Origin of the sequence: Pseudomonas sp. zfem001, from assembly GCF_032621725.1 — a bacterium.
Lineage (GTDB): Bacteria > Pseudomonadota > Gammaproteobacteria > Pseudomonadales > Pseudomonadaceae > Aquipseudomonas > Aquipseudomonas sediminis.
Genome location: NZ_JAVYJI010000002.1, coordinates 1 through 227,183, shown reverse-complemented (window position 1 = coordinate 227,183; position 227,183 = coordinate 1). Strand labels below are relative to the sequence as shown.

Annotated in this window: 212 protein-coding genes, 7 tRNA genes, 1 other RNA gene and 1 pseudogene; 113 read left to right on the top strand and 108 right to left on the bottom strand. The window is 62.5% G+C overall.

What is annotated here, in order from left to right; genetic code table 11:
• Positions 1-42: 42 nt before the first annotated feature.
• From RTH74_RS09035 to RTH74_RS09020, 4 genes are all read left to right on the top strand, one after another.
• Positions 43-855 carry an XAC2610-related protein gene (locus RTH74_RS09035; RefSeq protein ID WP_316914448.1) on the top strand — a complete coding sequence of 271 codons (813 nt, stop codon included), beginning with the start codon at positions 43-45 and terminating at the stop codon, positions 853-855.
• A 119-nt stretch (positions 856-974) separates the two neighbouring features.
• Positions 975-1,523 carry a sigma-70 family RNA polymerase sigma factor gene (locus tag RTH74_RS09030; RefSeq protein WP_099523769.1) on the top strand — a complete coding sequence of 183 codons (549 nt, stop codon included), beginning with the start codon at positions 975-977 and terminating at the stop codon, positions 1,521-1,523.
• Entirely contained in the window at positions 1,520-2,233 is a 714-nt protein-coding gene (locus RTH74_RS09025) for an anti-sigma factor domain-containing protein (RefSeq protein WP_316914447.1), read from the top strand. Before RTH74_RS09030 ends, RTH74_RS09025 begins: the two co-directional genes overlap by 4 nt.
• Before the next feature lie 182 nt (positions 2,234-2,415).
• A complete protein-coding gene (locus RTH74_RS09020) occupies positions 2,416-3,195 on the top strand; it encodes a DUF4394 domain-containing protein (protein ID WP_316914446.1) in 780 nt (259 codons plus the stop codon).
• A 62-nt stretch (positions 3,196-3,257) separates the two neighbouring features.
• Here the strand turns inward: RTH74_RS09020 and RTH74_RS09015 are convergent, their stop codons facing one another.
• The 7 genes from RTH74_RS09015 to RTH74_RS08985 all read right to left on the bottom strand — a co-directional run bounded on the left by RTH74_RS09015 (position 3,258) and on the right by RTH74_RS08985 (position 13,211).
• Positions 3,258-4,046, bottom strand: coding sequence for a dienelactone hydrolase family protein (locus tag RTH74_RS09015; protein ID WP_316914445.1), 789 nt, complete (start codon positions 4,044-4,046; stop codon positions 3,258-3,260).
• Positions 4,047-4,141: 95 nt separating this feature from the next.
• Positions 4,142-5,146: a two-component system response regulator gene (locus RTH74_RS09010; protein WP_316914815.1), complete on the bottom strand. Its 1,005-nt coding sequence runs from the start codon at positions 5,144-5,146 to the stop codon at positions 4,142-4,144.
• The gene (locus RTH74_RS09005) at positions 5,146-8,835 is read right to left on the bottom strand and encodes a PAS domain S-box protein (RefSeq protein WP_316914444.1); all 3,690 of its coding nucleotides are present in this window, start codon (positions 8,833-8,835) and stop codon (positions 5,146-5,148) included. The genes RTH74_RS09010 and RTH74_RS09005 overlap by 1 nt, the downstream gene beginning before the upstream one ends.
• 136 nt (positions 8,836-8,971) lie before the next feature.
• A complete protein-coding gene (gene htpG, locus RTH74_RS09000) occupies positions 8,972-10,870 on the bottom strand; it encodes a molecular chaperone HtpG (protein ID WP_316914443.1) in 1,899 nt (632 codons plus the stop codon).
• A gap of 101 nt (positions 10,871-10,971) precedes the next feature.
• A complete protein-coding gene (locus tag RTH74_RS08995) occupies positions 10,972-12,219 on the bottom strand; it encodes an MFS transporter (protein WP_316914442.1) in 1,248 nt (415 codons plus the stop codon).
• 69 nt (positions 12,220-12,288) lie between these two features.
• Positions 12,289-12,735 (bottom strand): PaaI family thioesterase, encoded by a 447-nt coding sequence (locus RTH74_RS08990; protein ID WP_316914441.1) that lies wholly within the window; start codon positions 12,733-12,735, stop codon positions 12,289-12,291.
• Positions 12,732-13,211, bottom strand: coding sequence for a PaaI family thioesterase (locus RTH74_RS08985; RefSeq protein WP_316914440.1), 480 nt, complete (start codon positions 13,209-13,211; stop codon positions 12,732-12,734). Before RTH74_RS08985 ends, RTH74_RS08990 begins: the two co-directional genes overlap by 4 nt.
• 174 nt (positions 13,212-13,385) lie before the next feature.
• On the opposite strand from RTH74_RS08985, the gene RTH74_RS08980 reads away from it, so the two are divergent.
• Positions 13,386-13,682 (top strand): hypothetical protein, encoded by a 297-nt coding sequence (locus RTH74_RS08980; RefSeq protein WP_003460576.1) that lies wholly within the window; start codon positions 13,386-13,388, stop codon positions 13,680-13,682.
• 42 nt (positions 13,683-13,724) lie between these two features.
• On the opposite strand, the gene RTH74_RS08975 is transcribed toward RTH74_RS08980, so the two are convergent.
• The 4 genes from RTH74_RS08975 to RTH74_RS08960 form a co-directional block, all read right to left on the bottom strand.
• Positions 13,725-14,120 carry an MAPEG family protein gene (locus RTH74_RS08975; protein ID WP_125836437.1) on the bottom strand — a complete coding sequence of 132 codons (396 nt, stop codon included), beginning with the start codon at positions 14,118-14,120 and terminating at the stop codon, positions 13,725-13,727.
• The gene (locus RTH74_RS08970; RefSeq protein ID WP_099523748.1) at positions 14,117-14,851 is read right to left on the bottom strand and encodes a DUF599 domain-containing protein; all 735 of its coding nucleotides are present in this window, start codon (positions 14,849-14,851) and stop codon (positions 14,117-14,119) included. The genes RTH74_RS08975 and RTH74_RS08970 overlap by 4 nt, the downstream gene beginning before the upstream one ends.
• Before the next feature lie 105 nt (positions 14,852-14,956).
• Positions 14,957-16,273, bottom strand: a complete 1,317-nt coding sequence (gene brnQ / locus RTH74_RS08965; RefSeq protein WP_316914439.1) for a branched-chain amino acid transport system II carrier protein — start codon at positions 16,271-16,273, stop codon at positions 14,957-14,959.
• A 416-nt stretch (positions 16,274-16,689) separates the two neighbouring features.
• Positions 16,690-17,439 carry a 3-oxoacyl-ACP reductase family protein gene (locus RTH74_RS08960; protein ID WP_316914438.1) on the bottom strand — a complete coding sequence of 250 codons (750 nt, stop codon included), beginning with the start codon at positions 17,437-17,439 and terminating at the stop codon, positions 16,690-16,692.
• A 120-nt stretch (positions 17,440-17,559) separates the two neighbouring features.
• Here RTH74_RS08960 and RTH74_RS08955 point away from each other — a divergent pair, with 120 nt between their 5' ends.
• Positions 17,560-18,492: a LysR family transcriptional regulator gene (locus RTH74_RS08955; protein ID WP_316914437.1), complete on the top strand. Its 933-nt coding sequence runs from the start codon at positions 17,560-17,562 to the stop codon at positions 18,490-18,492.
• A gap of 60 nt (positions 18,493-18,552) precedes the next feature.
• Here RTH74_RS08955 and cysS read toward each other — a convergent pair whose 3' ends face one another.
• Both cysS and RTH74_RS08945 read right to left on the bottom strand, forming a co-directional pair.
• Positions 18,553-19,938: a cysteine--tRNA ligase gene (cysS, locus tag RTH74_RS08950; RefSeq protein ID WP_316914436.1), complete on the bottom strand. Its 1,386-nt coding sequence runs from the start codon at positions 19,936-19,938 to the stop codon at positions 18,553-18,555.
• Positions 19,939-21,603, bottom strand: coding sequence for a glutamine--tRNA ligase/YqeY domain fusion protein (locus tag RTH74_RS08945; RefSeq protein WP_316914435.1), 1,665 nt, complete (start codon positions 21,601-21,603; stop codon positions 19,939-19,941).
• Positions 21,604-21,763: 160 nt separating this feature from the next.
• On the opposite strand from RTH74_RS08945, the gene RTH74_RS08940 reads away from it, so the two are divergent.
• Both RTH74_RS08940 and lpxH read left to right on the top strand, forming a co-directional pair.
• Positions 21,764-22,261, top strand: a complete 498-nt coding sequence (locus RTH74_RS08940) for a peptidylprolyl isomerase (RefSeq protein WP_316914434.1) — start codon at positions 21,764-21,766, stop codon at positions 22,259-22,261.
• Positions 22,262-22,265: 4 nt separating this feature from the next.
• The gene (lpxH, locus tag RTH74_RS08935; RefSeq protein ID WP_316914433.1) at positions 22,266-22,985 is read left to right on the top strand and encodes a UDP-2,3-diacylglucosamine diphosphatase; all 720 of its coding nucleotides are present in this window, start codon (positions 22,266-22,268) and stop codon (positions 22,983-22,985) included.
• A 105-nt stretch (positions 22,986-23,090) separates the two neighbouring features.
• On the opposite strand, the gene RTH74_RS08930 is transcribed toward lpxH, so the two are convergent.
• On the bottom strand, positions 23,091-23,768 hold the full coding sequence (locus tag RTH74_RS08930; RefSeq protein ID WP_316914432.1) for a tRNA-(ms[2]io[6]A)-hydroxylase: 678 nt from the start codon (positions 23,766-23,768) through the stop codon (positions 23,091-23,093).
• Positions 23,769-23,925: 157 nt separating this feature from the next.
• Here RTH74_RS08930 and RTH74_RS08925 point away from each other — a divergent pair, with 157 nt between their 5' ends.
• The gene (locus tag RTH74_RS08925; RefSeq protein WP_316914431.1) at positions 23,926-24,789 is read left to right on the top strand and encodes a universal stress protein; all 864 of its coding nucleotides are present in this window, start codon (positions 23,926-23,928) and stop codon (positions 24,787-24,789) included.
• A gap of 79 nt (positions 24,790-24,868) precedes the next feature.
• On the opposite strand, the gene RTH74_RS08920 is transcribed toward RTH74_RS08925, so the two are convergent.
• Entirely contained in the window at positions 24,869-25,345 is a 477-nt protein-coding gene (locus tag RTH74_RS08920) for a DUF1289 domain-containing protein (RefSeq protein WP_099523725.1), read from the bottom strand.
• A gap of 404 nt (positions 25,346-25,749) precedes the next feature.
• Between RTH74_RS08920 and acnB the strand changes: the two genes are divergently transcribed.
• The 9 genes from acnB (at position 25,750) to RTH74_RS08875 (ending at position 35,052) form a co-directional block, all read left to right on the top strand.
• A complete protein-coding gene (gene acnB, locus RTH74_RS08915; RefSeq protein WP_125879350.1) occupies positions 25,750-28,359 on the top strand; it encodes a bifunctional aconitate hydratase 2/2-methylisocitrate dehydratase in 2,610 nt (869 codons plus the stop codon).
• Between the two features lie 148 nt (positions 28,360-28,507).
• Positions 28,508-28,717, top strand: coding sequence for a YgdI/YgdR family lipoprotein (locus RTH74_RS08910; RefSeq protein ID WP_316914430.1), 210 nt, complete (start codon positions 28,508-28,510; stop codon positions 28,715-28,717).
• Between the two features lie 189 nt (positions 28,718-28,906).
• A complete protein-coding gene (locus RTH74_RS08905) occupies positions 28,907-30,118 on the top strand; it encodes a CmpA/NrtA family ABC transporter substrate-binding protein (protein WP_316914429.1) in 1,212 nt (403 codons plus the stop codon).
• An 18-nt stretch (positions 30,119-30,136) separates the two neighbouring features.
• Positions 30,137-30,715 carry an ANTAR domain-containing response regulator gene (locus RTH74_RS08900; RefSeq protein WP_036999951.1) on the top strand — a complete coding sequence of 193 codons (579 nt, stop codon included), beginning with the start codon at positions 30,137-30,139 and terminating at the stop codon, positions 30,713-30,715.
• 145 nt (positions 30,716-30,860) lie between these two features.
• A complete protein-coding gene (locus tag RTH74_RS08895) occupies positions 30,861-32,210 on the top strand; it encodes a pyridoxal-dependent decarboxylase (protein ID WP_316914428.1) in 1,350 nt (449 codons plus the stop codon).
• A 133-nt stretch (positions 32,211-32,343) separates the two neighbouring features.
• Positions 32,344-33,573 carry an alanine transaminase gene (gene alaC, locus RTH74_RS08890; protein ID WP_316914427.1) on the top strand — a complete coding sequence of 410 codons (1,230 nt, stop codon included), beginning with the start codon at positions 32,344-32,346 and terminating at the stop codon, positions 33,571-33,573.
• Between the two features lie 162 nt (positions 33,574-33,735).
• Entirely contained in the window at positions 33,736-34,458 is a 723-nt protein-coding gene (locus tag RTH74_RS08885) for a 1-acylglycerol-3-phosphate O-acyltransferase (protein WP_125835360.1), read from the top strand.
• A gap of 146 nt (positions 34,459-34,604) precedes the next feature.
• Entirely contained in the window at positions 34,605-34,799 is a 195-nt protein-coding gene (locus RTH74_RS08880; RefSeq protein WP_099523711.1) for a hypothetical protein, read from the top strand.
• Positions 34,800-34,809: 10 nt separating this feature from the next.
• The gene (locus RTH74_RS08875; RefSeq protein ID WP_316914426.1) at positions 34,810-35,052 is read left to right on the top strand and encodes a hypothetical protein; all 243 of its coding nucleotides are present in this window, start codon (positions 34,810-34,812) and stop codon (positions 35,050-35,052) included.
• A 43-nt stretch (positions 35,053-35,095) separates the two neighbouring features.
• On the opposite strand, the gene RTH74_RS08870 is transcribed toward RTH74_RS08875, so the two are convergent.
• Positions 35,096-35,821 carry an amidotransferase gene (locus tag RTH74_RS08870; RefSeq protein ID WP_099523709.1) on the bottom strand — a complete coding sequence of 242 codons (726 nt, stop codon included), beginning with the start codon at positions 35,819-35,821 and terminating at the stop codon, positions 35,096-35,098.
• A 297-nt stretch (positions 35,822-36,118) separates the two neighbouring features.
• On the opposite strand from RTH74_RS08870, the gene RTH74_RS08865 reads away from it, so the two are divergent.
• Genes RTH74_RS08865 through RTH74_RS08855 form a run of 3 tightly spaced genes read left to right on the top strand, consistent with a single transcriptional unit; the run spans position 36,119 to position 36,772 of the window.
• The gene (locus RTH74_RS08865; protein WP_279922230.1) at positions 36,119-36,232 is read left to right on the top strand and encodes a PA2485 family small membrane protein; all 114 of its coding nucleotides are present in this window, start codon (positions 36,119-36,121) and stop codon (positions 36,230-36,232) included.
• Between the two features lie 20 nt (positions 36,233-36,252).
• A complete protein-coding gene (gene ptrC / locus RTH74_RS08860; protein ID WP_003461392.1) occupies positions 36,253-36,453 on the top strand; it encodes a type III secretion system co-regulatory protein PtrC in 201 nt (66 codons plus the stop codon).
• A gap of 52 nt (positions 36,454-36,505) precedes the next feature.
• Positions 36,506-36,772: a PepSY domain-containing protein gene (locus RTH74_RS08855; protein ID WP_316914425.1), complete on the top strand. Its 267-nt coding sequence runs from the start codon at positions 36,506-36,508 to the stop codon at positions 36,770-36,772.
• Between the two features lie 132 nt (positions 36,773-36,904).
• On the opposite strand, the gene RTH74_RS08850 is transcribed toward RTH74_RS08855, so the two are convergent.
• The 3 genes from RTH74_RS08850 to RTH74_RS08840 all read right to left on the bottom strand — a co-directional run bounded on the left by RTH74_RS08850 (position 36,905) and on the right by RTH74_RS08840 (position 41,750).
• Positions 36,905-39,049: a 3-hydroxyacyl-CoA dehydrogenase NAD-binding domain-containing protein gene (locus RTH74_RS08850; protein WP_316914424.1), complete on the bottom strand. Its 2,145-nt coding sequence runs from the start codon at positions 39,047-39,049 to the stop codon at positions 36,905-36,907.
• A 16-nt stretch (positions 39,050-39,065) separates the two neighbouring features.
• Positions 39,066-40,271: an acetyl-CoA C-acetyltransferase gene (locus RTH74_RS08845; protein WP_316914423.1), complete on the bottom strand. Its 1,206-nt coding sequence runs from the start codon at positions 40,269-40,271 to the stop codon at positions 39,066-39,068.
• Between the two features lie 591 nt (positions 40,272-40,862).
• Positions 40,863-41,750, bottom strand: a complete 888-nt coding sequence (locus tag RTH74_RS08840) for an AEC family transporter (RefSeq protein WP_147809770.1) — start codon at positions 41,748-41,750, stop codon at positions 40,863-40,865.
• A 94-nt stretch (positions 41,751-41,844) separates the two neighbouring features.
• On the opposite strand from RTH74_RS08840, the gene RTH74_RS08835 reads away from it, so the two are divergent.
• Both RTH74_RS08835 and RTH74_RS08830 read left to right on the top strand, forming a co-directional pair.
• A complete protein-coding gene (locus RTH74_RS08835; protein ID WP_084340762.1) occupies positions 41,845-42,204 on the top strand; it encodes a rhodanese-like domain-containing protein in 360 nt (119 codons plus the stop codon).
• The gene (locus RTH74_RS08830; RefSeq protein ID WP_316914422.1) at positions 42,201-43,007 is read left to right on the top strand and encodes a cytochrome c; all 807 of its coding nucleotides are present in this window, start codon (positions 42,201-42,203) and stop codon (positions 43,005-43,007) included. The genes RTH74_RS08835 and RTH74_RS08830 overlap by 4 nt, the downstream gene beginning before the upstream one ends.
• 133 nt (positions 43,008-43,140) lie before the next feature.
• Here the strand turns inward: RTH74_RS08830 and RTH74_RS08825 are convergent, their stop codons facing one another.
• The 4 genes from RTH74_RS08825 to RTH74_RS08810 form a co-directional block, all read right to left on the bottom strand.
• A complete protein-coding gene (locus RTH74_RS08825; RefSeq protein WP_099523693.1) occupies positions 43,141-43,938 on the bottom strand; it encodes a transglutaminase family protein in 798 nt (265 codons plus the stop codon).
• The gene (locus RTH74_RS08820) at positions 43,935-44,885 is read right to left on the bottom strand and encodes an alpha-E domain-containing protein (protein ID WP_061239121.1); all 951 of its coding nucleotides are present in this window, start codon (positions 44,883-44,885) and stop codon (positions 43,935-43,937) included. Before RTH74_RS08820 ends, RTH74_RS08825 begins: the two co-directional genes overlap by 4 nt.
• Before the next feature lie 2 nt (positions 44,886-44,887).
• Positions 44,888-46,297, bottom strand: a complete 1,410-nt coding sequence (locus RTH74_RS08815; RefSeq protein ID WP_316914421.1) for a circularly permuted type 2 ATP-grasp protein — start codon at positions 46,295-46,297, stop codon at positions 44,888-44,890.
• A gap of 345 nt (positions 46,298-46,642) precedes the next feature.
• The gene (locus tag RTH74_RS08810; RefSeq protein WP_316914420.1) at positions 46,643-47,323 is read right to left on the bottom strand and encodes an alpha/beta family hydrolase; all 681 of its coding nucleotides are present in this window, start codon (positions 47,321-47,323) and stop codon (positions 46,643-46,645) included.
• 101 nt (positions 47,324-47,424) lie between these two features.
• On the opposite strand from RTH74_RS08810, the gene ccoN (RTH74_RS08805) reads away from it, so the two are divergent.
• The 14 genes from ccoN (RTH74_RS08805) to hemN all read left to right on the top strand — a co-directional run bounded on the left by ccoN (RTH74_RS08805) (position 47,425) and on the right by hemN (position 61,183).
• Complete coding sequence (gene ccoN / locus RTH74_RS08805; protein ID WP_099523689.1) at positions 47,425-48,864, top strand: cytochrome-c oxidase, cbb3-type subunit I; 1,440 nt, start codon at positions 47,425-47,427, stop codon at positions 48,862-48,864.
• Positions 48,864-49,472, top strand: coding sequence for a cytochrome-c oxidase, cbb3-type subunit II (gene ccoO / locus RTH74_RS08800; RefSeq protein WP_099523687.1), 609 nt, complete (start codon positions 48,864-48,866; stop codon positions 49,470-49,472). Before ccoN (RTH74_RS08805) ends, ccoO (RTH74_RS08800) begins: the two co-directional genes overlap by 1 nt.
• 5 nt (positions 49,473-49,477) lie before the next feature.
• On the top strand, positions 49,478-49,657 hold the full coding sequence (locus tag RTH74_RS08795) for a CcoQ/FixQ family Cbb3-type cytochrome c oxidase assembly chaperone (protein ID WP_017677201.1): 180 nt from the start codon (positions 49,478-49,480) through the stop codon (positions 49,655-49,657).
• Positions 49,654-50,580 carry a cytochrome-c oxidase, cbb3-type subunit III gene (gene ccoP / locus RTH74_RS08790; protein WP_316914419.1) on the top strand — a complete coding sequence of 309 codons (927 nt, stop codon included), beginning with the start codon at positions 49,654-49,656 and terminating at the stop codon, positions 50,578-50,580. Before RTH74_RS08795 ends, ccoP (RTH74_RS08790) begins: the two co-directional genes overlap by 4 nt.
• Positions 50,581-50,928: 348 nt before the next feature.
• Entirely contained in the window at positions 50,929-52,371 is a 1,443-nt protein-coding gene (ccoN, locus tag RTH74_RS08785) for a cytochrome-c oxidase, cbb3-type subunit I (RefSeq protein ID WP_099523684.1), read from the top strand.
• Entirely contained in the window at positions 52,371-52,979 is a 609-nt protein-coding gene (gene ccoO / locus RTH74_RS08780) for a cytochrome-c oxidase, cbb3-type subunit II (RefSeq protein ID WP_013715226.1), read from the top strand. Before ccoN (RTH74_RS08785) ends, ccoO (RTH74_RS08780) begins: the two co-directional genes overlap by 1 nt.
• Before the next feature lie 6 nt (positions 52,980-52,985).
• The gene (locus RTH74_RS08775; protein WP_099523682.1) at positions 52,986-53,174 is read left to right on the top strand and encodes a cbb3-type cytochrome oxidase subunit 3; all 189 of its coding nucleotides are present in this window, start codon (positions 52,986-52,988) and stop codon (positions 53,172-53,174) included.
• A complete protein-coding gene (gene ccoP / locus RTH74_RS08770) occupies positions 53,171-54,166 on the top strand; it encodes a cytochrome-c oxidase, cbb3-type subunit III (protein WP_106732105.1) in 996 nt (331 codons plus the stop codon). The genes RTH74_RS08775 and ccoP (RTH74_RS08770) overlap by 4 nt, the downstream gene beginning before the upstream one ends.
• A 160-nt stretch (positions 54,167-54,326) precedes the next feature.
• On the top strand, positions 54,327-55,739 hold the full coding sequence (ccoG, locus tag RTH74_RS08765) for a cytochrome c oxidase accessory protein CcoG (RefSeq protein ID WP_099523677.1): 1,413 nt from the start codon (positions 54,327-54,329) through the stop codon (positions 55,737-55,739).
• 13 nt (positions 55,740-55,752) lie between these two features.
• Positions 55,753-56,271 (top strand): FixH family protein, encoded by a 519-nt coding sequence (locus tag RTH74_RS08760; RefSeq protein WP_099523675.1) that lies wholly within the window; start codon positions 55,753-55,755, stop codon positions 56,269-56,271.
• A gap of 8 nt (positions 56,272-56,279) precedes the next feature.
• Positions 56,280-58,688 (top strand): heavy metal translocating P-type ATPase, encoded by a 2,409-nt coding sequence (locus RTH74_RS08755; RefSeq protein ID WP_316914418.1) that lies wholly within the window; start codon positions 56,280-56,282, stop codon positions 58,686-58,688.
• A 68-nt stretch (positions 58,689-58,756) separates the two neighbouring features.
• Positions 58,757-58,963, top strand: a complete 207-nt coding sequence (gene ccoS, locus RTH74_RS08750) for a cbb3-type cytochrome oxidase assembly protein CcoS (RefSeq protein ID WP_099523671.1) — start codon at positions 58,757-58,759, stop codon at positions 58,961-58,963.
• Positions 58,956-59,639: a sulfite exporter TauE/SafE family protein gene (locus RTH74_RS08745; protein WP_316914417.1), complete on the top strand. Its 684-nt coding sequence runs from the start codon at positions 58,956-58,958 to the stop codon at positions 59,637-59,639. The genes ccoS and RTH74_RS08745 overlap by 8 nt, the downstream gene beginning before the upstream one ends.
• A 161-nt stretch (positions 59,640-59,800) precedes the next feature.
• Complete coding sequence (gene hemN / locus RTH74_RS08740) at positions 59,801-61,183, top strand: oxygen-independent coproporphyrinogen III oxidase (protein ID WP_316914416.1); 1,383 nt, start codon at positions 59,801-59,803, stop codon at positions 61,181-61,183.
• Between the two features lie 51 nt (positions 61,184-61,234).
• On the opposite strand, the gene RTH74_RS08735 is transcribed toward hemN, so the two are convergent.
• On the bottom strand, positions 61,235-61,678 hold the full coding sequence (locus tag RTH74_RS08735) for a hypothetical protein (RefSeq protein WP_316914415.1): 444 nt from the start codon (positions 61,676-61,678) through the stop codon (positions 61,235-61,237).
• 153 nt (positions 61,679-61,831) lie between these two features.
• Here RTH74_RS08735 and fnr point away from each other — a divergent pair, with 153 nt between their 5' ends.
• The 8 genes from fnr (at position 61,832) to RTH74_RS08695 (ending at position 69,543) form a co-directional block, all read left to right on the top strand.
• A complete protein-coding gene (fnr, locus tag RTH74_RS08730; protein WP_316914414.1) occupies positions 61,832-62,566 on the top strand; it encodes a fumarate/nitrate reduction transcriptional regulator Fnr in 735 nt (244 codons plus the stop codon).
• Between the two features lie 42 nt (positions 62,567-62,608).
• Entirely contained in the window at positions 62,609-63,157 is a 549-nt protein-coding gene (locus RTH74_RS08725; protein WP_316914413.1) for an adenine phosphoribosyltransferase, read from the top strand.
• A 148-nt stretch (positions 63,158-63,305) separates the two neighbouring features.
• Positions 63,306-64,580: an ATP-binding protein gene (locus RTH74_RS08720; protein WP_316914412.1), complete on the top strand. Its 1,275-nt coding sequence runs from the start codon at positions 63,306-63,308 to the stop codon at positions 64,578-64,580.
• A gap of 142 nt (positions 64,581-64,722) precedes the next feature.
• Positions 64,723-65,538, top strand: coding sequence for an ion transporter (locus RTH74_RS08715; protein WP_316914411.1), 816 nt, complete (start codon positions 64,723-64,725; stop codon positions 65,536-65,538).
• A gap of 233 nt (positions 65,539-65,771) precedes the next feature.
• A complete protein-coding gene (locus RTH74_RS08710; protein WP_099523663.1) occupies positions 65,772-66,608 on the top strand; it encodes a metal-dependent hydrolase in 837 nt (278 codons plus the stop codon).
• Positions 66,609-66,658: 50 nt separating this feature from the next.
• Positions 66,659-68,212: an NAD(P)/FAD-dependent oxidoreductase gene (locus tag RTH74_RS08705; RefSeq protein ID WP_316914410.1), complete on the top strand. Its 1,554-nt coding sequence runs from the start codon at positions 66,659-66,661 to the stop codon at positions 68,210-68,212.
• Positions 68,209-69,096, top strand: a complete 888-nt coding sequence (locus tag RTH74_RS08700; protein WP_316914409.1) for an SDR family NAD(P)-dependent oxidoreductase — start codon at positions 68,209-68,211, stop codon at positions 69,094-69,096. The genes RTH74_RS08705 and RTH74_RS08700 overlap by 4 nt, the downstream gene beginning before the upstream one ends.
• Positions 69,097-69,294: 198 nt before the next feature.
• On the top strand, positions 69,295-69,543 hold the full coding sequence (locus RTH74_RS08695; protein WP_316914408.1) for a hypothetical protein: 249 nt from the start codon (positions 69,295-69,297) through the stop codon (positions 69,541-69,543).
• Positions 69,544-69,625: 82 nt separating this feature from the next.
• Here the strand turns inward: RTH74_RS08695 and RTH74_RS08690 are convergent, their stop codons facing one another.
• The 3 genes from RTH74_RS08690 to RTH74_RS08680 form a co-directional block, all read right to left on the bottom strand.
• A complete protein-coding gene (locus RTH74_RS08690) occupies positions 69,626-69,841 on the bottom strand; it encodes a DUF3820 family protein (RefSeq protein ID WP_316914407.1) in 216 nt (71 codons plus the stop codon).
• Between the two features lie 68 nt (positions 69,842-69,909).
• The gene (locus RTH74_RS08685; RefSeq protein ID WP_316914406.1) at positions 69,910-70,503 is read right to left on the bottom strand and encodes a 2-hydroxychromene-2-carboxylate isomerase; all 594 of its coding nucleotides are present in this window, start codon (positions 70,501-70,503) and stop codon (positions 69,910-69,912) included.
• A 43-nt stretch (positions 70,504-70,546) separates the two neighbouring features.
• Positions 70,547-71,278: an SDR family oxidoreductase gene (locus tag RTH74_RS08680; protein WP_125879340.1), complete on the bottom strand. Its 732-nt coding sequence runs from the start codon at positions 71,276-71,278 to the stop codon at positions 70,547-70,549.
• Between the two features lie 89 nt (positions 71,279-71,367).
• Here RTH74_RS08680 and RTH74_RS08675 point away from each other — a divergent pair, with 89 nt between their 5' ends.
• The 7 genes from RTH74_RS08675 to RTH74_RS08645 all read left to right on the top strand — a co-directional run bounded on the left by RTH74_RS08675 (position 71,368) and on the right by RTH74_RS08645 (position 75,670).
• Positions 71,368-71,934 carry a TetR/AcrR family transcriptional regulator gene (locus tag RTH74_RS08675; protein WP_316914405.1) on the top strand — a complete coding sequence of 189 codons (567 nt, stop codon included), beginning with the start codon at positions 71,368-71,370 and terminating at the stop codon, positions 71,932-71,934.
• A gap of 48 nt (positions 71,935-71,982) precedes the next feature.
• Complete coding sequence (locus RTH74_RS08670) at positions 71,983-72,633, top strand: DUF480 domain-containing protein (protein ID WP_316914404.1); 651 nt, start codon at positions 71,983-71,985, stop codon at positions 72,631-72,633.
• 11 nt (positions 72,634-72,644) lie between these two features.
• Positions 72,645-72,983, top strand: a complete 339-nt coding sequence (locus tag RTH74_RS08665) for an I78 family peptidase inhibitor (protein WP_166432397.1) — start codon at positions 72,645-72,647, stop codon at positions 72,981-72,983.
• Between the two features lie 70 nt (positions 72,984-73,053).
• Positions 73,054-73,506 (top strand): MarR family winged helix-turn-helix transcriptional regulator, encoded by a 453-nt coding sequence (locus tag RTH74_RS08660; RefSeq protein WP_099523645.1) that lies wholly within the window; start codon positions 73,054-73,056, stop codon positions 73,504-73,506.
• A gap of 365 nt (positions 73,507-73,871) precedes the next feature.
• The gene (locus tag RTH74_RS08655; RefSeq protein WP_036994554.1) at positions 73,872-74,297 is read left to right on the top strand and encodes an organic hydroperoxide resistance protein; all 426 of its coding nucleotides are present in this window, start codon (positions 73,872-73,874) and stop codon (positions 74,295-74,297) included.
• Positions 74,298-74,356: 59 nt separating this feature from the next.
• Complete coding sequence (locus RTH74_RS08650; RefSeq protein ID WP_316914403.1) at positions 74,357-74,617, top strand: DUF2790 domain-containing protein; 261 nt, start codon at positions 74,357-74,359, stop codon at positions 74,615-74,617.
• Positions 74,618-74,653: 36 nt separating this feature from the next.
• The gene (locus tag RTH74_RS08645; RefSeq protein WP_125881802.1) at positions 74,654-75,670 is read left to right on the top strand and encodes an alpha/beta hydrolase; all 1,017 of its coding nucleotides are present in this window, start codon (positions 74,654-74,656) and stop codon (positions 75,668-75,670) included.
• Positions 75,671-75,791: 121 nt separating this feature from the next.
• On the opposite strand, the gene RTH74_RS08640 is transcribed toward RTH74_RS08645, so the two are convergent.
• The 6 genes from RTH74_RS08640 to RTH74_RS08615 all read right to left on the bottom strand — a co-directional run bounded on the left by RTH74_RS08640 (position 75,792) and on the right by RTH74_RS08615 (position 80,964).
• Positions 75,792-77,159, bottom strand: coding sequence for an aspartate aminotransferase family protein (locus RTH74_RS08640; RefSeq protein WP_316914402.1), 1,368 nt, complete (start codon positions 77,157-77,159; stop codon positions 75,792-75,794).
• 23 nt (positions 77,160-77,182) lie between these two features.
• Positions 77,183-78,529 carry a glutamine synthetase family protein gene (locus tag RTH74_RS08635; RefSeq protein ID WP_316914401.1) on the bottom strand — a complete coding sequence of 449 codons (1,347 nt, stop codon included), beginning with the start codon at positions 78,527-78,529 and terminating at the stop codon, positions 77,183-77,185.
• Positions 78,530-78,555: 26 nt separating this feature from the next.
• Positions 78,556-79,113 carry an XRE family transcriptional regulator gene (locus tag RTH74_RS08630; protein WP_316914400.1) on the bottom strand — a complete coding sequence of 186 codons (558 nt, stop codon included), beginning with the start codon at positions 79,111-79,113 and terminating at the stop codon, positions 78,556-78,558.
• A 16-nt stretch (positions 79,114-79,129) separates the two neighbouring features.
• The gene (locus RTH74_RS08625) at positions 79,130-80,419 is read right to left on the bottom strand and encodes an FAD-binding oxidoreductase (RefSeq protein WP_316914399.1); all 1,290 of its coding nucleotides are present in this window, start codon (positions 80,417-80,419) and stop codon (positions 79,130-79,132) included.
• Between the two features lie 78 nt (positions 80,420-80,497).
• Entirely contained in the window at positions 80,498-80,797 is a 300-nt protein-coding gene (locus tag RTH74_RS08620; RefSeq protein WP_099525510.1) for a putative quinol monooxygenase, read from the bottom strand.
• Between the two features lie 20 nt (positions 80,798-80,817).
• On the bottom strand, positions 80,818-80,964 hold the full coding sequence (locus RTH74_RS08615; protein ID WP_316914398.1) for a hypothetical protein: 147 nt from the start codon (positions 80,962-80,964) through the stop codon (positions 80,818-80,820).
• A gap of 329 nt (positions 80,965-81,293) precedes the next feature.
• On the opposite strand from RTH74_RS08615, the gene RTH74_RS08610 reads away from it, so the two are divergent.
• Positions 81,294-82,241: an AraC family transcriptional regulator gene (locus RTH74_RS08610; protein ID WP_316914397.1), complete on the top strand. Its 948-nt coding sequence runs from the start codon at positions 81,294-81,296 to the stop codon at positions 82,239-82,241.
• A gap of 88 nt (positions 82,242-82,329) precedes the next feature.
• On the opposite strand, the gene RTH74_RS24190 is transcribed toward RTH74_RS08610, so the two are convergent.
• The 6 genes from RTH74_RS24190 to dnaX all read right to left on the bottom strand — a co-directional run bounded on the left by RTH74_RS24190 (position 82,330) and on the right by dnaX (position 87,540).
• Positions 82,330-82,428, bottom strand: coding sequence for an acyl-CoA dehydrogenase family protein (locus tag RTH74_RS24190; RefSeq protein ID WP_420713146.1), 99 nt, complete (start codon positions 82,426-82,428; stop codon positions 82,330-82,332).
• A gap of 32 nt (positions 82,429-82,460) precedes the next feature.
• Positions 82,461-83,609, bottom strand: a complete 1,149-nt coding sequence (locus RTH74_RS08605) for an acyl-CoA dehydrogenase family protein (RefSeq protein WP_316914396.1) — start codon at positions 83,607-83,609, stop codon at positions 82,461-82,463.
• A gap of 66 nt (positions 83,610-83,675) precedes the next feature.
• The gene (locus tag RTH74_RS08600; protein ID WP_316914395.1) at positions 83,676-84,254 is read right to left on the bottom strand and encodes a DUF4157 domain-containing protein; all 579 of its coding nucleotides are present in this window, start codon (positions 84,252-84,254) and stop codon (positions 83,676-83,678) included.
• 30 nt (positions 84,255-84,284) lie between these two features.
• Positions 84,285-84,884 carry a recombination mediator RecR gene (gene recR / locus RTH74_RS08595; RefSeq protein ID WP_099525506.1) on the bottom strand — a complete coding sequence of 200 codons (600 nt, stop codon included), beginning with the start codon at positions 84,882-84,884 and terminating at the stop codon, positions 84,285-84,287.
• Between the two features lie 212 nt (positions 84,885-85,096).
• A complete protein-coding gene (locus tag RTH74_RS08590; RefSeq protein WP_074940389.1) occupies positions 85,097-85,423 on the bottom strand; it encodes a YbaB/EbfC family nucleoid-associated protein in 327 nt (108 codons plus the stop codon).
• 23 nt (positions 85,424-85,446) lie between these two features.
• Positions 85,447-87,540: a DNA polymerase III subunit gamma/tau gene (gene dnaX, locus RTH74_RS08585; RefSeq protein WP_316914394.1), complete on the bottom strand. Its 2,094-nt coding sequence runs from the start codon at positions 87,538-87,540 to the stop codon at positions 85,447-85,449.
• A gap of 464 nt (positions 87,541-88,004) precedes the next feature.
• On the opposite strand from dnaX, the gene RTH74_RS08580 reads away from it, so the two are divergent.
• Positions 88,005-88,226, top strand: a complete 222-nt coding sequence (locus RTH74_RS08580) for a hypothetical protein (RefSeq protein ID WP_099525504.1) — start codon at positions 88,005-88,007, stop codon at positions 88,224-88,226.
• A gap of 53 nt (positions 88,227-88,279) precedes the next feature.
• Positions 88,280-88,567, top strand: a complete 288-nt coding sequence (locus RTH74_RS08575; protein ID WP_099525503.1) for a DUF3509 domain-containing protein — start codon at positions 88,280-88,282, stop codon at positions 88,565-88,567.
• 180 nt (positions 88,568-88,747) lie between these two features.
• On the opposite strand, the gene RTH74_RS08570 is transcribed toward RTH74_RS08575, so the two are convergent.
• The gene (locus RTH74_RS08570) at positions 88,748-89,722 is read right to left on the bottom strand and encodes a phytanoyl-CoA dioxygenase family protein (RefSeq protein ID WP_316914393.1); all 975 of its coding nucleotides are present in this window, start codon (positions 89,720-89,722) and stop codon (positions 88,748-88,750) included.
• A gap of 133 nt (positions 89,723-89,855) precedes the next feature.
• Here RTH74_RS08570 and RTH74_RS08565 point away from each other — a divergent pair, with 133 nt between their 5' ends.
• Together RTH74_RS08565 and RTH74_RS08560 are read left to right on the top strand one after the other, a co-directional pair.
• Positions 89,856-91,445 (top strand): bifunctional 3-(3-hydroxy-phenyl)propionate/3-hydroxycinnamic acid hydroxylase, encoded by a 1,590-nt coding sequence (locus RTH74_RS08565; RefSeq protein WP_316914392.1) that lies wholly within the window; start codon positions 89,856-89,858, stop codon positions 91,443-91,445.
• Positions 91,446-91,502: 57 nt separating this feature from the next.
• The gene (locus RTH74_RS08560; RefSeq protein WP_316914391.1) at positions 91,503-92,144 is read left to right on the top strand and encodes a TetR/AcrR family transcriptional regulator; all 642 of its coding nucleotides are present in this window, start codon (positions 91,503-91,505) and stop codon (positions 92,142-92,144) included.
• Between the two features lie 8 nt (positions 92,145-92,152).
• On the opposite strand, the gene RTH74_RS08555 is transcribed toward RTH74_RS08560, so the two are convergent.
• Positions 92,153-93,388 carry an NADH:flavin oxidoreductase/NADH oxidase family protein gene (locus RTH74_RS08555; protein ID WP_316914390.1) on the bottom strand — a complete coding sequence of 412 codons (1,236 nt, stop codon included), beginning with the start codon at positions 93,386-93,388 and terminating at the stop codon, positions 92,153-92,155.
• Positions 93,389-93,572: 184 nt separating this feature from the next.
• Here RTH74_RS08555 and RTH74_RS08550 point away from each other — a divergent pair, with 184 nt between their 5' ends.
• The 6 genes from RTH74_RS08550 to RTH74_RS08525 all read left to right on the top strand — a co-directional run bounded on the left by RTH74_RS08550 (position 93,573) and on the right by RTH74_RS08525 (position 101,765).
• Complete coding sequence (locus RTH74_RS08550) at positions 93,573-94,187, top strand: TetR/AcrR family transcriptional regulator (protein ID WP_099525498.1); 615 nt, start codon at positions 93,573-93,575, stop codon at positions 94,185-94,187.
• A gap of 79 nt (positions 94,188-94,266) precedes the next feature.
• Positions 94,267-95,358: a VOC family protein gene (locus RTH74_RS08545; protein WP_316914389.1), complete on the top strand. Its 1,092-nt coding sequence runs from the start codon at positions 94,267-94,269 to the stop codon at positions 95,356-95,358.
• Between the two features lie 157 nt (positions 95,359-95,515).
• Positions 95,516-96,472, top strand: a complete 957-nt coding sequence (locus tag RTH74_RS08540) for a fumarylacetoacetate hydrolase family protein (RefSeq protein WP_316914388.1) — start codon at positions 95,516-95,518, stop codon at positions 96,470-96,472.
• The gene (locus RTH74_RS08535; protein WP_316914387.1) at positions 96,472-98,391 is read left to right on the top strand and encodes an acyl-CoA synthetase; all 1,920 of its coding nucleotides are present in this window, start codon (positions 96,472-96,474) and stop codon (positions 98,389-98,391) included. Before RTH74_RS08540 ends, RTH74_RS08535 begins: the two co-directional genes overlap by 1 nt.
• A 116-nt stretch (positions 98,392-98,507) precedes the next feature.
• The gene (locus tag RTH74_RS08530; protein WP_316914386.1) at positions 98,508-100,391 is read left to right on the top strand and encodes a DUF1302 domain-containing protein; all 1,884 of its coding nucleotides are present in this window, start codon (positions 98,508-98,510) and stop codon (positions 100,389-100,391) included.
• Positions 100,392-100,406: 15 nt separating this feature from the next.
• Positions 100,407-101,765, top strand: coding sequence for a DUF1329 domain-containing protein (locus tag RTH74_RS08525; RefSeq protein WP_316914385.1), 1,359 nt, complete (start codon positions 100,407-100,409; stop codon positions 101,763-101,765).
• A 204-nt stretch (positions 101,766-101,969) separates the two neighbouring features.
• On the opposite strand, the gene ffs is transcribed toward RTH74_RS08525, so the two are convergent.
• The 3 genes and pseudogenes from ffs to RTH74_RS24180 all read right to left on the bottom strand — a co-directional run.
• Positions 101,970-102,066, bottom strand: an RNA gene (gene ffs / locus RTH74_RS08520) — signal recognition particle sRNA small type.
• A 104-nt stretch (positions 102,067-102,170) separates the two neighbouring features.
• On the bottom strand, positions 102,171-102,905 hold the full coding sequence (locus RTH74_RS24185) for a methyl-accepting chemotaxis protein (RefSeq protein ID WP_371919682.1): 735 nt from the start codon (positions 102,903-102,905) through the stop codon (positions 102,171-102,173).
• A gap of 123 nt (positions 102,906-103,028) precedes the next feature.
• Positions 103,029-103,805, bottom strand: a pseudogene (locus tag RTH74_RS24180) (MCP four helix bundle domain-containing protein); the annotation flags it as partial.
• A 196-nt stretch (positions 103,806-104,001) separates the two neighbouring features.
• Between RTH74_RS24180 and RTH74_RS08510 the strand changes: the two are divergent.
• Together RTH74_RS08510 and RTH74_RS08505 are read left to right on the top strand one after the other, a co-directional pair.
• On the top strand, positions 104,002-105,594 hold the full coding sequence (locus RTH74_RS08510) for a hypothetical protein (protein ID WP_316914383.1): 1,593 nt from the start codon (positions 104,002-104,004) through the stop codon (positions 105,592-105,594).
• A gap of 136 nt (positions 105,595-105,730) precedes the next feature.
• Entirely contained in the window at positions 105,731-106,009 is a 279-nt protein-coding gene (locus tag RTH74_RS08505) for an HU family DNA-binding protein (protein ID WP_316914382.1), read from the top strand.
• 44 nt (positions 106,010-106,053) lie between these two features.
• On the opposite strand, the gene RTH74_RS08500 is transcribed toward RTH74_RS08505, so the two are convergent.
• The 7 genes from RTH74_RS08500 to arcD all read right to left on the bottom strand — a co-directional run bounded on the left by RTH74_RS08500 (position 106,054) and on the right by arcD (position 112,003).
• Positions 106,054-106,347, bottom strand: coding sequence for a copper-binding protein (locus tag RTH74_RS08500; protein ID WP_024307918.1), 294 nt, complete (start codon positions 106,345-106,347; stop codon positions 106,054-106,056).
• A 19-nt stretch (positions 106,348-106,366) separates the two neighbouring features.
• A complete protein-coding gene (locus tag RTH74_RS08495; RefSeq protein WP_316914381.1) occupies positions 106,367-106,861 on the bottom strand; it encodes a cupredoxin family protein in 495 nt (164 codons plus the stop codon).
• A 51-nt stretch (positions 106,862-106,912) separates the two neighbouring features.
• Positions 106,913-108,325 carry a copper oxidase gene (locus tag RTH74_RS08490; RefSeq protein ID WP_316914380.1) on the bottom strand — a complete coding sequence of 471 codons (1,413 nt, stop codon included), beginning with the start codon at positions 108,323-108,325 and terminating at the stop codon, positions 106,913-106,915.
• A gap of 16 nt (positions 108,326-108,341) precedes the next feature.
• Positions 108,342-109,742 (bottom strand): TolC family protein, encoded by a 1,401-nt coding sequence (locus tag RTH74_RS08485; RefSeq protein WP_316914379.1) that lies wholly within the window; start codon positions 109,740-109,742, stop codon positions 108,342-108,344.
• The gene (locus RTH74_RS08480; RefSeq protein WP_003243744.1) at positions 109,729-110,028 is read right to left on the bottom strand and encodes a hypothetical protein; all 300 of its coding nucleotides are present in this window, start codon (positions 110,026-110,028) and stop codon (positions 109,729-109,731) included. The genes RTH74_RS08485 and RTH74_RS08480 overlap by 14 nt, the downstream gene beginning before the upstream one ends.
• Positions 110,029-110,102: 74 nt before the next feature.
• Complete coding sequence (locus RTH74_RS08475) at positions 110,103-110,507, bottom strand: hypothetical protein (RefSeq protein WP_316914378.1); 405 nt, start codon at positions 110,505-110,507, stop codon at positions 110,103-110,105.
• A gap of 68 nt (positions 110,508-110,575) precedes the next feature.
• A complete protein-coding gene (gene arcD, locus RTH74_RS08470; RefSeq protein ID WP_316914377.1) occupies positions 110,576-112,003 on the bottom strand; it encodes an arginine-ornithine antiporter in 1,428 nt (475 codons plus the stop codon).
• 163 nt (positions 112,004-112,166) lie between these two features.
• On the opposite strand from arcD, the gene RTH74_RS08465 reads away from it, so the two are divergent.
• From RTH74_RS08465 to RTH74_RS08425, 9 genes are all read left to right on the top strand, one after another.
• Complete coding sequence (locus RTH74_RS08465) at positions 112,167-113,144, top strand: alpha/beta hydrolase (RefSeq protein ID WP_316914376.1); 978 nt, start codon at positions 112,167-112,169, stop codon at positions 113,142-113,144.
• Between the two features lie 138 nt (positions 113,145-113,282).
• Positions 113,283-113,969 carry a hydrolase gene (locus RTH74_RS08460; RefSeq protein ID WP_099525486.1) on the top strand — a complete coding sequence of 229 codons (687 nt, stop codon included), beginning with the start codon at positions 113,283-113,285 and terminating at the stop codon, positions 113,967-113,969.
• A gap of 97 nt (positions 113,970-114,066) precedes the next feature.
• On the top strand, positions 114,067-114,645 hold the full coding sequence (locus RTH74_RS08455) for an antibiotic biosynthesis monooxygenase (protein ID WP_316914375.1): 579 nt from the start codon (positions 114,067-114,069) through the stop codon (positions 114,643-114,645).
• Positions 114,646-114,782: 137 nt separating this feature from the next.
• The gene (locus RTH74_RS08450) at positions 114,783-116,624 is read left to right on the top strand and encodes an amidohydrolase (protein WP_316914814.1); all 1,842 of its coding nucleotides are present in this window, start codon (positions 114,783-114,785) and stop codon (positions 116,622-116,624) included.
• A gap of 1 nt (position 116,625) precedes the next feature.
• Positions 116,626-118,230: an MFS transporter gene (locus RTH74_RS08445; protein WP_316914374.1), complete on the top strand. Its 1,605-nt coding sequence runs from the start codon at positions 116,626-116,628 to the stop codon at positions 118,228-118,230.
• Positions 118,231-118,274: 44 nt separating this feature from the next.
• Positions 118,275-119,012 carry an alpha/beta fold hydrolase gene (locus tag RTH74_RS08440; RefSeq protein ID WP_316914373.1) on the top strand — a complete coding sequence of 246 codons (738 nt, stop codon included), beginning with the start codon at positions 118,275-118,277 and terminating at the stop codon, positions 119,010-119,012.
• Positions 119,013-119,082: 70 nt separating this feature from the next.
• A complete protein-coding gene (locus RTH74_RS08435) occupies positions 119,083-122,040 on the top strand; it encodes a triple tyrosine motif-containing protein (protein ID WP_316914372.1) in 2,958 nt (985 codons plus the stop codon).
• Positions 122,037-122,678 carry a response regulator transcription factor gene (locus tag RTH74_RS08430; RefSeq protein ID WP_316914371.1) on the top strand — a complete coding sequence of 214 codons (642 nt, stop codon included), beginning with the start codon at positions 122,037-122,039 and terminating at the stop codon, positions 122,676-122,678. Before RTH74_RS08435 ends, RTH74_RS08430 begins: the two co-directional genes overlap by 4 nt.
• Before the next feature lie 87 nt (positions 122,679-122,765).
• On the top strand, positions 122,766-123,335 hold the full coding sequence (locus RTH74_RS08425; protein ID WP_316914370.1) for an AraC family transcriptional regulator: 570 nt from the start codon (positions 122,766-122,768) through the stop codon (positions 123,333-123,335).
• Here the strand turns inward: RTH74_RS08425 and RTH74_RS08420 are convergent, their stop codons facing one another.
• Together RTH74_RS08420 and RTH74_RS08415 are read right to left on the bottom strand one after the other, a co-directional pair.
• Entirely contained in the window at positions 123,336-123,938 is a 603-nt protein-coding gene (locus RTH74_RS08420) for a glutathione S-transferase family protein (RefSeq protein WP_316914369.1), read from the bottom strand.
• 48 nt (positions 123,939-123,986) lie between these two features.
• Positions 123,987-125,153, bottom strand: a complete 1,167-nt coding sequence (locus RTH74_RS08415; RefSeq protein ID WP_099525478.1) for a PLP-dependent aminotransferase family protein — start codon at positions 125,151-125,153, stop codon at positions 123,987-123,989.
• 83 nt (positions 125,154-125,236) lie between these two features.
• Here RTH74_RS08415 and RTH74_RS08410 point away from each other — a divergent pair, with 83 nt between their 5' ends.
• From RTH74_RS08410 to RTH74_RS08395, 4 genes are all read left to right on the top strand, one after another.
• Positions 125,237-125,758 carry a MarR family winged helix-turn-helix transcriptional regulator gene (locus RTH74_RS08410; RefSeq protein WP_099525477.1) on the top strand — a complete coding sequence of 174 codons (522 nt, stop codon included), beginning with the start codon at positions 125,237-125,239 and terminating at the stop codon, positions 125,756-125,758.
• Positions 125,759-125,960: 202 nt separating this feature from the next.
• The gene (locus RTH74_RS08405; RefSeq protein ID WP_420713145.1) at positions 125,961-126,485 is read left to right on the top strand and encodes an RNA polymerase sigma factor; all 525 of its coding nucleotides are present in this window, start codon (positions 125,961-125,963) and stop codon (positions 126,483-126,485) included.
• On the top strand, positions 126,482-127,429 hold the full coding sequence (locus RTH74_RS08400; RefSeq protein ID WP_316914367.1) for a FecR family protein: 948 nt from the start codon (positions 126,482-126,484) through the stop codon (positions 127,427-127,429). The genes RTH74_RS08405 and RTH74_RS08400 overlap by 4 nt, the downstream gene beginning before the upstream one ends.
• Before the next feature lie 80 nt (positions 127,430-127,509).
• Entirely contained in the window at positions 127,510-129,918 is a 2,409-nt protein-coding gene (locus tag RTH74_RS08395; RefSeq protein WP_316914366.1) for a TonB-dependent siderophore receptor, read from the top strand.
• Positions 129,919-129,972: 54 nt separating this feature from the next.
• Here the strand turns inward: RTH74_RS08395 and RTH74_RS08390 are convergent, their stop codons facing one another.
• Positions 129,973-130,620: a hypothetical protein gene (locus RTH74_RS08390; RefSeq protein WP_316914365.1), complete on the bottom strand. Its 648-nt coding sequence runs from the start codon at positions 130,618-130,620 to the stop codon at positions 129,973-129,975.
• A gap of 140 nt (positions 130,621-130,760) precedes the next feature.
• On the opposite strand from RTH74_RS08390, the gene RTH74_RS08385 reads away from it, so the two are divergent.
• Positions 130,761-131,372: a LysE family translocator gene (locus tag RTH74_RS08385; RefSeq protein ID WP_099525473.1), complete on the top strand. Its 612-nt coding sequence runs from the start codon at positions 130,761-130,763 to the stop codon at positions 131,370-131,372.
• A complete protein-coding gene (locus RTH74_RS08380; protein ID WP_099525472.1) occupies positions 131,372-132,562 on the top strand; it encodes a benzoate/H(+) symporter BenE family transporter in 1,191 nt (396 codons plus the stop codon). Before RTH74_RS08385 ends, RTH74_RS08380 begins: the two co-directional genes overlap by 1 nt.
• Before the next feature lie 87 nt (positions 132,563-132,649).
• Here the strand turns inward: RTH74_RS08380 and RTH74_RS08375 are convergent, their stop codons facing one another.
• The 3 genes from RTH74_RS08375 to pyrF form a co-directional block, all read right to left on the bottom strand.
• Positions 132,650-133,546 (bottom strand): bile acid:sodium symporter family protein, encoded by an 897-nt coding sequence (locus RTH74_RS08375; protein WP_316914364.1) that lies wholly within the window; start codon positions 133,544-133,546, stop codon positions 132,650-132,652.
• Between the two features lie 112 nt (positions 133,547-133,658).
• Positions 133,659-134,420: an SDR family oxidoreductase gene (locus RTH74_RS08370; protein WP_316914363.1), complete on the bottom strand. Its 762-nt coding sequence runs from the start codon at positions 134,418-134,420 to the stop codon at positions 133,659-133,661.
• Between the two features lie 218 nt (positions 134,421-134,638).
• A complete protein-coding gene (gene pyrF, locus RTH74_RS08365; protein WP_316914362.1) occupies positions 134,639-135,340 on the bottom strand; it encodes an orotidine-5'-phosphate decarboxylase in 702 nt (233 codons plus the stop codon).
• A gap of 357 nt (positions 135,341-135,697) precedes the next feature.
• Between pyrF and RTH74_RS08360 the strand changes: the two genes are divergently transcribed.
• The 4 genes from RTH74_RS08360 to RTH74_RS08345 all read left to right on the top strand — a co-directional run bounded on the left by RTH74_RS08360 (position 135,698) and on the right by RTH74_RS08345 (position 138,945).
• Positions 135,698-137,092 carry an ethanolamine ammonia-lyase subunit EutB gene (locus RTH74_RS08360; protein ID WP_316914361.1) on the top strand — a complete coding sequence of 465 codons (1,395 nt, stop codon included), beginning with the start codon at positions 135,698-135,700 and terminating at the stop codon, positions 137,090-137,092.
• Entirely contained in the window at positions 137,092-137,859 is a 768-nt protein-coding gene (gene eutC, locus RTH74_RS08355) for an ethanolamine ammonia-lyase subunit EutC (RefSeq protein WP_316914360.1), read from the top strand. Before RTH74_RS08360 ends, eutC begins: the two co-directional genes overlap by 1 nt.
• Before the next feature lie 55 nt (positions 137,860-137,914).
• Positions 137,915-138,088 carry a DUF2897 family protein gene (locus RTH74_RS08350; RefSeq protein ID WP_099525466.1) on the top strand — a complete coding sequence of 58 codons (174 nt, stop codon included), beginning with the start codon at positions 137,915-137,917 and terminating at the stop codon, positions 138,086-138,088.
• Positions 138,089-138,186: 98 nt separating this feature from the next.
• The gene (locus RTH74_RS08345) at positions 138,187-138,945 is read left to right on the top strand and encodes a CPBP family intramembrane glutamic endopeptidase (RefSeq protein WP_099525465.1); all 759 of its coding nucleotides are present in this window, start codon (positions 138,187-138,189) and stop codon (positions 138,943-138,945) included.
• Here RTH74_RS08345 and RTH74_RS08340 read toward each other — a convergent pair.
• The 3 genes from RTH74_RS08340 to RTH74_RS08330 form a co-directional block, all read right to left on the bottom strand.
• On the bottom strand, positions 138,896-139,714 hold the full coding sequence (locus tag RTH74_RS08340; protein ID WP_125836563.1) for a substrate-binding periplasmic protein: 819 nt from the start codon (positions 139,712-139,714) through the stop codon (positions 138,896-138,898). The genes RTH74_RS08345 and RTH74_RS08340 overlap by 50 nt on opposite strands.
• 75 nt (positions 139,715-139,789) lie before the next feature.
• Positions 139,790-140,572 (bottom strand): ABC transporter substrate-binding protein, encoded by a 783-nt coding sequence (locus RTH74_RS08335; RefSeq protein WP_316914359.1) that lies wholly within the window; start codon positions 140,570-140,572, stop codon positions 139,790-139,792.
• 95 nt (positions 140,573-140,667) lie between these two features.
• On the bottom strand, positions 140,668-141,291 hold the full coding sequence (locus RTH74_RS08330) for a TetR/AcrR family transcriptional regulator (protein WP_316914358.1): 624 nt from the start codon (positions 141,289-141,291) through the stop codon (positions 140,668-140,670).
• Positions 141,292-141,513: 222 nt separating this feature from the next.
• Between RTH74_RS08330 and RTH74_RS08325 the strand changes: the two genes are divergently transcribed.
• From RTH74_RS08325 to RTH74_RS08295, 7 genes are all read left to right on the top strand, one after another.
• Positions 141,514-143,319 carry an acyclic terpene utilization AtuA family protein gene (locus RTH74_RS08325; RefSeq protein ID WP_316914357.1) on the top strand — a complete coding sequence of 602 codons (1,806 nt, stop codon included), beginning with the start codon at positions 141,514-141,516 and terminating at the stop codon, positions 143,317-143,319.
• Between the two features lie 40 nt (positions 143,320-143,359).
• Positions 143,360-144,229 carry an SDR family oxidoreductase gene (locus tag RTH74_RS08320; protein WP_099525460.1) on the top strand — a complete coding sequence of 290 codons (870 nt, stop codon included), beginning with the start codon at positions 143,360-143,362 and terminating at the stop codon, positions 144,227-144,229.
• Between the two features lie 4 nt (positions 144,230-144,233).
• On the top strand, positions 144,234-145,850 hold the full coding sequence (gene atuC / locus RTH74_RS08315) for a geranyl-CoA carboxylase subunit beta (protein WP_316914356.1): 1,617 nt from the start codon (positions 144,234-144,236) through the stop codon (positions 145,848-145,850).
• 81 nt (positions 145,851-145,931) lie between these two features.
• Positions 145,932-147,092 carry a citronellyl-CoA dehydrogenase gene (atuD, locus tag RTH74_RS08310; RefSeq protein ID WP_084341157.1) on the top strand — a complete coding sequence of 387 codons (1,161 nt, stop codon included), beginning with the start codon at positions 145,932-145,934 and terminating at the stop codon, positions 147,090-147,092.
• Between the two features lie 73 nt (positions 147,093-147,165).
• Entirely contained in the window at positions 147,166-147,966 is an 801-nt protein-coding gene (gene atuE / locus RTH74_RS08305) for an isohexenylglutaconyl-CoA hydratase (protein ID WP_316914355.1), read from the top strand.
• 133 nt (positions 147,967-148,099) lie between these two features.
• Positions 148,100-150,088: an acetyl/propionyl/methylcrotonyl-CoA carboxylase subunit alpha gene (locus RTH74_RS08300; RefSeq protein WP_316914354.1), complete on the top strand. Its 1,989-nt coding sequence runs from the start codon at positions 148,100-148,102 to the stop codon at positions 150,086-150,088.
• A gap of 94 nt (positions 150,089-150,182) precedes the next feature.
• On the top strand, positions 150,183-151,007 hold the full coding sequence (locus RTH74_RS08295) for an NAD(P)-dependent oxidoreductase (RefSeq protein WP_316914353.1): 825 nt from the start codon (positions 150,183-150,185) through the stop codon (positions 151,005-151,007).
• A 116-nt stretch (positions 151,008-151,123) separates the two neighbouring features.
• Here the strand turns inward: RTH74_RS08295 and prmB are convergent, their stop codons facing one another.
• A complete protein-coding gene (prmB, locus tag RTH74_RS08290) occupies positions 151,124-152,044 on the bottom strand; it encodes a 50S ribosomal protein L3 N(5)-glutamine methyltransferase (protein ID WP_316914352.1) in 921 nt (306 codons plus the stop codon).
• 78 nt (positions 152,045-152,122) lie between these two features.
• Positions 152,123-152,251 carry a hypothetical protein gene (locus RTH74_RS08285; protein WP_256579520.1) on the bottom strand — a complete coding sequence of 43 codons (129 nt, stop codon included), beginning with the start codon at positions 152,249-152,251 and terminating at the stop codon, positions 152,123-152,125.
• Between the two features lie 155 nt (positions 152,252-152,406).
• On the opposite strand from RTH74_RS08285, the gene RTH74_RS08280 reads away from it, so the two are divergent.
• The 5 genes from RTH74_RS08280 (at position 152,407) to RTH74_RS08260 (ending at position 155,121) form a co-directional block, all read left to right on the top strand.
• Complete coding sequence (locus tag RTH74_RS08280) at positions 152,407-153,003, top strand: cysteine hydrolase family protein (RefSeq protein WP_099525453.1); 597 nt, start codon at positions 152,407-152,409, stop codon at positions 153,001-153,003.
• Positions 153,004-153,084: 81 nt separating this feature from the next.
• Entirely contained in the window at positions 153,085-153,405 is a 321-nt protein-coding gene (locus tag RTH74_RS08275) for a hypothetical protein (protein WP_099525452.1), read from the top strand.
• Positions 153,406-153,506: 101 nt separating this feature from the next.
• A complete protein-coding gene (locus RTH74_RS08270; RefSeq protein WP_106735240.1) occupies positions 153,507-154,064 on the top strand; it encodes a Smr/MutS family protein in 558 nt (185 codons plus the stop codon).
• Positions 154,065-154,141: 77 nt separating this feature from the next.
• Complete coding sequence (gene folE, locus RTH74_RS08265) at positions 154,142-154,687, top strand: GTP cyclohydrolase I FolE (RefSeq protein ID WP_074680367.1); 546 nt, start codon at positions 154,142-154,144, stop codon at positions 154,685-154,687.
• Between the two features lie 65 nt (positions 154,688-154,752).
• A complete protein-coding gene (locus RTH74_RS08260; RefSeq protein WP_099525450.1) occupies positions 154,753-155,121 on the top strand; it encodes a glutaredoxin family protein in 369 nt (122 codons plus the stop codon).
• Between the two features lie 219 nt (positions 155,122-155,340).
• Here RTH74_RS08260 and ligA read toward each other — a convergent pair whose 3' ends face one another.
• From ligA to RTH74_RS08240, 4 genes are all read right to left on the bottom strand, one after another.
• Entirely contained in the window at positions 155,341-157,701 is a 2,361-nt protein-coding gene (ligA, locus tag RTH74_RS08255; protein ID WP_316914351.1) for an NAD-dependent DNA ligase LigA, read from the bottom strand.
• Positions 157,702-157,760: 59 nt separating this feature from the next.
• Positions 157,761-158,582, bottom strand: a complete 822-nt coding sequence (gene zipA / locus RTH74_RS08250) for a cell division protein ZipA (RefSeq protein ID WP_099525448.1) — start codon at positions 158,580-158,582, stop codon at positions 157,761-157,763.
• A gap of 213 nt (positions 158,583-158,795) precedes the next feature.
• Positions 158,796-162,284, bottom strand: a complete 3,489-nt coding sequence (gene smc, locus RTH74_RS08245) for a chromosome segregation protein SMC (RefSeq protein WP_316914350.1) — start codon at positions 162,282-162,284, stop codon at positions 158,796-158,798.
• A gap of 6 nt (positions 162,285-162,290) precedes the next feature.
• Positions 162,291-162,950: a GntR family transcriptional regulator gene (locus RTH74_RS08240; RefSeq protein WP_106735237.1), complete on the bottom strand. Its 660-nt coding sequence runs from the start codon at positions 162,948-162,950 to the stop codon at positions 162,291-162,293.
• A 610-nt stretch (positions 162,951-163,560) separates the two neighbouring features.
• On the opposite strand from RTH74_RS08240, the gene xdhA reads away from it, so the two are divergent.
• The 4 genes from xdhA (at position 163,561) to guaD (ending at position 169,947) form a co-directional block, all read left to right on the top strand.
• Positions 163,561-165,000, top strand: a complete 1,440-nt coding sequence (xdhA, locus tag RTH74_RS08235; protein ID WP_316914349.1) for a xanthine dehydrogenase small subunit — start codon at positions 163,561-163,563, stop codon at positions 164,998-165,000.
• A 62-nt stretch (positions 165,001-165,062) separates the two neighbouring features.
• Positions 165,063-167,459: a xanthine dehydrogenase molybdopterin binding subunit gene (xdhB, locus tag RTH74_RS08230; RefSeq protein ID WP_316914348.1), complete on the top strand. Its 2,397-nt coding sequence runs from the start codon at positions 165,063-165,065 to the stop codon at positions 167,457-167,459.
• A 286-nt stretch (positions 167,460-167,745) separates the two neighbouring features.
• Positions 167,746-168,576, top strand: a complete 831-nt coding sequence (gene xdhC / locus RTH74_RS08225) for a xanthine dehydrogenase accessory protein XdhC (RefSeq protein ID WP_316914347.1) — start codon at positions 167,746-167,748, stop codon at positions 168,574-168,576.
• A 66-nt stretch (positions 168,577-168,642) separates the two neighbouring features.
• On the top strand, positions 168,643-169,947 hold the full coding sequence (guaD, locus tag RTH74_RS08220; protein ID WP_316914346.1) for a guanine deaminase: 1,305 nt from the start codon (positions 168,643-168,645) through the stop codon (positions 169,945-169,947).
• 181 nt (positions 169,948-170,128) lie between these two features.
• Here guaD and RTH74_RS08215 read toward each other — a convergent pair whose 3' ends face one another.
• Positions 170,129-170,896 carry a GntR family transcriptional regulator gene (locus tag RTH74_RS08215; protein WP_024307768.1) on the bottom strand — a complete coding sequence of 256 codons (768 nt, stop codon included), beginning with the start codon at positions 170,894-170,896 and terminating at the stop codon, positions 170,129-170,131.
• Positions 170,897-171,489: 593 nt separating this feature from the next.
• Here RTH74_RS08215 and RTH74_RS08210 point away from each other — a divergent pair.
• On the top strand, positions 171,490-172,830 hold the full coding sequence (locus RTH74_RS08210) for an NCS2 family permease (protein ID WP_179576345.1): 1,341 nt from the start codon (positions 171,490-171,492) through the stop codon (positions 172,828-172,830).
• A 339-nt stretch (positions 172,831-173,169) separates the two neighbouring features.
• Complete coding sequence (locus RTH74_RS08205) at positions 173,170-174,996, top strand: long-chain-acyl-CoA synthetase (protein ID WP_316914345.1); 1,827 nt, start codon at positions 173,170-173,172, stop codon at positions 174,994-174,996.
• 1 nt (position 174,997) lies between these two features.
• Here RTH74_RS08205 and RTH74_RS08200 read toward each other — a convergent pair whose 3' ends face one another.
• The 8 genes from RTH74_RS08200 to RTH74_RS08165 all read right to left on the bottom strand — a co-directional run bounded on the left by RTH74_RS08200 (position 174,998) and on the right by RTH74_RS08165 (position 182,233).
• On the bottom strand, positions 174,998-175,492 hold the full coding sequence (locus RTH74_RS08200; RefSeq protein WP_316914344.1) for a hypothetical protein: 495 nt from the start codon (positions 175,490-175,492) through the stop codon (positions 174,998-175,000).
• Positions 175,493-175,582: 90 nt separating this feature from the next.
• The gene (locus RTH74_RS08195; protein ID WP_316914343.1) at positions 175,583-176,245 is read right to left on the bottom strand and encodes a hypothetical protein; all 663 of its coding nucleotides are present in this window, start codon (positions 176,243-176,245) and stop codon (positions 175,583-175,585) included.
• Positions 176,242-176,814 (bottom strand): RNA polymerase sigma factor, encoded by a 573-nt coding sequence (locus RTH74_RS08190; protein WP_316914342.1) that lies wholly within the window; start codon positions 176,812-176,814, stop codon positions 176,242-176,244. Before RTH74_RS08190 ends, RTH74_RS08195 begins: the two co-directional genes overlap by 4 nt.
• Positions 176,811-178,511, bottom strand: coding sequence for a VWA domain-containing protein (locus RTH74_RS08185; RefSeq protein ID WP_316914341.1), 1,701 nt, complete (start codon positions 178,509-178,511; stop codon positions 176,811-176,813). Before RTH74_RS08185 ends, RTH74_RS08190 begins: the two co-directional genes overlap by 4 nt.
• Before the next feature lie 85 nt (positions 178,512-178,596).
• A complete protein-coding gene (locus RTH74_RS08180) occupies positions 178,597-180,042 on the bottom strand; it encodes a PLP-dependent aminotransferase family protein (protein ID WP_013715143.1) in 1,446 nt (481 codons plus the stop codon).
• 185 nt (positions 180,043-180,227) lie between these two features.
• Positions 180,228-181,040: an OmpA family protein gene (locus tag RTH74_RS08175; protein ID WP_316914340.1), complete on the bottom strand. Its 813-nt coding sequence runs from the start codon at positions 181,038-181,040 to the stop codon at positions 180,228-180,230.
• Positions 181,040-181,390 (bottom strand): DUF4398 domain-containing protein, encoded by a 351-nt coding sequence (locus tag RTH74_RS08170; protein WP_099525434.1) that lies wholly within the window; start codon positions 181,388-181,390, stop codon positions 181,040-181,042. Before RTH74_RS08170 ends, RTH74_RS08175 begins: the two co-directional genes overlap by 1 nt.
• A 9-nt stretch (positions 181,391-181,399) precedes the next feature.
• Positions 181,400-182,233 carry a transporter substrate-binding domain-containing protein gene (locus RTH74_RS08165; RefSeq protein WP_316914339.1) on the bottom strand — a complete coding sequence of 278 codons (834 nt, stop codon included), beginning with the start codon at positions 182,231-182,233 and terminating at the stop codon, positions 181,400-181,402.
• A gap of 113 nt (positions 182,234-182,346) precedes the next feature.
• Between RTH74_RS08165 and RTH74_RS08160 the strand changes: the two genes are divergently transcribed.
• The gene (locus RTH74_RS08160) at positions 182,347-183,273 is read left to right on the top strand and encodes an alpha/beta fold hydrolase (RefSeq protein ID WP_316914338.1); all 927 of its coding nucleotides are present in this window, start codon (positions 182,347-182,349) and stop codon (positions 183,271-183,273) included.
• Between the two features lie 83 nt (positions 183,274-183,356).
• On the opposite strand, the gene RTH74_RS08155 is transcribed toward RTH74_RS08160, so the two are convergent.
• Complete coding sequence (locus RTH74_RS08155) at positions 183,357-184,286, bottom strand: electron transfer flavoprotein subunit alpha/FixB family protein (RefSeq protein ID WP_099525431.1); 930 nt, start codon at positions 184,284-184,286, stop codon at positions 183,357-183,359.
• Positions 184,287-185,036 (bottom strand): electron transfer flavoprotein subunit beta/FixA family protein, encoded by a 750-nt coding sequence (locus RTH74_RS08150; protein ID WP_012018936.1) that lies wholly within the window; start codon positions 185,034-185,036, stop codon positions 184,287-184,289.
• A 323-nt stretch (positions 185,037-185,359) separates the two neighbouring features.
• Here RTH74_RS08150 and RTH74_RS08145 point away from each other — a divergent pair, with 323 nt between their 5' ends.
• Positions 185,360-187,024 (top strand): electron transfer flavoprotein-ubiquinone oxidoreductase, encoded by a 1,665-nt coding sequence (locus tag RTH74_RS08145; RefSeq protein ID WP_316914337.1) that lies wholly within the window; start codon positions 185,360-185,362, stop codon positions 187,022-187,024.
• Positions 187,025-187,148: 124 nt separating this feature from the next.
• Here RTH74_RS08145 and RTH74_RS08140 read toward each other — a convergent pair whose 3' ends face one another.
• From RTH74_RS08140 to leuC, 15 genes are all read right to left on the bottom strand, one after another.
• The gene (locus RTH74_RS08140) at positions 187,149-187,925 is read right to left on the bottom strand and encodes an SDR family oxidoreductase (protein ID WP_316914336.1); all 777 of its coding nucleotides are present in this window, start codon (positions 187,923-187,925) and stop codon (positions 187,149-187,151) included.
• A 2-nt stretch (positions 187,926-187,927) separates the two neighbouring features.
• The gene (locus tag RTH74_RS08135) at positions 187,928-189,139 is read right to left on the bottom strand and encodes an O-succinylhomoserine sulfhydrylase (RefSeq protein WP_125836815.1); all 1,212 of its coding nucleotides are present in this window, start codon (positions 189,137-189,139) and stop codon (positions 187,928-187,930) included.
• Positions 189,140-189,216: 77 nt separating this feature from the next.
• Entirely contained in the window at positions 189,217-190,725 is a 1,509-nt protein-coding gene (purF, locus tag RTH74_RS08130; protein WP_099525427.1) for an amidophosphoribosyltransferase, read from the bottom strand.
• A 75-nt stretch (positions 190,726-190,800) separates the two neighbouring features.
• A complete protein-coding gene (locus RTH74_RS08125; protein ID WP_108233074.1) occupies positions 190,801-191,322 on the bottom strand; it encodes a CvpA family protein in 522 nt (173 codons plus the stop codon).
• An 86-nt stretch (positions 191,323-191,408) separates the two neighbouring features.
• A complete protein-coding gene (locus RTH74_RS08120; protein ID WP_316914335.1) occupies positions 191,409-192,026 on the bottom strand; it encodes an SPOR domain-containing protein in 618 nt (205 codons plus the stop codon).
• A 14-nt stretch (positions 192,027-192,040) separates the two neighbouring features.
• A complete protein-coding gene (folC, locus tag RTH74_RS08115; protein ID WP_316914334.1) occupies positions 192,041-193,318 on the bottom strand; it encodes a bifunctional tetrahydrofolate synthase/dihydrofolate synthase in 1,278 nt (425 codons plus the stop codon).
• Positions 193,315-194,199 carry an acetyl-CoA carboxylase, carboxyltransferase subunit beta gene (gene accD / locus RTH74_RS08110; protein ID WP_099525423.1) on the bottom strand — a complete coding sequence of 295 codons (885 nt, stop codon included), beginning with the start codon at positions 194,197-194,199 and terminating at the stop codon, positions 193,315-193,317. The genes folC and accD overlap by 4 nt, the downstream gene beginning before the upstream one ends.
• A 139-nt stretch (positions 194,200-194,338) precedes the next feature.
• Positions 194,339-194,992, bottom strand: coding sequence for a phosphoribosylanthranilate isomerase (locus RTH74_RS08105; protein ID WP_099525422.1), 654 nt, complete (start codon positions 194,990-194,992; stop codon positions 194,339-194,341).
• Between the two features lie 24 nt (positions 194,993-195,016).
• Positions 195,017-195,880: a tRNA pseudouridine(38-40) synthase TruA gene (truA, locus tag RTH74_RS08100; RefSeq protein WP_316914333.1), complete on the bottom strand. Its 864-nt coding sequence runs from the start codon at positions 195,878-195,880 to the stop codon at positions 195,017-195,019.
• Between the two features lie 7 nt (positions 195,881-195,887).
• Positions 195,888-198,719, bottom strand: coding sequence for a FimV/HubP family polar landmark protein (locus tag RTH74_RS08095; RefSeq protein ID WP_316914332.1), 2,832 nt, complete (start codon positions 198,717-198,719; stop codon positions 195,888-195,890).
• Between the two features lie 155 nt (positions 198,720-198,874).
• The gene (locus RTH74_RS08090) at positions 198,875-199,885 is read right to left on the bottom strand and encodes an aspartate-semialdehyde dehydrogenase (protein WP_316914331.1); all 1,011 of its coding nucleotides are present in this window, start codon (positions 199,883-199,885) and stop codon (positions 198,875-198,877) included.
• A gap of 141 nt (positions 199,886-200,026) precedes the next feature.
• Positions 200,027-201,139 (bottom strand): aspartate-semialdehyde dehydrogenase, encoded by a 1,113-nt coding sequence (gene asd, locus RTH74_RS08085; protein ID WP_106735212.1) that lies wholly within the window; start codon positions 201,137-201,139, stop codon positions 200,027-200,029.
• A gap of 56 nt (positions 201,140-201,195) precedes the next feature.
• On the bottom strand, positions 201,196-202,278 hold the full coding sequence (gene leuB / locus RTH74_RS08080; RefSeq protein ID WP_316914330.1) for a 3-isopropylmalate dehydrogenase: 1,083 nt from the start codon (positions 202,276-202,278) through the stop codon (positions 201,196-201,198).
• A gap of 87 nt (positions 202,279-202,365) precedes the next feature.
• On the bottom strand, positions 202,366-203,013 hold the full coding sequence (leuD, locus tag RTH74_RS08075; protein ID WP_099525416.1) for a 3-isopropylmalate dehydratase small subunit: 648 nt from the start codon (positions 203,011-203,013) through the stop codon (positions 202,366-202,368).
• 11 nt (positions 203,014-203,024) lie between these two features.
• On the bottom strand, positions 203,025-204,452 hold the full coding sequence (gene leuC / locus RTH74_RS08070) for a 3-isopropylmalate dehydratase large subunit (protein WP_099525415.1): 1,428 nt from the start codon (positions 204,450-204,452) through the stop codon (positions 203,025-203,027).
• Between the two features lie 224 nt (positions 204,453-204,676).
• Between leuC and RTH74_RS08065 the strand changes: the two genes are divergently transcribed.
• Together RTH74_RS08065 and RTH74_RS08060 are read left to right on the top strand one after the other, a co-directional pair.
• Positions 204,677-205,558, top strand: coding sequence for a LysR family transcriptional regulator (locus tag RTH74_RS08065; protein ID WP_099525523.1), 882 nt, complete (start codon positions 204,677-204,679; stop codon positions 205,556-205,558).
• Positions 205,559-205,660: 102 nt separating this feature from the next.
• Positions 205,661-208,939 (top strand): EAL domain-containing protein, encoded by a 3,279-nt coding sequence (locus tag RTH74_RS08060; protein WP_316914329.1) that lies wholly within the window; start codon positions 205,661-205,663, stop codon positions 208,937-208,939.
• A 102-nt stretch (positions 208,940-209,041) separates the two neighbouring features.
• Here the strand turns inward: RTH74_RS08060 and RTH74_RS08055 are convergent, their stop codons facing one another.
• Both RTH74_RS08055 and RTH74_RS08050 read right to left on the bottom strand, forming a co-directional pair.
• The gene (locus RTH74_RS08055) at positions 209,042-209,491 is read right to left on the bottom strand and encodes an Hsp20 family protein (RefSeq protein WP_092374829.1); all 450 of its coding nucleotides are present in this window, start codon (positions 209,489-209,491) and stop codon (positions 209,042-209,044) included.
• Between the two features lie 287 nt (positions 209,492-209,778).
• Positions 209,779-210,729: a tRNA-dihydrouridine synthase gene (locus RTH74_RS08050; protein WP_316914328.1), complete on the bottom strand. Its 951-nt coding sequence runs from the start codon at positions 210,727-210,729 to the stop codon at positions 209,779-209,781.
• A gap of 173 nt (positions 210,730-210,902) precedes the next feature.
• Here RTH74_RS08050 and RTH74_RS08045 point away from each other — a divergent pair, with 173 nt between their 5' ends.
• Entirely contained in the window at positions 210,903-211,298 is a 396-nt protein-coding gene (locus RTH74_RS08045; RefSeq protein ID WP_099525412.1) for a hypothetical protein, read from the top strand.
• 5 nt (positions 211,299-211,303) lie between these two features.
• On the opposite strand, the gene RTH74_RS08040 is transcribed toward RTH74_RS08045, so the two are convergent.
• A complete protein-coding gene (locus tag RTH74_RS08040) occupies positions 211,304-211,753 on the bottom strand; it encodes an acyl-CoA thioesterase (protein WP_099525411.1) in 450 nt (149 codons plus the stop codon).
• A gap of 198 nt (positions 211,754-211,951) precedes the next feature.
• On the opposite strand from RTH74_RS08040, the gene RTH74_RS08035 reads away from it, so the two are divergent.
• A complete protein-coding gene (locus RTH74_RS08035) occupies positions 211,952-213,814 on the top strand; it encodes a sensor domain-containing diguanylate cyclase (RefSeq protein ID WP_243699089.1) in 1,863 nt (620 codons plus the stop codon).
• On the opposite strand, the gene RTH74_RS08030 is transcribed toward RTH74_RS08035, so the two are convergent.
• From RTH74_RS08030 to RTH74_RS07985, 10 genes are all read right to left on the bottom strand, one after another.
• Entirely contained in the window at positions 213,784-214,623 is an 840-nt protein-coding gene (locus tag RTH74_RS08030) for an alpha/beta fold hydrolase (protein WP_099525409.1), read from the bottom strand. The genes RTH74_RS08035 and RTH74_RS08030 overlap by 31 nt on opposite strands.
• Positions 214,624-214,646: 23 nt before the next feature.
• Positions 214,647-215,186: a TetR family transcriptional regulator gene (locus tag RTH74_RS08025; protein WP_316914327.1), complete on the bottom strand. Its 540-nt coding sequence runs from the start codon at positions 215,184-215,186 to the stop codon at positions 214,647-214,649.
• A gap of 182 nt (positions 215,187-215,368) precedes the next feature.
• Positions 215,369-215,444 (bottom strand) — tRNA-Glu (locus RTH74_RS08020).
• Between the two features lie 48 nt (positions 215,445-215,492).
• A tRNA-Ala gene (locus tag RTH74_RS08015) sits at positions 215,493-215,568 on the bottom strand.
• A gap of 47 nt (positions 215,569-215,615) precedes the next feature.
• Positions 215,616-215,691, bottom strand: a tRNA-Glu gene (locus tag RTH74_RS08010).
• A gap of 48 nt (positions 215,692-215,739) precedes the next feature.
• Positions 215,740-215,815 (bottom strand) — tRNA-Ala (locus RTH74_RS08005).
• A gap of 49 nt (positions 215,816-215,864) precedes the next feature.
• Positions 215,865-215,940: transfer RNA gene (locus RTH74_RS08000), tRNA-Glu, on the bottom strand.
• 60 nt (positions 215,941-216,000) lie between these two features.
• Positions 216,001-216,076 (bottom strand) — tRNA-Ala (locus RTH74_RS07995).
• A 201-nt stretch (positions 216,077-216,277) separates the two neighbouring features.
• A complete protein-coding gene (gene gltX / locus RTH74_RS07990) occupies positions 216,278-217,759 on the bottom strand; it encodes a glutamate--tRNA ligase (protein ID WP_316914326.1) in 1,482 nt (493 codons plus the stop codon).
• A 33-nt stretch (positions 217,760-217,792) separates the two neighbouring features.
• Positions 217,793-218,713, bottom strand: coding sequence for a LysR family transcriptional regulator (locus tag RTH74_RS07985; RefSeq protein ID WP_316914325.1), 921 nt, complete (start codon positions 218,711-218,713; stop codon positions 217,793-217,795).
• 107 nt (positions 218,714-218,820) lie between these two features.
• On the opposite strand from RTH74_RS07985, the gene RTH74_RS07980 reads away from it, so the two are divergent.
• Positions 218,821-219,870 (top strand): HlyD family secretion protein, encoded by a 1,050-nt coding sequence (locus RTH74_RS07980; protein ID WP_316914324.1) that lies wholly within the window; start codon positions 218,821-218,823, stop codon positions 219,868-219,870.
• Between the two features lie 49 nt (positions 219,871-219,919).
• Positions 219,920-221,413 (top strand): MDR family MFS transporter, encoded by a 1,494-nt coding sequence (locus RTH74_RS07975; protein ID WP_316914813.1) that lies wholly within the window; start codon positions 219,920-219,922, stop codon positions 221,411-221,413.
• Positions 221,414-221,571: 158 nt separating this feature from the next.
• Here the strand turns inward: RTH74_RS07975 and uvrB are convergent, their stop codons facing one another.
• Entirely contained in the window at positions 221,572-223,587 is a 2,016-nt protein-coding gene (uvrB, locus tag RTH74_RS07970) for an excinuclease ABC subunit UvrB (RefSeq protein ID WP_106735670.1), read from the bottom strand.
• 245 nt (positions 223,588-223,832) lie between these two features.
• On the opposite strand from uvrB, the gene RTH74_RS07965 reads away from it, so the two are divergent.
• On the top strand, positions 223,833-225,029 hold the full coding sequence (locus tag RTH74_RS07965) for an amino acid aminotransferase (protein ID WP_316914323.1): 1,197 nt from the start codon (positions 223,833-223,835) through the stop codon (positions 225,027-225,029).
• An 89-nt stretch (positions 225,030-225,118) separates the two neighbouring features.
• Here RTH74_RS07965 and RTH74_RS07960 read toward each other — a convergent pair whose 3' ends face one another.
• Positions 225,119-225,919, bottom strand: a complete 801-nt coding sequence (locus RTH74_RS07960) for a metallophosphoesterase (protein WP_316914322.1) — start codon at positions 225,917-225,919, stop codon at positions 225,119-225,121.
• Positions 225,920-226,025: 106 nt separating this feature from the next.
• On the opposite strand from RTH74_RS07960, the gene RTH74_RS07955 reads away from it, so the two are divergent.
• A tRNA-Asn gene (locus RTH74_RS07955) sits at positions 226,026-226,101 on the top strand.
• A gap of 402 nt (positions 226,102-226,503) precedes the next feature.
• On the opposite strand, the gene RTH74_RS07950 is transcribed toward RTH74_RS07955, so the two are convergent.
• A complete protein-coding gene (locus RTH74_RS07950) occupies positions 226,504-226,827 on the bottom strand; it encodes a ComEA family DNA-binding protein (protein ID WP_079783968.1) in 324 nt (107 codons plus the stop codon).
• A 139-nt stretch (positions 226,828-226,966) separates the two neighbouring features.
• On the opposite strand from RTH74_RS07950, the gene RTH74_RS07945 reads away from it, so the two are divergent.
• Positions 226,967-227,183, top strand: a 217-nt coding sequence (locus tag RTH74_RS07945) for a transposase (protein ID WP_316914321.1), incomplete at its 3' end; no start/stop codon positions are given.

Genomic DNA, 227,183 nt, shown 5'->3' with positions numbered 1-227,183 from the left:
GCAGGCGCGCAACGGCGCCTGTCACCGCAAAGGACTGCCCTCTTGCCTCTGTATCGCACCCTCGCGGGCCTGCTGCTTTTACCTACGCAGGCCCTGGCCGATCTACCCCATTTCGAACCTGAGCCCGGACTGCATGCCCAGGTACAGCAGCAAGGCGAACGCTATTTTCTGCAACAACCCGACGGCAGCCGCTTCGAGCTAAGCATTCCCGAAGGCAACGAAGTCGACGCGCCCAGCTTCGATGTCGATGACTACGATCTCGATGGCTACCCCGATCTGGCCATCCGCGTATCGGTCGGGATGGTCAACTCCGCCTACCACGTTTATCTCTACCGCCCAGCACTGCGCCGCTTCGAGCGCTTGCAGATGCCGTCTGCGCTGATGGAGCGTGCCAATTGCTCGGAACTGTCGGAGTTGCAGCCCAATGCAGAGGAACGGGCGCTTTACAGCCACTGCCGCAGCGGGCCGCGTTGGTACTACGACGCCTACCGTTTCGACGCCTCCGGCACGCCCTGGTTGTACAAAACGCTGCAGGTTCGCAACGACTACGATCCCGACGCCCCGGTGTTCTTCCCGGTATTCGAGAAGACGCTCGACCCTCAGGGCAAGGTCATCGCCAGCCGCGCGCTCGACGACAATGACCAAGCGCAGACCTGGACGGTACCCGCCTCACGCCTGTACCTCCACACACGCCCGGACGACGCCAGCCGCGGCAAGGCCTACCTGATCGTGGGCGATGTCTGCGAAGTCCTCGATCAGCAGGGAAACTGGCTGCTGATTCGTTACGCCTCGCGCAAGGGACCATTGGAGCGCTGGGTGTCACTCGACGAGGCCTACGGCCAAACTCGGCCATGACGCCTCTCCCTTTGAATATGCTGTAACGCCTTCGCATTTTTTTGTTACCTGTGCGTGATCCAGAAGCGCAGTTGCCGGGTATAAGCTGCATGCGGATTTCTCAGGCCAACGGATGACCCATGGCAGATCGCAACTTCGATTACGAAAGCACCCTGGAAGCCTGCGCACGCGGCGACGAACGTGCCTTCCAGGCGCTTTACCGGCAGGAGGCTGGGCAGTTGCTCGGCCTGGCCATCAGCATGCTGGGCCGACGCGACATTGCCGAGGACTGTCTGCACGACGCTTTCGTGCGCATCTGGCAACACGCTGCGCGTTTCAGACGCGAGCTCGGTAGCGGCCGCGCCTGGGTACACAGCATCCTGCGCTACCGCGTACTCAACGCCCTGCGCAGTGGTGGCAGGTATGCCGAAGTCGACGATGAATTCATCGAACGCGTGCTGGACGACAGCCCGCAAGCCGAAGCGCAGGCGCTGGAGCAATCCGAACAGCGCCTGCTGCGTCGCTGCCTGCAGCGCCTGGAAAAACCGCGACGTCACCCGATCCTGCTGGCGTTCTACCGTGGTCTGACCCACGAGCAGATCGCCAGTCGCCTGAGCACACCGCTGGGCACCATCAAAGGCCGTATCCGCGCCGGCCTGCGCGCGCTGCAGGAGTGTCTGCAAGCATGATTCCGCACGATCCCGAAGAACGCCGTGCCTTGATTGGCGAGTACCTGCTCGGTCTGCTCGACGAGCAGGACGCCGCCGAGGTTCAGCAGTTGCTCGAATCGGATGAAAGTGCTACCCGTATGGCCCTGGAATGGGAACGGCACTTTCTCGACCTGAGCGACCAGCTACCGGCACAAGCCCCCTCGCCGGCACTCTGGGCCCGTATTCGACAGAGCCTGGGCCTGCACGATGCGCCACGCGCCAGCCCGCTGAGCAACTGGTGGAACAGCCTGCTGACCTGGCGCCTGACTGCAGCTGCGCTGGCCATGGCGCTGCTCGTAGCCGTTCTGATGCCGCTGTTGCGTACCCCGGATATCGCCGGCGAACGCTACACCGTGGTGCTGCAAGAGCCGGGCGAGGCTGCCAAGCCTGGCTGGGTGATCCAGGTCAGCAGTGACGGCACGCTCTCGCTTGATCCGCTGGTCGCCGATCAGGTTCCTGACGGTCGCGCACTGCAGTTCTGGACGCTGATCGACCCGGCCGACGGCCCGCGTTCGCTGGGCCTGGTCGAAGCCGGCCAGCCGCTGCGTCTGCCTGCCGAGCAAATCGGCGCCGTACAGGCCGGCCAGTTGTTCGAGCTGACTCTCGAACCGGCAGGCGGCTCGCCCTACAACCGCCCCAGCGGCCCGGTGCTGTATATCGGTCGCGCCGTGCTGGCCAGCGCCAACTGAGCAGGTTGCCGGCCGCCTGGCCGGCAGCTTTTCTCCCCCGATTACCCTGCGAAAAAATATTTTCATCCGCCGACATCCAACCCCGTTCCTCGCGGGTATAGCTCACAGGTGTTTCGTCGAGGCACCTGCGAAGCCGGCCAGCTGGCTTCGTCTCGATGCTGAAACCTTTATGAGGAACAACCATGAAACGCATCACTACCCTTTGCACCGCCGGCCTGCTGACCCTGAGCGCAGGTGCCGCCAGCGCCACCGAACTGCTCGCACTGGGCGCCGACGGCAAGCTGTTCAAGGTCGATGTCGACAGCCTCAAGGTCACCGGCAGCATGGCTGTCAGCGGTGCCAGCGACCTGCGCGGCCTGGACGTACGTCCGGCCAGCGGCCAGGTCTACGCCCTCAGCGGCACCGATCAGCTCTACACCCTGGACGCCGCCAGCGGTAAGGCGACCGCAGGCAGCAAGCTGCAAACCGCATTGGCTGGCAGCGGCCAGGCCGTGGTCGACTTCAACCCGGTGGCCGACCGCCTGCGCCTGCTCGGCCCGGACGGCACCAGCCTGCGGGTAAACGTCGATACGGGTGAAGTCGCCGTAGACGGCAAGGTCGCCTACGCCGCCGATGGCCCTTACGCCGGCAAGCAACCCAAGGTGGTCGCCGGTGCCTACACCAATGCCTATGCCGGCACCCAGAGCACCGCGCTGTACAACATCGACCTGGCCAGCGGCAGCCTGATGCTGCAGAACCCGCCGAACGATGGCGTACAGCAGGAAGTCGGCAAGGTCGCCGATGGCCTCAAAGCGGCCGCAATGGATATCGCTAGCGACGGCAAGGGTGGCAACACGGCCTACGTGCTGACCGGCAAGACCCTGCACAAGCTGGATCTGGACAGCGGCAAGCCCACCACCCTGGGCGACGTCACGGATCTGCCGGACGGCATCATCGACATCGCCGTGCTGCCAGCGAAGTAAGATGAAAAAAGGCTGCGCCCATTGGGCGCAGCCTTTCGTTCAACGCGCGGCAAAGCCGCGTGTCACTGCTCGGCGAACACCTCATCGAACAGATCGTTCATCGCCTTGAATGCCCGCGCAGCAACAACCGGGTGGTATTCGTTGCGACCCGGCACGTTGGCCTTGGGATTAGTGAACGAGTGCACGGCGCCGCCGTAGCTCACCAACTGCCAATCCACCTTGGCAGCCTTCATTTCCGAGACGAAACCGTCGACCTGCTCCTGCGGCACGGCCGGATCGTCCGCACCATGCAGTACCAGTACCGGCGCCTTGATGTTCTTGGCATCGGCCGGGTTGGGTGTATCCAGGTTGCCGTGGAAGGAGACGAAGCCCTTCAGCGGCGCGCCCGAACGGGCCAGCTCCAGTACCGTGCCACCCCCGAAGCAGAAGCCGATGGCGCCGAGTCTGTCGAGATCCAGCGCCACCTCGCCGCTCTGCGCCTTGAGCACATCGACCGCTGCCTGGGCGCGCTTGCGCATCAGCGGACGGTCGGCGCGTACCTTGCCGGCCGCGGCGCCTGCCTCATCAGCGTTGCTGGGACGAATGGACTTGCCGTACATGTCAGCAACGAACACCACGTATTTGTCGCCCGCTGCGCGCGCCGCCTTGGCCACGGTGTCCTGGTTGACGCCCATCCAGTTGGGAACGGCTAACAAACCGGGGCGCGGGGTTGTCACCGAGTCGTCATAAACCAGCACACCCTCGAAAGCCTCGCCTTCGATCTCATAGGAAATCGGCTTGGTCACGACGGCCGCATCGGCAAGACCGGCGAATGCCGCGCACAACAGGGGAACCAGTGTCTTCTTCTGCATGGTGAGGCCTGCCCTTGGCAATGGTAGGCCCCTAACAATAGCCTTACCGTGGACAATGACCAAGTCGATATGAGGCGGTTTTTAGACAGGAGGTTTCAAGCGGCGGGCTGCTCGGCCCAGCGCTCCTTGATCTGCAGAATTTCGGGCAGGCAGGCGATGAACAGCTCGACCAGGCGCGGATCGAAATGACGACCGCTCTGCTCACGCAGGAAGTCGACCGCAGCCTCCACAGTCCATGCCTGCTTGTAAGGGCGCACGCTGGTCAGCGCATCGAACACATCGGCGATGGCGACGATGCGGCCCTCAAGAGGGATGTCTTCGCCACTCAGGCCATTGGGGTAACCGCTGCCATCCCACTTCTCATGGTGCGACAGCGCGATCAGTTGCGCCGTGCGCAGCAGTCCCGAACTGTGTTCGCCGATGATTCGCGCACCAATCTCCACATGCTGGCGCATCACCTGCCACTCCTGCTCGTCCAGCTTGCCCGGTTTGCGCAGCACGGCATCGGGTATACCGATCTTGCCGACATCATGCATCGGTGCCGCATTGAGCAATTCCTCGGCAGCGCTCTCGCTGAAGCCGGCGGCCAGGGCCAACACCTTGGAGAAATGGCTCATGCGAATAACGTGCAAGCCAGTCTCGTTGTCCTTGTATTCAGCCGCCATGCCCAGGCGCTGGACGATCTGCAAGCGAGTCTGTTTCAGCTCGTCGACCCGCACCAGTGACAGGTGCGTACGCACACGCGCACGCACGATCGGCGGGCTCACCGGCTTGGTGATGTAATCCACCGCGCCGACCTCGAAGCCACGCGCTTCATCGTCGACATCGCCGAGGGCGGTAACGAAGATCACCGGAATCGTATGTAGTAACGGATTGGCCTTGAGCTGTTCGCACACCTCATAGCCAGTCATGCCCGGCATCATCACGTCGAGCAGAATCAGGTCGGGCCGCTCACGCTCGGCCATTTCCAGGGCGCGCGGCCCTTCCTTGGCGAACAGCAGGCGATAGTCGTCCTGCAGGATATGGCGCAGCACCTGCAGGTTAGTGGGTTCGTCGTCGACCAACAGCAATAGCGGGCGAGTATCGGAAGCCAGGGTCATCATGCAGTCGCGTCCTCATCTTGCAGTCGCAGCAACAGTTGATCGAGCACCCGCAAGGCCTGATCGAAATCAAAATCATCCAGCGCCTGGCGTATGTCGTTCAAGGCCGCGCTGTAGGACGTGCCCTCGGCGGTCTGCGCCATGGCAGCAAGGGCCTCATCGTCCAGACCGCCCCGCTGCAGCGCCTGTCGCAGCTGACTTGCCTGTTCACGCAGCGAGCGTGCGTCAACAGCCGAACTTTCGCTCGTAGACGCCGTATCCGGCACCTGCGGCACTACGTTCTTGACCGTCAGAAGGGCCTGCTCAAGCTCCGCAATCAATGCGGGCAACCCCTGCTCGTCCTGCGCCTGAAACGCCCGCTCGACCGACTGCCCCAGACTGGCAAGGCTGCTCATGGCCAGGTTTGCGGCAGCGCCATGCAGGCGATGCGCAAGCGCCTCGCCCTCTTGCCAGTCGCGTGCCGCCAGCAGTCGACTGAGGCGCACCGCCAGATCATGTTGTTCGCCAATAAACGTATTGATCGCCTGAGCCATACGCAGCGGCCCGCCCCACAGGCTGCTGCCGCGCACCCAGTCGAACAGGCCGTCGTCGGCGACACGAGTGGCACTGACTACTGCGCTGGGTACATCGGTCAGCCCGAGCAGGCGTGCAATTTCCCAGAGCAGTGCGTTGAGATCCAAAGGCTTCGAGGCGAAACCATTCATCCCCGAGTCCAACGCAGCCTGACGGTCCTGATCAAGTACGCTGGCGGTTAGAGCGATGATCGGAATCGGCTCTCGCGCCTCGGCGGCTTCCAGCTGGCGGATCCGTCGTGACGCTTCCAGGCCATCAACACCCGGCATCTGCACATCCATCAGGATCAGATCGAAACGCTGCTGGGTGAACGCCTGTATTGCGCCTTCACCATCGGCGACGCAGTGTATGCGATGGCCGAAATGCTCCAGGGTCAGTTGCAACAATTCGAGGTTCTGCGGCACGTCATCGGCAGCAAGAATATTCAGCTGCCCCAGTTCAGGCAGCACGGCGCGTTGCTGCGACGCCAAGCGCTTGCCGGCGCGCAGCGGCAATTCGATGCTGAAGCAACTGCCTTGCCCTTCGGTACTTTCGACCCGCAAGCGCCCCCCCATCAACTCGACCAATTGCCGAGAGATGGTGGTACCGAGGCCGGTACCACCGAAACGTCGACTCATCGACGCATCGGCCTGAGCGAAAGGCTCGAAGATTTTCTCCAGGCGGTCGGCTGCGATACCGATGCCGGTGTCTTTCACCGCCAGACGCATCGCGCCTGGCTCCCCCGTCACCTTCAGACGAACCTCGCCGTGCAGGGTGAACTTGACCGCATTGCCCAGCAGGTTGGTCAGGATCTGTTGCAAACGCAGTGGGTCGCCGCAGAAAAAATCGGTAGTCGTAGCCGGATAATCCAGATGCAGTTGCAAGCCTTTGCTTTCGGCCGCCAGACGCTGCGTCGCGAGTACCTGCTCGCACAGTTCGCGCAGGGAGAAATCCAGCTGTTCCAGCTCGATGGCACCACGGTCGAGCTTGGCCGTGTCGAGGATGTCATTGAGCAAGCCCAGCAGCGAACGCGAGGAATGCTGCACGGTGCTCAGGTGACGACGCTGCTCGTTGGAAAGGGGCGTTTCCAGCAGCAGGTCGGTAAAACCGATGATGGCATTCATCGGCGTACGAATTTCATGACTCATGTTGGCCAGGAAGCTGCTGCGCGCGGCAGCGGCGGCCTCGGCGCGATCACGGGCAGCCCGCAACTCCTGCTCCATCAGGCGTCGCGGGGTCAGATCAGTGGCCAGCTTGACCACTTTGAACGGCTTGCCGTCGGTATTGAAGATCGGGTTGTAGCTGGCCTGAATCCAGACCTCACGCCCATCCTTGCCTTTGCGACGATACTCACCAGTTCGGAAGTGGCCGGCTCGCAGGTCAGCCCAGCCCTGATGGTAGCTCTCACTCGCAATCTGCTCCGGGTAGCAGAACATGCGGTGATGGCGACCGACTACTTCCTCGCGCTCATAACCGAACAGTGCCAGGGCATTATCGTTGACCTCCAGGAGGTTACCCTCAAGATCGAATTCGATCAGCGCCATGGCCCTGCTGATCGCCGTCACCTTGCCTTCATACTCGGCGTTGCGTCGTTTGTTTTCGGTCTGATCGAGCAGCACGCCATCGATCCAGCGCGGCACACCTTGCTCATCGCAAACCGCACTGCCACTTTCCCAGATCCAGTGCTCCTTGCCGTCACGGTCGAACAGACGATACTCGACCGTGTAATTACGCCCCTGCTCGATGGCTGCAATCACCTGATCAGCAGTGGGCTGGTAGTCATCCGGGTGGTAAAGATCGGCGATCGAGCATCGCTGGCTGATGAAATCGTCAGCACTCCAGCCGGTCAGGGTCTGCACGGCATCGCTGATGAACAGCATGGTCCAGTCACGATCGAGCAGGCAGCGAAACGATACGCCAGGAATGTTGCTGATCAGCGAACGATACTGCTGCTCACTGCTGCGCAAGGCTTTTTCCATACGCTGTCGCTCGCTGATGTCGGCAACGAACACCACGAACAGCGGACGGCTATCCGCGTGAGTGATGCCAATGCTGATGCGTATGGGTTTTTCTTCGCCACCGCGGGTCAGGCACACCAGCTCCTGTTCGCCTGTCGGCAGCGTCAGGCGGCCGGTTCTGAGGTAGTCGGCCAGTAGCGTCTCCATCTCACCGACATAGCGAGCAGGCACCAGAGAGCGCATATGCATCCCCACCAACGCCTGTGGATCCCAACCGAACAGCTGCGAGACCGCACGGTTGGCCGAACGCACGATGCCGCTATGGTCGACGGTGATGATGGCATCCAGGGCAGTATCGAAGATCGAGCGCAGGTGCTGCTCGCTGACCTTGAGCTGACGACTCATACGTCGGTAGTGCAGCAGTGTGTTGACCGCTACCACGAAGACGGTCAGAGCAACGGTCAGTAACGTGATGGCAATGGCGATATAGCCGCTGTCGACTATCCCCATAGGTGCATCCGACTCGGGCGTGCCGACGAAGCGCGCCGCCGCCATTCCCGTGTAATGCATGCCACTGATGGCCAGCCCCATGACCAGAGCGCTGAGCAACAGCGCCCAGAGCGCCGGCAAACGCCCCTGCAGACCGAAGCGTACCCACAACGCCAGAATGGCAAGGGCAACGGCGACGACGATGGACAGGGCAAACATCCAGGGGTCATAACGTAGCAGCGGCGCCATCTGCATCGCCGCCATACCGCTGTAGTGCATGGCGCCAATACCGGCACCAACCAGCACACCACCGACACAGAGTTGCAGCAGGCTCAGGTCACGCCGCGCCAACAGACTCAGAGCGACCCAGGAGGCAGCCAGGCTCGGCAGCATCGATAACAGCGTGATCCCCAGATCGAAACGCACCGCCGCACACAGCTCGAAGGCGAGCATGCCGAGAAAATGCATGGCCCAGATGCCACCGCCGAGCGCGAGCGAGCCGGTAAAGATGGTGATTTGTCGGGCGACGGGGTGCGTGCTATTGCGGGCTTCGCCAGCCAGTTGCAAGGCCATGCCAGCGGCGAATACGGCAATGGCCAGCGACAACAGCACCAGCTCGGGGTCGTAGCGACTGAGCACGAGGACACTTGGGTCCGCACCCATGATGAAGAACAACTCGAGAATCGACATACAACCCCAGGGCGCCGGCAGAAAGCCAGCTAATTGCCACCATCTGAAACGACGGGACTGCGCTTGTCAAATCCAGCTGAGCTATAGCGCCCATAGAAAAGCCCGCCGAAGCGGGCTTAGTCTAGTACCTGACCTGTCAGGCAGAAAGCTCTACCAGCAACTTGTTCAGACGCTGCACGTAAGCGGCTGGGTCTTTCAGGCTGTCGCCAGCGGCCAATGCGGCCTGGTCGAAGAGGATGTGCGACAGATCAGTGAAGCGATCCTCGTCCGGCTCAGCATCCAGGCGCTCGATCAGCGGGTGCGCAGGGTTGAACTCGAAGATCGGCTTGGCATCCGGCACTTTCTGCCCGCTGGCCTCGAGGATCTGGCGCATCTGCAGGCCGAGATCCTGCTCGCCGATGGCAAGAATAGCTGGCGAGTCGGTCAGGCGGTGAGATACGCGTACCTCGGCGACCTGCTCACCCAGCGCCCCCTTGAGGCGCTCGATCAGCCCCTCCTTGGCCTTGGCGACTTCTTCCTGGGCTTTCTTGTCCTCTTCCGAGTCCAGTTCGCCCAGATCCAGGTCGCCACGGGCCACGTCGACGAACTGCTTGCCATCGAACTCGGTCAGGTAGCTCATCAGCCACTCATCGATACGGTCGGTGAGCAACAGCACTTCGATGCCTTTCTTGCGGAAGACCTCCAGGTGCGGGCTGTTCTTGATCTGTGCGTAGCTTTCGCCAGTTAGGAAGTAGATCTTGTCCTGACCTTCCTTGACGCGGCCCAGGTAGTCAGCCAGCGAAACCGACTGCTCGTCACCTTCACCAGCGGTGGAGGCGAAACGCAGCAGGCCGGCGATCTTCTCCTTGTTGGCGAAGTCTTCCGCCGGGCCTTCCTTAAGTACCTGACCGAAGGCCTTCCAGAAGGTCTTGTAGTCGTCCGGTTTATCCTTGGCCAGCTTCTCCAGCATGTCCAGAACGCGCTTGGTCAGCGCCGATTTCATCGAATCGATGACCGGGCCGGACTGCAGGATTTCACGGGAAACATTCAGCGACAGATCGTTGGAGTCGACCACACCTTTGATGAAGCGCAGGTACAACGGTAGGAACTGATCGGCCTGGTCCATGATGAATACGCGCTGCACGTAAAGCTTGAGACCCTTGGGCGCCTCGCGCTGGTACAGGTCGAACGGCGCACGGCTAGGCACGTAGAGCAGCGAGGTGTACTCCAGCTTGCCTTCGACCTTGTTGTGGCTCCAGCTCAGCGGGTTCTCGAAGTCATGGCCGACGTGCTTGTAGAACTCCTGGTATTCCTCGTCCTTGACCTCGGTACGCGGACGGGTCCACAGGGCACTGGCGCGGTTGACGGTTTCCCACTCGATTTCGGCTGGCTTGTCTTCACCGTGATGCTCCTTCGGCAACTCGATGGGCAGCGCGATATGGTCGGAGTACTTCTTGACGATATTGCGCAGGCGCCAGCCGTCGGCGAACTCTTCTTCGCCGCTCTTCAGATGCAGAACGATGCGGGTACCACGCTCGGCTTTCTCGACGTTGGCGACTTCGAACTCGCCCTCGCCTTTGGATGACCAATGCACGCCTTCGCTGGCTGGGCTACCGGCACGGCGACTGAATACCTCGACCTCGTCGGCGACGATGAAGGCCGAGTAGAAGCCGACGCCGAACTGACCGATCAGGTGCGAATCCTTCTTCTGGTCGCCGGAGAGATTCTTCAGGAAGTCGGAAGTGCCGGATTTGGCGATGGTGCCCAGGTGCGCGATGACCTCCTCGCGATTCATGCCGATGCCGTTGTCCTCGAGGGTGACGGTCTTGGCATCCTTGTCGAAAGACAGGCGGATCTTCAGATCAGCGCCGCCTTCGAGCAGCTCGGGCTTGGCCAGCGCCTCGAAACGCAGCTTGTCAGCGGCGTCTGAGGCGTTGGAGATCAACTCGCGCAGGAAGATTTCCTTGTTCGAGTACAGGGAATGGATCATCAGGTGAAGCAGTTGCTTCACCTCGGTCTGGAAGCCCAGGGTTTCTTTTTGAGTTTCCACACTCATGGTCTTCTAACTCCATCTGTAGGACAGGAACCGCTACGGCGGCGATGACCTACAAATGGGGCCAGCCAGATAAATTTCAAGGGCTTAGCAGAAAACCGTTGCTACGGCTCCAGCAGTTCCAGGCGACCGATTTCTTCCGCTTTGAAACTGAAGCTGGCCTGGCCGCCGCCAGTGCCCATCTGTTGGCTCAGAAGAATGCTGCCATCGTTATCGATACCGACGAAACGCCCCTCCACCGTGCCGCCATTGGCGCGACTCAAGCGCATGCTGAGGTTGCGGTACTGCTCTGGGTTGCGTTGCAAGCGCGCCAGACTGAAACGCTGACGACGATCGACCGGACGACTTAGGCGCTCCTCGACGGGCGTTGCTTCAACTTGTTGCGCCGGTTGTTTGGCCGCGACGGTGGGCAATGCCGGGAAGCGATCGCCATCCACCATCCAGCCCTGCTCGGAACGTTTGTGCAAACGTATGGGCAAGCGCTCGTTACGCCCGTCGACCTGAGCATCGACCTGCAACTCCAGGGTATCGCCCTCGAAGGTGAATACCGGCAGTTTCAGCTCACGCACGTCGCGCGTGGCGAAACGCCGCTGCAGGTAATCCTGGAGGAGATAGGCGACAGTGTCGCGCGAGTCGAAGCGCGCATCGATGTGGCCATCGACATAGCGCAGGCGATCACGATACAGCTCGACCCGGCCACTCAGGCTGGTTTTGAAGCGCGGCGGCAAGACCAGATGGAAATCGCCGACCAGTCGGTTCGGCTCCTGCGGCTGCAGGTCCAGATGCAGGGTGTAGCCACGGCTCAGACGACGAGCCTCGGGCAGATCCTGCTCCGGTAACAGCCAGCTCAGCTCCACCTCGGGCAGGTTACCGCTGTCCTGGGGCAATACGTCGATACGTATCGGACCGTCGACCGGCTGCGGCAGACGAATGCTCAATTCGCGCAAGGCGAAGAAATCCAGGCCTTCGCGCAACACCAGCACACCATCGATCAGCTCACCCTGCTGCGGGTGAAATGGTTGCCCGTTGAGCTCACCGCCCAGATTGATGGCCAGCTCGGCCGGCGCCTGCACTTCGGGCTTTAGCCAGTCCAGGCGGACTATCGCCGCCAGACGTTCGGCATCCTTGCTGGCCAGCAACGTGAGACCTACCACCAGGGGAATCACACCAAGCCCGATCAGAGTGACCGCACTGCGCGCTCGCTGCCAGTGGCGCACGATGTAAATCAAGGTAATCGGCGGGATCAGGCTGCCCCAGCCCCACAACAGGCTGGTGGCGAACGCCCGCATGACCAGCCATACCAGACCAGCCAGCATCAGCAGCAGGCCACCAATTATCAGCAACGCATCCATCTACAGGGTCCTTGTCATGATTTCGCTGCGCTGCCGATCCGTTCCAACTGCCGGGCAAGTCTCAAGCGCTCAGGGCTCATCGACCTTGAAGTGGGCACGGGCGGTGGCAATCGGTTCGGCCTGCTTGGTCTGCCAGGCGGTAATCGCCACGTTGGCCACCCGACGCCCCTGCCGCCAGACCTGGCACTGCGCATAGGTGTCACGATAATGGCCGGCGCGCAGGTAATCTATCGAGAAGTCGATGATTTTGGGCAAATGTGGAATGCCCATGAACATCAATAGATGAAGCATGGCCGCATGCTCCATGAAACCGGCGATTACGCCACCATGCAGCGCCGGTAGTACCGGGTTGCCGATGCAATCGCGATTGGCTGGCAGACGAAAGACCATGTCGTCGCCCAGGCGCAGACACTCGATGCCCAGCAGTTTGGCGTAAGGGATCAGGCTGATCAGCGGGTCGTAGTCGTTCTGCTGGTGCGCACGCGCCACCAGTTGTTCAAGGCTCAACTCGCTCACGTGCCACCGCCTTGCTGAATATTCTGCTTCAGCTCAGCGCCACCCTGCGCGGCCTTGCCCATGCGCATGAAGGTGCCGACCACGTGGGCAATCGGTTGCTGCGGGTCGTCCTGATAAGCGTAGCCGCGGGTGAAGATGATGTTGGGGGTAACGCGATAACACTCGGCGAAACCGAACACATCCTTGCCGGGCTCGGCCGGGTGCATGTAGTCGATACGCAGATCGAGAGTCGGGCAGATCTCGAACTCCGGCAGTACGCAGACCGTGGAGATACCACAGGTGGTGTCCATCAGCGTAGTGATGGCACCACCATGAATCACACCGGTGTCCGGATTGCCAACGATATGTGGTGTGTATGGCAAGCGCAGCGTCAGTCCTTTGCCGTCGGCCGACTCGACACGCATGCCCAGCACCTGACAATGACGCAACGCGGACAAAAACCGCTGTGCCCGCTCCTGAATCGACTGCTCGCTCATCACCCTGCCGCTCTGCTATGGCAAAAACAGCGAATGATAGCGCCTTGTGCCTGGACTCACACCGGTCCCTGTGCCGCGCTCATCGCCTTGGGAACTTATTGGCACTACCGACATTCGAAGTGACTGTGTGTTCTGGGGTCAGCCCAGCCACTTATAACTCTCACACATGGAGTGATGACCGTGAACAAACCTCTGACTTATGCCCTGCTGCTTGCCACTGCCCTGGGTCTCGCCGCCTGCGAGAAAACCCCGGAAGACAAGATGGAGTCGGCCAAGGAGTCAGTCTCCGAAGCGATGGAGAACCTGGGCGATGCAGCCAAAGACACCGGCGATGCCATCGAGCAGAAGACCAACGAAGCCTTGGGTAATGAACCTACCACTGGCGAAAAAATTGAGGATGCGGCCAGCGATGCGGCAGACGCCATCGAGGACGCCGGCGACGAAGCCAAAGACGCTGTCGACGGTCAGTAACCTAAGCTGAAAACCAAGAAGGCCCGCAATGCGGGCCTTCTTTTATTTCAGCGCCGGGCTGATCATCAGCAGCAGGCTACAGGCCAGGCCCACCACCCATACCAGGCTGCGCTGCCAGTGCAGATCCCACCAGTAGAACAGCATATACAGCACGCGACTGATAACGAAAGTGACGGCCAGAATGTCGATCAAAAAGCCGTAAGTCTGCGTGGTATGCGCCATCAGCACACCAACCGCGAACAGCGGGAACGCCTCGATGCTATTCAAATGCGCGGCCAGAGCACGCGCGCCGAAACCCGTTAGCCGCGCCTGCTGGGCGCGCGGGTGATGGTTGTCATAGCGACCACCGCCCTCCTCGGCCATGGCCTTGGCCACCGGGGCCTTGGCGATGAAGATCAACAAGGCGCTGATGAAGACGCACCAGAACGGAAGACTCATTCACTCTTCTCCTTGGCCACCTCGGCGGCCGGCGTTGGCGTATAGACCATCACTTCCAGAACATCGGAATGGAATTCTCGGCGATACAGCACCACGACAACGCCGGCAGTCACCAGCATGAAGAACCATGGATTGATGAACCAGGACAGGGTTGCCATACCGAAATAATAGGCGCGCAAACCGAAGTTGAACTGGTTGGCCGCCATCGAAATTACTCGCGCCGTGCGCTCAGCGAAAGCCTTGCGCTCCTGCTCGGTGACATGCCGCTCGCCCAACATTGGCGCCGAACCCACCAGCACCGCTGCGAAGTTGTACTGACGCATGCACCAACTGAAGGTGAAGAAGGCATAGACGAAGATGATGCCCAGGCACAGCAACTTGATCTCGGATAGACCACGACTGGCTTGCTGCACGAAGGGAATGTCAGCCAGCAGCGACAAGGCACGGTCGGAAGCGCCCAGCACGGTGAGGATACCGGCCAGGATAATCAGCGTGCTGGAGGCGAAGAACGAGGCATTACGCTCGAGGTTACCGATCACGTTGGCGTCGGCAATGCGATTGTCGCGCAGCAGCATACGGCGCATCCAGTCTTCACGGTACAGATGCAGGACACTGGCGAGGCAGGGAGTGGTTTGCGCCTTTGCCGAGGCATAACGGGTGTAGCCGCCCCAGCACAGAACGAACCACAGCGCGGCCAGAAAATGAGGCAAATACGGGTAGCTGTTGAGCATGCCAACTCCTTGTAAGACTGCGAAGGATTATAGCCAGGCTGCCTCTTTCCTTGTTCGACAAAAAAGGCCGCCTCGTGGGCGGCCTTATTTTGTTTCGAGCGTGCCTTACGCAGCAGTAGCGCTCTGACGCAGGCTCAGGATGCGATCCAGTGCCACCACCAGAACCAGCGTCACCGCCACCGGCAGCAGCCAGCCCAGGCTCTGGCCGGCCAAAGGCAACTGCCCGAACCACGCGGGGACCTTGTCCGCCCAGGGAGTCGCGGCAACACCGTCGGCAACGCCGAAGACCAGCGTAACGGCCATCACCGGCACGAAAACCCGCGACTGGGAGATCCACAGACGGTTGGCCAGGCTCAGCGCAACCAAAACGATAGCCAGCGGATAAAGTCCTACCAGAACCGGAATCGAGAAACTGATCAGTTGAGTCAGGCCCTGATTGGCCACCACCAGACTGAATAGGCCGAAGACGATCACCACGCTACGGTAGGAAACCGGCAACAGCTTGCTGAAGAACTCACCACACGCAGTCAGCAGGCCAACCGCAGTGGTCAGGCAGGCCAGGGTGATAACCACCGCCAGCAGCAGGCTCCCGGTAGTACCGAAGGTGTGCTGCACGTAAGTGGTCAGCACCTGCACACCGTTCTGCGCATCACCCGCGATGCCCTGACTGGTAGCCCCGAGGTAAAACAGCGCCAGATAAACCAGCGACAAACCGGTGGCGGCGATGACGCCAGCGATCACCGAGTAACGTGTGACGAGGCCGGCATCGCTAACACCACGGTCACGAATGGCGCTGGCGATCACGATGCCAAACACCAGTGCGCCCAGGGTATCCATGGTCAGATACCCCTGCAGGAAGCCCTGCACCAACGGCGCGTCACGGTAGCTTTCAGCTACAGCGCCAATCTCGCCAGCAGGCGCGAACAGCGCAGCACCGCCCAACACCAGCAGCGCAGCCAACAGGACCGGCGTGATGAATTTACCGATACGGTCGACCAGTTGACCGGGATTGAGCGACAGGAACAGCACAGCCGCGAAATACACCAGGGTATAGATCAGCAGTGGCGCACCGTCGTTGCCGGTGAACGGCGCGATACCCATCTCGAAGGACACCACGGCGGTGCGCGGCGTAGCGAACAGCGGGCCGATGGCCAGGTACACCGCTACCGCAAGGATTGCACCCGCCACTTTACCCAGTGGCGCGGTGAGCAGATCCATGCCGCCGCCCACTCGGGCCAGGGCCACCACAGTCAACAGCGGCAGGCCGACACCGGTCAGTAGAAAACCGATGGCGGCAGGAAGCAGGTTCTCCCCTGCAGCCAGGCCGGCACTTGGCGGGAAGATGATATTGCCTGCGCCGAGAAACAACGCAAATGTCATGAAGCCGAGGGCCAGGAGGTCCGAGCCTTTCAAACGAGTCATAAAGGGAAATACCACAGACAGGAAATCGAAGAGTTGCGGGGGTTTCCTTGAGGGATCGGGGAAACGTCGCCCGAGCGTTTTGGCTCGAACCACTGCAGGCATCGCCAGGCGCTTGTGGCGCCACGGACACGATAAGGCGCGCATACTAACGAAAAGCGTCCATCAGCAGCACAGTTGGCGGACGAGCTGTCGAACTGGCGTAACTGACTGTCGCATCGGCAAAAAAAATCGAAAATCTGACCACCACACTTGCGAAATTCTGCCTCCGTCATCTGAAACGCCCATTACAGACTCGCCAACTCACTCGCAACGCAGAAGAAACCGAAACGACAAAGGCCACTCGGAAGCGCGGCCTTTGTCGTTAAGTGTGAGGCTTACTCGATCAGACAGCAGGTGGCACCACCCTACCTGCCTGCTCAGGCCGAGAAGCCGCCGTCGATGGTCAGGTTCGCCCCAGTGATGTAGGCCGCCTCGGGGCCGGCCAGATAGGCGACGAAGCTGGCGATTTCTTCGGCCTTGCCATAACGCGGCAGGGCCATGGTCTGCTTCAGCGACTCGGCAAAATCACCCTGATCCGGGTTCATGTCGGTATCCACCGGGCCGGGCTGCACATTGTTGACGGTGATGCCGCGCGGCCCCAGGTCACGCGCCAGGCCCTTGGTGAAACCAGCCACTGCGGCCTTACTCAGCGCATAGACCGAACCACCGGCGAATGGCATGCGCTCGGCGTTGGTGCTGCCGATGGTGATGATGCGACCACCCTCGCCCATCAGCCTCGCAGCCTCCTGGCTAGCGATCACCACGCTGCGCACGTTTACGTCCAGGGTACGATCCAGATCCTCGATGCTGAATTCATCGATCGGCGCCACCGCCAGCACACCGGCATTGTTCACCAGGATATCGAGACGACCGAAGGCATCCACGGCATGGCGGATGGCGCCGCGAATGGCCTGCTCGTCACGGCTATCGGCCTGAATCGCGATGGCGCGGCCGCCAGCGGCTTCGATCTCACGCACCACATCGAGGGCACCTGCCGCCGATGAAACATAGGTCAGCGCAACGGCAGCACCTGCTTTTGCCAGGCGCTGGGCAATGGCGGCACCGATGCCGCGGGAGCCGCCCTGGATGAAGGCGACCTTGTTTTCGAGGGTTTTCTGAATGCTCATGGGAAATCTCCTGAAACTGAGGGGTTGAATGGAACACGCCCCCAGTATTCACCCGAGATTCAAAACCGATAAGCTAGCAATCAAGACATTCAGTCGATACCAAAGGTTTATGAAGCGACCATGGAAACCCTCAGCAGCATCGAGTGCTTCGTCCGCACCGCAGAGGCAGGCAGCTTCGCCGAAGCCGCGCGGCGCCTGGGTTTGACTCCGGCCGCCGTTGGCAAGAACGTTGCCCGCCTGGAGTCCAATCTCGGCGTGCGCCTGTTCCTGCGCAGCACACGCCGGCTGACGCTGACCGAATCCGGCGAGCGTTTTCTTGCAGAGGTGTCAGGCGGTCTTGCGAGCATTCAGGGCGCTGTGGCGAACCTGGCGAGCAGCCAGGGGCAACCTGCGGGTACGTTGAAGGTGAGCATGGGCGTGGCCTTCGGCCGCGACTACATCCTGCCGCACCTGGCCGATTTCCTCACGCGCTATCCGGCGATCAGCCCGGACTGGCACTTCGACAACCGTGCCGTCGATCTCATCGGTGAGGGTTTCGACGCGGCCATCGGCGGCGGCTTCGAATTGCCTCCCGGCGCGATTGCCCGGCAACTGGCGCCTGCCCACCGGGTACTGCTGGCAGCTCCGGCTTATCTCGCCAAACACGCGCCCATCACGCGATCAGAGGATCTGACGCAGCATGACGGCATTCTCATCCGCTCGCCGCAGACGGGTCGCGTGCGCACTTGGCCACTGCGTACGCGTGACGACCAGCAAGTCCCCCTCGAACTGAAGCAGCGCATGACCATGAACGATCCCGAGGCGGCTTGCCATGCCGCCCTACAAGGCCTTGGCATCACCCTGGTCAGCACCGTCCACGCGCTGCCCTATCTGCAACGCGGCAGCCTGCAGCGGGTATTACCGGACTGGTACGTCGACACCGGCAGCCTGAGCCTGTACTTCAGCGCGCAGAAGCTGCTGCCGGCCAAGACGCGAGTATTCATCGACTTCATCGTCGAGCGATTTCGCGAGCACCGCTGGGCGGAGCGTTTCGACGCTCGCCAACCACGCTAACGCTTGTCCCAGAAACGACAAAGGCCGCTATCCAGCGGCCTTTGTCGTTCAGCGCAGTACTCACTCGGCCAGACGCCAGGTGGTACCACCCTTACCGTCTTCCAGCACCACGCCCATGGCGGTGAGCTGGTCACGGATACGGTCGCTTTCCGCCCAGTTCTTGTCCGCGCGAGCCTTCAGGCGCGCGGCGATCAGCGCCTCGACTTCGGCGGCATCGACCTTGCCAGCAGCTCCGGCCTGGAGGAATGCATCGGGTTCGAGCTGCAGCACGCCAAGCACGCTGGCCAGTTGCTTGAGCTGGGCGGCCAGGCCAGCAGCAGCCTGCACGTCGGATTCACGCAGGCGGTTGACCTCGCGGATCATCTCGAACAACACCGCACAGGCTTCTGGTGAATTGAAATCATCGTCCATCGCTGCGCCGAAACGCTCGACGAAGGCTTCGCCACCGGCAGGCGCAGCTACCGGCAGGCCTTTGAGGCCGTTGTAGAAACGCTCCAGGGCGCCCTTGGCTTCCTTGAGGCTCTCTTCCGAGTAGTTGATCGGGCTGCGGTAGTGGCTGGATACCAGCAGGTAGCGCACCACCTCAGGATGATACTTCTCCAGCACCTCGCGAATGGTGAAGAAGTTGCCCAGGCTCTTGGACATCTTCTCGCCATCCACACGTACCGCGCCGGCGTGCATCCAGGCGTTGGCGTACTGCTTGCCGGTGGCCGCCTCGCTCTGGGCGATCTCGTTCTCGTGGTGCGGGAACACCAGATCCGGGCCACCGCCGTGGATGTCGAAGGTCTCGCCCAGGCAGCAGGTGGACATTACCGAGCACTCGATGTGCCAGCCCGGGCGACCTGCGCCCCAAGGCGACTCCCAGCTCGGCTCACCCGGCTTGACGCCCTTCCACAGGACGAAGTCCAGTGGATCTTCCTTGGCCTCGTCGATCTCGATGCGCGCACCGATCTTCAGGTCTTCGATCTTCTTGCGCGACAGCTTGCCGTAGCCAACAAACTTGCCGACGCGGTAGTACACGTCGCCATTACCCGGCGCGTAGGCAAAGCCCTTGTCGATCAGGGTCTGGATCATCTGGTGCATGCCGGCGATATGGCCGGTGGCGCGCGGCTCGATATCCGGACGCAGCACAGACAGGCGCGCTTCGTCTTCATGCATCGCCGCGATCATGCGCTCGACCAGCGCCTCGAACGGCTCGCCGTTCTCGTTGGCGCGCTTGATGATCTTGTCGTCGATGTCGGTGATGTTGCGCACGTAGGTCACATCGTAACCACGCTGACGCAGCCAGCGGGTGACTACGTCGAAGGCGACCATCACGCGAGCGTGACCAATGTGGCAGAAGTCATAGACCGTCATGCCGCACACGTACATGCGCACGCTGTTGCCTTCCAAAGGCTTGAACGGCTCTTTGACCTTGCTCAGGGTGTTGTAGATGGAAAGTGCCATTTACTGACCCCAGGAATCGCGCAGGGTGACGGTACGGTTGAACACCAGCGCATCGGCAGTCGAGTCCTTGTCCAGGCAGAAGTAGCCTTCGCGCTCGAACTGGAAGCGATCCTCGGCCGCTGCCTTGGCCAGCGACGGCTCGGCGCGGCAACCGGTGAGCACCACCAGCGAATCCGGGTTGATGTTGTCGAGGAAGCTACCGCCCTCTTCCGCTTTCTCGGGGTTGGCCGAGCGGAACAGACGATCGTACAGGCGCACTTCGCACTCGACGCTCTCGGCGGCCGGCACCCAGTGGATCACACCCTTGACCTTGCGGCCTTCCGGGTTCTTACCCAGGGTGTTCTCGTCATAGCTGCAACGCAGCTCGACGATATTGCCGGCAGCGTCCTTGATCGCCTCGTCAGCACGAATCACGTAGCTGCCACGCAAGCGCACTTCACCACCTGGGATCAGGCGCTTGAAGCCGTCCGGCGGGGTTTCTTCGAAATCGCTGGCGTCGATGTAGATCTCGCGTGAGAACGGCAGCACGCGGGTGCCAATGTCCTGCTTGGGATGGCGCGCCAGCTCCAGGTTCTCGACCTGGCCTTGCGGGTAGTTGGTGATCACCACCTTCAGCGGTTTGAGCACGCACATGGCACGCGCGGCGTTGGCGTCCAGGTCGTCACGAATGGCGAACTCGAGCATGCCGATATCCACCAGGCCGCCGGCGCGGTTGACGCCGATCATGTCGCAGAAAGCGCGGATCGAAGCCGGGGTATAGCCACGGCGACGGTAACCGGACAGCGTCGACATGCGCGGGTCGTCCCAACCGTTGACGTGCTTTTCGTCCACCAGTTGCTTGAGTTTGCGCTTGCTGGTGATGGTGTAGTTCAGGTTCAGCCGGGCGAATTCGTACTGACGCGGCTGCGCCGGCACCGACAGGTTGGTCAGGAACCACTCGTACAGCGGACGATGGTCCTCGAACTCCAGGGTGCAGATGGAGTGAGTGATGCCCTCGATGGCGTCCGACTGGCCGTGGGTGAAGTCGTAGCTCGGGTAGATGCACCACTTGTCACCAGTCTGGTGGTGGTGGGCATGGCGGATGCGGTAGAGGATCGGGTCACGCAGGTTGATGTTCGGCGAGGCCATGTCGATCTTGGCACGCAGCGAACGGGCGCCGTCGGGGAACTCACCGGCCTTCATGCGGGCGAACAGATCGAGGTTTTCCTCGACGCTGCGCTCGCGGAACGGGCTGTTCTTGCCCGGCTCGGTCAGGTTGCCGCGGTACTCGCGCATCTCCTCGGCGTTCAGGTCGCAGACGAAGGCCTTGCCCGCCTTGATCAGCTCGACGGCCCAGGCATGCAGTTGATCGAAATAGTTGGAGGCGTAGCGCTCCTCACCGGCCCACTTGAAGCCCAGCCACTCGACATCGGCCTTGATCGCGTCGATGTATTCCTGGTCTTCCTTGGCCGGGTTGGTGTCGTCGAAACGCAGGTTGCACTGACCGCCGAACTCGTCGGCCAGGCCGAAGTTCAGGCAGATGCTCTTGGCATGGCCGATGTGCAGGTAGCCGTTGGGCTCCGGCGGGAAGCGGGTCACGATCTTGGCGTGCTTGCCGCTGTCCAGATCAGCCTGGACGATGGGGCGCAGGAAGTTGGCAGCTTTTTCGACGGTAGGCTTGCTCATGGTGTCCTTAACAATACTGGCGCGGCACAGGGTAGGCCGCTTCGGGCAAAGTCCGTATCATAACCAACCTGTCAAGCCCCTGACAGGGTGCATACCACCCTGACAAGCGCTGTTCACCCCCGAGCCATCGGCTCGAACCTGCCTCTTCACGGATACGATCATGATCAAACTGCACACCAACCACGGCGTCATCACCCTGAACCTGTTCGCCGACAAGGCCCCGGAAACCGTGGCCAACTTCGAGCAATACGTGAAGGAAGGTCATTACGACGGCACCGTTTTCCACCGCGTGATCGGCAATTTCATGATCCAGGGCGGCGGTTTCGAGCCAGGCATGAAGCAGAAACCGACCCGCGCACCGATCCAGAACGAAGCCAACAACGGCGTGGCCAACAAGGTCGGCACCATCGCCATGGCCCGCACCATGGAGCCGCACTCGGCCAGCGCGCAGTTCTTCATCAACGTTGCCGACAACGCCTTCCTCAACCACAGCGCGCCGACCGTTCAGGGCTGGGGCTACGCTGTATTCGGTGAAGTGGTAGAAGGCATGGACGTGGTAGAGAAGATCAAAGGCGTGGCCACCACCATGAAAGCCGGCCACCAGGATGTACCGGTGGACGACGTAATCATCGAGAAGGCCGAAGTCGTAGCCGAGTAAGTCGATGATCCTGCTGATCTCCGATCTGCATCTCGAAGAGAAACGCCCGGACATGACCCGGGCGTTTCTGCTTTTTCTCGCCACCCGTGCACGTCAGGCCGAGGCGTTGTACATCCTCGGCGACTTCTTCGAAGTCTGGATCGGCGACGACGGCATGACGCCCTTCCAGCACAAGATCGCCCGCGCCCTGCGCGAGCTGAGTGATGCCGGTACGCGCATCTACCTGATGCATGGCAATCGCGACTTCCTTATCGGCAAGGCGTTCTGCCGCGAGGCGGGCTGCATCCTGCTGAGCGACCCGCACAGAGTGCAGATAGGCGGCGAGCCCGTGCTGCTTATGCATGGCGACAGCCTGTGCACCCTCGATGTCGGCTACATGAAACTGCGCCGCTGGCTGCGCAACCCGCTGTCACTGCTGATTCTGCGCAACCTGCCGCTCAGCACCCGACAGAAGCTGGCGCGCAAGCTGCGCAACGAAAGCCGCGCGCAGACACGGATGAAGGCCAGCGATATCGTCGATGTCACGCCCGAGGAGGTGGTCAAGGTGATGGACGAATACGGCGTACGTACGCTGATCCATGGTCACACTCATAGGCCGGCGGTGCATGAGCTGGAGGTGAACGGCCAACCGGCACGGCGCATCGTGCTGGGGGACTGGGATAGCCAGGGCTGGGCATTGCAGGTCGATGAACAGGGCTTCAATCAGGCGCCGTTCGAGCTATAGGGCTCTGCCCCCTCTCCCACCCTTCGGGCACCCTCGGCTTTGGCGTCCTGCGTCGCCCTACCTCCTGCATCCATGCAGTCGTCTCCCATAAATGGGAGAGGGTCATCAGACGGCCGCTTCGCGGCTGCTGTCTGCAGGCACACCGCTATGGAAACGGAACTGCTCATCCGGCGTGGTGATCAGGTCCCGCTCCACCGCCCGCACCACCTCGATACGCGCGTCCACATCGGCCGCATCGCCATACAGGTAGGCGAGCTTGAGATACCCACGGTAGTGGCGCCCTTCGCTCTCCAGCAATCCGGCGTAGAACTTGGCAAGTTCAGCATCCAGACGCGGTACAAGCGCGGCAAAGCGCTCGCAGGAGCGCGCTTCGATGAATGCGCCGACCACCAGCACATCCACCAACCGCTCCACTTCGCCACCACGCAGCAATGCCCGCAACCCGGCGGCATAGCGAGAGGCGGACACATGGCGAACCTCGATACCGCGCCCACGAATGATCTTGCTCACCTGCTCGAAGTGCACCAGCTCCTCACGAGCCAAACGCGACATTCTCGCGGTCAATTCGGTCTTGGTCAGGTAGCGCCCCATCAGGCTCAGCGCCGTCTGTGCTGCCTTGTATTCCAGGTTGCGGTGGTCGAGCAGAAGGATCTCCTGCTGGCGCAAGGCCTCGTCCAGCCAGGCGTCGGGGGTGGCGACACCACCGAGAAACTCGAGAATTTCCTGCAGGATCGTGACAGGTTCCTCACCATTACTCGGAACATGCTGGGTATTTGACATCATATTTGAAGCGCTCTCGGTGCTGGCGAGGTTGGAAATGGCGGGCCATTATACGAGTGGCAGACCGGACGACCAGCACGCCGTTGATACAGGTCAAGAAGCGGCTGGTAATGACGCACCTATAGTTGGATAAGCGCTGTTCACTCTAAGGGAGACGACCATGCAAGCGATCCGTAGCATTCTGGTGGTGATGGAACCCCAGCACCCCGAAGGCCTCGCGCTGAAGCGGGCAAAACTGATAGCGGGAGTCACCCAGTCGCACCTGCACCTGCTGGTGTGCGACAAGAAAGGCGACCACAACGCCTGGCTTGGCGATCTCAGCAGCAGTCTCGGCGAAGAAGGTTTCAGCGTTTCCACCCAGCAGTCCTGGCATGACAACCCGCACCAGACCATCATCGCCGTGCAGCAGGCTGAAGGCTGCGGATTGGTGATCAAGCAACATCTGCCGGACAACCCGCTGAAAAAGGCCCTGCTCACCCCGGAAGACTGGAAATTGCTGCGCTATTGCCCAGGCCCGGTGCTGATGGTCAAGACCGAACGCCCCTGGACCGGCGGCAACATCCTCGCTGCCGTGGACGTCGGTAACGCCGATGGCGAGCACCGCACCCTGCATGCCGGCATCATCAGCCATGGTTACGATATCGCTGGCCTGGCCAAGGGCACGCTGCACGTGACCACCGCGCATCCGACCCCGATGCTGTCGGCTTCCGATCCGACCTTTCAGCTCAAGGAAACCATCGAGGCCCGCTACCGCGAGCAATGCCGCAGTTTCCAGGCCGAATATGACATCAGCGACGAGCGCCTGCATGTGCTTGAAGGCCCAGCCGACGTGGTAATTCCGCAAGTGGCCCACCAGCTCGATGCGGCTGTCACGGTGATCGGCACCGTGGCGCGCACCGGCCTTTCCGGCGCACTGATCGGCAACACCGCCGAAGTCATACTCGACACACTGGAAAGTGACGTGCTGGTGCTCAAGCCGGACGAAATCATCGCTCACCTCGAAGAACTGGTGGCGCAACGCTAGGACGCAGGGTGCGCCGTGCGCACCAGCGGCTTGCCAGGGCACTGAAGCCATCCCGGAAGCGGTGCGCACACTGCACCGCTTACACGCGGACTTCCAGTCCTTCGCGGAGGAATTTCGGCGCGATGTAACGCTCGTAGTGCGCTTCAGAGAGCAGGAAGAATTCGCGATCGATGGCGTCACGCAATTCAGGCAACGCCCAATTGCGGAATTCAGGCAGTACGACCATGCCGTATGCCTCCAGCTGATTGATCATCCGCGCACCACGTGCGATCAGCTGATAGGCCCAGCAGTAAGGCGACTGTTGCGGCACAAAACGAATCTGCCGCTGTTCCAGCTGACTACGTAGACGCTGCTCATCGAATACCTCGACCTTGCCCGCCATCACCTGCACCAGCAGCACTTCCAGACGCGTCCAGACGGCGCGCTTCTCGTCGTCGTTGTAGCTGTTCCAGTTGATCACCTCATGATGGAAGCGCTTGCAACCGCGGCACACGACATCGCCGTAAACGGTTGAGCACAGCCCCACGCAGGGCGTCTTGATGCGCTGATTGGACATGGCGAAACAACATAAACAGCAAAACGGCCTGGCATCTTAGCCCTTTGTCTAATCCAGATCACCCCTGCCGATACGGGGACATCGACTTAACTTTATTCGCGCTTTCCATTAGAATCGGCCCGCCTTTTATGGCGCCAATGTCCGTTGGAAGCTGTTTTCAAAGCGTCACGAGCACAGTCGATCCTGCAGGTACGATGGCGGCGCAGCCACTTGGAGTCCCCCCGAGCGTCTGCGTCAGCCCTCATCAGAAACCGTCCTGCCGGCGTAAAACTTTGAAAGCAGCTTCTACAAGAGACTCATGAAACCTCGGCTGCTCGGCTCATAAAGTCGAAAAGCGCCTGGTTCATGAGTATCTGGATCGCGTCCCGGACAACCCTTTGGGACCACTGATGAGGGTAATAACTGTGCTTGAAGCCTATCGCAAACACGTAGCAGAGCGTGCCGCTCAGGGTATCGTGCCCCAGCCGCTGAACGCCGAACAAACCGCAGGCCTGGTCGAGCTGCTGAAAAACCCGCCGGCTGGCGAAGAAGAATTCCTCGTAGACCTGATCACCAACCGCGTACCGCCAGGCGTCGATGAAGCCGCCTACGTCAAGGCTGGTTTCCTCTCTGCCATCGCCAAGGGCGAAGCCACTTCCCCGCTGATCAGCAAGCAACGCGCTGTCGAGCTGCTGGGCACCATGCAGGGCGGCTACAACATCGCCACTATGGTCGAGTTGCTGGACGACGCCGAACTGGCCGCCGTTGCCGCAGAACAGCTCAAGCACACCCTGCTGATGTTCGACGCCTTCCACGACGTGGCTGAAAAAGCCAAAGCCGGCAACGCTCACGCGAAAGCCGTGCTGCAGTCCTGGGCTGATGGCGAGTGGTTCAAGAAGCGCCCGACCCTGGCCGACAAGATCAGCCTGCGCGTGTTCAAGGTCACTGGCGAAACCAACACCGACGACCTGTCCCCTGCCCCGGACGCCTGGTCGCGCCCTGACATCCCGCTGCACGCCCTGGCCATGCTGAAAATGGCCCGTGACGGCATCGTGCCGGACGTGCAAGGCTCCATTGGCCCGATGAAGCAGATCGAGCAAATGCGCGGCGAAGGCTTCCCGATCGCCTACGTCGGTGACGTGGTCGGTACCGGTTCCTCGCGTAAATCCGCCACCAACTCGGTGCTGTGGTTCTTCGGCGACGACATCCCGTACGTGCCGAACAAGCGCGGCGGCGGCTTCTGCTTCGGTTCCAAGATCGCTCCGATCTTCTACAACACCATGGAAGACGCCGGCGCCCTGCCGATCGAATTCGATGTGTCGAACATCAACATGGGCGACGTGATCGACCTGTACCCGCACGCTGGCAAAGTCTGCAAGCACGGTACCGACGAAGTCATCACCACCTTTGAACTGAAGACCCCGGTACTGCTCGACGAAGTTCGCGCTGGCGGCCGCATCCCGCTGATCGTCGGCCGCGGCCTGACCGAGAAAGCGCGCGCCGAGCTGGGCCTGGGCCCAACCGACCTGTTCAAACTGCCGGAAGCACCGGTCGACACTGGCAAGGGCTACACCCTGGCTCAGAAAATGGTCGGCAAGGCCTGCGGCCTGCCGGAAGGCAAAGGCGTCCGTCCGGGCACCTACTGCGAACCGAAAATGACCACCGTCGGCTCCCAGGACACCACTGGCCCGATGACCCGCGACGAGCTGAAAGACCTGGCGTGCCTGGGCTTCTCCGCTGATCTGGTGATGCAGTCCTTCTGCCACACTGCGGCCTATCCGAAGCCGATCGACGTCACCACCCACCACACCCTGCCGGATTTCATCCGCACCCGTGGCGGCGTGTCCCTGCGTCCGGGCGACGGCATCATCCACAGCTGGCTGAACCGCATGCTGCTGCCGGACACTGTCGGTACCGGTGGTGACTCGCACACCCGCTTCCCGATCGGCATCTCCTTCCCGGCCGGTTCCGGCCTGGTCGCCTTCGCCGCTGCCACTGGCGTCATGCCGCTGGATATGCCGGAGTCGGTGCTGGTGCGCTTCAAGGGCAAGCTGCAACCGGGCATCACCCTGCGTGACCTGGTACACGCCATCCCTTACTACGCCATCCAGAAGGGCCTGCTGACCGTCGAGAAGAAAGGCAAGATCAACGCCTTCTCCGGCCGCATCCTGGAAATCGAAGGCCTGGACGAACTGACCGTTGAGCAAGCGTTCGAACTGTCCGACGCCTCTGCCGAGCGTTCCGCTGCAGGTTGCACCATCAAGCTGCCGGAAAAAGCCATTGCCGAGTACCTGAAGTCGAACATCACCCTGCTGCGCTGGATGATCAGCGAAGGCTACGGCGATGCACGCACCATGGAGCGTCGCGCCCAAGCGATGGAAGCATGGCTGGCCAACCCGGTCCTGCTCAGCGCCGACAAGGACGCCGAATACGCCGAAATCATCGAAATCGACCTGGCCGACGTCAAGGAGCCTGTGCTCTGCGCGCCGAACGACCCGGACGACGCGCGTCTGCTGTCGACCGTTCAGGGCGAGAAGATCGACGAAGTGTTCATCGGTTCGTGCATGACCAACATCGGCCACTTCCGCGCTGCCGGCAAGCTGCTGGACAAGGTCAAGGGTTCCATCCCGACCCGTCTGTGGCTGTCGCCGCCGACCAAGATGGACGCTCACCAGCTGACCGAAGAAGGCTACTACGGCATCTACGGCAAGGCCGGTGCCCGCATGGAAATGCCGGGTTGCTCGCTGTGCATGGGTAACCAGGCACGTGTGGCGGCGAACTCCACCGTGGTATCGACCTCGACGCGTAACTTCCCGAACCGTCTGGGTGATGGTGCCAACGTGTACCTGGCTTCCGCCGAGCTGGCCGCTGTCGCGTCCATCCTGGGCAAGCTGCCGACCGTCGAGGAGTACATGGAGTACGCGAAGAACATCGACAGCATGGCTGCCGACGTTTACCGCTACCTCAGCTTCGACCAGATCGCCGAGTTCCGCGAAGCAGCGGCGAGCGCCAAGATCCCGGTCGTTCAGGCCTGATCAAAGCGCAGTAAAAAAGCCCCGCCTAGTGCGGGGCTTTTTTATATCTAAGCCAAAGGACCTTTTTCCGCCCCCGACTTGCAGCCGATGCGCCACCGTCTACCTTCTGAAATGGGGAGTTCACCCAAGAACCATTCAGGAGCCCATCATGAAGCCATGGATCATCATCGCCCTATGCCTGTTTGGACTGGCCGGCTGCGCCAGCGAATACATCATCACCACCGCCGATGGCCAGATGCTCACCAGCGATGGCAAGCCGGAACTGGACAAGGACACCGGCATGCTCGAATTCACTGACAGCGAGGGTCGCAAGCAGCAGATTCCACAAAGCAGCGTCAAGCAGATGCTCGAGCGCTGAGGTCTGAACGCGCACTGGCATATGCCTTGCTTCATCTCACTGCAAAAGGCCCTTCCAATGGCGGAAACGGCTTGATCGACAACGGCGTCGTATCGAATCCCGGAGCTTTCGCGCCTGGATCTGGTACGACGCTTTTTTATGGGCAGCCACCCATGAATCAATGTTTTTGCGTGAAGGTAAGGAAGCAGCATGAGCGAACACGACACTCCGCGCGACGATGCCCTGGCCTGGGCCTGGGGTAGCGATGCCCCGGAGAAGAGCATGCTGAACATCGGCTTCATGGCGCTGAGCGATTCGGCCTCGGTGATAGTCGCCGCCACTCAGGGCTTCGCCGAGAAGTACGGGCTGAGCCTGAGGCTACAACGCCAGGCGTCCTGGGCCAGCTTGCGCGACAAGCTGCTCAGCGGCGAGCTGGATGCTGCTCATAGCCTCTACGGACTGATCTACGGCGTACAGCTGGGCCTTGGTGGCGCAGCGGCTACCGACATGGCCGTGCTTATGGGATTGAACCAGAACGGCCAAAGCATCAACCTCTCGCACACGTTGCAAAGCGCAGGCGTGACCAGCGGCGAAGCACTACGGCAATACGTGCACCAACATGAAGCACGACTGACATTCGCCCAGACCTTTCCCACCGGCACCCACGCCATGTGGCTTTACTACTGGCTGGCCAGCCAGGGCATCCACCCGCTGCGCGACGTCGACAGCGTGGTGGTGCCGCCGCCGCAGATGGTCGAACATCTGGAAGCCAAGCGCATCGACGGTTTCTGCGTTGGCGAACCTTGGACCGCCAAGGCCGTCGATGAACAGCTCGGCTGCACCGTCACCACCATTCAGGCGATCTGGCCGGATCACCCGGAAAAGGTGCTGGGCTGTACCCGCGCCTTCGCCGAGCAGAACCCCAATACCGCCCGAGCCCTGATCATGGCGGTGCTCGACGCTGCACGCTTCATCGATGAGAGCGAAGAAAACAAACGCAGCACCGCCCTGCTGCTCAGCGGTAGCGAATACGTCAACGCACCGGTTTCGGCGATCACCCCGCGTTTTCTCGGCCACTATCAGGACGGCCTCGGCCATGCCTGGCAGGACGAGCATCCGCTGCGCTTTCATGCCGGCGGGCTGGTCAACCATCCCTATCTGTCCGACGCCATGTGGTTCATGACCCAGTTCCGCCGCTGGGGCCTGCTGCGTAGCGATCCCGACTACCTGGGCGTGGCCCGCCAGGTCCAACAACTGGCCCTGTACCGCGAGGCCGCGTCGACGCTGGGCATACCGGTGCCGGGCGAAATGCGCAGCTCCATCCTGCAGGACGGCACGTGCTGGGACGGCAGCGACCCGGCCGCCTACGCGCTCAGCTTCCGCCTCCATGCCCTGGCCGACAGCCCGGCTGTCGCCCTGTAATTACCGGGAGAGCGTCCGATGCTGCGTATCCTTCTGATCAACGACACCCCGAAAAAGGTCGGCCGCCTGAAATGCGCCCTGATCGAAGCGGGTTTCGAGGTGATCGACGAATCCGGCCTGACCATCGACCTGCCTGAGCGGGTCGAGGCGGTGCGCCCTGACGTCATCCTGATCGACACCGAATCACCCGGCCGCGACGTGATGGAACAGGTGGTACTGGTCAGCCGCGACCAGCCCCGCCCGATCGTGATGTTCACCGACGAGCACGACCCCGGCGTGATGCGCCAGGCGATCCAGAGCGGCGTCAGTGCCTATATCGTCGAAGGCATTCACGCCCAGCGCCTGCAGCCGATCCTCGACGTCGCCATGGCCCGCTTCGAGAGCGATCAGGCGCTGCGTGCACAGTTGCAGGCGCGCGACGCACAGCTGGCCGAACGCAAGCGCGTAGAGCTGGCCAAGGGGCTGCTGATGAAGATGAAGAGCTGCAACGAGGAAGAGGCCTACACCCTGATGCGGCGCCAGGCCATGAGCCGCCAGCAGAAGCTGATCCAGGTGGCCGAGCAGATCATTGCGATGCACGACATGCTCGGCGGCTGAGCAACTGTACCGCTGAAACAGTTCACTGTATCGGTACGGACTGTATCACTCGGGCAACTGTTGCAGCCGCCTTCGTCGGCGCCTGTGTATGCCGCGTTCTGCAGGGCTCGGCTAGGGTAGACAGTCCCTAGCCGAGGATTCCCTCATGACCGAACACGACCTGCTGGCCGAAGCCGACCGCCGCGCCCTGGCCTACCTGGACGGCATTCCCACGCGCCGGGTCTTCCCCGACGCCTCAGCCATCGCCGCCCTGGCCACCTTCGACCAGTCCCTGCCAGAGCAAGGCCATGCTGCCGATCAGGTACTCTGCCAGCTCGACGAAATTGGCTCACCGGCCACCGTGGCGAGTAATGCCGCGCGTTACTTCGGTTTCGTCATCGGCGCGACACTGCCGGTGGCAGCAGCTGCGGAACGCCTGGTACTGGCCTGGGATCAATGCGCCTCGTCCTTCGACAATTCGCCAGTCGCTGATCGGCTGGAGAAGATTGCCGGACGCTGGGTCTGCCAAGCACTGGGGCTACCGGATCAGAGCGCCGTGGGGTTTGGCACCAGTGCGACCGCCTGCACCCTGGCCTGTATTTCTGCCGCACGGCGTGTACTGCTGGCACGCCAGGGCTGGGATTTCGATGGTGACGGATTATTCGGCGCACCGCAGATCCGCGTCGTACTCGCAGAAACGGCACACATCACGGTGAAGAAAGCGCTGCGCGTGCTCGGCTTCGGCATGAACCACCTGCACTATGCGCCAGTGGACCAGTACGGGCGTATAGACCCGGCCCGACTGCCTGAGCTGGATGAACGCACGCTATTGATATTGCAGGCTGGCGAGGTCAACACCGGCGAGTTCGACCGTTTTGCCGAACTGATTGCCATCGCCCGCGAGGCTAACGCCTGGGTGCATGTCGATGGCGCATTCGGCCTATGGGCGCGAGCCTCATCCTCAGCGCATTTGCTTGAGGGCGTCGAGCTGGCAGATAGCTGGACGACCGATGGACACAAGTGGCTGAACACCCCTTACGACAGTGCCATGGCGATCTGCCGTGACGCCGATGCACTGGCCGCCGCGATGAACAGCGATGCTGCCTACGCCTCGGCGAGCAAGGATGCGCAGAAGAACCTGACACTGGAGTTCTCTCGTCGCGCCCGTGGCATCGCCATCTGGGCGGCTCTGGCCAACCTGGGCCGCACCGGCCTGCAAGCGATGATCAACCGCCATATCCGCCAGGCTGAAGAACTGGCCAGCACATTACGCAACGCCGGCTATCAGGTACTGAACCGGGTTGTGCTGAACCAGGTATTGGTGCGTGGCGATACGGACGAACAGACCATCGCCATTCGCCAAGCAGCCCAGGCATCTGGCGAAGTCTGGTTCGGCCCGACCGTCTGGCAGGGCCGCCCCGCCTTTCGCCTGAGCCTCTGCTCCTGGCGCACCGAAGACGCCGATGTGGAGGCACTGGGTGCCTTGCTGCTGCGCTTGAAAGATGAGTTGAGCTGAAGCGACTGATTCGCTGTTTTAGCCCGCAACTGCGCTGGACAGCGCAGTTCGGCAGCCCTTATCTTTAGCGCCGGCCACCGCAGTGGCCAACGTCGCTCGGACGGTTCCGGGCGCTTACGTATCCGAGGAAATCATGGCTGACAACGCCAAGCGCCGCTTTGCGCGCATCGATCGTCTACCCCCCTACGTCTTCAACATCACCGCCGAACTGAAGATGGCCGCACGCCGTCGCGGTGAAGACATCATCGACTTCTCCATGGGCAACCCCGACGGTGCGACTCCGCCGCACATCGTCGAAAAGCTCGTGCAGGTCGCCCAGCGTGAAGACACCCACGGATACTCCACCTCCCGCGGTATTCCTCGCCTGCGCCGTGCCATCTCGCGCTGGTACAAGGACCGCTACGACGTGGAGATCGACCCGGAAAGCGAAGCCATCGTCACCATCGGCTCCAAGGAAGGCCTGGCTCACCTGATGCTGGCCACCCTGGACCATGGCGATACCGTGCTGGTGCCCAACCCCAGCTACCCGATCCACATCTACGGCGCGGTAATCGCCGGTGCTCAGGTGCGCTCCGTACCGCTGGTGCCGGGCGTGGACTTCTTCGCCGAGCTGGAACGGGCGATTCGCGAGTCGATTCCCAAGCCGAAGATGATGATCCTCGGCTTCCCCTCCAACCCCACCGCCCAGTGCGTGGAGCTGGACTTCTTCGAGCGCGTAGTCACCCTGGCCAAACAGTACGACGTACTGGTGGTGCACGACCTGGCCTACGCCGACATCGTCTACGACGGCTGGAAAGCGCCGTCGATCATGCAGGTACCGGGCGCCAAGGACATCGCGGTGGAGTTCTTCACCCTGTCCAAGAGCTACAACATGGCCGGCTGGCGGATCGGTTTCATGGTCGGCAACCCGGAGCTGGTCAGCGCCCTGGCGCGGATCAAGAGCTACCACGACTATGGCACCTTCACCCCGCTGCAGGTCGCGGCCATCGCCGCGCTGGAAGGTGACCAGCAGTGCGTGCGCGATATCGCCGAACAGTACCGGCAACGCCGCAACCTGCTGGTCAAGGGCCTGCACGAGATCGGCTGGATGGTGGAGAAGCCCAAGGCCTCGATGTACATCTGGGCCAAGATCCCCGAGGCCTATGCCCATCTTGGCTCGCTGGAGTTCGCCAAGAAGCTGCTGGCAGAAGCCAAGGTCTGCGTCTCGCCCGGCCTGGGTTTTGGCGACTATGGCGACGACCATGTGCGCTTCGCCCTGATCGAGAACCAGGACCGCAGCCGCCAGGCACTGCGCGGCATCAAGGCAATGTTTCGCGCCGACGGTTTGCTGCCAAGCAAGCCGGCCAAGGCAGAGACCGAGTAAGCATTGAAGGGCGCCGTGAGGCGCCCTTTCCACATGGGCATGGAAACCGACAAGTTCTGCGACAATTCAGGACGTTACGCACGCCAAGCGGGGGTTTCGAGCAATTGCCCGGCAGAGTGAACGCCCGTACACTGCGCGCCCCTTCCCTGACGGTTCTCCCCAATGCTCTTCGTTTTGCGCATGCTGTTGATGGGCGTGCATTTCATCCTGGCCGGCCTGCTCGGCCTGCTGCTCGGCCTGTGCCGCCCGTTCAATCCGGACAACAGCCGCCTCTGCGCCCGTCTTTATTCGTTGCCCGCCCTGTGCCTGCTGCGCCTGAAGCTGAAGACCGACGTACGCCCGCTGCTGGAGCACCAGCGTTCCTGCGTGATCATCGCCAACCACCAGTCCAACTTCGATCTTTACGTGCTTGGCCGCGTGGTACCGAAACGTACCGTGAGCATCGGCAAGAAGAGTCTCAAGTGGGTGCCATTCTTCGGTCAGCTCTACTGGCTGGCCGGCAACGTGCTGATCGATCGCAGCAATGCCGTCGCCGCCAAGCGCGCGATGCTCACCACCACCGAAACCCTGCGTCACCGCGACACCTCGATCTGGGTGTTCCCCGAAGGTACGCGCAACCTCGGCCGCGGTCTGCTCCCATTCAAGAAAGGAGCATTTCAGATGGCAATCGCGGCCGGCGTACCGATCATCCCGGTGTGCGTGAGCAACTACAGCCAATCCATGCGTCTGAATCGCTGGAACAGCGGCCGCATCATGATTCGCTCGCTGCCGGCCATCCCCACTGCCGGCCTGAGCCTGGATGACATGCCCGCGCTGATCGAACGCTGCCAGCAAGCCATGAGCGAATGCATCAGCAGCATGGACAAGGAACTGGCCTCGGCATGAGGCCTGACGCGAGGCGCGATCGCGAGCAGGTAGCTCGCGCCAGTCATCAAACCTATCGATAGTTACTCTGCCGCGCATCCATTATTCAATCGAAATGACTTAGGCGATTCTGTGCCCACGCCAACTCCTGACCTGGAGCACAGAACATGTCCCGCCTCTCTCAAGCCGCCCGCAACGGCGCTCTCGCTGCCATCGGCCTGTACCTGATCAGCACCTCGACGGTGCTGGTCGTGAGCTACGCCGCCGTCCAGCCAAGCACTCCGACCTTTGCACAAGCAGGCCCACTACAGAGCCTGATCGCTCATCTGCCCGCCCTGCTCGGTGCGCGCTCGCAAGGTTGAGTGAACGGCCATGATCAAAAATCACCGCACCCGCCTGCTGGTGCTCGTCAGCCTGTCGCTGCTGACCACCTTGCAGGCCCTCAGTGGCATCGGCAAAGGCTCGGCTGGCGCCGTGGCGCGCAACATCGAATGCAGCCACAAACTGGCTCATCACCTGGACCTGGCCGAGAGCCTCAAGCGGCAACGCAGCAGCCCGCCACCGAACAGAAGCGAACGGCTCTCGCCTTACTTCGTGCTCACTCAGCAGACATGAAAAAGCCCGGCTAACCGGGCTTTTTCATGTCTCGATATCAGTCTCAGGCCTTGGCTTGTTTGCCCTGAGCGACAAAACGCATCATCCACTCCGCCACAGCACTGCCCTGCTGCGAGTGTTTGAGGCTATCTACGCCCTGCTGATAGATCTGCTCGCCAAGATGCTGCTGACGCAACTCAAGCAGCGCCCGCGAGTAATCGTGAACGAACTCCGGGTGCCCCTGGAAGCACAACACCTGATCCTCGATGTGGTAGGCACCAATCGGGCAGAAGTCGCTGGAAGCCAGCAGCGTGGCCTTTTCCGGCAGGCGAGTGACTTGGTCCTGATGGCTGATCAGCAACTGCAGCTCATCTAGCTCTGGGCTCATCCACTCGGGCTTGCCCGCCAGACGATAACTATGCACGCCCACGCCCCAGCCCTGCTCTGCACGCTCAGCCTTGCCGCCGAGCAGCAACGCCAGTAGCTGGTGACCAAAGCAAATGCCCAGCAGCTTGTCGCCGCGCTTGTAGCGCTCGAGCAGATACTCCTTGAGCGTCTGAATCCAGGGGTCGCTGCCGAAAGAGTCAGCCTTGCTGCCCGTCACCAGATAGGCATCGAATTTCTCGCTATCGGGCGGGTAATGCCCATCCACCACGTTGTAGACACTGAACTCCGCCGCAACCGGCTGCTGAGCGAACAACTGCTCGAACATGCGGCCATAGCCCTGATACTGGTCGACCAGTTCAGGGCGGAGGATGTCAGTTTCCAGAATACAGATACGCAGTGGCATGAGGTTTCCTGTGGTGAACACGCGGGCGGGTAATTTGTGCGTTTTTCTTAACATATGAATTCGCACAAATAAATAGCCAACCCTGATTTTCAAGCAGATCCGCGATTATCGGCGCTGTGCGATGCCGCGAACAGTCGTCAATTAAAATTGACGAAACTTTACTCTGTCAGTGTGTGGCGACGCTTCATCAGCCGCTTCGATAGTTACCATGCACGCCATTCACTTCTGTGATTGCACGCCCGCAGCGAATATCGCCACATCGGGCAGTCGCCCTCATCGCACAGAAGGAAATTGATCATGAGCATCTACGCCGCACTCGCCAGCTTCGCCGCCGCTTCCGCCTTCCAGACCGTCGCACCGGTTCGTCCCGAGCAGGCTGCCGCCGCAGCCCGTGACGTTCGTCCGAGCTGACACAACCCAGGAGAGCCGCCATGCACAGCCAACTCAGCCTGGACGCCTACGGCGTCACCTACGCCCACCTGCAAGATGGCAGCCTGCAGTTCGAAACCGAAGCCGCCCTGCAACTCGATGATGGCAGCATGTTGACCCTGCGCATGCCGACTCGCCACAGCGAGATGCTGGCGATCCACGAAGCCGTGTGCATCCGCCAGGGCTGGTGCCAGGCGGCGTGAGAAAGCGATGGTCTAGACTCCTCGTGACATTCACGGAACGAGGAACTGGCCCATGCAAACACGCACTCTGATCGCCCTGTTCACCGGCAGCCTGTTGCTTGCTGGCAACGCTCTAGCAGATCGCCCCGGCAGTGACTGGATCAGCATCGATGAGGCCCTGAGCAAGGCACGCGCAGCTGGCTACACGGAGCTACACAAGATCGAAGCCGACAATGACGGTTACTGGGAAGGCGAAGGCCTGAAACAGGATGGCCGTATTCACGAATTTCGTATCGACGGCAAGAGCGGTGCAGTGATTCGCGACCAGTTGGATGATTGACTCAGCCAGCCAATGAGAAACGGCCCTTTCGGGCCGTTTCTGCATCCGTAGGGTGCGCCGTGCGCACCGCTGACACTCCACTTAAGCAGTGCGCATGGCCTGGGCGGCCCCGCGCCACCCTACATGGGAGGTTTAGAACGTCTCACCCTTGGCGGCCTTCTCCAGCAACAGCGCAGGCGGCAGGAAACGCTCGCCATACTGCTCAGCCAGGTACTGCGCACGCGCGACGAAGTCCTTCACACCGTACTGGTTGATGAACTGCAGCGCACCACCAGTCCAGGCGGCGAAGCCGATACCGAAGATCGAGCCGATATTGGCATCAGCCACTGACTTCAAGACGCCCTCTTCCACGCAGCGCACCGTCTCGATGGCCTGGATGAACAGGATGCGGTCGCGCACGTCCTCCTGCGAGATCTGCGCATCGGCCTTCTCGAAACGTGCCTTGAGCTCGGGCCACAGGTGCTTCTTGCCTCCTACTGGGTAGTCGTAGAAGCCCATGCCCGCCGCTTTGCCCGGACGCTTGTACTCGTTGAGCATGAGGTCGATGACCGCAAAGGCCGGGTGTTCTGGGATGGATTTGCCCTCGGCCGCCAGATCCTTGATGGTCTGCTGGCGGATGTGGTTCATCAGGCTCATCGACACTTCGTCGCTGATCGCCAGCGGGCCGACCGGCATGCCGGCCTTGCGCGCCTCGTTCTCGATCATCGCGGCGCTGACGCCCTCACCGAGCATGGCCAGGCCTTCGTTGGTGAAGGTGCCGAACACCCGTGAGGTAAAGAAGCCGCGACTGTCGTTGACCACGATAGGCGTCTTCTTGATCTGCATGACGTAGTCGAAGCCGCGCGCCAGCGTTTCATCGCTGGTCTGCTCACCGCGGATGATTTCCACCAGCGGCATCTTGTCCACCGGGCTGAAGAAGTGCAGGCCGATGAATTTCTCCGGGTTGGCCACGGCAGCCGCCAGGCCGGTGATAGGCAGCGTCGAGGTGTTGGAGGCGATCACCGCATCGCTCAGCGCAGCAGCTTCGGCGGCAGCGGTGACCTTGCCCTTGAGCGCACGATCCTCGAATACGGCTTCGATGATCAGGTCGCAACCGGCGAAATCCGCCTCGCTATCGGTAGCCTTGATCAGCGCCAGGAAAGCCTCGCGTTGCTCGGCCGTCATGTGGCCCTTGGCGACTTTCTTGTCGAGCAGCTTGGTCGAATAGCTCTTGCCCTTCTCCGCCGCTTCGACGGACACATCCTTGAGCACCACCTCGATACCAGCTGCCGCCGACACATAGGCGATGCCGGCGCCCATCATGCCCGCGCCGAGCACGCCGACTTTCTTCGTCTTGGTTTTCGGATAGCCCTGTGGGCGCGAGCCGCCAGCATTGATTTCGTTGAGCTGGAACCAGAAGGTGCCGATCATGTTCTTCGCCACCTGGCCGGTGGTCAGCTCGGTGAAGTAGCGCGCTTCGATGATCTGCGCGGTGTCGAAATCGACCTGCGCACCCTCAACGGCCGCGCACATGATCTTCTCCGGCGCCGGGAAGCAGCCCTTGGTCTTGTCGCGCAACACGCTCGGGGCGATGGCCAGCATCTGCGCCACGTTGGGCGAGCTGGGTGTACCGCCGGGAATCTTGTAGCCCTGCACGTCCCACGGCTGCTTGGCGGACGGGTTGGCGGCGATCCAGGCGCGGGCCTTGCTCAGCATCTCGTCGCGATCACTGGCCAGGTCATGAATCAGGCCGGCCTTGAGCGCCGCGTCCGGGCGCACCTTCTTGCCTTCAGCCAGGTACGGCAGGGCCTTTTCCAGGCCCAGGATGCGCACCATCCGCACCACCCCGCCGCCGCCCGGCAACAGACCGAGAGTCACTTCAGGCAAACCGAGCTGCACGTGGCTTTCGTTCAGGGCGATACGGTGATGACAGGCCAGGGCAATTTCCCAGCCGCCACCCAGCGCCGCACCGTTGATGGCGGCAACCACCGGCTTGCCGAGGGTTTCCAGGCGGCGTAGCTGGCCCTTGATCTTCAGGATCATCTCGTAGAAGCCCTGGGCATCGGCCTTGGTGACCTTGATCAGCTCATTGAGGTCACCGCCGGCGAAGAAGGTCTTCTTCGCCGAGGAGACGATCACCCCGGCAAGCGAATCCTTTTCCGCTTCCAGGCGGTCGACGATCTGGCCCATGGCTTCGCGGTATACCGCGTTCATGGTGTTGGCGCTCTGGCCGGGCATGTCTATGGTCAGGACGACGATATTGTCCTGACCTTTTTCGTAACGGATGGCGTCAGTCATTTTTATTATCTCCGCCTCAAACTCTTTCAATAATCGTTGCGATACCCATGCCGCCGCCGACGCAGAGCGTGGCCAGGCCGTAGCGCAGCTGACGTTTTTCCAGCTCGTCGAGCAGCGTGCCGAGAATGGCGCAGCCAGTGGCGCCGAGCGGATGGCCCATGGCGATGGAGCCACCGTTGACGTTGACCTTGTCCTCGCTCACGCCCATGTCCTTCATGAACTTCATCACCACCGAGGCGAAGGCCTCGTTGACCTCGAACAGGTCGATGTCGTCGATGGACAGCCCCGCCTTGGCCAGCGCCTTGCGCGTGGCCGGTGCTGGGCCGGTGAGCATGATGGTCGGGTCAGTGCTGGTCACTGCCGCCGCGACGATGCGCGCGCGTGGCTTCAGCCCCAGCTCCTTGCCCTTGGCCTCGGAGCCGATCAGCATCAGCGCCGCGCCATCGACGATGCCCGAACTGTTGCCGGGCGTGTGCACGTGCTCGATACGCTCGACATGGCTGTAGACGCGCAGCGCGGTGGAGTCGAAGCCCATCTGCCCCATCATCTCGAAGCTCGGCTTGAGCTTGCCGAGGCCTTCCAGAGTCGAATCGCCACGAATGAACTCGTCATGATCGAGCAGCACGATGCCATTCTGATCGGCGACCGGCACCAGCGACTTGGCGAACGAACCATTGCCGCAGGCACGCGCTGCCTTCTGCTGCGAACGCAGGGCGAAGGCGTCGACATCGGCGCGGCTGAAGCCTTCGAGGGTGGCGATCAGGTCGGCGCCGATACCCTGCGGCACGAAATTGCTGTGGATGTTGGTTTCCGGGTCCATCACCCAGGCACCGCCGTCGGAGCCCATGGGGATGCGCGACATGGATTCCACACCTCCGACCACCACCAGATCTTCGAAGCCGGAGCGCACCTTCATCGCCCCCAGGTTCACCGCCTCCAACCCAGACGCACAGAAACGGTTGAGCTGCACACCTGCCACGCTGACGTCCCAGTCCGCGACCATGGCAGCGGTCTTGGCGATATCGGCACCCTGATCGCCCACCGGCGTCACGCAACCGAGAACGATGTCATCCACCTGACTGGTGTCCAGATCATTGCGCACTTGCAGGGCGTTCAGCAGGCCGGCAACCAGTTGAACAGGCTTGACGCTGTAAAGCGCGCCGTCCTTCTTGCCCTTGCCACGGGGCGTGCGCACCGCGTCGAAAATATATGCTTCGGTCATGGCGTCCTCGGAGACTATTACGGCGCTGGCGGAACATCATGCTCCGGCCACACCTGTTCTTATTGAGCCTGCTTACCATAGCGCCGAGACGCCGTGGCTCAATGACCGAAGCGCTCAGCGCCATTGACCACTGAGCTCAGACGAACGGTCGGTTGCCGGGTTGGCAGTGGCCCCAGCAAGCAAGCGCTCTGTCTCAAGGCCTGCGGCATGTCCTGCGAAGGCGCACATAGCTCGAACGTTTTAACAGGCTTCGGCTAGAAACCAAGTCATCTAAGGAAGTTGTGACACCAACCCTAGAGTTACACATGCGCCCGTGCACAAAGCGGCGCAGGGAGCCGCCGCCGGGTCATGCCGGGGCGGTGAGTCAGAACAACGCCCAGGCGTGACGCAGCGACCCACCAGGCAGTACGGCAGGCGCTCGACGCCACACCCATAACAACAAAAGGCATACGGCCATGTTCAAACAGCCGAAATACCGCCAGGCTGGCGTCATCCTTTTCGCCACAGCGGTCATCCTGATCCTTCCCAATCTGAACCGTCTGGTCAGTTGATCCCCACCGTCCCCGCAACTGCGCAGACGCCGTAGCGCGCTCAGCGCAGTGCGGGTATCCACCACGCCAGCAGCAGTGGAATCAGCACGAAGGCCAGCAGTGTCGAGCACAGCACCAGACTGGCGACTTGCTCAGGTGAACGGCCTGCGCGCACCGCGAACAGGTAATTGAACACCGCCACTGGCATCGACGACTGCAGCACCAATACGGCGTGCGCCAACGGCTGCAAACCGATTGCCCAGCCGATGATCCAGCCCAGCGCCGCACCACAGAGAATGCGCAGCAATCCCAGCACCAGGCCGTTACCCAGGTGCTGCACGCGGATACTGGCCAGTGACACACCCAGCGTGATCAGCATCAGCGGGATGGTCATACCGCCCAACAGGTCGACGGTATTGGCCAGCCAGCGCGGCAATTCAACATCGAGAAACAGCACTGGCAACACCAGCGCCAGGCTGATCATGATCGGATTGAGCAACAGTCCCTTGACTGAAGCCGCGGCTCCGGAGAGCAGCATGCCGATGCTGAAATGCCCCACCGACAGCACCAGAAAAAACGCTACCGCCAATGCCAGGCCAGGCTCACCGAAGGCGAACAGGGCCATGGGCAGGCCCATGTTGCCCGAGTTCGGGAACAGGTAGGCCGGTACCAGCACTTTCCAGTCCAGGCCGAACAGGCGACTCAGCAGCCAGCCGACCAGCCCCATGCATGAGGTCACCAGCACGCAGGCCAGGGCCATCTGCGAGAAGGCCCCCACATCCAGTTCGGCTCGGCTCAGGGTAGACAGCACCAGGCAAGGCGTACCGACATTTAGCACCAGGCGCGCGATGAAATCAGTGGGGTACTGGTGACCGCTGCGCACCCAGCCGTAGCCGATGCCTGCCGCAATCAGTACCGGAGCCAGAACGGCGAACAACTCGGCTAACATCTACTACCCCCGTCACGTCGAGCGAGGCATCCTAGACTGCACAAAAGGCTCGGGCAATGATGCCGGGTCCTATCAATCCGCTCTGGGGTCTGCCATGCGCCTGATTCTCCTGCTCACCAGCCTGTTCGCTCTGCTCACTGCCCATGCCGGTGAAATCGATCAGGCCGCCGCCATCTCCGCCTTGCAGCGCAGCGACAGCCTGCTGATCGACGTGCGTAGCGCCGAAGAGTTCGCAGAAGGTGCACTGCCCGGCGCCATCCGTATCGGCCATGAAGATATCGCCGCCCAGATCGCCAGTGTCGCCCCGGACAAAGATCGCCCCCTGGTGCTCTACTGCCGCAGCGGTCGCCGCTCCGCCATCGCCCAGCAAAGCCTCGAGGAAATGGGCTATAGCCAGGTGATCAACGCCGGTGCTTATGACGAACTACGACCACTGCTGGAGCATCGCGAATGAGAGCTGCCCTGCTGCTGACTTTGGTCATCCTGAGCGGCGTGGCCCAGGCGGCCGAGTTCGAGGTGCAACTCAACGATGGCCGACGCGCCTGGAGCAGCAGCGAACTGCTCGAGCACCCGCAAGCGCGCGATATCGAGATCATCGATGACGTCAGCTACAAGCGCACCATGCACTACCGCGCCGTGCCGATCAGTACGCTGCTGGAGGGTATCGAGCCCGGCGACCATCTCCAGGCCGTGGCCCTCGACGGTTTTGCCGCGGAACTGCCAGCCTCGATTCTCTTGGCCAGGGAAGGAGCAAAAGCCTGGCTGGCCATCGAAGATCCCGAGCACCCCTGGCCGCCGCTGGCACAGGGCAAACCCAGCGCAGGACCTTTCTACCTGGTCTGGACCGATCCTTCTGCCAGCCAGATCGGCCCCGAGCAGTGGCCCTTTCAGGTCGCCCGGATTCGTCAGCTGGCCGCTGTCGAACAGCGCTTCCCTGCCCTGCTCCCGGCGACGGATGCCAATGCTGAGGTGCAGGCGGGTTTCGCCGTCTACCAGAAGAACTGCATGGCCTGTCATCGCCTCAATGGCGCGGGTGATTCCGAGTTCGGCCCGGACCTGAACATTCCGCACAACCCGACCGAATATTTCACAGGCGATTTTCTACAGCAGTACATCCGCGACCCACAGAGCTTGCGGCGCTGGCCGCAGGGACGCATGCCCGGCTTCAGCGAGCAGGTACTGCCACCTGCCGAACTGCAGCGCTTGATCGCCTACCTGCGGCACATGGCACAGCGCAAGAGCGACACGAGCCCGTAGAACGATTTGGGAAGGGTGCGCCGTGCGCACCGGGATTTTGGCGGGGTAAACCGAGGTGCGCATGGCGCACCCTACGAAAGGCCGTCAGTCTGGGGCGCGCGGCGCCCCTATGTCACCAGCGCCTATTGGCGCATCACTGCTGACGCACCTGCAGCAGTGGCGCCACCTGCACCTGCGCATGCATCTGCTCGCAACCGCCACCGCGGCGCATGCCACGCACCGGGCAGGCATCGAGGTAATCCAGGCCGACTGCCAGCTTCAGATGTCGCTCCGGGCGCGCCAGGCAGTTGGTTACGTCGAAGCTGTACCAGGCATCACCGACCCAGGCCTCGGCCCAGGCGTGGCTGGCCAGGTGCTCGGCATCGTCGGTATAGAGGTAGCCCGACACATAGCGCGCCGGCACGCCCAGGCTGCGCGCGCAGGCGAGGAAGGCATGAGTGTGATCCTGGCAGACGCCACGGCGGCTGGCGAAGGCCTCAGCGGCACTGGTGTCCACTTCGGTGGTACCGGGCTGATAGGCAATGTGGGCATTAAGCGCATGCATCAGGTCGATCAGGCCAGTGCGATCCACGCGCGCCTTGCTTTGCTGCGCGGCGAACTCACGAATGGCCTCATCGGCCTGAGTCAGGCGGGTGAAGCGCAAGAACGGCAGCGCTGACTGGCGCTCGTGCTCGGCTTCGCAGGTTTCGTCGATCTCCACCTGGCCGCGGGCGCCGATGACGATGGACTCGTGCGGCTCGTCCAGGGTCAGCACGTGCAGAATGTTGCCGTAGGGGTCGAGCTGGGCGTGCACCGGGCGCGGCAGATCAAGCTGCCAGCTGAGTACCTGCTGGCGCTCGCTGTCATGCGGGGTCAGGCGCAGGTACTGGATGCTGGCGCGTACCTGGTCATCGTAGCGGTAGGTGGTGTCATGGCTGATCGAGAGTCTCATGCGACCTCCAGGTAGGACGTATGGATGGTATTGCCCAGCTGGCGCACCAGCAGGATGAAATCGGTAAGCCAGGCATGTAGGCCTTCGTCGAGCACTTCGTCGATGCTGGTATAGCGCAGTCGCGCATCCAGTTCGGCGGCCAGGCGCTGCGCCGGTCGACCGTTCTCCCCCGGTAGACCCGCAAGCATCAGGTTGAGTTCTTCCATACAGGCTCGCAGCGAGCGCGGCACGTCCGGACGCAGCAGCAGCAGTTCGGCGACCTTGCGCGTACGGGGCGAGCCTCGATAGCTCTCGGCAAAGGCCTCGAACGAGGACAACGCCCGCAGCAGCGCACTCCATTGGTAGTAGCTGCGCGCGGTGCGCTCCTCCAGTTCGTCGATCTCCTCGCCGAGCATTTCGTAGCGCGCATCGAGCAGGCGCAGGGTGTTGTCGGCGCGCTCGATGAAGGTGCCCAGGCGGATGAAGCGGTAGGCTTCACCGCGCATGATGGTGCCGAAGGTGGCACCACGGAACAGGTGCGAACGCTCCTTGACCCACTCGCAGAAGCGGCTGATGCCGTAGCGGCCAAGGCCCTGTTCGGCGATGCCGCGCATCTCCAGCCAGCTGGCGTTGATGTTCTCCCACATATCGGCGGTAATTCGGCCGCGCACCGCATGGGCGTTGCTGCGCGCAGCCTGCAGGCAGCAGTAGATACTGCCCGGGTTGCTCGCATCGAGGGCGAAGAAGTGCAGCATGCGCTCGGCGTGCAACGGGCCGTGGCGCTCCAGGTAATCGTCCAGGGTGCCGGTGATCAGCAGTGGCATCGCCAGTTCGTCGAGGCCATCGCCACGGCCGTCCTGCGGCATCAGCGACAGCGAATAGCTGACATCGAGCATGCGCGCGAGATTCTCGGCACGTTCCAGGTAGCGCGACATCCAGTACAGATCGGAGGCAGTTCTCGAAAGCATGGTCAGTCCTCCACCACCCAGGTGTCCTTGGTCCCGCCGCCTTGCGACGAATTGACCACCAGCGAGCCTTCGCGCAGTGCCACACGCGTCAGACCGCCAGGCACCAGGCGGGTTTCGCGGCCGGTCAGAACGAACGGACGCAGGTCGATATGGCGCGGTGCGATGCCACGCTCAACGAAGGTCGGGCAGGTCGACAAGCACAGCGTCGGCTGAGCGATGTAAGCCTCCGGCTTGGCGATCAGGCGCGCGCGGAAGTTCTCGATCTCGGCCTTGCTAGCCGCCGGGCCGACCAGCATGCCGTAGCCGCCGGAGCCCTGGGTTTCCTTGACCACCAGCTCGGACAGATTGGCCAACACGTGGGACAGTTCTTCCGATTTGCGGCACTGCCAGGTTGGCACATTTTTGAGGATCGGCTCCTCGTCCAGATAGAAGCGGATCATGTCACCGACGTAGGGGTAGACTGACTTGTCGTCGGCCACGCCGGTGCCGATGGCGTTGGCCAGCACCACGTTGCGCGAGCGATAGGCCGACAGCAGCCCTGCGACACCGAGCATCGAGTCGGGGTTGAAAGCCAGTGGATCGAGGAAGGCGTCGTCAAGGCGGCGATAGATCACGTCCACCTGGCGCGCACCGGCGGTGGTGCGCATGTAGACCTTGTCGTCACGGACGAACAGGTCAGCGCCTTCCACCAGCTCCACGCCCATCTCGCGGGCGAGGAAAGCGTGTTCGAAGTAGGCGCTGTTGAAGCGCCCTGGGGTCAATACCACGACCGTGGGGTTGTCCAGCGGGCTGGAGCTCTTCAGCGCATCGAGCAGCAGGTTCGGGTAGTGATCCACCGGTGCCACACGTTGCGCGGCGAACAGCTCGGGGAACAGGCGCATCATCATCTTGCGGTCTTCGAGCATGTAGCTCACACCGCTGGGCGTGCGCAGGTTGTCTTCCAGCACGTAATAGCTGCCGTCGCCGTCACGCACTAGGTCGACCCCGGCGATGTGTGCGTAGATGTCGCGATGCAGGTCGAGGCCCTGCATGGCCATCTGGTAACCCTCGTTGGCCAGCACCTGCTCGGCCGGAATGATCCCCGCCTTGATGATGCGTTGGTCGTGGTAAAGGTCGGCGAGGAACAGGTTGAGCGCCTGCACGCGCTGGATGCAGCCGCGCTCGACGATACGCCATTCGCTGGCGGGGATGGAGCGGGGAATGATGTCGAAGGGGATCAGCCGCTCGGTGCCCTGGTCATCCCCGTAGAGGGTGAAGGTGATACCCGCGCGGTGGAACAACAGGTCGGCTTCTCGTCGGCGCTGAGCCAGCAGATCGTCCGGCGTCTCTGCCAACCAGCGGGCAAATTCGCGGTAATGCGGGCGGACAGCGCCGCTCGCGTCGTACATCTCGTCATAAAAGGTGCGGGCCATGCCGTACTCCTTGTCACCCGGACTTGCAGCATCCTCTGCAAGGCCCGAGCCAGCACAATTAATCCTTTAAAATCAACAACCTATCTATCAATCAAAAACATTACGCACCATTACAGTGCAATACAATGTTTCCGTCATGACGCACCGCCCCATTGCGTGGCACAGCTTGCCGTGCAGGGCAGCCATCCGCTCACCCATGCAGGTAAAAAGCCTTCAATGCCCGCACTGAAACGGGCCCGGACACTCAGCTGTCACATTGCGTGACCAAGCGGTCAAGCGCAACCGCTTTTACAGCGGCCGCACCAGGAAAAAGTGTCTGAATACGAGCACGCTGCCGGGCTCGGATCAGTGTTTCATTCGCCCAAGAAACGCCGCGATCTGTCCCGCTGCAGTGGCGAGGTGCTGCTCATGGCTGAAGCCGGACGCCTTCAACGGCTTCAGGTCATGGTCGGCAGCCTGCAGCCAGTGCAGCTCGATGGCCGCTGACAGCTCATAGCCAGCAACGGCTTCGCGATTGCCCAGTGCGTCGCGTTCACCCTGGATGATCAGCGTTGGCGTGCGCAGCTCGGCGAGATGAGCGACGCGCGGTTTCTCGGGCTTGCCGACGGCATAGAAGGGATAGCCGAGGCAAACCAGAGCGGAAGCCTCCAATTCGTCCGCCAGCAAGCTGGCCATGCGCCCGCCCATGGACTTGCCGCCGATGGCCACGGGGCCTGTGACCCGATGGCGCACCTGTGCATGCACATCACGCCATTGCTGGAGCAGTTGCGCCTGCGGATTGGGCGGCCGTTTACGTCCGTCGACCCGTCTCTGCGCCATGTAGGCGAACTCGAAACGCACTACTCGCACGCCCCGCTCTGCCAGACCCAGCGCCATGGCCTGCATGAACGGGCTGTCCATCGGCGCACCGGCCCCGTGCGCGAGGATCAGCGTGCTCGATGCCGCCTGCGGCGGTTCGTCCCACTGCCAGGGCAGTCCCTGCTCGCATTGATCAGCGTCAATAAATCCAGACGGCCCTTTGCTCATGCTTGCCTCGCGTCGATATCCGTGGTGTCCGTGGCTTGCTCATGCCTGCGACCACCACGGTTATCGGCCGCTCTGCCATAACCGTGGATGGAAGCCCAGACATGAACACAACAACCCGTTCCGCCTACAACTACAGGGTGGTTCGCCAGTTCGCCATTATGACGGTGGTTTGGGGCATCGTCGGCATGGGACTCGGCGTATTCATCGCTGCCCAGCTGGCCTGGCCCGAACTCAACTTCAACCTACCGTGGACCAGCTTCGGCCGCCTGCGCCCGCTGCATACCAATGCGGTGATCTTCGCCTTTGGTGGCTGCGCCTTGTTCGCCACCAGTTACTACGCGGTGCAACGCACCAGCCAGACCACGCTGTTCGCACCGAAACTGGCGGCCTTCACCTTCTGGGGTTGGCAACTGGTGATCCTGCTTGCAGCCATCACCCTGCCCCTGGGCTGGACCAGTTCCAAGGAATACGCCGAGCTGGAATGGCCGATCGACATCCTGATCACCATCGTGTGGGTGTCCTACGCCATCGTCTTCTTCGGCACAGTGATGCAGCGCAAGGTCAGCCACATATACGTGGGCAACTGGTTCTTCGGCGGGTTCATCCTCACCGTGGCCATCCTGCACGTGGTCAACAACCTGGAGATTCCGGTCACCCTGACCAAGTCCTACTCGCTGTATGCCGGCGCCACCGATGCGATGATCCAGTGGTGGTACGGCCATAACGCCGTGGGCTTCTTCCTCACCGCCGGTTTCCTGGGGATGATGTATTACTTCGTGCCCAAGCAGGCTGGTCGCCCGGTCTACTCCTACCGCCTGTCGATCGTCCACTTCTGGGCGCTGATCGCGGTATACATCTGGGCCGGCCCGCACCACCTGCATTACACCGCGCTGCCGGACTGGGCACAGAGCCTCGGCATGGTGATGTCGCTGATCCTTCTGGCCCCGAGCTGGGGCGGCATGATCAACGGCATGATGACCCTCTCCGGTGCCTGGCACAAACTGCGTACCGACCCGATTCTGCGCTTTCTGGTGGTGTCCCTGGCCTTCTATGGCATGTCGACCTTCGAAGGCCCGATGATGGCCATCAAGACCGTCAACGCCCTGTCCCACTATACCGACTGGACCATCGGCCACGTGCATGCCGGCGCCCTCGGCTGGGTCGCCATGGTGTCCATCGGCTCGCTGTATCACCTGATTCCGAAGGTGTTCGGTCGTGAGCAGATGCACAGCATCGGCCTGATCAACGGCCACTTCTGGCTGGCCACCATCGGCACCGTGCTCTACATCGCCTCGATGTGGGTCAACGGCATCACCCAGGGCCTGATGTGGCGTGCAGTCAACGAAGACGGCACCCTCACCTACTCCTTCGTCGAAGCGCTGGAAGCCAGCCATGTCGGCTTCGTGGTTCGGGTGATCGGCGGCGCCATCTTCTTTGCCGGCATGCTGCTGATGGCCTGGAACGTCTGGCTGACCGTACGCAGCGCGAAATCCACCGAGATGGAAGCCGCTGCGCAGTTCTCGGTAGAAGGAGCCCACTGATGAAACACGAGATTCTCGAGAAGAACATCGGCCTGATGGCGCTGGTGATGATCCTGGCGGTCAGCATCGGCGGTCTGACGCAGATCGTCCCGCTGTTCTTCCAGGACGTCACCAACGAGCCGGTGGACGGCCTCAAACCTTACAACGCGCTGCAACTGGAAGGCCGCGACATTTACATCCGCGAAGGCTGCGTCGGCTGCCACTCGCAGATGATCCGTCCGTTCCGCGCCGAAACCGAGCGCTACGGCCACTACTCCGTCGCTGGCGAAAGCGTCTGGGATCATCCCTTCCTGTGGGGTTCCAAGCGCACCGGCCCGGACCTGGCACGTGTCGGCGGTCGCTACTCGGACGAGTGGCATCGCGCTCACCTGTACAACCCGCGCAACGTCGTGCCGGAGTCGATCATGCCCGCCTACCCCTGGTTGGTGGAGCACGCCCTCGACGGCAAGGACACCGCCAAGAAGATGAGCGCACTGCGCACATTGGGCGTGCCCTACAGCGACGACGATATCGCCGGGGCCAGCGACGCGGTCAAGGGCAAGAGCGAGATGGATGCTCTGGTCGCCTACCTGCAGGTGCTTGGCACCGCCGTGAAGAACAAGAGGTGAGTGCCATGTTCGAGCTTATCGATATCGGCACCCTGCGCGGCCTAGGCACCGCGCTGGTCCTGATCGCCTTCACCGCCGTCACCCTCTGGGCCTACAGCGGCAAACGCCGCGACGCTTTCGCCGAAGCCGCCAACCTGCCCTTCGCCGATGAGCCCAAGCCCGCCGTTTCGAGGACCCAAGCATGACCACCTTCTGGAGTTGGTATATCACCCTGCTGACCCTCGGCACCATGGTCGCCCTGTTCTGGCTGATCTTCGCCACTCGCAAGAGCGAGGTGCACAAGAGCCCGACCGAACAGACCATGGGCCATGCCTTCGATGGCATCGAGGAATATGACAACCCACTGCCGAAATGGTGGTTCATGCTGTTCCTCGGCACCCTGGTGTTCTCCGTGGGCTACCTGCTGCTGTATCCCGGCCTGGGCAACTTTAAAGGCCTGCTGCCGGGCTATGAAGACGGCTGGACCCAGGTCAACCAGTGGCAGCGCGAGATGAATCGTGCCGATGAGCAATACGGGCCGATCTTCGCCAAATATGCCGCCATGCCCATCGAAGAAGTGGCCAAGGACGAGCGCGCGCTGAAAATGGGCGGTCGCCTGTTCGCCTCCAACTGCGCGGTTTGCCACGGCTCCGATGCCAAGGGCAGTTACGGCTTCCCCAACCTGGCCGACAGCAGTTGGCGCTGGGGCGGCGAGCCGGAAACCATCAAGACCACCATCATGCATGGCCGTATGGGCATGATGCCGGCACAAGGCCCGGTGATCGGCGAAGATGGTGTACGCAACGTCGCTGCCTACGTCCTCACCGAACTCGGTGGCCGTGAACTGCCGGACGATGCCCAGGCCGACGTCGCCGCCGGCAAGCAGATCTTCGCCACCGTCTGCTCCGCCTGCCACACCCCGGCCGGCACCGGCATGCCGGCGATGGGCGCACCGAACCTGACTCAACCCAGCGCGTTCATCTACGGCAGCAGCTTCGCCCAACTGCAGCAGACGATTCGCTACGGGCGCAGCGGCAACATGCCAGCTCAGGGCGACTTCCTCGGCAATGACAAGGCCCACCTGCTGGCCGCCTATGTGTTCAAGCTGAGCCAGGGCGAAAACAAGTAACCTCCCCATGCATTACCGGCGACCGAATCACGGTCGCCGGCCCCTCCTCATACCTGTGCGACTCAGTGTCGCACCCGCCGACCAATAGCCCTGCAATTTCCTTGATCTGGGCTAAGCTGCCTTTCAGTCGCCATCTGTCACAACTCTAAGGCGATCCTTTCTTAGCGCTGCGCAAACTGGTTGCGCCAAAAGCTGACAGAGCTGTTTCCGAGGCCGTTGCAAACGGCTCGCGAAAAGCCCTGAAACCCTATTCGTGTCGGCACGTTGCGTTGCAATGGCTACCTGCTTTCTACATACTTGCCGCCGATTTTTGCCCCATAAAACTCCATTAACCGTGGAACCCCTAGCATGAGCACAGCAATCAGTCAGACTGCTTATAACTATAAGGTGGTCCGCCAGTTCGCCATTATGACGGTGATCTGGGGGGTCATTGGCATGGGTCTAGGCGTGTTCATCGCCGCACAACTCGTGTGGCCGGAACTCAACCTGGGCCTGCCGTGGACGAGCTTCGGCCGTCTGCGCCCGCTGCACACCAACGCGGTGATCTTCGCCTTCGGCGGATGCGCACTGTTTGCGACCTCGTACTACGTGGTCCAGCGCACCTGTCAGACGCGCCTGATCTCCGACGGTCTGGCTGCCTTCACCTTCTGGGGCTGGCAAGCGGTCATCGTCCTGGCGGTGATCACCCTGCCGATGGGCTACACCAGCTCCAAGGAATACGCCGAGCTCGAGTGGCCGGTCGACATCCTCCTGGGCATCGTCTGGATCACCTATCTGCTGGTGTTCTTCGGCACCATCGTCAAGCGCAAGACCAAGCACATCTATGTGGGCAACTGGTTCTTCGGTGCATTCATCCTCGTGACCGCCATGCTGCACATCGTCAACAGCGCCGCCATGCCGGTGAGCCTGTTCAAGTCGTACTCGGCCTATGCCGGCGCTACCGACGCGATGATCCAGTGGTGGTACGGCCACAACGCCGTAGGCTTCTTCCTGACCACCGGCTTCCTGGGGATGATGTACTACTTCGTACCCAAGCAGGCCGAGCGTCCGATCTACTCGTATCGCCTGTCCATCGTGCACTTCTGGGCGCTGATCACCCTGTACATCTGGGCCGGTCCGCACCACCTGCACTACACCGCACTGCCGGATTGGGCTCAGTCCCTGGGCATGGCCATGTCGGTCATCCTGCTGGCTCCGAGCTGGGGCGGCATGATCAACGGCATGATGAGCCTGTCTGGCGCCTGGCATAAGCTGCGCACCGACCCAATCCTGCGCTTCTTGGTGGTCTCCCTGGCCTTCTACGGCATGTCGACCTTCGAAGGCCCGATGATGGCCATCAAGACCGTCAACGCCCTGTCCCACTACACCGACTGGACTATCGGCCACGTGCACGCCGGCGCCCTCGGCTGGGTTGCGATGATCTCCATCGGCTCGCTGTATCACCTGCTGCCGAAAGTATTCGGTCGCGAGCAGATGCACAGCATCGCCCTGATCAACACCCACTTCTGGCTGGCTACCATCGGTACCGTGCTGTACATCGCCTCGATGTGGGTCAACGGCATCACCCAGGGTCTGATGTGGCGCGCAGTCAACGAAGACGGCACCCTCACTTACTCCTTCGTCGAAGCCCTTGAAGCCAGCCATGCAGGCTATGTCGTACGCATGATCGGCGGCGCCTTCTTCGTGACCGGCATGCTGCTGATGGCCTACAACACCTTCCGCACCGTGCGTGCCGCCAAGCCGGCTGAATACGAAGCGGCTGCGCAGATTCCCGCCGGAGTAGCTCACTGATGAAACACGAAATCATCGAGAAGAATATCGGCCTGATGGCGCTGCTGATGGTGATTGCCGTCAGCATCGGCGGCCTGACCCAGATCGTCCCGCTGTTCTTCCAGGACGTCACCAATGAGCCGGTGGAAGGCCTCAAGCCCTACACCGCGATGCAACTGGAAGGTCGCGACATCTACATCCGCGAAGGCTGCGTCGGCTGCCACTCGCAGATGATCCGCCCGTTCCGCGCCGAAACCGAGCGCTACGGCCACTACTCCGTCGCCGGCGAAAGCGTCTGGGATCACCCGTTCCTGTGGGGCTCCAAGCGTACCGGTCCGGACCTGGCCCGCGTTGGCGGCCGTTACTCGGACGAGTGGCATCGTGCCCACCTGTACAACCCGCGCAACGTCGTGCCTGAGTCGAAGATGCCTGCCTACCCGTGGCTGGTGGAGAACAAGCTCGACGGTCGCGACACCGCCAAGAAGATGGAAGTCATGCGTGGCTTCGGCATCCCCTACACCGACGAAGATATCGCCGGTGCTCGCGATGCAGTGAAAGGCAATACCGAAATGGACGCGCTGGTTGCGTATCTCCAGGTTCTCGGTACTTCCATCAAGAACAAACGGTAAGACGCTATGGACATCGGGATAATTCGCGGCATCGGCACGGCGGTCGTTTTCATCGCCTTCATTGGCGTGGTGCTCTGGGCCTACAGCAGCAAGCGCAAATCGAGCTTCGACGAAGCAGCCAACCTGCCCTTCGCCGACGATCCCAAGCCCGAGTCCAAGCGCGATCAAGACTCTTCCAGGAGCAATAACCAATGACCACGTTCTGGAGTTGGTACGTAACCATTCTGTCTCTGGGCACCATCTTCGCCCTGACCTGGCTGATCTTCGGCACCCGCAAGGGCCAGCGCCAGGAAACCACCGAAGAGACCGTCGGCCACAGCTTCGACGGCATCGAGGAGTATGACAACCCGCTGCCGAAGTGGTGGTTCATGCTGTTCGTCGCGACCATCATCTTCGCCCTCGGCTACCTCGCCCTGTACCCGGGTCTGGGTAACTGGAAAGGGCTGCTGCCGGGCTACGACTACGTCGACAGCGAAAAGGAAACGCCTTTCGCTGCTGGTGTACAGATCGCTGACGGCTCCATGCGTCACACCGGCTGGACCGGTGTGCACCAGTGGGAAAAGGAAATGGCGCGTGCCGATGAGCAGTACGGCCCGCTGTTCGCCAAATACGCCGCCATGCCGATCGAGGAAGTGGCCAAGGACGAGCAAGCCCTGAAAATGGGTGGTCGTCTGTTCGCCTCCAACTGCTCGGTCTGCCACGGCTCCGATGCCAAAGGCAGCTACGGCTTCCCCAACCTGACCGACAACGAATGGCGCTGGGGCGGCGAGCCGGAAACCATCAAGACCACCATCCTCAAAGGCCGCGAAGGCGCCATGCCGGCTCAAGGCCCGGCCATCGGCGAAGACGGCGTGCGCAACGTCGCTGCCTACGTGCTGACCCAACTGGGCGGTCGTGAACTGCCGGAAGGCGTGGAAGCCGATATCGAAGCAGGCCAGAAGGTCTTCGCCGGTACCTGTTTCGCCTGCCACGGTGCTGACGGCAAGGGTACCGCGGCCATGGGTGCACCGAACCTGACCAACCCGGCAGCGTTCATCTACGGCAGCAGCTACGCACAACTGCAGCAGAGCATCCGTTACGGTCGTCACGGCAAGATGCCGGCCCAGGAAGAATTCCTCGGTAACGACAAGGTGCACCTGCTGGCTGCCTACGTGTACAGCCTGTCGCACAAGGCCGAAGAGCAGTAAGCACAGACGACTCTTTTGACAAGGGTCAATGAACGCCCGGGTCGCGACTGCTGGTCGCACCCGGGCGTTGTCTTTCAGGCGTACCATATAGTGATCGTGAACTGACCCTGACCGGCACGCATCGGCCCGGGCTGCCAACCAACCGCCGTGGTATGCACTGATGAGCGAACAGATTCCCGTCCAGGACGTCACCCCTCCTCCTGCCAAGAATGCCAGCGTCGATCTCTACGCCAGCCGCGAGAAGATCTACACCCGCGCGTTCACCGGCCTGTTTCGCAACTTGCGAGTCGCTGGCGGCGCCCTCCTCTTCATTCTCTTCTTCGGCACGGTGTGGCTGAGCTGGAACGGCCGCCAGGCGGTCTGGTGGAACCTCCCCGAACGCAAGTTCCACATTTTCAGCGCCACTTACTGGCCGCAGGACTTCATGCTGCTGTCCTGGTTGCTGATCATCTGCGCCTTCGGCCTGTTCTTCATCACCGTGTTCGCTGGCCGCGTCTGGTGCGGCTACACCTGCCCGCAAAGCGTGTTCACCTGGGTATTCATGTGGGCGGAAAAAGTCACCGAAGGTGACCGCAACCAGCGCATGAAGCTGGACAAGCAGCCCATGAGCGGCAAGAAATTCGGGCGCAAGCTGGCCAAGCATGGCATCTGGGTTGGCGTGTCACTGCTGACCGCGATCACCTTTGTTGGCTACTTCACGCCGATTCGCGACCTGGTGATCGAGATTTTTACCGGTGAAGCCAGCGGCTGGGCCTATTTCTGGATCGGTTTCTTCACCCTCGCCACCTACGGCAACGCCGGCTACCTGCGTGAGCAGGTGTGCATCTACATGTGCCCCTATGCACGCTTCCAGAGCGTGATGTTCGACCAGGACACCCTGATCGTCTCCTACGATCCGCGCCGCGGCGAATCGCGCGGGCCGCGCAAGAAGGACGCCGACTACAAGGCGCAGGGCCTCGGCGACTGCATCGACTGCAAGATGTGCGTGCAGGTCTGCCCCACTGGCATCGACATCCGTGATGGCCTGCAGATCGAGTGCATCGGCTGCGCCGCGTGTATCGACGCCTGCGACGACATCATGGACAAGATGAACTACCCCAAAGGGCTGATCAGCTACACCACTGAACACAACCTGTCTGGCCGCCAGACCCACCTGCTGCGCCCGCGCCTGATCGGGTACGCTGTCGCGCTGGTCGCCATGATCGGCCTGTTCGCCTGGGCCGTGGCCAATCGCCCACTGGTGGAGCTGGACGTGCTCAAGGACCGCGTGCTGTTCCGCGAGAACGAGCGCGGCCACATCGAGAACGTCTACACCCTGAAGATCATGAACAAGTCGCAGCGCGACATGACCTACGTGATCAGCGCCGATGGCCTCGATGGTCTGGTCTACGAAGGCAAGCGCGAAGTGCGGGCCCTGGCGGGCGAGGTGTATTCCTTCCCGGTAGAGCTGTCCATCGCACCGGAGAAGCTGCCGTCGAGCGCCAACAACATCGTCTTCCACGTACAATCCGCGGATGACCCCAGTATCAAGAACGACGCCGACAGCCGCTTCATTGGCCCAAGCGTCCGCTGACAACGGAAATCGCATGACCGAGCAAACCCAATCGCCCGTCAAACCCTGGTACAAGCAGTTCTGGCCCTGGTTCATCCTGTTCCTGCTGGGCTACTCCGTGGTGCAGGGTCTGACCCTGCTGACCATCGCCACCAAGAACCCGCCAGGGCTGATCTCCGACGACTACTACGACGTCGGCAAAGGCATCAACCAGTCGCTTGAGCGCGAAAAGCTGGCCGAGCGTCTGCAACTGCATGGCGAGCTGGTACTGGACAACACCACCGGCGTCGCTACCCTGTCGCTGGAGGGCAACAGCAGACCGCAGCAGATCGTCCTCAACCTGATCTCGCCAACCCAGCCGGAGCGAGATCGCCGCGTGATCCTGCAGCCCAACGCCGACGGCCAGTACCATGGACAGATGGTCGATCAAGTCAGTGGTCGTCGCTTCGTCGAACTACTCGGTCAGGAAGGCAGCCAGAACTGGCGCCTGTTCGAGGAAGAGAACATCACCGATGGCCAGACCATCATGATCGGTGACAACCCCTCCTACTGATCCCGCCAATGCCCGCCCCGACTCCCTGCTACCACTGTGGCCTGCCGGTTCCTGCCGGCAGCCAGTTCCGTGCCGACGTGCTCGGCCAGACTCGAGAGATGTGCTGCCCCGGCTGCCAGGCCGTGGCCGAAGCCATCGTCGCCGGCGGCCTGGAGCACTACTACAGCCATCGCAGCGAAAACGCCGCCAACCCTCAGGCGCTGCCCGCCGCGCTGCCTGACGAACTGGCGCTGTACGATCGCAGCGACGTACAGCAGCCCTTCGTCCAGCACGAAGGCGAGCTGAGCGAAACCCAGTTGCTGATCGAGGGCATCAGTTGTGCGGCCTGCGGCTGGCTGATCGAGAAGCACCTGCGCGCCGTGCCGGGCGTGGCCGAAGCGCACCTGAACCTGTCCAACCACCGCCTGCAGGTGCGCTGGCAGGACAGCCAGATACCCCTGAGCCAGCTACTCGCCGAGTTGCGCCGCATAGGCTATGCCGCACACCCCTGGCGGGCAGACGAGGCCGCTGAACGCCTGGCTGCGGAAAACCGCCGGCGCATGCGCGAGCTGGGCGTGGCCGGGCTGCTGTGGATGCAGGTGATGATGGCGACCATGGCCACCTGGCCGGAATTCAACATCGACCTGTCGCCGGAGCTGGACAAGATCCTGCGCTGGACCAGCCTGTTCCTCACCACGCCCATCGTTTTCTACTGCTGCGGTCAGTTCTTCCGCGGCGCCCTGCGCGACCTGCGCACCCGCCACCTGACCATGGACGTCTCGGTCTCGCTGGCCATCGGCGGCGCCTACGTGGCCGGCATCTGGTCGACCATCACCGGCCAGGGCGAACTGTATTTCGACGCCGTGGGCATGTTCGCCCTGTTCCTCCTCGCCGGACGCTACCTGGAGCGCCGTGCGCGAGAACGCACGGCCGCTGCGACGGCACAACTGGTGAGGCTGCTGCCGGCCTCCTGCCTGCGCCTGGACGACAGCGGCCAGAGCCAGCGCATCCTGCTCAGCGAATTGCGTGAAGGCGAGCAGGTGCTGGTGCAACCCGGCTCGCTGATTCCCGCCGATGGCCGCATCCGCGCGGGTCAGTCCAGCGTCGACGAATCGCTCCTGACCGGCGAATACCTGCCGCTGCCACGCGGTATTGGCGACAGCGTCACCGCCGGCACACTGAACGTCGAAGGCCCACTGACCGTCGAGGTGCAGGCACTCGGAGATGCCACGCGCCTGTCGGCCATCGTGCGCCTGCTGGAACGTGCGCAAAGCGAGAAACCACGTCTGGCGGAAATCGCCGACCGCGTCTCGCAATGGTTCCTGCTGTTCATCCTGGTGGCGGCCGCCGTGGTCGGCTTCGCCTGGTGGGAAATCGACTCCAGCCGTGCCTTCTGGGTCGTGCTCGCCCTGCTCGTGGCCACCTGCCCCTGCGCCCTGGCCTTGGCCACACCGACGGCCCTGACCACAGCCACCGGCACCCTGCACAAACTGGGCATGCTGCTGACCCGCGGCCACGTGCTCGAAGGCCTCAACCAGATCGACACCCTGGTGCTGGACAAGACCGGCACGCTTACCGAAGGCCGCCTGACACTCAAAGCCATCCACCCGCTGCGCGACCTCGACGAAGGCGATTGCCTGGCGCTGGCAGCGGCACTGGAAAACCGTTCGGAACACCCTATCGCCCGCGCCTTCAGCCAGGCGCCACGCGCGGCGGAATCTGTCGACAGCCACCCAGGCCAAGGCCTGCAGGGCAGCGTCGACGGTCGTCTGCTACGCATTGGTGAGGCCAGCTTCGTCTGCGCCCTCAGTGGCCAGGCCGTACCCGCGATTGCCAGCGAGCACGGGCAATGGCTGCTGCTGGGCGACGAACAGGGGCCGCTAGCCTGGTTCGTCCTCGACGACCGCCTGCGCGAAGACGCCCCCGCGCTGATCGCCGCCGCCCGCGCCCGCGGCTGGCATATTCACCTGCTCTCCGGCGACAGCTCGCCGATGGTGGGCGAAGTCGCCCGCCAACTGGGCATCGAAGACGCTCGGGGCGGCCTGACCCCGGATGCCAAGCTGGCGGTGCTCAAGCAGTTACACAGCGAAGGGCGGCGCGTGCTGATGCTCGGCGATGGCGTCAACGACGTACCGGTGCTGGCCGCTGCCGATATCAGCGTGGCCATGGGCTCGGCCTCCGATCTGGCGAAAACCAGCGCCGATGCCGTGCTGCTGTCGAACCGCCTGAGCAGCCTGGTCGACGGCCTGAAGCTGGCCAAACGCACACGCCGCATCATCATCGAAAACCTGGCCTGGGCGACGCTGTACAATGGCCTAGTACTGCCCTTCGCCGCCCTGGGCTGGATCACACCAATCTGGGCGGCCGTGGGCATGTCCCTGAGCTCGCTGCTGGTGGTGCTCAACGCCTTGCGTCTGAGCCGAACCCCGAATACGTAGGAGCGAGCTTTGCTCGCAAGGAAGCGGTTCTTCGCGAGCTCCTACTCAGACGCCTTCATGGAGATCGCATGTCCGCCCTCTACATCCTGATCCCTGTCGCCATCGGCCTGGTCGGTTTCGCCATCTGGCTGTTCTTCTGGGCGGTCGACAGCGGTCAGTACGACGATCTCGACGGCCCAGCGCACAGCATTCTGTTCGACGACGAAGATCCGCTGCACAAGGCTGGCGTCGAGCAGGCCGCGGACCACAACAAGCCGGGCAAACCTGATGCTTGAGCTGGCACCTCTGCTGGTGTCGGCGCTGATCCTTGGACTGCTCGGCGGCGGCCACTGCCTCGGTATGTGCGGCGGCCTGATGGGCGCACTGACGCTGGCAATTCCCCCCGAGCAACGCAGCAGGCGTCTACAGCTGCTGCTGGCTTACAACCTCGGGCGCATTCTCAGCTACAGCCTTGCAGGCTTGCTCCTGGGCCTGGCCGGCTGGGCCATTGCCGGCAGCAAAGCCGAAGTAGCGATGCGCACGCTGGCTGCCTTGCTGCTGATTGCCATGGGCCTTTATCTGGCCGGCTGGTGGAGCGGGCTGACGCGTATCGAAGCACTGGGCCGTGGCCTGTGGCGGCGTATCCAGCCGCTGACGCGACGCTTCATGCCCGTCAGCAGCCTGCCACGCGCCCTGATTCTCGGCGGTTTATGGGGCTGGCTGCCGTGCGGGCTGGTCTACAGCACCCTGCTGTGGGCGTCGAGCCAGGGCAATGCACTTAACAGCGCGCTGCTGATGCTGGCCTTCGGCCTGGGCACCTGGCCGGTACTGCTGGCTACCGGCCTGGCTGCCGAACGCATCACCGCTCTGCTACGCAAGCGTGGCGTGCGCATGGCTGGCGGCCTGCTGGTCATCCTGTTCGGTATCTGGACCCTGCCCGGCCCTCACCAACACTGGCTGATGGGGCACTGACTCATAGCCCGGATGCAATCCGGGGACACCTTGCTCCCGGATTGCGTCCGGGCTACGCAGCGACAACGTATCTGGCGCTCGACGCGCCCTTGATTCAGGTCAAGGCCACCCTCTACGCGCATCCCTAGACTGGCCACACAGCCTGTCCAGGATTATTTCCCATGCTCGAAACCATCCAGTGGGATGCCGACCTGATCCGCCGCTACGATCTCGCCGGCCCGCGCTACACCTCCTATCCGACCGCCGTGCAGTTTCACGACGACATCGGTCCTTTCGACCTGCTGCATGCCCTGCGTGACAGTCGCAAAGCCAAACGTCCGCTGTCGCTGTACGTGCATGTGCCGTTCTGCGCGCACATCTGTTACTACTGCGCCTGCAACAAGGTCATCACCAAGGACCGCGGCCGCGCCCTGCCCTATCTGGAAAAGCTCGAGCGGGAAATCGAGATCATCAGCCGCTACATCGATCGCAACCAGCCCATCGAACAACTGCATTTCGGTGGCGGTACACCGACCTTCCTCAGCCACGACGAACTACGCCGACTGATGCAGCACCTGCGCCAACACTTCAGCCTGCTCGACGACGATTCCGGCGATTACAGCATCGAGATCGACCCGCGCGAGGCCGACTGGTCGACCATGGGCCTGCTGCGTGAGCTGGGCTTCAACCGTGTCAGCCTCGGCGTGCAGGATCTCGACCCTGAGGTGCAGCGCGCGGTCAACCGCCTTCAGACCCTGGAAGAGACCCGCGCCATTGTCGAGGCAGCACGCACCCTGCAGTTCCGCTCGGTGAACATTGACCTGATCTACGGCCTGCCCAAACAGACCCCGGAACGCTTCGCGCGCACCGTGGCCGAGGTCATCGCCCTGCAACCGGATCGCCTGTCACTGTTCAACTATGCGCACCTACCGGAACGCTTCATGCCGCAACGGCGCATCAACAACGATGATCTGCCCAGCCCGGGCGACAAACTGGCCATGCTGCAGGCCAGCATCGAGCAGCTGACCCGCGCCGGGTATCGCTACATCGGCATGGACCACTTCGCCCTGCCCGACGATGAACTGGCCATCGCCCAGGAAGAAGGCACTCTGCAACGCAACTTCCAGGGCTATACCACCCATGGCCACTGCGACCTGATCGGCCTGGGCGTCTCCGCCATCAGCCAGATCGGCGATCTGTACAGCCAGAACGACAGCGATATCACCAGTTATCAGCAGACTCTGGGCAACGGTCAATTGGCGACACGACGCGGCTTGCACTGCAACGCAGACGACCGCCTGCGCCGGGCGGTAATCCAGCAGTTGATTTGTCATTTCGAATTGCGCTTCGCCGACATCGAACGCGCGCATGGCGTGGTGTTCCGCGATTACTTCGCCGCTCTATGGCCCGAGCTGGAGCAGCTCGCGGGTGACGGCCTGATCGTGCTCGACGAACAAGGCATTCAGGTACGCCCGGCCGGGCGCCTGCTGGTGCGTTCGCTGTGCATGCTGTTCGACCGTTACCTTAACGATCAGGTACGTCAGCGCTTTTCTCGGGTGATCTGAGCATGAATGAGTAGCCTGCGCCAGTGACGGACTCCGTCACTGGCCGTCGGATCACCCCATTGCCAGGGTGGCGGCGGTCTGCATCTGCTGACTCGACAGGCCGTTCTCGCGCATCAGCTTGATCAGGTTGGCATTGGCCGCCGTCAGTGCGCTGTTGAGCGACGCCAGCTCGCTCTGCAAGCCTTCAAGCTGCTGACGCTTGGTTTCTGCATCGAGGCTCTGATCGCTCATGACCGCCTCGATCTGCGCCTGCTTCTCGACGATCTGCGCACGCAACTCGCGGATCATCTTGAGCAGGTCCTTGATCGCCTGAGGCAAGTCACTGTTATCGATGTCATCGTTCTTGTCGGCCTTGGCCGACATGCTCTTGCCCAGCTCGGACAGGGTCACGCGCAGCCCCTCGCGCACCTCCTCCGGAGTCTGCTCGCCTGCGGTAAATTGTCGCTGAACGCCCTGGACCAGATTATTCAAGGGTCCCGTGGATGGTACGCGCATCGCGCTGCTCCCTGCGTTGGACTATGGTTCTACGATCTGGATCGGCACCCCGCGGCCAAACTTGAGCACTCGGTCAGCCCTGATATGGCTGGCCGCCACCCGAGCGCTGCTGTACCCTTACGAAAACTGCGTGTATATCCGGGAAGCCCGACGATGTCCGAGAGCATCAAGCTGCACAAGCAGCATCAAGCCCATTGCAAGGATTGCAGCCTGGCTGCCCTGTGCCTGCCCATTTCCCTGAACATGGAGGACATGGACGCGCTAGACGGCATCGTCAAACGCGGCCGCCCACTGAAAAAGGGCGAATTCCTGTTCCGCCAGGGCGATACCTTTGGCTCCGTGTTCGCCGTTCGTTCCGGTGCACTGAAGACCTTCAGTCTGAGCGATGGCGGTGAGGAGCAGATCACCGGCTTTCACCTGCCCAGCGAGCTGGTCGGCCTGTCTGGCGTCGACGGCGAGCGCTACCCGGTTTCCGCGCAGGCGCTGGAAACCACCTCGGTCTGCGAGATTCCCTTCGAGCGCCTCGACGACCTGGCCCTGCAGTTGCCGCAGTTGCGTCGTCAGTTGATGCGTATCATGAGCCGTGAGATCCGTGACGATCAGCAGATGATGCTGTTGCTCTCGAAGAAGACCGCCGACGAACGCATCGCCACCTTCCTGGTCAACCTCTCTGCCCGCTTCCGCGCCCGCGGCTTCTCCGCCAACCAGTTCCGTCTGTCCATGTCGCGCAACGAAATTGGTAACTATTTGGGCCTTGCAGTGGAGACGGTGTCTCGCGTATTTACCCGCTTCCAACAGAACAAGCTGCTCGAAGCCGAAGGCAAGGAAGTGCACATCCTCGACCCGATCGAGCTGTGTGCTCTGGCAGGCGGCAATCTCGACGTTTGAGTTCGCACAGTTTTCGCGGGCTCAACGCATTAGGACCCCACGATGATCTTTGACGAATTCAGCATCAAGACCCTGATCCGCCCGGTACCGGACTTCCCCAAGCCGGGCGTCATCTTTCGCGACATCACCCCGCTGTTCCAGTCGCCGCGCGCCCTGCGCATGGTCGCCGACAGTTTCATCCAACGTTACGTGGAGGCCGAGTTCAGCCATATCGGCGCCATGGACGCGCGCGGTTTCCTGATCGGCTCGATCATCGCCTACGAACTGAACAAGCCACTGGTACTGTTCCGCAAGCAGGGCAAACTGCCGGCGGACGTCCTCAGCGAGGGTTACCAGACCGAGTACGGCGAAGCCTTTCTCGAAGTGCACAGCGACAGTCTCTGTGAAGGCGATTCGGTACTGATCTTCGATGACCTGATCGCTACCGGCGGAACCCTGATCGCCGCGGCCAACCTGGTGCGACGCATGCGCGCAACGATCTTCGAGGCCGCCGCGATCATCGACCTGCCTGAGCTGGGTGGCTCACAGAAGCTGCAGGACGCCGGCATCCCCACCTTCACGCTGACTGCCTTCGCCCTCGACGATCAGTAAACCTGCCAGGCAGTGATCAAGTCGATGCTGTCCAAGCCAAGCTAAATCTACATTTGGACGAAAAAAAATTTACACATAGCCGAATGAATATTTTCATTTGGACGAGAACCTACCTATCCTTACCATCTTTTAATCAGGGCCTCGTCAAATGCAGTACAGCAGATACTCCGAAACGGCTGTGCGCGAGGCTTTGCTGGATACACCGGTCATATTGATTCATGGCTCACGACAGTGCGGCAAAACCACTCTGGCCCAAGCCATTGGCAAAGCTGAGGGCTATTACTACATCAGCTTTGACGATGACAACCAGTTACAGGCAGCCAAAGCCGACCCGATAGGCTTCATTAGAAATCTTCCCGAATACGTCATTCTCGATGAGATTCAGCGCGTTCCTGAGCTCTTTACCAGCATCAAGGCCAGCGTTGACCAGAACAGAAAGCCAGGTCGCTTCATCCTCACAGGATCAGCCAATGTGCTGCTGCTTCCCAAGCTGGCCGACTCACTGGCAGGCAGAATGGACATCATCCATCTGAGGCCATTGGCCCAGTGTGAAATAGCCGGGCAAAAGCCAACCTTCCTAGAGGAACTGTTTCAAGCTGATTTCAGTGCAGGCGCAAAGACCAGAAAGCTTTCAAGCCTGGGTGAATCGCTAGCAAATATCATAAGCCGTGGAGGCTATCCGTCGGCTCTCGCACGAGGCAGCGAAAAAAGACGCATAGCCTGGTATCAGGACTACATCACCACACTGATCCAGCGTGACGTTCAGGACATCGCCAACATCCATAACCTGGATGTCCTGCCGCGGCTTCTAAGCCTGGCAGCCAGCCAGACAGCACGGCTGTTTAACTCAGCAGACCTGGCCTCCCCCTTCGCGATCAGTCGCCCGACCATCGCCAACTACCTGGCATTGTTAGAGCAGGTCTTCCTGATCGAACAGCTACAGCCCTGGCACAGCAATCGCCTCAGTCGCTTGATCAAAACACCCAAAATGCACCTGGCCGATACAGGGCTGGCGTGTGCCTTGCTCGGCGTAACCAGTAAAAGTCTATGGCAAGACAAGTCACTACTGGGGCAACTGCTGGAAACCTTCGTCTATCAGGAACTACGCAAACAAGCGGACTGGCACGATGAAAACCTGACTTTCTACCATTTCCGTAACAAGGATCAGGTGGAAGTAGACATCATCATCGAACAAGGCCGACAACTGGCCGGCATCGAAATCAAGGCAGCAGCCAGTGTCACCGCCTCCGACTTCAAAGGCTTACATAAGCTGAAAGATGCCTGTGGCGAGCAATTTTCTGCTGGCGTGGTTTTCTATGATGGCGACAGCATCCTCTCATTTGGCGAGCGGTTATTCGCCGTACCTATCAGCACCCTGACGCCACAAGCGCCTGCTACCGCACAAAACCAGCCGCATCGATAATGACGTCTACGGCAGGGCCATTGAAACAATGGGTAACCCTAAATACCCACTGGAACTGTTCCTACGCGTAATCACCGTCAGCCTGGAAACCCTTAGAATCGTCCGCTCCCTTCCCATACTGGATATCGATTGACGGTTTCCCATGCACGAACTCGAACTGAATCCATCCAGCGACTGGCGTCAGCGCCTGGGCGCTGTCATGGACGGCGCCATCATGCAGCGCCTGATCACCCTGCTGATCGTCATCAATGCCATCATTCTCGGCCTGCAGACGTCACCGTCGATCATGACCGACTGGGGCACGCCGCTGCTGATCCTCGATACCGTCATCCTCACCTGCTTCGTCATCGAGCTGGCGCTGCGCTTCACCGCCCGTGGCATCGGTCTGCTGCGTGACCCCTGGGCCGTATTCGATTGCCTGGTGGTGGGCATCGCCCTGATACCAGCCAGCGGCCCCTTCGCCATGCTACGCGCCTTGCGCGTGCTGCGGGTATTGCGACTGGTGTCGATCAACCCAAGCATGCGCAAGGTGGTGCAGGCGCTGCTCGCCTCGCTACCAGGCATGGGCAGCATCGTCATGCTGATGGGGTTGGTGTTCTATGTCGCCGCGGTGATGGCCACCCAGCTGTTCGGTGAGAGCTTTCCAGAGTGGTTCGGTAACATCGGCGCCAGCCTGTACACCCTGTTCCAGGTGATGACCCTGGAAAGCTGGTCGATGGGCATCGTGCGACCGGTAATGGAAGAACATCCGCTGGCCTGGCTGTTCTTCGTGCCCTATATCCTCGTCGCCACATTCATGATGCTCAACCTGTTCATCGCCGTTATCGTCAACGCGATGCAGAACACCCACGAGCCAAATGCCGAGGAGCAAGCCGCAGTAGCTCGCGAACAGGCAATTCTCGACGAGCTGCGCGCACTGCGCAGCGAGGTGGCCGAGCTGCGCCGTAACACGCCGTAAACCCCGCCACCAGCGCAATCCGCCGTCTCTGGCACGGTGGATTGCGCGCCCTCTCCCCTGTGTCAGCCCATCAGACCCGCCTTAAGTTGGCGGCGCTCAGCGCCCGCACGCACGATAGTTACATCGTTCAATGACACAGTTGGTCTGTCGAGATTGACCATCTGCGACCCCGAGTGCTGCCAACCAGAGCCGCACGACACTTGGGAGTTCCAACTCGGAAGAGGACTCGAACGATGAGCGCCAGTACCGCCCTACCGCAGCCAAAATCCAGCTTCCCCGTGCGTCGCATGGACTTCAGTTTCAGCGAAACACCGAAATACTGGTTCTATGACGACCCCTTCATGAGCCATTTCATGAACAACCTGTCGTCGCTGTTCCCTTACGGCGAGAAGTTCTTCGTCGACAGCGTGCGCGCCGTACGCGACCAGGTCAGCGAGCCGCAGCTGAAAAAGGACATCAGCGCCTTCATCGGTCAGGAGGCCATGCACTCCAAGGAGCATGCGGCCTACAACGACTACGCCAACGAGCACGATATCGACCTGGAACGCCTCGAGCTGCGCATCAAGGTGCTGCTGGAATGGGTCACCCGTTTCAGCACCAAGAAGCAGCGCCTGGCCGCCACCTGTGCCCTGGAACACTTCACCGCGACCATGGCCGAGCAACTGCTCAAGCGTGAAGACCTCACCACGCAGATGAACGACCCGAAGCTGTATCAACTGTGGATGTGGCACGCCATCGAGGAAAACGAGCACAAGGCCGTGTGCTACGACGTCTACCAGGAGGTCTACGGCGGCTACTTCACCCGCACGTTGGTGATGCTGCTGACCACTGCGCTGTTCTTCGGCGTGATCGGCTGGTTTCAGATCCATCTGCTGCGCAAGGACGGCCAGCTGTTCAACTGGCGCAGCTGGGGATTCGGCCTGAAGAAGCTGTTTGGCCCGCGCAACGGTTTCTTCACCAAGCTGCTTGGTCCGTACCTGGACTATTACCGCCCGGGCTTCCACCCCAAGGATCACGACACCGACAAACTGGAAAATCGTTGGCGCGAGCGCCTCGGTTTCAGTAACTGACGGCCCTTGGCGTGCAGACACCAACAAGAACGACAAGCAGGAGCTCGGCCATGAATGCGCCCGTGTCACCCCCTACCGCTGCCCGTCATTGCAAGATCGCCATTCTTGGCAGCGGTTTCTCCGGCCTCGGCATGGCCATTCGCCTCAAGCAGCAGGGTGAGCAGGATTTCCTGCTGTTCGAGAAGGAAGCCGGCGTTGGCGGAACCTGGCGGGTGAACAACTACCCGGGCTGCGGCTGCGACGTGCAATCACACCTGTATTCGTTCTCCTTCGAGCCGAACCCGAACTGGACGCGGATGTTCGCCAGGCAGCCGGAAATCAAGGCGTATCTGCAAGGTTGCTGGGAGAAGTATCGGCTGCAGGACAAGACCCTGCTGGGTACCGAAGTGGTGCAGATGCGCTGGGATGAGCACGCCGAGCTGTGGCACCTGCTGGATCGCGCCGGCAACCAGTACAGCGCACAGTTCGTGGTATCCGGCATGGGCGCCCTGTCCACGCCATCGATTCCCAAGCTCAAGGGCCTGGAGCACTTCACCGGCGAGGTGTTCCACTCACAGCAGTGGAATCACGACTATGACCTGACCGGCAAGCGCGTGGCGGTGATCGGTACCGGCGCCTCGGCCATCCAGTTCGTGCCGCAGATACAAAAGCAGGTTGCGCAGCTCGATCTCTACCAGCGCACCGCGCCGTGGATCATGCCCAAGTCGGACCGCGCCATTCGCGATGATGAACGCGAGCGCTTCAAGCGCTTTCCCCTGGCGCAGAAACTCTGGCGCGGCGCCCTGTACGGCATCCTCGAAAGCAGGGTCATCGCCTTCGCCTTCGCCCCGCGCCTGCTGCGCATGGCCCAGGGCATCGCCAAGCTGTACATCAACAAGCAGATCAAGGACCCGGTACTGCGCGCCAAGGTGACTCCGGACTACACCATGGGCTGCAAGCGCGTGCTGATCTCCAACGATTACTACCCGGCGCTACCCCAGGCCAATGTCGAGGTTATCACCGACGGTATCGCCGAAATCCTACCCAGCGGCGTGCGCACCAGCGACGGCCAGGAGCGCAAGGTCGACGCGATCATCTTTGGCACCGGCTTCACTCCCAGCGACCCGCTGCCACGCGGCACGGTGTTCGGCCGTGGCGGCATCGACCTGCTCGACACCTGGCCCGAGGGCCCGGAAGCCTACAAGGGCACCATGACCGCTGGCTTCCCCAATCTGTTCTTCCTCATGGGGCCGAACACCGGCCTGGGCCACAACTCCATGGTCTATATGATCGAGTCGCAGATCACCTATGTGCTTGGCGCCCTCAAGCAGCTTGAAGAGGGCCAGCTGCAGAGCCTGGAGCCCAAACGCGAGGCGCAGGACGCCTTCAACAGGAAGATTCAAGGCACTCTCGGTAGCACCGTATGGAACACCGGCGGATGCATGAGCTGGTACCTGCACCCGGTCAGTGGCCGCAACTGCACGGTGTGGCCGGGCTTCACCTGGCGCTACCGCATGCTGACGCGTCACTTCGATCCCCCTGCCTACCACTTCAGCCGCAAGCAGGCCGCTCACCCGGCACAGAGCAACGCCATCGCCCTCGATGTGCAGGAGACCAGCGCATGAAATCCTTCGAGAACAAGGTAGCCGCCATCACCGGCGCCGGCTCCGGTATCGGCCGCGCCCTCGCCTATCAGCTGGCACGCCAGGGCTGTCACCTGGCGCTGTCCGACGTCAACGTCGAGGGTCTCAAGGAAACCGCCGAGCAGGCGCGCAAACTTGGCGTCACCGTCAGCCAGCAGCGCGTCGACGTCGCCGATCGCGCAGCCGTCGAGGCCTGGGCCGAGCAGATCGTCAGCGAATTTGGCCGGGTCAATGCCATCTTCAACAATGCCGGCGTGGCTCAGGGTGGCACCGTGGAAGGCAACGATTACGCCGACTACGAGTGGATCATGAACATCAACTTCTGGGGCGTGATCAACGGCACCAAGACCTTCCTGCCTTATCTCAAGGCGGCTGGCCAGGGCCATGTGGTCAACGTCTCCAGCGTCTTCGGACTGTTCTCCCAGCCCGGCATGAGCGCCTACAACGCCAGCAAATTCGCCGTGCGCGGTTTTACCGAGTCATTGCGCCAGGAGCTGGACATGGCCGCTTGCGGGGTGTCCGCCAGTTGTGTGCACCCCGGCGGCATCCGCACCAACATCGCCAAGACCGCACGCATGAACGACAGCTTGGTCAAGGTCACCGGCCAGGCCGCCGAACAGGCACGTCAGCAATTCAATGACCAGCTGCTGCGCACCACGCCGGACCAGGCGGCAAAGGTCATCGTAAATGGCGTGCTGGCCAACAAGCGGCGCATCCTCATCGGCGCCGATGCCCATGCCCTGGACTGGATGCAGCGCAGCATGCCGGCGCTGTATCAGCGCCTGGTCACTATCTCGATGCGCTTGGCCGCCCGCTTCGCGCCCAAGCCACGAAACGCGGACAAGGCGCGCGAAGCGACTGAGTAGCCTCACAGCAAGCACCGCACAGGGCCGGCCAATGCCGGCCCTGTGCGTTTGTCGGACAAAGCTCGCTGCTGCGCCAACTGGGCTAAGGTAGGAGAACAGACGCATCACTTATCCAAGCGGCGCCGCTACCGGCTCCCGGCTGGAACTTCGGTGTGGCGTCGACGCCGAGGGCGGCGCCTCGATCTACGAGGTGGCCTCATGAGCGCGCTTACCTGCACCCACCGCGATCACACCATCCGTGCCAGCGTCATGGAACATCCCGGCCTGCCGACACCCTGGGCCGGTGGTTGCCAGATCACCGATCCCGACGGCAACACCAGCAAGCGCCAGACCTTGCCGGTGGATTACGCTTTCATGGACGACCTGAACAAGGCCCAGCACGCGTCCATCGCACACGGCAAATGGCTGGTGGACCAGAAGCTGGATCACGGGCGCAACTGGCATTGAGATGACGGCATTACCGTAGGGTGTGCTGTGCGCACCTCAATTCCTGCACGCGCACGCTGATGCGCATGGCACACCCGACGGCTTACGCATTCTTTCGCAGCGGGTCTAGCAGCGGCTTGAGGCCGTTGTGGTCGATCTCCTGCATCAGCGCCAACAACTGGCCCAACTCGCCCCTGGGGAAGCCCGTGCGAGCGAACCAGTTGAGGTAGTGCCCCGGCAGATCGGCGATCAGCCGATCCTTGTACTTGCCATAAGGCATTCGGCGGGTCACCAGGAGTTTCAATGCTTCGGGGTTCATCGGGTACTCGAACGGCCGGACAATAATCCGGCCATTGTGCCAGGCATCGAGCCCTGTACGAAAAGCACCTAGGCGCAAAGGGCTTCGCGAACGAAATCCAGGCGATCCTGGCCAAAGAACATCTCCTCGCCGACGAAGCAAGTCGGAGCACCAAATACGCCGCGCTTGACCGCCTCCTCGGTAGTCGCCTTGAGTGCATCCTTCACTGCCGGTTCAGCGATCTGCGCCTGCAACTGTGCCGCATCGAAGCCAGCGGCCACCAGCACGCCTGCCACCTTGGCCGGATCACCCATGTTCACCCCATCGACCCAGATAGCCCGGAATAGCGCCTGCAGGGCATGGTCGAAGCGCTCCGGCTGATGCAGTTGGACGGCTACCAGCAGGCGCATCAGCGTCAGAGTATTGATCGGGAAATGCGGGTTGAAACGCATCGGTACGCCGTAACGCTCGGCAAAACGTGCCAGGTCGCGAATCATGTAGCGGCCCTTGACCGGAATCATCGCTGGCGACGCGTTGCCAGTGGCCTGGAACACGCCACCAAGCAGCATCGGCCGATACACCAGCGCGGCGCCGGCCTCGCGGCACAGGCTAGGCAACTGGGTATAGGCCAGGTAGGAGGCCGGGCTGCCCAGGTCGAAGAAGAATTCCACCGTCTTGCTCATCAGGTTCACTCGCTCTTTATCGTTATCGTGGGTTCAGCGCAGGTTACCAGCGCTCCATCCATGGCCGCAGGTCCAGCTCGAAGGTCCAGGCATCACGCGGCTGGCTGTGCAGAAACCAGTAGCTGTCGGCGATATGCTCGGGATCGAGAATGCCATCCTGATCCTTCTTGGCGTAGAGCTCCGGGAAGCTGTCACGGATGAACGCGGTATCGATGGCACCATCCACCACCACATGGGCGACATGCACGTTCAGCGGCCCCAGCTCACGCGCCATGCTCTGCGCCAGCGCCCGGATGCCGTGCTTGGCCCCGGCGAATGCAGCAAACCCGGCAGCGCCACGCAAACCCGCAGTGGCGCCAGTGAACAAAATGGTGCCACGGCCGCGGCCGACCATGCGCCTGGCCACCGCCTGACTGGTCAGGAAGCCAGAGAAACAGGCCATTTCCCAGATCTTGAAGTACTTGCGCGCGGTTTCCTCGAGAATGCTGCAGGGCACGTTGGCGCCGATATTGAACACCATTACCTCGATCGGCCCGATGTCGCGCTCGATGTTCTCGACCAGTTCAGCCACCTGCTCCTCACGCCGTGCATCGGACGCGAAACCGTGCGCCTCACCGCCCTCGCTGCGGATTTCCTCCAGCAGCGGTTGCAGTTTGTCCAGGCTACGACGGGTGACGCAGGCGACATACCCCTCACGGGCGAACCGCCGGGCGATGGCTCCGCCCGTGGCGTCACCAGCGCCAATGATCAACGCGACTTTCTTGTTTTCGTTCATGGCTTCCTCCATTGGCTAACGATCGTTAGCTGAACGAACGTTATGCTATGCTTTCGGGCAGGTCAACCCAGCATAGAACGGAGTCATCCATGCGTTATTCCACCGAACACAAGGCCGAAACCCGCGAGCGCCTGCTCGCCAGCAGCGGCGCGATTGCCAAGCAGCAAGGTTTTGCCGTGACCGGCGTGGATACGCTGATGAAGACCATCGGTCTGACCGGCGCAGCCTTCTACAGCCACTTTCCGAGCAAGGACAACCTGTTCGCCGAACTGATCGAGCGCGAGTTGCGCAACAGCCTGAGCCGCCTCGGCGGCGAAGCGGGTGACGCCGGGCGTGACAAGCTGCAACGCTGCCTGGCGGCCTATCTCAGCCTGGCGCATGTCGAACAGGCGGACAAAGGCTGCGTGCTGCCGGCACTGGGCGCGGAGATCGCCCGTGCCGATGAGCGCGTCAGGCTGCGTACCGAACAGCAGATCCTGCAGCTGCAAAGCACCTGGGCCGAGATCATCGGCGACCCGCAACTGGCCTGGACGATTCTCGCGCAATGCCTCGGCAGCCTGCTGCTGGCACGCATGATGGCCAGCGAGGAATCGCGCCAGCAGGTACTCGGCGCCAGCCTGGACATGCTCGAACACACATTGAAGCCTGTCAGCTGAGCGCGGATGCCGTTAACCTAGGCAGGTTCTTCCTGCCAGGATCGATCCATGTCGCACACCCCATCCCCGCTGGTTGGTGAAACTCCGCTGCACGCTGTCGAGGTACGCATCCTCGGCTGCTTGATCGAAAAGCAACTGACCACACCGGAAACCTACCCGCTGACGCTCAATGCCGTGCAACTGGCCTGCAACCAGAAAACCAGCCGCGAACCGCTGATGAACCTGGAAACCGGAGAAGTCGGGCGCTACCTGCGCAGCCTCGAAGGTCGCCAGCTGGTGCACCTGGTGATGGGCAGCCGTGCCGATCGCTGGGAACAGCGTTGCGACAAGCATCTGGAGTTGGTCAAGCCACAGACGGTATTGCTCGGTCTGCTAATGCTGCGTGGCCCGCAAACGCTCAACGAGCTGCTCACGCGTAGCAACCGCATGCACGACTTCGACGATGTCGCAGAAGTCCAGCATCAACTGGAGCGCCTGATCGGTCGCGGGCTGGCCCTGCTGCTGCCTCGCCAAAGCGGTCAGCGCGAGGATCGCTACATGCATCTGCTCGGCGAGCCTGCCGATCTGGAGAGCCTCCTGGCGAGCCGCCCAGCTGCTCGCCAGGAGGCTGCGGCACCTAACGAAGATCGACTGGTCGAACTGGAAGCGCGCATCGCAGCGCTGGAAGAACGCCTGGCACGCCTAGAAGGCGCGCAATGACCGCTACACCTATGGAAAAGGAGCCCAACGCGTTGAACTTCAATACTCGTTTCAGCCTGATTCTCACCGCTGCACTACTCGCCGCCGGCTGCAGCAGCAACGCCGAGAAGCCGACATCCGCAGCCGCACCGAGCGGCGCGACGCCGGATAGCTGCACCTCGTCCGCTGCCGAACACTTCAAAGGCCAGGCCGCGACGCCCGAACTGCTCGAGCAGGCACGCCAGCAGGCCGGAGCCAGCACCGCCCGCATTCTCACGCCCGACAGCGTGGTGACCTTGGAATACAATGGGCAACGCCTTAACCTCAACGTCGATGATCAGCGAATGATCACCCGCGTATCCTGCGGCTGAGTCACCAGAGGTGCGGGGTTGCCCGCACCACTTGCCGACAACGCCAACCACCCTTGCACAGGCCAATGCCATGACCTCCCAAGTGGAACCCTGCGCCGAGCTGATGCTGGATAACCAGCTGTGCTTCGCCCTCTATTCCACCTCGCTGATGATGACCAAGACCTATAAGCCCCTGCTGCAGGCGCTCGGTCTCACCTATCCGCAATACCTGGCCATGCTGGTGCTGTGGGAAAACGAGGGCATCACCGTAAGCGAGATCAGCGCACGCATGCTGACCGATCCGGGCTCATTGACACCTCTGCTCAAGCGCCTGGAAAGCGAAGGCCTGTTGCAACGCCAGCGCAGCAGTCAGGATGAACGTGTGGTGCAGCTGTACCTGACCGACAAAGGTCGCGCCCTGCACGAACAAGCCAAAGCATTGCCTGCCTGCATCCTCAAGGCTTCAGCGTTGAGTGTGGAACAGTTGAGCAAGCTGCGTGATGACCTGATCGAATTACGCGGCCACCTGCAAGACGCCCTCTGACGCCTGGCGATGCCAGTCATCGCCTGCTCCCGCAGAACCCTGGCCCTTTTCCTCTTTGGGCGAAACGCCGCGTGCGTCGTACCCAGCGACCTCACTGTGTATACGCGCCCACTCAAGCCCAACCAATGCTGAGCTGTAGCAGCCTCTGAATCGGGCAAATTCCCCCTAGTGTCGTCCGTAAGGCATGGATACATCCCTTGCCGGCCGTGCTTATTCCTGAAAATCAAATCCCTATAACAAAATCTTCCATACATTTATCTTGTGCGCTAATGTTTTGCGCAATATATTTCGCCCCATGGAAACGGTTAGCGCACAAAAGATTAGCAAACCAATCCATCCCTAACTTACCGACAAGGATCAATGCCATGACTATCGAAAACGTTCTCTACCGTGCAACCGCTGAAGCCTTTGGTGGCCGTGAAGGCCGCGCTGTCTCCTCCGACGGCATCCTCGACATCGCCCTGACCACCCCGAAAGAACTCGGCGGCGCCGGCGGTAACGGCACCAACCCGGAGCAGCTGTTCGCTGCCGGCTATTCCGCCTGCTTCCTCGGCGCCCTGAAATTCGTCGCCGCCCGCGACAAGCTGAGCATCCCGGCTGACACCTTCATCGAAGGCACCGTCGGCATCGGCGCCATCCCCACCGGCTTCGGTATCGAAGTGGAACTGCGCATCAGCCTGCCTGGCCTGGCCCCGGAAGCCGCACAAACCCTGGTGGATCGCGCGCACATCGTTTGCCCGTACTCCAACGCCACCCGCGGCAACATCGACGTCACTTTGACCATCGTCTGACAGACAGCAGCAAGCGCTCGCGGCCAGAGCCCGAGCGCGGCCTCAAGAGGAGAACCACCATGAAAACCCGCACCCTGTTCGCCACCGCACTGACCGCCATCGCCCTCAGCGCGTCGCTCACCACCCTCGCCCACAGCGCCGAGGCCACGCCCTACCGCTACGGCCAGAACCTGGATATCGCCAAGGTGATTTCCATCGACGTGCCTAACAGCTCGCTGTGCGAAGTGGTCACGGCAACGATGACCTACCGCAACAGCGCGGGTGACGTGGAGGTTCTCGGCTACGAACAACTCTCCAGCGCTTGCACCAACCAGAACTGACAACCAGCAGCCCAACTGATCGACAGGAGCTTGACCATGAACATTTCTCGCACTCTGACCGCCGGGCTGCTCGCCCTGGCCATCAACAGCAGCTTCGCCGCCGGCAGCCCCGGTGTGGAGCGCAACACCCAGGGCTTCCTCGATGCCCTGGCAGCCGGTGGCGGTCAGCCGCTGGAAACCCTTTCGCCGAAAGACGCCCGCGCTGTGCTGGTGGGGGCTCAGGCCAGTGTCCAGGTGGATCTGTCCGGCATTATCGTGGACACCAAGGTGATCCAGGTTAATGGCCAGTCGCTCACCCTCAAGGTGGTACGTCCTGAAGGCGCTCGCGGCATTCTGCCCGGCTTCATGTTCTTCCACGGCGGTGGCTGGGTACTGGGTGATTATCCGACCCACGAACGCCTGATCCGCGATCTGGTAGTAGGCTCTGGGGCGGCTGCAATCTACGTCGACTACACGCCGTCGCCGGAAGCCAAGTACCCGACCGCGATCAACCAGGCCTATGCCGCGACCAAATGGGTCGCCGACAACGGCAGCCAGATCGGTGTCGACGGTTCGCGTCTGGCAGTAGCCGGCAACAGTGTCGGCGGTAACATGGCTGCTGTGGTGGCCATCAAGGCCAAGGAAGCCGGTACGCCGAAACTGCGCGCCCAGGTCCTGCTGTGGCCGGTGACCGACGCCAACTTCAACAATGCGTCGTATAACCAGTTCGCCGAAGGCCACTTCCTGACCCGCGGCATGATGGAATGGTTCTGGGACAACTACACCACCGACCCGAAGCAGCGTAACGAGATTTATGCCTCGCCACTGCGTGCCAGCCTGGAGCAGCTCAAAGGCCTGCCGCCAGCCCTGGTACAGACTGCCGAGATGGACGTGCTGCGCGACGAAGGCGAAGCCTACGCTCGCCGCCTGAACGCTGCCGGCGTGCCGGTGACCGCCGTGCGCTACAACGGCATGATCCACGACTACGGCCTGCTCAATGTGGTGTCCGAAGTCCCGGCGGTACGCTCCGCGATGGATCAGGCAGCACAGACGCTGAAGAACAGCCTCAAGTAAGCGGCTGAAAAAACGAAACCCCGCCACCGGTAACGGTCGCGGGGTTTCGTTTTTTGTGGGACGGCTTTTAGCTGCGGGCTGTTCCTGTCGCGGCTGAAGCCCCTCTCACCGTACCGCGAGATTACGCCAAGCTAAGCACCTGCTCCCAGGTCAGATCCAGGCACTTGCGCGCTTTCTCTACCAGTTCATCCACTTCCACCTGGCTGATCACCAGTGGTGGCGCAATGATCATGGTGTCGCCCACCGCGCGCATGATCAGACCGTTGTTGAAGCAGTGGCCACGGCACACCATGCCCACGCCCACATCCCCGGAGAAGCGCTTGCGCGTGGCCTTGTCCTGCACCAGTTCGATAGCGCCGAGCATACCGACGCCACGTACTTCGCCCACCAGCGGGTGGTCGGCCAGCTCACGCAGGCGCTTCTGCAGGTAGGGCGCGGTTTCTGCCTTCACCCGTTCGACGATGCCTTCTTCCTTGAGAATGCGCAGGTTCTCCAGGCCCACCGCTGCCGCCACCGGATGGCCGGAATAGGTGAAGCCGTGGTTGAAGTCGCCGTGCGCCTCGATCACCTCGAATACCTTGTCGCTGACGATCAGTCCGCCCATCGGCACATAGCCGCTGGTGAGACCTTTGGCGATGGTCATCAGGTCGGGTTTCAAATCGTAGTACTGGCTGCCGAACCATTCGCCGGTACGGCCGAAGCCGCAGATCACTTCGTCGGCGACGAAGAGAATGTCGTACTTGGCGAGGATTTCCTTGATGCGCGGCCAGTAGGTTTCTGGCGGGATGATCACGCCACCGGCGCCCTGAATCGGCTCGGCGATAAAGGCGGCGACATTGTCTTCGCCAAACTCGAGAATCTTCCTCTCCAGTTGGTCGGCAGCCCAGATGCCGAATTCTTCCGGCGATTGATCGCCACCCTCGCCGAACCAGTAAGGCTGCGGGATATGAGCGATGCCGGGGATCGGCAGGTCGCCCTGCTCGTGCATGAATTTCATGCCGCCGAGGCTGGCGCCGGCCACGGTGGAGCCGTGGTAGCCGTTGTCGCGACCGATGATGATTTTCTTGTTCGGCTGGCCTTTGCATGCCCAGTAGTGGCGCACCAGGCGCAGCATGGTGTCATTGCCTTCCGAACCCGAACCGGTGAAGAACACGTGGTTCATGCCGGCCGGCGCCAGCTGGGAAATGGCGTGGGCCAACTCAAGCACCGGCGGGTGCGCGGTCTGGAAGAAGGTGTTGTAGAACGGCAGCTGCAGCATCTGCTTGGCGGCGGCGGCGACCAACTCCTCGCGACCATAGCCGACGGCCACGCACCACAAGCCGGCCATGCCATCGAGGATCTTGTTGCCCTCGCTGTCCCAAAGATGCACGCCCTTGGCCTCGGTGATGATGCGCGGGCCATTTTCGGCCAGCTGCTTGTAATCACTGAACGGCGCCAGGTGGTGGGCCTGGCTCAGGGCCTGCCAGTGAGCGGTTTTCGAGTTGTTCATGTCGCCTCCTTCGATCCGGGACATCACAGATACCAGCGGTATTCGCGCGGGCTGATGTCGTGCATGAAGGCCAGGTGATCCTGGCGTTTGTTCTCGCAATAAACCATGACGAACTCGCTGCCGAGGCCGGCGGCGACGCGCTCGCTGGCCTGCATGCGGCGCACGGCATCGAGCATGTCCTTGGGAAAGTCGACGCCGCTGGCGCGGTCGTCATTCAGGGGTGCAATGGGCTCGACCTTTGCGTCTAGGCCCTGCTCGATACTGGTCAGCAATGCCGCCAGCACCAGATAGGGGTTGGCATCGGCGCCCGGCAGGCGGAATTCCAGGCGCAGGTTGCGCGCGTCGGACTCGGGGATGCGCACGCAGGCGTCGCGATCCTCGAAGCCCCAGCTGGCCTTGCTCGCCGAGTTCACCTGGGCGCCAAAGCGGCGGTAGCTGTTGTGGTTTGGCGCATAGATCGGCATCAGCTGCGGCAGCAGCTCCAGGCAACCGGCCACGGCATGCCGCAACGGACGCTGCTCGTCACGCGCCAGCAGATTGTCGCCCGCCTCGCCGTAGAGGCTGACGTGGATGTGCATGCCGCTGCCCGGATACTGCAGGTAGGGCTTGGCCATGAAGCTGGCGCGATGGCCATGCTTGAGCGCCACGCCACGGGTCACCCGGCAGAACAGCGCCGACCAATCGGCAGCCTGCATCGGGTCGGCGTTATGACTGAAGTTGATCTCGAACTGCCCCGGGCCAATCTCGGCGGTGATCACCGTGGTGTCGATGCCTTGCAGGCGCGCAGTCTCGCTGATGTCGTCGAGCACCTCGGCAAAGCGCGACAGCCGCTCGATATGCATGTTCGGCTGGTCGTCGGCATCGCCGCTCAGGTCATCGCGCGGGTACTGCGGCAAACCCTCCTTCAGCGCCTTGTCGAACAGGTAGAACTCCAGCTCGAAGGCCACCACCGGGCGAATGCCGCGCGCCGCCAGGCGCTGCACCACGCGCGCCAGCACCTCGCGCGGTTCGAACTCGATGGGCGCCTCGGTACCGTCGGAACTGATCAGCATCTGCCCCAGCGGCTGGCGCTCCCAGTTCACCAACTTGAGCGTTCCGGGGATCAGCCGCCGTGGCGCATCCGGGTCGCCGTCATGGAAGCAGTAGTCGCCAATCTCGTAGAGGCCGCCCTGGGCGCCAAGCAGCACGCAGTTCTGCGGCAACTTCAGGGCGCTGCCGGCGGCGACCTTCTCCAGCATCTCGATGGGGTAGCGCTTGCCGTAGAAATGCCCGGGGATGTCCAGACAGATCAGGTCGACGAAGCGCACCTCGGGGTGGGCCTGGCGGAATTGGCGGACTTCGTCGAGCAGCTCGACTCGGGTGGCGTTCATTGTGGTGATTTCCGATTCACGGGAGGTCAGGTGTAGATCCACAACACCCGCGCGTGGGCGTCGCCTTGGTTGGCATAACGCAGGCGCGCATAGCTCGGCACCTGGAAAACGTCGCCGGGGTAAAGCGTGGCGCTCTGTTCGTCCTCGCCCAGCCATAGCGTCAGCTGGCCTTCGAGCACGTAGCCGGCCTGCTCGGAGCGGTCACTCATCTGTCGCTCGCCACTGCTGGCACCCGGCTCGAGCAGACTGTCGACGACCATGAAGGCACCCTGCAGCGTCGGCGAGGCCATGATGTCGGTGATGCCGCCAGCCAGGTACAGGGTGCGGCGTTCGTCCGGCCGGGTGACCCAATCCAGCGCCTTGGGCTTGGGCAGGCTGTAGAAATAGGTGGTGGGTACGTCGAGCGCCTCGGCGATGGCGGTCAGATCCTCCACCGTCGGGCGCGACAGGCCACGCTCGACCTGCGAGAGAAAGCCCACCGAGCGGCCGATGCGCTCAGCCAGTTCGTTGAGGGTGACCTTCTTGTGCTTGCGCAGGTCGTGGATAAGCACGGCCAGGGCCGCCATCTCCAGGTTCTTGTCCATCTCTGGGCAGTCCATTTCAGAAGCTGTCTCTTAATCGGTACCAGGCCTTGCCAATGGCCTCGAGCGGCGCCGCCAGGCGCTCGCCAAATGGAAATGCGGGGTTGCGCAGTCGCTGGTACAGGGCCAGCTCATCGTCATGGCCGAGGATCGCGTCGCTGACAGCCCGCGCCGCCGCGAGCGTGGGCAGCACGCCATGGCCGGAAAAGCCCTGTAGCCAGTAGCGGCCGTTCTCGCCACCGATATCCGGCGTGCGCGCACGGGTAATGTCGATATGTCCGCCCCAGGCGAAGTCGATGGCTACGCCTGACAACTGTGGGAATACGCGTTCGAGGAAAGGTCGCGTGGCAGCAGCCATGTCCTTCGGCAGACCGCCCAGGTAGGTGCAACCGCCGCCGAACAGCAGGCGGTGATCCGGCGTACGGCGGAAGTAATCGAGGACGAACTGATTGTCGGTGACGCAGGCATTGCGCGGCAGCAAGGCCTCGGCGCGCTCCGCACCCAGCGGCGCGGTGGCGATCTGGTAGGTGCCGACCGGCAGGATACGCCGGGCCAGGCGTGGTTCCAGAGCGTCGATATAGGTGTTGCAGGCCAGCACCAGTTGATCGGCCTGCACGCTGCCCTGCTCGGTACGCACGCGGTAGCCGTCGCCATGCATCTCCTGGCTCAGCGCACGGCTCTGCTCGAATATCTGCCCGCTGGCGCGAACGAAGGCCTCGGCCAGACCCAATGCCAGCTTGAGCGGGTTGAGGTGGCCGGCTTCTGGGTCATACAGACCTGCCTGATAACGATCACTGGCGACCCATTGCGGCATCTGCTCACGAGAGACGAACTGCAGCGCGCGGTGCCCCCACTTATAGGCGGCCTCTTCCTGCCATTCATGCAGCAGCGCCACGCGGCGCGGCAGCACTGCCGTCCACAGATGACCCCGGCGGTAATCGCAGTCGAAACCATGACGCTGCGGCAGTTCGCGCAACTCGCGGGCCGCCCAGGTCATGCCATCCCAAAGACGTCGCGCACGCTCGGTACCAAGCGCCTTTTCCAGCGGCGGCATATCGCACGACCAGCCGAGAATCGCCTGCCCGCCGTTACGCCCGGAGGCGGCCCAGGCCACGCGACTGGCCTCGAGCAGAATGACCTTGCGTCCTGCTTCGGTCAGGCGCAAGGCGGTGTGCAAGCCACTAAAGCCGGCGCCGACCACCAGCACATCACACTGCAAGTCACCCTGCAGGGTCGGATAGCGCCTCAGCCGATCCTGACAGCTCTGCGCGTAGTAGCTGTCGACGTGCTCACTGGCGTGGCGAAACATAGATGACTCATGAAATTTTTAATAATTAATTTCATGAAAATCTATAGAGATAAATTCACAAAGGCAAGTCTGAGCGACTCAGGCGACCTGCTGCTGTAACTCCATGCCGCATTCGAGCTGAGTGAACAGCCCTTCGTTTATAGCCTGAGCCACTACCCGGCGCAGACCTTCGCTGCCGAGGAAAGCGTCACGTGCCGCAGCTGAGCGCCACTGCCCTTCTATCAACCAGGTCAGTGGATCATTGTGCAGAGGAAATACACGCAGGCGTTCGCAGCCCGGCATATCTCGCCCAACCTCGTGCAACCGCGCCAGGCACTGACCCAACCGAGTCGAACGGCCATGACGGGCACAAAGGGTCATACGATGAATGATGCTCATGGCAACCTCCTGGAACTGAATCAATACAGACCGGCAGCGTTTCGCTGCAAAACATGGGGCGCTGCGTCCGGCTCGGCAAAAGCCGCGTCGCCAACGGCTCTTGAGTCGAGCCAGGCCGTGGCGAGCAACAATAGGGTCAGCGGTGCGATCAACCATTTACTGGACATGGCTCGCTCCTTTCGTGACGTAGGTGGGCACCACTTAGCGGGTGATATGGCTACTGCATGCGTTTGGGCCAGCACAGAGGCACGACGCGATGACGACAAAGATCAGGCATATGGTCATCCCAGCGTTAGTCGATTACTGGCAGATTCTTGCCTAAACCTGCATTGACTGGATCACTACCAGGCAGCCGAATCGTCATGCGATAAACCTTGAAATACTCTGTATAACTGGTCATTTGCCCATTACTGGCAAATATTTGCCTAATCCTGCCGCCCCTCATGACTTGCCTGAAAAACCTGGCTAGGCTTCGCTGACTTTCCGGAGGCGCGCCATGCAGTCACCCATTCACACCGCCACAACGCTCGACACTCCCCTTGCCGAACTCAGCCATGAAATGGCGCGCCTGGTCGATCGCTTCGTTCCCGAGGACGGCCTGCACCTCACTGCTATTCCAGGGTTGAAACTGGCGCGCGCCACGACGCCGAGCCTGCCGATGCAGACGGTCTACGACCCGTGCCTATGCATCATCGCCCAGGGCCGCAAGGAGATACGCCTGGGTGACGAACTCTATGTCTACGATCCACTGAACTATCTGGTGGCATCGGTGGTGCTGCCGGTGACGGGCCGAGTGATCGAAGCCAGCCCGGAGGCGCCGTACCTGAGTATTGCACTGGAGATCGATCCAGCCCTGATCAGCAGCCTGCTCACCGAGATGCCGCCCATTCCGGCACCGGATGCTGCCTCACAGCGCGCGCTGTTTCTCGATCGTCTCGACCCACGCCTGCTGGATGCAGTGATTCGCCTGCTGCGCCTGCTGGAAACCCCGCGCGACATCGCCATGCTGGCGCCACTGGCCCTGCGCGAGATTTTCTATCGCATGCTACTCAGCCCACAGGGCCATCGCCTGCATGAAGTGGTCATCGCCGACAGCCAGAGCCAACGCATCTCCCGCGCCATCGAGTGGCTGCGCAAGAACTTCGACCAGCCGTTGCGTATCGAGGAGCTGGCCCGCGAGGTGAACCTGAGCCCGTCGACCCTGCACCATCGCTTCAAGGCCGTGACGGCATTCAGCCCGCTGCAGTACCAGAAGCAACTGCGCTTGCAGGAGGCCCGCCGGCTGATGCTGTGTGACAACCTCGAGGCCGCGGCGGCCAGCTATCGCGTTGGCTACGAAAGTCCATCGCAGTTCAGCCGCGAATACAGCCGCCTGTTCGGTGATCCACCGCAACGCGACATCGCCCGCCTGCGCCAGGCAGCGCAGAGTCAGGCAGCGTCCTGATCACCGATTTCCGTGGGAGGCGCTTTAGCGGCGAGCTTTTTCGTCTCATTTAGGCTGATCGCGGCTGAAACCCCTCCCACACCAGCAGCTACAAACCCATCTGCTTCGAAATGATCTCGTTCATGATCTCGCGCGTACCGCCACCAATGGAAAGGATGCGGTTGTCGCGGTACAGGCGCTCGACCACAGACTCGCGCCATAAAGGCCCAGATGCCGTTTCTACAGCCCCATCTGCTTCGAAATGATCTCGTTCATGATCTCCCGCGTGCCGCCGCCGATGGAGAGAATGCGGTTGTCGCGGTACAGCCGCTCGACGAGAGACTCACGCATGTAACCCATGCCGCCCATGATCTGCACCGCATCGTAGGTCAGACGGTCAGCGATATCGGTGGCGAAGTTCTTGGCCATGGAAATCTCCTTGATCACGCTTCTGCCAGCCGCCATCTGTGCGGCCTGGCGGTAGGTGAACTCACGCGATACCTCCAGCTGGGTCGCCATCTCGGCCAGACGGTGCTTGAGCACCTGGAACTTGCCCACTGGTTTGCCGAACGCCTGACGCTCGCGCGCCCATTTCATCGACTCTTCCAGCGCCAGTTGCGCGGTCATGTTGGCCATGATTGCCAGGCTCAGGCGCTCGCTCTGGAAGTTGGCCATGATGCAGGCGAAGCCGGCGTTCTCCACACCAATCAGATTCTCCACCGGCACCTTGCAATCATCGAAGAACAGCTCGGCAGTGTCGGACGCCCACCAGCCCATCTTCTTCAGCTTGCGCCCGACGGTGAAACCCGGCGTACCCTTCTCCAGCAGCAACAGGCTGACGCCGCCAAAGCCCTCGCCACCGGTACGCACCGCGACCGTGTAGTAATCGGCACGCACACCACTGGTGATGAAGGTCTTGCTGCCATTGATGCGGTAGTGGTCGCCGTCACGCACGGCGCGGGTCTTGAGACTGGCCACATCGGAGCCACCAGAAGGCTCGGTCACCGCCAGCGCCATGATCTTCTCGCCAGCCAGCACCTGCGGCACCACACGCTCGAGCACGGCGGGCTTGGCCCATTTGACGATGGGCGGCAAACCGATATCCAGTGAACCCAGCCCGGCCACCAGTCCGCCCGAGCCACTGCGCATCAACTCCTCGCTGGCCGCGACCTTGGCGAACACATCGCCCTCGTGACTGCCGCCGAACTGCTCCGGGTAGCCGATACCGAGAATGCCTGCGGCGCCGGCTTTGAGGTACAGCTCACGAGGAAACTCCTCGGCCTCCTCCCACTCGTCGATATTCGGCAGGATCTCGCGCTCGACGAAACGCCGAACGGAATCACGAACCAGTTGGTGGGATTCATCGAAATACGACAAAGGGGCGGCCATGCGGGTACTCCCGTTATTGTTTTGGCCACCCTAACCTAGCGCTTGCTTGGTTTTCAAGCGAGCGTTTCATTTCTGCTCGCGCAGCGCCTTCCTCACCCGCTCGCCCATTTCGTAGGCCGGCCCTTCCACTGACTGGAAATTACGGGTGTAGCGCTGGGCGAAGCCATCAGTGCCCCACTCGCGGTACTGCTGCACATGCCATAACTCATGCGCCCACAGCACAGCATCCTCTGCGGCGGCATCGCTGCTGCGAAACACCACCACGTCGACCAGCGTCACAGCCTGTACATCGGGGTTCTGCAGCATGACGGTGGCAGCATCCATCTCGTCGGTGATACCGACGCGATAACGCACTTCATCGAGCAACGCATCGTCGTAGAACGGCGCGAGCTGCGCGCGAATCATCAAAGGGATCGGCTCGGTGCCAGCGCGCAACGATGCCTGACGCGACTGCAACAACCAGGCTTCGAGCCGCGCCGCCGCCAGGTTCAGCCCATCTTCACGCATCCGTACCGGATCCGGCACGCATAGGCAGGAGCTGCCCAGGCACACCTGTACCTGCCCGGCCGGGCATTGAGCTTGCGCGGCCAGGGGCGCTGCAAGCAGGAGTAACAGGGCAATACGGCGCAGAGTGTCAGCGATCACAGGCACTCCGAATCGAGAGGGTTTGACGGTTTACAGACTGATCGGGCGCCGACCAGCCAGGGCATGGGCCAGGGTGCCGCCATCGACCAATTCGAGCTCACCGCCCAGTGGCATACCATGGGCGATACGCGAGGCAATCAGGCCTTTGCCGGCAAGGATCTGGGCGATGTAGTGCGCCGTGGCCTCGCCTTCCACCGTCGGGTTGGTAGCCAGGATCACTTCGCTGAAAGCACCGGCATCGATGCGCTCCAGCAGCGCTGGAATGCCGATGGCTTCCGGGCCCAGGCCATCGAGCGGCGACAGGTGCCCCTTGAGCACGAAGTAGCGACCGCGAAAGCCGGTCTGCTCCACCGCATGCACGTCCATCGGACCTTCCACCACACACAGCAGGCTGTCGTCACGCCGCTCGTCCAGGCACAGCTGGCAGACCTCGTCCTCGCTCAGGCTGCGGCAGCGCTTGCAATGCCCCACGCCTTCCATCGCCGCATTCAACGCCTGCGCCAGACGCTGACCGCCACTGCGATCACGCTCGAGCAGCTGCAGCGCCATGCGCTGCGCGGTCTTCTGGCCGACGCCGGGCAGGATGCGCAGAGAATCGATCAACTGGCGAATCAGAGGGCTGAAGCTCATGGAAGTCCTGCAAAAGTTGGCGGGCAATGATCTGGTGGGCTGAAGCCCACCCTACGAACTGCACACGCGAGCAACACAAGTAAGAGTGGCGATCAGGCGGCGTACAGGGCCAGGCGCCGGCGGACGAGGAACCGCAGTGTGCTGGAGCACATGAGGATTCCGAGTTCGCCGGCAACGCCGCCATGTGCGTCGACTGGACGGCACGTGGCCTGTCAGAAGGGCATTTTGAAGCCGGGGGGCAGCTGCATCCCTGCAGTCATGCCGGACATCTTGTCCTGGCTGTTCTGCTCGACCTTGCGCACCGCATCGTTGACCGCAGCGGCGATCAGGTCTTCGAGCACTTCCTTGTCTTCCTGCATCAGGCTGTCATCCAGGGTGATGCGCTTGACGTCGTGACGACCGGTCATCACCACGCTGACCAGACCGGCGCCGGACTGGCCGGTGACTTCGGCGTTGGCCAGCTCTTCCTGCATCTTCTGCATTTTTTCCTGCATTTGCTGAGCCTGTTTCATCAGGCCTGCCATGCCACCTTTCATCATGTCGGTATCCTCGGTGTTCAGAATTAACTGGGGGTATCGATTGGTTCGATGCTGTCGTCGCGCACTTTGGCGGCGAACTGCTGAATCATTTGCTGCACCAGCGGGTCGGCATGGATCGAGGACTCGGCGCTGCGCTGGCGATCAGCACGGCGGCGAGCAGCGGCCTGCGCCGGCGTTTCCTGCTCGGGCTTGCACAGCTCGATGCGCAGTTTGATGCTGCGCCCCTGCTGCTGGTTCAGCGCATCATTGAGACGGCGCTGCTGAGTCGGGTTGAACAGCGCGCTGTGCGCCGGGTCCAGGTGCAGCAGCCAGTCATCACCATTGGCTTCGATCAGGGTGCAGTTGGCGGCGATGCTGCCAGTCATGCCGCCCAGGCCGAGCTGCGGGAACAGTGACAGCCACTCCGCCGCCAGCCCGGTAGCCGGCTTGGCGGCCGGCAAAGGTTCTTCGACCGCAGGCGCAACGGTTTCAGCCTGGCCGAAATCGTAATCGAGGGTTTCGGCGTCCATTTCGACATAGTCGTAGTCGCCAAGCGGCGGCTCGTCGTCGGCGCCATCGGCTTCCACCACGGGCTGCGCAGCCTCGCTCTGCTCCGGCGTGGCAGTCGCGGTCACTTGCGGGACTTCAGGCTCGACAACAGCCATCTCAGGCACGGCTGACGCGACGACCTGAACGGCGTCGGCTACGGGCGCAACGGGTGCGGCCGTTTCCCAGGGCACATCGACGGCGGCAGGCGCAGCGGGCTCAGGCTCAGGCTCAGGCTCAGGCTCCACGATAGCGGTCGCTGCAACCGGAGGCACAACCTCGGGTTCCGGCTCACTCACGGCAGGCTCAACGACAGGCGCTAGCGCAGCTGCGACGGCCTCAACCGGGGCAGGCGCAACAGGCGCCGGTGCCACAGCTGGAGCAGGCGAAGAAAGCACAGGAGCAGGAGCCGGCATAGCGGTGCCGGCCACTGGATTTTGTTGGGAATCAGCAGTGGCCTGGCTGATCCCCAAGGGCTTTAGCGTGACCTTGGGCACATCGTCAGCGCCCCCCGGACGGAAGGCCAGCATGCGCAGCAGCACCATTTCGAAGCCACCGCGCGGTTCCGGGGCCAGGGGTAGATCGCGACGACCGATCAACCCCATCTGGTAGTAGAACTGCACATCTTCTGCCGGCAAAGCCTGGGCCAGTTGCAGCACGCGCTCGCGGTCGCCCTGGCCATTGTCCACTGCATCGGGCAGCGCCTGCGCGATGGCGACGCGGTGCAGGACGTTGAGCATTTCCGACAGCACGCCATTCCAGTCCGGCCCCTGCTCGGCGAGATGGCGCACCGCCTCGATCAGCCCGCGCGCATCCCCCTCGATCAGAGCGTGTAGCACGCCGTAGACCTGGCCGTGATCAAGCGTGCCGAGCATGGCGCGCACGTCAGCCGCCAGTACCTTGCCTTCACCAAAGGCGATGGCCTGGTCGGTCAGACTCATGGCGTCGCGCATCGAACCGTCGGCAGCCCGGCCGAGCAGCCACAGGGCGTCGTCCTCGAACGGCACGTTCTCGGCAGTCAGTACATGGGTCAGATGCTCGACCACGCGCTCCGGCGGCATGTTCTTCAGCGAGAACTGCAGACAGCGTGACAACACGGTGACCGGCAACTTCTGCGGATCGGTGGTGGCGAGCAGGAATTTGACGTGGGGTGGCGGCTCTTCCAGGGTCTTCAACAGCGCGTTGAAGGAGCTGGTGGAGAGCATGTGCACTTCGTCGATCAGGTAGACCTTGAAGCGCCCGCGGCTCGGCGAGTACTGCACGTTGTCGAGCAGCTCACGGGTGTCTTCGACCTTGGTGCGGCTGGCGGCGTCCACTTCGATCAGGTCGACGAAGCGGCCTTCATCGATCTCCCGGCATACCGAGCAGGTGCCACAGGGGGTGGAGCTGATACCGGTCTCGCAGTTCAGGCACTTGGCGATAATGCGCGCAATGGTGGTCTTGCCCACACCACGGGTACCGGTGAACAGGTAGGCATGGTGCAGGCGCTGGCTGTCCAGGGCATTGATCAGGGCTTTGAGCACATGCGTCTGGCCGACCATTTCGCGGAACGAGCGCGGACGCCATTTACGTGCAAGAACCTGATAACTCATGGAAAACCGTCATATGAGGAAAGCAAAAGTGGACTAATCCTAGCGGAGCAACCGGCAAATTGCATCCGCCACCCGCATGTGTGGAGCTGCATCACTCTGACTTGAGAAATAGTGCTGGTTATTTCTTGCACAACGCTTTATCATCCGCGCCGTTCGTACCACGCTGTAAGTCATTAAGGCCTTTGCGCCCCCTCGCTGGTTTCCCGGTTCAACGCCTAGCGCATCTCTGCGCTGCCGCCCTCCCCGATCCCACCTGCTGACTGATCAGGCCGACTCGCCGTTTATCGGTGCAGTTCCTCTGCCTGCCTCCGACGTACCGACCACGCCGAAGAACCGTAACAATGGAACTTTATCGTGCTAATCAAGCTCCGATCGGTTGACATGCTATGGCCGCTTTTTGGCCAACAACATGGAGCTACACCACGCGCAACGAAGCGCACATGCTTTAAGGAATACCCAGAAAAATGAATGCTCAACATCAAATTCAGAAAGCCATCAGCACCCTTACTCACGCCTTCGCGCCGTTCGATTGCCGCATCCAGGCAACGCGTAAGGGCAGCTTCAGCTTTACCCTGGTCGACAAGACCGGTATCGCCCAGTACAGCCAGCGTCTCTACCCCGGCCAGTACAACGACGAGTCGCTGCAACAAGTGATCGAACGTACCCGTCAGTCGCTGACTGCCTGAACCAAGTCATCATCCTGAGGTCGAAGGTGACCAACCTCAGGATGGAGTAGGACATGGAACTCACCAACCAACAGCTCGTCGATCACTTGTTCAATCCGCTGCGCGCCAGCTTCAGCTCGCCGCGCCCGGACGGCAGCATCATCCTCGCCCTGCTCGACGAGAGCGACAGCACCGTCTACAGCCGCGTCCTGGCCAAGCCACAGGTCACCGATCAGGATGCCTTCGCCCAGAGCCTGGAAGAAATTCGTCTGGAACTGGCCGTGCGCGCCGGCAATATCCCAGCCGATCTGCGCAAGACACTCAAGGAACAGGACAGCGTGCTGAATTACCGCATCGCCTGAGCCTGCAAACAGCCAAAAGCCCGCGCCCAAAGCGCGGGCTTTTTATTGCGCAGCAATTCCACTTCATTGCAAATCCTGGCGAACGCGCCACGCCCAGCGACCGCCGAGCGGTCTGTCAGCTCGACCAAGCCATAGCCAAGTCCCCCGCGGGACAGGAAACCTCATTCATCGCGTCAACGATCAGGTATCGGACTTCGACCACGTCTGTTTGAGCGACTCCGCTCTGCCCGGCTTGAATGCCAGCCTCGCTGCCGCGACGGCGTTGCCCAGCGAAGAACGCAGCAATTTGCTCATGCTGGGCCGCTCCGGCCTGGCTCGTGCAGCCCGCTCATGAGGATCCATCTCGGGCAGGATGCGCGGGAAAGCGGCTCCCTGTAGCGGGCCGCCAGGTACAGAGCAATGCTCGAAGTGAATCGGCATGCGCTTGGCCGAAGGCGCGTAAAGCACATCGTCACCTACCCAGCGCAAAGCCAGGGCGCGGCGACGGCGTGTGCGTGACTGGTTGCCGTATGAACCGTGCAGGGTAAGCGGGTGGAACATCAGGATATCGCCCGGCTCCATGTCCCAATCGAGCAACTCATAGCGTTCCGGGTGCGCGTTGATATCGGGAATGTCGTCCATCCGCTCGTCGATGATCGCCGCCACATAGTCCGGCGAGATGGCCTTGAAACGCTGAGGCCACTTGTGTGACCCCTTCACGTACAGCAACCCGCTGTTCTCACGATTGACCGGGTCGCAGGGAATCCAGAACGAGCAGATCTGCTCACCACGGATAGGCCAGAAGCTCAGATCCTGATGCCAGGGCGTTGGCGCATCGGTGCCTGGCTCCTTGACGAACATCTGGTCATAGAAGAAGCGCACCTGCCGCGCCCCCATCAGTTGCTGGGCCCAGCGTGCGAAAGGCCCGTAGTAGACCAGATCACGCAGAGCATCGATGCGCTTCCAGAGAAAGATATCCATCTGGTAGCCCTCGACCTTGCGCGACATGAAGCGTCCGACCAGCGAGGCATCACCTCTCGCCGTGTCGATACCGCTCTCGACCAAGGCCATCCAGTTGGGGTCGATGGCGCCTTTGATCATGACAACCCCGTCATCTCGGTAGCGTTGGATTTCCTCGGCGGTCAGAACACGGGCTGGATAAGCAGGGAAAGACATGGAGGGACTCCTTCGGCACGGCGTGCGCGTTTTTTGTTGTGGTTCTTTTTTAACTCACATATCAATATTGAGCAATTATTCATTTTTGAATAATCTTTCAAAAAAATGACCCCCCCCATGACAAAGGCCTGACATGCAAAACAACAAGAAAGCGCTGCCTGAGAACACTGATGTACTGATCATCGGCAACGGTCCGGTCGGCGCCACGCTAGCTGCCTTGCTCGGCCGCTATGGCGTCCAGACCCTGATCATCGACAAGGCTCACGAGATCCTGCTGATGCCGCGCGCGATCGCCCTCGACAACGAGGCGCTGCGAATCCTCCAACTGGCGGGCCTGGGCGAAGACGCCTTCGACAAGATCGTGATTCCGGAAGTACGCATGCACTGCCCGATGATCGGCCAGTTCGGTCGTGCCAATACCACCGGCAGCCTGGATGGACACCCCAAGCTGGTGACCTTCTACCAGCCGGATCTGGAACGCTCGATGCGTGCGCACTATCAACGCTTCGACAACGTCACCAGCCTTGGCGGGCTGGAGCTGGAAGACCTACGTCAGGACAGCGACGGTGTCACCGCCAGCCTTCGCGCCGAGGACGGCAGCCAGCATCAGGTTCACGCGCGCTATCTGGTGGGTGCAGATGGCGCCAGCTCCAGAGTACGTAGTCTCATTGGCCAGGATTTCGAGGGGCAGAGCTACTCCGAGGACTGGCTGATCGTCGATGCCTGTCAACGCGAGGGAAAGGCCATCGAGCACATCGAGTTCCTCTGCGATCATCGTCGCCCAACCCCACACATGCCGGCCCCTGGCGGCCGCGAGCGCTGGGAATTCATGCTGCGCGCAGGAGAAACTCGTGACCAGGTGGAGGACACCGGCTACATCAGCACCCTGCTGCAACGCTGGATCGAGCCCAGCCAACTGAAGATCGAGCGCAAGGCGGTCTATCGCTTCCACGCGCGCTGCTGCAAGCATTTCCAGGAAGGTCGTGTGTTCCTGGCTGGTGACGCGGCCCACATCACCCCGCCATTCGTTGGCCAGGGCCTGGTCGCAGGGCTGCGTGACGCCGCCAACCTGGCGTGGAAACTGAGTTGGGTACTCAAGGGCCAGGCAAACCCAGCGATTCTCGACAGCTACGAACAGGAACGTCGCCCCCATGCCCAGGAAATGATCGACATGGCCAAGTTCATGGGGCGCCTGATCATGCCACGCAACGCTCTGCTGGCCTTTCTGGGGCACGGCATGATGCGCACCCTGGGCCTGATCCCGGCGGCGCGGCGACACTTCGAGGAACTGGAGATCAAACCCAAGAACATCTTCAAGCGCGGCCTGTTCATGAACAAGACTCGCTGCGCTCGACTACCTCGGGGCGGCCTGCTGCCTCAGGGCCTGGTACGTACGCCCGATGGTCGCATCCTGCCGAGCGACGACGTACTCGGAGATGGCCTGACACTGATCGGCCTGGGCACGGATCCCCGCGCGACCCTGAGCCCTGAGCAGATAAAACGTTGGGAGGCGGTAGGCGGGCGTTTCCTGCAGATAGGTCCTCAGGGCCAGCGCAGCCATTCCACCACTCCGTTCATCGAAGACCTCGGCCTGCAATTGACTAGCGCCATGCCGCTGGGCTCGCTAATGGTGGTTCGCCCGGACCGTATCCTGATGCACGATGGCGCTGCCGATCAGACCGCCAGAATCATTTCCGACTGCCTGCAGCTGTTACGAAAGTGAATGGCCTGGCCGCCAACCACTCCATTATCATCGGGGCCTATTTACCAGGGGCTGAGCATGAGCAGAGCCGATACACCCAACCTCGAACCTGCGCCGCTGAGCCGTGGCCACAAGAAGCGCGAACGCACCCGTCGCGGTCTCATCGATGCTGCCGTGCGCCTGTTCGCCCAAAAGGAAGTGGGTGAAATCGCGCTACTCGACGTCGCCAACGAAGCAGAAGTAGCCAGCGGCACCGTCTACAACTACTTCCGCTCCCGCGATGAGGTCGTCGAGGCCGTGGGACTGGCCATGGCCGATGAATTCTCCGAAGCCATCGCCCAGCACAGCGTGGGCGTCGACAGTGGCGCACGTCGCATCGCCATTGGCGTGCGCATGTTCATCCTGCGCGCTATCAACGACCCAGACTGGGCGAGCGCCGTGGTACGCGTGGTGCACTTTGACCAGGCCATGCGCTCGAAGATTGCCAATTACGTCTTGACCGACCTGCGCGCGGGAAAAGACGAAGGCGTCCTGACCTATGAACATGAGGCGATCGCCCTCGACCTGCTGGTCTCCTGCACACTCGGCGCCATGCGCAGCGTCGTCGAGGGGCGCAGCGTCGACGAACACGACGTGCTGGTGGCCGAAATGGTTCTCAAGGCCCTGGGCGCTACAGCAGCCAGAGCACGTAAGCTGGCCCGACATGAATTGCCGGGCTAACCGGAACTCTAGCAGCCTTTGCTCGCCACCCAGCGTCGATAGCGACGCGCTTGAAGCTTCTGCCTCAACTGGCTGCCAACCAAGGCCAGAAGAGGCGATGTCTGCGCATTGCTCGGCTTGCCACTGCCCAGCAACTCCAGTTGCTTCTTGACCACAGCCTGGGTCGCGGCAGCAGCCAGCGCCCTGTTCTTCCAGCCTACGATCACGGGCGGTACCGCGATATCGTCGCCCGCACGCCAACGCGCAGGCAGTCCTGGTTCGATAGCCAGGGCGGTAGCCATGCCGACCATCGCAACGCCACGCTCGATAATGCGCTCGGCTACAGCCCTGCGGCGTACCCCACCGGTCACCATGATGGGCATCGCTGCCACTTGGCCGATGCGCTCGGCGAACTCGAGAAAATAGGCCTCACGCGCAAGCGTGCTGCCATCACGGGTCTGCCCCTGCATGGCCGGGCTTTCATAGCTGCCGCCGGAGAGCTCGACCAGATCCACCGCACGCTCTGCCAGCATCTTCACGACCGCCTCAGCGTCGCCCACCTCGAAGCCGCCACGCTGAAAATCCGCTGAGTTGAGCTTGACCGCCACACAGAACTGCGGAGCAACCTGAGCCCGCACCGCCTCGACGGTGCGCAGCAGAATACGCGCACGATTCTCCAGACTGCCGCCCCAACCATCGCGGCGACAGTTACTGAGCGGAGACAGGAACTGGCTGAACAAGTAGCCATGCGCTGCATGAATCTGCACCCCGGTGAAACCGGCGCGCTCAGCCAGAACCGCGGCAGTCACGTAGCGCTGGATGATCTGCTCTATCTGCCTCTCATCCAGTTCCTGCGGCTGCACGAAGAGCTTGGATAGCCCGGGGATATCGACCGGGATCGCCGACGGCCCCAGCGCCGGTTGCCCCAGATTGGCCATCAACTGCCGTCCAGGGTGGTTGATCTGCAACCAGGCCTGAGCCCCATAGCTGCGAGACGCAGCAGCCCAGGCCCGGAAATTTGGCAGATGCTCATCATCTTCCAGTACAACGCCCGCCGGCCCGGTCAGGGCATGCCGATCCACCATCACGTTGCCGGTGATGATCAGACCGGCCCCGCCCTTGGCCCAGGCCCGATAGAGCCGAATCAGGGTAGGCCCGGGCGCGTGCTCGGCGTCCGCCAGGTTTTCCTCCATGGCGGCTTTGGCCAGGCGATTGGGGATGACGCTGCCGTTAGGCAGGCGCAGGGGCTGAAACAGATCGTTCATCGGTGAAGCATCCTCGGCAAGGAAATGGGGTCATGCACTGGCAGGTGTGCGACCACGAACACCCCGAACAGAAGAACATATAAATTCAAAATTGAACACCAGAGTCCAATTTTTAACACAACCGCTTGACCAAAATTAAACACCCGTGTTCAATTACCCCACAACCACCCTGGAGCTAACACCGTTGACACAGCTCAGCACCGCTCAACGCCGTATATACAAAGCAGCAGTCCGTCTGTTTGCGGAAAAAGGCGCCACCCAATTGAACGTCAGCGATCTTGCTCAGGAAGCCGGTGTTGCACGCGGCACTATCTACAACAACGTTGAGAACATGGATCAGTTGTTTCAGCAGGTCGCCAGCCAGTTGAGCAAGGAGATGCACTTGCGCGTCCACAGCAGCTTCGCCGCAGTGGAGGACCCGGCAGAACGCCTATCCATAGGCATGCGCCTGTTCATCCGACGCACGCATGAAGAACCCCACTGGGGCGCCTTCCTCAATCGCTTCGCCCTGGGCGATGCCTCGCTGCGCGAAATGTTCTACAGCCAGGCCACCACCGATGTGCTCACGGGCCTTGAAAAGGGCCGCTATCGCTTCCCGCAAAGCCACCTGGCCAGCGTTATCTCATTGATCGCCTGCTCGACACTCGGCTCCATGTTGCTCGTGCTCGAAGGCATCAAGACCTGGCGTGACGCTGGCAGCGAAGCGGCCGAATTGGTTCTGCGCGCGCTAGGCGTGCCTGAAGACGAGGCGCAACGACTGGCGAGTATCGAGCTGCCGCTCCTGCCAGCCCTGGACTGATTGCCACCTGACACCCCAGCGACCCTGCTGCACAGGGTCGACGGCCCGGCTTTGCCCGAAAAAGCCACGGAGAACGACAATGGCAAAACAAACCACAACAGCCATGCTCGCCACACCCCAGCCGGCACGTCACCCTCGACCGACTGTCCGCGCCCAGGCATTGGCTCATCTGATCTTCGAGCGCCCGGATCTGAAGCAGGCTGAACGCTTTCTCGGCGACTTCGGCTTGCAGACAGCTCTGCGCGATGCCACCACCCTGTACATGCGCGGCACCGGTTATGCGCCCTACTGCTATCGCGTACACCATGCCGAGCGCCCGCGCTTTATCGGCTTCGGCCTGACGCTCGCCAGTCGCACCGACCTTGAACGCATCGCTGCTCTGCCCGGGGCTTCCGGGATCGAGCCACTCGAAGGCCCCGGAGGCGGTGAGCGCGTGCGACTGACTGATCCATCGGGCTTTCTGGTAGAGGCCATTCATGCTCAACAACCTGCCGCAGTCATGGCCCATCGCGCTCCGTTGCCACTCAATCTGGTGGACGAAACGCCACGCATCAACGCCACCCAACGACCGCCCATCGCGCCACCCGAGATCATCAAGCTCGGTCATGTGGTGCTGGAAGTAGCCGACTACCAAGCCACCTGCGCCTGGTACACACAGCATTTCGGTTTTATTCCCAGCGACGTGCAAGTGCTACCGGACGGCTCGCCTGCCGTCACCTTCATGCGCCTAGATCTGGGTGATACGCCCACCGATCATCACACCCTGGCGATTGCACAGGGTTTCATGGCCGCTTACAGCCACAGCGCCTACGAGGTGGTGGACGCCGACGCCGTCGGAATGGGCCAACGCGTGCTGCGTGAAAAAGGTTGGAAACATGCCTGGGGCATCGGTCGGCACATCCTCGGCAGCCAGATATTCGACTACTGGCAAGACCCTTGGCGCGACAAGCACGAGCACTACTGCGATGGCGACATGTTCACGGCCGACCACCCCACCGGCGTGCATTCGGTCAGCCCCGAAGCAATGTCGCAATGGGGTCAGCGCATGCCCAAGAGCTTCACCAAACCCGTACTCAACCTGGCGGCCATAGCCGCCCTGCTGCGCAACCTGCGCCGCAGCCCGGACCTAACCCTGCGCAAGCTGATCACGCTGGCGCGGATGTTCGGCTAGAGGCGTTGCCAGCATGCCCGGCTGGAAACGTCGCACAGTGCTCAAGAGCTGCCTGTTCGTGGCCGCCGGAGCAATGTTGCCCGCCAACTGCCGAGCCCATTCAGCACAACAAGACATTGCCATCGAGCAAACCACTGCTTCATCGGGAGCCCTTGCCATGCCAGTCCATATCGTCCGTTTCGAGCACCAGAACCTCGTCCAGTGGGGGGTGATCCGCCAAGGTCTTATTTCCCGTATCCCCGGCGACTACGCCAGCACCGGGGAGCTGATCCGCCATACCCAACTGGCGCACCTGGCAGCCTTGCCCGATGGCGACCTACCGCTGGAGGCGGTGAAACTGCTTTCACCGGTAACCCGCGACCAGCAATTCATCTGCCAAGGCGCCAACTACCGGCAGCACATGATCGAGTCCGGCATGGACCCGGACGTGAAGAAATTCAACATGATCTTCACCAAGGCGACCAGTTGCATCGTCCCGGCGGACAGTGAGCTGATCAAACCGCGCGGGGTGCGCTTTCTCGACTACGAAATCGAATTGGGCCTGGTGCTCAAGCGCGATATCGACGCCAGGCAGCTGGTGACCGACGCCAACCTGCACGAGTTCGTGGCTGGTGTGGTGATCGTCAACGACTATTCGGCGCGGGATATCCAGATACCGCAGATGCAGTTCTACAAGGGCAAGAGCTACCGCACCTTCGGCCCAGTCGGTCCTTATCTGTGCCTGCTCGATGTCAAGGACATGCCCTACCTGAAGAAACTGCAGCTACGCCTGAGCGTGAATGGCCAGACGCGTCAGGACGACAGCACCGCCAACCTCGTATTCGGCCCGGCGGAAACATTGACAGAACTGTCGGGAGTACAAAATCTGGCCGCCGGTGACCTGATCGCCACAGGCACCCCGGCAGGCTGTGCACTGAGCATTCCCTCCCCGGCCAAACAACGTATCGCCGCCATGCTGCCCGAAGCGGTCAAGTGGAAAGCCTTCATGAAAGCGCAGGAAGGACGCAGCGATTACTACCTGAAGACAGGCGATGTCGTCGAAGCCAGCATCCGCAGCGCCGATGGCCTGATCGATCTGGGCACGCAGCGCAACGTCGTGGTGGAGCAAGCCTGATGGCCGTCGCGTCCTATCTCGATATCGAGGCCATCGAACAGGTCCCGTTGAGCCAGCGAGGCCTGGCCGAGAGCACCTATGCGGCCCTGCAACGCAGCGCCAGGGCGCATGCTCAGGCGCCAGCGCTGAGCTTTCTGCTCGATGCGCAGAATTTTCGACGAACGCACGACTGGAACTACGCCGAGCTGTTCGCCGACATCACCCGAGCCGCCAATGCCTTTCACGGTCTCGGCATCGGCCCTGACGACGTGGTGGCCTTCATCCTGCCCAACCTGCCGGAGACGCACTTCACCATATGGGGAGGCGAAGCCGCCGGCGTGGTGATGGCGATCAACCCGCTACTCGAGGCGCCGCAGATCGCTGAACTGCTGCGAGCAGCCAAGGCCAAGGTGGTGGTCACCCTGGCCCCGACACCCGGCAGCGACCTGTGGAGCAAGGTATCCAGCCAACTCGACCAGCTGCCCAGCGTGCAAGAGCTGGTGTGGGTGAGCATGGCCCCCTACGTCGGCCCTCTCGCGAGCCTGGCCCTGCGCTGGATGGCGCTGCGTGAAAAGCGCAACCAGCGCTGGCGCCGTATCCACGATCTGCGCACGCTGATGCGCCAGCAACCTGGCGACCGACTCATCAGCGGCCGGCAGATCCGTCCGGGCGAGCCCTCATCCTACTTCTGCACGGGCGGCACCACGGGTTTACCGAAGATCGCTGTGCGTACTCACGGCTCGGAGGTCTTCAACGCCTGGGCGATGGCCGCCAACATGCAGCCGCGCCACGCCGGCCAGGTGATCTTCTGCGGCTTGCCGCTGTTTCATGTCAATGGCCAGTTGGTCACTGGCCTGATGCCCTGGAGCCAGGGCGACAAAGTGATCATCGGCACGCCACAGGGTTATCGAGGCGCGGGCGTGATCGCGAACTTCTGGGCGATGACCGCGCATTTCGGCATCAACTTCTTTTCCGGCGTGCCCACGGTCTATTCCGCCCTGTTGCAGCAGCCGACGGCCGGGCACGATATTTCCAGCCTGCAGTACGCACTGTGCGGCGCGGCGCCCATGCCAATCGAACTGTTCCGCGAGTTCGAGCAGCGTATCGGCGTACCGATTCTGGAGGGTTATGGCCTGACCGAGGCGGCCTGCGTGTCGTCCATCAACCCACCGGCAGGCGAACGAAGGGTCGGCTCCATCGGCCTGCGCCTGGCCTATCAGAACATGCGCGCGGTAATCCTTGCCGACGACGGCAGCTACCAGCGTGATGCGCAGCTCGACGAGGTGGGAATCATCGCCATTCGCGGCCCCAACCTGTTCGCCGGCTACCTCGAGCCGCTGCACAACAAGACTGTCTGGATCGATATTGATGGCCAACGCTGGCTCAACACCGGCGACCTGGGGCGACAGGATCAACAGGGTTATTTCTGGCTGACCGGCCGCAAGAAGGAGCTGATCATCCGCGGCGGGCACAACATCGATCCGAAGCAGATCGAAGAGGCGCTGCAAGCACACCCTTGCGTGGCTTTGGTCGCCGCGGTCGGCAGCCCGGATGCGCATGCCGGCGAAGTTCCAGTGGCCTACGTGCAGTTGAACCCCGGCGCCAGTTGCGACGAGCAGACGCTGCTGGCTTTCGCGGCCGCGCGCATCAGCGAACAGGCAGCCGTGCCCAAGCGCATCGAGGTGCTCGAAGCACTGCCCGTGACGCCGGTGGGCAAGATCTTCAAACCCGCCCTTCAGCAGCGTGAGATCGCCCAGGTGGTGCGCCTGGAGGCCGCACGCATCGGGATCGTCGACCTGCAGGTAGATGTCGTGCAGGACGCTCGACGCGGCCTGGTGGTGCAGCTTGCCGACGGCCCGCAGCGCGAGCGTCTGGGCAGTGCACTCGGCCGCTACAGCTTCCCGGTCGACTGGTTGCCAGCTGCCACGCCGCCTGGCTGACGGTACGCGCTAAGCCAGCGCAATTCACCGCGAAAACATCACTCCCTGCCAACACAGGGGTAGGCCCCACTCGTCCTCAAAAACGTGCCTTACAACAAAAACAAGAGGTAGAACATATGAGTAAAGCCATTTCATGGCGGCGCAGCCGCCTGCCGCTGGCCATCGGCCTGGCCAACAGTCTGGTGCTGCCAGCTCAGGCCATCGACTTCAGCATCGGCGAGATCGAAGGCCAGTTCGACTCATCGCTCAGCATCGGAGCCAGTTGGTCCGTACGCAACGCCGACCCGCACCTGATCGGTGAGAACAACGGGGGCAAGGGTTTTGCCAGTGGCACGGACGACGGTCGCCTGAACTTCCGCAAAGGCGAGACCTTCTCCAAGATCTTCAAAGGCATCCACGACCTGGAACTGAAGTACGCAGACAGTGGACTGTTCGTGCGCGGCAAGTACTGGTACGACTTCGAACTCAAGGACGAAAGTCGCCCGTTCGTGGACGTCGAAGACAGCAATCGCAAGCAGGCCGCCCGCGCCTCCGGCGCCGAACTGTTGGATGCGTTCATCTATCACAACTACGTGATCGGCGAACTGCCAGGCACAGTGCGCCTGGGCAAGCAGGTGGTGAGCTGGGGTGAAAGCACCTTCATCCAGGGCGGTATCAACAGCATCAACCCGGTTGACGTTTCGGCCTTTCGCCGCCCCGGTGCCGAGATCAAGGAAGGCCTGATCCCGGTGAACATGTTCTACCTGTCGCAGAACCTCACCGACAACCTCTCCGCCGAGGCCTTCTACCAGCTCGACTGGCAGCAGACCGTGGTCGACAACTGCGGCACCTTCTTTTCGCAGAATGACTTCGTCGCCGATGGCTGCGATGTTCTGACGGTAGGGCCGAACCTGAGCGACAACCCGTTCGCCCAGGCCGCGCTGACACCTTTCGGTATCACCCTGGACCCACAAGGCATCCGCGTACCTCGGCAGGGTGATGCCGATGCCCGTGACAGCGGCCAATGGGGCCTGGCCCTGCGTTGGTTCGTGCCCTCCCTCGACGCCGAGTTTGGCGCCTATGCGCTCAACTACCACAGCAGGCAACCCTACGTGAACTCGGTGAGCAGCCCGAACATCGCCGACAGCAATTTCATCCCGCAACTGTGCGCCAACCTGGGCATTCCAGACCCTGCGCTCTGCGCGGGGCTGCTGGGGCCAGCGCTGAACGATCTGGGCGCAGCCTATCGCCTGGGAACGTCCCGCTATCAGGTGGCCTACCCCGAGGACATTCGCCTCTACGGCCTGAGCTTCGCCACCACTTTGCCTACCGGCACGGCCCTGTCCGGGGAGATCAGCTACAGACCCAACATGCCCATGCAACTCAATGCAGTCGACCAGGTGCTGGCCGGCACAGGCGACCCTGCGGTCTCCCCGTTGCTCTCGTCCGGCGCTTATACGGCGACTAACTCGACCTTGATGGAAGGCTACCGACGCAAACCCATGACCCAGGTGCAGTTCACCGCAGTGCACTTCTTCGATCAGGTAATGGGCGCAGACCGCCTGACCCTGGTCGGTGAAGTCGGCCTGGTGCACGTCGGCGATCTGGAGGGCAAGGGTGGGCTGCGTTATGGCCGCGACCCGGTGTTCGGTCAGGGCGCCCTGTATCCCGATAACCAGCTGTGCCGCACCGTCACCAGTGCCAACACCGCGCAGAACTGCAATGACCACGGATTCCTCACCAGCACCTCCTGGGGTTACCGCGCACGCGCGATCTGGGAGTACAGCAACCTGATCCCGGCCATGACCTTCAGACCCAATCTGGCCTGGTCGCACGACCTCGACGGCTACGCCCCGGAGCCTGGCTTCAACGAAGGCAGCAAGGCCATCAGCGTCGGTCTGGATGTCGAGTACCGCAATACCTACTACGCCAGCCTGTCGTACACCGACTTTTTCGGCGGCCAGTACAACACCAGCATCGACCGCGACTTCGTCGCGCTCAGCTTCGGCATGTCTTTCTAAGCGGGAGTACGGATCATGAAACACCTTATGCAGAACGCTATCTTCAGTTTGTTGCTACTGACCGGCGCAGTGCAGGCTGCAGTCTCCCCGGATCAGGCCGCCCAACTCGGCAGCAGCCTCACCCCGCTGGGTGCGGAGAAGGCAGGCAACGCCGATGGCAGCATTCCGGCCTGGACCGGTGGGCTCGCCAAGAGCAGTGGCAAGAAAAGCCCGCAAGGCTTTCTCGACGATCCCTTCGCCAGCGAACAACCGCTGTTCACCATCACGGCACAGAACGCCGAGCAGTATCAGGACAAGCTGAGCCCAGGCCAGTTAGCCATGCTCAAACGCTACCCGGACACCTACCGACTACCGATATACCCCAGCCATCGAACGGTTGCCTTGCCGGAGTTCGTCTACGAGGCCGTGCGTGCCAATGCCGAGCGCGCCCAGATGATCGAAGGCGGTAACGGCCTGCACGACTTTCAGGTGGCCTACCCGTTCCCCATTCCGCAGAACGCTCAGGAAGTCGTCTGGAACCACCTCACCCGCTATCGCGGCGGCAGCATGAAACGAAACAGCGTGCAGGTAACGCCAGAGAAGAACGGCTCGTTCGTACCGGTAAAGTTCAAGATGGAGTTCGCCTACCGCGACCAGCTAAAGGACTACGACCCGGCCAAGCCAGGCAACGTGCTGTTCTACTACAAGGAGCAGATCACCTCACCCGCACGTCTGGCGGGCAACGTGCTGCTGGTGCATGAGACCCTCAACCAGGTACGCGAACCGCGCATGGCCTGGCTCTACAATGCCGGCCAACGGCGCGTGCGACGCGCCCCGCAGGTCGCCTATGACGGTCCCTACCCGGCCTCTGAAGGGCAACGTGTCGGTGACAACTTCGATATGTACAACGGCGCCCAGGATCGCTACGAGTGGAAGCTGGTCGGCAAGCGCGAACTGTACATCCCCTACAACAGCTTCAAGCTCGACTCACCCACGCTGAAATACGCCGATATCGTTCAGGCCGGCCACCTCAACCCCGACCACACCCGCTACGAGTTGCATCGTGTCTGGGAGGTAGAGGCTACCCTAAAGCCCGGTGAACGACATATCTATGCCAAGCGCGTACTGTTCATCGACGAGGATTCCTGGCAGATCGTCCTGGCCGACCATTACGACGCCCGCGGCACCCTCTGGCGCGTCGGTGAAGGCCATATGCAGCCCTACTACGACGTGCAGGTACCCTGGCTGGCGGTGGATACGCTGTACGACCTGTTGAATGGCCGCTACATCGCCTCCGGCTTACGCAACGAGGAAAGTCAGGGCGTCGAGTTCGGCACCAAGCCACTCGCGGCCGACTACACTCCTGCCGCCCTGCGCAACTCGGGCGTGCGCTGAGCATCATCCGCCCGTCGCACAACACAAGCCGCCACCACGACTGGCGGCTTTTTCATATCAAAGAGCCCGTTGCAGGCGATCACTCGTTCAAAGCTCATACAGAGCGGCCAGAAGGCTTGCGTGCAGGAAAAATAGGAGAGCTCGCCAGGCGCGATCAACGCGAAACGCTTACTGAATTCAGGAGATATCGAGACTGGAGGTGGACCCTACCAGCCACACCCCGGCACACGATGTTCCCGCTGTGGCTGCTCCCTTCCGGGCCTGACCAGGTTAACGGGTAATCGTTGCGAGGGGACCGGCAGGGCCACCATAACGCTGCCCGCCATTGCGACGAGCCGCGCCATTGTAACGGCTAAACGTAAACTTACAACTGCTTCAAACACTTAGATACGCGAGACACTGACGTCACACGCGGAAACGTCCCACCAACTGCGCCAGCCCATGAGACAGATCGGACAAGTGCTGGCTGGCTCGCGAGCTCTGTTCGGAGGTTTGCGCCGCCTCGTTGGACAGGTCGCGAATATCGCTGATGTTGCGGGCGATCTCTTCGGTGACGCTGCTTTGCTCCTCGCAGGCAGTGGCGATCTGCGCCGCCATGTCGTTGATGCGCTGCACCGAGTCACCGGTGACGCTCAGCGCCTGATCCACACCAGCGGCCTGCTCCACGCTCTGCCGCGCGCGGGTACTGCCCGAGTGTGTGGCCTTGACTGCGTTCTGCACACCAGCCTGCAGGCGCTCGATCATTTGCTGGATGTCCTTGGTCGACTCCTGGGTACGCGCGGCCAGCGCCCGCACCTCATCGGCGACCACGGCGAAACCACGGCCCTGCTCGCCTGCCCGCGCCGCCTCGATGGCCGCGTTGAGCGCCAGCAGGTTGGTCTGTTCGGCGATGCCCTTGATCACCGCCAGTACCGCGCCGATGTTGGCGGTTTCCTGCTCCAGGGTCTGGATGGTGTCGGAGGCGCTTTCCACTTCCTGAGCCAGCTGACGGATCGAATGGATGGTCGCCCCCACCACCTGGGCACCCTCGCGTGACTGTTGCTCGGCATTGCGTGCTGCATCGGCAGCGTTTTGCGCGTTGCGCGCCACTTCATGCACGGCCACGCTCATTTCGGTGGCCGCAGTGCTGACCTGATCCACCGCCGCGTGCTCGCTGCTGATCAGCCGGTCATTGGCAGCCGCCAGGCCTGCCAGGCTCTTGGCTGAATCGGCGACTTCGTCAGTGACGCGGCCGACTTCCTTGATCAAGGGTTGCAGCTTGTCGAGGAAGCGGTTGAAAGCATGGCTCAGCTGGCCCAGTTCGTCCTTGGACAGCACGTCCAGGCGCACACGCAGGTCGCCGTCACCATCGGCGATCTGTTCGATACGATGCAGCAGGTTGTGCAGCGGACGGGTCACCAACAACGGGAAGCCCACCACCAGCACCAGGCACACCAGCAGGCCGATGGCGATGATCAGCCCTTGCTGCCAGGCCAGAGACTCGCCACGGGCGATGGCTTCGGTGCCCACCGCATTGGCCGCGTTGTCCTCAAGCTCGCCGAGCTTGTCGATGGCACTGCGCGCCTCTTCGAATTGCGCCTCGCTGTCGGCGAAACTCAACCGGCTGGCTGCATTGGGGTCGCTGTTGGCCAGCTCCAGCACGCGCAACGAGGTCGCCTTCCAGCGTTCGAAACCACGGTCGAAATCGGCCACCAGAGCCAGCGCTTCGCTGCCTGGCTGCATCGCGGCGAACTTGTGCACGCGGTCATAAGCCTGCTGCAGGTTCTCAGCATGCGAGGCGCGCAACTGCGCGGCATGCGAACCGGAGTCTTCGTCGAGCAGGCTGCGCTCGGCGACGAAGGCCTGGTACAGATCCCGGTCGGCATTGAGCAGCAGGCTGATGGCAGGCAGGTGGCGATTGGTCAGCGTGGTACTGGATTCAGCGACCTGAGTGATGCCACGTACACCCAAGGCTCCCATCGTTACCAGCAAGGCGGCCAGCAACAGAATCGGCAGGGCAATTTTCCAACGGAACCCCAGATCGGTGAATGCGCGCAGCATGATGGCACTCCAGCATTAGGCAGGTCTCAGTAGCTTAGTCGAGCCTTGCCAAGTCGCCGTCTGGCCGCGCAAAAATCCGGATAATCTCTAACGCTGAGCTAACCTTCTTCACGACCACCCGCGCCACTCGTCGCATCCCGCAGTTCGGCCATGATGAGCATTCCCGAGGCACGCGCACGCCACCTCAGGAGCAACCATGGCCAATTCACATAGCCCCTTCCATCCGATCATCTACGTGCGTGGCTACGCCATGACCCCGGGAGAGATCGACCAGACCAGTGCCGACCCGTTCTGCGGCTTCAACCTCGGTTCGACCGTCTACCGCGCGGTAGCGGAAAAGACCCGCCAGCCACGCAAGTTTGTCTTCGAGTCGCCGGTGATCCGCCTGGCCTCGGAGTTCGACTATCAGGACGTATACGAAGACGGCTACGACATTCTTGACCCGGAATGGGCAGCCGACCCGGATAACCGTCTGGGCAGCCGCTCGATCATCATCTATCGCTACTACGACGAAGCCTCCCGGTTGCTGGGTATCAGCAGCACACCGAGCCTGGAGGTATTTGCCAGCAAGCTTGGCGAGCTGATTCTCAAGGTGCGCGAGCTGGTGTGCGCCAATCCGAAGAACGCCATCACCAAGACCGACTTCCGTTGCTACCTGGTGGCTCATTCGATGGGTGGCCTGGTGTGCCGAGGCCTGCTGCAAAACCCCAAGCTGGATCCAGGTGGCGCGGCCAAACTGGTGGACAAGGTGTTTACCTACGCCACGCCACACAATGGTATCGACCTACTCGGCATCAACCCGCCAAGCTGGCTGAGCCTGAGCGACATCAACAACTTCAACCGCCAGCGCCTGGCGACTTTTCTCGATCTGGAAGCCGCCTACAAGCTCACTGAGCGTGTCGACTGGCTACCCGAGGCACGTTTCCCGTCGAGGCGCTTCTTCTGCATGGTTGGCACCAACCGCATGGACTACGAAGCCGGTCTCGGCCTGTCGCGCACCTTCGCAGGCCACGGCAGCGACGGCCTGGTGCGCATCGACAACGCGACCCTCGGCGGCCTGGATGCTCGCAACAAACCGACAGCTCCCTGCGCCAAAGCCTTTACCTATCGAGCGCACTCCGGCTACTTCGGCATCGTCAACAGCGAGGAGGCGTACCAGAATCTCACCCGTTTTCTGTTCGGCGATGTGCGTGTAGACATCTGGGCCGAAGTTGACGCCATCAGCCTGCCCAAGGAGCTGCGCAAAGCGGCAAGCCAGGGGCAATCAGTCAACGCCTTGTACCAGTTCGAAGTACTCGCCGCCCCTCGCGGCAAGCTCTGGTACCTGAGCCGGCGCACCGCCGAGGAGGACTCGGTGGCCTGTCTCGCCCATCAGCATTGGCTCAAGGCACCGCAGGAGAACGGCAAGCTATACCTCGGCAGCCTGTTTCTCGCTGACCGGGCGCGCGTGAACAGCAGGCGCAAGGGGCTGGCCTATACCTTGACCTTCAACGTACGCGTGCCGGACTACGAGGTGGAGCGCAAGCTATGGGTCAACCAGCACTTCGAGGGGAGCTATCTGTTCCGCAACAGTCTGATGCTGGAAATAACCCCGCCCAGCGCCGACAGCGGCTGGCAGGTGAGCCACGCCTGGCAGAACCAGGGGGTGCACAGCGCCGACCATAAACTCGATGGTAACCTCCAGAACGATGGAAGCCTGGAGATCGATGTGCCGTTTGACAGCGCCAGCGAACCCGGCATCAGCGGCAGGCTGCGTTTTTTGCTAGCACGCTGGAACCACCAGGACTGATGCGACACTAAGCCCTATCGGTAAAGTCTGTCAGGCGCTGCCGAGCCACCCCTTTTGTGCTAGCTTTCCCACGTTTTCGGCTGCACGGCTTCATGTCTGCCAAGCCGAACCTCTCACCTGCAAACGGAGTTACATCATGGCAATCACCAAAGACCAACTGATCAGCGACCTGGCCGAGGCCGTTTCCCTGCCCAAAGCCACTGTCCGCACCCTGATCGATCAGCTGGGCGAAATTGTCGGCGACGCGCTGGAAAACGACGGTGAGATCACCCTGCCAGGCATCGGCAAGCTGAAAGTGAGCGAGCGCCCGGCCCGTACCGGCCGCAACCCGCAGACCGGCAAGAGCATCGAAATCGCGGCCAAGAAAGTGGTCAAGCTGGTGCCGGCCAAGGCCCTGGCTGACGCACTGAATTGATTGTTCGCCGGCCCGGAGCGCAATGCCCGGGCCGGTTCTGCTGGCTACTCCACCACCTGCAGTTCGGTAACGATGTAACGGTTACCCTCCTGGCGCGCCTGGAAGCGCACCTTCTCTCCCGCTGAAACTCCTTCCAGCAGTTCCGCTTTCTCAACCTCGAACACCATGGTCATCGGCGGCATGCCGATACTGGCGATGGGGCCGTGACGCAGGGTGATCTTCTGCGCGGCGGCGTCCACCTTGCGCACCTCGCCCTGGCTCAGCGGTGCGGGGTCGGCGGCCTGCAACGGCAGACTGAACAGGGCGGCCAGCGCCGCAATTAGCAATGGCTTTTTCATGCGTGTTTCCTCTCGTAGGTCAGTCGGCCAGCACCTGGATGGTACCGACCATGCCGGCCTGGTAGTGGCCGGCGATCAGGCAGGCGAAATCGAATTCGCCGGCGCGGTTGAAGGTCCAGATCATCTCGCCGCTCTGCCCCGGCGCAACGTGAGCCATGTAGGGCTCGTCGTGTTCCATGCCGGGAAAACGCAGCATTGACTCGGCATGTTCATCCAGGGTTTCGCGGGTACCGATGACGAACTCGTGGAGGATCTTGCCGTCGTTGCGGTGGACGAAACGAATGGTCTCGCCCTGCCGGACCTGCAGCCGATCCGGAGTGAAACGCATCTGATCAGTCATGCGGATCTCGATGGTGCGGTCGACTTCGCTGGCATCGCCGGCGATACCCCAAGGCTTTTGCTCCCTGATCGTTGAGGCGGCCTGATGCCCCTCGTGCATTTCGCTGTGGGCCAGCGCTGCCGGGCTACCGAGCAGCCCGATCAGGGTCAGAACCAGTAACTGTGCTGTTTTCATCTGTGAATCCTCGCTTGCTGTGGGGACCGGGCCGCGTGGCAGCCCGCCCCGTCAATGCCCGGCATGACCGCCGGGCTTGCGTACCTGCACTTCCACCGGAGCCTCGAGCGGTTGCTTGAGCGGCATCGACTGGCCGCCGCCATCATGCGAGCGGCTCGGGTTGGCCAGTGCCCCTTTCCATTCATAGGCCACCGTGCCGGCTGGGTGCTTGAACCAGCCCGGGTCGCGGTAGTCGCCAGCGGCCTGCTCCTTGCGCACCTTGAGCATGGTGAACATGCCACCCATCTCCACCGAGCCGAACGGGCCGGCGCCGGTCATCATCGGCACGGTGTTGTCCGGCAGCGGCATCTGCATCTCCGCCATGTCAGCCATGCCGCGCTCGCCCATCACCATGTAGTCCGGCACCAGCTTGGCGATCTTGCGGGTCATGTCGCGGTGATCGACGCCGACCAGAGTCGGCACGTCGTGGCCCATGGCGTTCATGGTGTGATGGCTCTTGTGGCAGTGCAGCGCCCAGTCGCCCTCCTCGTCGGCGATGAACTCGAGCTGGCGCATCTGCCCCACCGCCACGTCGGCGGTCACCTCCGGCCAGCGCGAGCCGACCGGGGTCGGCCCGCCGTCGGTACCGGTGACCTCGAACTCGTGACCGTGCAGGTGGATCGGGTGGTTGGTCATGGTCAGGTTGCCGACGCGCAGGCGCACGCGCTCGCCCTGGCGCGCCACCAGCGGGTCGATGCCGGGAAACACGCGGCTGTTGAAGGTCCACAGGTTGAAATCGAGCATCTGCATGATCTTCGGCGTGTAGGCGCCCGGCTCGATGTCGTAGGCGCTGAGCAGGAAGCAGTAGTCGCGGTCGACCTCGCTGATCAGCGGGTGATGCTCCTTGGGGTGGGTGACCCAGAACCCCATCATGCCCATGGCCATCTGCACCATCTCGTCGGCGTGCGGGTGGTACATGAAGGTGCCGGGGCGGCGGGCGACGAACTCGTAGACGAAGGTCTGGCCCACCGGAATCGCCGGCTGGGTCAGGCCCGCCACGCCGTCCATGCCGTTGGGCAGACGCTGGCCGTGCCAGTGGATGCTGGTGTGCTCGGGCAGTTTGTTGGTGACGAAGATGCGCACCCGGTCGCCCTCCACCACCTCGATGGTCGGCCCCGGCGACTGGCCGTTGTAGCCCCACAGGTGGGCCTTGTAGCCGGGCGCCAGCTCGCGTACCACCGGCTCGGCGACCAGGTGGAACTCCTTGACGCCGTTGTTCATCCGCCACGGCAGGGTCCAGCCGTTGAGGGTGACCACCGGGTTGTAGGGCCGCCCGCTGTTCGGCTGCAGCGGCGGTTGGGTGTCGGCGCTGGCCTGCAGCACCGGTTCGGGCAGGGCCGCCATGGCCACCCGGCTGACCGCCGAAGTGGCCACCGCAGCGCCGATGGCGCCGGCCCCGAGAAAGAAATCGCGTCGTGAAACCATCTGGGAAATTCCTTGTTCAGTGGCCGGCGGCGGCCGGCTCGGCAGCAGCGGCAGGCGCCGCGCCGAGCGAGGGATTGGGAGCGCCCAACAGGGCCATGTCGAGGTCGGCGCGCGCCAGCCAGAAGGCGCGCTGCGCCTGCAGGTAGCCATCCACCGCCTGCACCTGGCGGCGCGCATCGGCGAGCAGGTCGAAGGTGCTGATGAACATGCCGTTGTAGCGCAGCAGGTTTTCCTCGGCGATGCGCTGACGTAGCGGCAGCACCTCAGTGCGGTAGTGCTGCGCCAGCTCGAAGGCGTTGCGGTAGGCGTGGTAGGCCTCGCGCACCTGCGAGCGCGCGTTGATCGCCGTCTCGGCGGCGCGGTTGAGCGCCTGGCGATACTGCGCCTCGGCGCGCGCCACCTTGGCTCCGCTCCAGTCGAACAGCGGCAGCTCGACGCTGATCTCGTAGCCGCGCTGGGTCGGCTCCTCGTTGGAGCGATTGTTGACCACACCCAGCTCCAGCACGTTGATGAAACGCGTGGTGCGGGTCAGGCCAAGGTTCTGCGCCAGGCGCTCGGCATCCAGGCGCACGGCCTGGATGTCCTGGCGCTGGTTCATGGCCAGGCGCTCCACGTCCGGCAACTCGTCCGCGGTTTTCGGCAGCGCCGGCAGGCGTTCGGGCAGGCGGTAGTCGAGCTGCTCGCCCCACAGGCCGAGCAGACGGGTCAGCTGCTCGCGGCTGCGCGCCCGCGCCTGTTCGGCCTGCAACAGGCCGATGCCGGCCTCGGCGTAGAAGTTCTGCTGCTCGGCCTGCTGCAGCTTGCTGAAGTTGCCCACTGCGGCCATGCGCCGGGCCAGCTCGGCGCCGGCTTCGGCGGCGTCCAGCACCTGCCGCGCGTAGACCAGGCTCTCCTCGGCGGCGACCGCCTGGTACCAGGCCTTGCGCGTCTCGCTGGCCAGGTCGAACACCGCCAGGCTGGTCTGCCGCTGCAGCTGCTCGAAGCGCCGTCCTTCCAGGCGCGAGGTCAGCGGCAGGGCGATCAGCCGCGCCAGATTCAGGTGCAGGCCGCGCTCGTATTCGACCTCGCTGCCCTTTTCCAGACGGCCATAGGAGAAGCCGGGATTGGGCAGGCGCCCGGCCTGCACGCGCTCAGCCTCGCCGATGCCCAGCTCGTCGAAGGACGCCTGCAGACCACGGTTGTTGAGCAGCGCCAGCTGCACCGCGGCATCCAGGCTCAGGGGTTCGGCCAGCAGCTCGGCGACGCGCGCCTCGATCTGGCCACGGCCGGCCTCGTCGCGCGCCCATAGCAGTTGCTTGTCCAGCTGGCGCTTGGCGCTTTGCTGCACCGGGTCGAAGCCTCCGTCCTGGCTGAAGCCGGCGCAGCCGGCCAGCAGCAGCGCGGCGCAGAGCAGTACGGCGGGTTTAATGGTGGTCATGGCCACCTCCCTCGACGGGCTCGGCGCCCTGCTCGGCCGGCTGCTCCCAGCCTTCCATGCTGTAGGTGCGCCAGCCGCCGATACGGCCGACCAGATCGTTGGCCGCACGCCAGTCCTGCAACGGCTCGTCGGCCTGGGCGCGGTAGTCTTGCAGAGGGGAACGGTAATCCTGCGCCGGCACGGCGGCGTTGGCGTCCAGCGGATCGGGCTGGGCCGCCATCAGGATGCCGGGCAGCGCCAGGGCAGCGATGCCCAGCAGCCTTCCGGCAAGGGAATGCAAAGTCATGATGTGTTCTCGCGTACGGCGGCCAGGCGGCCGCGTGAGCTACAGGCGCCGCAGGACGGCGCTACCTAAGGGGCTCAGGCGAGAGGAAGACGCGGGGGGCGTTCGGGTGTGTCGGCCACGCCGACGATAAGGCGGTCGGGCCAGGCTGTAGCCGGCTCGACGGTTTGCAGGGCAGAGTCGTTCAGAAACGGTTGGCTGGGCGCGGCGACACCGACGCAGAAGGCGCACAGGGTGCAGAGGCTGCCATCGGCGGGAGCATCGCTGCTGGCCACCGGGGCGGCGTCCTGATGCGCGCCATGTGCGCTGTCGGCCGCCATGTCGTGGTGCATGCCGTGCTCGCCCTGCTGAGTCGAGCTCATCTGCAGAGCGCCGCTGCGATGCACCTGCTCGCACAACTGCATGCCGAGCGCCGCCATGGCCTGTGCCGGCAGGGCCAGCATCAGCATCCAGATCAGGGCGGTACGCAGGGATTTGCGCATGGGGTCGCGAAGCCAGAGTCAGAGGGCAATGGGGCGGATTATCCGCGCGCTGGCCGCTTTGTCCAGCCCTACAGTGTCAGGTGACCGGCATACAGGCCATAGCCGGCCAGCACGGCGGTCAGCAATACGGCGGCGAAGATCGGCCATTCGTAGCGGGTGAACAGCACCTGCCCCTGCTCGCGCTTGGCCTGGCGAAACAGCAGCGCGCCCGGCGCGTAGAGCAGCGCCGACAGCAGCAGGTACTTGACCCCGCCGGCATACAGCAGCCAGATCGCGTAGCCCACCGCCAGCAGGCCGACGGCCAGATCCTTGCGGCGCAGCCCGGCCTGGTCTTCGTAGGTCTCGCCGCGCAGCGCCAGCAACAACGCATAGACCGCCGACCACAGGTAAGGCACCAGAATCATCGATGACGCCAGATAGATCAGCGACAGGTAGGTACCCTGGGAAAACAGGGTGATCAGCAGGAACAGCTGGATCATGCCGTTGGTCAGCCACAGTGCGTTGACCGGCACCTGATTGGCGTTCTCCCGGCGCAGGAAGGCCGGCATGGTGCCGTCCTTGGCACAGACGAAGAGGATTTCGGCGCACAGCAGCGCCCAGGACAGCAGCGCACCGAGTAAGGACACCGCCAGGCCGATGCTGATCAGCACCGCCCCCCAACGCCCTACCACGTGTTCCAGCACTCCGGCCATGGACGGGTTCTGCAGCGCCGCCAGCTCGGGCTGGCTCATCACCCCCAGCGACAGCAGGTTGACCAGCATCAGCAGCGCCAGCACGCCGAGAAAGCCGATCACCGTGGCCTTGCCCACATCGCGGCGGCGCTCGGCACGCGACGAGTACACGCTCGCCCCTTCGATGCCGATGAACACGAACACGGTGACCAGCATCATGTTGCGCACCTGCTCCAGCACGCCGCCGAACTGCGGGTTGCTGCGGCCCCAGATGTCGCGGGTGAAGATGTCGCGGTCGAAGGCCAGGCCGACGATGACGATGAACAGCAGGATCGGTACCAGCTTGGCCACGGTGGTGATCAGGTTGATCAGCGCCGCCTCCTTGATGCCGCGCAGCACCAGGGCGTGTACGCACCACAGCAACACCGAGGCGCAGGCGATGGCCAGCGGCGTGTTGCCCTGGCCGAAGGCCGGGAAGAAGTAACCCAGGGTGGAGAACAGCAGGACGAAGTAGCCGACATTGCCCAGCCAGGCACTGATCCAGTAACCCCAGGCGGAGGAAAAACCCATGTAATCGCCGAGGCCCGCCTTGGCGTAGACGTACACCCCGCCATCGAGCTGCGGCTTGCGGTTGGCCAGGCCCTGGAACACGAAGGCCAGCGCCAGCATGCCCACCGCGGTGATGCCCCAGCCGATCAGCACCGCGCCGACATCGGCCCGCGCGGCGATGTTCTGCGGCAGCGAGAAGATCCCGCCACCGACCATCGAGCCCACCACCAGCGCGGTCAGCGACCCCAGGCCCAGCTTGCGACTTTCCCCTGTCATGCCCACCTCGTGCGGACGCCAGCGACTCCGCTCTCACTCTAGCAGCCCGGCAGCAGCCTGATGCCAAAACGGCAGGCCGGTACAAGCCGGATCGACCGCAAGGGCAGAAGATGCGCGACGCAGTAGCGCTAAAGCTCCTTCAGCCATCATGAGGTGAATCGCCATGCAGCCTTCCCCCAACCTGGGCGCCGGCAGTCCCGGCGTCGAACGCAACACGCAATCCTTTCTCGAAGCCTTGGCCGCCGGTGGCGGCACGCCCCTGGAACGGCTATCGCCTGCGGAAGCCCGCGCTGTGCTGGTGGGCGCGCAAGCCTCGGTCGAGGTCGATCTAGCGGCCGTGGAAACCCGTGAACACAGCATCGAGGCTGCCGGCCAGACACTGAAGCTGGTGGTAGTGCGTCCGGCGGGCAGCCAGGGCACCCTGCCGGGCTTCATGTTCTTCCACGGTGGCGGCTGGGTGCTGGGCAACTATCCCACCCACGCACGACTGATCCGCGATCTGGTGGTGCACTCCGGCGCCGCGGCTATCTACGTCGACTACCCCCCCTCGCCCGAAGCGAAATACCCAACTGCGGTCAACCAGGCATATGCGGCAACCCAATGGGTGGCCGCCAATGGCAGCCAGATCGGTGTCGACGGTTCGCGCCTGGCCGTGGCCGGTAACAGTGTCGGCGGCAACATGGCGGCGGTGGTCGCACTCAAGGCCAAGGAAGCCGGCACGCCGAAGTTACGTTTCCAGCTGCTGCTGTGGCCGGTGACCGACGCCAGCTTCAACAACGCCTCCTACAACCAGTTCGCCGAGGGGCATTTCCTGACCCGCGCGATGATGGAGTGGTTCTGGGACAACTACACCACCGACCCGAAACAGCGTAACGAGATCCATGCCTCGCCGCTGCGCGCCAGCCTGGAACAGCTCAAAGGCCTGCCGCCAGCCCTGGTGCAGACCGCCGAGATGGATGTGCTGCGTGACGAAGGCGAAGCCTACGCGCGCCGCCTGGGCGCGGCCGGGGTGGCGGTCAGCGCCGTGCGCTACAACGGCATGATCCATGACTACGGTCTGCTCAACGTGATCGCTGAGGTACCTACCGTACGCACGGCCATGCAGCAGGCCGGCGCGGCCCTGCGTGAACACCTGGCCTGATCACCACAGCCCGATACCAGAACCGTAGTCCCATCCAATCCAGGCGGTGGCCGCTTTGCGATAGTCCCGGCGTCTACCCGACGGCAACGACCGACGGGATGCGTGCATCGACCACCGCCTCACCGACAGGTAACCGCTATGAGCAATCCAAAAACCGAAGTCCTGACCCCGCACAACAGCCAGCTGATCTTCATCGACCAGCAGCCACAGATGGCCTTCGGCGTGCAGAGCATCGACCGGCAAACCCTGAAGAACAACACCGTGGGTCTGGCCAAAGCCGCCAAGATCTTCAACGTGCCGACCATCATCACCACGGTCGAGACCGAAAGCTTCTCCGGCCACACCTACCCCGAACTGCTCGCCGTGTTCCCCGATGCGCCGCTGCTCGAGCGCACCTCGATGAACTCCTGGGATGACCAGAAGGTTCGCGACGCGCTGAAGAAGAACGGCCGCAACAAGGTCATCGTTTCCGGCCTGTGGACCGAAGTGTGCAACACCACCTTCGCCCTCTCCGCCATGCATGACGCCGGCTACGAAATCTACATGGTCGCCGACGCCTCCGGTGGTACTTCGCAGGCCGCTCACGACTACTCCATGCAGCGCATGATCCAGGCCGGCGTAGTGCCGGTGACCTGGCAACAGGTGCTGCTGGAATGGCAACGCGACTGGAAGAACCGCGACACCTACGACGCAGTGATGGAACTGGTGAAGGAACACTCCGGTGCCTACGGCATGGGCGTGGACTACGCCTACACCATGGTGCACAAGGCACCTGAGCGCGTTGAGCATGGGCCGACCCTGGCCCCTGTAGCGGCGCCCATCTGACCTCATGACGGCGGAAACGCCCTCGACTCGACCAGTGGCGCGCATCGGTGCGCGCCGCTGGATCGACAAAACCAAAGCCTCGAGCAGAGTCTCCAGCATGAGTGAGACGCAAGCAGAAACCGTCACTCTGGTGGTACGCCATCAGGTTCGCCCAGGGCACGTGCCGCGTTACGAGGCCTGGTTGCGACGCATCATCGCCACCGCCAGCCAATGCCCTGGCCACCTGGGGGTCGACGTGGTGCGCAGCCATCAAGCCTGCCTGGCGCAGTTCACCTGCGTGCTGCGCTTCGCCAGCCTGCAGCAGTTGCAGAATTGGATCGAATCGGAACAACGACGTCAGTTGATCGCCGAAGTCGAGCCACTGCTACGCGCGGGTGATCAGCTGGAAATCGCCGAGAACAAGGAATTCTGGTTTGTGCCAGAAAGTGCGCAGACGCCGCCACCGCGTTGGAAACAGGCGTGCGTCACCTTCCTGGTCATCCTGCCACTGAGCCTGCTGGTACCGCTGCTCTGGCAACCCCTTTTCCACCTTGCTCCCTGGCTCGGCGCTTACCTGCCAAGCAACACCTTGATCACCCTGAGCATCGTCCTGCTCGTGGTGTACCTGTTCATGCCCATGGCCACGCGCCTGTTCGACGCCTGGCTGAACCCAACCGTTGACGAGAATCGATCATGAGCCAGGACCCCTCCGACCCGAAACGCCGCCATTTTCTCGCCACCAGTAGCGTGCTTGGCGCCGCCGGCGCGTTGTGGTCTGCCCTGCCCTTCGCGGCAATGGCCAGCGACTCATCCGTCAGTTCATCAGGAGGCAACATGAGCGCCGATCTCATTCTCTACAACGGTCGCCTGCACACGGTCGACCGCGAAAAACCCCAAGCCAGCGCCGTGGCCATCAAGGACGGGCGCTTCGTCGCCGTCGGCAGCGATGCAGAAGCAATGGCCCTGCGCGGCGATGCCACCCGCGTGATCGACCTGCAAAAGCGCACGGTCATCCCCGGCCTCAACGACTCGCACTTGCACCTGATTCGCGGCGGGCTCAACTACAACCTGGAGCTGCGTTGGGAAGGCGTGCCGTCGCTGGCCGACGCCCTGCGCATGCTCAAGGACCAGGCCGACCGCACGCCGACGCCGCAGTGGGTGCGCGTGGTTGGTGGCTGGACCGAGTTCCAGTTCGCCGAGAAACGCCTGCCGACCCTGGATGAACTGAACAAGGCGGCGCCCGACACCCCGGTGTTCGTCCTCCACCTCTACGACCGCGCCCTGCTCAACCGCGCGGCATTGCGCGCCGTGGGCTACGACAAGAACACACCGAACCCGCCCGGTGGCGAGATCCAGCGCGATGCCAGCGGCGAGCCCACCGGCATGCTGATCGCCCGGCCCAATGCGCTGATCCTCTACGCCACCCTGGCCAAGGGGCCGAAGCTGCCGCTGGAGTATCAGGTCAACTCCACCCGCCAGTTCATGCGCGAGCTCAACCGCCTGGGCGTGACCAGCGCCATCGACGCCGGTGGCGGCTACCAGAACTACCCCGACGACTACCAGGTGATCCAGGAGCTGGCCGACAAGGATCAGCTCACCGTGCGCATCGCCTACAACCTGTTTACCCAGAAGCCCAAGGAAGAGCTGACCGACTTCAAGAACTGGACCAGCAGCGTCAAGCTGCACCAGGGCGATGATTTCCTCCGCCATAACGGCGCCGGTGAAATGCTGGTGTTCTCCGCTGCCGACTTCGAGGATTTTGTCGAGCCGCGCCCGGATCTGGCGCCGAGCATGGAAGCCGACCTGGAGCCGGTGGTGCGTCATCTGGTCGAGCAACGCTGGCCGTTCCGCCTGCACGCCACCTATGACGAGTCCATCTCGCGAATGCTCGACGTGTTCGAGAAGGTCGACCGCGACATGCCGTTCAACGGCCTGCCCTGGCTGTTCGACCACGCCGAAACCATCAGCCCACGCAATATCGAACGGGTACGCGCACTTGGCGGCGGCATCGCCATCCAGCACCGCATGGCCTTCCAGGGCGAATACTTCATCGACCGCTACGGCGCCAAGGCCGCCGAGGCCACGCCGCCGATCCAGCGCATGCTGGCCGAAGGCATTCCGGTTGGCGGCGGCACCGATGCCACCCGCGTGGCCAGCTACAACCCGTGGACGGCGCTGTATTGGCTGGTCAGCGGCAAAACCGTCGGCGGCACCACGCTCACCCCGCAGGGCCTGTCACGTGCCACCGCGCTGCAACTGTTCACCCACGGCAGCGCCTGGTTCTCAAGCGAACAGGGCAAGAAGGGGCAGATCAAGGTAGGCCAGCTGGCCGATCTGGTGGCCTTGAGCGCGGACTTCTTCAGCATCGAGGAAGAGCAGATCAAGTGGCTGGAGTCGGTATTGACCGTGGTCGGCGGCAAGGTGGTGCACGGCACCGGTGAGTACGACAAGCTTGCCCCGCCAACGCTGCCGGTACTGCCGGACTGGTCGCCGGTGGCCTTGGTGCCCGGGCACTGGAAACCTGCAGCGGCGCCCATGGCCGCCAGCATCCACCAGTGCATCGGCGCCTGCTCGGTGCATGCCCATCAGCATGACCGCGCCCGTCGCAGCAGCATCCCGGTGAGCGACCACCAGGGTTTCTGGGGCGCCTTCGGCTGCTCGTGCTTTGCCTTCTGACATGGCCAACGAGAAAGCTTCGCCGTGGGGCGCACTCAACCACAGCACTTTCCGCTGGCTGTGGCTGGCCAGCATCGCCTCGAGCATCGGCACCTGGATGCACGAGGTCGGCGCCGGCTGGCTGATGACTGGTCTGTCGAGCAATCCCATGCACGTGGCACTGGTGCAGGTGGCAGGCTCTGCGCCGATGTTCCTCTTGGCACTGCCAGCCGGGGCCATGGCCGACATCATCGACAAGCGCCGCTACCTGCTTGTCGTGCAGGTGTGGATGGCCTCAGTGGCGACACTGCTGGCGACCCTGACGCTGCTCGGGCTGACCACGGTCTGGCTGTTGCTCGGCCTGACCCTGGCCATGGGCGTCGGTACCGCGCTGATGATGCCGGCCTGGTCGGCACTGACGCCAGAACTGGTGAGCAAGCGCGATCTGCCCTCGGCCATTGCCCTGTCCAGCCTCGGCATCAACGTCGCCCGTGCCCTCGGCCCGGCCATCGCCGGGGTACTGGTCAGCTTGAGTGGTCCCTGGGCGACCTTCGCTCTCAACGCCTTGTCGTTCTTCGCGGTGATGGCGGTGCTGCTGACCTGGAAGCGCGAGCGGCAGGTCGCGGCCTTCCCGGCCGAACGTCTGCTCGGTGCGATGCGTGCCGGCTGGCGTTACAGCCGCGCGTCGAAGCCGCTCCAGGCGGTACTGGTACGGGCTGCGGCGTTCTTCGTCGGCGCCAGCGCCGGTATGTCGCTGCTGCCGCTGATCGTCCGTGGCGAGTTGCAGGGCAGCGCCAGCGACTTTGGTCTGCTGCTGGGTAGCGTTGGTATCGGCGCAGTGCTTGGCGCCACTTTGCTACCCAAGCTGCGTGAGCGCATCAGCGCCAACAAGCTGGTGGCCATGGCCAGCGCGCTCTACGTGCTGGTGCTGCTGGCCCTGGCCTGGGTGCGTGAATTCGTCGTGCTGCTACCGGTGATGCTGCTCAGCGGCGCCGCGTGGATCGCCGTGCTATCGAGCCTGCAGATCAGCGCACAGACCTCGGTGCCGGACTGGGTGCGAGCCCGTGCGCTGTCGGTATATATCCTGGTGTTCTTCGGCAGCATGGCCGCTGGCGGTGCACTCTGGGGCTATGTCGCCAGCCAGGCCTCGATTCCGGTCGCCATGGTCGCCGCAGCGGGTTGCCTGGCGCTGGGCTTATTGCTGACGCTGCATTTCCCACTGCCGGTGACCGAAAGCGAAGACCTCGCGCCATCGCTGCACTGGCCAGCACCGATCCTGGCTGACGAAGCCGATCTGGAGCGCGGCCCGGTCATGGTCACCCTGCGCTACGACATCGCCCCGGAGCATGCGGCCGGCTTCCGCCAGGCGATGGCCGAGGTCGCCCGTATGCGCAAACGCAACGGCGCGTTCTCCTGGGGCCTGGTGCAGAACAGCGAGAATCCACGGCAGTGGCAGGAGTTCTTCTTTGACGAATCCTGGCTCGAACACCTGCGTCATCACGGCCGGGTAACGCGTGCCGAGCAACGCATCGAAGCTGCAGCCAGGCATTTCCAGAACCCGGACGTGCCCGTGCACATCGAGCATTTTCTGATGCCGGCCAAGGACGTGCCCCATGCCATCCCCTGAGGACGGCACCTGCCCGAACCAGGGCATGACAGGTTGAGTGCAACATGCCTCGTCATGCCCTGTTCATTCACGGTGCCTGGCTCACGCCAGCGATCTGGATGCCATTTCAGAGACGTTTCAGCGCCTGCGGTTATCGCTGCACGGCTCCGCCGTGGCCGGTCGCCCGGGACGGACGACAACCCGGCATCAGCGCACTGCTCGCCCACTACGAAACACTGGTACGTAACCTGGAGCAGCCGCCGTTGCTGATTGGTCACGACCTAGGCGGTCTGCTGGTGCAACTGCTGCTCGACCGCGGCCTGGGCCAAGCCGGCATCGTCATCGACCCAATACCGCCACGCGCCGGCCTACTGGGCTTCTACAGCACATGGCCATGGCTGTTGCCCTGGAGGGGTTGGCGTGACGTTCTGTACATGACACCGCAGTATTTCGCGCGCAATATGGCGCAGACGCTGACACCTGCACAGCAAGACGCCGCCTATGCGCGCCATATCGTGCCCGCACCTGGGCGGGTGTTCATCGAGGCCGCCCTGGGCATCGGTAGCGCCATCGATTTCACCAACGGCGAACGTGCGCCTCTGCTGTTGCTGGCAGCGGGCAACTCCCAGGCCGTCCGTGCCAGCGTAGTGGCCGCCCTCTATCGCCGCCACCGAGGCTCGTCAGCCATCACCAGCTTCAAGCAGTTCCCCGGCTATAGCCACTGGCTGATCGCCGAACCCGGTTGGGAAAGAATTGCCGACTACAGCATCGAATGGGTTCAAAACCAAGTTGGACGCTTTTAAACCGCACACCCCGCAAGCTCGCCTCGGCGTCCTGGCAAGCCTGTTTTGCCTGCTGTTTTTCAGCGCTGCTGTGCTGGCCGACAGAAACGTTCTGGAGCAGCAACTGGAACATCGGCGCTGGACACTCAACGACAACAGCCCCAGCCAGATCGGTGCCTTGGCCGAAACCCAGGACGGTTACCTGTGGCTCGGCACCCACGACTCCCTGTACCGCTTCGACGGCTTCGACTTCAGCAGGTACCGTACTCCTGATGGCCATGAACTGGGTATCGTCTCCAGCCTGCTGGCCAGCGACGCCGGGCTTTGGGTCGGCCTGCGCAACGGCGGCGTGCAACTGATCGCATCGGTGGAGGAACAACCCAGCAGTTTCGATCTGGCCCGCGGCGTCATCTACGCCCTGGCACAGACCGCCGACGGCAGCGTCTGGGCTGCCGCCAACGACGGCCTGATGCGTTTTGACGGCAAGCGCTGGCAGCAAATAGGCATCGCACAAGGCTTTACCGGCGAGAATGCCTACAGCGTCTTCGTCGACAGCAGTGACCGTCTCTGGGTGGCCGATGAACAGCGTCTTTACGTCCTGCCGCCCGGCGCCCAGAAGCTGGAGGACACCGGTGTTCGCAGTCAACGCACTCGGCAGATCGCGCAAGCCGCCGACGGTGCCCTGTGGTTGATCGAACGTGACCGCGAGAGCCTGCTGCGGGTAGAGATCGACCAACCGCAACTACAGGCGACCCACATAACAATCGGCGAACCCGCCAACGCCATGCTGTTCGACCGCCATGGTTGCCTCTGGCTGAGCACCGCGGGCGGTGGCCTGCTGCACGTGCCCAAGCCCAACGAACATGACAGCGGCAGCTTCGATGATGTCGAGCGGCTTTCTGCGCGTGATGGCCTGAGCTCAGACTTCGCCTGGCCGCTGCTCGAAGACAGCGAAGACAGTCTGTGGATCGGCACCCAGAACGGGCTGGATCGGCTACGCGAACGACCTCTGCGCCCTTCAGGTTTGCCGCCCCAGGCGCACAACCTGGCGATTGCCGCCGATGACGCCGGCAATCTCTGGGCCGCCAGCAGCAACCTGCCGCTCATGCGCTTGGATGAACAGGGTGTGCACGAGCTGCCGCTGCGCACACCGATCAGCGCAATCAGCAAAGACCCCGGCGGCTCGGTCTGGCTGGCCGGGACCGAGGGTATCTGGCGCAGCACGGGCGACCAGTTGAAAAAAGTCGCGGCCCTGCCAGTCGAGCGTGATCTGGAATCCTCGGTGCGCACCCTGTTGATCGACGATCAGGGGGCGCTCTGGCTCTCGCTCAACCGCCAGGGCCTGTACGTACTGCGCGACGGCAACTGGCAGCAGCTTCCCGCCCCCAGCGAGGACCCGGCGCAACTGATGCCGGTGAGCTCAGCCCTGGCCCCTGACGGTAGACGCTGGTTCGGCTATCGCAACAACCTGATCGTCAGCCATGACGATCAGGGCGAACGCCACTGGGGCAGCGCCGATGGACTGGACATTGGCCATGTGACAGCGATGGCCCACTCACAAGGCCACAGCTGGTTCGGTGGCCAACACGGCCTGGCGCGCTTCGATGGCAAGCGTTTTCAGCATCTGCCGCTGAGCGAGAGTGGGCTGTTCGACAACCTCTACGCGATCATCCCGGTCACCAGTCCTGAAGGGGAAGACCTCTGGCTGCAAGGCAAAGGTGGCATCTTCCAGTTACCGGCCGAAGAGATCAAACAGGCGCTGAGCGATCCCAAATACCCGATCCATTACCGCACCTACGATGTGCAAGGCGGGCTCGCCAACGATCCGCAGCAGGTGCTCGCTCTGCCGACGGCGGTGCGCAGCAGCGATGGGCGTCTGTGGTTCGTCACCCGCAACGGTGTCGCCAGCTTGAGTCCCGATCGGGAATCTCATAGCTACAAGCCGCCCAAGGTACGTATCGACTCGTTACTGGCCGACGGTGCGACCATCTCCCTGCAAACGCCGCCAGCGCTGCCCGCTGACAGCAAACGTCTGGTCATCCACTACGGCGCGCTGAGCCTGGCTGCGCCTGAGGGCCTGCACTTTCTCTATCGTCTCGATGGTTTCGACAGCGAATGGCACGCTGCCGGACGACAACGTGAGGCGACCTATACCGGCCTGCCCGCTGGCGACTATCGCTTTCGCGTGCGTGCGCTCAATCAGAATGGCGTGACCAGCGAGCAGGACGCCGAACTCAACTTCAGTATCGACCAGGTGTTCTACCGCCATCCTCTATTCATTCTGGCCGTGGCGTTTTCCTCACTGCTGATCCTGCACCTGCTCTATCGCAACGACATGCAACGGGCGGCGGAAAGGCTGCGTACACGTCTGGAGGAACGCCACGACGAACGCGAGCGCATCGCCCGCGAGCTGCACGACACCTTGCTCCAGGGCGTGCAGGGGCTGATGCTGCATGTACAGGCCGCCGCAGACAGCCTGCCAGCCGATCAGCCGGCGCGCATCAAACTGGAGAATGCCTTGGATCGTGCCGACCAGGTGATCGCCGAAGGCCGTGAGCGGGTGCGTAATCTGCGTCATGCGCAGGACGCCTCGAGCGACCTGCCACAGACTTTGCGCGGGTACGATCAACTGCACGAACACGCCAATACCGACTATCAGGTCGAGGTCGCCGGCACGCCCTGCGCACTGCACCCGGTGGTGCATGACGAACTCAGCCAGCTCGCCCGCGAGGCCGTCAGCAACGCCTTCCGTCATGCCGAGGCACGCCATGTTCGGGTGCAGCTGGATTACCACCCCCGACAGTTTTCATTGCGCGTAAGCGACGATGGCCGCGGCCTGCTGGGCGCGGCGCCGATCGATCACTGGGGCCTGCAAGGCATGCACGAACGTGCAGCCAAGATTGGTGGAACACTTAATATCGACAGCGAGCCCGGGCAAGGTTGTCAGGTGCAGCTGACACTGGCCGGCCCCTTGGCCTATCGTCAGCCGCCACCTCGCGCACGGCGCTGGCTACACTGGAAACGATTGATCAGGAGCTCGCCGTCATGACCGCTGCCAACCCCATCCGTGTGCTGGTCGCCGATGACCACCCGCTGCTACGCGAGGGCATCGCCGCGGTGCTCGCCGGGCAGGCGGATATCGACCTGGTCGGCGAAGCCAGCGATGGTCGCGAGGCGCTGGAGTGCTTTCGTCAGTTGCGCCCCGACGTCACCCTGATGGACCTGCAGATGCCGCATATGAATGGCATCGACAGCATCCTGGCGATTCGCGGCGAATGCCCGGATGCGCGCATCGCCATCCTCACCACCTACCGCGGCGACGTGCGGGCTCTGCATGCCATCCAGGCGGGTGCGCAGGCTTATCTGTTGAAAAGCAGCCTGCGCAAGGAGTTGGTGGAAACCATCCGCACCCTGGCCGCCGGTAAACGCCATATCCCACCGGAAATCGCCGTCGACCTGGCCCAGCATATCGGCCAACAGTGCCTGAGCCCGCGCGAAGTGGAAGTCCTGCAGGCCGCCGCCCTGGGTTATTCCAATCGCGACATCGCCCTGCAACTGCGCATCACCGAAGACACGGTCAAAGGCCATATGCGCCTGATCATGGACAAGCTCGGCGCCAACAATCGCACCCACGCCGTGGCCATCGCCGCGCAACGTGGCGTGCTGGAGATCGGCACACCACTTTAGTGTTGTCACCCGCCCCTTCCTTGTGAGCTGTGCGCCGCCAAAGACGCCGCGCATGCTGTGCCACTGTTCAGACAAGGAGGCTTCGCGATGGGCTCGTTCGGCGAATTTCAGGCCATTGCGCCCTGCCTGCACCAGGCCGGGCACGACCCGCAGCTACTGGACCGTATCGCAGCCTTGCTCGCTGAGGCTGAAACGCAGTTGCTGGTGGACACGCAAAACGCCTACCTGCAGGTCGAGCAGGCCATGGCACTGCTACGCCAGGTCAACGCCAACAAGCAGTACGGCATTGGTCATTGCGCGAACGGTCTGACACGCTGGCAAACGCGACGTTTGGATCAGTACATCAGCGACAACCTGGCCGCCGCCATTCGCACCTGCGACCTGGCCGCTCAGCTCAACCTGAGCAGCAGTCATTTCTCTCATGTGTTCAAACAGACCTTCGGCATCACGCCGCTGGCCTATGTGGCACGCAAACGCATCGAGGCGGCCAGGGCGATGATGCTGGCCACCGACCAACCATTGACGCAGATTGCCCATGCCCACGGCTTTTGCGACCAGTCGCATTTCACCCGCACCTTCCGCCGCGAAACCGGGCTGAGCCCATTGCTCTGGCGACAGCGCTGCGCCGCAAGGACGCAGGCCACCGCCGAGCCTTGATCAGCCGAGCATGGTCACGTGGCGTGGGTGACTGGCGACACGATCGAGCCAGGCGCGAACCGCGGGGAAAGCCTCGAGGCTGAAGCCACCTTCGTCGGCCACGTGGGTGTATGCATACAGGGCGATATCGGCGATGGAATACTGCTCACCGACCAGATAAGGCGTGCGCTCGAGCTGCCTCTCCATCACTTTCAGGGCCTTGTAACCGAGCTTTAGGCAGCGCGCGTGCTCCTCGCGGCGCTCTTCGGGCATCCCCTGGTACAGCTGGATGAACCGCGCCACCGCGACATACGGCTCGTGACTGTATTGCTCGAAGAACTGCCACTGCAGCACCTGGGTGCGCAAGCGCGGTTCGGCCGGCAGGAACTCGCTGCCATCGGCGAGGAAGTTGAGGATGGCGTTGGACTCCCACAGGCAGGTGCCGTCCTCCAGCTCCAGCACAGGAATCTTGCCGTTGGGGTTCTTCGCCAGAAAGGCTTCGCTCTGCGTTTCGCCCTTGAGGATATCGACGTCAATCCACTGGTACTCCTTGCCCAGCAGATGCAGCATCAGCTTGACCTTGTAGCAGTTGCCCGACCGGTAATCGCCGTAGACCTTGAACATCGCGTTGCCCTCCCTATCAATCCTCGCGGCAAGCTCGCCGCCTCAAAATCAAACCGCTGCGGCGCCCTGCGCATCACGAATCACCGCCGCCAACCGGCGCAGCCCTTCGCCCAGGCGCTCCGGCGCCACGTGGCTGAAGTTCAGTCGCAGGTGACCTGGGTTGGCATCCGGGTCGATGAAGAACGGCTCGCCCGGCATGAAGGCGACGTTCTGCGCCAGCGCCGCATCGAGCAGCGTGCGGGTATCGAGCGGCTGCTTCAGGGTCAGCCAGAAGAACAGACCGCCCTGCGGAATTTCCCAATCGGCCAGGTCGCCAAAATGCTCCAGCAACTGCGCCTGCATGGCGTCACGGCGAATACGGTAGAAATCACGCAACTCGGCCAGGTGACCGCGGTACTGATCGCTGCCCAACCACTGCAGCGCCTGCCACTGACCGATACGGTTGGTGTGCAGGTCAGCCGACTGCTTCAGGCGCAGCAGATGCGGATACAGGTCCTTGGTGGCGATCAGGTAACCGACACGCAAGCCCGGCAGCAGCGTCTTGGACACGGTACCGGTGTAGATCCAGCTGGCCTGTTTCAAGCGGCTGACGATGGGCGTGGCGCTGCCGGCATCGAACACCAGCTCGCGGTACGGCTCGTCCTCGATCAGGGTCACGCCGAACTCGTCGAGCAGGGCCGCCACGGCTTCACGCTTGGCTTCGCTGTAACGGGTGCCGGACGGATTCTGGAAAGTCGGGATCAGGTAGGCGAAGGCCGGCTTGTGGTTCTCCAGGCGTTGGCGCAGTGCGGCCAGCTCAGGACCGTCAGCCTCCTGCGGCACGCTGATGCAGTCGGCGCCGAACAGCTGAAAAGCCTGCAGGGCCGCCAGGTAGGTCGGCGCTTCGAGCAGCACTTCGGTGCCCGGATCGATGAACAGCTTGGAGGCTAGGTCCAGTGTCTGCTGCGAGCCGCTGACGATCAGCACCTGGCTGGCATCGCAAGGCACGCCCAGCGCACGCGCTTCGGCGGCGATGGCTTCACGCAAGGCTGGCTCGCCTTCGCTCATGCCGTACTGACCCATGCTCGCTGGCATCTCGGCCCAGTCCACCTTCGGCAGCATCGGTTCGGCCGGCAGACCGCCAGCGAACGACATCACTTCCGGACGCTGCGCCGCGGCAAGAATTTCACGAATCAGGGAGCTTTTCAGGCGGGCGATGCGTTCGGAGAAGGCCATGGGATGTCCTGGGGTGCAAAAGTTATTGGAATTAAGTCAAACTGCTTGACCGAAACTACGCCGCCAAGCAGAGATACGTCAATATGACTGACCTAAAAAATTTCTCCGAGAAATTTTTGACGTCGCCCGCCGAGGGCACGCAGGCCGGCCGTCACGGCGCGCAGGTGATCAAGAACGGCGCAGCTCAGCAGGCCGCCATGGAGGCTTTCTTCTTCGGCTATCAGGCTTTCACCGCCAAGCCGGACGAAATGCTGGCCAAGCGCGGGTTGTCACGCGTGCACCACCGCATTCTGTTCTTCATCGCCAAGTACCCGGGCCTGAACATGACCGAGCTGCTGGGTTACCTGGGGGTGAGCAAACAGGCGCTGAACATGCCGTTGCGCCAGTTGATCGAGATGGACCTGGTGCAGAGCGAAGCTGCCGCGGACGACAAGCGCAAGCGTGTGCTGGGTTTCACTGCCGAGGGCGCCAAGCTGGAACAGGCACTGCGCCGCGAGCAGGCGCGCCTGCTGCAACGCGTATTCAGCGAGATGGGCGAAGAGGCCGTGCAAGGCTGGCTGGCCGTCAATCACGCCCTGGCACGCAGCCGCCAGGAACGCACCTGAGCATCGTCGTCACAAGCCCCCCGTAGGAGCGAGCTCTGCTCACGAACCCTCTTGTTCGCGAGCAGAGCTCGCTCCTACCGATTCAGCCTGCCTTTCCATTCCCCCGCACCACCGGTCATGCCGCGCCAACGCGTGATTGCACCCTGACACGACCTCTGCAATCATATGCGAATCATTATCACCTTAACTTAGATCTCGCGAGGTGCGCGTGTCGGTTCAGGATTCCAGCAACCAACAGCTGGTCGGTCTGCTTTATCGCGATCACCGTGATTGGCTGTTCGGCTGGCTGCGCAAAAGCCTGAATTGCGCGCAGCGCGCCGAAGACCTGAGCCAGGACACCTTCGTCCGCCTGCTCGGTCGCGCTGACCTGCATAGCCCACGCGAACCCAGAGCCCTGCTCACCACCATCGCCAAGGGATTGCTGGTCGACCAGTTCCGCCGCAACGCGCTGGAGCGCGCCTACCTGGAAGCGCTCGCGCAGGCTCCTGAAGCGGTGCAACTCAGCCCGGAAGAACAGACCCTGGCATTGGAGCAACTGGCCGAGATCGACCGCCTGCTCGGCCAACTGTCGAGCAAGGCACGCGCAGCGTTTCTCTATAACCGCCTGGATGGCCTCGGCCACGCCGAGATCGCCGAGCGGCTTGGCGTGTCGCCGTCGCGCGTGCGTCAGTACCTCGCCCAGGGCCTGCGCCAGTGCTACGTCGCGCTGTACGGAGCGCCGCAATGAGCCAGGTCTCGGCTCGCGTGCTCGATGAGGCCATCGCCTGGCAGCTATGCCTGGACTCGGGCGAAGCCAGCGAGCAGCAACGCCATGACTTCGCCGACTGGCTGGCCGCTCACCCGGAGCATGGTCTGGTCTGGCAACGCCTGGGCGGTATCGACCAGCAGCTCGCATCTGCCAACACACCAATGGCACGGCGCGCCTTGTTGCAAAGTAGCGCCAGCCGTCGGCGCCTCGGCAGTAGCGCCCTGGGTCTGCTGCTGGCCACGGGCATAACGCTGGTATTGCTGGCTCAGCAGCGCCCGCTTGGCGATTACCTCGCCGACTACCATACCGCCAGTGGAGAACAGCGCGACCTGCTGCTCGCCGACCGCAGCCAGGTACGCCTCAACAGCCGTAGTGCGCTGGATATCGAATTCGACGAAAACGAACGGCGCCTGCACCTGCACAGCGGCGAAATTCTGATTCAGACCGCCAAGGGCGATAGCCGTCCCTTCATCGTCGAGACAGAGCAGGGACGCTTGCGTGCGCTGGGTACGCGCTTTCTGGTACGGCGTGAAGGCGCCGCGACCGAGCTGATCGTGTTGCAGTCGGCAGTCGCCGCCAGGCCGCTGGCCGGTTCACAGGAACGCATCATCCACAGCGGCGAACAGGTGCGCATGGACAGCCAGCACCTCAGCGCAAGCCACCCTGCCCCCATCGGCGCCGACGCCTGGAGCCGCGGCATGCTGGTGGCGGACAACCTGCCCCTGCAGCGCCTGATCGATCAGCTCGGCGAATACCGCAGCGGTTACCTGAGCCTCGATCCGAGCCTGGCCGATCTGCGCATCAGCGGCAGCTTCCCATTGCACGACAGCGACAAGGCACTGGCCGCTGTCGCACTGAGCTTGCCGGTGCGCACCGAGCAACTGAGCCCCTGGTGGACCCGCGTGCTACCGGCGGAAAAATAATTTTCCCAGCCCCTGTCACTTTTCCTTCCTGCTTCGGCAAAAGGGCATTGAGATACATTAACTCTTAGGAGACGTTCGCAATGTCCTTCCGCCCTGCCCCGTTCCGCCACACGCTGCTGGCCCTGACCATCGCCTTCGCCGGCCATGCCGGGCTGGCCCACGCTGAGCTTTACCAACTGCCCGCCGGCCCTCTGGCGACCACGCTCAACCAGATCGCCAGCCAGGCCGGCGTGACCCTGAGCATCGACCCGGCCCTGACCGCGGGCAAAAGCTCGGCACCGGTCAACGGCGACTACGAAGCCATCGAAGCCCTCAATCAGGCGCTGCGTGGCACCGGCCTGCAGTTGCAAAGCGGCAATGGCGGCGCCTACAGCCTGACCCCTGCAGCAGAAGCGGCAATGGCACTGCCGGACGTCACCGTGACCGCCAGCGAACAGGCCGCCGAGACCGCCTGGGGCCCAACCCGTGGTTACCTGGCCAACCGCACCGCGACCGGCACCAAGACCGACACGCCGCTGCTGGAAACCCCACGCTCGATCTCCGTCGCCACCCGCGAGCAGATGCAGGACCGCAAGGTGCAGAACCTCGATGATGCCGTGCGCTACATGCCGGGCGTCATCGCCAGCAGCTACGGCAGCGACAGCCGCGCCGACTGGATGAAGATCCGCGGCTTCGAACCGATCCAGATGCTCGACGGCCTGCCGCTGCCCAAGGGCAGCTACACCATGGCCAAGCTGGAAACCTGGAACCTGGAGCGCGTCGCCGTGCTGCGCGGCCCGGCCTCGGCGGTGTATGGCCAGACCCCACCAGGCGGTCTGGTGGACGCCGTCAGCCGCCGCCCACAGGCTGAAAGCAGCCATGAAGTGCAGGTTCAGGTCGGCAACTACAACCACAAGCAGATCAGCTTCGACAGCACCGGCAAGATCGATGACGACGGCCGCTTCCTCTATCGCTTCAGCGGTACTGGTCGGGACAGCGGCACCAGCGTCGAGCATATCGACGACCAGCGCTTCAACCTCGCGCCCAGCCTGACCTGGAATATCGCTGACACCACCAAGCTCACCTTCCTCGGTCAGTTCAACCGTGACGATACCGGCGGCACCAGCCAGTTCCTGCCGCTGCAAGGCACCAAGCTGAGCACCCCGGCCGGCAAGGTCGACTACCACAAGAACCTCGGCGACCCGGACTGGGAGTTCTACGACAAGACCTTCTACGCACTGGGCTACGCCTTCGAGCACCGCATCAACGACACCTGGCAGTTCAACCAGAACCTGCGCTACAGCAAGCTCGAACTGGATAACCAGATCATCACGGCCGGGGGCTGGGCAACCGCCGTGGCTGACGACGGTACGGTCGCACGCGGCGCCAACGTCTACGACGAAAACATCAGCCATTTCGCCGTGGACAACAATTTCCAGGCGGACTTCAACACTGGCGCCATCGGCCACACCCTGCTGCTGGGCCTCGACTATCTGCGCGTGGATACCGATTACCGCTGGCTGTACGGTTCTGCTCCCAGCAGCAACATCATTCGCCCGATCTACGGCCAGGATTTCAGCGGCGTCAGCTACACGGCTTACCAGGACTACAACCAGAAGCGTCGTAACACAGGCCTTTACCTTCAGGACCAAATGTCGCTGGACAACTGGCGCGTGACCCTCGGTGGCCGATGGGACCGCCTGGACACCGATTCGGTGTTCCACAACGCCAACGATGCCAAGGACAGCCGTCGCGACAGCCAATTCAGCGGCAATGCGGCGCTGAGCTATGTGTTCGACTCCGGTTTCACGCCCTACGTGTCCTACGCCGAATCCTTCCAGGCCGAAGCGGGCGGCAACGGCGGCGCGGCGTTCAAACCCAGCACCGGCAAGCAGTACGAACTGGGTATCAAGTATCAACCGCCGGGTAGCGACATGTTGTTCACCGCCGCTGTCTATGACCTCACGCGGCAGAACATCGTGACCACCAACATCGCTGGCGCCACCGAACCGGTCAGCGAGGTAGAAGTCCGCGGCCTGGAGCTGGAAGCCACCGGTAATATCACCGAGAACCTCAGCCTGACCGCCTCCTACAGCTACACCAACAGCAAGATGACCAAGGTCGGCGATCCACGCGACAAGAACCGCGCACTGCCACTGATCCCCGAGCATCAGGCCTCGATCTGGGCCGACTACGATTGGAGTCAGGGTGTGCTGGCGGGCTTCGGCGTCGGCTTTGGCGCCCGCTTCGTCGGTTCCACCGACAACATCTCTGTCGGTAGCATGGGCTTCGTCCGTGATCCTTCCGACGGCCACAGCAGCGCCTATACCGTCTACGACGCGGCGGTGCGCTACGACCTTGGCCAGATCGACGCCAGCTTGCGTGGCGCCAGCGTGTCGCTCAACGCCAACAACCTGTTCGACAAGGAATACCTGGCCACCTGCGATGGCTTCTACTGCTATGCCGGCGACCCACGCCGGGTCACGGCCAGCCTCGACTACAAGTGGTGATCGGCTGAAAAACAGGAGCCGCCCGATGGGCGGCTCTTGTCGTTTTGGGCCTTGCTAACTCGCAGCCTCCTGCAACTCGGCAGCCCCTCTGAAGAACACCAGCCCCTGCGCCACGCAAACCGCCAGTGCCGGCACTATAGCCAGAGGCAAAAATAGCACACTGGCGAACATCACGCCGCTGGCGATGGACAGCCAGGCCATGACCCTCAGAGAGGCGTACGCCAGCCTCACCTTGAGCAGGAGAATACCGAACCAGGTAATGCCGAGCCCCATGAGTACCATCAGGCCCAGGTAGGTGATGGTCAGCACGCTAAGTGCCTTGAACAGTTGATCCCCAACCATGAAGTCCATCACCCCGCTGACCAGGGCAAGAACAACGATGATCCAGACCGGCCAGCTCAGCCCCGGCGCAGCAAAACGCTGCTCGATGAAGCTCTTGAGGCGGATCAACAAGTAGTTGCCCAACAACATCAGCAACAGTCCCAGCCAGCGGGTATAGCGCTCGACCTGCTCCAGCTCTGCCTGGCCCAGCCAACTGCTAGCGAAAATAACGCACAGCATCAGCGCACTGCCCAGCGCAGACATCAGCGCCAACCAGCCAAGCACCTGTAACTGACGCACACTCCAGCCCGGGAGCTGCCGCACCGGCTGGTCATCGATCAGTTCGACCTGCGGGGCACTGTAGGGGTTGTCCGGCTGCATGAGGCTTCCTTGTCTGCAAAAGATCAAGGCTAACCATCCACGATGCGCTTGACCAGACTGTACGGTTCAACCCACCAGTGGCTGTACCGCGACGGCGTGACAGCCGCGCAATAGGCTTTGCCAGTCACCGGAGAACGACCATGTCCACCGAACTGCTGCTCGCCTTCATCGCATTCGCCTTCGTCACCTCGGTAACGCCAGGGCCCAACAACATGATGCTGCTCGCCTCCGGGGTGAACTTCGGCGTGCGCCGCAGCATTCCGCACATGCTCGGCATCAGCCTGGGCTTCATGCTGCTGGTGGCTGCCGTGGGCCTGGGGCTCGGCCAGGTGTTCCAACGCCTGCCGGTACTGCATGACGTACTGCGCTATCTCGGCGCCGCGTATCTGCTCTACTTGGCCTGGAAGATCGCCCAGTCCGGCGCACCGCAGAGCCGCGAGAACCCTGAAGCGAAGCCGTTCACCTTCCTGCAGGCGGCGGCCTTTCAGTGGGTCAATCCCAAGGCGTGGATCATGGCCATTGGCGCCATTACCACCTATACCCCACAGGATGGTTTCTTCAGCAACGTGCTGCTGATCGCGGCCCTGTTTGCCTTGGTCAACTGCCCAAGCGTAGGTTTGTGGACCGTCGCCGGCAGCATGCTGCGCAAGTGGCTGGACAACCCGCGTGCGTTGCGCGCCTTCAATATCGGCATGGCGCTGCTGTTGGTCGCCTCGCTGTACCCCATCATCGTCGACACTGGAATGTTCTGATGCAAGACGCCGCCCCTACTCGCCTGCGCCCCCTGGCGGACACCTCCACCTCGGCCGTGGTCGCTGGCTTCATCGCCATGCTTACCGGCTACACCAGCTCCCTGGTGCTGATGTTCCAGGCCGGCCAGGCTGCCGGCCTAACCGCCGGGCAGATTTCCTCGTGGATCTGGGCGCTGTCCATCGGCATGGCGTTGTGCTGCATCGTGCTCTCGCTGCGTTATCGCGCGCCGGTGATGATCGCCTGGTCCACTCCCGGCGCTGCGCTGCTGATCACCAGCCTGCCGCAGGTGTCCTACGGTGAGGCCATTGGCGCCTACATCCTGGCCTCGGGGCTGATCGTGCTGATCGGCCTGACCGGCACCTTCGACCGCCTGATGCGCCGCATCCCCGGCTCCATCGCCGCCGCCCTGCTGGCCGGCGTGCTGTTCAAGATCGGCCTGGAAATCTGCGTGGCCGCCGAGCAGCAGCCCATCCTGGTGGTGGCCATGCTGCTCGCCTATCTGCTTGGCAAGCGCCTGTGGCCGCGTTACTCGGTGCTCTCCGCGCTGATCGTCGGCAGCGTGCTGGCAGCAGTCTTCGGCCTGCTGGACTTCACGAACTTCCAGTTGCAGCTGGCCACACCGGAATGGACCACACCGAGCTTCTCGCTGGCCGCCGCCATCAGCATCGGCATTCCCCTGTTCATCGTTGCCATGGCCTCGCAGAATCTGCCGGGCATGGCCGTGCTGCGCGCCAATGGTTATGACGTACCAGCCTCGCCGCTGCTGACCAGCACCGGCCTGGTGTCGATCCTGATGGCGCCGTTCGGCAGTCACGGCATCCATATGGCCGCCATCAGTGCTGCCATCTGTGCCGGCCCGGAGGCTCATGAAGACCCGCGCAAGCGCTACACCGCGGCAGTCTGGTGCGGGGTGTTCTACGCCATCGCCGGCATTTTCGGCGCCACCCTGGCCTCGCTGTTCGCCGCGCTGCCGGCGGCGTTGATCCTCTCCATCGCCGCGCTGGCACTGTTCGCCTCGATCATCGGCGGCCTGACCCAGGCCATGAGCGAGCCCAACGAGCGCGAAGCGGCGCTGATCACCTTCCTGGTCACCGCCTCGGGCATGACCCTGGCCGGCGTCGGTTCAGCGTTCTGGGGTATCGTCGCCGGCCTGCTGACGCTGGCCGTGCTCAACTGGGGCAAGCGCTAACTCCGATGCAATCCGGGCTACGAGCGGTAGGGTGCGCCGTGCGCACCACTGGATAACAGCGTGTTCAAGCGGTGCGCACGGCGCACCCTACTGTTCAGCCACCGTTTCATGAGCCAGCTCGGCGCCGTGCATACGGTTGACCCACAGCCCGAACAGCGCTGCGGTGACGAACATGATCAGGCTGTAAATAGCCGCCGGAATCGCCATGGTCGGGTTGTTCAGCAACGCCGGGCTGAGTGCCAGGGCGATGGCCAGGGTACCGTTGTGGATGCCGATCTCCATGGCGATGGCAATCGCCTGGCGCAGGTTGAGCTTGAGCAGGCGTGGCACGCAGTAACCCACCGCCATGCTCAGCAGGTTGAAGGCCAGCGCCGCACCGCCGACCGCAGGCGCGTAATCGACAAAGGTGCGCCAGTCCTTGGCCACCGCCAGCAGGATGATCAGTAGCAGGAACAATGCCGAAACGATCTTCACCGGTTTCTGCATACGCTCGGCGAAGCCGGGGAAACGACTGCGCAGCCACATGCCGATAGCTACCGGCCCGAGGACGATGACGAACACCTGCACCACCTTGGCGAACTGCAGCGGGATAGCCTGATCGGCGGACATGAAGTAGGCCAGCGACAGGTTGACGATCAGCGGCATGGTAAGAATCGCGATCACCGAATTGACCGCGGTGAGGGTGATGTTCAAAGCCACATCGCCATGGGCCAGGTGGCTGTAGAGGTTGGCCGTAGTGCCGCCCGGCGAGGCTGCCAGCAGCATCAGGCCGACGGCCAGCGCCGGCGCCAGGCCGAACGCCTTGGCCAGGAAGAAGCACGCCAGCGGCAGCAACAGCAGTTGGCAAGCCAGACCGATCAATACCGGTTTGGGGAATTTGGCCACGCGGGCGAAGTCGGCCAGGCTCAGTGACAGGCCAAGCCCGAGCATGATGATGCCCAGCGCAGCGGGAAGGAAAAACGTCAGCAAGGGATCGGCGGTCATTATTGTTATCGCTCCAGTTGAACCTGGCAGGATTGTGCTGAGTCAGGGCCACTGCTGGCAGTGGCCCTGCGAGCCAACCTTAGCCGACGTGCAGACGACCGGGCTAGAGCCTTTATATCGCCGTGGCGCCACCATCCACAGCCAACGCCTGGCCAGTGGTGAACGCGGCGTGGTCGCTGCACAGATAGAGCACGGCAGCCGCGATCTCCTCGACCTTGCCGATACGCCCGACCGGGTGCATGGCGGCGGCGAACTCGGCCTTCTTCGGGTCGGCTTCGTAGGCGCGGCGGAACATGTCGGTGTCGATCACCGCTGGGCATACCGCGTTTACCCGCAGCTTCTTCTTGGCGTACTCGATCGCAGCGGATTTGGTCAGGCCGATCACCGCATGCTTGGAGGCGGCGTAGATGCTCATCTTCGGTGCGGCACCCAGACCGGCCACCGAAGCGGTATTGACGATGGCGCCGCCGCCCTGGGCCAGCAGCAACGGGATCTGGTGCTTCATGCACAGCCATACGCCCTTGACGTTGACGCCCATGATAGCGTCGAACTCGGCTTCGTTGCCGTCGGCCAGCTTGCCCTGTTCGATCTCGATGCCGGCGTTGTTGAAGGCGTAGTCCAGGCGGCCGTACTGCGCCACAGTGGCGTCCATCAGCGCCTTGACCTCGGCATCGCGGGTCACGTCGCAACGCACGAAGCAGGCCTCGCCACCGGCCGCACGAATCAGCTCAACCGTGCCTTCACCACCGCTCACGTCGACATCGGAAACCACCACCTTGAGCCCTTCGGCAGCGAAGGCCTGGGCGGTGGCACGGCCAATACCGGCGGCACCGCCGGTGACCAGGGCGACCTGGCCGGAGAACGTCATGCTCATGTCTGCTTCCTCGCAGCGATTCTTGTTGAATTGGCGAGGAGTCTAGCCAGGCGGCCGCGCGCAGAGCAGCACTATCAGACTCTAGAGTGGTGGGTCATGCAGGGCGCTGATGACGACTCCAGCAGCGCGTTATCGCGAGCAGCGGATAGGCCGGATGAAATCCGGGACAAATCGGACTACATGCCAGACCGCCCCGGACTTCATCCGGGCTACAGGGCTCAGCCTTGCAGTTCGGCAACCACAGCCGCCAGCGCCTGCGCCGGATCGGCAGCCTGGCTGATCGGACGGCCGATCACCAGGTAATCGGAGCCAGCATCCAGCGCCTGGCGTGGAGTGAGGATGCGCTTTTGGTCATCCGCATTGCTACCAGCTGGACGAATGCCCGGCGTCACCAACTGCAGGCGCGGCTGCGCGACCTTCAGCGCCTGCGCTTCCTGCGCCGAGCAGACCAGACCATCGAGCCCGGCTTCAGCAGCCAGGCCGGCCAGGCGCAGTACCTGCTCTTGCGGCGGCACATCCAGGCCGATGCCGGCCAGATCCTGCTGCTCCATGCTGGTCAGCACCGTCACGCCGATCAGCAGCGGCTTGGTGCTAGTGAGCTTGTCCAGTTCGTTACGGCAGGCCGCCATCATGCGCAGACCGCCGGAACAGTGCACATTGACCATCCACACGCCCAGCTCCGCAGCAGCCTTGACCGCCATCGCCGTGGTGTTGGGGATGTCGTGGAATTTCAGATCGAGGAACAGCTCGAAGCCCTTGGCCTGCAGCGCCTCGACCACTTGCGGACCACTGCGGGTGAACAGCTCCTTGCCGACCTTGACGCGGCACAGCGCCGGATCGAGCTGGTCGGCCAGCGCCAGAGCGGCATCACGGCTGGGAAAGTCGAGGGCGACGATGATCGGGGTTTGGCAGGCGGGCATGGCGAGTCTCGAACAGGATAAAAACGCGGCGCATTGTAGCGCAAAGCATCTGTCACTGGTCGCGGCTAAAGCCCTCTCCCACAAGCAGTCCGCTAGCCCGAATAGAAACCGATCTAACGGCCATCAAGCTGCCAACCAGCTCCTGCTATCGGAAATTCGGCATTCGAATAGCGGTTGCCATCATGTAACAGGCATCGCGCGACTGCGCGCCAGAGCGGTGCATCCACACTGCCACTGCACCCTTTTCATTCGCCCGAGCCGGCCGGTATTCAGGTGCAGGCGGTGGATGGTCGGCGGTCAGGCCTCTGGCATGAGCACTGCACGGTAAGCACATCCTCTCTGCAACGGGTTGCAGCCATGACTTATCAAACCACCATCGGCAGCCTGGTCTACCACTTCGCCGACCTCAAGACGTTGCTGGCCAAGGCCAGCCCGGCACGCTCCGGCGACTACCTGGCGGGCCTGGCTGCTGCTACCTACGAAGAACGCATGGCAGCCAAGCTGGCCCTAGCCGAGGTGCCACTCAAGCGCTTCCTCGAAGAGGCACTGATTCCTTACGAAGACGACGAAGTCACCCGCCTGATCATCGACCGCCATGACGCCGCGGCCTTCGCCCCGATCAGCCACCTGACCGTGGGTGATCTGCGCGACTGGCTGCTGCTGGAAAAGACCGACAGCGCGCGCCTGGCGGCAGTGGCTGCTGGTCTGACACCAGAGATGGTCGCCGCAGTGAGCAAACTGATGCGCAATCAGGATCTAATTCTGGTGGCGCGCAAATGCCAGGTGATCACCCGTTTTCGCAATACCCTGGGCCTGCCCGGCCATCTGGCCGTGCGCCTGCAACCCAACCACCCTACCGACGATGTGCGCGGTATCGCTGCCAGCATGCTCGACGGTCTGCTCTATGGCTCCGGCGATGCCACGGTCGGTATCAATCCGGCCAGCGATTCGCTGCCGACACTGATGCGCCTGTGGCAGATGATGGACGAGGTGCGCCAGCACTTCGAAATCCCCATGCAGAGCTGCGTGCTGACCCACGTCACCACACAGATCCAGGCTATCGAGGCCGGTGCGCCGATCGATCTGGTGTTTCAGTCCATCGCCGGCACCGAGGCCACCAACGCCGGCTTCGGCGTGTCCCTGGCAATCCTGCGCGAGGCCCACGAGGCCGCACTGTCGCTAGGACGCGGCACCCTGGGCGACAACGTCATGTATTTCGAAACCGGCCAGGGCAGCGCGCTGTCGGCCGGCGGTCATCATGGCGTCGACCAGCAGACCTGCGAGGTCCGCGCCTATGCCGTCGCTCGAGAATTCCGTCCACTGCTGGTCAATACCGTGGTCGGCTTCATCGGCCCGGAATACCTCTACGACGGCAAGCAGATCATCCGCGCCGGCCTGGAGGATCACTTCTGCGCCAAGCTACTTGGCCTGCCGATGGGCTGCGACGTCTGCTACACCAACCATGCAGAAGCCGATCAGGACGATATGGACAGCCTGCTCACCCTGCTCGGTGCAGCCGGTATCAACTTCATCATGGGCATCCCGGGTGCCGACGACATCATGCTCAACTACCAGAGCACCTCGTTCCACGACGCGCTTTACCTGCGCAATGTGCTGGGCCTGAAACGCGCGCCGGAATTCGACGCCTGGCTGGCGCGCATGGCGATTACCGAACCCAGCGGCCGCCTGCGTGAGATCGGTAGCGGCCATCATCTGCTCAAGCAGTTGCCACAGATTTCCGGAGCGGCCTGATGAAACAGATCGACTTGATCCAGCACAACCCCTGGGACGAATTGCGCACGCATACCTCGGCCCGTATCGCGCTCGGCCGCGTCGGCTGCAGCCTACCCACCCGCGAGGTGCTGAAGTTCGGCCTGGCCCATGCCCAGGCGCGCGATGCGGTGCATCGTCCGCTGGACTTCAGCGAACTCAAGCACCAGTTGCATGCGGCGGGCTTTCGCACCTTGAAAGTACGCAGCAACGCGGAAGACCGGCAGACCTACCTGCTGCGCCCGGATCACGGCCGCCACTTGCATGGCGACTGCAAGGTGCAATTGCAGCACGAACTACCCGCGCCTGAAATCGCCATCGTCCTCGCCGACGGTTTATCGGCCGTTGCCGTCCAGCGTCATGCCCTGCCGCTGTTGCAAGCCCTGCGCGACCGCTTCGATACCGACTGGGCTAACACCCCGGTGGTGCTGGCCGAACAGGGGCGCGTGGCGATTGGCGACGGCATCGGTGAAGCCCTGCGCGCACGTCTGGTGATCGTCATGATCGGTGAGCGCCCTGGGCTGACCTCGCCGGACAGCCTCGGCCTGTACCTGACCTACGCCCCGCGCGTGGGCTGTCTGGACAGCGCCCGTAACTGTATCTCCAATGTGCGACCTGAAGGCCTGCCTTACGAACTGGCAGCACACAAGCTCGACTACCTGGCGCGTCAGGCATTGCGCCTGCAACTAAGCGGCGTGAAGCTCAAGGACGACAGCAGCATGCAGGCAGTCGCAGTACAGGCAGACTGACAAGTCTCGGCCCGCGGGTTATGGTGACGACTCTAGTCCTTTGTAAGGAGTCATCATGCCTTGGTACGTCTGGCTGCTGCTGGTCCTGGTGTTCGGCTCGGTGATTGGTAGCCTGCTGGTGCTGCGCAGCAGCGCCAAAAAGATGCGTCTGAGCGAAGACCAGCTCGAACGCATGCGTAAACGCGCCGTCGAGCAAGAGGCCAAGGACGCACGCGAGCGTCAACGCTAAGCGCCCCCACTCTCCGCGCCCTCTCAGCGCAAGAAGCCAAAGCCGAGGTGGTTTTTCGACTGCCTGCTAGACTGCGCGCCTTCTCAGGAGAAGGTGCCATGCCTCTGCATCTGCGCTTGCTGTTCCCCGCTCTTACCCTCGCTCTGGGCGCTGGCCTGGGCTTCATCGAGCCCGTCGGCCTGCTGTTGGGCAGCGTGTTCGTTATCGTCTTGCTGGCCGGACAACCGCGCCTGCCAAACTGGCTATGGCTGCCTTTGATCCTGCTCGGTGGAGTCGCCCTGGCGGCGCATCTCATACCCGGTTTCCGCCCCTGGCAGTTGTGGCAACCGCGCCTCCTCAGCCCGGACGCCGCGCCCTACGCGCTGCGCTTGTCCTGGGACAAACTGTTGCTGGGAACCGCCCTGCTCGCCTGGTGGCTAGGGCAACCACGCAGCCCCGTGAACTCGCTGAAAAATGCCTGGCTGGCGTGCATCGCCACCTTGCTGCTGGTGCCGCTACTGGCCATGGCGCTGGGCCTGGTCGCCTGGCAACCGAAATGGCCACAGGGCCTGCTGCTGTGGCTGGCGGTCAATCTCGGCATAGCGGTGCTGGCGGAAGAGTTGCTCTTTCGCGGTCTGCTGCAAAACGCCTTGATCAAGCGCCTGGGCATATGGCCTGGTTTGCTGTTGACGGCGGGTCTTTTCGGCGCAGCCCACCTGCCCTTCAGCACGCTATTTGCGGTGGTGGCGACCTGTGCAGGGCTGGGTTATGGGCTGGCCTTTCACTACAGCGGTCGCATTAGCTTGGCAATCGCCCTGCACGCAGCAGTCAATCTGCTGCATCTAATGCTGTTGAGCTATCCGCTACGACTGGCATGACAGCTATACGGTAAGGCGAAAATATGCGCTGCAATTCGCCTTTTACCCGTAGCCGCTCGAGCAAGGCGGCGAAGCGCTCAGGGCTTATCGGGGCGCCGGGACGGATCATCGCGTGATGACGGTAGACCTGATCGACCCCTTCCGAGATCAGCAGCTTGCGCGCATGCTCGCGATTACGCTCAACGAAGTCGTAAAGGTTGGAGCGGGTCACCAACGCCACATCCGCACGCCCGCGCACCACCATCAGCAGGTTGCTGTCGTGAGAGTGGCCGAGATTGGCATTGAAGGTGCGGGTAAGAAACTCCGGGTCACTGTTGAACTGGGCAAAGCCGTAGTGATAACCGCGGTAGAGCGCCAGACGTTTGCCTTCGAGCTGCTCGAAGTACTCCTGGCCGCGCCGTTCTTCCACTCTGGCAACGAATAACTCGGCGTCTTCCAGCCCCATGTCTACGGCCTCGGCGTCGATGTCCTGCCAACCCCACTGCGGGTTCTCGAAAATCGCCATGTCGATACGCCCTCGTTGCAGGTCGCTAAAGCGGCGCACAATGGCAGTGGGCAGCATGGTGAAATGGTATTCGGCCTGTTCTTGATTGAGCGCATCGAGCAGTTGCGGCAATAGGCCGCTCGACTCTTGCAGGTTGGATTTGATGACGTACGGAGGGAAGTGCGCACCGCCGACCTTGACGACCTCGGCAGCATAGAGAGAACTGGCAAACAATAGACCCAAGGCAGCCCAACACTCATGAACCCAGCGCCGCGAATGCCGCATGTCGAATCCCCAAAAAATCCTTCTTCTAGTGTGGTGCAGCCTACTCCAGTCTCTCCTGACCGACTAGATGGATTTTCACTGCGCAGACACTTTGCCGCCTAATGTCAGACGATACCGTCCAAGTAGCTTGGATAGCTCGCCATTGGCTTGTAACTGACTGAGCAATCCTGCCACTTCTGCAGGGCTCAGAGCCCCCTTCGGCCGCAGCAGAACCTGATGATGATAGAGCTGGTCCAGGCGCTCGGATACCAGAAGCTCAGACAGCATTTCCGGGTTTAGCTCCAGAAACAGCTCCAGGTATGAACGTGTCACCACTGCTATATCGACACGTCGCGCCAGCAGCATGCGCGCGTTGCTGTCGTGGGAGTAGGTCAGCACTGCGTTGAAGGTACGCGCAAGGTAGTCAGGGTCGGCATCGAATCCGGCAAAGCCGTAGTGATAGCCGTTATAGAGCGCCATGCGCTTGTCGCTAAGGTCCTCGAAATACTCCTGGCCGCGCCCCGGCTCAGCCGCAGCCACATAAACTTCCGCATCATCGATATCCAACCCCAAGGCCAGGTAAGAAGTGCCCTGCCACCCCCAACGGCTGGACTCGAAAAACATCAGATCGAAGCGGCCGCTCTCCAGGTCGCGGTAACGGCGGGTTGCCGAGGTCGGCACCAGGACGAAGCGATACCGCTGCTGCGCCGCGTTGAGCGCTTGCAGCAACTCGGGTACCAGACCTTGCGGGTGCTGCGAGTCAGGTTTATCCAGGTAAGGCGGGAAGTGATAGCCGCCGACACGCACCTCCTCGACCGCAACCGCGACAGGTACATGCACCAACAGGCAGGACAGCAGGCAAAAGGCTAATGCGCGCAAACTCGACCTCTCGTCACGGATCGCAACGCGGGAAGACCGCTGCGCCCGTGTTCGAGCCGAAAACCGGCGGGGGCTCCTAGCCTAGCCGAAATCGCTCAGGCGTCCTTACACACCAATGACAGCGCTTCCTCGGCCAGTTGATCCAGGCTCATCGGCCCTTGCGAGCGGAACCAGGTGTTGGTCCAGCTCAGCGCTCCCGTGAGAAAACGCCGCTGGATGAAAGGGTCGCCTTTGAAGTAACCGGCATCACGCGCCTCGCCGAGCACCGTCAGCCAGATCTGCTCGTAGGTGTCACGCAGCGCCAGCACCTGCGCCTGGCCGTCCTCCGACAGCGAACGCCATTCGTAAACCAACACCGCCATGGCCTCACCGGTCCCGCCCATGATCGACTGCAACTCGCAGCGGATCAGCGCCAGCAAGCGCTCGCGCGTACCTTGCGCCTCTGCCAGCGCGGAGCGCATCAGTGCAGTGTTGTAGACGATGGTTTCCTCCATCACCGAGCGCAGAATCTCGTCCTTGCTCTTGAAGTGGTGAAAGATGCTGCCCGATTGGATGCCGATGGCGGCGGCCAGATCACGCACCGTGGTGCGCTCGTAACCCTTGCTGCGGAACAGGTGGGCAGCCATCTGCAGCAGCTTGCCGCGGGCACTGTCCGGATCGGTCACCTGGCCGCTATCGACCAGTTCCTGCATCACGGCCTGGGCTCTGTGTTCGTCCACGCTGACTTCTCCCCTGATTGCCCTGCTCGGCGATTGTTCTGATTAATTCTTCATGCTGCCGGCAAGTGCTTGTCTTGCTTGATGAAATGTATGCGGCGCCAGCTGACCAAGCAAGCGCTTGGGCGCATTTTTGGCCGAATTGTCGTCTTTCACCACTTTTCAACCAAGCGCTTGCTTGGTAGTGTGAGTTCACCTTCTCAAATGTGTGACGGGCCAATTCCAATGACCAAAACCGTACGCATCGGCTGCGCCTCCGCTTTCTGGGGCGACACCTCCACCGCCGCCGCTCAACTGGTTCGCGGCGCCGAACTAGATTATCTGGTGTTCGACTACCTGGCCGAGATCACCATGTCGATCATGGCCGGCGCCCGCATGAAGAAGCCAGACGACGGCTACGCCCGTGACTTCGTCGAAGTGCTCGCGCCGCTGCTGGGCGAACTGGCAGCGAAGAAAACCCGCGTCATCAGTAATGCCGGCGGGGTCAACCCGATGGCCTGCGCTGCGGCCCTGAGCGCCGCCTGCGAGCAGGCCGGGGTGAACCTGAAGATCGCAGTGCTGCACGGCGACAACCTGCAACCCAAGCTCGGCGAGTTGGTCAAGGCCGGTACTCGCGAGATGTTCACTGGCGCCGCATTGCCGCCCTTCTGCGTTTCGGTCAACGCCTACCTGGGCGCACCGGGCATCGTCGCCGCTCTGGAACAGGGCGCCGACATCGTCATCACTGGCCGCGTGGTCGACAGCGCGGTGGTCAGCGCCGCCCTGGTGCACGAGTTCGGCTGGGCCTGGAGCGACTACGACAAGCTGGCCCAGGCCGCACTGGCCGGGCACATCATCGAGTGCGGCGCGCAGTGCACCGGCGGCAACTTCACCGACTGGCGCGACGTGCCGGATTACGAGCACATCGGCTTCCCCATCGTCGAAGTCGAGGACGATGGCCGTTTCGTCGTGACCAAGCCGGATGGTTCCGGCGGCTTGGTCACGCCTTTTACCGTTGGCGAGCAGATGCTCTACGAGATCGGCGACCCGCGCGCCTACCTGCTGCCGGACGTGATCTGCGACTTCACCCAGGTCGAGCTGAGCCAGGTCGGCGACAACCGCGTGCAGCTGCGGGGCGCACGCGGCCTGCCGCCCACCGACCAGTACAAGGTCAGTGCCACGCACCCGGACGGTTTCCGCTGCACCGCCAGCTTCCTGCTTGCCGGTATCGATGCCGTGGCCAAGGCCGAACGGGTCAGCGATGCGATCATCAAGAAGACCGAAGAGATGTTTGCCGAGCGCGGCTGGGGCCGTTACCAGGAAGTCAGCGTCGAGCTGCTCGGCAGCGAAGCCACCTATGGCGTCCATGCTCACCGCAAATACAGCCGCGAAGTGGTAGTGAAGATCGCCGCACGGCATGCCAAGAAAGAGGCGCTGATCCTGTTCTCCCGCGAGATCGCCCAGGCCGCCACCGGCATGGCTCCGGGCCTGACTGGTATCGTCGGTGGCCGCCCAACCGTCTACCCGGTGATCCGCCTGTTCAGCTTCCTGGTGGACAAGAGCGCCTGCGCCTTGAGCGTCGAGATCGATGGTGAACGCCAGCCGGTCGCCCTGCCGCAGATCGATACCTTCAACCCTGCCCAGCTTCGTGCACCGGCCGCTCTGCCCGTGCCAATGGGTGAAGCCGACTCCGCCGTCCCCCTGATCCGCCTGGCCGTGGCCCGCTCCGGCGACAAGGGCAACCACAGCAACATCGGCGTGATGGCCAGAAAGCCCGAATACCTGGCATGGATAGCCGCTGCACTGACGCCCGAAGCCGTCGCCAACTGGATGGCGCATACCCTGGACGCCGAGCACGGCCGCGTCAGCCGCTGGTACCTGCCGGGCAGCCACAGCCTCAACTTCCTGCTGGAAAACGCGCTGGGCGGTGGCGGCGTAGCCAGCCTGCGCATCGACCCGCAGGGCAAGGCGTTCGCCCAGCAACTGCTGGAATTCCCGGTGCCGGTGCCCAAGGCACTGGCCGACAGCCTGAACACTGCAACCGTCTCGTAGCGCGCAACGCGCACCGCAATCACTCAGGACAACAAGAACAATGAGCTACGACTCCGTATTCAAACCTGGACTGTTCAATGAACAGACCATCCTGGTCACCGGCGGCGGCAGCGGCATCGGCCGCTGCGTGGCCCACGAGCTGGCCCATCTGGGCGCCCACGTGGTGCTGGTCGGGCGCAAGCAGGAAAAGCTGGAGAAGACCTGCGCCGAGATTCTCGAGGACAGCGGCAGCGCCAGCTTCCAGGTCTGCGACATCCGTGACGAAGAAGCCGTGAAGGCCATGGTCGGCGCGGTGGTCAAGGAACGCGGGCGCATCCACCAGCTTGTGAACAATGCTGGCGGCCAGTTCCCCGCGCCGCTGATCGGCATCAACCAGAAAGGCTTCGAGACCGTGGTACGCACCAATCTGGTGGGCGGCTTTCTGGTAGCCAAGGAAGTCTTCCTGCAAAGCATGAGCAAGCACGGCGGCAGCATCGTCAACATGCTCGCCGACATGTGGGGCGGCATGCCCGGCATGGGCCATTCGGGGGCAGCGCGGGCCGGCATGGAGAACTTCACCAAGACCGCCGCCTACGAGTGGGGCCACGCCGGTGTGCGGGTCAATGCCGTAGCGCCGGGCTGGATCGCCTCCAGCGGCATGGACACCTACCCCGAGTCGATGAAGAACATGATCCGCAACCTCAAGGATCACGTGCCGTTGCAACGCATCGGCAGCGAGTCCGAGGTGGCCGCGGCCATCGTCTTCCTGCTCAGCCCGGGCGCCAATTTCATCAGCGGCAACACCATCCGCATCGATGGCGCCGCCAGCCAGGGCACCCGTGCCTGGACGTTGGGCAAGGCGAAAAACAGCGAGTCCTACAACGGTTTCCACCGGGCCTACGTGCCCGACGTACTGAAAGATCAGGAGTAAGGCGATGCCCGTGATCCAATCGGAAATCGATGTGCATGGCGAAGCCTTCGCGCAGAACCGTGACGCCATGCTGGCGGCCATCGCGGCCTTCCGCGACGTCGAGCAGAAGGTGCTCGACAAGGCGCAGGAAGCCAAGGCCAAGTTCGAGAAGCGCGGCCAATTGCTGCCGCGCGAACGCATCAACCTGCTGCTCGATGCCGGCGCGCCCTTCCTCGAGCTGTCCTCGCTGGCCGGCTACAAGCTGCACGACGACAAGGACGGCAGCCAGGCCGGCGGCGGCCTGATTGCCGGCATCGGCTACATCGCTGGCGTGCGCTGCCTGGTGATCGCCAACAACAGCGCGATCAAAGGCGGCACCATCTCCCCCACTGGCCTGAAAAAGTCGCTGCGCCTGCAGCAGATCGCCTTCGAGAACAAGCTGCCGGTGGTGACCCTGGCCGAGAGCGGCGGCGCCAACCTCAACTACGCCGCCGACATCTTCGTCGAAGGCGCGCGCGGCTTCGCCAACCAGGCGCGCATGTCCGCCATGGGCCTGCCGCAGATCACCGTGGTGCACGGCTCCAGCACCGCCGGCGGGGCCTACCAGCCTGGCCTGTCAGACTACGTGGTGGTGGTACGCGGCAAGGCCAAGATGTTCCTCGCCGGCCCGCCTCTGCTGAAAGCCGCCACCGGCGAGATCGCCACCGACGAGCAACTCGGCGGCGCCGAGATGCACGCCCAGGTCGCCGGCACTGCCGAATACCTGGCCGAGAACGACGCCGACGGTGTACGCCTGGCGCGCGAGATCCTCGCCATGCTGCCGTGGAACCAGCAGTTGCCGGCACGTCCGGCGAAAAGCTGGCGCGAGCCGCTGTACCCGGCCGAGGAACTGCTCGGCCTGGTGCCAGCCGACGCCAAGAAGCCCTACGACGTACGCGAGATCATCGCGCGCATCGCCGATGGCTCGGAGTTCCTCGACTTCAAGAACGAGTTCGACAGCCAGACCGTCTGCGGCCACCTGCAGATCGAAGGCCAGGCCTGCGGCTTCATCGGCAACAACGGCCCGATCACCCCGCAAGGTGCGGCCAAGGCGGCGCAGTTCATCCAGCTGTGCGAGCAGAGCAACACGCCGATCCTGTTCTTCCACAACACCACCGGCTTTATGGTCGGCACGGAGTCCGAGCAGAACGGCGTGATCAAGCACGGCTCGAAGATGATCCAGGCCGTGGCCAACGCCACCGTGCCCAAGCTCACCATCGTGGTTGGTGGCTCCTACGGCGCCGGCAACTACGCCATGTGCGGCCGTGGCCTCGACCCGCGCTTCATCTTCGCCTGGCCCAACAGCCGCACCGCCGTGATGGGCGGCGCCCAGGCCGGCAAGGTGCTGCGCATCGTCACCGAGGACAAGCACGCCAAGGAAGGCAAGGAAGCCGATCCGAAAATGCTCGACATGCTGGAAACCGTGACCGCGCAGAAGCTCGACAGCCAGTCCACGGCTCTCTACGGCACCGCCAGCCTGTGGGATGACGGCCTGATCGACCCACGTGATACACGCAAGCTGCTGGGCTTTTTGCTGGACATCTGCGCCGAAGCCAATCTGCGGCCGTTGAAGAAGAGCAGTTTCGGCGTCGCGAGATTTTAAACGTAGGGCGGGTGAAACCCGCCAAGCATGTGGCGGGTTTCACCCGCCCTACAGACCCATTCGATACGGAGCACAACAACAATGATCTTCACTCAAGAGCACGAAGAACTCCGCCGTACCGTCCGCAACTTCGTCGACAAGGAAATCAACCCGCACGTCGATGAGTGGGAAAAGGAAGGCCGTTTCCCCATCCACGACATTTTCAAGAAGGCCGGCGAGCTGGGCCTGCTGGGCATCTCCAAACCGGAAAAATTCGGCGGCATGGGCCTGGACTACAGCTACTCCATCGTCGCCGCCGAAGAGTTCGGCACCATCCATTGCGGCGGCATCCCGATGTCCATCGGCGTGCAGACCGACATGTGCACCCCTGCCCTGGCCCGCTTCGGCTCCGACGAGCTGCGCGAAGAGTTCCTCCGTCCGGCCATCACCGGCGAGATGGTCGGCTGCATCGGCGTCTCCGAAGTCGGCGCCGGCTCCGACGTGGCGGGCCTGAAGACCACTGCACGCAAGGACGGCGACGACTACGTGATCAACGGCAGCAAGATGTGGATCACCAACTCGCCGTCGGCCGACTTCATCTGCCTGCTGGCCAACACCAGCGACGACAAGCCACACGTCAACAAATCACTGATCGTGGTGCCGATGAAGACGCCCGGCATCACCGTCAGTCCGCACCTGGACAAACTCGGCATGCGCAGCTCCGAGACCGCCCAGGTGTTCTTCGACAACGTGCGCGTGCCGCAGCGCTATCGCATCGGCCACGAAGGCGCCGGTTTCATGATGCAGATGCTGCAGTTCCAGGAAGAGCGCCTGTTCGGTGCGGCCAACATGATCAAGGGCCTGGAACACTGCGTCGACACCACCATCGACTACTGCAAGCAGCGCCACACCTTCGGCCAACCGCTGATCGACAACCAGGTCATCCACTTCCGCATGGCCGAACTGCAGACCGAGATCGAAGCCCTGCGCGCGCTGGTCTACCAGGCCACCGAGCAATACGTGAAGGGTCGCGACGTGACCAAGCTGGCGTCGATGGCCAAGCTCAAGGCCGGCCGCCTGGGCCGCGAAGTGTCCGACAGTTGCCTGCAGTACTGGGGCGGCATGGGCTTCATGTGGGACAACCCGGTGTCGCGTGCCTACCGCGACGTGCGCCTGGTCAGCATCGGCGGCGGCGCCGACGAAATCATGCTCGGCATCATCTGCAAGCTGATGGGCATCCTGCCAGGGAAAAAGAAGGGCTGACCCATAGGGCGGGTAAAACCCGCCACTCACACCGTTGCGGCGGGTTTCACCCGCCCTACACCGAGGCTATGCGATGAACGACCTGCCCCACTGCGAAACCCTGCTGCTGAACTCCGTCGGTGGCGTGCTGCACATCACCCTCAACCGACCGGACAGCCGCAATGCCATGAGCCTGGCCATGGTCAGCGAACTGCGCGCCACCCTGGAAGCCGTGCGCCATGATCCGAACGTGCGCGCCCTCGTTCTGCGTGGTGCCGCCGGCCACTTCTGCGCTGGCGGCGATATCAAGGACATGGCCGGCGCCCGCGCCAAAGGTGGCGATGCCTATCGCGAGCTGAACCGCGCCTTCGGTGCGCTGCTGGAAGAGGCCCAGGCCGCGCCGCAGGTACTGGTAGCGGTGCTGGAAGGTGCCGTACTGGGCGGCGGCTTCGGCCTGGCCTGCGTGTCCGACGTGGCCATCGCCACCAGCGGCGCCAAGTTCGGCCTGCCGGAAACCACGCTGGGCATCCTCCCGGCGCAGATCGCCCCCTTCGTCGTGCACCGCATCGGCCTGACCCAGGCCCGCCGCCTGGCCCTGACCGCCGCCCGCTTCGACGGTGCCGAGGCGCTGCGTCTGGGTCTAGTGCACTACTGCGAAAGCGATGAAGCCGCCCTGCAGCAGCGTCTGGCAGAAACCTTGGAGCAAATTCGCCAGTGCGCGCCACAGGCCAATGCCCAGACCAAGGCCCTGCTGCTGGCCAGCGAGCGCGAAGCCCTTGGCCCGCTGCTCGACCGCGCGGCCGAACAGTTCGCCGCCGCCGTGACCGGCGCCGAAGGCGTCGAGGGCACCATGGCCTTCGTGCAGAAGCGCAAGCCGAAGTGGACTGCCGATTAAACCTGTGGGAGGGGCTTTAGCCGCGACCTGTAGCCCGTCGCGGCTAAAGCGGAGCAGCGCCCGTCCCCTCCCACACATGCCAGAACACCGTAGCCCGGATGCAATCCGGGGATCGCCCCACAGGAGCACAAAGATGCCCGCATTCAACAAGATCCTGATCGCCAACCGCGGCGAGATCGCCTGCCGGGTGATGCGTACCGCCATCGAACTCGGCTACCGCACCGTGGCGGTGTACTCCGAGGCCGATGCCGACGCCCGCCACGTGCAGATCGCCGACGAAGCCGTGTGCATCGGCCCGGCCCAGGTCAACCAGTCCTACCTGCGCATCGACGCCATCATCGACGCCGCGCACAAGACCGGCGCCGACGCCATCCACCCCGGCTATGGCTTCCTCTCCGAGAACGCCGACTTCGCCCGCGCCTGCGAAGCGGCTGGCATCGTCTTTATCGGCCCGACCGTGGAGGCCATCCACCTGATGGGCAGCAAGCGCCTGTCCAAAATCGCCATGCTGGAGGCCGGCGTGCCCTGCATCCCCGGCTACGAAGGCGCCGCCCAGGATGACGACACCCTGGCCAGCGAAGCCGAACGCATCGGCTACCCGCTGATGATCAAGGCCAGCGCCGGTGGCGGCGGCCGCGGCATGCGCCTGGTGCACGAATCCGCCGAACTGCTGGGGCAGATTCGCACCGCCCGTTCCGAGGCGCAGAACGCCTTCGGCTCCGGCGAGCTGATCCTCGAACGCGCGGTGATCCGCCCTCGCCACGTGGAGATTCAGGTCTTTGGCGACCAGCACGGCACTATCGTCTACCTTGGCGAGCGTGACTGCTCGGTGCAACGCCGCCACCAGAAGGTGGTCGAGGAGGCACCCTGCCCGGTGATGACGCCGGATCTGCGCAAGGCCATGGGGGAAGCGGCGGTCAAGGCTGCAGCCTCGGTGAACTACGTCGGCGCCGGCACCGTGGAGTTTCTGCTCGACACCAGCGGCGAGTTCTTCTTCCTGGAAATGAACACCCGCTTGCAGGTCGAGCACCCGGTTACCGAGCTGATCACCGGGCAGGATCTGGTGGCCTGGCAGATTCGCGTCGCCGAAGGCCAGTCCCTGCCACTGCAACAGGACGACATTCGCCTCACCGGCCACGCCATGGAAGTGCGCCTGTACGCCGAGGACTCGGCCGCCGGCTTCCTGCCGCAAACCGGCCAAGTGCTGCGCTGGGAGCCCGAGCTGCTGGCCGGCGTACGCATCGACCACGGCCTGGTCGAAGGCCAGGCCGTCACCCCTTTCTACGACCCGATGCTGGCCAAGGTCATCGCCTACGGCGAAACCCGCGACGAAGCCCGGCGCAAGCTGGTACGCGCCGTCGAGCAATGCGTGCTGCTCGGCGTCAACGGCAACCAGCGCTTCCTCGCCAACCTGCTCAAGAACCCGGAGTTCGCTGCCGGCAACGCCACCACGGCGTTCATCGCCGAGCATTTCGCGGATGACCCCAGCCTGCATCCGCATACCGCCAGCCTTGCCGAGCTGGCCATGGCCGCCGCCCTGCTCTACCAGGTCTCGGCCGACGCCCGTGCGCACCAACCCGGCCTGTCCGGCTGGCGCAGCGCCGGCAGCGCGCCCTGGCGTTTCGTCCTCAAGCAGGGCGAGCACAAGCACGCCGTGGAGCTGGACGTGCTCGCCAGCGGCGCCCAAGCGCACCTTTGCGTGCGTCGTGGCGAAGAACAGCTGTCCCTGCGCCTGCTGGCCAGCGACGGTCGCTGGCTGACCCTGGAACTGGACGGTGTGCGCCGCCGCCAGGCTTACCACATCGAAGGCGAGCACCTGTGGTTGTATGGTGAGCACGGCAACCTGGAACTGGTTGATGTCACCCACGAGCCGGCCGGCGGCCAGAACGCCGCGAGCAGCGGCGCGGTGAAGGCACCGATGGATGGCGCCATCGTCGACGTCCTTGTCGCCGAGGGCGCCAGCGTGAGCAAGGGGCAACTGCTGGTGGTGCTGGAAGCGATGAAGATGGAGCACCCGCTCAAGGCTGGTGTCGACGGCATCGTTCGCCGCGTCGGCGTGAGCCAGGGCGACCAGGTGAAAAATCGCCAGTTGCTGGTGGAAATCGAAGCCGCCGAGGTTTGACCACATCACCGCGGGAGGGGCTTTAGCCGCGATGAACAATGCTCGCGGCTAAAGCCCCTCCCACAGCCCCATAACAACAAGAAGGAGCACGTCCATGTCACTTTCCGGCAAGACCCTGTTCATCACTGGCGCCAGCCGTGGCATCGGCCGCGAGATCGCCCTCAAGGCCGCCGCCGATGGCGCCAACATCGTCATTGCGGCCAAGAGCGCCGAACCGCACCCAAAACTCGAAGGCACCATCTTCAGCGTCGCCGCCGAGGTCGAAGCCGCTGGCGGCAAGGCTCTGGCGCTGCAGCTGGACGTGCGCGACGAACAGGCCGTGGCGGCGGCCATGGCCCAGGCCGCCGAGCATTTCGGCGGCATCGACGCCCTGGTTAACAACGCCGGGGCGATCAAGCTGGTGGGCGTGGAGAAACTCGAACCCAAGCGTTTCGACCTGATGTACCAGATCAACACCCGCGCGGTGATGGTCTGCAGCCAGGCGGCCCTGCCCTATCTCAAGAAGAGCGCCGGCGGACATATCCTCAACCTCTCCCCGCCGCTCAACCTCGACGCCAAGTGGTTCGCCCAGCACGGCCCCTACACCGTCACTAAATACGGTATGAGCATGCTCACCCTGGGCATGAGCGAGGAGTTCAAGAAGTACAGCATCAGCGTCAACTCGCTGTGGCCAAAGACCATGATTGCCACCGCCGCCATCGAGTTCGAGCTGGGCAGCCGCGACGCCTTCAAGCGCGCACGCACCCCGGCGATCATGGCCGACGCGGCCCACGCGATCCTTGCCAGCCAGGGCCGCAGCATCACCGGCCGCCTGCTGATCGACGAGGACATCCTGCGCGAACAGGGCGTCAGCGACTTCGAGCCGTATCGCTTCGATCCCGCTGGCGGCAGCTTGGTACCGGATCTGTTTGTCGATTGAGCACGACTGGATACGCCACGCTCCCCTCTCCCATTCATGGGAGAGGGCTGGGGAGAGGGAATACCATTTCGACTTCGTAGCCCGGATCCGTAGGGTGCGCCGCGCGCACCGGCGAATCAGCCTTCGATACGCGAACGAAACAACTCCTGATGCTCGCGGCACTGCTTGGCCGCCAGCAGGAACACACCATGCCCGCCACGCTGGAAGTCCAGCCAGGTGAAGTCCACTTCCGGGTATAGCGCTTCGACATGCACCTGGCTGTTGCCCACCTCGACGATCAGCACACCACGCTCGGTGAGGTGATCGGCCGCCTCGGCCAGCATGCGTCGCACCAGATCCAGGCCATCATTGCCGCAGGCCAGGCCCATCTCCGGCTCGTGCTGGTATTCCGCCGGCATGTCGGCGAAATCTTCGGCGTCGACATAAGGCGGGTTGGAGACAATCAGGTCGAAACGCTGCCCTGGCAAACCGGCGAAGCCATCACCCTGCACGCAGTAAACGCGATCCTCCAGGCCGTGGCGCTCGATGTTGAGGTTGGCCACCTCCAGCGCGTCGAACGACAGATCGCCCAGCACCACCTCCGCTTCGGGGAATTCGTAGGCACAGGCGATACCGATGCAGCCGGAGCCGGTACACAGGTCGAGAATGCGCACCGGTTCGGTCGGCAGCCAGGGGGCGAAATGACGGTCGATCAGCTCGGCAATCGGCGAGCGCGGCACCAGCACGCGCTCATCAACGACGAAGGGCAAACCGCAGAACCAGGCTTCGCCGAGCAGGTAGGCGGTGGGCACACGCTCTTCGATGCGGCGCTTGAGCAATGCCTGCAAGTGGGCGTGCTCGTCGTCTTCCAGGCGGCAATCGAGGTAGGCGTCGGAGATTTCCCAGGGCAAGTGCACTGCGCCAAGCACCAGCTGGCGCGCCTCGTCCCAGGCATTGTCGGTGCCGTGGCCGAAAAACAGTTGCTCGGCCTGAAAACGGCTGACGGCCCAGCGGATGTAATCGCGCAGGGTGCGTAAACGGGTAGTGAGAGCAGTCACGGGCGGCCTCCGGGTGAAAAGTGCGGAAGTTTAGCCCAGTGCAGGTGGCTAGCGCATGAATGGCGGGTTAACGAATGCTCATAACCGCTCGCGCTTCTTGCGCAGCGCATCATCATCAGGACGGCGCAGCTCGCGCAGAACAGCGATGGCCACGGCGATGGAGAACAACAGCCAGAAATGCGGTGAATATTGCGACAAAAGTGACATGGCAACTCCTTTTGCGTACGACCCTGAGTCCTTCAGGGCAGTTCCGATTCTGCTCCGGCCAAACGCACTGAGCAAGCCTTGGCGCAGATAGAGGTTCACAGAGCGCTCTGGCAAGCGGACAATGGCACATTATCACCATCAGCCAGGAGCCCGAGATGTCCCATCCGCAAACCATGTTCCAGCTCACCGGTCGTGGCCACGCGCCGGCCAGCCTGAACAATGCGACCCTGCTGATCATCGACGCTCAGGAAGAATACCGCAGCGGCGTGCTGGCGCTGCCGGGCCTGGACCCTGCACTAGCCGAGATCGCCAACCTGCTGGCAGCGGCACGCAGCGCCGGTGCCGACATCGTTCACGTCAAGCACCTCGGCATTCCCGGCGGCCTGCTCGATCCCAGCGGCCCGCGCGGTCGTCACCTGCCGGAAGCGGCCCCGCTGGCTGGCGAGATCGTCGTTGAGAAACGCCTGCCCAACGCCTTTGCCGGTACCGAGCTGCATGATCGCCTGCAGGCACTCGGCCACCTGGACCTGATCGTCTGCGGCTTCATGACCCACTCCAGCGTCAGCACCACCGTTCGCGCCGCCAAGGACTATGGCTACCGCTGCACTCTGGTCGACGCTGCCTGCGCTACCCGCGACCTGCCCGCACCAGATGGCAGCGTGATTGCCGCCGCCGAAGTGCACCGCATCGAGATGATCGCCTTGGGCGATAACTTCGCCACCCTGGTGCCGCACGCCAAGTCGCTGGTGTGAAAGCGGTAGCAGTCTTGCCAGTGCAGCGGAACCTGAGCGCGACCAGCCGGTCATACCGCCGATAAACCAAAGGAAATCGGAATGAAGCTGTCCGACGATTTCGATGCACGCCGCCTGCGCCCGCGCCAGCCGAGAAACTGGCGCCTGCGTATCGGAGCCGGCCTGGGCGCCCTGCTCGCCGCCTTCGGTATTCTCCTGGCGATGGCCGGCGTCGCCTCACTGGCGGGTCGTGCACCAGTGCTGGGGGCGCTCAACGACTCCACCGGCGAGGCCATCGTCCTGCTGTTGTTCGGCCTGTTTCTGTTGTGGGCCGGCATCGCCTTCTGGCGTCGCTGCCGCAGACGCCTGCGCCGCCCCAGTGATCTGAGCCTGTCGCCCTCGCTGATGAAAAAGCGCGACTGACGGTCCAGCGACCATCAGCCAACCTCGTGCTGTGATGGCCAACAGGGTGGCCGCCCGCTCCGGCAGCCCATAAAATGGTGGCCTGTTTCGCGGAGCCTCCGATGCAAGACGACGATTTTTCCCTGTTCCAGGCCGAACTGCGCGGCGTCAAGCCGCTCAAGCACGACCGTGCCGACACCGGCAAACCCAAAGCTGACCGTAAACAGTTCAACACCCTGCGCCAGGCTGCGACCATCAGCCAGGGCGAGATCAAGGTGGATGGCCTGTCTGATCAGTTCGTCATCGACGTGGGCGCCGAAGACCCGCTGTACTGGGCTGGTAACGGCGTGCAGGACGGCCAGATGCGCAAGCTCAAGCTGGGCCAGATCCCCTTCGACGGCAGCCTCGACCTGCACGGTATGAGCGTTGAGAAAGCGCGCGACACGCTGTGGGAGTTTCTTGCCGAAGCCACCAAGCTGGAGATCCGCTGCGTGCGGGTCACCCACGGCAAGGCGGTGCGCATGGACGGGCGCAAGCCGATGATCAAGAGCCATGTGAACACCTGGCTACGCCAGCACCCGCAAGTACTGGGCTTCAGCTCCTGCGTAGCCAAACACGGCGGTACTGGCGCGGTGTACATCATCCTCAAGCGCACCATGATGGATGGTCGCGACGAGTAATCAGAGAACCTGGCACTCTTGCCAGGCCCCTGTCGGCGCCCTACCCTGCGCCCATTCGATACCCAACAGGATTTTCCATGTCCCTGGAACAACAGTACACCGCGATCCTTGGCCAACTTGGTGAGGACGTTTCCCGCGAAGGCTTGCTGGACACGCCCAAGCGCGCCGCCAAGGCCATGCAGTACCTCTGCCGTGGCTATCAGCAGACGCTGGAAGAAGTCACCAACGGCGCGCTGTTCAGCTCCGACAACAGCGAGATGGTGCTGGTGAAGAACATCGAGCTGTACTCGCTGTGCGAGCATCACCTGCTGCCGTTTATCGGCAAGGCTCATGTCGCCTACATTCCCAACGGCAAAGTGCTGGGCCTGTCCAAGGTGGCGCGTATCGTCGACATGTACGCCCGCCGCTTGCAGATCCAGGAAAACCTCAGCCGCCAGATCGCTGAAGCGGTCGAGCAGGTCACCGGCGCGCTGGGTGTGGCGGTAGTCATCGAAGCGCAGCACATGTGCATGATGATGCGCGGCGTGGAGAAGCAGAATTCCTCCATGGTCACCTCGGTGATGCTCGGCGAATTCCGCAGCAACCCGGCGACCCGCGGCGAGTTCCTCAATCTGGTTCGTTGAGCCAAGCCCCAGACGACGGCCGCTCACTTCGGTGAACGGCCGTCGGCATTTCAGGAGTTAGAAAGATGTTGCTCAAAGCCCTTCGTATCGGCCTGGGTCAGCTCGTCGTGTTCGTCGACTGGATCAGCCGCCCGCGCAAGCTCAAGCGCAGCCCCGAAGCGCAAGCCGAGGTCGAGCGCGCCACGGCCAACCTGGCGCTCTACCAGTTCCACGCCTGCCCGTTCTGCGTCAAGGTACGCCGCAATATGCACCGCCTGAACCTGCCGGTGCAGTTGCGCGACGCCAAGAACGATGCTGAACATCGTCAGGCGCTGGAGCAGCACGGCGGCCGCATCAAGGTGCCGTGCCTGCGCATCGAGGAAAACGGCCAGAGCACCTGGCTGTACGAGTCGAAGGCGATCATCGCCTATCTGGATCAGCGCTTCGCTGGTTGAGCCAAGCTTTCCGCAGGAGCCGGCTTGCCGGCGATGTCTCCGTAAAGGATTGCCGGCAAGCCGGCTCCTGCAGGTTCAGAATTCGGCACCTGAACTTCGTCCAGGCCTGCAGGCTCTCGACGATCCGGCACGGGTACTTTCGCGGCTGAAGCCGCTCCTACAAGATCGGCGTATCTTTGCCTGTTTCTGTAGGAGCGAGCTCTGCTCGCGAACAGCCTATTAGGGCTCGATACCGTAGACCTTGAGCTGGTCGAGGAACTGCGCTTCGTCCAGTACCTTCACCCCCAGCTCGCTAGCCTTGGCCAGCTTCGAACCGGCACCTGGCCCGGCCACCACGCAATGGGTCTTGGCCGATACCGAACCAGCCACCTTGGCGCCAAGGCTCTCCAGTTTTTCCTTGGCCACGCCGCGGCTCATCACTTCCAGGGTGCCGGTGAGCACCCAGGTCTGGCCAGCCAGTGGCAGGCCTTCTGCGACCTTCTTCTCGCTTTCCCAGTGCATGCCGAAATCTCGCAGTTGCTGCTCGATGGCGCGCGCGAGCTGGGCGTTCTCAGCATTGTCGAAGAACTCACGCACGGCCTTGGCCTGCTTTTCCGGCAGGGTCTGGCGCATGTCCAGCCAATCGCCGCCAAGCACGCCCTCCAGGCTGCCGAAACGCTCCGCCAGCTTCTGCGCCGCTCCGGGGCCGACACTCGGAATATTCAGTTTGTCGAGCATGCCGCCGAGGGTGGCGACGGCCGAGAACTCGGCGCTCAGTTCGCCCTCCTCCTGCAGTTCGAGGCCGCATTCGCCCAACAAGGCGCTGATCACCTGCTGATTGTGCTCATCCTCGAAGAAGCTATGGATCTCGTGCGCGACTTCCAGGCCAATATCCGGCAAGTAGGTCAGCACCTGCGGCAGCGCCTTGCGCACGCGCTCCAGCGAGGCCAGGGAGCGCGCCAGCACCTTGGCGGTTTCCTCGCCTACATCGGGAATACCCAGGGCGTAGATAAAGCGCGCCAGGGTCGGCCGCTTGCTGTCACTGATGGCCGCCAGCAACTTGTTGCTGGACACCTCGGCGAAGCCTTCCAGACCGATGATCTGCTCGAAGGTCAGTTTGTACAGGTCGGCCGGCGAAGCGATCAGCTTCTCGTCCACCAGTTGCTCGATAGTCTTGTCGCCGAGGCCTTCGATATCCATGGCGCGGCGCGAGACGAAGTGGATGATCGCCTGCTTGAGCTGCGCCTGGCAGCTCAGGCGACCGACGCAGCGATACACCGAGCCTTCGCTGAGCGACTCCTTGCCCTTGCTGCGCTTGACCAGTTGTGTGCGCTCCACGACTGAACCGCACACCGGGCATTGCTCGGGGATATGCACCGGGCGCGCATTATCCGGGCGACGCTCGGGCACCACTGCCATCACCTGCGGGATCACGTCACCGGCGCGGCGGATGATCACCGTATCGCCGATCATCACGCCGAGGCGCGCAACTTCATCCATGTTGTGCAAGGTTGCGTTGGCCACCATCACACCTGCCACCTTGACCGGATGCAGACGCGCAACCGGCGTCACCGCACCAGTACGGCCTACCTGAAACTCCACGTCGAGCAGCTCGGTCAGCTCTTCCTGCGCCGGAAACTTGTGGGCGATGGCCCAATGCGGCGTGCGCGCACGGAAGCCCAGCTGCTGCTGATCCTCGATATTGTTGACCTTGAACACCACGCCATCGATGTCATAAGCCAGGCTCATGCGCCGCGCGCCGATATCGCGGTAGTAGTCCAGGCAGGCCTCGACGCCCTTGGCCAGCTTCAGTTCGCGGCTGATGGGCACGCCCCAGGCTTTCAGCTGCTGCAGCATGGCCACCTGGGTCCCCGGCAGTTCACCGCTGACCTGGCCGACGCCATAGCAGCAGAACTCCAGTGGGCGGCTGGCGGTAATTTTCGGGTCGAGCTGACGCAGGCTGCCGGCAGCGGCGTTGCGTGGGTTGGCGAAGGTCTTGCCACCAATCTCGGCCTGCCGTGCATTGAGCTCCTCGAAGCCGGACTTGGGCATGAATACCTCGCCACGCACTTCCAGCACCTGCGGCCAGCCCTCGCCCTGCAGCTTGAGTGGCACGTTGCGGATGGTGCGCACGTTGCTGGTGATATCTTCGCCGGTGCTGCCATCGCCACGCGTAGCACCGCGCACCAACTGGCCATTCTCGTAACGCAGGCTGACGGCCAGGCCGTCAAGCTTGGGTTCGCAGCTGTATTCGATCTCGGCGCCGCCGCCGAACAGATCACCGCCCGGCACGCCAAGGCCGTTCTGCACACTGCGGTCGAAGGCACGCAGGTCGTCTTCCTCGAAGGCGTTGCCCAGGCTAAGCATCGGCACTTCATGACGCACCTCACCAAAGGCGCTGAGCGCCTCACCGCCGACGCGCTGGGTCGGCGAATCCGGCGTAACCAGCTCAGGGTGATCTGCTTCCAGCGCCTGCAATTCGCGGAACAGGCGATCGTACTCGGCGTCGGGTACGCTCGGCTCGTCCAGCACGTAGTAACGGTAGTTGTGCGCGTCCAGTTCGTTGCGCAGTTCGGAAATACGTTGGGCGGCGTCGGTCATGCTCGGTCTCTCAAACGAAAAGAGCAGCCTCGGCTGCTCTTTTGCAATGCACTGATGTTTCAGCGTTTCTGGGTCAGCTGCCGGCGCTCGAATTCGACGATGCGCTGGCGGTAATGCTCGATGGTCTGCGCGGTCATCACGCTGCGCTGGTCATCCTTCAGTTCGCCGCCCAGTTCGTGGGCCAGCTTGCGCGCGGCAGCGACCATCACGTCGAAGGCCTGCTTGGGATGACGCGGGCCAGGCAGACTGAGGAAGAAGCTCACGGCGCGGGTGCTGAAGCCTTCGATGTCGTCCAGATCGAAGGTGCCCGGCTTGAGAGCGTTGGCCATGGAGAACAGCACTTCGCCATTGCCAGCCATGCTTTCGTGGCGGTGGAAAATATCCATCTCGCCGAAGCGCAGGCCACTTTCGAGAATGTTCTGCAGCAGAGCCGGGCCCTTGAAACCGAAATCATCGCGGGCGACCACGTTGATCACCAGCACCTCTTCCACCGGCGCGGCATCAGCGGCTGGCTTGGCGGCTTTTTTCGGCTCGACGGGTTCGTCATCGACCGGATTGAGCAGAGTCGGCACCGGCTCATCGACGGCCAGGTTGAGATCACCTTGCTGCGGTTCGTTGCGTGGACGACGCGGCAGGTCCTTGGCAGTCATCGACGGCAGTTCGTCTTCGTCCAGCTGCGGCTCGTGGTCGCGATTAACCACACGCGGCGGGCTGAGAAGGTCCGGGTCACTGTCGTCATCAGGCATGTTGGCGAAGCTGCGGTCGAGCTTGAACTTGAGCCTGCCCTTGCCACCGCGCATACGGCGCCAGCCGTCGAAAAGAATGCCAGCGATAACGATGATGCCAATAACGATCAGCCACTCGCGCAGACCGAATTCCATGAAATACCTGACCCTTAATAATTCTGGTGAAAAAAAGATCCAATCAACCGGATCACAACTCGACTATAAAACGCGACGCCAACTTGATGTTCTATCTGACGTTTTCCGCGTGTAACAAAAGTGGGCAATAAGCTAGCACGACGAAAGGCAACTTTACACAGGGAGCCACATAAGGTTTTGCCTATATTCAGTTAATCTCGCGGCGTTCTGCCATCACGCCTCCACCATCGCCAGCGCCTCCTCGACATCCACCGCCACCAGGCGCGAACAACCCGGCTCGTGCATGGTAACCCCCATCAGTTGATCGGCCATTTCCATGGCGATCTTGTTGTGGGTGATGTAGATGAACTGCACCGTCGCCGACATCTCCTTGACCAGCCGCGCATAGCGCCCGACGTTGGCGTCGTCCAGCGGTGCATCCACTTCGTCCAGCATGCAGAACGGCGCCGGATTGAGCTGGAAGATGGAAAACACCAATGCCAAAGCGGTCAACGCTTTCTCTCCACCGGAGAGCAAATGAATGGTGCTGTTCTTCTTGCCCGGGGGCCGCGCCATGATGGTTACACCGGTATCGAGTAAATCTTCGCCGGTGAGTTCCAAATAAGCGTTGCCGCCACCGAAAACTTTTGGAAAGAGCGCCTGCAAACCGCCATTGATCTGATCGAAGGTGTCCTTGAAACGATTGCGCGTTTCCTTGTCGATCTTGCGGATGACGTTCTCCAGGGTTTCCAGCGCCTCGACCAGGTCGGCGTCCTGAGCATCCAGATAGCGCTTGCGCTCGGACTGCTGCTGATACTCGTCGATAGCCGCCAGGTTGATCGGCCCGAGACGAGCAATACGCGCGGCCATGCGCTCCAGCTCTTCTTCCCAGGCGCTTTCCGTGGCCTCGGCCGGCAGCGTGGCGATCACCCCGTGCAGGTCGTAATTGTCCTCGGCGAGCTGGTCGGCCAACGCCTTGCGCCGTACGTTGAGCGACTGCCAATCCATGCGCTGCTGCTCCAGCTGGCTGCGCAGCAGTTGCGCCTGCTGCTCGGCCTGGGTGCGGCGTTTCTCGGCATCACGCAACTCACGATCGGCATCTTCCAGCGCCAAACGCGCCTGACGCAGCTCGTCGTCCACCGCCATGCGCCGCTCGAGAAGCTCTTCGAGCTTGATACGCAGCTCTTCCAGCGGCGCCTCGCCCTCTTCCAGATTCAGCGACAACTGCTCGCGCCGCTCATGCAGGCGCTCGGCCTGCATCTCCAGGCGCTCCAGCGCCTGACGGGTGGAATCGTGCTGCGCCTTGAGCGAACCGACGCGCACCGCCAACTGGTGCGCATGATCCTTGTGCTGGCGGGCTTCCTGACGTACGCGATCAAGGCGCTCGCGCAGGCTGTCACGGCTGGCCAGCAGGCTTTCACGTTGCTCGTTATCCAGCGCCATGGCATCCAGTGCGTCCTGCAATTGCAGACGCGACTCGCCCAGTTGTTCCTGCTCGATCTCGCGCTGCTCGGCGGCCTCCTGCAGCTCGTCCTGCAGACGGCGGCGGCGCAAGCCCAACTGCTCGGCCTTGGCCTGGCTCGCGGACAGCTTGGCCTTCAGCTCAGCCAGCTGGCGCGCCAGTTCCTGGCCTTGACGGCGCTGCTGCTCGCGTTGTTCTTCCTGACGACGTTGATCATCGCGCAGCCCCAGCAGACGCTCATCCAGTTGCGCCAGCGCCGCTTCGCGCTCCTCACGTTCCAGTTGCAGACGCTCCAGCTCCTGGCCACGCGCCAGCACGCCGCTGTCGGCTTCGGCAGCACGACGTACGCGCAGAAAATGCCGACCGACCCAGTAGCCGTCGCGGCTGATCAGGCTTTCGCCGTCCACCAGTTGCGCGCGGGCCGCCAGCGCCTGCTCCAGGGATTCCACCGGGCGCACGCCGGCTAGCCAGGGTGACAGGTCGTGGCTCGACTCGATCTTGTCCAGCAAGCTGCCGGCACGCCGCACACCACCCGAAGCCGGGCTGGCCAAGCGCAGCTCGCCCTGCTCCAGCGCAGAGAAATCCAGGCCGGCGAAATCATCCAGCAGCACGGCCTGCAGGTCGGCACCGAGCACGGTCTCGACCGCCAGCTCCCAGCCGGACTCGACGCGCAGGCCTTCGGCCAGACGCGGACGCTGCAGCAGGTTCTGCTCACGCAGCCACTCGCCAGCGCCCTGCCCCGGATCGAGCGCAGCCTGTTGCAACGCCTCCAGCGACGCCAGGCGACCGTTCAGGCGTTGCAGCTCGCCTTGCGCCTGCTGCTGGGCCTGGCCGGCCTGCTGCAATTCCTCGCGCAGTTGCTGTAGGCGCTCGGCCTGCTGTTCTTCGGCCAGTTGCAGCGCTTCATGCTCCAACTCACCGGCAGCGAGCTGTTCGTTCAATTCGAGAATGGCGGCGTCTTCGGGATCGGCCGCCAGTTGCTGCAATTCTTCGTTGAGACGGCGCTGGCGTTCGGCCAGACGCTCCAGGCTCTGCTCCAACTGGGCGATGCGCGATTGCTGCACTTCAGCCTGGCGGCGCGGTTCGGCGCTGCGCTGGTTGAAGCCGTCCCACTGCTCCTGCCAGCCGTGCATGGCGGCCTCGGCCTCCTCCAGGCTGGCGGCGGATTCCTCCGCAGCGGCGGCGGTCATCTCCTGCTCGGGCAGGAGCATTTCCAGCTCTTCGCCCAGAGTGGCCAGCAAGGTGCGGTCGTGCCCCAGGTGCGATTCGGTTTCCAGGCGCGCCTTTTCCGCTTCGCGCAGGTCATCCTGCAATTGGCGCAGGCGCTGCTGGCCGTGCTGGATACTTTGCTCGACACGGGCGATATCGCCGCCCACGGAATAGAAGCGGCCCTGCACCAGGTTGAAGCGCTCGCTCAATTCGTGGTGACCGTCGCGCAGGCGCTCGATGGCGGCATCGGCGCTGCGCTGCTCGGCCACCAGGGCCTCGAAGGCCACTTCCTGATCACCGATCACCTGCTCGCGGCTGCCGACCTGCTGGTTCAGCGTCTGCCAGCGCAGGGCAAGCAGTTGCGCCTTGAGCTGGCGCTCCTCGGCCTTGTATTCCTGGTACTTCTCCGCCGCCTGGGCCTGGCGGTGCAGGCGTTCGAGCTGGCGCTCCAGCTCTTCGCGCAGGTCGGTCAGGCGTGCCAGATTTTCCTGGGTACGACGGATGCGGTTTTCGGTCTCGCGGCGGCGCTCCTTATACTTGGAGATGCCGGCGGCTTCCTCGATGAAGTTACGCAGTTCCTCGGGCTTGGCCTCGATCAGCTTGCTGATCATGCCCTGTTCGATGATCGAGTAGCTGCGCGGCCCCAGACCGGTGCCGAGGAAGATGTCGGTAATGTCGCGGCGACGGCACTTGGTGCCGTTGAGGAAATAGATGTTCTGCCCGTCGCGGGTCACCCGGCGGCGAATGGAAATCTCGGCGAAGGCGGCGTATTCACCCACCAGCGAGTTGTCGCTGTTGTCGAAGATCAGCTCGATGGAGGCCTGGGTCACCGGCTTGCGCGTGTTGGAGCCGTTGAAGATGACGTCGGTCATCGACTCGCCACGCAGGTTCTTCGCCGAGCTTTCGCCCATCACCCAGCGCACGGCGTCGATGATGTTCGACTTGCCGCAACCATTGGGCCCGACCACCGCCGCCATGTTGCTGGGAAAGCTTACCGTCGTCGGATCGACGAAGGACTTGAAGCCCGCCAGCTTGATGCTCTTCAGGCGCATCTGGGCTTATCGCTCGGCCAAAGTCGCCAGCACCAGCTGGCAGTTGTGCTCACCATAGGCCTGCAGCACCTCGCGGGCACTCACTGGGTCGCGGGCGATGATCGCCTGCAGCAGGCTGGCGAAGGTATTCATGAACTGGCCCATCTCGCCTTTGCGCCGCTCCAGCGCCAGGTGGTAGGTGCGGCTGATAGCAGGCAGCAGATTCTCCAGGGTTTCCTGCAGATAGGGGTTGTCGGCGAAGGGAAAGGCGGCGCGCATCACGTCGAAGCTGTTCTCGACAAAGGCGCCGATATCACCGCGCTCCAGGCTGGCCAGCAGGCGCTGCTGGATATCGATGAAAGGCGCCAGGTCGGTTTCCACCTTCCAGCGCTCGATCACCGCGCGCGCCAGCATGATGTAGAGCTCGATGCTCAGCGCATAGAGGCTGGTGACGTGGTGCGGGGTCAGTTCGCTGACCTGGGCACCGCGGCGCGGCAGGATCACGATCAGATGACGGCGCTCGAGAATCAGCAGCGCTTCGCGTACCGAACCACGACTGACGTTAAGGGCCTGGGTGACTTTCTGCTCCTGAATGCGCTCACGTTCCTTGAGCTCACCGCGAATGATGCGTTCGGCCAGGTAATGCGCGATTTGCTCGGCGAGGCTGTCCGGGGCCTTGAACGTCATGACATTCCTTATTTACGTCGATCCAGGGGCAGGCGGTCGAGTCTGGGAGCCCCGCCACGGCTGGGCGGGAGCAAGAAAATCTGGCGGCAAGTGTACCACAGGGCGTTACCGGGCCAAGCTCCGCAATCAGGTGCTGCGTCACGCCTACAGCGGTCCATAGCGCGCGCTCCACGCGCCCGACTAAGCAGGTGGAGAGCACCAACTGAGTGAGTCGCAGTTGGCTGGAGCCCCTCGTTCGAGCACACCCGATGACTCCTGTAACGCTAGCTTGCGAGCTTCATATTGCAGGGAGGCTGCGGTCGTACGCACCTGCTGCTCCGCGAAAAGCCTCACTGCGCAAAGCCCAGGCGGCGCCGCGACACCCTGCGAAAGACCCGCAGCAGAGCGCTCGCTGGCACGAAACCCGCTACGCTCAGGGCATGAATCCAGCCCGCCGCGCTCATAACCGAAACGCATGACAAGCAGCTGACCACTAGGTCAAATATTTGTTGACCCAAAAGTCAGAAAACTCTAGATTGCCTCCATGGCCAATCACGCCCGGGGCCTTGCAATGCGCGCACATACCCGGCGAGCCACCGATTCATAACAATAAAGTGCCTGGAGGTCGTCCTTGATCCAGTTTTTACTCAACCGGGAGCTGCGCACAGAGCATGCCCTGGACCCCAACGTCACCGTGCTCAATTACCTGCGTGAGCATGTCGGCAGAACCGGAACCAAGGAAGGCTGCGCCTCCGGCGACTGCGGTGCCTGCACCGTGGTGGTGGGCGAGCTTGAGGGCGACCGCGTACGCTACCGCACCCTCAATTCCTGCCTGACCTTCGTTTCCAGCCTGCATGGAAAGCAACTGATCACCGTCGAAGACCTCAAACACAAGGGCAAGCTGCACAGCGTGCAGCAGGCGATGGTCGACTGCCATGGCTCGCAGTGTGGCTTCTGCACCCCCGGCTTCATCATGTCGCTGTTCGCCCTGCAGAAGAACTCCACCGGGTACGACAAGGGCCAAACCATGGAGGCCCTGGCCGGCAACCTGTGCCGCTGCACCGGCTACCGCCCGATCATCGACGCCGCCGAACAAGCCTGCTGCCAGAAGCAGCCGGATCAGTTCGATGCCTTCGAAAGCGATACCGTGGCCCGACTCAAGAGCATCGCTCCGCGCGAGACGGCCGAGCTCAATAGCGGCGACAAACGCTGCCTGGTACCGCTGACCGTGGCCGACCTGGCCGACCTCTACGCCGCCAACCCTGAGGCACGCCTGCTTGCCGGTGGCACCGACCTGGCCCTGGAAGTCACCCAGTTCCACCGTGAACTGCCGGTGATGATCTACGTCGGCCATATCGAAGACATGAAGCGCATCGAAGTGACCGACAGCGCCATCGAAATCGGCGCTGCCGCCGCACTATCCGACTGCTACGAAGCGCTGTCGCGCGAATACCCGGACTTCGGCGAGCTACTGCACCGTTTCGCCTCGCTGCAGATCCGCAACCAGGGCACCCTGGGTGGCAACATCGGCAATGCCTCGCCCATCGGCGATGCCCCACCGCTGCTGATCGCCCTCGGCGCGCAGATTGCTCTGCGCCAGGGCAACACACGCCGCATCCTGCCGCTGCAGGACTACTTCCTCGATTACAAGGTGACTGCTCGTCAGGAAGCCGAATTCATCGAGAAGATCATCGTGCCGCGCGTCCAGGCCAACCAGGCGTTCCGCGCCTACAAGGTGTCCAAGCGCCTGGACGACGACATCTCCGCCGTCTGCGCAGCCTTCAACCTCACCATCGAAGAAGGTGTGGTCACCGAAGCCAGTATCGCCTTCGGTGGTATGGCCGCCATCCCCAAACGCGCCAGCGCCTGCGAAGCGGCCCTGGTCGGCTCGGCCTGGTATCCGGGCGTGATCGAACGCGCCTGCAACGCGCTGGCTGAGGACTTCACCCCGCTGTCGGATTTCCGCGCCAGCAAGGAATACCGCCTGCTCACTGCCCAGAACCTGCTGCGCAAGTTCTTCCTGGAGCAGCAGTCGCCCGAGATCGAAACCCGGGTTACCGCCTACGCGTAAGCGTGCAGTGAATTGATACGCCGCCGGCGCACCCGGCGGCATGCGAAGTTTTGGAGGCGAAGATGTCCAGTCATATCGAACACAAATCCCAGGAAGAGCTGGCCGCCCTGTTCCGCGCCGGCATGACCAGCGGCGTGGGCCGCAGCGTCAAGCACGAGAGCGCGGACAAGCACGTGTCCGGCGAAGCGGTCTATGTCGACGACCGTCTGGAATTCCCCAATCAATTGCACGTCTACGCGCGCCAGTCCGATCGTGCCCATGCGCGCATCGTGCGCATCGACACCAGCCCCTGCTACGAGATTCCAGGCGTAGCCATCGCCATCACCAAGGATGACGTGCCGGGCCAGCTGGACATCGGCCCAGTGGTCGCCGGTGATCCGCTGCTGGCCGACGGCAAGGTCGAGTACGTTGGCCAGGTGGTGCTGGCAGTAGCCGCCGACAGCCTGGAGACTGCACGTAAGGCAGCGATGGCCGCCATCGTCGAGTACGAGGACCTGGAGCCGGTGCTCGATGTGGTCGACGCCTACCGCAAAAAGCACTTCGTGCTCGCCAGCCACACCCATCGCATCGGCGATTCGGCCAGCAAGCTGGCCAGTGCCCCGCGTCGCCTGCAGGGCACCCTGCATATCGGTGGCCAGGAACACTTCTACCTGGAAACCCAGATATCCTCGGTAATGCCGACCGAAGACGGCGGCATGCTGGTCTACACTTCGACGCAGAACCCGACCGAGGTACAGAAGCTGGTGGCCGAAGTACTCGGCGTGCCGATGAACAAGATCGTCATCGACATGCGCCGCATGGGCGGCGGTTTCGGCGGCAAGGAGACCCAGGCCGCCGGCCCGGCGTGCCTGTGCGCGGTGATCGCGCACCTCACCGGCCGGCCGACCAAGATGCGCCTGCCGCGCGTCGAAGACATGAGCATGACCGGCAAGCGTCACCCCTTCTACGTCGAGTACGACGTCGGCTTCGATGACGACGGATTGCTGCACGGCATCGAGATGGACCTGGCCGGCAACTGCGGCTACTCGCCGGACCTGTCCGGCTCCATCGTCGACCGCGCCATGTTCCACTCGGACAACGCCTACTTCCTCGGCAACGCCACCATCAATGGTCACCGCTGCAAGACCAACACCGCGTCGAACACCGCCTACCGCGGCTTCGGCGGCCCGCAGGGCATGGTTGCCATCGAGGAAGTGATGGACGCCGTCGCGCGCAGCCTGGGCAAGGACCCGCTGGAAGTGCGCAAGACCAACTACTACGGCAAGACCGAGCGCAACGTCACCCACTACCACCAAACCGTCGAGCACAACGTCATCCACGAGATGACCGCCGAGCTTGAGGAAAGCGCCGAGTACGCCAAGCGCCGTCGCGAGATCATCGAGTTCAACCAGAAAAGCCCGGTACTGAAGAAAGGCCTGGCCATGACCCCGGTGAAATTCGGCATCAGCTTCACCGCCACCTTCCTCAACCAGGCTGGCGCGCTGATCCACATCTACACCGACGGCTCGATCCACCTGAACCACGGCGGCACCGAGATGGGCCAGGGCCTCAACACCAAGGTCGCGCAGGTCGTGGCCGAAGTGTTCCAGGTCGATATCGAGCGCATCCAGATCACCGCCACCAACACCGACAAGGTGCCCAACACTTCGCCCACTGCAGCCTCCAGCGGCACCGACCTCAACGGCATGGCGGCGAAGAACGCCGCCGAGACCATCAAGCAGCGCCTGGTAGACTTCCTGGTGCGCGAGTACAAGGTCACCCCGGAAGACATCGAATTCCGCAATGGCCAGGTGCGCGTGCGCGATCACTTCCTGTCCTTCGAGGAGGTGATCCAGAAGGCCTACTTCGGCCAGGTCTCGCTGTCCTCGACCGGCTTCTACCGCACCCCGAAGATCTACTACGACCGCGACAAGGCGGCTGGCCGCCCCTTCTACTACTACGCCTACGGCGTGGCCTGCGTGGAGGTGCTGGTCGACACCCTGACCGGCGAATACCGCATGCTGCGTGGCGATATCCTGCATGACGTCGGCGACTCGCTGAACCCGACCATCGACATCGGCCAGGTCGAGGGCGCGTTCGTCCAAGGCATGGGCTGGCTGACCATGGAAGAGCTGGTGTGGAACGCCAAGGGCAAACTGATGACCAACGGCCCGGCCAGCTACAAGATCCCGGCCATCGCCGACATGCCTATCGACCTGCGCGTGAAGCTGGTGGAGAACCGCAAGAACCCGGAAGACACCGTGTTCCACTCCAAGGCAGTCGGCGAGCCGCCGTTCATGCTCGGCATCGCCGCCTGGTGCGCGCTGAAGGACGCGGTGGCCAGCCTGGCCGATTACAAGGTGCAGCCGCAGATCGACGCGCCGGCCACCCCCGAGCGCGTGCTCTGGGGTGTGGAGCAGATGCGCAAGCTGAAGGCACAGAGCAAGGCAGCCAGCACTGCCGAGGTCGAACCGGCCTGACCTGGCGCAGCCTCAGGCTGCCGTGGGAGGGGCTTTAGCCGCGACTGTCGCCGCTGCGACTGCAGGGATGCAGGAGGTAGAGCGAAGCAGGATGCTCGAGCCGAAAGCGCCTCCCACAGACCTGCGACTGCGAAGAAATGATGAATGGGTGTACAACAATGACAAAACACACCGAACCGAATACACCACCCGCTCGCCCGGCACCAGAGCCGATTCTGGCCCCGTCGCCGAGCAACTGGCGTCTACCGCGCCCGGGACAAACCACGCCTTCCTGGAGGCTGAGCAAATGAGCTGGATCAGCGCCCTCGCCGACCTGCAACAACAAGGTGAAGCCTGCGTTCTGGTGACCATCATCGAAGAGCGCGGCTCGACGCCACGTAATGCCGGCTCGAAGATGGTGGTCACCGCCGAGCGCATCTTCGAAACCATCGGCGGCGGTCATCTGGAATACAAGGCCATGGAGATGGCGCGCGAGATGCTCGCCAGCCGCAGCCAGGACACCCGCCTGGAGCGCTTCTCTCTTGGCGCCAGCCTTGGCCAATGCTGCGGCGGCGCCACCGTGCTGCTGTTCGAGCCCATGGGGCAGCCACAGGCGCAGATCGCCGTGTTCGGCGCCGGTCACGTCGGCCGCGCGCTGGTGCCGCTGCTGGCCAGCCTGCCGTGCAAGGTGCGCTGGATCGACTCACGGGAGAACGAATTCCCCGAACACATCCCCGCCGGCGCGCAGAAGATCATCAATGAGGAGGTGGTCGACGAGGTGGAGAACATGCCGCCTGGTAGCTACTACATCGTCATGACCCACAACCACCAGCTCGATCTGGAGCTGACCGCGGCGATCCTCAAACGCGGCGACTTCGCCTACTACGGCCTGATCGGCTCGAAAACCAAGCGTGTCAAGTTCGAGCATCGCCTGCGCGAACGTGGCTTCGAGGAAACGTTGATGGCACGCATGCGCTGTCCCATGGGCCTGGCCGAAGTGAAAGGCAAACTGCCGGTGGAAATCGCCGTATCCATCGCCGGCGAGGTGATCGCCACCTACAACGCAAGCTTCGGCCAGGACGTGAAGAAAGGCGAATCCAGCGTCGCCAAGCTGCTTCCGGCCTCACGCCGGTCCTGATCCGGGCCGCCACCGCCCCTATTTTTCCGGTGCGCATGGCGCACCCTACGCATGAGATTTCGAATAATGAGTAACACCCGCAAAGCCTACCGCGCCGCCATCCTGCACAGCCTTGCCGACCCGGCCGTGGTCGGTGTCGAGCAGTCCTATCAGTATTTCGAGGACGGCATTCTGCTGATCGAAAACGGCAAGGTCGCCCAGGTTGGTGCAGCCGCCGAGCTGCTGCCCAAGCTGGCGGGCGTCGAGGTCCAGCACTACCGCGATGCACTGATCACCCCCGGCTTCATCGACACCCATATCCACTACCCGCAGACCGGCATGATCGCCTCCTACGGCGAGCAGTTGCTGGACTGGCTCAACACCTACACCTTCCCCACCGAGAGACAGTTCGAAGACAAGGCGCATGCCAGCGACGTGGCGGCGATCTTCCTCAAGGAGCTGTTGCGCAACGGCACCACCACCGCCCTGGTATTCGGCAGCGTGCACCCGCAGTCGGTGGATGCCTTCTTCGAGCAGGCCGACAAGCTCAACCTGCGCATGATCGCCGGCAAGGTGCTGATGGATCGCAACGCCCCGGACTACCTGACCGACACCGCCGAAACCGGCTATGCCGAGAGCAAGGCGCTGATCGAGCGCTGGCACGGCAAAGGTCGCCTGCACTACGCCATCACCCCGCGCTTCGCTCCCACCAGTACACCGGAGCAGCTGGATCTGGCCGGTAAGCTGTTCGGCGAGTACCCGGACCTGTACATGCACACCCACATTTCCGAAAACAAGGCTGAGGTGGCCTGGGTCAAGGAGCTGTTCCCTGCGCGCAAGGGCTACCTGGACGTCTACGACCACCACAAGCTGATCGGCCCGCGCGCAGTGTTCGCCCATGGCGTGCACCTGTGCGACGACGAGTGCAAGCGCCTGGCCGAGACCGGCTCGGCTGTGGCTTTCTGCCCGACCTCCAACCTGTTCCTGGGTAGCGGCCTGTTCGACCTGAACAAGCTGGAAGAACATGGCGTACGCGTCGGTCTCGGCACCGACGTCGGCGGTGGCACCAGCTTCAGCCAGCTGCAATCGCTGAACGAGGCTTACAAGATCATGCAGCTACAGGGCAAGAAGCTCGATCCGTTCAAGTCGCTGTACCTGGCCACACTGGGCGGCGCCAACGCGCTGTATCTGGACGACAAGCTGGGCAACTTCATGCCCGGCAAGGACGCCGACTTCCTGGTGCTGGATTACAATGCCACGCCACTGATCAGCTACCGCATGCAGCAGGCCAAGAGCCTGGAAGAACGCCTGTTCGCCCTGACCATGCTCGGCGATGACCGCACCGTGAAAGAGACCTTCGCCGCGGGTGTATCGGTGCACCAGCGCGATTGAAGACGACGATCTACGCACCTCGTAGGAGCGGATTTATCCGCGATCAGGCTGTAGGCAATGCCCTACAGCATCGCGAATGAATTCGCTCCTACACAAATGCGCTTCACCTCAGCCAGATCATCTCCACAACGAAAAAGCCCCGATGCGCGAGCACCGGGGCTTTCTTGTTACACGCAGTCGATCAGCGATTGGCAGCGCTGCGGCCGGGTTTCTTCTTGGTCTGCAGCAGGTGCGAGAACACCGCGTGCAGATCGTCCGACGCGCTTTCCTCGTCCAGGTTGAGCTTGCTGTCGATGTGATCCATGTGATGCATCATCAGGTGCACCGCACGCTCGGCATCGCGCGCTTCGATGGCGTCGATCAATTGGTTGTGCTCGTCGTAGGAGCAATGCGAGCGGCTGCCGCTTTCGTACTGGGCGATGATCAGCGAGGTCTGCGACACCAGGCTGCGCTGGAAGCTTACCAACGGCGCGTTACGCGCGGCCTCGGCCAGCTTCAGGTGAAATTCGCCGGACAGACGAATACCGGCGCCCCGGTCACCGCGCGAGAAGCTGTCTTGCTCGTCCTTGACCATCTGCCGTAGCTCAGCGAGCTGCTCAGCGGTGGCGTGCTCGACGGCCAGCTCGGTGATGGCACGCTCGACCAGACGGCGCGCATAGAAGATCTGCCGCGCTTCTTCGACGCTCGGGCTGGCCACTACCGCACCGCGGTTCGGGCGCAGCAGCACCACACCCTCGTGGGCCAAACGTGACAGGGCGCGACGAATGATGGTGCGGCTAACGCCGAAGATCTCACCCAACGCCTCCTCACTCAGCTTGGTGCCAGGCGCCAGGCGCTGTTCGAGAATGGCATCGAAGATGTGGGCATATACGACATCGTCCTGAGTCCCGCTGCGGCTGCTTTTGCCCACGCGCGGCTGCTTCTTGAGAGGCTGCAATTGATCGTTCATTCTGGCTCGCGTCAATGAGAGTCGGCGACACTGCGACTCTACTGTGTTCTACCCGGTAGCTGACAAGCTCCGAGCGAAAAAACATCAGAAAAAAATTGAGGCAATTGTACACAAGTCAATCAGCCATCACACCACTCGTTGTACGACGTCGTAGCTGAGCATCGTCCGAACCTCAGCTATAGGTGAACGCAGAACAACAAATTCTTTCCTTATATACAGCCGCCCTCTCAGTTCATTAGTGGCTAAGGACCCGCTCAGGTCGCCGCACCGACGCTTGATCGGTTACAGCCACCGATCACGCAACAAACATATCTTATTGTTTTATATGAATTTTATTTAAATACCCGAAAGGATTGTCGCCAAATCCGCTCGTTTCTCAATCCGCGCGTTCGACTAGTGCGATTCATGCAACACTAAAAACATTAATTGCATTTTTTGTATACAACAGCATAATCGCGCCTGAGTGACTTCTTGACCGCTCGGTCAACAACTTAGCCAGGAAGCACCGTCGAAAACACCGCCTGCCTCAGAGAGCATTGTTCATGCGCAACGCTCTGGGCGGTACACAACAAGAGAGATGAGGAGTACCCGCTGTGGAAAGCGTCAAACAAGAACAACACGCGAATCAACTGGCAAGCGGTGGTCTGCTCGACCGCTTCTTCAAACTGACCGAGCACCGCACCACCATCAAGACCGAGCTGCTGGCCGGCCTGACGACTTTCGTCACCATGGCCTACATCATCTTCGTCAACCCCAACATCATGGCTACCGCGGGCATCGATCATGGCGCGGCCTTCGTCGCCACCTGCATCGGTGCGGCGCTGGGCTGCTTCCTCATGGGCCTGTACGCCAACTGGCCGGTCGGCCTGGCGCCGGGTATGGGCCTGAATGCCTTCTTCACCTACACCGTCGTCGGCGAGATGGGTTACAGCTGGGAGATCGCACTGGGCGCCGTGTTCATCTCCGGCGTGCTGTTCATGATCATGAGCCTGTCGAAGATCCGCGAATGGCTGCTCAACAGCATTCCGATGAGTCTACGCTTCGCCATGGGTGCCGGGGTCGGCCTGTTCCTCGGCCTGATCGGTCTGAAGACTGCCGGGATCGTCGTCGACAGCCCAGCCACCCTGCTGACCATGGGCTCGTTCGGCAACCCGTCGGCGCTGCTCGCCGCCGTATGCTTCCTGCTGATCGCCGTGCTCAGCCACCGCAATGTGTTCGGCGCCATTCTCTTCAGCATGCTCGGCGTAACCGCCATCGGCTGGGCTCTGGGCCTGGTGGAATACGGCGGCCTGGTGTCGATGCCACCGAGCCTGGCCCCGACCTTCCTTGCTATGGACATTGCCGGCGCGTTCAACGTGGCGATGATCAGTGTGATCCTGGCCTTCCTGTTCGTGAACATGTTCGACACCGCCGGCACGCTGATGGGTGTGGCACACCGCGCCAACCTGGTGGACGAAGACGGCAAGATCCAGAACCTGTCCAAGGCGCTGAAAGCCGACTCCACTTCCAGCGTCGTCGGTGCCGTCGTTGGTTGCCCGCCGGTGACCAGCTATGTTGAGAGCGCCGCAGGCGTTGCCGCAGGTGGCCGCACCGGCCTGACGGCCATCACCGTCGGCTTCCTGTTCCTCGCCGCAATGTTCTTCGCCCCGCTGGCCGGCATGATTCCCGCCTACGCCACCGCCGGCGCACTGATCTACGTGGCGATGCTGATGATGAGCGGCATGGCGCACATCGACTGGAAGGACCATACCGACACCATCCCGGCCATCGTCACCGTGGTGATGATGCCGTTGACCTTCTCCATCGCCAACGGCATCGCCCTGGGCTTTCTGACCTATGCCACGCTGAAGCTGCTGACCGGTCAGAGCGACAAGGTATCGCTGAGCCTGTACGCCCTGTGCATCATTTTCATCGCCAAGTTCGCCTTCCTCTGACGGCTAACACCAGGCGCTGAACGAAACCCCGGCCTTGGTGCCGGGGTTTTCGTTTGTCTCGGTAACGGCAGGCACGCGAGCCATAAGCACAGCGTCAGCCCATACCCGGATTTGATCCGGGCTACGCAACCAAGATCGCCCGGTAGGGTGCGCCGTGCGCACCACCTGCACTCGCCCTGCTGAAGCATCTCGAATTCGGTGCATACGGCGCATCCTACGAATGGCAAGGCCATTTGCCGATCTGCCCGCCGCTCAGCGCACCAGAGCCATGGCTGTTGCGCGCCTGGCTGACTAGAGTCAGAACTCGCCTCCAATTCATAACAGCCAAGTGCGAGCCCCATGAGCCAAGCCGATCTGATTTCGCCCTTCCGCTTCCTGGCCCACCTGCCGCAACACCTGCCGCGCGTGCCGCGCATGCTGCGTGGCCTCTACTACGCTGGCATCCGTAACCGCGAGAAGAATCTGTCGCTGGCCTGGGCGCTGCAGCGCGCCGCCGAGCGCCACCCCGAGCGTCCGGCGCTGATGGATGAAAACCGCCAGCTCAGCTATCACGCCTTCAATGCCTGGGCCAACCGCCTGGCCTGGGCACTCAAAGCCGAGGGCGTCGGCCATGGCGACGTGGTCGCGGTGATGCTGGAGAACCGCCTGGAACTGCTGGCGATCCTCGCCGCGCTGAGCAAGCTCGGCGCGGTCGGCGCCCTGATCAACACCACGCAGCGCGGCAAGGTACTGGCGCATAGCTTCAACCTGGTAAAGCCCGGCTTTCTGGTCATCGGTGACGAACTGCGCGGCGCCTTCGACGAAATCGCGGCGCAGCTGCACAACCAGCAGGCGCACCGCTACTGGATCGCCGACCAGGACTGCCTGCGTGACCCCGGCCAGGCGCCGGACGGCTGGCTCAATCTCATGCAGATCGCCAGCGGCCAGGCCGAGGACAACCCACCGGACAGCCTGCGCGTGCGCATGAAGGACGCCTGTTTCCTGATCTACACCTCCGGCACCACCGGCCTGCCCAAGGCCTCGATCATGAGCCACGGCAAGTGGATCAAGGCCTACGGCGGCTTCGGCCATTCCGGCCTGACCCTGAACGAACGCGACGTGCTCTACCTCACCCTGCCCTGCTACCACAACAATGCCGTCACCGTATGCTGGAGCGCAGTGCTGGCCGGCGGCGCGGCCATCGCCCTGCGCCGCAAGTTCTCCGCCAGCGCCTTCTGGAGCGACGTGGCGCGCTACCAGGCCACCTGCTTCGGCTACATCGGCGAACTGTGCCGCTATCTGCTCAACCAGCCCGAGCATCCAGCAGAACGAGGCAACAGCCTGCGCTGCATGATCGGCAATGGCCTGCGCCCTTCGATCTGGGCAGAGTTCAAGCAGCGTTTCGGAGTCGAGCAGATCACCGAGTTCTATGCCTCCAGCGAAGGCAACATCGGCTTCACCAACGTATTCAACTTCGACAATACCGTCGGCTACACCCCGGCCACCTACGCCATCGTCCGCTACGACCTGGAGAACGACCGCCTCGTGCGTGGCAGCAATGGCTTCCTGCAGAAGGCCGACAAGGGCGAGGCCGGTCTACTGATCAGCGAGATCAGCGCCAAGTGGCCGTTCGACGGCTACACCGACCCGGCCAAGAGCGAGGCGGCGATCCTGCGTGACGTGTTCAAGAAGGGCGACGCCTGGTTCAACACCGGCGACCTGATGCGAGACATCGGCTGCAAGCATGCGCAGTTCGTCGACCGCCTTGGCGACACCTTCCGCTGGAAAGGCGAGAACGTTTCAACCACCGAGGTGGAAAACGTGCTGGGCGCCTTCCCCGGCGTGGAGGATGCGGTGGTCTACGGCGTGGAGATTCCCGGCACCAATGGCCGCTGCGGCATGGCTGCACTGCGCCTGGCGTCGGGTTGCGCGCTGGATGGCGTGGCGCTCGCCGCTCACCTCGACGCGGAGCTGCCGGCCTACGCCGCGCCGCTGTTCGTGCGCCTACTCGGCGAAGTCGAGACCACCGGTACCTTCAAGTACAAGAAGACCGACCTCAAGCAGGCCGGCTATGACCTGAGCCAGGTCGACGGCCCACTTTACGTACGTCTGCCGGGCGCAGACAGCTTCCAGCCGCTGAGTCGTGAAACCCATGCGGCCATCGAGCAGCAGCGTTATCGCTTTTGAGCTACTGCTTGAACTCGAACTGCAGCTCGGCGCCTTCGATGGAATCCCAGTAGTCGTCTACTCGCTCGTTGCTGATCAGCCGACCGCTGATCTGGAACGGGCTCTGGACTTCAGGTTTCTCGCCAAACAGTGGCGGTAGCACCGGCGCGAGATCCTCGCGGGTTTCGCTTTCCAGTGCCTGCTCGAACAGCTCCTGCGGCACGCTCAGGTCCAGCGCCAGCTTCGATTCGGGCTCGGCAGGCTTGGGCTGTGGTACCGCAGCAGGCTTGGGCTTGGCGGCAACAGGAGGTTTGGCGGGAGGCACGGGTTTGTTTTCGACCACCTTGGCAGGCGGCGCAGGTTCGACAGGCTCGTGCTTGGCAACCTCGACAACGGGCGCAGGTGCTGCAACCGCTGCCGGCTTTACCTCAGGCTGCTGCGCAACGGGCTCCGGCTCACGCTCACAGGCGCTCAGCCAACCCAGGCACAGCAATAGAAGAATGGACTTACGCATCATGGGACAAGGATAGCTCGATCAGTAACGCGCCCATGCTCCTCCGCCTGGGCGCGCCTGACAAGTCGACTTACACGACTTTTACCCGGAAGCTCATTCGGCTGACGGCTCGTTAGCCAGATGCTCGAGCTCGGCCTCGATATCCAGTTGCGGATAATCGGCCTTGAGCTGCTCCAGCAACCGCAGCGCCTCCTCCCGCTTATTGGCTTTGCGCAGCTCCAGCAGACGCAGCAACGCCTCGCGTGGTTCGCTCTGGATCACCAATTCTGCCATCGGAGTAATTGCCGCCGTGCTGGCCATCGGTGCCTCCGCTATATCGGCAGAAGGCGCCTGGCTCCTCATGCGCTCCTGAGGGACAGCCATACGCGCCACCGACTCGTTCTCGGCAGCACGTTTGGCCGCCATCGGTGCCGGGGCTGGTGCAGCGGGGCTCATGGCCACGCTGGGCGGCACGGCATCAAAGGCATCTGGCGTTTGCTCCAGGGTCCGCCAAGTCAGGCTGACGCCAATCCCGACACAGGCCAACCCGGCCACGGCCACCGACCAGCGCTGGCGGCCACTGCCAAACAACCATTGATGCAGGCGCTGCGCCCAGCCAGATTCAGGCTTGTCGGCCTGACGCGCTTCACGGGCAGCCGCACTGGCCGCCGCCAGAATGCGCGCATCCAGCTCGGCCGAAGGTTCGCCGCTGCCATGGGCACGAAAATGCGCCAGCAACGCCTGCTCGTGGTCAAGAGGTTCTCGTTCATGGTTCATACGGACAACTCCTCGGTGGCCAGCAGCCGGCGCAATTTCTGCAGGGCATAGCGCAGACGGCTCTTGACCGTCTCGGCCGGCGTGCGGGTCAACTCGGCAATCTCGTTCAGTTCCAGGTCGCCATGGGCACGCAACAGGAACACCTCGCGTTGATCTTCCGGCAGGTCGGCCAGCGCCGCCTGCAGCCGTTCGCTATCGCGGCTCAGGCTCCACTGCTGCTCGGGGCCCGGTTGCGGGTCGGCCTGGGCGTGCTGGCCTTCGTCATATTCGTCATGCCCGGCCTGATGACGACCCGTCTTGCGCCAGTGGTCAATCAGGCGGTTGCGGGCGATCTGGTACAGCCAGGTCTTGAACAGCACCGGCTCGCGCCGCTCGCTCTGGCTGCGGATCAGGCTCATCCAGGTTTCCTGGAACACTTCCTCGGCCAGGGCATGATCGCCACACAGGCCGAGTAGAAAGCGGAACAGGCCCAGCCGATAGCGCTGGTACAGTTCGTTGAAGGCCGCGGCATCGCCGCGGCGATAACGCCGCAGCAAGGCGGCGTCGTCATCCATGAGGGGTGCGTTCACTGCTGAACTCGTGCTGGGGTGGAACCGGAAGTGTGCAGGCTCTGGGCGATTTCGGCCAGTTGGATGAACTCGCCACGTAGACCGAAGCGGTCCTCACCTTTCGCCGAGCGCGCCAGTGCGATGCTCTGCGCCAGATCGAAGTCGCCCGTGTAGCGCCCGTCCTTGAGCTGCTGGGCGAAGGCGGCTACCGCTGCGGCGAAGCGCAGGTCCTCGCTGGCAGCCGTAACCGGCTTGGCCTCGCCGCGTGCGATAGGCCGCTCCAGCAGCCGGCTGGATGCTTCCCCCGGCGCCTTGTAGCGAATCCGCAACCAGGCCAGTTCGCCACTCTTGCTCGCGGGCTGGGCACTGGCCTGATAACGCAGCGGCTCCAGCCAGCCTTTGATGCCCGCCGGGACGATCTCGTACAGCGCGGTGACGGTATGCCCAGCGCCGATATCACCAGCATCGACCTTGTCGTTGCTGAAATCCTCGCGCTTGAGCGCCCGGTTCTCGTAACCCAGCAAGCGATACTCGCTGACTTCGCTCGGGTTAAACTCAAGTTGCAGCTTCACGTCACTGGCCACGGTGGTGAGGGTCGAGCCGAGCTGATCCACCAACACCTTACGCGCCTCGCGCAGGTTGTCGATGTAGGCGTAGTTGCCGTTGCCGGCGTCGGCCAGTTGCTCCATGAGGCGCTCGTTGTAGTTGTCCACGCCAAAACCCAGGGTAGTCAGCGAAACACCACTCTTGCGCTTGTCAGCGGCCAACTGCTTGAGGCTTTCGAAGTCGCTGATGCCGACGTTGAAGTCACCATCGGTGGCCAGCAGGATGCGGTTGATACCACCATCGATCAGGTGCTTGCTCGCCTGCTGATAGGCCAGCTGAATGCCCGACTCCCCCGCCGTCGAACCGCCAGCACTGAGTTGATCGATTGCCGCCCGAATCTTCGCCTTGTCGCTGCCGGGCGCGGAGTCCAGCACCACCTTGCTGTCACCGGCATAGGTGACCAGCGAGACACGATCCTGCGGGCGCAACTGATCGACCAGCAATTTCAGCGTGCCCTGCACCATCGGCAACCCTTCGCGGCGATGCATCGAGCCGGACACGTCGACCAGGAACACCAGGTTGGCCGGTGGCAGCTCGTCCACGCTGCGGTCTGATGCCTTGATGGCGATGCGCAGCAGGCGCGTCTGCGGGTTCCACGGTGTCACCGCCAGCTCGGTGCTAACGCCGAAAGGTACGTCACCCTGCGGCAACGGATAGGCATAGGGGAAGTAGTTGACTAGCTCCTCCAGGCGCACAGCGTCCTTCGGCGGCAGTTGCCCGCCGTTGAGGAAGCGCCGCACGTTAGCGTAGCTACCGGTATCGACGTCGATGCTGAAGGTGGATACCGGGGTCTCGGCGACGGCGAATACCGGGTTGTCGGCATAGGCCTGGTACTGCTCGCGCGACTCGTCACGGTAGCCCGGCGGCACGACATCGGCGATGGGCGACGGCGCGTAAGCCAGGGTCGACATGCGTTTCTGGCTGGCGGCGGCAGGCGTCTCGGCTGCTACAGGTGCAGCCAGACGCTCACGGAGGAGTGTCGCCGCCGGCTCCGAGTTGGCCTGGGCTTCCGGCTCCGGGCCAGAGGCGCTGCAGGCGGCGAGCAGCAGCAAGGTTCCCGCGGAAAAACCGACGGCGAATGGGCGAACGAGCAACGAGGAATAAACGGACATGGTGCACCTCCTGAGCAATGGCACGAGACCTTCGCTCAGGTAGACGCAGCCCTTCGATGAATCGGGTTAAAACGAGACGGACTTTTTAATCCTCCCAGGAACCGCCCGCTTCCTGGCACAGCTGCGTGGCCAGCATGCCCAGGGTCATCAGCGCTCTTTCGGCCTCGCGGTTCCACGGGATGCCGCAGTTGAGGCGCACGCAGTGGTTGAACTGCTCGGTGTTGCTGAAGATCAGTCCCGGTGCGATGGAAATGCCCTGCTGCAGCGCGCGCACGTGCAGATCCTTGGTGTTGACCCGCGCCGGCAGGCTGACCCAGAGAATGAAGCCGCCCTTGGGCCGGGTCATCTGCGTACCGACCGGGAAATACTGCTGCACCGCCAGTTGGAAGGCGCTGAGGTTCTTGCGGTACTCCTGACGGATATGCCGCAGGTGACGGTCGTACCCGCCATTCTCCAGGTAGGCCGCTACGGCCATCTGGGTGACGCTGCACGCCGAATGGGTGGAGAAGGTCTGCAGCCGCTGGATCTCGTCCTGATACTTGCCGGCGACTATCCAGCCGATGCGCACACCGGGCGACAACGTCTTGGAGAAGCTCGAGCAATAGATCACCCGGCTGTCGCGGTCATGGGATTTCAGCGCCTTGGTCGGCCCCTGTTCGAACATCAGCTCGCCGTAAATATCGTCCTCGACGATCTGGAAATCGTAATCGCCAGCCAGGCGCAACAACTGACGCTGACGCTCCTCGGGGATGGTGCCACCGAGCGGATTGGACAGCCGCGCCGTCAGCACCAGCGCCTTGATCGGCCACTGGTTGGCCGCCAGTTGCAGCGCTTCGAGGCTGATGCCGGTGGTGGGGTCGCACGGGATCTCGATGACCTTGAGCCCCAGCAGATCGGCCAGTTGCAGCAGGCCGTAGTAGGTCGGCGACTCCACCGCGATCAGGTCACCTGGCTTGGTCAGCACGCGCAGGCTCATCTGCAGCGCATCGACGCAGCCATGGGTGATCACCACCTCGGACGGGTCGACCACCACGCCGGCATCGCGCATGCGAATCGCCACCTGGCGACGCAACGGCTCGAAACCGGGGCTGAACATGTAGCTGAAGGCACGCGGACTGTGAAAGCGCGTGACCTTCGCCAGTTGCTGGTGCAGCGCACGCACCGGCAGGTAGTCGACATGCGGCACCGCAGCGCCCAGCGGGAACACGCCCTCGCGGCGCGACTCGGTGAGCACCTGGTTGATGATGCTGGCACGAGTGACCAGGCCTGGCCGCTCGACCTTGGCGATATCCGGCGTCGGCGCGGTCAGTGCCGGTGTCTGATGTACGTAGAAGCCCGACTGCGGCCGCGCTCGGATCAGGCCCTGATCCTCGAGATTGGCGTACGCTTGCAACACGGTGGCGTGGCTGACATTGAGCTGAGCGCTCATCTTGCGTACCGATGGCACGCGCTCCCCCGGCTGGTAGACGCCACGACGAATGTCCTCGGCCAACTGCTGGGCGATACGTTGATAAAGCAGCAGATTGGTCATGGCGATATCCTTCAGATCACTGGAGCATAACAGTAACCTATTGCTACACAATTGTACCGGCACAGATAAAAACACTTTTCGCAAGCAGCTCTGTGTCGACTGTCTGTATGCACAAAAACCGCATCTCTACCCGATTCAAGGCATAAAAAACCCCGGACGATGCCGGGGTTCTTGACTGTTGACCCTCAGCGCTCGGCGCCGAGCTGGCCTCGCTCGTCGGAGAAGACAATCTCCACTCGCCGATTCTGCGCCCGGCCACGGGCAGAGGCATTTTCCGCAACAGGGAAGTCGACCCCGTAACCGGCTACCTGGATCCGCTTGGAATCCACGCCCAGGTCGACCAGCAGATCGGCCACGGCCTGCGCCCGCGCGCGGGAAAGCTCAAGATTCTCGGCGGCGTCGCCGGTGTTATCGGTATAGCCCTCGATACGCACGCGTCGCTGCGGGTTGATCTGCAGGAATTGCACGAGCTTGAGCACCGTGCGGTTGGCGGCCGGCTGTAGATCGGCGCGGCCGGCGTCGAACAACATGTCACCAAGGGTCATCACCAGGCCACGCTCGGTCTCGCTGGTAGCGAGGCTGACCATCTGCTCTTCCAACCAACCGTTGTGCTGCTGCACGCTCATCAGCTTGGCCTCGCGCAGCGTCAGTTGCAGGCGCTGGCGCTCCAGCTCGAGCTTGGCCGCCCGCTCCTGGTTGAGGCTGATATCACTGTGCTGACGGGCAATCGCGGCATAGCGCTGGCTGAGGTAGGCGTAATGACGCACATCATCGCCGCTGCCCCAGTAGCTGGACAGGCGCTCGGCACGGGCCAGCGACTCACCCGCGCGAATCACGTCCTTGGGCGCGGCACGCAGCACACTGGGGTCTTCCTTGACCGCCTGGAAGCTCAGACGTGCCTCTTCCAGCGCTTGCTCACTCGCCATCTGGTTGGTCGCGCAACCACCGAGCAAGGTAGCGACCAGCGCCAGGCTGCCCAGATAACCATACGCCCTCATCACATGGCCCCCAGTTGCTGACGCAGTCGGCCGATGCGCTGATTGAGTTCATTCAGCTGTTCCCGCCCTTTGCCGTTGAGGTGCTCAGCCTCGGCCAGGCGCGCATCCAGCTCGGCCTGTTCGGCGAGCTGGCGCGCCTGCTTGTTCTCATCGTCCTGCATGGCGGTCTGGGCCTGCGCGAACTTGTCCTCAGCCTGGCGCAGCGACTCCGATTGCTCGCTGACCACACCCAGGGATTTGGTCTGCGCCAACGCCTGTTCCGTCAGGCGCAGTTGTTCGACGGGTGCAGGATCGCTCGCACAGGCCGTCAGGCCCAGCGCCAGCAGCAAGGGAAGGGTTCGATTGATCACGAGATTTTCCTACTGAGTGACGTCGCCAACCGGGTCAGGCTGCATCTGCTGCGCCTTCCACAATTCCAGATTGCTTTGCAGGTACTGTTCAGGCAACCCGGCAGCGACCATTTCTGTCATCTTTCGCGCCAACTGACCGCGCAACCATGGCTCGTTACACGCGGAATTGTGCGACAGGGTAAGGTAGAGGCCTTCGCTGGAAATCGGCGGATCCAATACCTCCAGATCATCGTCCATACCCAGCGTCTCGGCGAGCGCGAGGCCGGGGTAGCGCTCGTAGAGCACATAGTCGGTACGGCCGAGCAGCAGCTTCTGGAAGGCCTGCGTCAGGCTGGAGACGCCCTCGAGCGTAAGGTTCTGCTTGGCGAAGGCATCGAACTGCTGGCCGAAGCTATTGCCCACCAGAGTGTCGCCGGTATGCCCTTGCAGGTCGATCCAGCTGCCGTAGGGAAAAGCTTCACCCTTGCGCACCCACACCACACTTGGCGTGAAGAAGAATGCCGGGTGAACGTAATCCATGCTTTCCAGACGCGGCAGTGTGATAAACGCACCGGCCAGCAAGTCGACACGGCCGGTACGCACTTCGTCCTGCGCACGCGACCACGGCCCGGTGTAAATCACGTCGATTACCACACCCAGCTCCTTGGCCAGATGCTTGAGCAGATCGGCATTGGCACCGATTAGTTGCTTCGGATTCTGCGGGTCACGCCAGAGATAAGGGGGGTACTCAGGATTGCCGGTCGCCACCAGGCGCTCGCACTTACCGGCAGCCAGAGCAGCGACTGGCATCAGGGCCAGGGCGCACCACAGCAACAGCGACTTAAACAGACAACGCTCTGGCATTGGCTACTCTCGGTTTATGCGTTGATCGCTGGGATGGTCTTGGCACCCCGGCATCCTCGGTGTTCATGCTAGCTTAATGGCGCCGCCATAATAATTCGCGATAAGGACGCGCCATGAAAAAACTGCTGTTCGTATTGCTGCTTCTGCTATCAGGCAGCGCCGCCACGCTGTATTTCGTTCCAGCGACTCAACTGGCCAGCCTGCGCCTGATAGAACAGTACCGCGCCGGGCTCAGTCACGAGCAGCTATCTGTCCACAATCTTAACATCCATTATTACCGGGGAGGACCGGCAAGCGGCGAAACCCTGGTACTGCTCCACGGGTTCGCTGCAGACAAGGATAACTGGCTGCGGTTTTCCCGCCACCTGACTCAGGACTATCGCGTCATCGCACTGGACCTGCCCGGCTTCGGCGACAGCGATCTGCCACCAGGCAGCTACGACGTCGGCACCCAGGCCGAGCGCCTGGCGGATATCCTTGATGAACTGGGCGTCCAGCAGGCGCACGTGCTGGGCAACTCGATGGGCGGACAGATTGCCGCCCTCTTCGCCGCGCGCTACCCGGAACGCGTCCGCTCGCTGGCACTGTTCGCCAATGCCGGAATCGACAGCCCACACAAGAGCGAACTGTATCAACTGCTGACCAGTGGCTCGCCCAACCCGCTGGTGGTCAAACAGCCGCAGGATTTCGACAAGCTGCTGCACTTCGTCTTCGTCGAACCGCCCTACCTGCCGGAATCGCTCAAACGCTATCTAGGCGAACGCGCCATGGCCAAGGCCGCGCATTACGATCAGGTATTCAAGCAACTCGTGGAGCGCCCAGTGCCGCTGGCACCCGAGCTGTCCAAGATTCAGGCGCCGACCCTGCTGCTCTGGGGCAGACAGGACCGCGTGCTGGATGTCTCCAGCATCGAGGTCATGCAACCCCTGCTGAGCAAACCCAGTGTGGTGATCATGGATAACGTCGGCCACGCGCCCATGCTCGAACGCCCCGAAGAAAGCGCCCTACTCTACCGAGGCTTTCTCGAGGGCCTGAAGTGATGGTCAGGCGCTGATCGCGAGCAACGCGTAGGCAATAAAAAACCCGCTCAGCAGAGCGGGTTTTTCGTTGCGGGAAAGGCGGTTTAGACCGACTTCTCCAGCTCCGGTACGGCTTCGAACAGGTCGGCAACCAGACCGTAATCGGCGACCTGGAAGATCGGCGCCTCTTCGTCCTTGTTGATCGCGACGATCACCTTGGAGTCCTTCATACCGGCCAGGTGCTGGATCGCGCCGGAGATGCCGACGGCGATGTACAGCTGCGGCGCAACGATCTTGCCGGTCTGACCAACCTGCATGTCGTTCGGGACGAAACCGGCATCGACCGCAGCGCGGGAAGCGCCGACCGCAGCACCCAGCTTGTCAGCCAGGGAGTACAGGTGCTTGAAGTTGTCGCCATTGCCCATACCACGGCCGCCGGATACGACGATCTTGGCAGCGGTCAGCTCCGGACGGTCGGACTTGGCCAACTCTTCGCCAACGAAGGCGGACTTACCGGCATCGGCCGGACCGGAAACGGCTTCAACAGCAGCGGAACCACCTTCGGCAGCAGCGGCATCGAAACCGGTGCTACGTACGGTGATCACCTTGATGGCAGCCGAGGACTGCACGGTCGCGATGGCGTTACCGGCATAGATCGGGCGCTTGAAGGTGTCTGCGCTTTCAACGGCGATGATCTCGGAGATCTGATCGACGTCCAGTGCAGCAGCGACGCGCGGCAGGATGTTCTTGCCGTTGCTGGTGGCGGCAGCCAGGATGTGGCTGTAGCTCTTGCCCAGCTCGGCTACCAGCGGAGCAACGTTCTCCGGCAGCTGGTTGGCATAGGCAGCGTTGTCGGCAACCAGGACCTTGGCCACGCCAGCGATCTTGGCAGCGGCTTCGGCAGCAGCGCCAGCGTTGGCACCGGCTACCAGCACGTGGATGTCGCCACCGATCTTCTGCGCAGCGGCAACGGTGTTCAGGGTAGCGGCAGCCAGAGCGGCATTGGTGTGTTCAGCGATAACCAGGATAGTCATTTAGATTACCTTCGCCTCGTTCTTCAGTTTCTCGACCAGTTCAGCCACGGACTTGACCTTGATGCCTGCGCTGCGAGCAGCTGGCGCTTCGACTTTCAGGGTCTTGACGGTGGAGGCGGTGGAAACGCCCAGGGCGTCCGGGGTAACGGTTTCCAGCGGCTTCTTCTTGGCCTTCATGATGTTCGGTAGCGACGCGTAGCGCGGCTCGTTCAGACGCAGGTCGGTGGTGACGATCGCCGGCAGGTTCAGAGCAACGGTCTGCAGACCGCCATCGATCTCACGGGTGACGTTGACCTTGTCGCCAGCAACTTCGACCTTGGAGGCGAAGGTGCCTTGGCCGAAGCCAGTCAGGGCGCCCAGCATCTGGCCGGTCTGGTTGTTGTCGCTGTCGATGGCCTGCTTGCCCATGATCACCAGCTGCGGCTGCTCCTTGTCGACCACTGCCTTGAGCAGCTTGGCCACGGCCAGGGAGTTCAGCTCGTCATTGGATTCGACCAAGATAGCGCGGTCGGCACCCAGAGCCAGCGCGGTGCGCAGCTGTTCCTGAGCGGTAGCCGGGCCGATGGAGACGACGACGATTTCGCTCGCCACGCCTTTCTCCTTCAGGCGTACGGCTTCTTCCACGGCGATTTCGCAGAAGGGGTTCATGGACATCTTGACGTTGGCGAGGTCGACGCCGCTGTTGTCCGCCTTGACGCGAACCTTGACGTTGTAGTCAACCACTCGTTTGACAGCTACAAGAACCTTCATGGATTCCTCGTTACTCTCCGGTGAATAAGAATCTCGCCAAGGCGAGCCTGGTCAGCGATATAAATTGGCAGGAGCCAACCTTTCAGCCCAGACGGCGAGCGCAAAACCGCCCGTATCTTGACCCCGCGGCCTGGCCTGGTCAATACAGCGAACTGGCCGGTCATCCGCGATGTAGTACGATTCTAACAGGCCTACAGAAAATTCAAACAAACGTTTGTATTGGCCCGCAGAGAGGGTGTAGATATAATGCCCACGCCGCGGTTAGGGGGTGAGCCGTGCCCTCCAATATAAAATATCGAAGAGCCTTGAGTAGGAGATAGCCTGTGGAACGCGAATTTATGGAGTTCGACGTCGTCATCGTCGGCGCCGGCCCGTCCGGACTGTCCGCCGCCTGCCGACTGAAGCAGAAAGCCGCTGAAGCGGGTCAAGAGATCAGCGTCTGCGTGGTCGAGAAAGGCTCCGAAGTTGGCGCTCATATCCTCTCCGGTGCAGTGTTCGAACCGCGCGCCCTCAATGAACTCTTCCCCGACTGGAAAGAGCTCGGCGCCCCGCTGAACACCCCGGTCAAGCGCGATGACATCTATCTGCTGCGCGACGCCGACAAGGCTACCCGAATTCCAGACTTCTTTGTGCCGAAAACCATGCACAACGAAGGCAATTACATTATTTCCCTGGGCAACCTGTGCCGCTGGCTGGCTCAGCAGGCCGAGAACCTGGGCGTGGAGATCTACCCGGGCTTCGCCGCTCAGGAAGCGCTGATCGACGAAAACGGCGTGGTACGCGGCATCGTCACCGGTGATCTGGGCGTCGATCGCGAAGGCAATCCGAAGGAAGGCTATTACACCCCGGGCATGGAGCTGCGTGCCAAGTACACCCTGTTCGCCGAAGGCTGCCGTGGCCACATCGGCAAGCAGCTGATCAAGAAGTACAACCTCGACAGCGAAGCCGATGCCCAGCATTACGGCATCGGCATCAAGGAAATCTGGGATATCGATCCGGCCAAGCATGACCAGGGCCTGGTGGTACACACTGCTGGTTGGCCGATGGACATCATGGGCACCGAGAACACCGGCGGCTCCTTCCTCTATCACCTGGAGAACAACCAGGTAGTGGTCGGCCTGATCATCGACCTGTCCTACGCCAACCCGCACCTGTCGCCGTTCGACGAATTCCAGCGCTACAAGCACCACCCGGTGATTGCCCAGTACCTGGAAGGCGGCAAGCGCGCGGCCTATGGCGCACGCGCCATCGCCAAGGGCGGCCTGAACTCGCTGCCGAAGATGGTCTTCCCGGGTGGCGCCCTGATCGGCTGCGACCTTGGCACGCTGAACTTCGCCAAGATCAAGGGCAGCCACACCGCGATGAAATCCGGCATGCTCGCCGCCGACGCCATCACCGAAGCTCTGGCCGCTGGCCGTGAGGGCGGTGACGAGCTGAACAACTACGTCGATGGTTTCAAAGCCAGCTGGCTGTACGACGAACTGTTCCGCAGCCGTAACTTCGGCGCAGCCATCCACAAGTACGGCGCCATCGTTGGCGGCGGCATCAACTGGCTGGATCAGAACATCTTCGGCGGCAAGATCCCCTTCACCCTGCACGACAACAAGCCGGACTACGCCTGCCTGAAGCCGGCCGCAGAAAGCAAGAAGATCGCCTACCCGAAACCGGACGGCAAGCTGAGCTTCGACAAACTGAGCTCGGTGTTCCTCTCCAACACCAACCACGAAGAAGAGCAGCCCTGCCACCTGAAGCTCACTGACCCGAGCATTCCGCTGGCGAAGAACCTGCCGCTGTACGACGAGCCGGCGCAGCGTTACTGCCCGGCCGGCGTGTACGAAGTGGTGACGCAGGAAGACGGCGAGAAGAAGTTCCAGATCAACGCGCAGAACTGCGTGCACTGCAAGACCTGCGACATCAAGGACCCGGCCCAGAACATCACCTGGGTTGCGCCGGAAGGCACCGGTGGCCCGAATTACCCCAACATGTAATTCGGCCACACATGAAAAAGGCTCCTTCGGGAGCCTTTTTCATTTGCATCGAATCGGTAGGAGCGAGCTCTGCTCGCGAAGCGTTCAAGACCACGCTTCGCGAGAGCTCGCTCTCACAGGGCATTCAATCCTGATAGATCATCTTGCGGCTCATGCCGCCATCGATGACGAACTCCTGCCCAGTGACGAAACCGGCCGCATCAGAGAGCAGCCAGGCAACCTGCGCCGCGACATCCTCTACCGTGCCGACACGGCCAACCGGATGCTGCGCATGGTCGAATACTGACAGCGGTTCCAGGCGTTGCTGCGACGGATCACGTGCATCGATCCAGCCAGGGCTGACGCAGTTGACCCGCACCTCCGGCCCCAAGCTGATCGACAGCGCGTGAGTGAGCGCAACGAGGCCGCCCTTGCTCGCGGCGTAGGCCTCGCAATCGGCTTCGGACTGGCTGGCACGAGTCGAGGCGATATTGACGATGGCGCCGCGATGCCCACGCAGATACGGCGCGCAGTGCTTGGCCAGCAGCATGGCACCGGTCAGGTTGACCGCCAGCGTACGATTCCAGCGCTTGAGATCGAGCGACTCCAGCGGCGGGGTGTGCGGATCGGAGATAGCTGCATTGCACACCAGCGCATCGAGGCGGCCGAACTGGCCGAGTATCTCGGCAACGCCGACACTGACCTGATCTTCCTTGGCTACGTCCATGGCGACGAACCAGGCATTGTTACCCAGCACACGCGCTACCCTGGAGCCCCGCTCACGATCCACGTCGGCCAGCACCACCTGCCAGCCCTCGGTTATCAGCCAGGCGCTGATGCCCAGGCCGATACCGCGCGCGGCTCCGGTGACCAACGCGACACGCCCATTGTTGGGCGTGTCATTCGTGCCCCACTCCAACATGCTCAGAGTGCAGCCAGGCCGCGCGCCAGATCTGTCTTGAGGTCTTCCAGCTCTTCCAGGCCCACTGCAACGCGAATCAGGCTGTCGCGGATGCCAGCATTGGCGCGCTCCTGTGGCGTCAACCGACCGTGCGAAGTGGTTGCCGGATGGGCAATTGTGGTCTTGGTGTCGCCGAGGTTTGTGGTGATCGAAATGACGCGAGTGCCATCGATCACTTTCCACGCGGCGTCACGGCCGCCTTTGACCTCGAAACTGACCACCGCGCCAAAGGCGCTCTGCTGCTTCTTCGCCAGCTCGTGCTGTGGATGGCTGGGCAGGCCAGCGTAGTACACACGCTCGACCTGCGGCTGCTGTTCCAGCCATAGAGCCAGTTGCAGGGCACTCTCGCTCTGCGCACGCATACGGATACGCAGCGTCTCCAGGCCCTTGACGAACATCCAGGCGTTGAACGGGCTGAGGGTCGGCCCGGCGGTACGCAGGAAACCCACCACTTCCTTCATCTGCTCACTGCGACCGGCAACCACACCACCCAGGCCACGCCCCTGGCCGTCGATGTACTTGGTCGCCGAATGCATGACGATATCTGCGCCAAGTTTCAGCGGCTGCTGCAGGGCCGGCGTGCAGAAACAGTTGTCCACCGCCAGAAGCGCGCCGCGAGCATGGGCGATCTCGGCCAGTGCGGCGATATCCACCAGTTCGGCCAGCGGATTGGAAGGCGACTCGACGAACAGCAGCTTGGTATTGGGCTTGAACGCGCCCTGCCAGGCATCCAGATCCGCCAGCGGTACGTAATCCACCTCGATGCCAAAGCGCTTGAGGTACTTCTCGAACAGGCTGATGGTCGAACCAAATACGCTGCGCGACACCAACACATGGTCACCGCCACTGCACAGGCTCATGACAATGGCAAGAATCGCCGACATGCCGGAGGCAGTGGCCACCGCCTGCTCGGCGCCTTCCAGTGCGGCAATGCGCTCTTCGAAGGTACGTACGGTAGGGTTGGTATAGCGCGAATAGACGTTGCCCGGCACTTCGCCAGCAAAACGCGCGGCGGCATCGGCAGCGGTACGAAACACGTAACTGGAGGTCAAATACAACGCTTCGCCATGCTCGCCCTCAGGCGAACGGTGCTGACCTGCACGCACGGCCAAGGTGTCGAAGCCCACGCCATCCAGGTCACTGTCCAGCCTGCCGGCTTCCCATTCCAGAGTCATATCGCTACCTCACAAAAAGTAGCCCGGATTGCATCCGGGCTACGGACCGGGCAGGACCACTGCCCTGCCCGCTCGCATCAGTTGTTATACAGATCGATGATCGCGCTGACTGCCTGCGACTTGACCTTGCTGGCATCGTTGCGCGCCTGCTCGATTTTATCCAGGTAGGCCTCATCTACGTCGCCAGTGACGTACTTGCCGTCAAACACCGCGCAGTCGAAGTTGTCGATCTTGATCTTCTTGCTGCCGCTGACGGCCTCGATCAGATCCGGCAGATCCTGATAGATCAGCCAGTCGGCACCGATCAGCTCGCAGACTTCCTCGGTGGTACGACCATGGGCAATCAGCTCATGGGCGCTGGGCATGTCGATACCGTAGACGTTCGGGTAGCGCACTGCCGGGGCCGCAGAGCAGAAGTAGACATTCTTCGCTCCGGCCTCGCGGGCCATCTGAATGATCTGCTTACAGGTCGTGCCACGCACGATGGAGTCGTCCACCAGCATCACGTTCTTGCCGCGGAACTCCAGCTCGATGGCGTTGAGTTTCTGCCGCACGGATTTCTTGCGTGCCGCCTGGCCGGGCATGATGAAGGTACGGCCGATGTAGCGATTCTTGACGAAACCTTCGCGGAATTTCACGCCCAGGTGATTGGCCAACTCCAGCGCCGCCGTGCGGCTGGTGTCGGGAATCGGGATGACCACGTCGATGTCGTGCTCTGGACGCTCGCGCAGGATCTTGTCAGCCAGCTTCTCGCCCATGCGCAGACGCGCCTTGTACACCGAGATACCGTCCATGATCGAGTCCGGGCGCGCCAGGTAAACGTGCTCGAAGATGCAGGGCGCGTACTGCGGGTTTGCCGCGCACTGGCGGGTGAACAACTTGCCCTCTTCAGTGATGTACACAGCCTCGCCCGGTGCCAGGTCGCGGATCAGGGTGAAACCCAGCACGTCCAGCGATACGCTCTCGGAGGCGATCATGTACTCGACGCCTTCGTCGGTATGACGCTGGCCAAACACGATCGGGCGAATGCCGTTGGGGTCACGGAAGCCGACGATGCCATAGCCAGTGATCATTGCCACCACGGCGTAACCGCCCAGGCAGCGCTCGTGCACGTGGGTAACGGCAGCGAACACGTCTTCCTCGGTGGGCTGCAGCTTGCCGCGCTGGGCCAGTTCGTGGGCGAACACGTTGAGCAGCACTTCCGAGTCGGAATTGGTGTTCACGTGGCGCAGATCGGACTCGTAGATTTCCTTGGCCAACTGCTCGACGTTGGTCAGGTTGCCGTTGTGCGCCAGGGTGATGCCGTACGGCGAGTTGACGTAGAACGGCTGAGCCTCGGCCGAGCTAGAGCTGCCAGCGGTCGGGTAGCGCACATGGCCGATACCCATGTGACCGACCAGGCGCTGCATGTGGCGCTGCTGGAACACGTCACGCACCAGGCCATTGTCCTTGCGCAGGAACAGGCGGCCATCATGGCTGGTGACAATACCGGCAGCATCCTGGCCGCGGTGCTGGAGGACGGTGAGCCCGTCATACAGCGCCTGATTGACGTTCGATTTACCGACGATACCGACGATGCCACACATGTGCCACGACCCCTGCTAGATAGTTCAGGCTAATTCAGCGACCGATGCAGCGGTTACTCCGCAGCGGCCACTCTTTTAAAGCAGATCAGCTGGGTGAGCCGATCTACCGGTAAACCACTGATCGGACCACCCCAGAATGAGGTTCTTCGACCAGTCGGCGACCATCAGAAAATGCGGCACCAGTTGCGACTGTTGCCACCACGTATCCTGCTCTACTGGCGCCAGGCTGATCAGCCCGACCAGCAGTACCACCAACAAACCACCACGCGCGGCGCCGAAAACCATACCGAGAAAACGGTCGGTACCGGACAGGCCTGTCACGCGGATCAGCTCGCCAATGAGGAAATTGACCAAAGCACCCACCAGCAAGGTGGCGATGAAGAGAATGGCACAGGCCGCGATGACCCGCGCAGAAGGCGTTTCGATAAATTCGACGAGATGCTGGGCCAGTGCGCCACCGAACATCCAGGCGACCACACCTGCGATGATCCAGGTCAGCAGCGACAAGGCTTCCTTGACGAAACCGCGCTTGAGACTGATCAAACTAGAAATGGCGATGACGGCGATGATCGCCCAATCGACCCAGGTGAATACCACGGTGCGGCCTACCAGCGGAAAAGGCGGAGCATTTTAGCAGAGCCCGGCACATCGAGTAACCAGGCACTGCAAAGTCCCTTGCTTGCTTAGCCTGCTTCCGGCTGGAAGCGCACGACAAAACCGCTGAGCTTGTGCTGGCGATTGAGCTGATCACGCAAACGCTCGGCTTCGGCGCGCTCGATCAGCGGACCGACGAACACCCGGTTCATGCCATCGAAGGCACGGATATAGGCGTTGTATCCCTGGCTGCGCAGGGTTTTCTGCAGATTTTCTGCCCCAGCGCGACTGGACAGACTGGCCAACTGCACCGACCAACTGATCGGCAGGCTATTGGCGTCCAGGCGCCCTTCCGGCTTGGCAGGAGCAGTGCTTGTCGCTTGCTCGGTCTTGACCGGATCAGGTGCGCTCTGCTGCGCAATGGGCGGCGGAGTCGGCTTGGGCTGCTCGGGCACCTCGACGACCTGAGGCTCCACCTCTTCGACGGGAACCGGTTCCTGCGGCAACTCTTCGGGCTCAACGACCTCGGCAGGCTCTACGATGATCTCGGCCGTAGCCGGCGCTTGCGGCATGGCCGGCGCATCTACCACCACGCGACGCATCTCATCTTCGCGCGACAGCAGCATCGGCAGGAAAATCACCGCTAGTGCCACCAGCACCAGAGCACCAACCATGCGCTGCTTGAGCCCACTGTCCAGCATTGCCATCCCCAATCCCCTTATCAAGCCGGGCGGGCCAGCCAATCCAGGGCCTCGGCCACGCAGAAAAACGATCCGAACAACAGTATCTCGTCACCCTCTGCCGCCTGCTCGCACTGCGCATCGAGCGCGGCACGCACATCCGGGTATTGCGCCACCAGCATGCCCTGCCCCCGCAGGTGCTCAGCCAGGTCATCGGCAGAGCGTGAACGCGGCGTATCCAGCGGCGCAACGGCCCAGCCAGCAACCAGACTCAGAAGCGGCGCCACCACGCCAGGCAAGTCCTTGTCGGCCAACAAACCGAACACCGCCCAGCGTTTTCCATTCAGCGGGCGACTCTCCAGGCGCTGCGCCAGATAATCAGCCGCATGAGGATTATGCCCAACATCGAGCAACAGTGTGAGTGACTTGCCTCGCCAATCCAGCGCGCGACGATCCAGACGCCCGGTTACCCGCGTGGCGAGCAGGGCCTGAACGATCTGCTGGTGATTCCACGGCAGCGGCAGAAGCGCATAGGCCTGCAACGCCAGCGCCGCGTTTTCCATTGGCAGATCGAGAAGAGGCAGGTGTTCGAGTCGCAGTACCTGGCCTTTGACGTCAAGGCCATACCAGGACCAGTCCTGCGCCTGCACACTGAGGTCGTAGTCGCGACCACGCAGGAACAACGGCGTGTCCAGGGTCACCGCCTGCTCCAGCAGGGGCTGCGGCGGGTCGAGATCACCGCACAACGCGGGCATGCCAGCACGCATGATCCCGGCCTTTTCGAAGGCGACCGACTCGCGGGTATCGCCCAGCCAGTCAGCATGATCCAGGCCAATGCTGGTGATCAGAGCCAGATCGGCATCGACCAGATTCACCGCATCCAGGCGCCCACCGAGACCGACCTCAAGCACCACGGCATCCAACTGAGCACGCTCGAACAACCAGAAAGCAGCCAGCGTGCCCATCTCGAAATAGGTCAGGGAGATCTCGCCGCGCGCGGCTTCGACCGCCGCAAAAGCCTGGCATAAGTCGTCGTCGCTAGCTTCTCGCCCCTGCACAAGCACACGCTCGTTATAACGCAGCAGGTGCGGTGAACTGTAGACACCGACGCGCTGCCCCTGAGCTGCGATCAGACTGGCGAGAAAGGCACAGGTAGAGCCTTTGCCATTGGTGCCCGTGACGGTAACCACCAATGGCGCAGGCTTGCCCAGACCGAGCCGCTGCGCCACCTCACGCGAGCGCTCCAGGCCCATGTCGATGGCCGACGGATGCAACTGCTCGAGGTAGGCGAGCCACTCGCCCAGGCTACGTTCGGTCATGCAGTGGCCGGCAGGGAAACCGGAGAGGGACGATTCATCATTTGCGCAAGCAGACGCGCCAGGCGCGGACGCAGTTCGTCGCGCGAAATGATCATGTCGATGGCGCCATGTTCGATGAGGAACTCGCTACGCTGGAAGCCTTCCGGCAATTTCTCGCGTACGGTCTGCTCGATCACGCGTGGACCGGCAAAACCGATCAGCGCTTTCGGCTCGGCCACGATGACGTCACCAAGCATCGCCAAACTGGCGGAGACGCCGCCATAAACCGGATCGGTCAGTACGGAGATGAACGGCAGGCCCTCTTCACGCAAGCGCGCCAGAGCCGCCGAGGTCTTGGCCATCTGCATCAGCGAGATCAGCGCTTCCTGCATGCGCGCACCACCGGAAGCAGAGAAGCACACCAGCGGGCAGCGTTTTTCCAGTGCGACATTGGCCGCCTGAACGAAACGCTCGCCGACGATGGCACCCATCGACCCGCCCATGAAGGAGAACTCGAACGCGCACACGGCGATCGGCATGCCTTCGAGGGTGCCGCTCATGGAGATCAGTGCATCCTTCTCGCCAGTCTGCTTCTGCGCACCGGCCAGACGGTCCTTGTACTTCTTGCTGTCGCGGAATTTCAGGCGATCGACCGGCTCCAGATCAGCACCGATTTCCTCGCGGCCTTCGGCATCAAGGAAAATGTCGATGCGTGCGCGAGCACCGATACGCATGTGGTGATTGCACTTGGGGCAGACATCGAGTGTCTTTTCCAGCTCGGGACGGTAGAGCACGGCATCACAGGACGGACATTTGTGCCACAGGCCCTCGGGCACAGAGCTCTTCTTCACCTCGGAACGCATGATCGAGGGAATGAGTTTGTCTACCAACCAGTTGCTCATGCTGTCATTTCTCCATAACCGTTGGTTCGGATGAACGCCTCATCGTGAAACGCCCATCTCCAGCAATTCTTTTCTGCCGCACCCAGAGCCCATCGAAACGAGCCCATGGCGGCGTGACAGGCTAATTGACGGCCCTGCCTCAATTGCCGTCACATCGAGCATCACGCACCGCCTGCACGAATGCGCGAATCTTGCCTGCATCCTTTATGCCTTTACTGGCCTCGACCCCACCACTGACATCCACGGCATAGGGGCGAACCTGGCGAATGGCCGCCGCAACATTGTCCGCATCGAGGCCACCGGCCAGGATGATTGGCTTGGCGGCATTTTCAGGCACCAGCGACCAATCAAACGAAGCCCCCGTACCACCTGGCACGCCCTCGACGAAGGTATCCAACAGAATACCCCGCGCACCACTGTAGGGCGCCATGGCTGCAGCCACGTCCTCACCGGGGCGGACCCGCAGCGCCTTGATGTAGGGACGACCATGGCCCTCACAGTCAGCCGGCGATTCATCACCATGAAACTGCAGCAGATCCAGCGGCAGGCGCTGCAGCAACTGCTGCAGCTGGTCGCGGGGCATGTCGACGAACAGCCCGACAGTGGTCACGAACGGCGGTAACGCCTGCACGATAGCTGCGGCCTGCTCGACACCGACTGCTCGCGGGCTTTTCCCGTAGAACACCAGGCCGATGGCATCGGCTCCGGCCGCTACCGCCGCCAGAGCATCCTCGATGCGGGTGATACCACAAATCTTGCTGCGCACGACCGTCACGTTCATACCTCTCGCCATCCGGGCTCGGATGGTAACAAAGGGTTATGGCTGTCGCACGTCCGGCAGACCGGAGAGAAAATGCGGCCCGAGATAGCGTTGCGGCAATTCGAACTCATCCGGGTAATCGACCTGTATCAGATATAAGCCGTAGGGATGCGCTGTCACTCCCCCGCTATGTCGATCGCCGCGCTCGAGTACCTCGCGCGCCCACTCTGGAGGTCGTTCGCCAGCCCCAATGGTCATCAACACACCAGCAATGTTTCGCACCATATGGTGCAGAAAAGCATTGGCGCGGATATCCAGCACGATGAAGCGGCCATGCTCGATCAGTTGCAGGTGATGCACTGTCTTGATTGGTGATTTGGCCTGACAACGCATCGCCCGGAAGGCGCTGAAATCATGCGTCCCGACCAGCGCCCGAGCGGCCTCACGCATGCGTGCGACATCCAGCGGACGATGGTTCCAGGTAACTTCCTTGGCCATGTGCGCCGGGCGGATCGGATCGTTGTAGATCACGTAGCGGTAGCGCCGCGCCATGGCCGAAAAGCGCGCATGAAAGTGTGCCGGCATCACCTTCGCCCAGGTCACGCTGATATCACTGGGCAAATTCATGTTGGCGCCCATGATCCAGGCATGCAGCGAGCGCTCGACAGTGGTGTCGAAGTGCACCACCTGGCCACTGGAATGCACAGAGGCATCGGTACGCCCTGCGCACAGAATGCTGACTGGGGCACCACCAGCGACCTTGGACAAGGCCGTTTCCAGGTGTTCCTGGATCGTCGGAACCTTGGGCCCCTGGCGTTGAAAACCACGATAGCGCGCGCCCTTGTATTCGAGGCCCAGGGCGATTCTGAAAAAGCCAGCGGCCGCCATTTCGGCGGCCGCTACAGGTACTGCGTCAGACATGTATCAATCAAACCATCTTGGCAATCATCTCGCGAGCTTCTTGCTGCTGAGCATCACTGCCTTCAGCAATTACTTCATCAAGAATGTCGCGCGCACCTTCGGTGTCGCCCATATCGATGTAAGCCCGAGCCAGATCCAGCTTGGTCGCGGTCTCATCGGTCCCGGACAGGAAGTCGAAGTCATCATCGCCATCCAGATCGCTGGACAGGCTACTGGCCGGTGCCAGCGGAGCTGCTTGTGGTTCCTCGAAATCAGTCGACAGCTGATCCAGCTCGGCGGTTACCTCGTCCAGCTGCGCGGCGAAGCTATCGGGAGCAACAGTCGGCTGAGCCGGCGTTTCGTCTTCGAGCGAGAGATCGAAGTCAGCCGGCAGATCAAGCTCACCAGATGACTTATCGTCAGCCAGATCGAGACTCAGATCGGACAGGTCGTCGGCCGGCTGGCTCAGCGGCGCGTCGTCATCGAGGCTCAGCAGGAAATCGTCAGCTTCGTCGCTGGCAGCCGGAGCCGGCTCATCCAGGTCCAGACTGAAGGCGGACAGATCGTCGGCCGGCTGGGACAGTTCGACCTTGTCATCATCCAGGGCCAGATCGAAGCTCAGATCGTCATCAGCAGAAGCAGCCGGTGCGACGGGCTCATCGACCAGACCGAAGTCCAGATCATCGTCCAGCGACAACGGCGCTTGCTCAGCCTGGGCGGACTGAACATCACTCTCCAGATCAGCTTCCAGGTCGTCGAGGCTCAGGTCGAAAGCATCATCCAGATCGCCACCAGTGGCGGTAGGCGCCTCTGCAGCTGGCTCATCCAGGCTGAGGTCATCCAGACTGAACTCGCTCATGTCGTCATCGGCGGAGGTAGCCGCGGCCACCGCACCAGCTCCCGCAAAGGCAGCGATCGCCGGATACTTGGACTTCAGCTGCTCGGCTTCTGCATTAACACCGCCGATCTCGCGCAGCTCGTTGTCCTGACGGGCAAAGCCTTCGCGGTCACCCAGCTCGGCGTAGACCTCCATCAGTTTCAGACGCAGATCAGCACGATGCGGCTCGTCGTTGATCGCGTTTTGCAGCAGCTCGGCCGCCTGATTAAAGCGCCCGTATGCAATGTAGATATCTGCTTCACCCAGTGCGTCGCCGGTCTGCGCCGTCACGCGTTCCTCGCCAGCGGCTTGGGCTGCTTGGACAGGCTCGTCGTCGAGACCTGCGAAGCTGTCTTCAGGCATGTCCAGATCGGAGGCGAACGCCTGATCCTGGGACAGTTCGTCAGCCAGTTCATCTTGCAGCTCGGACTCTTTCTGAGCGTTGCGGCGCGACAGCGCCATGAGGCCAACCAACAGGAGCAGAAGCGCACCACCACCCGCCAGGCCCAGCGTCATCGGGTTGGCCATCAGGTCATCAATGAAGCTCTGCGGGGCTGGGGCTGGGGCTGGAGCCGGTGCAGGCGCTGCAGGCTTGGCTGCTTCGACAGGCTTGGCCGGGGCGGCCGGCTCAACGGCAGCAGCCGGCTCACTGGCCGGCTGTTCGGTTGCGGCGGCGCTGTCCTCGACAGGCGCAGCCGGCTCCTCGGAATAGTTGTAGTCAGGCGCCGCCTCCTCAGGCGGCGTAGTCGGCGGCGTTGCCGCTTCCGCAGCAGGCGGCGCGGCTTCAGGCGCCGCTGCCGGAGTTTCCGCAGGCGGCTCTTGCACTGCATCAGGGGCAGGTGCTGCGGGCTCTGCCGACAGTTCAGCCTGCAACTTGGCCAGTTGACTGTCCTTCAACTCCATCAAACGCTGCAGCTTGTCCAACTGACTTTGCAGATCACCTACACGGCTCTGCAGTTCGGCGTTCTCACGGCGGGTCGAATCCAAGCTTTCCTGGGTCACTGCCAGTTTGTCGGCCAATGCCTTGCTACCAGCCGAACCCGTATCGCTACCGCGAGTGGACTGACCTGCTTCCGCAGCAACCAGCTTCAGGCTGTCGCTCGCCTCTGCAGTCGCAGGTGCGGCGCCAGCAGTGGTACGGCGAGTGGCATCCAGTTGACGCGAGGCTACAGCGCGCCCCTCTCGCCAGGCGGCATTCTGCTCGGCGACCTGAGCGACCGCTTCGGCATTGCTGCGACTGCGAATCTGCTGTTCGTCCGGCAGGCGCAGCACCTGGCCGCTCTTCATGCGGTTGATATTGCCGCCGATAAAGGCATCAGGGTTCAGATCCTGGATGGCCAGCATGGTCTGGTTGACCGAAGAGCCACCACCGACGCGCTGGGCGATTTCCCAGAGCGTATCGTTGGCAGTGGTTCTGTATTCGTTACCGGCAATGGCGCGCGACGCCGGCGCCGGCGCAGCGGGACGCGGGGCCGGAGCGGGTGCAGTGCTGCGTGGTGCAGGAGCAGGAGCCGCGGACGGGCGCGGTGCAGGCGCGGCGATGGGCAGTTGCGGCGCAGCAGCTACGGTAGTTTGCGGAGAGTAAAGCGGCGGATCGAGCAGCAGGGTGTACTCACGCAGCAACCGACCATTCGGCCAAAGCACTTCCACCAGGAAGTTGAGGTAGGGCTCACGCACCACCTTGCTCGAGGTGACGCGAATCACGCTCTTGCCGTTAGGCTTCAATACGGGAGTGAATTTGAGATCAGTCAGGAAATACTGGCGGTCGACACCAGCCTTGACGAACTCTTCAGGGGACGCGAGATTCGGAATCACCTCATTGGAGGCAAGATCGCGCACCTCCAGCAGTTCGATTTCCGCTACCAACGGCTGATTCAGCGAGGATTGCAGGGTAACTTCACCCAACCCCAGCGCATGCGCCATACCGGAAGACAGCGCGGAAGCGGCTGCGATTGCCAGCACCAGTTTGCGAACCCGAACCATAGCGTTATCCCTTGTTTTATCTTTTTTCTCGGCATGCGAGAGGGTCTTGAGAACTGCTGCCTGCCTCCGCTCTACGAGCGGCTCCCCATTCAGCAATCAACTCAGCCAGTATTGCCAAGCTAGAAAGATTCTTCAAATTTCTAGGTAAGTATCTTTTACAGATAGTGTTTTATCAATAACTCAGCTATCTGCACAGCATTTAGAGCGGCGCCTTTTCTTACATTATCAGACGCAATCCACAAATTGAGTTGCCGTGGATCGTCCACGCCACGACGGACGCGCCCCACATAGACCTGATCCTGCCCCACCGCATCGCCCACTGCCGTCGGGTAGTCGCCTGCTTCAACCAACTCGATGCCTTGCGCCACCTCTAGCGACTGCTGCACGGCATTGATATCGATATCCGAATCAGCATACACGCCCAGCGCGAGACTATCGCCAAAGAACACTGGCACCAAGGCGCAGGTCGCGGCCACCGGAAGCCCAGGCAGACTCAACAATTGCTGAATCTCGGCGGCCAGACGCTTCTCCAATTGAGCATGCCCCTGGTCATCCACTTCGCCGACCTGGGCCAGCAGGTTGAACGCGATCTGTCGATCCACCGTCTTGGGCTCCAGCGGGCGCGCGTTGAGCAGCTCAGCGGTCTGCCGCGCCAACTCCTGCACACCGCTACGCCCCAGGGTGGAGATCGACAGCATCGCAGTAACCTGCAATTGCTGCGGCTGCAGTACAGGCTTCAGCGCCGCCAGCACCAGCGCGCAGGCAACCGCAGAAGGCGTCGCTGCACTGACGCACCAAGGCCGGATCAATACTGGCAGGCCCGCGGCGCCAAGTTCAGGTAATACGCATGGCGCTTGCGCAAGCGGCAAAGCGGCGCTCAGGTCTACGATCGAGCAACCGGCGGCAATCACGCGCTCATGATGACTGCGCGTCACTTCAGGTCCCGCGGCAAAGAACGCCAGTTGTACCTGGGCGAAATCGAAGGCATCGAGCGATCTGACCCGCACCTGCCGACCACGGAACGACAGACTCTGCCCAGCCGATTCACTGCTGGCCAGCAGATGAAGGTCCTTCACCGGGAACTCACGCTCTTCGAGCAATTCGACCAGCGCTTCGCCGACGTTGCTGGTGGCGCCGATCACGGCGATATTGATGGACTGACTCATGAGCTGACCTAAGACGCAGAGGGAGCGGCACTGTAACTGCGCCCCATCGCCCAGGCAATCGACTTGCTCAGCCCTGAAAAGACAAAGCCCCTCTGCCGAAACAGAAGGGCTTTGTTTGACTCCGGATGTCCCGCCCGACGCTTAGCGCTCCAGAAGGATCCGCAGCATGCGACGCAGCGGCTCAGCAGCGCCCCACAGCAACTGGTCACCCACAGTGAACGCGCCCAGGAACTGCGAGCCCATGTTGAGTTTACGCAGACGGCCGACCGGAACGCTCAGGGTGCCGGTCACGGCAGTCGGGCCGAGGTCACGGATGGAATCTTCGCGGTGGTTCGGCACCAACTTGACCCAGGGATTGTGCTGGCTGATCAGGCCTTCGATGTCAGCCATCGGCACATCCTTGTTCAGCTTAATGGTCAGCGCCTGGCTGTGGCAGCGCATGGCACCGATGCGCACGCAAATGCCGTCGACCGGGATCGGGTTCTTGAAGCGACCAAGAATCTTGTTGGTCTCGGCCTGCGCCTTCCACTCTTCACGGCTCTGCCCGTTCGGCAGTTCCTTGTCGATGTAGGGGATCAGGCTGCCAGCCAGCGGCACGCCGAAGTTGTCGACCGGGAAGCCTTCGCCACGCATGGCTTCGGCGACCTTGCGGTCGATATCCAGAATGGCACTGGCCGGATCAGCCAGATCATCGGCGACAGCGCCATTGATCGCGCCCATCTGCTTGATCAGCTCGCGCATGTTCTGGGCGCCAGCACCGGAAGCGGCCTGGTAGGTCATGGCGCTCATCCACTCGACCAGACCGGCTTCGTAGAGACCACCCAACGCCATCAGCATCAGGCTGACGGTGCAGTTGCCGCCGATGTAGTTCTTGGTGCCAGCATCCAGCGCCTGGTCGATGACCTTGCGGTTGACCGGATCGAGCACGATCACCGACTCATCATCCATACGCAGGCTGGAGGCTGCATCGATCCAGTAGCCCTGCCAGCCGGCTTCACGCAGCTTGGGGAAGACTTCGCTGGTGTAGTCACCGCCCTGGCAGGTCAGGATCACGTCCAGGCCTTTCAGGTCGTCAATGCTGTAGGCATCTTTCAGCGCAGCGATGTCCTTGCCAATGGCCGGGCCTTGGCCACCGACATTGGAAGTGGTGAAGAACACCGGCTCGATCAGGTCGAAGTCCCGCTCTTCCAGCATGCGCTGCATGAGCACGGAACCAACCATGCCACGCCAACCGATCAGACCTACACGTTTCATAACGACTACACCTATATAAACAGCCCGCCGGAACCACCCCGGCGGGGCTGGGAAGATTACAGACTACGCAGCGCTTCGACTACTGCATCACCCATCGCGGCGGTACCGACCTTGGTCTTGCCCTCGGACCAGATATCACCGGTACGCAGGCCCTGATCCAGCACCAGGCTCACCGCTTTCTCGATGGCATCGGCGGCAGTAACCTGTCCGAAGCTGTAACGCAGCATCATGGACACCGAGAGAATGGTGGCCAGCGGGTTGGCGATGCCCTTGCCGGCAATGTCCGGCGCGGAGCCATGGCACGGCTCGTACATGCCCTTGTTGTTGGCGTCCAAGGATGCCGACGGCAGCATGCCGATGGAACCAGTGAGCATCGAAGCTTCGTCAGACAAAATGTCACCAAACATGTTGTCGGTGACCATTACGTCGAATTGCTTGGGCGCGCGCACCAGTTGCATGGCGGCGTTGTCGACGTACATGTGGCTCAGTTCGACGTCCAGGTAGTCCTTGGCCACTTCCTCGACCACGGCACGCCACAGTTGGCTGGACGCCAGGACGTTGGCCTTGTCCACCGAGCACAGTTTCTTGCCGCGCACGCGCGCCATATCGAAACCGACCTTGGCGATGCGGCGAATTTCGCTCTCGCTGTACGGCAGCGTGTCGTAGGCCATGCGCTCGCCGTTTTCCAGCACCTTGCTCTCGCGCGGCTGACCGAAGTAGATGCCACCGGTCAGCTCACGCACGATGAGGATATCCAGACCAGCGACCACTTCCGGCTTGAGGCTGGAAGCCTCGGCCAGTTGCGGGTAGAGGATGGCCGGACGCAGATTGCCGAACAGGCCCAGTTGCGAACGGATCTTCAGCAGACCGCGTTCCGGGCGAATGGCCGGATCGATGGTATCCCACTTCGGCCCGCCTACGGCGCCGAGCAGCACGGCATCGGCAGCCTTGGCGCGCGCCAGGGTCTCGTCGGCCAGCGGCACGCCATAACGGTCGATAGCAGCGCCACCCAGATCATCGAAACTCAGCTCGAACCCCAGGGAGTACTTGTCATTGGCCAGGTTAAGCACCTTGACCGCCTCGGCCATGATTTCCGGGCCGATACCATCACCTGGGAGAACCAGAATCTGCTTGCTCATCACATCCTCATCGAACCGTAGGGTGCGCCGTGCGCACCACTTAAATAGTCTTAAATCAGGCGCGCATAGCGCATCCTATCGAACGCCTTACTTGATCGCGCCGAACAGCCAGGGGCTGCTCTGCTGATAGCCAACCTCGAACGCCTTGATCGCTTCCTGATCCTGCAGAGTCAGGCCGATATCGTCCAGGCCATTGAGCAGGCAGTGCTTGCGAAAGGCGTCGACTTCGAAGCTGTACTGCACGCCGTCGGGACGGGTCACGGTCTGCGCTTCGAGGTCGACGGTCAGTTGATACCCTTCGGTGGCCTCGGCCTGCTCGAACAGCGCATCGACCTCTTCATCCTTGAGGATGATCGGCAGCAGGCCGTTCTTGAAGCTGTTGTTGAAGAAGATGTCGGCGAAGCTCGGCGCGATGACGGTGCGGAAACCGTACTCGTCCAGCGCCCAGGGTGCGTGCTCACGCGAAGAGCCGCAGCCGAAGTTCTCGCGCGCCAGCAGCACACTGGCGCCCTGGTAACGCGGGAAGTTGAGCACGAAATCCTTGTTGACCGGGCGCTTGGAGTTGTCCTGATTCGGCTGACCGACATCCAGGTAGCGCCACTCGTCGAACAGGTTGGGGCCGAAGCCGGTGCGCTTGATCGACTTCAAGAACTGCTTGGGAATGATCTGGTCGGTGTCGACGTTGGCGCGATCGAGCGGGCAGACCAGGCCGGTGTGTTGGGTGAAAGCTTTCATGTGCGGTCTCCTCAGGCCTGGATCAATTCACGAACGTCGATAAAGCGGCCGGTCACTGCGGCAGCGGCAGCCATGGCCGGGCTGACCAGGTGGGTACGACCACCAGCGCCCTGACGGCCTTCGAAGTTACGGTTGGAGGTAGAGGCACAATGCTCGCCGCTGCCCAGTTTGTCCGGGTTCATCGCCAGGCACATGGAGCAACCTGGTTCACGCCATTCGAAACCGGCTTCGATGAAGATCTTGTCCAGGCCTTCCGCCTCGGCTTGCGCCTTGACCAGACCGGAGCCCGGCACCACCAGCGCCTGTTTGACGGTGGCGGCGACCTTGCGGCCCTTGGCTACCTCTGCAGCGGCGCGCAGGTCTTCGATGCGCGAGTTGGTGCAGGAGCCGATGAATACGCGGTCCAGCTGGATATCGGTGATCGGCTGGTTCGCGGAGAGGCCCATGTATTTCAGCGCACGGGTGATCGAGTCCTTTTTCACCGGGTCGGCTTCAACGGCCGGGTCCGGCACGTTCTGGTCGACGGCCAGGACCATTTCCGGCGAAGTACCCCAGCTGACCTGCGGCTTGATGTCTTCGGCTTTCAGCTCGACCACGGTGTCGAACACCGCATCGGCGTCGGACACCAGGTTCTGCCACTGCGCCACGGCCTTGTCCCAGTCGCTGCCCTTGGGCGCGAACGGACGATCCTTGACGTAGGCGATGGTTTTCTCGTCCACCGCCACCAGGCCGACACGGGCACCAGCTTCGATGGACATGTTGCAGATGGTCATGCGCCCTTCCAGCGACAGATCGCGGATCGCGCTACCGGCGAATTCCAGTGCATGGCCGTTACCTCCGGCGGTGCCGATCTTGCCGATCACGGCCAGCACGATGTCCTTGGCAGTGACGCCGAAAGGCAGTTTGCCTTCGACGCGCACCTGCATGTTCTTCATTTTCTTGGCCACCAGGCACTGGGTAGCGAGCACGTGCTCGACTTCCGAGGTGCCGATACCATGAGCCAGCGCACCGAAGGCACCATGGGTGGAGGTGTGCGAGTCACCACAAACGACGGTCATGCCCGGCAAGGTCGCGCCCTGCTCCGGGCCGACCACATGGACGATGCCCTGACGCACGTCGTTCATCTTGAATTCGAGAATGCCGAAGTCATCGCAGTTCTCGTCCAGGGTCTGCACCTGGATACGCGAGACCTCGTCGGCGATGGCTTCGAGACCGCCCTGACGCTCGGCCTTGGTGGTCGGCACGTTGTGATCCGGCGTGGCGATGTTGGCATCGATGCGCCACGGCTTGCGCCCGGCCAGACGCAGACCTTCGAAGGCCTGCGGCGAGGTCACTTCATGAAGGATGTGACGATCGATGTAGATCAACGAGGAACCGTCATCGCGACGTTTCACTTCGTGCATTTCCCAGAGCTTGTCGTAGAGCGTCTTGCCAGTCATCAGCCTTACCTCATCAGCGCCTTTTGAGCACATCCGTAAACTGCCTGCGTTATCACCGCCCGGCGTCAGAAGTGCACCTTTCTATGCCTGGGCAAAAATGGCCCTTCGGCTTATGGGGAGAATGCTATGGCCAGGCACGAAATAACTCAAATTCATATTTTTTATTCAAAGGATTCCGTAGAGGAATGTATGCTCAGGGCATCATCATTTACTCGGAGCGCTCCATGGATCTGGCCAACCTCAACGCCTTCATCGCCATCGCCGAGACGGGCAGTTTTTCCGAAGCCGGCGAGCGCCTGCACCTGACCCAACCCGCCGTGAGCAAACGCATCGCCGGCCTGGAACAACAGTTGGGCGTGCGCCTGTTCGACCGCCTCGGCCGCGAGATTGGCCTCACCCAGGCAGGTCGCGCTCTGCTGCCGCGCGCCTACCAGATTCTCAACGTGCTGGACGATACCCGTCGCGCGCTGACCAACCTGTCCGGTGAAGTCAGCGGCCGTCTGACCCTGGCCACCAGCCACCATATCGGCTTGCATCGCCTGCCCGCTCTGCTACGCGCCTTCACCCGCGCCCACCCGCAGGTGGCGCTGGACATCCAGTTCCTCGATTCGGAAGTGGCATATGAAGAAGTCCTGCATGGTCGCGCCGAACTGGCAGTGATCACCCTCGCCCCGGAAACCCGCGAACCGATCCGCGCCATCGCCGTGTGGGACGACCCATTGGATTTCGTCGCCGCACCGGAACATCCGCTGGCCCGCAGCCAAGTGATCAGCCTGGCCGACGTGGCGCAGCATCCGGCCGTCTTTCCTGGCGGCAACACCTTTACCCACCATATCGTGCAGCGCCTGTTCGAAGCCCAGGGTCTGACACCCAATATCGCCATGAGCACCAACTACCTGGAAACCATCAAGATGATGGTTTCCATAGGCCTGGCCTGGAGCGTGCTGCCGCGCACCATGCTCGACGAGCAGGTCGCGCGCCTGCCGATACCGGGCATCCAGTTGACCCGCCAGTTAGGCTACATCCTGCATACCGAGCGCACCCTGTCGAATGCCGCACGGGCATTCATGGATCTGCTCGATAGCCAGCGGGATGATCTTGCATAGGCATCCGAACTGAGACTAACGTGGCGACATAAAGACAAAAACATATCTACATGCCTCTAACGCCCGCCCCGCGCATCGCGCACTCCAGAGGAAGGTACGGCCATGGCCAGATCGACTGACCAGACCCCGCCCCTGCCACACATACCGGCGATGGACCCCGCCGAATTCGAGCAGACCTGGCAGGATGCGCCGCGTTTGCTAGCCGCGCTGAACGGCGCCCATCTCGGCACCTGGTATTGGGACATTCGCAGTGGCCAGGTCAACTGGTCTCGCGGCGCTCAGGCCCTGTTTGGCCTCGACCCCAATCGCCCGGTAACGCGTGAGCTGCATTACATCGAACTGATCCCTGAAGAGGAGCGCGCCGAGGTCCTGGCGAAATTCAACGCCATCCTCAAAGGCGAGCAGATCGCCAATGCCTTGCGCCATCGTATCCGCTGGCCGGACGGCAGCCTGCACTGGCTGGAGATCACCGGCAGCCTGCAGTACGAGGCCGACGGCCGCCCGCGCATGTTCGGGGTGATCCGCGATATCAGCGCCCAGCAAGAGCGCGCCGAGGCCCTGCGTGCATCCGAGGAGCGCTTCGCCAGCCTGTTCCGTCTGAGTCCCGACATCATGATGCTGGTGCGCTACGACGACAGCGCGATCATCGAGATCAACCAGCATTTCACCCAGGCGTTCGGCTGGACGGCCAGCGAAACTCTCGGCCGCCACACCCACGACCTGAACCTCTGGGTACACGCCAGCCAGCGCGACCATCTGCGCCAGCAGGCCCCGCAAAGCCGGGAGCCGGTGATCCAGGAAGTCCAGCTGCGCACACGCAGCGATGCGATTCTCGACGGAGTTCTATCGAGCCAGTACATCGAGTTGCAGGGCGAGCGCCTGATGCTCTGCACCTTCCTCGATACCAGCGAACGCAAGCGCGCAGAAAATGCGCTGCGTGCCAGCGAGGAAAAATTCGCCAAGGCCTTCATGCACACCCCCGACGCGGTGGCCATTACCGACCGGGCCACCGGCCGCTTCATCGAGGTCAACCCGAGTTTCGAGCAGCAATTTGGTTGGCGCAGCGCCGAAGCCGTGGGCCACACCTCACTGGAGCTAGGCATATGGGCGGACCCCAGCGACCGTCAACGTATGCTCGACGCGGTACAAGCCGGGCGCCTGAACAACCTGGAGGTACTTCTGTTCAGCCGCGACGGTAGCGTCACCAGTAACTTGCTGTTCGGCGGCGAAATCGAGCTGAACGGCACCACTTGCCTGGTCCTCACCGTGCGCAACATCACCGAGCAGCGCGCGCAGGAGCAGGCGCTCAACGAAAGCAAGCAACGCTTACGCCTGGCGTTGGACTCGGCCGACCTGGGCACCTGGGACTGGCACATCTCCAGCAGCCGACTGTTCGCCAGCGCTCGTGCCTCGCAACTGCAGGGCCTGGAGTCACGACCGTTCGAAGGCGCCTTCCTCGACTTCTTCCGTCAGGTGCCGATGGAGGATCGACACAGCCTGCGCCAGAGTTACCAACGCCTGGTCGAGGAGCGCCGCAGTCACTATCAGGTCACTTATCGCGTACAGCTGGACAATGGCGGCCTGCGCTTTCTCGAAAGCACCGCCAAGCTGCAGCTCGACGATGCCGGTCAACCACAGCGCATGGTTGGTACCCTGGTCGATATCAGCGAGCGGCTGCTGCGCGAGCAACGCCTGCAAGCCTCGGAAGAGAAATTTGCCAAGGCCTTCCACTCCAGCCCGGACGCCATCACCATCACTGAACGTGATACCGGCCGCTATATCGAGATCAACGAAGGCTTTACCCGCATCACCGGTTACCAGGGCTGGGAAGTGATCGGCCGCACGGTGCATGAGCTGAGCATCTGGGCCTACCCCGAAGAGCGCGTGCGCATGATCGAGCACCTGACCCAGCACGGCCAGGTGCTGCACATGGAAATGCACGGCCGCCACCGCGACGGCGAAGTACGCCTGGTAGACGTGTCCGTGCAACCCATCGAACTCAATGATGTGCCCTGCCTGCTGCTCACCGCGCGCGACATCAGTGAACTGAAGCAGGCCCAGGCGCAGGTCCAGCACCTGGCCTATCACGATGCGTTGACCAATCTACCCAACCGCGCCCTGCTGATGGATCGCCTGACCCAGCAGATCGCCCTGCTCAAACGCCATGAGCTGCGCGGCGCCCTGCTGTTTCTCGACCTCGACCACTTCAAGCACATCAACGACTCGCTCGGCCATCCCGTCGGCGACTCGGTACTGCGTCTGATCACCGCGCGCCTCGAAGCCAGCGTGCGCCTGGAGGACACCGTGGCCCGCCTCGGCGGCGACGAATTCGTGGTGCTGCTCTCCGGCCTGCAGGGCAAGCGCTCGGAAGTGACCCGCCACGTCCGCCAGGTTGCCGACAAGCTGCGCCAGTTGCTCGCCGAACCCATGCTGCTGGACGGTCACCGCCTGCAGGTGACTCCGAGCATCGGCGTTGCGCTGATCCCCGACCACGGCAACACCCCGGCCGATTTGCTCAAGCGCGCGGATATCGCCCTCTATCGCGCCAAGGATTCCGGGCGCAATGCCATCCAGCTGTTTCGCACCACCATGCAGGACGCCGCCAGCGCACGCCTGCGCCTGGAGAACGACCTGCGCCTGGCTCTAGCACGCGGCGAATTCGAACTACACTTCCAACCCCAGGTCGATGCCCGTGACGGCAAGGTGGTCGGCGCCGAAGCGCTGTTGCGCTGGCAGCATCCACAGCTGGGCCCACAGTCGCCCGCGCAATTCATCCAGGTACTGGAAGAAAGCGGGCTGATCGTCGAGGTCGGCGGCTGGGTGCTGGCTGAAGCCTGCCATTTCTGCTCACAGCTACTCGTTGATGGTTTGGTCGACAGCGAACGTTTCAGCCTGTGCGTCAACATCAGCCCCCGCCAGTTCCGTCAGCACGACTTCGTCGAGCGGGTCGCCAAAAGCCTGCGCGACAGCCAGTTACCCAATGCCATGCTCAAGCTGGAGATCACCGAAGGCATCGTCATTCAGAATATCGACGACACCGTCGGCAAGATGCTGCGCCTGAAGAAACATGGCGTCAGCTTCGCCATGGACGACTTCGGCACTGGCTACAGCTCGCTGACCTACCTCAAACGCCTGCCGGTGGACATGCTGAAGATCGATCAGTCGTTCGTGCGTGACGCCACCAACGACCCCAACGATGCCGAGATCATCCGCGCCATCGTCGCCATGGCCCGCAGCCTGGGCCTGGCGCTGATCGCCGAAGGCGTAGAACAGCAAGACCAGCTCGACTTCCTGCAAGCGCAAGGCTGCCACCTCTACCAGGGTTATCTGTTCAGCAAGCCGCTACCGCAGGAGGTCTTCTGCGAGCTGCTGGGAAGGTAGCAGTCGTAACCTGGTAGCGCCCTCGGTGCGCACGGCACACCCTACCCGTCTCTTGAAACGAAGAAGGCGCCCCATGGGGCGCCTTCTCGGTCAGCTCGAGGCTCAGTTTTCCAGCGCCGGACGCTGGCTGCCGATCGGGATGCGCTTGGCCTTGGCCTCTTCCGGCACGATACGCTCCAGTTCGACATGAAGCAGACCGTTGACCAGGTTGGCGCCTTTGACCTCGATATGGTCAGCCAGGCGGAAGGACAGTTTGAAGGCACGCTGAGCGATACCCTGATGCAGGTAGCTAACGCTCTCGGCGCTGCGATCACGCTTGTTGCCAACCACGGTCAGCACGCCCCGCTCGACCTGCAACTCCAGGTCGTCATCCTCGAAGCCGGCAGCCGCGACCACGATACGGTAGTGGTCTTCGCCATGCTTCTCGACGTTGTAGGGCGGGTAAGAACTGCCGGCGTCATTGCTGCGCAGGGCAGATTCGAAAAGATCATTGAAACGGTCGAAACCGACGGACTGGCGGAACAGAGGGGCCAGGGACAGTACGTTGCTCATGAGTAATCTCCTGAAGATTTCAGCAAGTGTCATATCGCGGAACCCGACTTCGGCATCCCGCAGTCACTTATCTGAGGCCTGTCAGAGGAATTTCAAGGCATACCGTGGGCAGTGCTGTAGGAGCGAGCTCTGCTCGCGAAAATGCGTTCGCGAGCAGAGCTCGCTCCTACCGTAATGCTGTTCTCTTAAAGGGGAGCACGTTTGGCTCCCCTCTCCCATTTATTGGGGGCACGCCTAGTGGAGAGGGGCTGGGGGAGAGGGCGGAAAACACTGCAAAATTGCCGCTCCTACCGAGGCCGTTCAGATAACAACTGATCAATACGCTCGCAATCCTGCTCGCGGCGAACTTCAGCGAACAGCGTGACAGCCTCCGGATAGGTACGCGTGAGCATCGCCAACCATTGTTTCAGGCGCCCCGGCGCGTAGCGCGGCGCCAGCTTGCGCCGTGCCTGCTGCCAGAAATCGAGCAACAGCGGCTGCAGCTCGGCCCAGCTCATTTCCTCGGGCGCCTTACCAGCCCTGACGGCAGCGATCTGTCGCGCCAGCCCTGGCCGAGAAACCAGGCCGCGCCCCAGCATGATGTCATCCACGCCGCTGATTTCGCGGCAGCGGCGCCAGTCGTCCAGCGTCCACACCTCGCCATTGGCGAACACCGGCACGCCGACCACCTCCTGCACACGCGCCACCCACTCCCAGTGCGCCGGCGGCTTGTAGCCCTCGACCTTGGTGCGCGCATGCACGACGATCTGGCTCGCTCCGCCTTCGGCCAGCGCCCGCGCACAGTCCAGCGCGCCCTCCTTGCCTTCGAAGCCCAGGCGCATCTTCGCCGTGACCGGAATCTCGGCCGGCACCGTGCGCCGCACTTCGCGGACGATGGCATGCAACAGTTCCGGCTCCTTGAGCAGCACCGCGCCACCACGCGACTTGTTCACCGTCTTGGCCGGGCAACCGAAGTTGAGGTCGATCACCGGCGCGCCGAGCGTGCAGGCGAAGGCGGCGTTGTCCGCCAGGCACTGCGGATCGGACCCCAGAAACTGCACGCGCATCGGTGTGCCGGCCTGAGTGCGCGAGCCATTGAACAACTCGGGCGCCAGCTTGTGATAGGTGGCAGCCGGCAACAGCCGTTCGCTGACGCGAATGAACTCGGTGATGCACCAGTCGATGCCGCCGATGCGGGTCAGCACGTCGCGCAGAATCTCGTCGACCAACCCCTCCATGGGCGCCAGGGCGATTTGCATGTGGTTGTCCGGAAAAATGGGGCGCACAGTGTATGGGCTGCATGAAAAGTCGTCGAGCGACGCTCAGGCAGGGCGAAAGACGATGCTCAAACCGCACTCAGCAGGGCCACAGGTGTCGTATCTACGGCATCAGATAGGCCACACTGACATTCCACCCAACAGAGAGGCTCGCCATGCGTTATCTCGCACTGATCGCTCTGGGCATCTGCTGCTGGGGCGCCCAGGCTGATGAAGCGATGCCCAGCGGCATCGTCCCCATGCCGGCAGACCCGGTTGCCGATGCGCCCGCGCGCCTGATCTTCAGCCGTGACAACAACGCACCGAATGCCTGCGACGTGGAGCTCTACGTCAACCAGCAGGTAGTGGCGAAACTTGGCCCGGGTGACCACACCAGCCTGGACCTGCCCAGCGGCGAGCTGAGCGTCGCCGTGGCCATGTCGCCGGACGGCTATTGTGGAGGCCGTGGGCCGGATGTGGCGCAGTCCGTCATCCTGCGCCCCGGCGAAACCCGCAACTTCGCCATCATGGTCGAGCCGGAACAGGTATTTCTTGCGCCGGTGGATGACTGAGCAGCTTACAGCTCCAGCGGATAAGGCGGCGTCAGCGCCTTGCCATAGCCTTCGACGAACTCCGCCGGCATGCGCTTGGGGCGCCCACTGGACAGTTCGATGCAGACGAAGGTGGTCTTGGCACGCAGCAAGGTAACGCCATCTTCCGGGCGCACCAGCTGGAAACGTCGATCCATCTTCAGGCGCTGATCGGACTCGACGATCCAGGTCGCCATCTGCAGATGCTGCCCTTCGTAGGCGCTGGCGAGGTAGTCGATCTCATGACGCACCACGGCCATGGCCCGGTCCAGACGGCGATACTCGACCAGGTCCAGCCCAAGGAACTGCGAGTGCCGCCAGGCGCAACGCTCCAGCCAACTGACGTACACCGCGTTGTTGGCGTGGCCGAGGCCATCGATGTCGTCTGCGCTCACTTCGATATCGATGACGAAGGGGTCGGGCAACTCCCAGTTCATGACTCTACCTCCGAGTATGCAGCCTGCATGCGGCAAGCCGGGTGATCCGATTCCAGAATGCGGCTGCCTGCTTCCTCGGCGGCCAGTCGATCAGGTGCCGCATGATACGCCGCACGGCCTCTCCGTGCAGCGCCGAGCTTTCATCGTGCCATCATCGCGCGCCATAATGCAGCGCACTCGCACGAGAGCCCGAGACAATTGACTGCCACCCTGCGCCTATTGATACTTCTGCTGCTACCAGCACTGACCTGGGCGCAAAGCCTGTCGCTGCCGATTGGTCAGACGCAGACATTGCCCGGGCCTTACATGACGTTCTGGGAAGACCCGGATGGCCGTGCCGACATCACCGATGTGCATGCACTGCCCGACTCCGCCTGGCAAGCAGTGGAGCGGCGCGATGCCAGCTTCGGCTACAGCGGCAGCACCTACTGGCTACGCCTGGACGTACACAACCCGCACAGCCGCTCGCTGGGCTGGGTGCTGCTGATCGGCAATCCACTGCTGGATCAACTGGACGCCTACGGCCTGGACGACAAACGCATCTACCGCGCAGGTGACCAGCGCCCCTTCGACTGGCGCTGGGTCGAGCACCGGCAACTGGTACTGCCTCTGCACGTAACGTCTGGCGAACGCCAGCGCATTTGGCTGCGCATGCAAACTGACGGCTCGGCCAACCTCAGCGCCAGTCTGATGACCCGCGATGCCTTCGACCATCAGGAACAGCGCAGCCTGTTGCTGCAGGGCCTGTTCTTCGGCGCCCTGATGGCAATGCTGATCTACAGCCTGAGCATTTTCTGCATCACCCGCGACCGCAATTACCTCTGGTACAGCCTGTTCGTCGCCAGCTTCAGTCTCTACCAGTTCATCCAGCTCGGCTTCGCCCTGCAATGGTTGTGGCCCAATGCCCTGGCCTGGCATCAACTGAGCTTCCCGCTCAGCTCCGCCCTGGCGACATTGTTCGGCATTCAATTCACCTACGGCGTGCTGGATCTGGACAAGGCCGCCAGACCTTATCGCTGGGTCGCCAATACGCTCAAGGCCTGCGCCTGGTTGGTGCTGGGCATGGCGCTGTTTGGCCCGTATGCACCCGCCCTGATCGGCAGCTTCGTGCTGGTGACCGCCTGCGCACTGGCCGCCTTCGTCATTACCCTGCTGCGCTGGCGCGGCGGTTACGCAGCCGCGCGCCTGTTCGCCCTGGGCTGGTTCGTGCTGATCGCCGCCAGCCTTGCCAGCATCCTCACCGGCACCGGACTGCTGCCCTACTCGCTGCTGACCCTGCATGCCCAGCAGATTGGCGGCCTGATCGAGATGACGGTGTTCTCCATCGCCCTGGCCTCGCGCATCCGCCAGGTGCAGCAAGCCGAACGCCAGGCTCAGGCCAAGCTGATCGATCAGGAGCGCCGCCTGCGCAGCGAACAGACCAAGCACCTGGAACTGCAAACGCAGATCAGCGAAAGCCTGGAACAGCGCGTACAGGAGCGCACCGCGACGCTGCAGGACACCCTGCAGCAACTGTCCAACGCCAACCTGCGCCTGGCCGAACTGAACCGACGCGACGGGCTTACCGGCCTGTTCAACCGCCAGACTCTCAGCGAAGAACTGGCGCGCGCCTGCGCCCGCGCCGTGCGCAGCCGACAGTCACTGGCAGTCCTGATGCTGGATCTGGATCACTTCAAGCAGGTCAATGACCGCTACGGACATCTCGCTGGCGATGCCTGCCTGCGCCATGCAGCCCAGCGCATCCAGCAGCGCCTGCGCAGTAGCGATTTGCTGGCGCGCTTCGGCGGCGAAGAATTCGTCATCTTGCTCGACAGCACCGATCTCACCGGCGCACTCGACCTGGCCGAACAACTGCGCGAAGAGCTCGCGCTCAATCCCTGCCTTTACCAACAACAGTCGATAGCGCTGAGCCTGAGCATCGGCCTGCATGCCGGCGTACCGAGCGAGTCGGACTGCGGCGAGCACTGGCTGGAACTGGCCGACCGCGCCCTGTACCGCGCCAAGGCGGGCGGCCGTAACCGTGTGGTCAGCTACGAGGCCAGAGCCTTCAAGGACGCCTGAGGCACTTGCTCCAACAACTCGAGTACAGCCTGCAGAAGCAGCGGATCGCTCAGCAGACGCTGATGTCCGCCCGCCGGCAAGCGCAGCAACTGGCTGTCGAACCAGGCCTTGTGAATCAGATCGGCCTCGCCTACCGGCACCACCTGATCATCCTCGGCATGCACGATCAGCCCCGGCAGATCCAGCTGATAACGCTGCACATCGAGATGCGCCGCGGGGATGCCCGCCGTCGTTTCAACGGCGCGAACGAAATGCGCTCGCGCCTCGGCCGGCAACCCCATGAATCGAGCGAAACCGCGCAACAGTCCGAGGATGCGACTGGGCGCGGCGACGGTCACCAGCGTCTCGCAGCGTAAGCCCATTTGTGTGGCCAGCAGCGCGCTGGCACCGCCCATCGAGTGACCGATCACGGCCCGCAGCGGCGGCAACTCGCTGGCGGCCTCGAGCAATGCACGCGCAAACAGCACCACATTGGCTTCTCGTCCAGGTGAACGGCCATGGGCAGGCGCATCCAGTGCGATGACGCCATAGCCTGCGTCGACCAGACCGCGGATCAACAACGCAAACTGGGTTGGCCGCCCTTCCCAGCCATGCATCAGCAGCACGGTCGGCCCACTCCCCCAGCGCAGCGCCGACAAGCCAAAGCGCAGGGTGATGCGCTCGGCACTGGCCAGCAGCGGCAACTCCCAGTCTCGCGGCGGTTGCGTGCGTGGCGTCATGAAGCGCTCACGCAAACGGCTGGCGATCAGTTGCGGGGCGACTCTGCCCAGCGTTGCGTTGACACCTCGTACCCAGGTCATCTGGTTCATCACCCTCTCCTTCACGCTCGATTTCAGACAACTGCCGACTTGGCAGCACGCAACACCCGGTCGGACAACTCGCCTGGCCCCAAGGCCCGCGCCAGTGCCAGACCACCGATCATCAGCGCCAGGTCGGCCAGCGCCACATCCGCCTCCTCAGGCGCGGCGCTCATATGCGCCACCATCAACTCGGTGTGCTCGGCCAGGGCCTGACGAAAGCCCGCCGGCAAACGCGCGATTTCCGCCAGCGAACTGGGCAGCGGGCAGCGCTCGTCAGCATTGTCGCGGTGCCGGCGCGACAGATAGAACGCTGCCAGCAACACCCGACGCTCCCGGCCCGTCAGGCGCCGATCGATCTCTACAACGCGCCCCCGCCTGACGGCGAGCAGTTGGCGAAAGGCTTCGAGCATCAATGCGTCCTTGCTGGCGAAATGCGCATAGAAACCGCCCACCGTCAGCCCGGCTGCCGCCATCACTTCGGCCACGGCCGAGTCGCCTGGCCCACGCTCGGCGAGTACACGGCCAGCCGCGGCGATAATGCGTTGACGGGTTTCACGCTTGCGCTCATTCATGGCCTTGCCCTTTATATGATGAAAGAAATATTACGATCATCATATTAAATTACAAGCCGCCTGCACGACCATTGGTCCGCACTGCGGAAGCTCAGGTCGAGCACCGGATTAAGGAGACGAAAACAAAAAGGGGCCACCTCTGAAGAGGTGGCCCCTGGGTTCCGCAAATGCGGCAAGAAAAATGGCGTCCCCTAGGGGACTCGAACCCCTGTTACCGCCGTGAAAGGGCGGTGTCCTAGGCCACTAGACGAAGGGGACGAAACCTTCGAACGACAAGGCCAGCGCTAGGCTGGCCTTGTGTGTGATTGGTGGAGCTAAACGGGATCGAACCGTTGACCTCTTGCATGCCATGCAAGCGCTCTCCCAGCTGAGCTATAGCCCCGAAACCTTGCGGTCGGCTCGCAACGCTTGCGCACTGCGACTGGAATATGGCGTCCCCTAGGGGACTCGAACCCCTGTTACCGCCGTGAAAGGGCGGTGTCCTAGGCCACTAGACGAAGGGGACGAAACCTTCGAAGAACAAGGCCAGCACTAAGCTGGCCTTGTCAGTGTTTGGTGGAGCTAAACGGGATCGAACCGTTGACCTCTTGCATGCCATGCAAGCGCTCTCCCAGCTGAGCTATAGCCCCGAAACCTTGCGGTCTGGCTGCAACGCCTAAACGCTGCCGCTGGAATAAATGGCGTCCCCTAGGGGACTCGAACCCCTGTTACCGCCGTGAAAGGGCGGTGTCCTAGGCCACTAGACGAAGGGGACGCAAGACCCTAATCGCGAACCGATTCACATCGATTCTGGCACTCCCGAAGGAGTCGAGATTGGTGGAGCTAAACGGGATCGAACCGTTGACCTCTTGCATGCCATGCAAGCGCTCTCCCAGCTGAGCTATAGCCCCATCTCGAGGACGGGGCGCATGTTAAGAGCGCCCCGATTGGCTGTCAACAACATTTTTCCGGCCAGCCCAAAGTTTTTGCCAATAGAACAATTACTTAGAGCTTCACTCGTGGAAGGTTAGCCATAACCGTGGGAGGCGCTTCAGCGGCGACAAAATCAAATCATCGCGGCTAAAGCCCCTCCCACAGTTGCACGTCTCAACTTAGCCGATGCTCGCCAGCAGCTTCTCCCACTCCTTGGCCTCTTTCTTCGAGGTGCCGCCGAGCAGCTCCAGTGCCTGGCGCAGACGGAAGCGAGTCAGGTCCGGGCCGAGGATTTCCATGGCATCGAGCACCGATACCGAACTGGCCTGACCAGTGATCGCCGCGAACATCAGCGGCATGGCGTCACGCAGCTTCAGCTCCAGGTGCTCGACCACCGCCTGAATGCAGCCGGTGATGCGATCCTTTTCCCACTGGCGCAGCGACTCGAGCTTCCACAGGATCAGTTGCATCAACTGACGCACCTGATCAGGCGACAGCTTCTTGTGCTCGAACAGCTTGGCATCCAGGTTCAGGCCACCGGAGAAGAAGAAACCGGCTAGCGGCGCGATCTGGCTGAAGGTTTCCACCCTGCCCTGCACGTGCGGCGCGATCTTCATCAGGTACTCGGGGTTGAGGGCCCACTTCTGCACTTCGGCGGCGAAGGTTTCCACCGGCAGTTCACGCAGCCACTGGCCGTTGAGCCAGGACAGTTTCTCCAGATCGAAGATCGGCCCACCCAGCGACACGCGGTTGATGTCGAAGTGCTCGATCATCTCGGCCAGGGAGAACTTCTCGCGCTCGTCCGGCATCGACCAGCCCATGCGGCCGAGGTAGTTGAGCATGGCCTGCGGCAGGTAACCCATGCGCTCGTAGAAGGTGATGCTGGTGGGGTTCTTGCGCTTGGACAGCTTGCTCTTGTCCGGATTGCGCAGCAGCGGCATGTAGCACAGCGCCGGCTGTTCCCAGCCGAAGTATTCGTAGAGCTTGATCAGCTTGGGTGCCGACGGCAGCCATTCCTCGCCACGCAGCACGTGGGTGATGCCCATCAGGTGGTCATCGACCACGTTGGCCAGGAAGTAGGTGGGCAGGCCATCGGCCTTCATCAGCACCTGCATGTCCATGCGATCCCACGGAATCTCGACATTGCCACGCAGCATATCCGGCACCACGCAAATGCCCTCGCTGGGCACCTTCATGCGCACCACATGCGATTCGCCCGCGGCGATGCGGCGCTGCGCCTCGGCCGGTTCCAGGTGCATGCAGTGGCCGTCGTAACGCGGGGTTTCCTTGTTGGCCATCTGCTGCGCGCGCACTTCATCGAGGCGCTCGGCGGAGCAGAAGCACGGGAAGGCATGGCCTTTGCCGACCAGCTCATCGGAGTACTTCTTGTAGATCTCGCCACGCTCGCTCTGCCGATAAGGGCCGTGCGGGCCGCCAACGTCCGGGCCTTCGTCCCATTCGATACCCAGCCAGCGCAGCGCGTCGAAAATCTGCTGTTCGGACTCACGCGTGGAACGAACCTGGTCGGTGTCCTCGATGCGCAGGATGAACTGGCCACCGTGCTGACGAGCGAAGCACAGGTTGAACAGCGCGATATAGGCGGTGCCGACGTGGGGGTCGCCAGTTGGCGATGGCGCGATACGAGTACGGACGGTGGTCATGAATGCTCTCGGAAGGAAGACACGAGGGTTGAATCAAGCGGGCGATGTTAGCAGGCCGGCGGCACCTGGCTCCAGCAACCCGCCGCGAGTGATCGGCAAGCTGGCGATGAGGAAGTCGAGGAAGGTCTTGACCTTCATCGCCTGGAAGCGTCGTGACGGATAGATCGCGTAGACCTCCCCCACCGGCAGACGCGCCTCGGGCAGCAGCTCGATCAAGCGCCCGCTACGCACCGCCTCCTCACTGATCATCACCGGCAGCCCGCAAATCCCTGCGCCTGCCAGCGTCGCCTCACGGGCGAAGGTGATGTTGTTGCAGGTCATCACTCGCTGGCACGGCAGGTGCTCGCCCAGCAGCGGCCAATAGCGCGGCGCATCGTGCTGCAGGAGAATCGCCCGATGCCCCTCCAGCTCGGCAACGCGGCGCGGCGTACCGTGTGCGGCGAGGTAAGCAGGGCTGGCGCATAGGCGGCGGCCGCTTTCGAACAGCTTGCGCGCGATCAGCGTGGAATCCTGCGGCTGGCCGACCTGGATAGAGATATCCACGCCCTCCTCCAGCGGATCGACCGACCTTGAAGTCAGCTCCACCTCCGCATCGATCTGCGGGTACTGACGCATGAACTCGCCCAGCACTCGCCCGAGAAACAGCTGGCCGAACTCGGTGGGTGAGGTGATCCGCAACAGCCCCGACGGCTCTCGCTGCAGCTGCATCACCGCCTGCTCGGCCTCGGCGAAGTCGAGCATGATCTGCCGGCAACGCTCGTAGTACGCCTGGCCCACCTCGGTCAGGCGCAACTTGCGCGTGGTGCGATTGAGCAGACGCACGCCAAGGCGTTCTTCGAGCAACGCAATGCGACGGCTCACCGTCGACTTCTGCATTCCCAGGCTGGTCGCCGCCTGCGTGAAGCTGTGGCACTCCACCACCCGGGTAAAAATCAAAGCATCATCGAGCCCCATGATTGTTCCTCATACGCAACAAAGCATGCCAAGTCGAGAGTCTACTAGCGAAAAGGGAACGCTGTTAAATTTACTTACACTTCCATGACGCCCCTTGAGCCTCAAGCATGCCTGCCAAACTGCAACGTCGCCTCCTCGTCTTCGTGATCCTCCTGGTGTTGATCGCCGGTGCCCTGCTCGCCCACTGGCTGCTGGTCGGTCGCTACCACGAAAGCACGGACAATGCGTACGTGCAGGGTGAGATCACCCGCCTCTCCAGCCAACTGAACGCGCGGATCGAAAAGGTACTGGTGCGTGACAACCAGCATGTCGAAGCCGGCCAGCTTCTGGCAGTGCTGGAAGACGCCGACTTCCGCCTGGCCCGTCAACGCGCCCTCGCCGCCCTGGAAACCCATCAGGCCGAACGCACCCAGGCGCAGAGCAAGCTCGACCAGCAAGCCAGTCTGATTGCCGCCAGCCAGGCCGACGTCGCAGCCAGCCAGGCCACCCTCGACCGCTCCAAGCTCGATCTCGGCCGCGCCCAGACCCTGCGCAAGCCGGGTTATGTCTCCGAAGAACGCGTCACCACCCTGGCCGCCGACAATCGCGTGGCCCGCTCGCAAGTGGCCAAGGCCCAGGCCGATCTGCAGGCGCAGCGTCAGCAGGTAGCCAGCCTGGAAGCCGAGCTCAAGCGCCTGGATGCACTGATTCTTTCCGCACAGGCCGACCTGGAACAAGCCGACCTCAATCTCTCGCGCACACAGATTCACGCGCCCATCAGCGGCATGGTCGGCCAACGCTCGGCGCGTGAAGGTCAGGTGGTGCAAAGCGGCACCTATCTACTGTCACTGGTGCCGGATCAGGACATCTGGATCCAGGCCAACTTCAAGGAAACCCAGATCGGCCGCATGCGCCCAGGGCAGAAAGCTGAGCTGCTGTTCGACAGCTATCCGGATACGCCTATCGAAGGCCGCATCGACAGTCTGTTCGCCGCCTCCGGCGCGCAGTTCAGCCTGCTGCCACCAGACAACGCCACCGGCAACTTCACCAAGGTGGTGCAGCGCATCCCGGTCAAACTGACCTTCGCCGCTGACAACCCGTTGCGCGGGCTGATCCGCCCCGGCATGTCGGTAGAGGTCACCGTGGATCTGCGCAGCGACGATAGCCATGGCGGGTGATGCACTGGTCCGCCCCACGGCGGAACCCAGCCGCCGCGACTGGATCGCGGTGATGAGCACCATGCTCGGCGCGTTCATGGCGGTGCTGGATATCCAGATCACCAACTCCTCGCTGAAGGACATCCAGGGCGCGCTGTCCGCCACGCTTGAGGAAGGCTCGTGGATTTCCACGTCCTATCTGGTGGCCGAAATCATCATGATCCCGCTCACTGCCTGGCTGGTACAGCTGCTCTCGGCGCGCCGCCTGGCGGTGTGGGTGTCAGTGGGTTTCCTGATCGCCTCGCTGCTGTGCTCCCTGGCCTGGAGCCTGGAAAGCATGATCGTGTTCCGCGCCCTGCAAGGGTTCACTGGCGGCGCGCTGATTCCGCTGGCGTTCACCATGACGCTGATCAAGCTGCCCGAGCATCACCGCGCCAAGGGCATGGCCTTGTTCGCCATCACCGCCACCTTCGCCCCCTCCATCGGCCCCACGCTGGGCGGTTGGCTGACCGAGAACTGGGGCTGGGAATACATCTTCTACATCAACGTGCCGCCCGGCCTGATCATGATCGCCGGCCTGCTCTACGGCCTTGAGAAGAAGGCGCCACACTGGGAGCTGCTGAAGACCACCGACTACGCCGGCATCGCCACCCTGGGTCTGGGTCTGGGCTGCCTGCAGGTGTTTCTCGAAGAAGGCCACCGCAAGGACTGGCTGGAATCGCAACTGATCGTCGGCCTGGGCAGCGTGGCGCTGGTCAGCCTGATCCTGTTCGTCATTCTGCAGATATCCCGGCCCAACCCGCTGATCAACCTGGGCGTGCTGCGCGAACGCAACTTCGGCCTGGCCAGCATTTCCAGCCTGGGGCTCGGTGTCGGACTATATGGATCGATCTATGTGCTGCCGCTCTATCTGGCGCAGATCCAGGGCTACAACGCCTTGCAGATCGGCGAAGTGATCATGTGGATGGGCGTGCCGCAGCTGTTTCTGATCCCGCTGGTGCCCAAGCTGATGAAGATCATCTCGCCGAAATGGCTGTGCGCCCTTGGCTTCGCCCTGTTCGGCGCGGCGAGTTTCTTCTCCGGCGTGCTCAACCCGGACTTCGCAGGCGAGCAGTTCCAGCACATCCAGATCGTCCGCGCACTTGGCCAGCCGCTGGTGATGGTCACGGTGTCGCTGATCGCCACCGCCTACATCATGCCGCAGGATGCCGGCTCGGCCTCTAGCCTGTTCAACATCCTGCGCAACCTTGGCGGAGCCATCGGCATCGCCCTGCTGGCCACCCTGCTGGATGCCCGCGCCAAGGTCTATTTCGACTACCTGCGCGAGTCCATCGTGCCGGCCAACCCGCAGGTCGAAGAACGCCTGCACCTGCTGACGCAGACATTGGGCAGCGAACAGGCAGCGCTGGCCAAGCTCAGCCAGATCGTGCATGAGCAAGCGATCATCATGGCCTACAACGATGCCTTCCACTTCATCGGCATCGCCCTGGGCGTGAGCATGCTGGCGATCCTGTTGACACGAAAGCTGCCGCAGAACATGGCAGGCGGTGGCGCAGGGCATTGACCCCTGCCCAGAAGAGCCAACATCGCCCTATCGTAGGGTGGACGACGCTCCATCCGTCCACCACCTGCGCACGCAACGGTGGATGAGAAGAGCGTCATCCACCCTACGCGAGGCGCCGAGGCATAGCCCGGATGCAATCTAGGGGTGACCGCCCGAGATCAAACCTGCAACAACCGATCGCGCAGCTTCTGAATCTCATCACGTAACTGCGCGGCGGCCTCGAATTCCAGGTCGCGCGCCAGGGCGTACATTTTCTCTTCCAGCTGACGAATACGCTTGGTGATCTCGCTCGGCGAACGCAGCTCGTTCTCGTAGCGTGCGCTCTCCTCCGCTGCCTTGGCCATGCCCTTGCGCTTGTTGCTTCGAGCCCCCGGCACCACGGCGCCTTCGAGAATGTCCTTGACGTCCTTCTGCACGCCTTTGGGCACGATGCCATTGGCTTCGTTGAAGGCAATCTGTTTGGCACGGCGCCGCTCGGTCTCGCCGATGGCGCGCTGCATCGAGCCGGTCATGTTATCGGCGTAAAGAATCGCCCTGCCATTGAGGTTTCGCGCCGCACGGCCGATGGTCTGGATCAGCGAGCGCTCGCTGCGCAGGAAGCCTTCCTTGTCCGCATCGAGGATCGCCACCAGCGATACCTCGGGCATGTCCAGACCCTCGCGCAGCAGGTTGATACCCACCAGCACGTCGAAGGCGCCGAGACGCAGATCACGAATGATCTCCACCCGCTCAACGGTATCGATGTCCGAGTGCAGGTAACGCACCTTGACGTCGTGATCCCCCAGGTAATCGGTCAAGTCCTCGGCCATGCGCTTGGTCAGCGTGGTGACCAGCACACGATCGCCCGCCGCCACGCGCAAACGAATCTCCGAGAGCAGATCATCGACCTGAGTGCGCGCCGGGCGCACCTCGATCTGCGGGTCGACCAAGCCGGTCGGTCGCACCAACTGCTCCACCACACGCCCGGCATGCTCGCCCTCGTAAGGCCCAGGCGTGGCGGACACGAAAATGGTTTGCGGGCTGGCCGCCTCCCACTCCTCGAAACGCATCGGTCGGTTATCCAGCGCAGAAGGCAGGCGGAAGCCGTATTCCACCAGGGTTTCCTTGCGCGAGCGGTCGCCCTTGTACATGGCGCCAACCTGCGGCACCGAAACGTGGGACTCGTCGATCACCAGCAGCGCTTCGTCCGGCAGATAGTCATACAGAGTAGGTGGCGGCGCGCCAGCCGGGCGACCCGAGAGGTAGCGTGAGTAGTTCTCGATGCCGTTGCAGTAGCCTAGCTCCAGGATCATCTCCAGATCGAAGCGGGTGCGCTGCTCCAGACGCTGCGCCTCCACCAGCTTGTTGGCACCGCGCAGGTACTCCAGGCGCTGCTGCAGCTCGACCTTGATGTGCTCAACCGCCTCCAGCAGCGTTTCACGCGGGGTGACGTAGTGACTCTTGGGGTAGAAGGTGAAGCGCGGCAGCTTCTGGATCACCTCGCCGGTCAGCGGGTCGAAGGCGCTGATGCTCTCCACTTCGTCATCGAACAACTCGACACGAATGGCTTCCAGATCCGATTCTGCCGGAAAGACGTCGATCACATCGCCGCGCACGCGGAAGGTGGCGCGGGCAAAATCCATGTCGTTACGCGTGTACTGCAACTCGGCCAGTCGGCGCAGCAGCGCACGCTGGTCCATCTTGTCGCCGCGATCGAGGTGCAGCACCATTTTCAGGTACTCCTCGGGGCTGCCCAAGCCGTATATCGACGACACGGTGCAGACCACGATCACGTCCTTGCGCTCGATCAGCGCCTTGGTCGCCGATAAACGCATCTGCTCGATATGGTCGTTGATCGAGGCATCCTTCTCGATGAAGGTATCGGACGACGGCACATAGGCTTCGGGCTGGTAGTAGTCGTAGTAGGAGACGAAGTACTCCACCGCGTTGTTCGGGAAGAACGCCTTGAACTCGCCGTAGAGCTGCGCGGCCAGGGTCTTGTTCGGCGCCAACACCAGGGTCGGGCGCTGCACCTGAGCAATCACGTTGGCGATGGAAAAGGTCTTGCCCGAACCGGTCACACCGAGCAGAGTCTGGTGCGACAGGCCGGCCTCCAGCCCCTCGACCATCTGCCGAATCGCTTCGGGCTGATCGCCGGCAGGTTTGAAGCGGGTCACCAACTGAAACTCGGACATGCAGTACCTCGACAAATGGCTGTGACGCATCCTTTCGGACTGCGTCAAAAGCCATGAATTGCGGGGCGATTCAGCGACAGTTCCAGGTAGAGTCGAATTACCTGGCAACAGGCCTTAATTCAGGGCTTTGCGCTGTCGCCCCCTGGATTCAGGGTCGTTATACTAACGCCCCGTTTACGCGCCCCCTAGCGCTTTTGTCGGGGACGCCTGGCCACCCACCCCTCACTCGAGTTGCCGCATCCATCATGAGTCTCTTCTCTGCCGTCGAAATGGCTCCGCGCGATCCCATCCTGGGCCTCAACGAAGCATTCAACGCGGACACCCGCACCACCAAGGTCAACCTTGGCGTGGGCGTCTACTACAACGAGGAGGGGCGAATTCCGCTGCTGCGCGCCGTCGCAGAAGCCGAAAAAGCGCGCATTGAGGCGCACGCTCCGCGTGGCTACCTGCCGATCGAAGGCATCGCCGCTTACGACAAGGCCGTGCAGGAACTGTTGTTCGGCAAGGGCGCGGCGCTGATCGACGCCGGCCGCGTAATCACCACCCAAGCCCTCGGCGGCACCGGCGCACTGAAGATCGGCGCTGACTTCCTCAAGCGCCTGCTGCCGGACGCCACCGTGGCCATCAGCGACCCAAGCTGGGAAAACCACCGTGCCCTGTTCGAGTCTGCCGGTTTCCCGGTGCAGAACTATCGCTACTACGATCCGTTCAGCAACGGCGTGAACCGCGGCGGCATGCTCGAAGACCTGCGCAACCTGCCAGCACGCTCCATCGTCGTGCTGCATGCCTGCTGCCACAACCCGACTGGCGTCGACCTGCAGCTGGAAGACTGGACAGCCGTACTGGAAGTGCTGCGCGAGCGCGAGCATGTGCCGTTCCTCGATATCGCCTACCAGGGTTTCGGTGACGGCATCGACCAGGACGCCGAAGCCGTGCGCCTGTTCGCCGAGTCAGGCCTGGAATTCTTCGTCTCCAGCTCCTTCTCCAAGTCGTTCTCACTGTACGGCGAGCGCGTCGGCGCCCTGTCGCTGGTCACCGCCAGCCGCGAAGAATCGACCCGCGTGCTGTCGCAGCTCAAGCGCGTGATCCGCACCAACTACTCCAACCCGCCGACCCACGGCGCCACCGTGGTCGCCAGCGTGCTCAACAGCACCGAACTACGCGCCATGTGGGAAGCCGAACTGGGCGAAATGCGCGACCGCATCCGCAGCATGCGCCTGGCCATGGTCGAGCAACTGGCCGCATTGGGCGCCAAGCGTGACTTCAGCTTCGTCGCGCAGCAGCGCGGCATGTTCTCCTACTCCGGCCTAACCGTGGAGCAAGTGGAACGCCTGAAGGAAGAGTTCGGCATCTACGCCGTCGGCACCGGCCGCATCTGCGTCGCCGCGCTGAACAACGGCAACCTGGACAGCGTCACCCGCGCCATCCACGCCGTGCTTTAAGCCTCTGTGATAGACAAAACGCCGGCCAATGAGCCGGCGTTTTTGTATCCGCAATGACTGAAGACCGCCTTCGGACAAGACTTTTTCTGCTAAGCGCACAAAAAGAACTCTTCTCCACTCAACACATCGATAAGGCTCAGCTTGCCATCAGGAAACGAGCAGCCTGTATCTATGTAGACTACGTTGCCTAAATGCAACACCTCAGGAACTGTCGTGTGCCCGACATAAAGCTCTTGAAGCCCCAACACTGGACGGCAATCACGAGCCGTAATTCGGTTTCTGGCATAAAGAGCCTGAGCAAGGGCATAGCGCCATTGTTCTGGGTCTGTAGTGGCTAACAGCGCTAATGACTGCTTCCAAGTAAGACCACACTCCCAACCTGGCGCTTCGGAGTGGATAATTCCAACCCAATCACCGCTCGCCAACTCAAGCTCAATAGCTACAGGCAATAATGCCAAACGTTCCGCGATACGAAGCTGCTCTGAGAGCTCACATTCGTAAAACCATCGCCCCCCATTGCGAGTATGCCGAGGCGGATCACCTATCCCAGCAACACTGTCGATTATCATCTGCTCATGATTTCCCCTGACCGTATAAAGCCAGGGCTTATCCAGCCATTCTAAAACCTGGTGGGAAAACGGGCCACGATCGACGAGATCGCCTGTGATAAATAAACGGTCTACGGCCTTGTCAAAACCTGCCTTACGCATTAATGCTTCAAGCATCTCGAAATGCCCATGGACATCCCCAGCGACGAAGTCACGCCCACTAACATTTACGTTGAACGACTGCGTAACGGTGGTTCCTGGCTGCATGTGTAGGAAGGGCTCAAGAGGATATGCAAAAGCTGTTGAAGAGATTATCAGCTCCGATGCATGGCGGTAAATCATCGCCAGACCGACTCGCGTATAGCTGAACAGCTCCGACTTCCTGATCAATTAGACGACCATAAAGTGTTGACTTCTCTTTTTTAATCAGTAACATACGCGCAGTTGTTCCGCGATAGCTCAGTCGGTAGAGCAAATGACTGTTAATCATTGGGTCCCTGGTTCGAGTCCAGGTCGCGGAGCCAAATTCGAAAGCCCAGCCTAGTGCTGGGCTTTTTATTGCCTGCGGACTCTCACCAGGGACTACGTCCCAGGTTATTCGCTTTGCTCCCCCCTTCGGGGCCGCGCTGAAGCGCGTTCAGCTGCGCTGTCGAGTCCAGGTCGCGGAGCCAAATTCAAAAGCCCAGCCAGTGCTGGGCTTTTTACTCTCACCCGAGCCCTGTCCCAGGCTCTTCATTACCCTGAAAGAACCCGCTTCACCTGTAGAAGCAGCGCCCCGCGGCGAATCGAAAGAATGCGGCAAAACCAAAACTTCGCGCCGAGGCGGGGCTCCTACAAAAACGCAATCGCGTAGTCCAGCACCTTCGCCCTACAAAAACGAAAAAGGCCGGTCAAAAGACCGGCCCAGACAACAACGCCGTCAGGCGTCAGTTAACACTCAACTTGTCGCGATTCTTCTCCAGCGTCGCCTCGCCGATACCTTTCACCTCCAACAACTCATCGACCGAGGCGAAATTACCGTGCTCCTCCCGATAAGCCACAATCGCCTGCGCCTTGGTAGCACCAATCCCCACCAACTCACTCTGCAGTGTTGCAGCATCGGCGGTATTGAGATTGACCACGGCAACCTGCGCTACTTGCACTGCAGCCGGTTTGGCACTTTCGGTTTTTGGGGTTTCAGCTGCGGCGGCAGCCAGAGAGAAGAAAGCGAGAACAGCGAACAGAAAGGAAGATAGACGGACTTTCAGCATGGGAAACACTCCTTTGTTTATGAAAAGCAAGGCAACCATAGCCTCGCTTTTCAAACTAGACGCTATCTCCCAGCTGTAGTGGTCTACTGATCCCGGACACCCATTTAGGGCGAGAATGCTCGCCATAGAGAGGTGTCTGATGACCAAGCAACGTCGTTCCTTTACGCCCGAGTTCAAACGAGAGGCCGCTGGCCTGGTGCTCGATCAGAGCTACAGTTATATCGAAGCAGCCCGCTCGCTGGGGCTGGTTGAATCGGCGCTTCGTCGCTGGGTGAAACAGCTCCAAGAGGAGCGCCAGGGCGTTACCCCGAAGAGCAAAGCATTGACTCCCGAACAGCAGAAAATCCAAGAGCTGG

What these genes read in the sequence shown, in the direction of transcription:
- RTH74_RS09030 (WP_099523769.1), top strand. Translation starts at nt 975, where the DNA reads ATGGCAGATCGCAACTTCGATTACGAAAGCACCCTGGAAGCCTGCGCA.
- RTH74_RS09025 (WP_316914447.1), top strand. Translation starts at nt 1,520, where the DNA reads ATGATTCCGCACGATCCCGAAGAACGCCGTGCCTTGATTGGCGAGTAC.
- RTH74_RS09020 (WP_316914446.1), top strand. Translation starts at nt 2,416, where the DNA reads ATGAAACGCATCACTACCCTTTGCACCGCCGGCCTGCTGACCCTGAGC.
- RTH74_RS09015 (WP_316914445.1), bottom strand. Translation starts at nt 4,046, where the DNA reads ATGCAGAAGAAGACACTGGTTCCCCTGTTGTGCGCGGCATTCGCCGGT.
- RTH74_RS09010 (WP_316914815.1), bottom strand. Translation starts at nt 5,146, where the DNA reads ATGACCCTGGCTTCCGATACTCGCCCGCTATTGCTGTTGGTCGACGAC.
- RTH74_RS09005 (WP_316914444.1), bottom strand. Translation starts at nt 8,835, where the DNA reads ATGTCGATTCTCGAGTTGTTCTTCATCATGGGTGCGGACCCAAGTGTC.
- htpG (WP_316914443.1), bottom strand. Translation starts at nt 10,870, where the DNA reads ATGAGTGTGGAAACTCAAAAAGAAACCCTGGGCTTCCAGACCGAGGTG.
- RTH74_RS08995 (WP_316914442.1), bottom strand. Translation starts at nt 12,219, where the DNA reads ATGGATGCGTTGCTGATAATTGGTGGCCTGCTGCTGATGCTGGCTGGT.
- RTH74_RS08985 (WP_316914440.1), bottom strand. Translation starts at nt 13,211, where the DNA reads ATGAGCGAGCAGTCGATTCAGGAGCGGGCACAGCGGTTTTTGTCCGCG.
- RTH74_RS08980 (WP_003460576.1), top strand. Translation starts at nt 13,386, where the DNA reads ATGACCGTGAACAAACCTCTGACTTATGCCCTGCTGCTTGCCACTGCC.
- RTH74_RS08975 (WP_125836437.1), bottom strand. Translation starts at nt 14,120, where the DNA reads ATGAGTCTTCCGTTCTGGTGCGTCTTCATCAGCGCCTTGTTGATCTTC.
- RTH74_RS08970 (WP_099523748.1), bottom strand. Translation starts at nt 14,851, where the DNA reads ATGCTCAACAGCTACCCGTATTTGCCTCATTTTCTGGCCGCGCTGTGG.
- brnQ (WP_316914439.1), bottom strand. Translation starts at nt 16,273, where the DNA reads ATGACTCGTTTGAAAGGCTCGGACCTCCTGGCCCTCGGCTTCATGACA.
- RTH74_RS08960 (WP_316914438.1), bottom strand. Translation starts at nt 17,439, where the DNA reads ATGAGCATTCAGAAAACCCTCGAAAACAAGGTCGCCTTCATCCAGGGC.
- RTH74_RS08955 (WP_316914437.1), top strand. Translation starts at nt 17,560, where the DNA reads ATGGAAACCCTCAGCAGCATCGAGTGCTTCGTCCGCACCGCAGAGGCA.
- cysS (WP_316914436.1), bottom strand. Translation starts at nt 19,938, where the DNA reads ATGGCACTTTCCATCTACAACACCCTGAGCAAGGTCAAAGAGCCGTTC.
- RTH74_RS08945 (WP_316914435.1), bottom strand. Translation starts at nt 21,603, where the DNA reads ATGAGCAAGCCTACCGTCGAAAAAGCTGCCAACTTCCTGCGCCCCATC.
- RTH74_RS08940 (WP_316914434.1), top strand. Translation starts at nt 21,764, where the DNA reads ATGATCAAACTGCACACCAACCACGGCGTCATCACCCTGAACCTGTTC.
- lpxH (WP_316914433.1), top strand. Translation starts at nt 22,266, where the DNA reads ATGATCCTGCTGATCTCCGATCTGCATCTCGAAGAGAAACGCCCGGAC.
- RTH74_RS08930 (WP_316914432.1), bottom strand. Translation starts at nt 23,768, where the DNA reads ATGATGTCAAATACCCAGCATGTTCCGAGTAATGGTGAGGAACCTGTC.
- RTH74_RS08925 (WP_316914431.1), top strand. Translation starts at nt 23,926, where the DNA reads ATGCAAGCGATCCGTAGCATTCTGGTGGTGATGGAACCCCAGCACCCC.
- RTH74_RS08920 (WP_099523725.1), bottom strand. Translation starts at nt 25,345, where the DNA reads ATGTCCAATCAGCGCATCAAGACGCCCTGCGTGGGGCTGTGCTCAACC.
- RTH74_RS08910 (WP_316914430.1), top strand. Translation starts at nt 28,508, where the DNA reads ATGAAGCCATGGATCATCATCGCCCTATGCCTGTTTGGACTGGCCGGC.
- RTH74_RS08905 (WP_316914429.1), top strand. Translation starts at nt 28,907, where the DNA reads ATGAGCGAACACGACACTCCGCGCGACGATGCCCTGGCCTGGGCCTGG.
- RTH74_RS08900 (WP_036999951.1), top strand. Translation starts at nt 30,137, where the DNA reads ATGCTGCGTATCCTTCTGATCAACGACACCCCGAAAAAGGTCGGCCGC.
- RTH74_RS08895 (WP_316914428.1), top strand. Translation starts at nt 30,861, where the DNA reads ATGACCGAACACGACCTGCTGGCCGAAGCCGACCGCCGCGCCCTGGCC.
- alaC (WP_316914427.1), top strand. Translation starts at nt 32,344, where the DNA reads ATGGCTGACAACGCCAAGCGCCGCTTTGCGCGCATCGATCGTCTACCC.
- RTH74_RS08885 (WP_125835360.1), top strand. Translation starts at nt 33,736, where the DNA reads ATGCTCTTCGTTTTGCGCATGCTGTTGATGGGCGTGCATTTCATCCTG.
- RTH74_RS08880 (WP_099523711.1), top strand. Translation starts at nt 34,605, where the DNA reads ATGTCCCGCCTCTCTCAAGCCGCCCGCAACGGCGCTCTCGCTGCCATC.
- RTH74_RS08875 (WP_316914426.1), top strand. Translation starts at nt 34,810, where the DNA reads ATGATCAAAAATCACCGCACCCGCCTGCTGGTGCTCGTCAGCCTGTCG.
- RTH74_RS08870 (WP_099523709.1), bottom strand. Translation starts at nt 35,821, where the DNA reads ATGCCACTGCGTATCTGTATTCTGGAAACTGACATCCTCCGCCCTGAA.
- RTH74_RS08865 (WP_279922230.1), top strand. Translation starts at nt 36,119, where the DNA reads ATGAGCATCTACGCCGCACTCGCCAGCTTCGCCGCCGCTTCCGCCTTC.
- ptrC (WP_003461392.1), top strand. Translation starts at nt 36,253, where the DNA reads ATGCACAGCCAACTCAGCCTGGACGCCTACGGCGTCACCTACGCCCAC.
- RTH74_RS08855 (WP_316914425.1), top strand. Translation starts at nt 36,506, where the DNA reads ATGCAAACACGCACTCTGATCGCCCTGTTCACCGGCAGCCTGTTGCTT.
- RTH74_RS08850 (WP_316914424.1), bottom strand. Translation starts at nt 39,049, where the DNA reads ATGACTGACGCCATCCGTTACGAAAAAGGTCAGGACAATATCGTCGTC.
- RTH74_RS08845 (WP_316914423.1), bottom strand. Translation starts at nt 40,271, where the DNA reads ATGACCGAAGCATATATTTTCGACGCGGTGCGCACGCCCCGTGGCAAG.
- RTH74_RS08840 (WP_147809770.1), bottom strand. Translation starts at nt 41,750, where the DNA reads ATGTTAGCCGAGTTGTTCGCCGTTCTGGCTCCGGTACTGATTGCGGCA.
- RTH74_RS08835 (WP_084340762.1), top strand. Translation starts at nt 41,845, where the DNA reads ATGCGCCTGATTCTCCTGCTCACCAGCCTGTTCGCTCTGCTCACTGCC.
- RTH74_RS08830 (WP_316914422.1), top strand. Translation starts at nt 42,201, where the DNA reads ATGAGAGCTGCCCTGCTGCTGACTTTGGTCATCCTGAGCGGCGTGGCC.
- RTH74_RS08825 (WP_099523693.1), bottom strand. Translation starts at nt 43,938, where the DNA reads ATGAGACTCTCGATCAGCCATGACACCACCTACCGCTACGATGACCAG.
- RTH74_RS08820 (WP_061239121.1), bottom strand. Translation starts at nt 44,885, where the DNA reads ATGCTTTCGAGAACTGCCTCCGATCTGTACTGGATGTCGCGCTACCTG.
- RTH74_RS08815 (WP_316914421.1), bottom strand. Translation starts at nt 46,297, where the DNA reads ATGGCCCGCACCTTTTATGACGAGATGTACGACGCGAGCGGCGCTGTC.
- RTH74_RS08810 (WP_316914420.1), bottom strand. Translation starts at nt 47,323, where the DNA reads ATGAGCAAAGGGCCGTCTGGATTTATTGACGCTGATCAATGCGAGCAG.
- ccoN (WP_099523689.1), top strand. Translation starts at nt 47,425, where the DNA reads ATGAACACAACAACCCGTTCCGCCTACAACTACAGGGTGGTTCGCCAG.
- ccoO (WP_099523687.1), top strand. Translation starts at nt 48,864, where the DNA reads ATGAAACACGAGATTCTCGAGAAGAACATCGGCCTGATGGCGCTGGTG.
- RTH74_RS08795 (WP_017677201.1), top strand. Translation starts at nt 49,478, where the DNA reads ATGTTCGAGCTTATCGATATCGGCACCCTGCGCGGCCTAGGCACCGCG.
- ccoP (WP_316914419.1), top strand. Translation starts at nt 49,654, where the DNA reads ATGACCACCTTCTGGAGTTGGTATATCACCCTGCTGACCCTCGGCACC.
- ccoN (WP_099523684.1), top strand. Translation starts at nt 50,929, where the DNA reads ATGAGCACAGCAATCAGTCAGACTGCTTATAACTATAAGGTGGTCCGC.
- ccoO (WP_013715226.1), top strand. Translation starts at nt 52,371, where the DNA reads ATGAAACACGAAATCATCGAGAAGAATATCGGCCTGATGGCGCTGCTG.
- RTH74_RS08775 (WP_099523682.1), top strand. Translation starts at nt 52,986, where the DNA reads ATGGACATCGGGATAATTCGCGGCATCGGCACGGCGGTCGTTTTCATC.
- ccoP (WP_106732105.1), top strand. Translation starts at nt 53,171, where the DNA reads ATGACCACGTTCTGGAGTTGGTACGTAACCATTCTGTCTCTGGGCACC.
- ccoG (WP_099523677.1), top strand. Translation starts at nt 54,327, where the DNA reads ATGAGCGAACAGATTCCCGTCCAGGACGTCACCCCTCCTCCTGCCAAG.
- RTH74_RS08760 (WP_099523675.1), top strand. Translation starts at nt 55,753, where the DNA reads ATGACCGAGCAAACCCAATCGCCCGTCAAACCCTGGTACAAGCAGTTC.
- RTH74_RS08755 (WP_316914418.1), top strand. Translation starts at nt 56,280, where the DNA reads ATGCCCGCCCCGACTCCCTGCTACCACTGTGGCCTGCCGGTTCCTGCC.
- ccoS (WP_099523671.1), top strand. Translation starts at nt 58,757, where the DNA reads ATGTCCGCCCTCTACATCCTGATCCCTGTCGCCATCGGCCTGGTCGGT.
- RTH74_RS08745 (WP_316914417.1), top strand. Translation starts at nt 58,956, where the DNA reads ATGCTTGAGCTGGCACCTCTGCTGGTGTCGGCGCTGATCCTTGGACTG.
- hemN (WP_316914416.1), top strand. Translation starts at nt 59,801, where the DNA reads ATGCTCGAAACCATCCAGTGGGATGCCGACCTGATCCGCCGCTACGAT.
- RTH74_RS08735 (WP_316914415.1), bottom strand. Translation starts at nt 61,678, where the DNA reads ATGCGCGTACCATCCACGGGACCCTTGAATAATCTGGTCCAGGGCGTT.
- fnr (WP_316914414.1), top strand. Translation starts at nt 61,832, where the DNA reads ATGTCCGAGAGCATCAAGCTGCACAAGCAGCATCAAGCCCATTGCAAG.
- RTH74_RS08725 (WP_316914413.1), top strand. Translation starts at nt 62,609, where the DNA reads ATGATCTTTGACGAATTCAGCATCAAGACCCTGATCCGCCCGGTACCG.
- RTH74_RS08720 (WP_316914412.1), top strand. Translation starts at nt 63,306, where the DNA reads ATGCAGTACAGCAGATACTCCGAAACGGCTGTGCGCGAGGCTTTGCTG.
- RTH74_RS08715 (WP_316914411.1), top strand. Translation starts at nt 64,723, where the DNA reads ATGCACGAACTCGAACTGAATCCATCCAGCGACTGGCGTCAGCGCCTG.
- RTH74_RS08710 (WP_099523663.1), top strand. Translation starts at nt 65,772, where the DNA reads ATGAGCGCCAGTACCGCCCTACCGCAGCCAAAATCCAGCTTCCCCGTG.
- RTH74_RS08705 (WP_316914410.1), top strand. Translation starts at nt 66,659, where the DNA reads ATGAATGCGCCCGTGTCACCCCCTACCGCTGCCCGTCATTGCAAGATC.
- RTH74_RS08700 (WP_316914409.1), top strand. Translation starts at nt 68,209, where the DNA reads ATGAAATCCTTCGAGAACAAGGTAGCCGCCATCACCGGCGCCGGCTCC.
- RTH74_RS08695 (WP_316914408.1), top strand. Translation starts at nt 69,295, where the DNA reads ATGAGCGCGCTTACCTGCACCCACCGCGATCACACCATCCGTGCCAGC.
- RTH74_RS08690 (WP_316914407.1), bottom strand. Translation starts at nt 69,841, where the DNA reads ATGAACCCCGAAGCATTGAAACTCCTGGTGACCCGCCGAATGCCTTAT.
- RTH74_RS08685 (WP_316914406.1), bottom strand. Translation starts at nt 70,503, where the DNA reads ATGAGCAAGACGGTGGAATTCTTCTTCGACCTGGGCAGCCCGGCCTCC.
- RTH74_RS08680 (WP_125879340.1), bottom strand. Translation starts at nt 71,278, where the DNA reads ATGAACGAAAACAAGAAAGTCGCGTTGATCATTGGCGCTGGTGACGCC.
- RTH74_RS08675 (WP_316914405.1), top strand. Translation starts at nt 71,368, where the DNA reads ATGCGTTATTCCACCGAACACAAGGCCGAAACCCGCGAGCGCCTGCTC.
- RTH74_RS08670 (WP_316914404.1), top strand. Translation starts at nt 71,983, where the DNA reads ATGTCGCACACCCCATCCCCGCTGGTTGGTGAAACTCCGCTGCACGCT.
- RTH74_RS08665 (WP_166432397.1), top strand. Translation starts at nt 72,645, where the DNA reads ATGGAAAAGGAGCCCAACGCGTTGAACTTCAATACTCGTTTCAGCCTG.
- RTH74_RS08660 (WP_099523645.1), top strand. Translation starts at nt 73,054, where the DNA reads ATGACCTCCCAAGTGGAACCCTGCGCCGAGCTGATGCTGGATAACCAG.
- RTH74_RS08655 (WP_036994554.1), top strand. Translation starts at nt 73,872, where the DNA reads ATGACTATCGAAAACGTTCTCTACCGTGCAACCGCTGAAGCCTTTGGT.
- RTH74_RS08650 (WP_316914403.1), top strand. Translation starts at nt 74,357, where the DNA reads ATGAAAACCCGCACCCTGTTCGCCACCGCACTGACCGCCATCGCCCTC.
- RTH74_RS08645 (WP_125881802.1), top strand. Translation starts at nt 74,654, where the DNA reads ATGAACATTTCTCGCACTCTGACCGCCGGGCTGCTCGCCCTGGCCATC.
- RTH74_RS08640 (WP_316914402.1), bottom strand. Translation starts at nt 77,159, where the DNA reads ATGAACAACTCGAAAACCGCTCACTGGCAGGCCCTGAGCCAGGCCCAC.
- RTH74_RS08635 (WP_316914401.1), bottom strand. Translation starts at nt 78,529, where the DNA reads ATGAACGCCACCCGAGTCGAGCTGCTCGACGAAGTCCGCCAATTCCGC.
- RTH74_RS08630 (WP_316914400.1), bottom strand. Translation starts at nt 79,113, where the DNA reads ATGGACAAGAACCTGGAGATGGCGGCCCTGGCCGTGCTTATCCACGAC.
- RTH74_RS08625 (WP_316914399.1), bottom strand. Translation starts at nt 80,419, where the DNA reads ATGTTTCGCCACGCCAGTGAGCACGTCGACAGCTACTACGCGCAGAGC.
- RTH74_RS08620 (WP_099525510.1), bottom strand. Translation starts at nt 80,797, where the DNA reads ATGAGCATCATTCATCGTATGACCCTTTGTGCCCGTCATGGCCGTTCG.
- RTH74_RS08615 (WP_316914398.1), bottom strand. Translation starts at nt 80,964, where the DNA reads ATGTCCAGTAAATGGTTGATCGCACCGCTGACCCTATTGTTGCTCGCC.
- RTH74_RS08610 (WP_316914397.1), top strand. Translation starts at nt 81,294, where the DNA reads ATGCAGTCACCCATTCACACCGCCACAACGCTCGACACTCCCCTTGCC.
- RTH74_RS08605 (WP_316914396.1), bottom strand. Translation starts at nt 83,609, where the DNA reads ATGGCCGCCCCTTTGTCGTATTTCGATGAATCCCACCAACTGGTTCGT.
- recR (WP_099525506.1), bottom strand. Translation starts at nt 84,884, where the DNA reads ATGAGCTTCAGCCCTCTGATTCGCCAGTTGATCGATTCTCTGCGCATC.
- RTH74_RS08590 (WP_074940389.1), bottom strand. Translation starts at nt 85,423, where the DNA reads ATGATGAAAGGTGGCATGGCAGGCCTGATGAAACAGGCTCAGCAAATG.
- dnaX (WP_316914394.1), bottom strand. Translation starts at nt 87,540, where the DNA reads ATGAGTTATCAGGTTCTTGCACGTAAATGGCGTCCGCGCTCGTTCCGC.
- RTH74_RS08580 (WP_099525504.1), top strand. Translation starts at nt 88,005, where the DNA reads ATGAATGCTCAACATCAAATTCAGAAAGCCATCAGCACCCTTACTCAC.
- RTH74_RS08575 (WP_099525503.1), top strand. Translation starts at nt 88,280, where the DNA reads ATGGAACTCACCAACCAACAGCTCGTCGATCACTTGTTCAATCCGCTG.
- RTH74_RS08570 (WP_316914393.1), bottom strand. Translation starts at nt 89,722, where the DNA reads ATGTCTTTCCCTGCTTATCCAGCCCGTGTTCTGACCGCCGAGGAAATC.
- RTH74_RS08565 (WP_316914392.1), top strand. Translation starts at nt 89,856, where the DNA reads ATGCAAAACAACAAGAAAGCGCTGCCTGAGAACACTGATGTACTGATC.
- RTH74_RS08560 (WP_316914391.1), top strand. Translation starts at nt 91,503, where the DNA reads ATGAGCAGAGCCGATACACCCAACCTCGAACCTGCGCCGCTGAGCCGT.
- RTH74_RS08555 (WP_316914390.1), bottom strand. Translation starts at nt 93,388, where the DNA reads ATGAACGATCTGTTTCAGCCCCTGCGCCTGCCTAACGGCAGCGTCATC.
- RTH74_RS08545 (WP_316914389.1), top strand. Translation starts at nt 94,267, where the DNA reads ATGGCAAAACAAACCACAACAGCCATGCTCGCCACACCCCAGCCGGCA.
- RTH74_RS08540 (WP_316914388.1), top strand. Translation starts at nt 95,516, where the DNA reads ATGCCAGTCCATATCGTCCGTTTCGAGCACCAGAACCTCGTCCAGTGG.
- RTH74_RS08535 (WP_316914387.1), top strand. Translation starts at nt 96,472, where the DNA reads ATGGCCGTCGCGTCCTATCTCGATATCGAGGCCATCGAACAGGTCCCG.
- RTH74_RS08530 (WP_316914386.1), top strand. Translation starts at nt 98,508, where the DNA reads ATGAGTAAAGCCATTTCATGGCGGCGCAGCCGCCTGCCGCTGGCCATC.
- RTH74_RS08525 (WP_316914385.1), top strand. Translation starts at nt 100,407, where the DNA reads ATGAAACACCTTATGCAGAACGCTATCTTCAGTTTGTTGCTACTGACC.
- RTH74_RS08510 (WP_316914383.1), top strand. Translation starts at nt 104,002, where the DNA reads ATGGCCAATTCACATAGCCCCTTCCATCCGATCATCTACGTGCGTGGC.
- RTH74_RS08505 (WP_316914382.1), top strand. Translation starts at nt 105,731, where the DNA reads ATGGCAATCACCAAAGACCAACTGATCAGCGACCTGGCCGAGGCCGTT.
- RTH74_RS08500 (WP_024307918.1), bottom strand. Translation starts at nt 106,347, where the DNA reads ATGAAAAAGCCATTGCTAATTGCGGCGCTGGCCGCCCTGTTCAGTCTG.
- RTH74_RS08495 (WP_316914381.1), bottom strand. Translation starts at nt 106,861, where the DNA reads ATGAAAACAGCACAGTTACTGGTTCTGACCCTGATCGGGCTGCTCGGT.
- RTH74_RS08490 (WP_316914380.1), bottom strand. Translation starts at nt 108,325, where the DNA reads ATGGTTTCACGACGCGATTTCTTTCTCGGGGCCGGCGCCATCGGCGCT.
- RTH74_RS08485 (WP_316914379.1), bottom strand. Translation starts at nt 109,742, where the DNA reads ATGACCACCATTAAACCCGCCGTACTGCTCTGCGCCGCGCTGCTGCTG.
- RTH74_RS08480 (WP_003243744.1), bottom strand. Translation starts at nt 110,028, where the DNA reads ATGACTTTGCATTCCCTTGCCGGAAGGCTGCTGGGCATCGCTGCCCTG.
- RTH74_RS08475 (WP_316914378.1), bottom strand. Translation starts at nt 110,507, where the DNA reads ATGCGCAAATCCCTGCGTACCGCCCTGATCTGGATGCTGATGCTGGCC.
- arcD (WP_316914377.1), bottom strand. Translation starts at nt 112,003, where the DNA reads ATGACAGGGGAAAGTCGCAAGCTGGGCCTGGGGTCGCTGACCGCGCTG.
- RTH74_RS08465 (WP_316914376.1), top strand. Translation starts at nt 112,167, where the DNA reads ATGCAGCCTTCCCCCAACCTGGGCGCCGGCAGTCCCGGCGTCGAACGC.
- RTH74_RS08460 (WP_099525486.1), top strand. Translation starts at nt 113,283, where the DNA reads ATGAGCAATCCAAAAACCGAAGTCCTGACCCCGCACAACAGCCAGCTG.
- RTH74_RS08455 (WP_316914375.1), top strand. Translation starts at nt 114,067, where the DNA reads ATGAGTGAGACGCAAGCAGAAACCGTCACTCTGGTGGTACGCCATCAG.
- RTH74_RS08450 (WP_316914814.1), top strand. Translation starts at nt 114,783, where the DNA reads ATGAGCGCCGATCTCATTCTCTACAACGGTCGCCTGCACACGGTCGAC.
- RTH74_RS08445 (WP_316914374.1), top strand. Translation starts at nt 116,626, where the DNA reads ATGGCCAACGAGAAAGCTTCGCCGTGGGGCGCACTCAACCACAGCACT.
- RTH74_RS08440 (WP_316914373.1), top strand. Translation starts at nt 118,275, where the DNA reads ATGCCTCGTCATGCCCTGTTCATTCACGGTGCCTGGCTCACGCCAGCG.
- RTH74_RS08430 (WP_316914371.1), top strand. Translation starts at nt 122,037, where the DNA reads ATGACCGCTGCCAACCCCATCCGTGTGCTGGTCGCCGATGACCACCCG.
- RTH74_RS08425 (WP_316914370.1), top strand. Translation starts at nt 122,766, where the DNA reads ATGGGCTCGTTCGGCGAATTTCAGGCCATTGCGCCCTGCCTGCACCAG.
- RTH74_RS08420 (WP_316914369.1), bottom strand. Translation starts at nt 123,938, where the DNA reads ATGTTCAAGGTCTACGGCGATTACCGGTCGGGCAACTGCTACAAGGTC.
- RTH74_RS08415 (WP_099525478.1), bottom strand. Translation starts at nt 125,153, where the DNA reads ATGGCCTTCTCCGAACGCATCGCCCGCCTGAAAAGCTCCCTGATTCGT.
- RTH74_RS08410 (WP_099525477.1), top strand. Translation starts at nt 125,237, where the DNA reads ATGACTGACCTAAAAAATTTCTCCGAGAAATTTTTGACGTCGCCCGCC.
- RTH74_RS08400 (WP_316914367.1), top strand. Translation starts at nt 126,482, where the DNA reads ATGAGCCAGGTCTCGGCTCGCGTGCTCGATGAGGCCATCGCCTGGCAG.
- RTH74_RS08395 (WP_316914366.1), top strand. Translation starts at nt 127,510, where the DNA reads ATGTCCTTCCGCCCTGCCCCGTTCCGCCACACGCTGCTGGCCCTGACC.
- RTH74_RS08390 (WP_316914365.1), bottom strand. Translation starts at nt 130,620, where the DNA reads ATGCAGCCGGACAACCCCTACAGTGCCCCGCAGGTCGAACTGATCGAT.
- RTH74_RS08385 (WP_099525473.1), top strand. Translation starts at nt 130,761, where the DNA reads ATGTCCACCGAACTGCTGCTCGCCTTCATCGCATTCGCCTTCGTCACC.
- RTH74_RS08380 (WP_099525472.1), top strand. Translation starts at nt 131,372, where the DNA reads ATGCAAGACGCCGCCCCTACTCGCCTGCGCCCCCTGGCGGACACCTCC.
- RTH74_RS08375 (WP_316914364.1), bottom strand. Translation starts at nt 133,546, where the DNA reads ATGACCGCCGATCCCTTGCTGACGTTTTTCCTTCCCGCTGCGCTGGGC.
- RTH74_RS08370 (WP_316914363.1), bottom strand. Translation starts at nt 134,420, where the DNA reads ATGAGCATGACGTTCTCCGGCCAGGTCGCCCTGGTCACCGGCGGTGCC.
- pyrF (WP_316914362.1), bottom strand. Translation starts at nt 135,340, where the DNA reads ATGCCCGCCTGCCAAACCCCGATCATCGTCGCCCTCGACTTTCCCAGC.
- RTH74_RS08360 (WP_316914361.1), top strand. Translation starts at nt 135,698, where the DNA reads ATGACTTATCAAACCACCATCGGCAGCCTGGTCTACCACTTCGCCGAC.
- eutC (WP_316914360.1), top strand. Translation starts at nt 137,092, where the DNA reads ATGAAACAGATCGACTTGATCCAGCACAACCCCTGGGACGAATTGCGC.
- RTH74_RS08350 (WP_099525466.1), top strand. Translation starts at nt 137,915, where the DNA reads ATGCCTTGGTACGTCTGGCTGCTGCTGGTCCTGGTGTTCGGCTCGGTG.
- RTH74_RS08345 (WP_099525465.1), top strand. Translation starts at nt 138,187, where the DNA reads ATGCCTCTGCATCTGCGCTTGCTGTTCCCCGCTCTTACCCTCGCTCTG.
- RTH74_RS08340 (WP_125836563.1), bottom strand. Translation starts at nt 139,714, where the DNA reads ATGCGGCATTCGCGGCGCTGGGTTCATGAGTGTTGGGCTGCCTTGGGT.
- RTH74_RS08325 (WP_316914357.1), top strand. Translation starts at nt 141,514, where the DNA reads ATGACCAAAACCGTACGCATCGGCTGCGCCTCCGCTTTCTGGGGCGAC.
- RTH74_RS08320 (WP_099525460.1), top strand. Translation starts at nt 143,360, where the DNA reads ATGAGCTACGACTCCGTATTCAAACCTGGACTGTTCAATGAACAGACC.
- atuC (WP_316914356.1), top strand. Translation starts at nt 144,234, where the DNA reads ATGCCCGTGATCCAATCGGAAATCGATGTGCATGGCGAAGCCTTCGCG.
- atuD (WP_084341157.1), top strand. Translation starts at nt 145,932, where the DNA reads ATGATCTTCACTCAAGAGCACGAAGAACTCCGCCGTACCGTCCGCAAC.
- atuE (WP_316914355.1), top strand. Translation starts at nt 147,166, where the DNA reads ATGAACGACCTGCCCCACTGCGAAACCCTGCTGCTGAACTCCGTCGGT.
- RTH74_RS08300 (WP_316914354.1), top strand. Translation starts at nt 148,100, where the DNA reads ATGCCCGCATTCAACAAGATCCTGATCGCCAACCGCGGCGAGATCGCC.
- RTH74_RS08295 (WP_316914353.1), top strand. Translation starts at nt 150,183, where the DNA reads ATGTCACTTTCCGGCAAGACCCTGTTCATCACTGGCGCCAGCCGTGGC.
- RTH74_RS08285 (WP_256579520.1), bottom strand. Translation starts at nt 152,251, where the DNA reads ATGTCACTTTTGTCGCAATATTCACCGCATTTCTGGCTGTTGTTCTCC.
- RTH74_RS08280 (WP_099525453.1), top strand. Translation starts at nt 152,407, where the DNA reads ATGTCCCATCCGCAAACCATGTTCCAGCTCACCGGTCGTGGCCACGCG.
- RTH74_RS08275 (WP_099525452.1), top strand. Translation starts at nt 153,085, where the DNA reads ATGAAGCTGTCCGACGATTTCGATGCACGCCGCCTGCGCCCGCGCCAG.
- RTH74_RS08270 (WP_106735240.1), top strand. Translation starts at nt 153,507, where the DNA reads ATGCAAGACGACGATTTTTCCCTGTTCCAGGCCGAACTGCGCGGCGTC.
- folE (WP_074680367.1), top strand. Translation starts at nt 154,142, where the DNA reads ATGTCCCTGGAACAACAGTACACCGCGATCCTTGGCCAACTTGGTGAG.
- RTH74_RS08260 (WP_099525450.1), top strand. Translation starts at nt 154,753, where the DNA reads ATGTTGCTCAAAGCCCTTCGTATCGGCCTGGGTCAGCTCGTCGTGTTC.
- ligA (WP_316914351.1), bottom strand. Translation starts at nt 157,701, where the DNA reads ATGACCGACGCCGCCCAACGTATTTCCGAACTGCGCAACGAACTGGAC.
- zipA (WP_099525448.1), bottom strand. Translation starts at nt 158,582, where the DNA reads ATGGAATTCGGTCTGCGCGAGTGGCTGATCGTTATTGGCATCATCGTT.
- smc (WP_316914350.1), bottom strand. Translation starts at nt 162,284, where the DNA reads ATGCGCCTGAAGAGCATCAAGCTGGCGGGCTTCAAGTCCTTCGTCGAT.
- RTH74_RS08240 (WP_106735237.1), bottom strand. Translation starts at nt 162,950, where the DNA reads ATGACGTTCAAGGCCCCGGACAGCCTCGCCGAGCAAATCGCGCATTAC.
- xdhB (WP_316914348.1), top strand. Translation starts at nt 165,063, where the DNA reads ATGTCCAGTCATATCGAACACAAATCCCAGGAAGAGCTGGCCGCCCTG.
- xdhC (WP_316914347.1), top strand. Translation starts at nt 167,746, where the DNA reads ATGAGCTGGATCAGCGCCCTCGCCGACCTGCAACAACAAGGTGAAGCC.
- guaD (WP_316914346.1), top strand. Translation starts at nt 168,643, where the DNA reads ATGAGTAACACCCGCAAAGCCTACCGCGCCGCCATCCTGCACAGCCTT.
- RTH74_RS08215 (WP_024307768.1), bottom strand. Translation starts at nt 170,896, where the DNA reads ATGAACGATCAATTGCAGCCTCTCAAGAAGCAGCCGCGCGTGGGCAAA.
- RTH74_RS08205 (WP_316914345.1), top strand. Translation starts at nt 173,170, where the DNA reads ATGAGCCAAGCCGATCTGATTTCGCCCTTCCGCTTCCTGGCCCACCTG.
- RTH74_RS08200 (WP_316914344.1), bottom strand. Translation starts at nt 175,492, where the DNA reads ATGATGCGTAAGTCCATTCTTCTATTGCTGTGCCTGGGTTGGCTGAGC.
- RTH74_RS08195 (WP_316914343.1), bottom strand. Translation starts at nt 176,245, where the DNA reads ATGAACCATGAACGAGAACCTCTTGACCACGAGCAGGCGTTGCTGGCG.
- RTH74_RS08185 (WP_316914341.1), bottom strand. Translation starts at nt 178,511, where the DNA reads ATGTCCGTTTATTCCTCGTTGCTCGTTCGCCCATTCGCCGTCGGTTTT.
- RTH74_RS08180 (WP_013715143.1), bottom strand. Translation starts at nt 180,042, where the DNA reads ATGACCAATCTGCTGCTTTATCAACGTATCGCCCAGCAGTTGGCCGAG.
- RTH74_RS08175 (WP_316914340.1), bottom strand. Translation starts at nt 181,040, where the DNA reads ATGAGGGCGTATGGTTATCTGGGCAGCCTGGCGCTGGTCGCTACCTTG.
- RTH74_RS08165 (WP_316914339.1), bottom strand. Translation starts at nt 182,233, where the DNA reads ATGCCAGAGCGTTGTCTGTTTAAGTCGCTGTTGCTGTGGTGCGCCCTG.
- RTH74_RS08160 (WP_316914338.1), top strand. Translation starts at nt 182,347, where the DNA reads ATGAAAAAACTGCTGTTCGTATTGCTGCTTCTGCTATCAGGCAGCGCC.
- RTH74_RS08155 (WP_099525431.1), bottom strand. Translation starts at nt 184,286, where the DNA reads ATGACTATCCTGGTTATCGCTGAACACACCAATGCCGCTCTGGCTGCC.
- RTH74_RS08150 (WP_012018936.1), bottom strand. Translation starts at nt 185,036, where the DNA reads ATGAAGGTTCTTGTAGCTGTCAAACGAGTGGTTGACTACAACGTCAAG.
- RTH74_RS08140 (WP_316914336.1), bottom strand. Translation starts at nt 187,925, where the DNA reads ATGTTGGAGTGGGGCACGAATGACACGCCCAACAATGGGCGTGTCGCG.
- RTH74_RS08135 (WP_125836815.1), bottom strand. Translation starts at nt 189,139, where the DNA reads ATGACTCTGGAATGGGAAGCCGGCAGGCTGGACAGTGACCTGGATGGC.
- purF (WP_099525427.1), bottom strand. Translation starts at nt 190,725, where the DNA reads ATGTGTGGCATCGTCGGTATCGTCGGTAAATCGAACGTCAATCAGGCG.
- RTH74_RS08120 (WP_316914335.1), bottom strand. Translation starts at nt 192,026, where the DNA reads ATGGCAATGCTGGACAGTGGGCTCAAGCAGCGCATGGTTGGTGCTCTG.
- folC (WP_316914334.1), bottom strand. Translation starts at nt 193,318, where the DNA reads ATGACCGAACGTAGCCTGGGCGAGTGGCTCGCCTACCTCGAGCAGTTG.
- accD (WP_099525423.1), bottom strand. Translation starts at nt 194,199, where the DNA reads ATGAGCAACTGGTTGGTAGACAAACTCATTCCCTCGATCATGCGTTCC.
- RTH74_RS08105 (WP_099525422.1), bottom strand. Translation starts at nt 194,992, where the DNA reads ATGGCGAGAGGTATGAACGTGACGGTCGTGCGCAGCAAGATTTGTGGT.
- truA (WP_316914333.1), bottom strand. Translation starts at nt 195,880, where the DNA reads ATGTCTGACGCAGTACCTGTAGCGGCCGCCGAAATGGCGGCCGCTGGC.
- RTH74_RS08095 (WP_316914332.1), bottom strand. Translation starts at nt 198,719, where the DNA reads ATGGTTCGGGTTCGCAAACTGGTGCTGGCAATCGCAGCCGCTTCCGCG.
- RTH74_RS08090 (WP_316914331.1), bottom strand. Translation starts at nt 199,885, where the DNA reads ATGAGTCAGTCCATCAATATCGCCGTGATCGGCGCCACCAGCAACGTC.
- asd (WP_106735212.1), bottom strand. Translation starts at nt 201,139, where the DNA reads ATGAAACGTGTAGGTCTGATCGGTTGGCGTGGCATGGTTGGTTCCGTG.
- leuB (WP_316914330.1), bottom strand. Translation starts at nt 202,278, where the DNA reads ATGAGCAAGCAGATTCTGGTTCTCCCAGGTGATGGTATCGGCCCGGAA.
- leuD (WP_099525416.1), bottom strand. Translation starts at nt 203,013, where the DNA reads ATGAAAGCTTTCACCCAACACACCGGCCTGGTCTGCCCGCTCGATCGC.
- leuC (WP_099525415.1), bottom strand. Translation starts at nt 204,452, where the DNA reads ATGACTGGCAAGACGCTCTACGACAAGCTCTGGGAAATGCACGAAGTG.
- RTH74_RS08065 (WP_099525523.1), top strand. Translation starts at nt 204,677, where the DNA reads ATGGATCTGGCCAACCTCAACGCCTTCATCGCCATCGCCGAGACGGGC.
- RTH74_RS08060 (WP_316914329.1), top strand. Translation starts at nt 205,661, where the DNA reads ATGGCCAGATCGACTGACCAGACCCCGCCCCTGCCACACATACCGGCG.
- RTH74_RS08055 (WP_092374829.1), bottom strand. Translation starts at nt 209,491, where the DNA reads ATGAGCAACGTACTGTCCCTGGCCCCTCTGTTCCGCCAGTCCGTCGGT.
- RTH74_RS08050 (WP_316914328.1), bottom strand. Translation starts at nt 210,729, where the DNA reads ATGCAAATCGCCCTGGCGCCCATGGAGGGGTTGGTCGACGAGATTCTG.
- RTH74_RS08045 (WP_099525412.1), top strand. Translation starts at nt 210,903, where the DNA reads ATGCGTTATCTCGCACTGATCGCTCTGGGCATCTGCTGCTGGGGCGCC.
- RTH74_RS08040 (WP_099525411.1), bottom strand. Translation starts at nt 211,753, where the DNA reads ATGAACTGGGAGTTGCCCGACCCCTTCGTCATCGATATCGAAGTGAGC.
- RTH74_RS08030 (WP_099525409.1), bottom strand. Translation starts at nt 214,623, where the DNA reads ATGAACCAGATGACCTGGGTACGAGGTGTCAACGCAACGCTGGGCAGA.
- RTH74_RS08025 (WP_316914327.1), bottom strand. Translation starts at nt 215,186, where the DNA reads ATGAATGAGCGCAAGCGTGAAACCCGTCAACGCATTATCGCCGCGGCT.
- gltX (WP_316914326.1), bottom strand. Translation starts at nt 217,759, where the DNA reads ATGACCACCGTCCGTACTCGTATCGCGCCATCGCCAACTGGCGACCCC.
- RTH74_RS07985 (WP_316914325.1), bottom strand. Translation starts at nt 218,713, where the DNA reads ATGGGGCTCGATGATGCTTTGATTTTTACCCGGGTGGTGGAGTGCCAC.
- RTH74_RS07980 (WP_316914324.1), top strand. Translation starts at nt 218,821, where the DNA reads ATGCCTGCCAAACTGCAACGTCGCCTCCTCGTCTTCGTGATCCTCCTG.
- uvrB (WP_106735670.1), bottom strand. Translation starts at nt 223,587, where the DNA reads ATGTCCGAGTTTCAGTTGGTGACCCGCTTCAAACCTGCCGGCGATCAG.
- RTH74_RS07965 (WP_316914323.1), top strand. Translation starts at nt 223,833, where the DNA reads ATGAGTCTCTTCTCTGCCGTCGAAATGGCTCCGCGCGATCCCATCCTG.
- RTH74_RS07960 (WP_316914322.1), bottom strand. Translation starts at nt 225,919, where the DNA reads ATGATTTACCGCCATGCATCGGAGCTGATAATCTCTTCAACAGCTTTT.
- RTH74_RS07950 (WP_079783968.1), bottom strand. Translation starts at nt 226,827, where the DNA reads ATGCTGAAAGTCCGTCTATCTTCCTTTCTGTTCGCTGTTCTCGCTTTC.